The 230,686-nt window shown below is 71.6% G+C and carries 193 protein-coding genes (1 of these 193 cut by a window edge); 76 read left to right on the top strand and 117 right to left on the bottom strand.

Annotation, left to right across the window (positions count from 1 at the left end; genetic code table 11):
• Positions 1 to 90: 90 nt before the first annotated feature.
• Positions 91 to 2,250 carry an alpha/beta hydrolase gene (locus ACGFIQ_RS21240; protein ID WP_393246046.1) on the bottom strand — a complete coding sequence of 720 codons (2,160 nt, stop codon included), beginning with the start codon at positions 2,248 to 2,250 and terminating at the stop codon, positions 91 to 93.
• A 144-nt stretch (positions 2,251 to 2,394) separates the two neighbouring features.
• Positions 2,395 to 3,417 carry a LacI family DNA-binding transcriptional regulator gene (locus tag ACGFIQ_RS21245; protein WP_393246048.1) on the bottom strand — a complete coding sequence of 341 codons (1,023 nt, stop codon included), beginning with the start codon at positions 3,415 to 3,417 and terminating at the stop codon, positions 2,395 to 2,397.
• Between the two features lie 612 nt (positions 3,418 to 4,029).
• Between ACGFIQ_RS21245 and ACGFIQ_RS21250 the strand changes: the two genes are divergently transcribed.
• A complete protein-coding gene (locus tag ACGFIQ_RS21250) occupies positions 4,030 to 5,553 on the top strand; it encodes an alpha-N-arabinofuranosidase (protein ID WP_393246050.1) in 1,524 nt (507 codons plus the stop codon).
• 92 nt (positions 5,554 to 5,645) lie between these two features.
• On the opposite strand, the gene ACGFIQ_RS21255 is transcribed toward ACGFIQ_RS21250, so the two are convergent.
• The 6 genes from ACGFIQ_RS21255 to ACGFIQ_RS21280 form a co-directional block, all read right to left on the bottom strand.
• Positions 5,646 to 7,163, bottom strand: a complete 1,518-nt coding sequence (locus ACGFIQ_RS21255; protein WP_393246052.1) for an aldehyde dehydrogenase family protein — start codon at positions 7,161 to 7,163, stop codon at positions 5,646 to 5,648.
• Positions 7,160 to 8,371: a fumarylacetoacetate hydrolase family protein gene (locus tag ACGFIQ_RS21260; protein WP_393246054.1), complete on the bottom strand. Its 1,212-nt coding sequence runs from the start codon at positions 8,369 to 8,371 to the stop codon at positions 7,160 to 7,162. The genes ACGFIQ_RS21255 and ACGFIQ_RS21260 overlap by 4 nt, the downstream gene beginning before the upstream one ends.
• The gene (locus ACGFIQ_RS21265) at positions 8,368 to 9,549 is read right to left on the bottom strand and encodes a mandelate racemase/muconate lactonizing enzyme family protein (RefSeq protein ID WP_393246056.1); all 1,182 of its coding nucleotides are present in this window, start codon (positions 9,547 to 9,549) and stop codon (positions 8,368 to 8,370) included. The genes ACGFIQ_RS21260 and ACGFIQ_RS21265 overlap by 4 nt, the downstream gene beginning before the upstream one ends.
• Positions 9,550 to 9,557: 8 nt before the next feature.
• Positions 9,558 to 10,388: a carbohydrate ABC transporter permease gene (locus ACGFIQ_RS21270; RefSeq protein ID WP_393246058.1), complete on the bottom strand. Its 831-nt coding sequence runs from the start codon at positions 10,386 to 10,388 to the stop codon at positions 9,558 to 9,560.
• On the bottom strand, positions 10,385 to 11,338 hold the full coding sequence (locus ACGFIQ_RS21275; RefSeq protein WP_393246061.1) for a carbohydrate ABC transporter permease: 954 nt from the start codon (positions 11,336 to 11,338) through the stop codon (positions 10,385 to 10,387). The genes ACGFIQ_RS21270 and ACGFIQ_RS21275 overlap by 4 nt, the downstream gene beginning before the upstream one ends.
• A gap of 76 nt (positions 11,339 to 11,414) precedes the next feature.
• On the bottom strand, positions 11,415 to 12,662 hold the full coding sequence (locus ACGFIQ_RS21280; protein WP_393246063.1) for an ABC transporter substrate-binding protein: 1,248 nt from the start codon (positions 12,660 to 12,662) through the stop codon (positions 11,415 to 11,417).
• A 160-nt stretch (positions 12,663 to 12,822) separates the two neighbouring features.
• Here ACGFIQ_RS21280 and ACGFIQ_RS21285 point away from each other — a divergent pair, with 160 nt between their 5' ends.
• On the top strand, positions 12,823 to 13,623 hold the full coding sequence (locus ACGFIQ_RS21285) for an IclR family transcriptional regulator (RefSeq protein ID WP_393246065.1): 801 nt from the start codon (positions 12,823 to 12,825) through the stop codon (positions 13,621 to 13,623).
• A 124-nt stretch (positions 13,624 to 13,747) separates the two neighbouring features.
• Here the strand turns inward: ACGFIQ_RS21285 and ACGFIQ_RS21290 are convergent, their stop codons facing one another.
• Complete coding sequence (locus ACGFIQ_RS21290) at positions 13,748 to 13,993, bottom strand: flavin reductase (protein ID WP_393246067.1); 246 nt, start codon at positions 13,991 to 13,993, stop codon at positions 13,748 to 13,750.
• Positions 13,993 to 14,286, bottom strand: a complete 294-nt coding sequence (locus tag ACGFIQ_RS21295) for a hypothetical protein (protein WP_393246069.1) — start codon at positions 14,284 to 14,286, stop codon at positions 13,993 to 13,995. Before ACGFIQ_RS21295 ends, ACGFIQ_RS21290 begins: the two co-directional genes overlap by 1 nt.
• 291 nt (positions 14,287 to 14,577) lie before the next feature.
• On the opposite strand from ACGFIQ_RS21295, the gene ACGFIQ_RS21300 reads away from it, so the two are divergent.
• A complete protein-coding gene (locus ACGFIQ_RS21300) occupies positions 14,578 to 15,345 on the top strand; it encodes a DUF5753 domain-containing protein (RefSeq protein ID WP_393246071.1) in 768 nt (255 codons plus the stop codon).
• On the top strand, positions 15,342 to 15,524 hold the full coding sequence (locus ACGFIQ_RS21305; protein WP_393246074.1) for a DUF397 domain-containing protein: 183 nt from the start codon (positions 15,342 to 15,344) through the stop codon (positions 15,522 to 15,524). Before ACGFIQ_RS21300 ends, ACGFIQ_RS21305 begins: the two co-directional genes overlap by 4 nt.
• Positions 15,525 to 15,613: 89 nt before the next feature.
• On the opposite strand, the gene ACGFIQ_RS21310 is transcribed toward ACGFIQ_RS21305, so the two are convergent.
• The 3 genes from ACGFIQ_RS21310 to ACGFIQ_RS21320 form a co-directional block, all read right to left on the bottom strand.
• Entirely contained in the window at positions 15,614 to 15,832 is a 219-nt protein-coding gene (locus ACGFIQ_RS21310; protein ID WP_393246076.1) for a hypothetical protein, read from the bottom strand.
• Positions 15,833 to 15,887: 55 nt separating this feature from the next.
• On the bottom strand, positions 15,888 to 16,184 hold the full coding sequence (locus ACGFIQ_RS21315) for a chorismate mutase (protein ID WP_393246078.1): 297 nt from the start codon (positions 16,182 to 16,184) through the stop codon (positions 15,888 to 15,890).
• Positions 16,185 to 16,316: 132 nt separating this feature from the next.
• On the bottom strand, positions 16,317 to 16,778 hold the full coding sequence (locus tag ACGFIQ_RS21320; RefSeq protein ID WP_393246080.1) for a PLAT/LH2 domain-containing protein: 462 nt from the start codon (positions 16,776 to 16,778) through the stop codon (positions 16,317 to 16,319).
• A gap of 224 nt (positions 16,779 to 17,002) precedes the next feature.
• Here ACGFIQ_RS21320 and ACGFIQ_RS21325 point away from each other — a divergent pair, with 224 nt between their 5' ends.
• Positions 17,003 to 19,792 carry a BTAD domain-containing putative transcriptional regulator gene (locus ACGFIQ_RS21325; RefSeq protein ID WP_393246082.1) on the top strand — a complete coding sequence of 930 codons (2,790 nt, stop codon included), beginning with the start codon at positions 17,003 to 17,005 and terminating at the stop codon, positions 19,790 to 19,792.
• 6 nt (positions 19,793 to 19,798) lie between these two features.
• On the opposite strand, the gene ACGFIQ_RS21330 is transcribed toward ACGFIQ_RS21325, so the two are convergent.
• The 3 genes from ACGFIQ_RS21330 to wrbA form a co-directional block, all read right to left on the bottom strand.
• On the bottom strand, positions 19,799 to 20,536 hold the full coding sequence (locus ACGFIQ_RS21330) for a tetratricopeptide repeat protein (protein WP_393246085.1): 738 nt from the start codon (positions 20,534 to 20,536) through the stop codon (positions 19,799 to 19,801).
• A 79-nt stretch (positions 20,537 to 20,615) separates the two neighbouring features.
• Complete coding sequence (locus tag ACGFIQ_RS21335; protein ID WP_393246087.1) at positions 20,616 to 21,356, bottom strand: GNAT family N-acetyltransferase; 741 nt, start codon at positions 21,354 to 21,356, stop codon at positions 20,616 to 20,618.
• A 145-nt stretch (positions 21,357 to 21,501) separates the two neighbouring features.
• A complete protein-coding gene (gene wrbA, locus ACGFIQ_RS21340; RefSeq protein ID WP_393246089.1) occupies positions 21,502 to 22,101 on the bottom strand; it encodes an NAD(P)H:quinone oxidoreductase in 600 nt (199 codons plus the stop codon).
• 265 nt (positions 22,102 to 22,366) lie between these two features.
• Between wrbA and ACGFIQ_RS21345 the strand changes: the two genes are divergently transcribed.
• Entirely contained in the window at positions 22,367 to 23,311 is a 945-nt protein-coding gene (locus ACGFIQ_RS21345) for an acyltransferase domain-containing protein (RefSeq protein WP_393246091.1), read from the top strand.
• Positions 23,312 to 23,338: 27 nt separating this feature from the next.
• Here the strand turns inward: ACGFIQ_RS21345 and ACGFIQ_RS21350 are convergent, their stop codons facing one another.
• Positions 23,339 to 23,773 carry a VOC family protein gene (locus ACGFIQ_RS21350; RefSeq protein WP_393246093.1) on the bottom strand — a complete coding sequence of 145 codons (435 nt, stop codon included), beginning with the start codon at positions 23,771 to 23,773 and terminating at the stop codon, positions 23,339 to 23,341.
• An 87-nt stretch (positions 23,774 to 23,860) separates the two neighbouring features.
• Entirely contained in the window at positions 23,861 to 26,461 is a 2,601-nt protein-coding gene (rph, locus tag ACGFIQ_RS21355; RefSeq protein ID WP_393246095.1) for a rifamycin-inactivating phosphotransferase, read from the bottom strand.
• Positions 26,462 to 26,755: 294 nt separating this feature from the next.
• Between rph and ACGFIQ_RS21360 the strand changes: the two genes are divergently transcribed.
• Positions 26,756 to 28,162, top strand: coding sequence for an acyl-CoA synthetase (locus ACGFIQ_RS21360; RefSeq protein ID WP_393246492.1), 1,407 nt, complete (start codon positions 26,756 to 26,758; stop codon positions 28,160 to 28,162).
• 87 nt (positions 28,163 to 28,249) lie between these two features.
• On the opposite strand, the gene ACGFIQ_RS21365 is transcribed toward ACGFIQ_RS21360, so the two are convergent.
• Positions 28,250 to 30,643: an FtsX-like permease family protein gene (locus ACGFIQ_RS21365; RefSeq protein WP_393246097.1), complete on the bottom strand. Its 2,394-nt coding sequence runs from the start codon at positions 30,641 to 30,643 to the stop codon at positions 28,250 to 28,252.
• Positions 30,640 to 31,332, bottom strand: a complete 693-nt coding sequence (locus ACGFIQ_RS21370) for an ABC transporter ATP-binding protein (protein WP_393246099.1) — start codon at positions 31,330 to 31,332, stop codon at positions 30,640 to 30,642. The genes ACGFIQ_RS21365 and ACGFIQ_RS21370 overlap by 4 nt, the downstream gene beginning before the upstream one ends.
• Before the next feature lie 205 nt (positions 31,333 to 31,537).
• Between ACGFIQ_RS21370 and ACGFIQ_RS21375 the strand changes: the two genes are divergently transcribed.
• From ACGFIQ_RS21375 to ACGFIQ_RS21390, 4 genes are all read left to right on the top strand, one after another.
• Entirely contained in the window at positions 31,538 to 32,908 is a 1,371-nt protein-coding gene (locus ACGFIQ_RS21375) for a sensor histidine kinase (protein WP_393246101.1), read from the top strand.
• Positions 32,905 to 33,564, top strand: coding sequence for a response regulator (locus ACGFIQ_RS21380; protein ID WP_393246103.1), 660 nt, complete (start codon positions 32,905 to 32,907; stop codon positions 33,562 to 33,564). Before ACGFIQ_RS21375 ends, ACGFIQ_RS21380 begins: the two co-directional genes overlap by 4 nt.
• Positions 33,565 to 33,938: 374 nt before the next feature.
• Positions 33,939 to 35,414 (top strand): family 43 glycosylhydrolase, encoded by a 1,476-nt coding sequence (locus tag ACGFIQ_RS21385; protein ID WP_393246105.1) that lies wholly within the window; start codon positions 33,939 to 33,941, stop codon positions 35,412 to 35,414.
• 78 nt (positions 35,415 to 35,492) lie between these two features.
• Positions 35,493 to 37,133 carry an RICIN domain-containing protein gene (locus tag ACGFIQ_RS21390; RefSeq protein ID WP_393246107.1) on the top strand — a complete coding sequence of 547 codons (1,641 nt, stop codon included), beginning with the start codon at positions 35,493 to 35,495 and terminating at the stop codon, positions 37,131 to 37,133.
• A gap of 48 nt (positions 37,134 to 37,181) precedes the next feature.
• On the opposite strand, the gene ACGFIQ_RS21395 is transcribed toward ACGFIQ_RS21390, so the two are convergent.
• A complete protein-coding gene (locus ACGFIQ_RS21395; RefSeq protein WP_393246109.1) occupies positions 37,182 to 38,447 on the bottom strand; it encodes a prolyl oligopeptidase family serine peptidase in 1,266 nt (421 codons plus the stop codon).
• A 157-nt stretch (positions 38,448 to 38,604) separates the two neighbouring features.
• Here ACGFIQ_RS21395 and ACGFIQ_RS21400 point away from each other — a divergent pair, with 157 nt between their 5' ends.
• The 3 genes from ACGFIQ_RS21400 to ACGFIQ_RS21410 all read left to right on the top strand — a co-directional run bounded on the left by ACGFIQ_RS21400 (position 38,605) and on the right by ACGFIQ_RS21410 (position 41,085).
• Positions 38,605 to 39,843, top strand: a complete 1,239-nt coding sequence (locus ACGFIQ_RS21400) for an MFS transporter (protein WP_393246111.1) — start codon at positions 38,605 to 38,607, stop codon at positions 39,841 to 39,843.
• A gap of 203 nt (positions 39,844 to 40,046) precedes the next feature.
• Positions 40,047 to 40,793 carry a hypothetical protein gene (locus ACGFIQ_RS21405; RefSeq protein ID WP_393246113.1) on the top strand — a complete coding sequence of 249 codons (747 nt, stop codon included), beginning with the start codon at positions 40,047 to 40,049 and terminating at the stop codon, positions 40,791 to 40,793.
• Between the two features lie 13 nt (positions 40,794 to 40,806).
• On the top strand, positions 40,807 to 41,085 hold the full coding sequence (locus ACGFIQ_RS21410; RefSeq protein WP_393246115.1) for a hypothetical protein: 279 nt from the start codon (positions 40,807 to 40,809) through the stop codon (positions 41,083 to 41,085).
• 96 nt (positions 41,086 to 41,181) lie between these two features.
• On the opposite strand, the gene murQ is transcribed toward ACGFIQ_RS21410, so the two are convergent.
• Entirely contained in the window at positions 41,182 to 42,075 is an 894-nt protein-coding gene (gene murQ, locus ACGFIQ_RS21415; protein WP_393246117.1) for an N-acetylmuramic acid 6-phosphate etherase, read from the bottom strand.
• Positions 42,076 to 42,337: 262 nt separating this feature from the next.
• Between murQ and ACGFIQ_RS21420 the strand changes: the two genes are divergently transcribed.
• The 3 genes from ACGFIQ_RS21420 to ACGFIQ_RS21430 are packed head-to-tail and all read left to right on the top strand — an operon-like array spanning position 42,338 to position 47,972.
• On the top strand, positions 42,338 to 43,897 hold the full coding sequence (locus ACGFIQ_RS21420) for a sodium:solute symporter (RefSeq protein ID WP_393246119.1): 1,560 nt from the start codon (positions 42,338 to 42,340) through the stop codon (positions 43,895 to 43,897).
• An 11-nt stretch (positions 43,898 to 43,908) separates the two neighbouring features.
• Positions 43,909 to 45,081: an anhydro-N-acetylmuramic acid kinase gene (locus ACGFIQ_RS21425; RefSeq protein WP_393246121.1), complete on the top strand. Its 1,173-nt coding sequence runs from the start codon at positions 43,909 to 43,911 to the stop codon at positions 45,079 to 45,081.
• A 23-nt stretch (positions 45,082 to 45,104) separates the two neighbouring features.
• Complete coding sequence (locus ACGFIQ_RS21430; RefSeq protein ID WP_393246123.1) at positions 45,105 to 47,972, top strand: FAD-binding and (Fe-S)-binding domain-containing protein; 2,868 nt, start codon at positions 45,105 to 45,107, stop codon at positions 47,970 to 47,972.
• Between the two features lie 15 nt (positions 47,973 to 47,987).
• On the opposite strand, the gene ACGFIQ_RS21435 is transcribed toward ACGFIQ_RS21430, so the two are convergent.
• From ACGFIQ_RS21435 to ACGFIQ_RS21475, 9 genes are all read right to left on the bottom strand, one after another.
• On the bottom strand, positions 47,988 to 49,031 hold the full coding sequence (locus ACGFIQ_RS21435; RefSeq protein ID WP_393246125.1) for an NAD-dependent epimerase/dehydratase family protein: 1,044 nt from the start codon (positions 49,029 to 49,031) through the stop codon (positions 47,988 to 47,990).
• Positions 49,028 to 50,998, bottom strand: coding sequence for an asparagine synthase (glutamine-hydrolyzing) (asnB, locus tag ACGFIQ_RS21440; protein WP_393246127.1), 1,971 nt, complete (start codon positions 50,996 to 50,998; stop codon positions 49,028 to 49,030). Before asnB ends, ACGFIQ_RS21435 begins: the two co-directional genes overlap by 4 nt.
• An 11-nt stretch (positions 50,999 to 51,009) precedes the next feature.
• Entirely contained in the window at positions 51,010 to 53,106 is a 2,097-nt protein-coding gene (locus ACGFIQ_RS21445; RefSeq protein WP_393246129.1) for a 3-oxoacyl-[acyl-carrier-protein] synthase III C-terminal domain-containing protein, read from the bottom strand.
• 38 nt (positions 53,107 to 53,144) lie between these two features.
• On the bottom strand, positions 53,145 to 54,416 hold the full coding sequence (locus ACGFIQ_RS21450; RefSeq protein WP_393246131.1) for a beta-ketoacyl-[acyl-carrier-protein] synthase family protein: 1,272 nt from the start codon (positions 54,414 to 54,416) through the stop codon (positions 53,145 to 53,147).
• Entirely contained in the window at positions 54,416 to 54,715 is a 300-nt protein-coding gene (locus ACGFIQ_RS21455; RefSeq protein WP_393246133.1) for an acyl carrier protein, read from the bottom strand. The genes ACGFIQ_RS21450 and ACGFIQ_RS21455 overlap by 1 nt, the downstream gene beginning before the upstream one ends.
• Positions 54,716 to 55,031: 316 nt before the next feature.
• On the bottom strand, positions 55,032 to 55,748 hold the full coding sequence (locus tag ACGFIQ_RS21460; protein ID WP_393246135.1) for an alpha/beta fold hydrolase: 717 nt from the start codon (positions 55,746 to 55,748) through the stop codon (positions 55,032 to 55,034).
• A 102-nt stretch (positions 55,749 to 55,850) separates the two neighbouring features.
• Positions 55,851 to 56,201, bottom strand: a complete 351-nt coding sequence (locus ACGFIQ_RS21465) for a DNA polymerase ligase N-terminal domain-containing protein (protein ID WP_393246137.1) — start codon at positions 56,199 to 56,201, stop codon at positions 55,851 to 55,853.
• A 48-nt stretch (positions 56,202 to 56,249) separates the two neighbouring features.
• The gene (locus tag ACGFIQ_RS21470; RefSeq protein WP_393246139.1) at positions 56,250 to 56,540 is read right to left on the bottom strand and encodes a hypothetical protein; all 291 of its coding nucleotides are present in this window, start codon (positions 56,538 to 56,540) and stop codon (positions 56,250 to 56,252) included.
• 9 nt (positions 56,541 to 56,549) lie between these two features.
• The gene (locus tag ACGFIQ_RS21475) at positions 56,550 to 57,347 is read right to left on the bottom strand and encodes a group II truncated hemoglobin (protein WP_393246141.1); all 798 of its coding nucleotides are present in this window, start codon (positions 57,345 to 57,347) and stop codon (positions 56,550 to 56,552) included.
• A gap of 73 nt (positions 57,348 to 57,420) precedes the next feature.
• Here ACGFIQ_RS21475 and ACGFIQ_RS21480 point away from each other — a divergent pair, with 73 nt between their 5' ends.
• Positions 57,421 to 57,795, top strand: a complete 375-nt coding sequence (locus tag ACGFIQ_RS21480; RefSeq protein ID WP_393246143.1) for a winged helix-turn-helix transcriptional regulator — start codon at positions 57,421 to 57,423, stop codon at positions 57,793 to 57,795.
• A 37-nt stretch (positions 57,796 to 57,832) separates the two neighbouring features.
• Here ACGFIQ_RS21480 and ACGFIQ_RS21485 read toward each other — a convergent pair whose 3' ends face one another.
• Both ACGFIQ_RS21485 and ACGFIQ_RS21490 read right to left on the bottom strand, forming a co-directional pair.
• Positions 57,833 to 58,753, bottom strand: a complete 921-nt coding sequence (locus tag ACGFIQ_RS21485) for an RNA-guided endonuclease InsQ/TnpB family protein (protein ID WP_393246494.1) — start codon at positions 58,751 to 58,753, stop codon at positions 57,833 to 57,835.
• Positions 58,728 to 59,036 (bottom strand): helix-turn-helix domain-containing protein, encoded by a 309-nt coding sequence (locus tag ACGFIQ_RS21490; protein WP_393246145.1) that lies wholly within the window; start codon positions 59,034 to 59,036, stop codon positions 58,728 to 58,730. Before ACGFIQ_RS21490 ends, ACGFIQ_RS21485 begins: the two co-directional genes overlap by 26 nt.
• Before the next feature lie 21 nt (positions 59,037 to 59,057).
• On the opposite strand from ACGFIQ_RS21490, the gene tnpA reads away from it, so the two are divergent.
• Positions 59,058 to 59,474, top strand: a complete 417-nt coding sequence (gene tnpA / locus ACGFIQ_RS21495) for an IS200/IS605 family transposase (protein WP_393246147.1) — start codon at positions 59,058 to 59,060, stop codon at positions 59,472 to 59,474.
• A 381-nt stretch (positions 59,475 to 59,855) separates the two neighbouring features.
• Here tnpA and ACGFIQ_RS21500 read toward each other — a convergent pair whose 3' ends face one another.
• A complete protein-coding gene (locus ACGFIQ_RS21500; protein ID WP_393246496.1) occupies positions 59,856 to 61,181 on the bottom strand; it encodes a glycoside hydrolase family 6 protein in 1,326 nt (441 codons plus the stop codon).
• Between the two features lie 489 nt (positions 61,182 to 61,670).
• Here ACGFIQ_RS21500 and ACGFIQ_RS21505 point away from each other — a divergent pair, with 489 nt between their 5' ends.
• Genes ACGFIQ_RS21505 through ACGFIQ_RS21530 form a run of 6 tightly spaced genes read left to right on the top strand, consistent with a single transcriptional unit; the run spans position 61,671 to position 67,803 of the window.
• On the top strand, positions 61,671 to 62,735 hold the full coding sequence (locus tag ACGFIQ_RS21505; RefSeq protein ID WP_393246149.1) for an ABC transporter substrate-binding protein: 1,065 nt from the start codon (positions 61,671 to 61,673) through the stop codon (positions 62,733 to 62,735).
• The gene (locus ACGFIQ_RS21510) at positions 62,732 to 63,568 is read left to right on the top strand and encodes an ABC transporter permease (protein WP_393246151.1); all 837 of its coding nucleotides are present in this window, start codon (positions 62,732 to 62,734) and stop codon (positions 63,566 to 63,568) included. The genes ACGFIQ_RS21505 and ACGFIQ_RS21510 overlap by 4 nt, the downstream gene beginning before the upstream one ends.
• Positions 63,544 to 64,281 carry an ABC transporter ATP-binding protein gene (locus ACGFIQ_RS21515; protein WP_393246153.1) on the top strand — a complete coding sequence of 246 codons (738 nt, stop codon included), beginning with the start codon at positions 63,544 to 63,546 and terminating at the stop codon, positions 64,279 to 64,281. The genes ACGFIQ_RS21510 and ACGFIQ_RS21515 overlap by 25 nt, the downstream gene beginning before the upstream one ends.
• The gene (locus ACGFIQ_RS21520) at positions 64,278 to 65,615 is read left to right on the top strand and encodes an LLM class flavin-dependent oxidoreductase (protein ID WP_393246155.1); all 1,338 of its coding nucleotides are present in this window, start codon (positions 64,278 to 64,280) and stop codon (positions 65,613 to 65,615) included. The genes ACGFIQ_RS21515 and ACGFIQ_RS21520 overlap by 4 nt, the downstream gene beginning before the upstream one ends.
• Positions 65,616 to 65,635: 20 nt before the next feature.
• Complete coding sequence (locus ACGFIQ_RS21525; protein WP_393246157.1) at positions 65,636 to 66,682, top strand: aldo/keto reductase; 1,047 nt, start codon at positions 65,636 to 65,638, stop codon at positions 66,680 to 66,682.
• On the top strand, positions 66,679 to 67,803 hold the full coding sequence (locus ACGFIQ_RS21530) for an LLM class flavin-dependent oxidoreductase (RefSeq protein WP_393246159.1): 1,125 nt from the start codon (positions 66,679 to 66,681) through the stop codon (positions 67,801 to 67,803). Before ACGFIQ_RS21525 ends, ACGFIQ_RS21530 begins: the two co-directional genes overlap by 4 nt.
• Before the next feature lie 6 nt (positions 67,804 to 67,809).
• On the opposite strand, the gene ACGFIQ_RS21535 is transcribed toward ACGFIQ_RS21530, so the two are convergent.
• Positions 67,810 to 68,571, bottom strand: a complete 762-nt coding sequence (locus ACGFIQ_RS21535) for a hypothetical protein (protein ID WP_393246161.1) — start codon at positions 68,569 to 68,571, stop codon at positions 67,810 to 67,812.
• Positions 68,572 to 68,617: 46 nt separating this feature from the next.
• On the opposite strand from ACGFIQ_RS21535, the gene ACGFIQ_RS21540 reads away from it, so the two are divergent.
• Positions 68,618 to 69,022, top strand: coding sequence for a winged helix-turn-helix transcriptional regulator (locus ACGFIQ_RS21540; protein WP_393246163.1), 405 nt, complete (start codon positions 68,618 to 68,620; stop codon positions 69,020 to 69,022).
• Here the strand turns inward: ACGFIQ_RS21540 and ACGFIQ_RS21545 are convergent.
• Positions 69,019 to 70,314, bottom strand: a complete 1,296-nt coding sequence (locus ACGFIQ_RS21545; RefSeq protein ID WP_393246165.1) for a GAF domain-containing protein — start codon at positions 70,312 to 70,314, stop codon at positions 69,019 to 69,021. The genes ACGFIQ_RS21540 and ACGFIQ_RS21545 overlap by 4 nt on opposite strands.
• Before the next feature lie 353 nt (positions 70,315 to 70,667).
• Between ACGFIQ_RS21545 and ACGFIQ_RS21550 the strand changes: the two genes are divergently transcribed.
• The 3 genes from ACGFIQ_RS21550 to ACGFIQ_RS21560 all read left to right on the top strand — a co-directional run bounded on the left by ACGFIQ_RS21550 (position 70,668) and on the right by ACGFIQ_RS21560 (position 73,431).
• Positions 70,668 to 71,921: a hypothetical protein gene (locus ACGFIQ_RS21550; RefSeq protein WP_393246167.1), complete on the top strand. Its 1,254-nt coding sequence runs from the start codon at positions 70,668 to 70,670 to the stop codon at positions 71,919 to 71,921.
• A gap of 199 nt (positions 71,922 to 72,120) precedes the next feature.
• Positions 72,121 to 72,726, top strand: coding sequence for a response regulator transcription factor (locus tag ACGFIQ_RS21555; RefSeq protein WP_393246169.1), 606 nt, complete (start codon positions 72,121 to 72,123; stop codon positions 72,724 to 72,726).
• A gap of 120 nt (positions 72,727 to 72,846) precedes the next feature.
• A complete protein-coding gene (locus tag ACGFIQ_RS21560; RefSeq protein WP_393246171.1) occupies positions 72,847 to 73,431 on the top strand; it encodes a response regulator transcription factor in 585 nt (194 codons plus the stop codon).
• 29 nt (positions 73,432 to 73,460) lie between these two features.
• On the opposite strand, the gene ACGFIQ_RS21565 is transcribed toward ACGFIQ_RS21560, so the two are convergent.
• The 4 genes from ACGFIQ_RS21565 to lanKC form a co-directional block, all read right to left on the bottom strand.
• On the bottom strand, positions 73,461 to 75,233 hold the full coding sequence (locus ACGFIQ_RS21565) for an ATP-binding cassette domain-containing protein (RefSeq protein WP_393246173.1): 1,773 nt from the start codon (positions 75,231 to 75,233) through the stop codon (positions 73,461 to 73,463).
• Complete coding sequence (locus ACGFIQ_RS21570) at positions 75,230 to 76,957, bottom strand: ABC transporter ATP-binding protein (protein WP_393246176.1); 1,728 nt, start codon at positions 76,955 to 76,957, stop codon at positions 75,230 to 75,232. Before ACGFIQ_RS21570 ends, ACGFIQ_RS21565 begins: the two co-directional genes overlap by 4 nt.
• Positions 76,958 to 77,030: 73 nt before the next feature.
• Entirely contained in the window at positions 77,031 to 77,150 is a 120-nt protein-coding gene (locus ACGFIQ_RS21575; RefSeq protein ID WP_013734295.1) for a SapB/AmfS family lanthipeptide, read from the bottom strand.
• A 5-nt stretch (positions 77,151 to 77,155) separates the two neighbouring features.
• Complete coding sequence (lanKC, locus tag ACGFIQ_RS21580) at positions 77,156 to 79,792, bottom strand: class III lanthionine synthetase LanKC (RefSeq protein ID WP_393246178.1); 2,637 nt, start codon at positions 79,790 to 79,792, stop codon at positions 77,156 to 77,158.
• 382 nt (positions 79,793 to 80,174) lie between these two features.
• On the opposite strand from lanKC, the gene ACGFIQ_RS21585 reads away from it, so the two are divergent.
• The gene (locus tag ACGFIQ_RS21585) at positions 80,175 to 81,917 is read left to right on the top strand and encodes an RICIN domain-containing protein (protein WP_393246180.1); all 1,743 of its coding nucleotides are present in this window, start codon (positions 80,175 to 80,177) and stop codon (positions 81,915 to 81,917) included.
• Between the two features lie 68 nt (positions 81,918 to 81,985).
• On the opposite strand, the gene ACGFIQ_RS21590 is transcribed toward ACGFIQ_RS21585, so the two are convergent.
• Entirely contained in the window at positions 81,986 to 83,440 is a 1,455-nt protein-coding gene (locus ACGFIQ_RS21590; RefSeq protein ID WP_393246182.1) for an alkaline phosphatase PhoX, read from the bottom strand.
• Positions 83,441 to 83,625: 185 nt separating this feature from the next.
• Here ACGFIQ_RS21590 and ACGFIQ_RS21595 point away from each other — a divergent pair, with 185 nt between their 5' ends.
• Positions 83,626 to 84,474: a cyclase family protein gene (locus ACGFIQ_RS21595; protein ID WP_393246184.1), complete on the top strand. Its 849-nt coding sequence runs from the start codon at positions 83,626 to 83,628 to the stop codon at positions 84,472 to 84,474.
• Between the two features lie 34 nt (positions 84,475 to 84,508).
• Here the strand turns inward: ACGFIQ_RS21595 and ribD are convergent, their stop codons facing one another.
• Together ribD and ACGFIQ_RS21605 are read right to left on the bottom strand one after the other, a co-directional pair.
• Entirely contained in the window at positions 84,509 to 85,366 is an 858-nt protein-coding gene (gene ribD / locus ACGFIQ_RS21600) for a bifunctional diaminohydroxyphosphoribosylaminopyrimidine deaminase/5-amino-6-(5-phosphoribosylamino)uracil reductase RibD (RefSeq protein ID WP_393246187.1), read from the bottom strand.
• Between the two features lie 26 nt (positions 85,367 to 85,392).
• The gene (locus tag ACGFIQ_RS21605; protein ID WP_393246189.1) at positions 85,393 to 86,544 is read right to left on the bottom strand and encodes a hypothetical protein; all 1,152 of its coding nucleotides are present in this window, start codon (positions 86,542 to 86,544) and stop codon (positions 85,393 to 85,395) included.
• A 525-nt stretch (positions 86,545 to 87,069) separates the two neighbouring features.
• Between ACGFIQ_RS21605 and ACGFIQ_RS21610 the strand changes: the two genes are divergently transcribed.
• From ACGFIQ_RS21610 to ACGFIQ_RS21625, 4 genes are all read left to right on the top strand, one after another.
• Positions 87,070 to 87,324, top strand: coding sequence for a hypothetical protein (locus ACGFIQ_RS21610; protein ID WP_393246191.1), 255 nt, complete (start codon positions 87,070 to 87,072; stop codon positions 87,322 to 87,324).
• Positions 87,321 to 87,599 carry a hypothetical protein gene (locus tag ACGFIQ_RS21615; protein WP_393246193.1) on the top strand — a complete coding sequence of 93 codons (279 nt, stop codon included), beginning with the start codon at positions 87,321 to 87,323 and terminating at the stop codon, positions 87,597 to 87,599. Before ACGFIQ_RS21610 ends, ACGFIQ_RS21615 begins: the two co-directional genes overlap by 4 nt.
• Positions 87,596 to 87,826 (top strand): hypothetical protein, encoded by a 231-nt coding sequence (locus ACGFIQ_RS21620; RefSeq protein ID WP_393246195.1) that lies wholly within the window; start codon positions 87,596 to 87,598, stop codon positions 87,824 to 87,826. Before ACGFIQ_RS21615 ends, ACGFIQ_RS21620 begins: the two co-directional genes overlap by 4 nt.
• Before the next feature lie 358 nt (positions 87,827 to 88,184).
• Positions 88,185 to 88,475 carry a hypothetical protein gene (locus ACGFIQ_RS21625; protein WP_393246197.1) on the top strand — a complete coding sequence of 97 codons (291 nt, stop codon included), beginning with the start codon at positions 88,185 to 88,187 and terminating at the stop codon, positions 88,473 to 88,475.
• 5 nt (positions 88,476 to 88,480) lie between these two features.
• On the opposite strand, the gene ACGFIQ_RS21630 is transcribed toward ACGFIQ_RS21625, so the two are convergent.
• A complete protein-coding gene (locus tag ACGFIQ_RS21630; RefSeq protein ID WP_393246199.1) occupies positions 88,481 to 88,810 on the bottom strand; it encodes a hypothetical protein in 330 nt (109 codons plus the stop codon).
• Positions 88,811 to 88,849: 39 nt separating this feature from the next.
• Between ACGFIQ_RS21630 and ACGFIQ_RS21635 the strand changes: the two genes are divergently transcribed.
• From ACGFIQ_RS21635 to ACGFIQ_RS21650, 4 genes are all read left to right on the top strand, one after another.
• Complete coding sequence (locus ACGFIQ_RS21635) at positions 88,850 to 89,545, top strand: NUDIX domain-containing protein (protein ID WP_393246201.1); 696 nt, start codon at positions 88,850 to 88,852, stop codon at positions 89,543 to 89,545.
• A gap of 115 nt (positions 89,546 to 89,660) precedes the next feature.
• A complete protein-coding gene (locus tag ACGFIQ_RS21640) occupies positions 89,661 to 90,374 on the top strand; it encodes a hypothetical protein (protein ID WP_393246203.1) in 714 nt (237 codons plus the stop codon).
• A gap of 104 nt (positions 90,375 to 90,478) precedes the next feature.
• Entirely contained in the window at positions 90,479 to 92,119 is a 1,641-nt protein-coding gene (locus tag ACGFIQ_RS21645; protein WP_393246205.1) for a hypothetical protein, read from the top strand.
• A gap of 64 nt (positions 92,120 to 92,183) precedes the next feature.
• The gene (locus ACGFIQ_RS21650; RefSeq protein ID WP_393246207.1) at positions 92,184 to 93,446 is read left to right on the top strand and encodes a hypothetical protein; all 1,263 of its coding nucleotides are present in this window, start codon (positions 92,184 to 92,186) and stop codon (positions 93,444 to 93,446) included.
• A 5-nt stretch (positions 93,447 to 93,451) separates the two neighbouring features.
• Here the strand turns inward: ACGFIQ_RS21650 and ACGFIQ_RS21655 are convergent, their stop codons facing one another.
• The 6 genes from ACGFIQ_RS21655 to ACGFIQ_RS21680 form a co-directional block, all read right to left on the bottom strand.
• Positions 93,452 to 96,610, bottom strand: a complete 3,159-nt coding sequence (locus tag ACGFIQ_RS21655; RefSeq protein ID WP_393246209.1) for an ATP-binding protein — start codon at positions 96,608 to 96,610, stop codon at positions 93,452 to 93,454.
• A complete protein-coding gene (locus tag ACGFIQ_RS21660; protein WP_393246211.1) occupies positions 96,607 to 97,227 on the bottom strand; it encodes a hypothetical protein in 621 nt (206 codons plus the stop codon). Before ACGFIQ_RS21660 ends, ACGFIQ_RS21655 begins: the two co-directional genes overlap by 4 nt.
• A gap of 11 nt (positions 97,228 to 97,238) precedes the next feature.
• Complete coding sequence (locus tag ACGFIQ_RS21665; protein ID WP_393246213.1) at positions 97,239 to 99,074, bottom strand: hypothetical protein; 1,836 nt, start codon at positions 99,072 to 99,074, stop codon at positions 97,239 to 97,241.
• A 160-nt stretch (positions 99,075 to 99,234) separates the two neighbouring features.
• Positions 99,235 to 100,353 carry a Gfo/Idh/MocA family protein gene (locus tag ACGFIQ_RS21670; RefSeq protein WP_393246215.1) on the bottom strand — a complete coding sequence of 373 codons (1,119 nt, stop codon included), beginning with the start codon at positions 100,351 to 100,353 and terminating at the stop codon, positions 99,235 to 99,237.
• Complete coding sequence (locus ACGFIQ_RS21675) at positions 100,323 to 101,033, bottom strand: ThuA domain-containing protein (RefSeq protein WP_393246217.1); 711 nt, start codon at positions 101,031 to 101,033, stop codon at positions 100,323 to 100,325. The genes ACGFIQ_RS21670 and ACGFIQ_RS21675 overlap by 31 nt, the downstream gene beginning before the upstream one ends.
• A gap of 167 nt (positions 101,034 to 101,200) precedes the next feature.
• Entirely contained in the window at positions 101,201 to 101,872 is a 672-nt protein-coding gene (locus ACGFIQ_RS21680) for a 4'-phosphopantetheinyl transferase (protein ID WP_393246219.1), read from the bottom strand.
• Positions 101,873 to 102,141: 269 nt separating this feature from the next.
• Here ACGFIQ_RS21680 and ACGFIQ_RS21685 point away from each other — a divergent pair, with 269 nt between their 5' ends.
• Positions 102,142 to 102,543 carry a nuclear transport factor 2 family protein gene (locus ACGFIQ_RS21685; RefSeq protein ID WP_393246221.1) on the top strand — a complete coding sequence of 134 codons (402 nt, stop codon included), beginning with the start codon at positions 102,142 to 102,144 and terminating at the stop codon, positions 102,541 to 102,543.
• Positions 102,544 to 102,617: 74 nt separating this feature from the next.
• Here ACGFIQ_RS21685 and ACGFIQ_RS21690 read toward each other — a convergent pair whose 3' ends face one another.
• The 3 genes from ACGFIQ_RS21690 to ACGFIQ_RS21700 are packed head-to-tail and all read right to left on the bottom strand — an operon-like array spanning position 102,618 to position 107,080.
• Entirely contained in the window at positions 102,618 to 104,108 is a 1,491-nt protein-coding gene (locus ACGFIQ_RS21690; RefSeq protein ID WP_393246223.1) for an RICIN domain-containing protein, read from the bottom strand.
• A 52-nt stretch (positions 104,109 to 104,160) separates the two neighbouring features.
• Positions 104,161 to 105,600, bottom strand: coding sequence for a glycoside hydrolase family 43 protein (locus ACGFIQ_RS21695; protein ID WP_393246225.1), 1,440 nt, complete (start codon positions 105,598 to 105,600; stop codon positions 104,161 to 104,163).
• A 34-nt stretch (positions 105,601 to 105,634) separates the two neighbouring features.
• Positions 105,635 to 107,080, bottom strand: a complete 1,446-nt coding sequence (locus ACGFIQ_RS21700; protein ID WP_393246227.1) for a family 43 glycosylhydrolase — start codon at positions 107,078 to 107,080, stop codon at positions 105,635 to 105,637.
• 265 nt (positions 107,081 to 107,345) lie between these two features.
• Between ACGFIQ_RS21700 and ACGFIQ_RS21705 the strand changes: the two genes are divergently transcribed.
• Positions 107,346 to 107,828: a hypothetical protein gene (locus ACGFIQ_RS21705; RefSeq protein ID WP_393246229.1), complete on the top strand. Its 483-nt coding sequence runs from the start codon at positions 107,346 to 107,348 to the stop codon at positions 107,826 to 107,828.
• Between the two features lie 805 nt (positions 107,829 to 108,633).
• Here the strand turns inward: ACGFIQ_RS21705 and ACGFIQ_RS21710 are convergent.
• A complete protein-coding gene (locus ACGFIQ_RS21710) occupies positions 108,634 to 109,650 on the bottom strand; it encodes a sensor histidine kinase (RefSeq protein ID WP_393246231.1) in 1,017 nt (338 codons plus the stop codon).
• Positions 109,643 to 110,338: a response regulator transcription factor gene (locus ACGFIQ_RS21715; RefSeq protein WP_393246233.1), complete on the bottom strand. Its 696-nt coding sequence runs from the start codon at positions 110,336 to 110,338 to the stop codon at positions 109,643 to 109,645. The genes ACGFIQ_RS21710 and ACGFIQ_RS21715 overlap by 8 nt, the downstream gene beginning before the upstream one ends.
• Before the next feature lie 149 nt (positions 110,339 to 110,487).
• Between ACGFIQ_RS21715 and ACGFIQ_RS21720 the strand changes: the two genes are divergently transcribed.
• A complete protein-coding gene (locus ACGFIQ_RS21720; RefSeq protein ID WP_393246235.1) occupies positions 110,488 to 111,564 on the top strand; it encodes an NAD-dependent epimerase/dehydratase family protein in 1,077 nt (358 codons plus the stop codon).
• On the opposite strand, the gene ACGFIQ_RS21725 is transcribed toward ACGFIQ_RS21720, so the two are convergent.
• Entirely contained in the window at positions 111,536 to 112,891 is a 1,356-nt protein-coding gene (locus ACGFIQ_RS21725) for a hypothetical protein (RefSeq protein WP_393246237.1), read from the bottom strand. The genes ACGFIQ_RS21720 and ACGFIQ_RS21725 overlap by 29 nt on opposite strands.
• A 147-nt stretch (positions 112,892 to 113,038) precedes the next feature.
• On the opposite strand from ACGFIQ_RS21725, the gene ACGFIQ_RS21730 reads away from it, so the two are divergent.
• From ACGFIQ_RS21730 to ACGFIQ_RS21760, 7 genes are all read left to right on the top strand, one after another.
• On the top strand, positions 113,039 to 113,716 hold the full coding sequence (locus ACGFIQ_RS21730; protein ID WP_393246239.1) for a glycosyltransferase family 2 protein: 678 nt from the start codon (positions 113,039 to 113,041) through the stop codon (positions 113,714 to 113,716).
• Positions 113,713 to 114,393 (top strand): DUF2064 domain-containing protein, encoded by a 681-nt coding sequence (locus tag ACGFIQ_RS21735; RefSeq protein WP_393246241.1) that lies wholly within the window; start codon positions 113,713 to 113,715, stop codon positions 114,391 to 114,393. The genes ACGFIQ_RS21730 and ACGFIQ_RS21735 overlap by 4 nt, the downstream gene beginning before the upstream one ends.
• Complete coding sequence (locus ACGFIQ_RS21740) at positions 114,390 to 115,103, top strand: methyltransferase domain-containing protein (protein ID WP_393246243.1); 714 nt, start codon at positions 114,390 to 114,392, stop codon at positions 115,101 to 115,103. Before ACGFIQ_RS21735 ends, ACGFIQ_RS21740 begins: the two co-directional genes overlap by 4 nt.
• A complete protein-coding gene (locus tag ACGFIQ_RS21745; protein WP_393246245.1) occupies positions 115,100 to 116,248 on the top strand; it encodes a molybdopterin-dependent oxidoreductase in 1,149 nt (382 codons plus the stop codon). The genes ACGFIQ_RS21740 and ACGFIQ_RS21745 overlap by 4 nt, the downstream gene beginning before the upstream one ends.
• Positions 116,245 to 116,658, top strand: coding sequence for a hypothetical protein (locus ACGFIQ_RS21750; RefSeq protein ID WP_393246247.1), 414 nt, complete (start codon positions 116,245 to 116,247; stop codon positions 116,656 to 116,658). Before ACGFIQ_RS21745 ends, ACGFIQ_RS21750 begins: the two co-directional genes overlap by 4 nt.
• Positions 116,659 to 116,712: 54 nt before the next feature.
• Positions 116,713 to 117,555 (top strand): S-methyl-5'-thioadenosine phosphorylase, encoded by an 843-nt coding sequence (locus tag ACGFIQ_RS21755; protein ID WP_393246249.1) that lies wholly within the window; start codon positions 116,713 to 116,715, stop codon positions 117,553 to 117,555.
• A gap of 106 nt (positions 117,556 to 117,661) precedes the next feature.
• A complete protein-coding gene (locus ACGFIQ_RS21760; protein WP_393246251.1) occupies positions 117,662 to 118,273 on the top strand; it encodes a DM13 domain-containing protein in 612 nt (203 codons plus the stop codon).
• A 74-nt stretch (positions 118,274 to 118,347) separates the two neighbouring features.
• Here the strand turns inward: ACGFIQ_RS21760 and ACGFIQ_RS21765 are convergent, their stop codons facing one another.
• Positions 118,348 to 118,557 (bottom strand): helix-turn-helix transcriptional regulator, encoded by a 210-nt coding sequence (locus ACGFIQ_RS21765; RefSeq protein WP_393246253.1) that lies wholly within the window; start codon positions 118,555 to 118,557, stop codon positions 118,348 to 118,350.
• Positions 118,558 to 118,835: 278 nt separating this feature from the next.
• Here ACGFIQ_RS21765 and ACGFIQ_RS21770 point away from each other — a divergent pair, with 278 nt between their 5' ends.
• Positions 118,836 to 119,051: a hypothetical protein gene (locus ACGFIQ_RS21770; protein ID WP_393246255.1), complete on the top strand. Its 216-nt coding sequence runs from the start codon at positions 118,836 to 118,838 to the stop codon at positions 119,049 to 119,051.
• Positions 119,052 to 119,088: 37 nt separating this feature from the next.
• Here the strand turns inward: ACGFIQ_RS21770 and ACGFIQ_RS21775 are convergent, their stop codons facing one another.
• Together ACGFIQ_RS21775 and ACGFIQ_RS21780 are read right to left on the bottom strand one after the other, a co-directional pair.
• On the bottom strand, positions 119,089 to 119,691 hold the full coding sequence (locus tag ACGFIQ_RS21775) for a histidine phosphatase family protein (protein ID WP_393246257.1): 603 nt from the start codon (positions 119,689 to 119,691) through the stop codon (positions 119,089 to 119,091).
• A gap of 8 nt (positions 119,692 to 119,699) precedes the next feature.
• Entirely contained in the window at positions 119,700 to 120,344 is a 645-nt protein-coding gene (locus tag ACGFIQ_RS21780) for a transcriptional regulator (protein ID WP_393246258.1), read from the bottom strand.
• Positions 120,345 to 120,444: 100 nt separating this feature from the next.
• Between ACGFIQ_RS21780 and ACGFIQ_RS21785 the strand changes: the two genes are divergently transcribed.
• Positions 120,445 to 121,614 carry a PEP/pyruvate-binding domain-containing protein gene (locus ACGFIQ_RS21785; protein ID WP_393246260.1) on the top strand — a complete coding sequence of 390 codons (1,170 nt, stop codon included), beginning with the start codon at positions 120,445 to 120,447 and terminating at the stop codon, positions 121,612 to 121,614.
• Between the two features lie 143 nt (positions 121,615 to 121,757).
• On the opposite strand, the gene ACGFIQ_RS21790 is transcribed toward ACGFIQ_RS21785, so the two are convergent.
• The 5 genes from ACGFIQ_RS21790 to ACGFIQ_RS21810 all read right to left on the bottom strand — a co-directional run bounded on the left by ACGFIQ_RS21790 (position 121,758) and on the right by ACGFIQ_RS21810 (position 127,341).
• Positions 121,758 to 123,881 (bottom strand): radical SAM protein, encoded by a 2,124-nt coding sequence (locus ACGFIQ_RS21790; RefSeq protein ID WP_357079224.1) that lies wholly within the window; start codon positions 123,879 to 123,881, stop codon positions 121,758 to 121,760.
• Positions 123,882 to 123,891: 10 nt separating this feature from the next.
• On the bottom strand, positions 123,892 to 125,286 hold the full coding sequence (locus tag ACGFIQ_RS21795) for a TfuA-like protein (RefSeq protein ID WP_393246262.1): 1,395 nt from the start codon (positions 125,284 to 125,286) through the stop codon (positions 123,892 to 123,894).
• On the bottom strand, positions 125,279 to 126,445 hold the full coding sequence (locus ACGFIQ_RS21800) for a YcaO-like family protein (RefSeq protein ID WP_393246264.1): 1,167 nt from the start codon (positions 126,443 to 126,445) through the stop codon (positions 125,279 to 125,281). The genes ACGFIQ_RS21795 and ACGFIQ_RS21800 overlap by 8 nt, the downstream gene beginning before the upstream one ends.
• Positions 126,446 to 126,471: 26 nt before the next feature.
• The gene (locus ACGFIQ_RS21805; protein WP_393246266.1) at positions 126,472 to 126,846 is read right to left on the bottom strand and encodes a class IIb bacteriocin, lactobin A/cerein 7B family; all 375 of its coding nucleotides are present in this window, start codon (positions 126,844 to 126,846) and stop codon (positions 126,472 to 126,474) included.
• A gap of 132 nt (positions 126,847 to 126,978) precedes the next feature.
• Positions 126,979 to 127,341, bottom strand: coding sequence for a hypothetical protein (locus ACGFIQ_RS21810; protein WP_393246268.1), 363 nt, complete (start codon positions 127,339 to 127,341; stop codon positions 126,979 to 126,981).
• 325 nt (positions 127,342 to 127,666) lie between these two features.
• Between ACGFIQ_RS21810 and ACGFIQ_RS21815 the strand changes: the two genes are divergently transcribed.
• Positions 127,667 to 128,446 carry a MerR family transcriptional regulator gene (locus tag ACGFIQ_RS21815; RefSeq protein ID WP_357079240.1) on the top strand — a complete coding sequence of 260 codons (780 nt, stop codon included), beginning with the start codon at positions 127,667 to 127,669 and terminating at the stop codon, positions 128,444 to 128,446.
• A 3-nt stretch (positions 128,447 to 128,449) separates the two neighbouring features.
• On the opposite strand, the gene ACGFIQ_RS21820 is transcribed toward ACGFIQ_RS21815, so the two are convergent.
• The 7 genes from ACGFIQ_RS21820 to ACGFIQ_RS21850 all read right to left on the bottom strand — a co-directional run bounded on the left by ACGFIQ_RS21820 (position 128,450) and on the right by ACGFIQ_RS21850 (position 142,503).
• Positions 128,450 to 131,482: an ATP-binding cassette domain-containing protein gene (locus ACGFIQ_RS21820; RefSeq protein ID WP_393246270.1), complete on the bottom strand. Its 3,033-nt coding sequence runs from the start codon at positions 131,480 to 131,482 to the stop codon at positions 128,450 to 128,452.
• A 24-nt stretch (positions 131,483 to 131,506) separates the two neighbouring features.
• On the bottom strand, positions 131,507 to 133,690 hold the full coding sequence (locus tag ACGFIQ_RS21825) for an NHLP family bacteriocin export ABC transporter peptidase/permease/ATPase subunit (protein ID WP_393246272.1): 2,184 nt from the start codon (positions 133,688 to 133,690) through the stop codon (positions 131,507 to 131,509).
• Positions 133,687 to 134,496: an HlyD family efflux transporter periplasmic adaptor subunit gene (locus ACGFIQ_RS21830; RefSeq protein ID WP_393246274.1), complete on the bottom strand. Its 810-nt coding sequence runs from the start codon at positions 134,494 to 134,496 to the stop codon at positions 133,687 to 133,689. Before ACGFIQ_RS21830 ends, ACGFIQ_RS21825 begins: the two co-directional genes overlap by 4 nt.
• Positions 134,493 to 135,956, bottom strand: coding sequence for a SagB family peptide dehydrogenase (locus tag ACGFIQ_RS21835; protein WP_393246276.1), 1,464 nt, complete (start codon positions 135,954 to 135,956; stop codon positions 134,493 to 134,495). The genes ACGFIQ_RS21830 and ACGFIQ_RS21835 overlap by 4 nt, the downstream gene beginning before the upstream one ends.
• A 52-nt stretch (positions 135,957 to 136,008) precedes the next feature.
• Positions 136,009 to 138,282 (bottom strand): TOMM precursor leader peptide-binding protein, encoded by a 2,274-nt coding sequence (locus tag ACGFIQ_RS21840; RefSeq protein ID WP_393246278.1) that lies wholly within the window; start codon positions 138,280 to 138,282, stop codon positions 136,009 to 136,011.
• Positions 138,283 to 138,431: 149 nt separating this feature from the next.
• A complete protein-coding gene (locus tag ACGFIQ_RS21845) occupies positions 138,432 to 139,457 on the bottom strand; it encodes a hypothetical protein (protein WP_393246280.1) in 1,026 nt (341 codons plus the stop codon).
• Between the two features lie 151 nt (positions 139,458 to 139,608).
• Complete coding sequence (locus ACGFIQ_RS21850) at positions 139,609 to 142,503, bottom strand: ATP-binding protein (protein WP_393246282.1); 2,895 nt, start codon at positions 142,501 to 142,503, stop codon at positions 139,609 to 139,611.
• A gap of 591 nt (positions 142,504 to 143,094) precedes the next feature.
• On the opposite strand from ACGFIQ_RS21850, the gene fxsT reads away from it, so the two are divergent.
• Positions 143,095 to 145,437: an FxSxx-COOH system tetratricopeptide repeat protein gene (gene fxsT / locus ACGFIQ_RS21855; protein WP_393246284.1), complete on the top strand. Its 2,343-nt coding sequence runs from the start codon at positions 143,095 to 143,097 to the stop codon at positions 145,435 to 145,437.
• Here the strand turns inward: fxsT and ACGFIQ_RS21860 are convergent.
• The 7 genes from ACGFIQ_RS21860 to ACGFIQ_RS21890 form a co-directional block, all read right to left on the bottom strand.
• Entirely contained in the window at positions 145,407 to 145,838 is a 432-nt protein-coding gene (locus tag ACGFIQ_RS21860; RefSeq protein ID WP_393246286.1) for an AtzH-like domain-containing protein, read from the bottom strand. The two genes, fxsT and ACGFIQ_RS21860, sit on opposite strands and share 31 nt — an antisense overlap.
• An 84-nt stretch (positions 145,839 to 145,922) precedes the next feature.
• Positions 145,923 to 147,551, bottom strand: a complete 1,629-nt coding sequence (locus ACGFIQ_RS21865; RefSeq protein WP_393246288.1) for a regulator — start codon at positions 147,549 to 147,551, stop codon at positions 145,923 to 145,925.
• A 12-nt stretch (positions 147,552 to 147,563) separates the two neighbouring features.
• Positions 147,564 to 148,256: a cysteine hydrolase family protein gene (locus tag ACGFIQ_RS21870; protein ID WP_393246290.1), complete on the bottom strand. Its 693-nt coding sequence runs from the start codon at positions 148,254 to 148,256 to the stop codon at positions 147,564 to 147,566.
• A gap of 9 nt (positions 148,257 to 148,265) precedes the next feature.
• A complete protein-coding gene (locus ACGFIQ_RS21875) occupies positions 148,266 to 148,955 on the bottom strand; it encodes a cysteine hydrolase family protein (RefSeq protein ID WP_393246292.1) in 690 nt (229 codons plus the stop codon).
• Positions 148,956 to 148,992: 37 nt separating this feature from the next.
• Positions 148,993 to 150,795: an allophanate hydrolase gene (gene atzF / locus ACGFIQ_RS21880; RefSeq protein ID WP_393246294.1), complete on the bottom strand. Its 1,803-nt coding sequence runs from the start codon at positions 150,793 to 150,795 to the stop codon at positions 148,993 to 148,995.
• Positions 150,796 to 150,876: 81 nt separating this feature from the next.
• Positions 150,877 to 151,542 (bottom strand): GntR family transcriptional regulator, encoded by a 666-nt coding sequence (locus tag ACGFIQ_RS21885; RefSeq protein WP_393246296.1) that lies wholly within the window; start codon positions 151,540 to 151,542, stop codon positions 150,877 to 150,879.
• A 200-nt stretch (positions 151,543 to 151,742) separates the two neighbouring features.
• On the bottom strand, positions 151,743 to 151,979 hold the full coding sequence (locus tag ACGFIQ_RS21890; protein ID WP_393246298.1) for a hypothetical protein: 237 nt from the start codon (positions 151,977 to 151,979) through the stop codon (positions 151,743 to 151,745).
• Between the two features lie 497 nt (positions 151,980 to 152,476).
• On the opposite strand from ACGFIQ_RS21890, the gene ACGFIQ_RS21895 reads away from it, so the two are divergent.
• The 4 genes from ACGFIQ_RS21895 to ACGFIQ_RS21910 all read left to right on the top strand — a co-directional run bounded on the left by ACGFIQ_RS21895 (position 152,477) and on the right by ACGFIQ_RS21910 (position 156,487).
• Positions 152,477 to 153,835: a ricin-type beta-trefoil lectin domain protein gene (locus ACGFIQ_RS21895; protein ID WP_393246300.1), complete on the top strand. Its 1,359-nt coding sequence runs from the start codon at positions 152,477 to 152,479 to the stop codon at positions 153,833 to 153,835.
• Positions 153,836 to 153,925: 90 nt separating this feature from the next.
• Positions 153,926 to 154,456, top strand: a complete 531-nt coding sequence (locus ACGFIQ_RS21900; RefSeq protein ID WP_393246302.1) for a GNAT family N-acetyltransferase — start codon at positions 153,926 to 153,928, stop codon at positions 154,454 to 154,456.
• A 128-nt stretch (positions 154,457 to 154,584) separates the two neighbouring features.
• A complete protein-coding gene (locus ACGFIQ_RS21905) occupies positions 154,585 to 155,028 on the top strand; it encodes a hypothetical protein (RefSeq protein WP_393246304.1) in 444 nt (147 codons plus the stop codon).
• Between the two features lie 580 nt (positions 155,029 to 155,608).
• Positions 155,609 to 156,487, top strand: coding sequence for a bacteriocin fulvocin C-related protein (locus ACGFIQ_RS21910; protein WP_393246306.1), 879 nt, complete (start codon positions 155,609 to 155,611; stop codon positions 156,485 to 156,487).
• A 277-nt stretch (positions 156,488 to 156,764) separates the two neighbouring features.
• Here ACGFIQ_RS21910 and ACGFIQ_RS21915 read toward each other — a convergent pair whose 3' ends face one another.
• From ACGFIQ_RS21915 to ACGFIQ_RS21935, 5 genes are all read right to left on the bottom strand, one after another.
• Positions 156,765 to 157,124 (bottom strand): hypothetical protein, encoded by a 360-nt coding sequence (locus ACGFIQ_RS21915; protein WP_393246308.1) that lies wholly within the window; start codon positions 157,122 to 157,124, stop codon positions 156,765 to 156,767.
• Positions 157,125 to 157,459: 335 nt separating this feature from the next.
• The gene (locus ACGFIQ_RS21920) at positions 157,460 to 157,645 is read right to left on the bottom strand and encodes a DUF397 domain-containing protein (protein WP_393246498.1); all 186 of its coding nucleotides are present in this window, start codon (positions 157,643 to 157,645) and stop codon (positions 157,460 to 157,462) included.
• Positions 157,642 to 157,923: a Scr1 family TA system antitoxin-like transcriptional regulator gene (locus ACGFIQ_RS21925; protein ID WP_393246310.1), complete on the bottom strand. Its 282-nt coding sequence runs from the start codon at positions 157,921 to 157,923 to the stop codon at positions 157,642 to 157,644. Before ACGFIQ_RS21925 ends, ACGFIQ_RS21920 begins: the two co-directional genes overlap by 4 nt.
• Before the next feature lie 151 nt (positions 157,924 to 158,074).
• A complete protein-coding gene (locus ACGFIQ_RS21930) occupies positions 158,075 to 158,266 on the bottom strand; it encodes a DUF397 domain-containing protein (RefSeq protein WP_393246312.1) in 192 nt (63 codons plus the stop codon).
• Positions 158,257 to 159,024, bottom strand: a complete 768-nt coding sequence (locus tag ACGFIQ_RS21935; RefSeq protein ID WP_393246314.1) for a Scr1 family TA system antitoxin-like transcriptional regulator — start codon at positions 159,022 to 159,024, stop codon at positions 158,257 to 158,259. The genes ACGFIQ_RS21930 and ACGFIQ_RS21935 overlap by 10 nt, the downstream gene beginning before the upstream one ends.
• A 363-nt stretch (positions 159,025 to 159,387) precedes the next feature.
• Between ACGFIQ_RS21935 and ACGFIQ_RS21940 the strand changes: the two genes are divergently transcribed.
• The 3 genes from ACGFIQ_RS21940 to ACGFIQ_RS21950 all read left to right on the top strand — a co-directional run bounded on the left by ACGFIQ_RS21940 (position 159,388) and on the right by ACGFIQ_RS21950 (position 165,603).
• Complete coding sequence (locus ACGFIQ_RS21940) at positions 159,388 to 159,672, top strand: hypothetical protein (RefSeq protein WP_393246316.1); 285 nt, start codon at positions 159,388 to 159,390, stop codon at positions 159,670 to 159,672.
• A gap of 1,073 nt (positions 159,673 to 160,745) precedes the next feature.
• Positions 160,746 to 163,496 (top strand): CHAT domain-containing protein, encoded by a 2,751-nt coding sequence (locus tag ACGFIQ_RS21945; protein ID WP_393246318.1) that lies wholly within the window; start codon positions 160,746 to 160,748, stop codon positions 163,494 to 163,496.
• Positions 163,497 to 163,524: 28 nt separating this feature from the next.
• Entirely contained in the window at positions 163,525 to 165,603 is a 2,079-nt protein-coding gene (locus tag ACGFIQ_RS21950; protein ID WP_393246319.1) for a hypothetical protein, read from the top strand.
• A 9-nt stretch (positions 165,604 to 165,612) separates the two neighbouring features.
• Here the strand turns inward: ACGFIQ_RS21950 and ACGFIQ_RS21955 are convergent, their stop codons facing one another.
• The 3 genes from ACGFIQ_RS21955 to ACGFIQ_RS21965 are packed head-to-tail and all read right to left on the bottom strand — an operon-like array spanning position 165,613 to position 170,452.
• Complete coding sequence (locus tag ACGFIQ_RS21955; RefSeq protein ID WP_393246320.1) at positions 165,613 to 167,592, bottom strand: caspase domain-containing protein; 1,980 nt, start codon at positions 167,590 to 167,592, stop codon at positions 165,613 to 165,615.
• The gene (locus tag ACGFIQ_RS21960) at positions 167,589 to 168,920 is read right to left on the bottom strand and encodes a hypothetical protein (protein ID WP_393246322.1); all 1,332 of its coding nucleotides are present in this window, start codon (positions 168,918 to 168,920) and stop codon (positions 167,589 to 167,591) included. Before ACGFIQ_RS21960 ends, ACGFIQ_RS21955 begins: the two co-directional genes overlap by 4 nt.
• On the bottom strand, positions 168,917 to 170,452 hold the full coding sequence (locus tag ACGFIQ_RS21965) for a VWA domain-containing protein (protein ID WP_393246324.1): 1,536 nt from the start codon (positions 170,450 to 170,452) through the stop codon (positions 168,917 to 168,919). The genes ACGFIQ_RS21960 and ACGFIQ_RS21965 overlap by 4 nt, the downstream gene beginning before the upstream one ends.
• Before the next feature lie 120 nt (positions 170,453 to 170,572).
• Between ACGFIQ_RS21965 and grpE the strand changes: the two genes are divergently transcribed.
• The 7 genes from grpE to ACGFIQ_RS22000 are packed head-to-tail and all read left to right on the top strand — an operon-like array spanning position 170,573 to position 181,212.
• Positions 170,573 to 171,424, top strand: a complete 852-nt coding sequence (gene grpE, locus ACGFIQ_RS21970; RefSeq protein WP_393246326.1) for a nucleotide exchange factor GrpE — start codon at positions 170,573 to 170,575, stop codon at positions 171,422 to 171,424.
• Positions 171,425 to 171,453: 29 nt separating this feature from the next.
• Positions 171,454 to 173,124, top strand: a complete 1,671-nt coding sequence (locus ACGFIQ_RS21975) for an Hsp70 family protein (protein ID WP_393246328.1) — start codon at positions 171,454 to 171,456, stop codon at positions 173,122 to 173,124.
• A gap of 5 nt (positions 173,125 to 173,129) precedes the next feature.
• Positions 173,130 to 175,790, top strand: a complete 2,661-nt coding sequence (locus ACGFIQ_RS21980; protein ID WP_393246330.1) for a hypothetical protein — start codon at positions 173,130 to 173,132, stop codon at positions 175,788 to 175,790.
• Between the two features lies 1 nt (position 175,791).
• Positions 175,792 to 176,985 (top strand): hypothetical protein, encoded by a 1,194-nt coding sequence (locus tag ACGFIQ_RS21985; protein ID WP_393246332.1) that lies wholly within the window; start codon positions 175,792 to 175,794, stop codon positions 176,983 to 176,985.
• A complete protein-coding gene (locus ACGFIQ_RS21990; RefSeq protein ID WP_393246334.1) occupies positions 176,982 to 179,384 on the top strand; it encodes a GTPase-associated protein 1-related protein in 2,403 nt (800 codons plus the stop codon). Before ACGFIQ_RS21985 ends, ACGFIQ_RS21990 begins: the two co-directional genes overlap by 4 nt.
• 3 nt (positions 179,385 to 179,387) lie before the next feature.
• Positions 179,388 to 180,947, top strand: coding sequence for a hypothetical protein (locus ACGFIQ_RS21995; RefSeq protein WP_393246336.1), 1,560 nt, complete (start codon positions 179,388 to 179,390; stop codon positions 180,945 to 180,947).
• Positions 180,940 to 181,212 (top strand): hypothetical protein, encoded by a 273-nt coding sequence (locus tag ACGFIQ_RS22000; protein WP_393246338.1) that lies wholly within the window; start codon positions 180,940 to 180,942, stop codon positions 181,210 to 181,212. Before ACGFIQ_RS21995 ends, ACGFIQ_RS22000 begins: the two co-directional genes overlap by 8 nt.
• 2 nt (positions 181,213 to 181,214) lie before the next feature.
• Here the strand turns inward: ACGFIQ_RS22000 and ACGFIQ_RS22005 are convergent, their stop codons facing one another.
• The 8 genes from ACGFIQ_RS22005 to ACGFIQ_RS22040 all read right to left on the bottom strand — a co-directional run bounded on the left by ACGFIQ_RS22005 (position 181,215) and on the right by ACGFIQ_RS22040 (position 188,670).
• Positions 181,215 to 183,089, bottom strand: coding sequence for an AAA family ATPase (locus ACGFIQ_RS22005; protein WP_393246340.1), 1,875 nt, complete (start codon positions 183,087 to 183,089; stop codon positions 181,215 to 181,217).
• The gene (locus tag ACGFIQ_RS22010; RefSeq protein WP_393246342.1) at positions 183,086 to 184,309 is read right to left on the bottom strand and encodes a hypothetical protein; all 1,224 of its coding nucleotides are present in this window, start codon (positions 184,307 to 184,309) and stop codon (positions 183,086 to 183,088) included. The genes ACGFIQ_RS22005 and ACGFIQ_RS22010 overlap by 4 nt, the downstream gene beginning before the upstream one ends.
• The gene (locus ACGFIQ_RS22015; protein WP_393246345.1) at positions 184,309 to 184,965 is read right to left on the bottom strand and encodes a 4Fe-4S single cluster domain-containing protein; all 657 of its coding nucleotides are present in this window, start codon (positions 184,963 to 184,965) and stop codon (positions 184,309 to 184,311) included. Before ACGFIQ_RS22015 ends, ACGFIQ_RS22010 begins: the two co-directional genes overlap by 1 nt.
• The gene (locus ACGFIQ_RS22020; RefSeq protein ID WP_393246347.1) at positions 184,962 to 186,008 is read right to left on the bottom strand and encodes a hypothetical protein; all 1,047 of its coding nucleotides are present in this window, start codon (positions 186,006 to 186,008) and stop codon (positions 184,962 to 184,964) included. Before ACGFIQ_RS22020 ends, ACGFIQ_RS22015 begins: the two co-directional genes overlap by 4 nt.
• The gene (locus ACGFIQ_RS22025; RefSeq protein WP_393246349.1) at positions 186,005 to 186,784 is read right to left on the bottom strand and encodes a protein phosphatase 2C domain-containing protein; all 780 of its coding nucleotides are present in this window, start codon (positions 186,782 to 186,784) and stop codon (positions 186,005 to 186,007) included. The genes ACGFIQ_RS22020 and ACGFIQ_RS22025 overlap by 4 nt, the downstream gene beginning before the upstream one ends.
• Positions 186,781 to 187,536, bottom strand: coding sequence for a VWA domain-containing protein (locus ACGFIQ_RS22030; protein WP_393246351.1), 756 nt, complete (start codon positions 187,534 to 187,536; stop codon positions 186,781 to 186,783). The genes ACGFIQ_RS22025 and ACGFIQ_RS22030 overlap by 4 nt, the downstream gene beginning before the upstream one ends.
• Positions 187,533 to 187,790 (bottom strand): hypothetical protein, encoded by a 258-nt coding sequence (locus ACGFIQ_RS22035; protein WP_393246353.1) that lies wholly within the window; start codon positions 187,788 to 187,790, stop codon positions 187,533 to 187,535. Before ACGFIQ_RS22035 ends, ACGFIQ_RS22030 begins: the two co-directional genes overlap by 4 nt.
• 64 nt (positions 187,791 to 187,854) lie before the next feature.
• A complete protein-coding gene (locus ACGFIQ_RS22040; RefSeq protein ID WP_393246355.1) occupies positions 187,855 to 188,670 on the bottom strand; it encodes a hypothetical protein in 816 nt (271 codons plus the stop codon).
• A gap of 679 nt (positions 188,671 to 189,349) precedes the next feature.
• Here ACGFIQ_RS22040 and ACGFIQ_RS22045 point away from each other — a divergent pair.
• Positions 189,350 to 190,393, top strand: a complete 1,044-nt coding sequence (locus ACGFIQ_RS22045) for a hypothetical protein (protein ID WP_393246357.1) — start codon at positions 189,350 to 189,352, stop codon at positions 190,391 to 190,393.
• Here ACGFIQ_RS22045 and ACGFIQ_RS22050 read toward each other — a convergent pair.
• Positions 190,313 to 190,570 carry a hypothetical protein gene (locus ACGFIQ_RS22050; protein WP_393246359.1) on the bottom strand — a complete coding sequence of 86 codons (258 nt, stop codon included), beginning with the start codon at positions 190,568 to 190,570 and terminating at the stop codon, positions 190,313 to 190,315. The two genes, ACGFIQ_RS22045 and ACGFIQ_RS22050, sit on opposite strands and share 81 nt — an antisense overlap.
• 326 nt (positions 190,571 to 190,896) lie before the next feature.
• Here ACGFIQ_RS22050 and ACGFIQ_RS22055 point away from each other — a divergent pair, with 326 nt between their 5' ends.
• The gene (locus ACGFIQ_RS22055) at positions 190,897 to 191,604 is read left to right on the top strand and encodes a Crp/Fnr family transcriptional regulator (RefSeq protein WP_393246361.1); all 708 of its coding nucleotides are present in this window, start codon (positions 190,897 to 190,899) and stop codon (positions 191,602 to 191,604) included.
• Positions 191,605 to 191,729: 125 nt separating this feature from the next.
• Here ACGFIQ_RS22055 and ACGFIQ_RS22060 read toward each other — a convergent pair whose 3' ends face one another.
• Positions 191,730 to 194,843, bottom strand: coding sequence for a CHAT domain-containing protein (locus tag ACGFIQ_RS22060; RefSeq protein ID WP_393246363.1), 3,114 nt, complete (start codon positions 194,841 to 194,843; stop codon positions 191,730 to 191,732).
• 95 nt (positions 194,844 to 194,938) lie between these two features.
• Here ACGFIQ_RS22060 and ACGFIQ_RS22065 point away from each other — a divergent pair, with 95 nt between their 5' ends.
• The gene (locus ACGFIQ_RS22065) at positions 194,939 to 195,340 is read left to right on the top strand and encodes a hypothetical protein (RefSeq protein ID WP_393246365.1); all 402 of its coding nucleotides are present in this window, start codon (positions 194,939 to 194,941) and stop codon (positions 195,338 to 195,340) included.
• Between the two features lie 60 nt (positions 195,341 to 195,400).
• Entirely contained in the window at positions 195,401 to 195,790 is a 390-nt protein-coding gene (locus ACGFIQ_RS22070) for a hypothetical protein (RefSeq protein WP_393246367.1), read from the top strand.
• Positions 195,791 to 195,899: 109 nt separating this feature from the next.
• Here ACGFIQ_RS22070 and ACGFIQ_RS22075 read toward each other — a convergent pair whose 3' ends face one another.
• Positions 195,900 to 196,127, bottom strand: a complete 228-nt coding sequence (locus ACGFIQ_RS22075) for a 2TM domain-containing protein (protein ID WP_393246369.1) — start codon at positions 196,125 to 196,127, stop codon at positions 195,900 to 195,902.
• A gap of 152 nt (positions 196,128 to 196,279) precedes the next feature.
• Between ACGFIQ_RS22075 and ACGFIQ_RS22080 the strand changes: the two genes are divergently transcribed.
• Positions 196,280 to 197,077, top strand: a complete 798-nt coding sequence (locus ACGFIQ_RS22080; protein ID WP_393246371.1) for an alpha/beta fold hydrolase — start codon at positions 196,280 to 196,282, stop codon at positions 197,075 to 197,077.
• A 20-nt stretch (positions 197,078 to 197,097) separates the two neighbouring features.
• On the top strand, positions 197,098 to 198,396 hold the full coding sequence (locus ACGFIQ_RS22085; RefSeq protein ID WP_393246373.1) for an MFS transporter: 1,299 nt from the start codon (positions 197,098 to 197,100) through the stop codon (positions 198,394 to 198,396).
• A gap of 234 nt (positions 198,397 to 198,630) precedes the next feature.
• Here ACGFIQ_RS22085 and ACGFIQ_RS22090 read toward each other — a convergent pair whose 3' ends face one another.
• Positions 198,631 to 199,353: an alpha/beta fold hydrolase gene (locus ACGFIQ_RS22090; protein WP_393246375.1), complete on the bottom strand. Its 723-nt coding sequence runs from the start codon at positions 199,351 to 199,353 to the stop codon at positions 198,631 to 198,633.
• A gap of 239 nt (positions 199,354 to 199,592) precedes the next feature.
• Here ACGFIQ_RS22090 and ACGFIQ_RS22095 point away from each other — a divergent pair, with 239 nt between their 5' ends.
• Entirely contained in the window at positions 199,593 to 202,796 is a 3,204-nt protein-coding gene (locus ACGFIQ_RS22095) for an ATP-binding protein (protein WP_393246377.1), read from the top strand.
• 89 nt (positions 202,797 to 202,885) lie between these two features.
• A complete protein-coding gene (locus ACGFIQ_RS22100; protein ID WP_393246379.1) occupies positions 202,886 to 203,407 on the top strand; it encodes a monooxygenase family protein in 522 nt (173 codons plus the stop codon).
• A gap of 1 nt (position 203,408) precedes the next feature.
• Here ACGFIQ_RS22100 and ACGFIQ_RS22105 read toward each other — a convergent pair whose 3' ends face one another.
• The 12 genes from ACGFIQ_RS22105 to ACGFIQ_RS22160 form a co-directional block, all read right to left on the bottom strand.
• Positions 203,409 to 204,512, bottom strand: a complete 1,104-nt coding sequence (locus ACGFIQ_RS22105) for a discoidin domain-containing protein (protein ID WP_393246381.1) — start codon at positions 204,510 to 204,512, stop codon at positions 203,409 to 203,411.
• A gap of 364 nt (positions 204,513 to 204,876) precedes the next feature.
• A complete protein-coding gene (locus ACGFIQ_RS22110; RefSeq protein ID WP_393246383.1) occupies positions 204,877 to 206,997 on the bottom strand; it encodes a hypothetical protein in 2,121 nt (706 codons plus the stop codon).
• Positions 206,998 to 207,222: 225 nt separating this feature from the next.
• Entirely contained in the window at positions 207,223 to 209,661 is a 2,439-nt protein-coding gene (locus ACGFIQ_RS22115; protein ID WP_393246385.1) for a right-handed parallel beta-helix repeat-containing protein, read from the bottom strand.
• Positions 209,662 to 209,716: 55 nt separating this feature from the next.
• Positions 209,717 to 210,022 (bottom strand): hypothetical protein, encoded by a 306-nt coding sequence (locus ACGFIQ_RS22120; protein ID WP_393246387.1) that lies wholly within the window; start codon positions 210,020 to 210,022, stop codon positions 209,717 to 209,719.
• The gene (locus ACGFIQ_RS22125; protein WP_393246389.1) at positions 210,015 to 210,467 is read right to left on the bottom strand and encodes a YbaB/EbfC family nucleoid-associated protein; all 453 of its coding nucleotides are present in this window, start codon (positions 210,465 to 210,467) and stop codon (positions 210,015 to 210,017) included. Before ACGFIQ_RS22125 ends, ACGFIQ_RS22120 begins: the two co-directional genes overlap by 8 nt.
• Positions 210,460 to 211,380 (bottom strand): hypothetical protein, encoded by a 921-nt coding sequence (locus ACGFIQ_RS22130; protein ID WP_393246391.1) that lies wholly within the window; start codon positions 211,378 to 211,380, stop codon positions 210,460 to 210,462. The genes ACGFIQ_RS22125 and ACGFIQ_RS22130 overlap by 8 nt, the downstream gene beginning before the upstream one ends.
• A 3-nt stretch (positions 211,381 to 211,383) precedes the next feature.
• Positions 211,384 to 214,080: a hypothetical protein gene (locus ACGFIQ_RS22135; RefSeq protein ID WP_393246393.1), complete on the bottom strand. Its 2,697-nt coding sequence runs from the start codon at positions 214,078 to 214,080 to the stop codon at positions 211,384 to 211,386.
• An 83-nt stretch (positions 214,081 to 214,163) separates the two neighbouring features.
• Entirely contained in the window at positions 214,164 to 214,466 is a 303-nt protein-coding gene (locus ACGFIQ_RS22140) for a WXG100 family type VII secretion target (protein WP_393246395.1), read from the bottom strand.
• A 32-nt stretch (positions 214,467 to 214,498) separates the two neighbouring features.
• Positions 214,499 to 214,822, bottom strand: coding sequence for a hypothetical protein (locus tag ACGFIQ_RS22145; RefSeq protein WP_393246397.1), 324 nt, complete (start codon positions 214,820 to 214,822; stop codon positions 214,499 to 214,501).
• Positions 214,823 to 214,951: 129 nt separating this feature from the next.
• On the bottom strand, positions 214,952 to 216,364 hold the full coding sequence (eccB, locus tag ACGFIQ_RS22150; protein ID WP_393246399.1) for a type VII secretion protein EccB: 1,413 nt from the start codon (positions 216,362 to 216,364) through the stop codon (positions 214,952 to 214,954).
• Positions 216,364 to 217,752 carry a type VII secretion integral membrane protein EccD gene (gene eccD, locus ACGFIQ_RS22155; RefSeq protein ID WP_393246401.1) on the bottom strand — a complete coding sequence of 463 codons (1,389 nt, stop codon included), beginning with the start codon at positions 217,750 to 217,752 and terminating at the stop codon, positions 216,364 to 216,366. Before eccD ends, eccB begins: the two co-directional genes overlap by 1 nt.
• An 18-nt stretch (positions 217,753 to 217,770) precedes the next feature.
• Positions 217,771 to 218,634 (bottom strand): WXG100 family type VII secretion target, encoded by an 864-nt coding sequence (locus tag ACGFIQ_RS22160; protein WP_393246403.1) that lies wholly within the window; start codon positions 218,632 to 218,634, stop codon positions 217,771 to 217,773.
• Between the two features lie 202 nt (positions 218,635 to 218,836).
• Here ACGFIQ_RS22160 and eccCa point away from each other — a divergent pair, with 202 nt between their 5' ends.
• Positions 218,837 to 222,808: a type VII secretion protein EccCa gene (eccCa, locus tag ACGFIQ_RS22165; RefSeq protein ID WP_393246405.1), complete on the top strand. Its 3,972-nt coding sequence runs from the start codon at positions 218,837 to 218,839 to the stop codon at positions 222,806 to 222,808.
• Between the two features lie 75 nt (positions 222,809 to 222,883).
• Here eccCa and mycP read toward each other — a convergent pair whose 3' ends face one another.
• From mycP to ACGFIQ_RS22200, 7 genes are all read right to left on the bottom strand, one after another.
• Positions 222,884 to 224,083: a type VII secretion-associated serine protease mycosin gene (gene mycP / locus ACGFIQ_RS22170; protein WP_393246407.1), complete on the bottom strand. Its 1,200-nt coding sequence runs from the start codon at positions 224,081 to 224,083 to the stop codon at positions 222,884 to 222,886.
• 2 nt (positions 224,084 to 224,085) lie between these two features.
• Positions 224,086 to 224,970, bottom strand: a complete 885-nt coding sequence (locus ACGFIQ_RS22175; RefSeq protein WP_393246409.1) for a zf-HC2 domain-containing protein — start codon at positions 224,968 to 224,970, stop codon at positions 224,086 to 224,088.
• A 130-nt stretch (positions 224,971 to 225,100) separates the two neighbouring features.
• The gene (locus ACGFIQ_RS22180) at positions 225,101 to 226,744 is read right to left on the bottom strand and encodes a S8 family serine peptidase (RefSeq protein WP_393246411.1); all 1,644 of its coding nucleotides are present in this window, start codon (positions 226,742 to 226,744) and stop codon (positions 225,101 to 225,103) included.
• A 29-nt stretch (positions 226,745 to 226,773) separates the two neighbouring features.
• Entirely contained in the window at positions 226,774 to 228,531 is a 1,758-nt protein-coding gene (locus ACGFIQ_RS22185) for an RICIN domain-containing protein (RefSeq protein WP_393246413.1), read from the bottom strand.
• Positions 228,532 to 228,632: 101 nt separating this feature from the next.
• Positions 228,633 to 229,190: a sigma-70 family RNA polymerase sigma factor gene (locus tag ACGFIQ_RS22190; RefSeq protein ID WP_393246415.1), complete on the bottom strand. Its 558-nt coding sequence runs from the start codon at positions 229,188 to 229,190 to the stop codon at positions 228,633 to 228,635.
• Between the two features lie 188 nt (positions 229,191 to 229,378).
• Positions 229,379 to 230,329 (bottom strand): hypothetical protein, encoded by a 951-nt coding sequence (locus ACGFIQ_RS22195; protein WP_393246417.1) that lies wholly within the window; start codon positions 230,327 to 230,329, stop codon positions 229,379 to 229,381.
• A gap of 38 nt (positions 230,330 to 230,367) precedes the next feature.
• Positions 230,368 to 230,686, bottom strand: partial view of a hypothetical protein gene (locus ACGFIQ_RS22200; protein WP_393246419.1) — the 3' portion only. The gene runs 23 nt beyond the window's last position; only the last 319 of its 342 coding nucleotides appear in the window; its start codon lies off the right edge, out of view; the stop codon is at positions 230,368 to 230,370.

A 230,686-nucleotide genomic window follows, 5' to 3' on the forward strand; every position in this document is an offset into this window, starting at 1 on the left:
GGATACCGGTGTTGTATCCGGACCAATCTCCAACGCGGCCGGTCGTCGTCTGGGCCCGCCGCAGGCCGGCCAGGGGCTTTGACACAGGCCCTAGCGCTTGAACAGACGCGGCGCCAGGTCGATGAGGTTCTTCTGCCACACGTCCCAGCCGTGCGGCCCGGGGGTCACCCCGTCGAACTCGTAGCGGATGCCGAGGGTGTCCAACGTGGTCAGGGATGCCATGAAGCTCGGGTACACGAAATCGGTCTGGTCGCCGACGTACAGGCGCAGCATCGTGGTCCCGTTGTTGATCGCCTCGACGTCGACGCCGGTGCCGCTGCCGAAGCCGGCCGACAGTGCCGCGACGTAGGCGAACTCACCCGGGTGGGCCCGCAGCACCCCCAACGCCTGCCCGCCGCCCATCGACAGCCCGGCGATGGCCTGCTGCGACGACTCGCTGGAGACGTGGTAGCGGGCGCGGGCCGTCGGCACGATGTTGTCCAGCAACTCCCTGGTGAAGTTGGACGAGTTGCCGTTGCCCATCACCACGACCATGGGCGTGAGGTCGCCGTCGAGGAACTGGTGGTCGAGAATCTGCTTGGCGCGGCCCATCTCGACCCAGTCGGTGTGGTTCTGGCCGCCGCCGTGCTGGAGGTAGAGCACGGGATACGGCTGCGGCCGGGCCGGATCGTATCCGGGTGGCGTCCACACCAGCGCGGTGCGCTCCTGGCCCGCCACGGTGCTCAGATAGGTCATGCTCTCGACCGTGCCGCCCCGGCCGGCGGGCACGTCCGACAGCAGGCGGGCGCCCGGCCCGGGGAGGAGGAAGGTGCTCCACGTCGGTTCGGTGGTCACAGTCGTCGGGTTGGCGGTGTCCTTGACCGCGACCCGGTCCACGATGAGCCGGTAGTAGTAGAACCAGGGCTTCAGCGGACCCACTGTCGCTCGCCACCGGTCGCCCTCGCGAGTCAGCGGCACACGCAGCCAACTGCCGCCCGGCGCGATGTTCGCCCATACCGTGACGTGCTGGGCGTCGGCGAAGTCGGTGGTGGTCTCGAAGGTGACGAAACCGTCCCTGGTGACGAAGGGCGTCGGGGTGGTGCCGGCCGGCGGCGGGGCGAACTCCCCCGTCAGCGGCCGGTGACCGGGGCTCGGGCCGTGGTCCGACACGTGCTGGAACAGCCGCGGCACGAAGTCGACCAGATTCTCCTGCCAGGTCTGCCAGTTCGCACCGCCGTCCGGGTTGACCCCGTCGAACTCGAAGCGGACATCGGCCCGGTCCAACGCCCGCATCAGCCGATAGGTGGTGTTGTACGCGGGATCTGTCACGTTGCCCGTGTAGAGGCGCAGCAGCTTGACCGCCCTGGCGCTCTTCCGGTCGACGGCCGGGGCCGCGTGGCCCGAGAACCAGCCCACCTGGCCGAACTGGCCGGGACTGGCGACGGCCGCTCGCAGTGCCCGCGTCGCGCCGTCGGACACGCCCGCGATCGCCTGGTGCGCCGGGTCGCGCAGGACCCGGTACCGGTCGGCGACCGCCTTGCGCAGCTCCCTGCCATCCGCACCGTCGGCGTCGTTGATCACGACCACCATCGGCCTGCTGGCGCCCTCGGCCGCGAGGTTGTCGAGGATCTGCCTGGTCCGGCCGAGGTCGAGCCAGTCGGTGGTGGGCACGTCCTCGCCCGACTGCAGGTAGAGCACCGGGTAGCCCCTGGACCCCTTGGCCGCGTATCCCGGTGGGGTCCAGACCAGGGCCGACCGCTGCTCGCCCCTGGCCCGGTAGGTCAGGGTCTCGACCCTGCCGCCGGTGCCCGGCGGCACGTCCGCCAGCCACCGTGCCGAGTCACCCGCGACGAGGAAGGTACTCAGCAGGGGATTGGACGCCACACCTGTGCTGTTCGTCGGATCCTTGAGACTCAAGGTGTCGTCGGCGGTGAGCTGGTACTGGTAGAGCCCCGGCTTGAGCGGGCCGAGAATGCCCGACCACACGTCGCCACGCCGGGTCAGACCGAACTCCGCCCAGGCCGCCGAGGGGCCGATGTTGCCTTCGACGACGACCTGCGACACCGTGCCCAACTGCTCCTGGATGTACGCCGCGGGAACTGTGAACGAGGCGTAGCGATCCGGGGAGACGTCCAGCCACGGCGTTTCCGCCGCGGCCGGCTGCGGCGCGAGCAGAACAGTCGCGGCCGCCATGACTCCGGCGGCGAACACCGCCGAGAGCCGGCGTACGCCCGATCGGCGTGAACGCCAGTGGTACGTTTCGGTTGTCACGCTCCACTCCTTTCCTGCGCCGGCAGCGGATGCGACCCGACTGACCGGCTCAACTCATCGGTGGATCTCGCCGCGGGTCTGCGTGCACACCTCCTTCGCCGTCCTGCCACGGGCGCACCCGACGGGATCACTCGCGGACCCGGGTCACCCTCGTGCCGTGCCTCGTGGTGGCGCGCTCGATCCGCGGATGACCAGGCCGGTCGGGAGCACCACCTGGCGCGGCCCCTCCCACTCGCCGGTCACCAGCGACTTCAACATGCGCGCGGCCTCGTACCCGAGTTGGTACATCGACTGGTCCACCGTGGTCAGAGCGGGCTCGGTCAACGCCGACTCCGGGATGTTGTCGAATCCGACGACGGACAGGTCTCCGGGGACCGAGAACCCCAACTCCGCGGCGACCTCCAGCACCTTGAGAGCCATCCCGTCGCTCGCCGCGAAGATCGCCGTTGGCGGGTCCGCCCGTCGCAACAGGGCGCGCGCCAGCGGGACCGCCGACTCGGGGTTGAAATCTCCCTCGCCGATCAGCGTCGGATCGATCGGGATGCCGGCGTCGCTCAGCGCCGCCCGGTATCCCTCCTCCCGAGACCAGGCCGCCGCGAGGCTGGATCGGCCCGCGATGAACCCGATCCGTCGGTGGCCCAGGCCCAGGAGGTGCTCGACCGCTGTGGTCGCGCCCGCGAGGTTGTCGGCAGTCACCGAGGGCGCCGTCGAGCCCCGCACCGGGTCGATGGCCACGATCGGCGTCCGGCTCCGCACCTCGCCCCAGGGTGTGACGACGATGCACCCGTCGGTGAGGGTGCCCGACAGGCGGGCCACGTGCCGCTTCTCCCAACCCTCCGAATACGATCCGTACAGGTCGCTGTTGGCGTAGATGATCAGGTCGAAGCCGGAGCGACTCAGCGCCTTCATCGCCCCCTTGAGCACCTCCGCCGTGTACGACTGGAAGCTGTGTGTCACCAGGCCCAGGACGTTGGTGCGGCTGCGCCGAAGGCTGGTGGCCACCAGACTCGACTCGTAGCCGAGCTGCTCGATGGCCGAACGGACCTGAGCGACAGTGCGGGCACTGACGCCGTAATGTCCGTTGACCACCCGCGAGACGGTCGCGGTGGAAACGCCGGCAACCCGTGCCACATCACTCATTGTCGCCGGCGCATTGACCTCGATCATGCCGCTCCCTCTGGACTGCAATCGTTATCGGTTACGTTTCCAGGGTGTTGCCAACGTAACCGACAGGGATTACGAGCACAAGACCTCCGAACCCGAGACAACTGTCCTACCAGGACACCTGTGGGGTCACGATGGACCGACGCGGACCGTCCCGAAAATGTGGCCGACCGTCACTCCTGACGGCCGAGGAGAGCTGCCGAATTTCGCGGTTGTCCGGCCCGGAAGAATGGCGGGCGAGCGCCGTCGGAATTCATTCCGCCCAACGACGAGGCGAACGGCGAAGCGGGAATGTGGTCCACCGAAAACCGGTCCGGGTCGACGTGTTCCCTACCGCAAACGTAATCGGTAACGTTTACATAGATCGAGAACGTAACCGACCGCCACCGCGATGTCCAGACCTCGCACGGCCACCACCACCCTCGGTTCCGCTGCCGCGGCAGAGAGCTCGGCGTCGGGGCCTGCACGAAGGGAGCCCGTCCTGAACCCCCACCCCAACCCGCCGGAGCACCTGGCCGGCACCGGATGTCCACTCCCCCACCGCCACCGGCTGCCCGCCCGACCCAGGGCGGACCGGCAGGCCGGGATCGCGCCGATGGCCACCGGGGAGGCGCCGTGCACACCGCACGTCTGAGCCTGGACCCCCGTCGGCGCGTCGCGCCGGTGCCGCGCCGACTCTTCGGCTCGTTCGTGGAGCACCTGGGTCGCTGTGTCTACACCGGCATCTACGAACCGGGGCACCCGACGGCCGACGCCGACGGCTTCCGGGGCGACGTCCTCGCGCTCGTGCGCGAGTTGGGCATCACCACGGTCCGCTATCCGGGCGGCAACTTCGTCTCCTCCTACCGCTGGGAGGACGGCGTCGGGCCGGTCGCGCAACGACCGGCCCGGCTCGACCTCGCCTGGCACAGCCTGGAGACCAACGCGTTCGGGCTCGACGAGTTCATGCGCTGGCTCGGCAAGGCGAACGCCGAACCGATCATGGCGGTCAACCTCGGCACCCGGGGCACCGCCGAGGCGGTCGACCTCCTCGAGTACGCCAACCACCGCGGTGGCAGTCACCTCGCCGACCAGCGGCGCGACAACGGCGCGACCGACCCGTACGGGATCCGGCTGTGGTGCCTGGGCAACGAGATGGACGGCCCGTGGCAGGTGGGCCAGCGCAGCGCGACCGAGTACGGGCGCCTCGCCGCGCAGACCGCGAAGGCCATGCGCCGGTTCGATCCCGATCTGGAGCTCGTCGCCTGCGGCTCGTCCCACCTCGGCATGCCCACGTTCGGCAGCTGGGAACGCGACGTGCTCACCGAGGCGTACGACGACGTCGACCTGATCTCGCTGCACGCCTACTACCAGCCGGTCGACGACGACCTGCGCAGCTTCCTCGCCTCCGCCGAGGACATGGACACCTACATCGACGCCGTCACGGCCATCGCCGACTCGGTCGGTGCGATCCGCCGCTCGACCAAGAAGATCATGATCGCGTTCGACGAGTGGAACGTCTGGTACCAGTCCGCCGCCCCGTCGACGCCGCCGAGTGGCGAGGACTGGCCGGTCGCGCCGCCGTTGTTGGAGGATCACTACAGCGTGGCCGATGCCGTCGTCGTCGGTGGCCTGCTGATCAGCCTGCTGCGGCACAGCGACCGGGTGGCGGCGGCGTGCCAGGCGCAACTGGTGAACGTCATCGCACCGATCAGGACCGAGCCCGGCGGCTCGGCCTGGCGGCAGACCATCTTCCACCCGTTCGCCCGCACCGCCCGGCACGCCCGGGGGGCGGTGCTCGACGTGCTCCGCGACGGCAGCACGACGACCACCGACCGCTACGGTGACGTGGCGGCGGTCGACGCGGTCTCCACCTGGGACGACAGCACCGGCGAGCTGACCGTGTTCCTCGTCAACCGCGACACCGACACCCCGGCCCAGGTGACCGTCGACGTCAGCGGCGCCCAGGTGACCGGGATCATCGAGTGTGTCACCGTCGGCGGCACCGACCTGGACGCCAAGAACACGGCCGACGGCCCGGACCACGCCGAGCCGCGCCCCAACGACACGGCGCGACAGGCCGACGCGGACGTCCGGCTGACCCTGCCCCCCGCGTCCTGGACGATGCTGCGGATGCGGGCCACGGAAGCGACCCCGTGACCGGCTGAGGCGGCGGCGCCCCGGCCGTCACTCCGGTGACCGGGGGTGGCGGCCGGGGTTCGTCCCACCGGGGAGGTCGATGGGTGCGGTGGCTATCGCACCGCCTGCTCCAACCTCCCGTCGACGCGCCGGGGAATGGCGGTGTAGCCGTCCTGTAGTTCCTCGGGAAGCACCCAGGCCGGGGCGTCCTGCCAGGCCAACGGGCGAAGGAAGCGCCGGATCGACGTGGCGCCGACCGAGGTGTGCACGGCGTTGGTCGAGGGCCAGGGCCCGCCGTGGTGCTGGGCCCACGACACCCGCACGCCGGTGGGATAGCCGTCGAAGACGATACGACCCGAGCGGCCGGCGAACCTGTCGACGAGCCGGCGTACGACACCGGCGTCATCGGCCGGTCCACGATGGATCGAACCGGTCAGCGACGGGGGGACGGTCGCCAGCACGGCGTCGAGCGCGGCGACGTCGTCATAGCGCACCACGACCATGAGCGGGCCGAAGCACTCGTCGGTGAGCTCGGCGGTGAGGCCCGGCAGATCGACCTCCAGGAGCGCCGGCGCGACGCGGAAACCCTCGCCGGGGTCGACCTGCGCGCGCGCCGCGACACGGGCACCAGCCTGCTCGAACGCCGTCGCCTGCTGCTCGTACGCGGCCTGGATGCGGTCGTTGAGCAGGATCGCACCGCCGGTGGCGGCGACCTTCTCCCGCAGCGTTTCGACCAGGCGCGCACCGCTCGGATCCGACGGCACGAATGCCAACCCGGGCTTCGTGCACAGTTGGCCGCCCGAGTTGGTGAAGGAGGCGAACAGCCCCTCGGCGATCTGCTCCGCCCGGTCGGCGGCCGCGCCGGGCAGGACGACGATCGGGTTCACGCTGCTCAGCTCGGCGTACAGGGGAATGGGGTCGGGTCGCTCGTCGATGGCCGCCTGGATGCCACGGGCGGCGCCGACGGAGCCGGTCAGGGCTGCGGCGCGGATCGCGGGGTGGCGCACCAGCGAACGGCCGGCCTGCTCGCCGTACACGGTCGCGACCACACCGTCGGGCCCGCCCAGGTCGCGGACGGCCGCCGCGATGGCCTCGGCCGAGGCGTGCGAGGTCAACGGGTGCGACGGGTGGGCCTTCAGGACGGCGGGACAGCCCGCGGCGAGCGCGGCGGCGGTGTCACCCCCCGCCACGGAGAAGGCGAACGGGAAGTTGCTGGCGCCGAAGACCGCCACCGGCCCGAGGGGTACGAGCATCCGCCGCAGGTCCGGGCCGCGTCCGAGCGGTGTGTCGGCGGCGTGGTCGATGGCGGCCTCGACGTAGCCCCCGTCGCGCAGCACGTCACCGAACATCCGGAACTGGATCGCCGCCCGGGTGAGTTCCTGGTCGAGTCGCGCGTGGCTCAGCCCGGTCTCCGCCTCGGCCGCCGCGACCAGGTCCCCGCGACGGGCCTCCAGCGACGTGGCGATCGCGTCCAGCAGGTCCGCCCGGCCGAGTCGGCCCAGGCCGGACAGCCACTGCGCGGCCTGGGACGCCTGGCTGGCGATCACCTCCAGCCGAGGCTCGTCGGTCTCGGTGAGTTCCGTCGTACGACGTCGACCGTCGCGGGGGTCGACAGTGCTGACCACGTTCACAGCAGTCCTCTCCTTACCAGATTGCCCATCAGATCCCGGACGCCGAACTGCCAGGGCTCACACTCCTGGGCGTGCCGTACCCGGTTGACCAGGGTGCCCAGAGCCGGGCAGCCGATGCGTACCACGTCGTCGATCTTGTGGGTGAAGCCCTCGCCGGGGCGGTCCCGGTCCTGGGTGGGCGCGAACATCGTGCCGAGCATCAGGGCGGCACCGTCGGGGTAGCTGTGCTGCGGGCCGATCAACTGCCGCACCAGGTCCGCCGGGTCGCGCGACATCTGGGTCATCTGCGAGACCGCCGCCAGGTGGAAACCGTCCACACCGCGGACCTCCAGGCTCACCTCGAGCTCGCGCACCCGGGCCAGGTCGAACCGCTCGTCGAACAGCCGGATCAGGGGGCCGAGGGCACACGAGGCGTTGTTGTCCTTCGCCAGGGGAAGCAGGAGCGCCGAGCGGCCCTCGACATCGCGCAGGTTCACGTCGTTGCCGAGGGTGGCGCCGACGATCCGGCCGCTGGACTGGATGATCAGCGTGACCTCGGGCTCCGGATTGTTCCAGGTCGACGAGGCGAGGACCCCCACCGGGACGGCCGTGCCGACGGCGGAGAGGATCTGCCCCTTGGTGAAGATCTCGGCGTCCGGCCCGATCCCCACCTCCAGATACTGACTCCAGACACCCTCGGTGACCAGCAGGCTCTTGAGCCGCTCGGCCTCCGCCGAGCCGGGCACCAGGCTGTGCAGGTCGGCACCGATGTCGGCGAGCATCCGGTGTCGGATGTCCGCGGCGAGGGCCAGGTCACCGCGGGCCCGTTCCTCGATGACGCGTTCGATGAGCGAGACGGCGAAGGTCACGCCGGCGGCCTTGAGTGCCTGCAGGTCGACCGGGGCGAGCAACCAGGGCCGGGTGGGGTCGCGGGTCGCGGCACCCGTGTTGGCCAGGATCTCTCCGAAGTCGCCGAGCCGCGGCCCGTCGAGGCCGGCCACGGTCGCGGCGGGGTCGGGCAGTTCGCAGATGTCCCGGATGGTGGGGAACCGCCGGCTCAGGTCGATGACCTCGCCGCCGCGGACGGTCACGGGTGAGGGGCCGTCGCCGGCCGGATCCCAGATCCGGCCGATGAGGACACTGTCGTCGACGTCGTCCGGCAGCGCCTCGGCGGCGGTCCCGCACCAGTCCGCGCCGTCGGGCTGTCGCCGGGGCTGGGGCACCGTCATGAGCCGCTCTCCAGGTTGAAGAAGGAACGCTCGTCGCGCGGACGGATGTCGTACACGGAGTCCTGGAACATCCGGAGTGGATGCGGTGTGAACGGGTGCCGCTCGATCGCGTCCAGATCCAACTCGATGCCCAGTCCGACTCCGGTCGGGATGAGCACGTCGCCGTCGGCGGTCAGCACCAGCCGTTCGTTGGTGATCTCGGGCCGCCACGGCACGTCGGTCGCCATGATCTCCAGATACCGGAAGTTGGGCAGCGTCGCCCCGAGTTGCAGCGTCGCGGCCGTGCTGAGGGGGCCGCTCGGGTTGTGCGGCGCGAACCCCACGTAGCTGGTCGCCGCGAGCGTCGCGACGAAGGCCAGCTCGGCGATCCCGCCGGCGTGCGTCACGTCGGGTTGGACGAAGTCGACCGCCTGGCGGGCCAGCGCCGGCGCGAAGCCCTGCCGGCCGTACCACCGCTCCCCCGCCGCGATGGGCACCGGCGACGCGCGGCGGATGTCGACGAGCGCATCGAGGTTGTCCGGCGGGCACGGCTCCTCGAACCACACCGGGTCGAACTGGGCGATCTCGTTGGCGACCCTGATCGCGTGGCGGACGTCGAAGCGGCCGTGCCCCTCGATGAACAGCTCGACGTCGCGGCCCACCGCGGCACGGACGGCGTCGATCTGGGCGAGCACCCGATCCAACTGCCCGGTGGTGATGGTGAGGTCGTAGTTTTCGAACGGGTCCCACTTGAGGCCCCGGAAGCCGGACTCCACCGTCCGGCGCGCGGCCGCCGCGTAGTCCTCGGGCGTGACCGCTCCGGAGAACCAGCCGTTCGCGTACGCGCGCACCCGGTCGCGGGTCGCACCGCCGAGCAGCCGGGAGACCGGGACACCGAGGTCGCGCGCCGAGATGTCCCACAGGGCCATCTCCAGCGAACTCAGCGCGGTCATGATGACCGGCCCGCCGCGCCAGTACCAGTCCCGCGCGGTCTCGTAGAGGATCTTCGAGATGCTTGTGGGATCCAGGCCCACCACCGCCTCGGCCAGCTCGGCGATCGCGCCCTGGACGGCCCGTTCCTTGCCCTCCAGGGTGGCCTCACCGAGCCCGGTGATCCCCTCGTCGGTGTGCACCCGCACGATGACGAGGTTCGTACGGTAGAAGTCGACGACCACCGTGTCGACGGAGACGATCTTCATTCTTCGGCTCAACCCTTCACCGCGCCGGCGGTCATGCCGGACACCACGTACTTCTGCACCAACAGGTAGAAGGCGACGGCGGGCAGCGTGAACAGGAACGCGACGGCCATCACCGTCTGGATCGGTGTACCCAGTTCGCCGATGAAGTTCGCGATGCCGACGGAGGCCGGCTGAAGGTCGGGGTTGAAGATGAACGTCACCGCGAACACGTACTCGTTCCAGGCGTGGAAGAAGGCGATGACCGCGGTCGCCGCGATCGACGGTGCGATCAGCGGCACGTTGATGCGGGTCAGGGTGGTGAAGGGCCGGGCACCGTCGGCACGCGCGGCCTCCTCCAACTCCTTCGGGATGCCGTCGATCGCGCCCTTGAGGATCAGCGCGACGATCGGCAGGACGAAGGCGGAGTTCACCAGCACCAGGCCGGTCAGCGAGTCGAGCAGTTCGAATCGGCGGAACAACGCGAACAGCGGCACGACCATGAGCGCCTCGGGAAGCATCTGCGTGAACAGCAGCACGACTGTCAACACGGCCTTGCCGGCGAACGAGAACCGGGACAGCGCGTAGCCGAGCGGGATGCCCAGGCCGACCGAGACGACCATCGTTCCCACGGCGATGACGAGGCTGTTGAGCAGCCAGCCGGCCGCCTTGCCCTCGGCCAGCGCGTCGACGAACACCCCGAACTGACCGAGGTCCGGCGTGAGCCGGGGCCGGTCGGCGAAGAGGTCGCTGTTGCTCGACAGCGCCGTGACGAACATCCAGTACAACGGGAACACCGCTACACCGAGTACGACGAGCACGGCGACGATCCGTGCGGTGACACCGAAACGGAAGCGCCTCATCGGGCGTGCTCCTTCTCCACGGCACGGGCAACCAGTCGGCTGCCGATGACGACGATGAGTGAGATGACGACACCGACCATCCCGATGGCCGCCGCCGATCCGAGTTCCTTCGAGTCGAACGCCTGCGAGTAGAGGTCGATGACGAGCGTTTCGGTGGCGCCGACCGGCCCGCCCTTGGTCATCAGCCAGATCAGCTCGAACCGCCGCAGCGACCAGATCGTCATCAGCAGCGCCAGCAGGCCAACTGTGGGCTTGATGACCTGCCAGGTGACCGCGCGGAAGGTGGCCCAGCGTCCCGCGCCGTCCACGGTCGCGGCCTCGTTGAGGTCCTGCGGGACGGACTGCAACGCGGAGAGCAACACCACGGAGGTGAACGGGAACAGCTGCCAGATGGTCGTGGCGAGCACCGCCGGGAGGGCGTAGCGCGGGCTGTCCAGGATGGCACCGCCCGGCACACCGAGCCCCACCGCGTCGAGGAACCGGTTCACGATCCCGTACTGCGCGTTGAGCATCCAGGTGGCGATGAGCGCGACCGCGATGCCGGGAGCGGCCCAGGGGACCGTGACGAGCGCCCGCGCCACACCGCGGCCCCGGAACTTCCCGTTGAGCAGGAGTGCGACGACGAGCCCGGCGCCGATCGCGACGACGACGCAGGTGATCACGTAGACGACGGTGATCAGCAGGGTGTGGCGGAACTCCGGGTCACCGAAGATGCGCTCGAAGTTGTCCAGCCCGACCCACTCGCTCTTGGTCGGGTTGAGCAGTCTCGTCCGGGTGAAGCTGAGGTACACCTCCTGAACGAGAGGCACCGCCTGGAAGACGAGGATGAACAGTGCGGCGGGTGCCAGGAACAGGTACGGCGTCCACCTGCTGCCCAACGGGCTGGGCCGACGCCCGGCCCCGGGCCGGGGTGTTGTCTTCGGTGCTCCGGTCTGCTCGACCACAGTCATCGGGTTCGATCCTTCTGGGGAAAGGACGCTGCCGGCGCACGTCGCGTCACGCCGGCAGCGTCGCCGTGTCGAGCGGTCAGCGGACCAGGTCGGTCGCCTGCTGCTGGGCGCGGTCCAGTGCCGACTTCAGGTCGGCCTTACCCTGCAGTGCCGCGACCACGTTCTGCACGACCACCTTGCGGATGTCCGGTGTCTTGGCCTCGAACCCCAACACGATCTGCGGCAGACTGGTCTCGGTGAGCCCGTCGAAGACGGTGAGGAACGGGGTCGCCTTGAGCGACTCGGCGCTGCGCTGCGTGGTGGTGGCGACGCTGCTCGCGCCGAGGATCTCCTGCAGCTTGACCTGGTTCTGTGGCTCCAGCGCCCACTTGATGAAGGTGGCGGCCTCGTCCTTGCCCTCGCTCGCCTCGTTGATCACGATCGGCGCGAGGATCGCACCCTGCTTGCGGACCGGGAACGGGATGGGCGCGACTGTGAAGTTCAGCTTGGCGTTCTGACCGCGCGTCGCGGTCACGTAGCCCCCGTTGTTGAGCTCCATCCCGACCTTGCCCTCGGCGAACATGCGCCGGAACGTCGCCGCGTCCGCGCCGCGCGGGATCACCTTGGCGTCGTACAGGTCCTTGTACGCCTGCAGACCCGCGAGGTTCGCCGGCGAGTTGATCGTCAGGTTCTTGCCGTCGGACCACGCGCCGCCGAAGCCGTAGACGTAGTTGAAGATGTCCTGCCACACGCCGGCCTCTTCGGCCTCGGTCTGCCGGAACGCCAGGCCGAAGACGTCGCCCTTGGTCAGCGACTTGGCGGTGGCGGCGAACTGCTCGTAGGTGGACGGCGGCGTCGAGATCAGATCCGCGTTGTAAAACATCGCGTAGTTCGACGCCTCGAAGATGATGCCGTGCCGGACACCATCGTGGACCATGAACTGGTCGGGCTGCTTCAGCAGGTCGTACTTGCCGGCATCGATCAGCTTGTCCAGCGGTGCGACGAGACCGGCGTCGGACGCGGCCTCGAACTCGGGCATGTCGAAGCGGACCAGGTCGGGGCCCTTGCCGCTGCCCATCTGGGTGAGCACCGTCTGGCCGAAGGTCGGGTACGGCACCGCGGCGGCGGAGACCTGGACCTTGGTCTGGCTCGCGTTGAACTCGTCGAGCCACTTGGTCAGCAGAGGTCCGCGGCCCGGATCGCCGAAGGTCGAGGCGGCGAAGGTCAGTTTGGTGACACCGTCCCCCGAATCGCCGTCGGAGCCACAACCGGTCAGGAGAGCGGCGACCACGCCGAGGGCACATGTCGCCCTGGCGATGCCGAAGCGAGCGCGCTGGTTACCCATCGTTACTCCAGTGTTACGAGTCAGCATCATCTGGATGAAATTGCAACGATCGTAGCGCCATGCGCAACGGTGTCAAGAGGCGATTGCACATGGCGTCATCTATATTGCATAATGTGCAATGGTAGCGACGGTCCGGCCGTCGCGTGAGGGAGGCACAGCCTTGGCGCAATCGATTCGCCGCGCGATCGACCTGATCCGTCGATCCGCGGAGCACCCGCTGTCCCTTACGGAGGCTGCGGACGTGCTCGGCGTCCACAAGTCCACGGCCCTGCGCATCCTGCAGACACTGGAGTCCGCGCGCTTCGTCCGGCGGACCGGCGCGGGCACCTACGTGCTCGGCAGCGGCCTGATCGAGTTGTCCGAACTCGCGCTCGGCTCGATGGACCTCCGCCAGCCCGCCGCCGCACACCTGCGTGCGCTGCAACGCGAGACCGGCCACACCGTACACCTGGCACAGTTGACCGGCGACGAGATCATCTATATCGACAAGGTGGACAGCCCGGCGTTCGACGCCGTCAAGCTGCCGTCCCGGATCGGCCGGGCGGTGTCCGTCTACGCGAGCGCCGTCGGCAAGACGATCCTTGCCTACCTCCCCCGCGAGGAACGCGACCGCCTGCTCTCCCATGTCGTCTACGAGAGATTCACCGACACCACCTTCACCGACCGCGACGCCCTCGACGCCGAACTTGCCCGCATCCGCGAAAACGGCTGGGCCACCGACAACGGTGAGCACGACGCCTACGTGATGTGCGTCGCCGCGCCGATCAGGGACTCCCGGGGCCAGGTCATCGCCGCCGCCTCGATCACCGCGATCGAGGTCATCGCCAGCCTCGACCAGCTGAAGGGCAACCTGCCGCGCCTGCTGGAGACCGCGAACCAGATCTCCAACGAACTCGGCTACACACCCCCGTCCGCCCCGAGCCCGGCCGCGCCGGAGGATGGCCGAACGACAGACGGGTGAGGGCGCCCCTCAGCGTCCGGTCGACCCGGGCGCGATCCACCACACCACGTTTCGAGCAGCTTCGGCTCCCGCAGCCCGCTGGCCATCTCGACCAGCGCGACTCTTTCAGTAAGGACTTATTCGCCTAGCGGCGCTCGGCCCAGCCGACGAAGCGTGGCGCCAGGTCGGGCAGCGTGGCGTCCGGGTTGAGCTGACTGAGGTCGACCTCGGCCTCCTTCTGGACCCCCGCCAGGTGAAGCAGCAGGCCCGGCCGATTTTCGCGGAACTCGCCGAGCAGGCGCAGCTTCGCGGCCGAGCAGGGCCACAGAATGCCGCAGTTCGGGCAGCGCCACGACGGGCGTAGCGGCTTGTGCTCCGGCTCGCCGCGCATCAGCCGACCCTCACAGGGCCGCGACGGATGGGCTGCCGGCGGGCGGGCCGGGGCTTGTTCGGTGCGGCGCCGTGCGCCTGCAACTGCACACCGCCGCGCATCACGAACAGTTCGCGCCGTGCAACCGCGTCGCCCGCCGCGTTCAATTCATAGCAATCTATCCATATCCATCCGTCGTACGTGTGCCGATCAGGCAATTCGCGAATCATTCGGACGGTGATCGGGCGCAGGAACTGCACGCTCGCGGCGGTCGTCAGAAGGACGACGTCACCGGCCCTCATCTGCCCGATCATTGCGCCACCGGCCAGATCGGGCCATGGATCCTGGCGGCCACGGGAACATGCGGCTGCACAGGAGTGGGCTTCGAGTCGTCGGGCACAGTCTCTCCCCCTACTGTCGTTGGGAAGGGGCCTCCCCGACGGATGCTCGTCGTCAGGAGTAGCCCCGCTTGCGAACGCGTCCGCCGAGTCTCAGTGCCTCCACGGGCCGCGCCGCCTATCGCCACCTTGCCGACTGTTGCGTCACCAACACACTGCGTAGCAGGATCTCCTGTAGACGATCGGGACGATCTGAGGAGGCAAAGGATGAACCACGCGGTTATCGAAGCCATGTCGGCCGTAGGCGAGACGGCGGACAGCCTCGCAGATCAGATCGGCGTTGACCCCAAGACAGCAGCCAAGTGGGCGAACCCTGGACGCATCCCCCAGACTCGGCACCGCTCGAAGGTCGCCGCGTTGTTGGGTCGTGAAGAAACCGAGCTATGGCCGGACGTATTGAAACGTCGGGAACCTTCCTGGTTTCGGCGGTGGGTCGACGTCGAACGGGAGGCGGTCGCGCTGCGCGCATTCCAGCTCGCGTGGGTGCCGGGCCTACTGCAGACCGAGGCGTACGCGCGGGCCACGCTCGCGTGGGAGGCGCTGACACCTGCTGAGACAGACGAGTTGGTGTCCGCGCGCATAGACCGGCAGGCGGTCCTGACCCGGGAACGCGGCCCGCTGTTCGTCGCCGTCCTGGACCAGGCCGTACTGGAGCGTCCCATCACCGCGGACCGATCGGTCATGGCCGCTCAGCTTGACCGCCTGGTGCAGTGCTCCGAGCTGCCCAGCGTCGAGCTTCACGTGATACCGCGCGAGACGATGGCCTACCCAGGGCTCAACGGACCGTTCACCATCGCCGATCTACCGGACGGGACGCGAGTGGCACACGTGGATAGCCAAGCGCACGCGCAGATCATTGAGCAGGCGTCCGAGCTTGGTACGCTCGAACGACGGTGGGAACGCATCCGGAGTGAGGCTCTACCCCGGGGGCGATCAGCGGAACTCCTGAGAGAAGCGGCAACATCATGGACATGACCGGCGCGCAGTGGCGCAAGAGCACCAAAAGCGGCAGCAATGGTGGCGACTGCGTAGAGGTCGCCGACAACCTCCCCGGCGTCGTACTCGTGCGCGACACCAAGAACCGCGACGGCGGAACGCTCAACTTCAGCTCCCAGACCTGGCGCTCCTTTCTTTCGTTCGCCAAGCAGCACTGACCCGGAAGCGCAGGAAGGCCCGGCCTCCACACTCGGGGGCCCGGGCCTTCCTGTTTCGTGTCTCAGTCGTATGACGTCGCCGTGGAGGGTCACGCGTGTCCGCGTTCCCTCCGACCCCCTCGGCCGAGGTCTGGTGACCGCTTGAGCAGGACGACACCGCCCACGATGAAGATGATGCTGAGGACCAGCCCGGTGACGTTGCCCTGGGCCAGGGTCGCGAAGACGCCCAGCAGGCCGATGATGACCGCCACCCCGCCGGCAAGTCGCATGAGGTAGCCGCCGACTGACTTGACTCGTTCATTCGCCATGGTGATTCTGTGCCCGACGGGCCGGTGCCACAAACACGTGCTGGCGGCGGTGCGCTCAGGCTCCGCCGAGCCGCTGGTGCTCGCCGGTCTCCATGTCGATGAAGGTCTGGATCATGGCGCGGTAGATGCGCTCGATGAGGTCCGGGTCCGCGCCGGCCTCGTCCGCCAGCGTGCGGACCCGGGCCACCACCTGCGCGACCCGGTCCGGCGCACGGACCGCCTGCGTGTCGCTCTTGAGCGGGGCCGCTCGCCGGACCAGGGCCTCCCGCCGGGCGAGCAGCCCGACGAGCGCCGCGTCCAACTCGTCGATCTGGGCGCGGATGTCGGCGAGCGCCGACGCGGTGTCTGTCATGCCGGGAATCGTGGCACAGCGGGGTCGGCCGCGCGGACCGCCGCCAACCCGCCGGGAACGCCGAGCACGGCGGTGTCCCCGACCGCCCCACTGGCCGGGGACACCGTTGTCGTGCTGCGTTGTTCGACGACCTCAGGGGCAGTCGAACCAACGGGTCTCCTCGCCGTCGCCGTAGTAGGCGTTCATCGGGCAGGTGTACCAGGTGCCCGTGGCGTGCGCGTAGATCTGCGCGTGCTCCGGGTACCACTCGGAACCGTTACTTCCCTTGTAGACGCCGATGAAATCGGGGCGGCCGATGTCGAACCACGAGAACGGCCCGAAATAGTCGTTGCTGTTGCGCTCGAAGTTGTCGGCCGAGTTGTCGAGGTTGACGTAGCCGGGCGATTCGGCGACCGTGCCGTAGACCTTCATCTTCACTGTGGCGTCGGTGCCGGCCCCGTTGATGTTCGCGGTGTGCACGAAGATCGTGTACTGCTGAACAGCGTTGGTGCCGATGTCACCGGCCTTGGCGGCGCTGGCGGCGGTGCCGCCGAGCAACGCCGTCATCATCACGACGAGCGCACCGCCGAATGCGACAGGAATTCGGAATCTCATGGCTGACTTTCCCCTCTGGAGACCTGTTCGTGATTGCTGCGATGGCAGTGGAATGACTGTGGCAGCGCCTACTGGCGTGCCGCTGACGTGGCGCTGAAAATGCCGGCACCGTCCGGTGCCCGACTGAGCCGTCCAGGCCGCCTGTTCCGTCGATAACCTGAGTCGAATCGTGTGGTTGAGGCGGGGGCGGTCCAGTGCGAGTCAGGCTTCTCGGACCAGTCGATGTGACCACGGAGACCACGGCCCAGCCGATTTCCGGCCTCCGCCGCAAAGGCGTGCTCGCCGTGCTCGCCCTGCACCCGGGCGTCATCGTCAGCACCGATCGCCTGATCGACGTGATCTGGGGGGACCAGGCTCCCGCCACCGCGCCGAACAGCCTGCAGAGCCACGTGTCCTACCTGCGTCGCGCCCTCGGCGCCCGTGCGGCGATCATGGGTCGTCCGCCCGGCTACGTGCTGGATCTGCCGGGCGACGCCACCGACGTCGAGGTGGCCGAGCGGCTCATCCGCGAGGGCACCCGGTCGACCGACCACGGGCAGGCCCGCACGCTGCTGGCCGGTGCCCTCGACATGTGGCGGGGTCGTTCACTTGCCGACGTCGCCAGCATCGACTGGCTGCACGCGCAGGCCGAACGCCTGGAGCACCTCCGGTTGGTCGCCGTGCGAGCACTCGTCGACAACCGCCTGGCGCTCGGCGAGCACGCTTCACTCGTACCGGAGTTGGAGCTGTTGGCCCAGCAACATCCCCTCGACGAGCACATCCACGAACAACTCATGGTGGCGCTCTACCGCGCCGGCCGACAGTCCGACGCGCTCGCGACGTACCGCCGATTGCGCCGCACCCTGCGCGACGACCTGGGCATCGAGCCGAGCCGGGCGTTGCGCGACCGGGAGGGCGCCATCCTGGTGCAGGACCCGGCGCTCGCCTGGTCGGCGCCGGCCGGCGAGGTGGTCGCGGCCCGCGCGTCCGCGCCGGCTCAACTACCCCCGGCGGTACGCGCCTTCGCCGGTCGTCACGTCGAGTTGCGCTGGCTTGACGAACGGCTCGGCCGGCCGGGTGACCCCGACCCACCGGCGATGGTCATCGCGGCTCTCTCCGGGACACCCGGAGTCGGCAAGACCACGCTCGCCGTGCACTGGGCCCACCAGGTCGCCGACCGCTTCCCGGACGGCCAGCTCTACGTCAACCTGCGTGGCTTCGACGCCGGTGGGGCCGTGCTGGATCCCGCCGACGCGATCCGCGGTTTCCTGGACGCGCTCGGTGTGCCGGTGGAGCGCGTCCCCGCCGGCCTGCCCGCCCAGGCCGCCCTCTACCGCAGCCTGCTGACCGGCCGGCGGGTCCTCGTCCTGATCGACAACGCTCGCGACGCCGAGCAGGTCCGCCCGCTGCTGCCCGGCTCGGCCGGCTGCCTCGCCGTGGTGACCAGCCGCAACCAGCTCACCTCGCTGGTCGCCGGCGAGGGTGCCCACCCGCTCGCGCTCGACCTGCTGCCCGCAGGCGAGGCCCGGGACCTGCTGGCCCGCCGGCTGGGCAGTGATCGGGTGGCCAACGAGCCGACCGCCGTCGCTCAGATCATCGCGAGCTGCGCCCGACTGCCCCTCGCGCTGGCCGTCGCCACCTCGCGGGCCGCCACCCGCCCCGGCTTTCCGCTGGCGGCCCTTGCCGGGGAGTTACGCGAGGCGGCCGACGCGTTGGACGCATTCGACGGCGGCGACCCGACCACCGACGTACGCGCGGTCTTCTCGTGGTCCTACCGAGCGCTGAGCCCGGCGGCCGGTCGGATGTTCCGGCTGCTGGGGTTGCACCCCGGCCCGGACGTCGCCGTGCCCGCGGCGGCCAGCCTGGCCGGCGCCTCCCTGCGCGAGGCCCGGTCGCTGCTGACCGAGCTGACCCGCACCCACCTGCTCATCGAGCACACCCCTGGTCGGTACGCGTTCCACGACCTGCTCCGCGTCTACGCGAGCGAGCTGACCCACGACCTCGACAGCGACGACGAGCGCCAACGTGCCGTGCGCCGGGCGCTCGACTCCTATCTGCACATCGCGTACGCCGGTGCCCGGCTGCTGCAACCCTTCCGCGACCCGATCGACCTGGGCATCGTCCACCCTGGCGTCGTGGCGGTGGCACCGGCCGACGCCGAGCAGGCGATGGCCTGGTTCGTCGCGGAGCATCCGGTGCTGCTCAACGCCATCACCCGCGCCGCCGACGACGGTCTGTACGCGCACGCGTGGCGGTTGGCCTGGACGATGGCCGACTTCTTCGACCGCAAGGGTCACTGGCAGGACTGGGTCGCGACCCACGAGACGGCGTTGACCGCCGCCGACCTGCTCGCCGACAGTTGGGCAGCCGCGAGCGTACGCCGTGGTCTCGGCCGTGCCCGCGCCCAACTCGGCCAGTTCACCGAGGCGCACGCCCAACTCCGACAGGCGGCCCACCTGTACGCCCTGCTGGGTGACGTGACCGGCCAGGCGCACGTGGCCCGCAGCATCGCCTGGGTCTGCGCCCGGCAGGGGCGTCACCGGGAGGGGCTGTCGCACGCCCAGCACGCACTGAAGCTGTTCGAAGCCCTCGGCGACCGGGCCCTGCAGGCCCGCGCTCTCAACTCGGTCGGCTGGCAGTACGCCCAGCTCCGCGACCATGGCGCCGCCCTGCGCCACTGCCGGCGGGCACTGCAGCTCGTACGTGAGGTGGGCGACCGGTTCGGCGAGGCCAACACCTGGGACAGCATCGGCTACGCCCACCACCACCTCGGCGACTACCCGCAGGCCACCGCCTGCTACCAGCGGGCGGTGGAGTTGTTTCGTGACCTTGGTGACCGCTACTACGAGGCCGACACGCTCACCCACGCCGGGGAGAGTCACCAGGCGGCGGGCGACCCGCAGGCCGCTCGGCTCGCCTGGCTGCGGGCGTTGGACATCCTCGCCGCACTCGGCCATCCCGACGCCGAGCGGCTCCGCGCCACGCTCCGCCACCACCCGTCGGTGCGCCCCACCGCGCCGTCGACCTGCGCCTGACCCAGCTCAGCCGCCGGAGTCGTCACCCTCGGCGAACGCCGCCTGCGGTTCGAGACGCTGGCCCCGCGCGTACTCCTGGGCGTAGCCGGCCGGGCCGAGTGCCTCGACCGCGGCCGCCCGCACGGCTGCCAGGTCGGCGGCGTCGTCGGGATCCGGCACCTGGCCCAGTGCCGCGAACGCGGCGTCGGTGACGGCGACCATCCGGGCGGCCCGCGCGTGGTCGCCGTGGGCCGACGCGAGCGCGGCGCCCGCCACGCAGACGTACGGGACGAAGTCCGCCCAGCCGTTGCGGAAGACCCTCTCGCGACTCGCGGCGAACAACGCACTCGCCGCGTCGAGATTGCCGAGACCCAACTCGCAGAACGCGAGGTTGTGGGTCTCCGAGTTGACGACCTCGGGCTGGCCCAGGGCCTCGTTGAGCGCGATGCTCTCCCGGTAGAGCTCCCGGGCGCGGGCCAGGTCACCGGACATCCGTGCCACGGCGGCCAGCACGTGGCGGGGCCGCTCCTCCAGACTCCGGTCGCCGGCGCCAACCGCGACCGCGAGCGCCTCCCGAGCGCGTGCCTCCCCACCGGCGAGGTCACCCCCGCGGATGGCGACCCGGGCGAGGCTGTAGCGGGCCTCCACCTCTCCCGCCGGATCACCGGCGGCCCGCGCCCTGTCGATCTCGACCTCGCTCATCCGCACCACCGCGGCGGTCTCGCCCCGGCGGAAGGCCGAGCGGACGTCGTCGCTGAAACCCATGTCTGTCCTTCCCTCTCCGCTGCGGTCATCCTGCGCGAACGCGTGCTCGTCAGCCCGCCGTTCGTCAGCCCGCCGTTCGTCAGCCCGCGGTGAAGCTGGTCCAGGTCTCCACGAGACCGAACCCCATCGACTCGTAGAGCGCCCGGCCCATCGCGCTCGACTGCAGGTAGGCGGCGTCCGCGCCGGCCGCGATGCCGTCTCGCAGTACGGCCTCGGTGATCGTGCGGCCCAGCCCGCGGCCTCGTGCGGATGGCACGACGGCGATGTTGAACACGCCGACCACGCCGGAGGTCGACATCCCGAGCCCGGTGCCGACGGGCCGACCGGACTCCTCGGCCAGGTAACCGGTGATGGAGTCGGCGTCGAGCACACCGCCGCCCATCAGTGGGCCGAAGATGCCCTCGGGGGCTTCGAAGCCCCGGGTGAGGGTGTCGGTGTAGAGGTCGGCCTCCGCCGCGCGGACCTGGCGGACCAACTCCCGCCGCCGTGAGTCGGCCCGGAACACGACGTCGTCCGCACCGCAGGCCAGCATCGGCAGATCACTGCGGTGCAGCAGCCCGTGTCGAGCCGCGAGAGCGCGGACCTCGTCGTCCGCCTCGCCGCGAACCATGATCGACCAGTGCGCGGCCTGCCTGCCGACCTCGACCGCCATCTCGTCGAGCGCCACGAGGTCCGGCTTGAGCGTCGTGTCGTAGGCCGCGTTCAGCGCCGCCACCCCGGCGTGGGTCAGTGCTGCGCGTGCGGTGCCCCGCTCGGCGTACCAGCCCTTCGGGGTGACCGCACAGAGGTTCCTGATGGCATCGAAGTACGACGCGGCCATCCGCTCGGCGATGGTGTTGATCGGAACCCCCTCGTGTTGTCCGCAGCCACCAACCCCAGCTCTGCGGCACCCTGACCAGGCCGTGAAGCGTTCGAGTATGCCTGGGCCGGTCTCCGTCGATGGAAACCGGCCCCAGCGAGGGCGGTCAGGCGGCGAGCTTGTTGGCGATCTTGACGACCCGCTGAGCCATGTGGTCGAGGGCGTTGAGCTGAGCGTCACCCAGCGGCGCGTCGTTGCTGCCGCCGGTCACGTGCGAGACGCCGTACGGGTTGCCGTCCGCGAACTTCAGCGGGTCGGTGTAGCCGGGTGCGACGACGACGCCGCCGAAGTGGTGGATCGTGTTGTAGAGCGCCAGCAGAGTCGACTCCTGGCCACCGTGGGCGGTCATGGTCGCGGTGAAGCCGGCGTACACCTTGTCGGCCAGCAGGCCCTGCGCCCACTGCGGGCCCAGGGTGTCGAGGAACTGCTTGAGCTGGCTGGCGACGTTGCCGAACCGGGTGGGCGAGCCGAACAGCACCGCGTCGGCCCAGACGAGGTCGTCGGCGGTCGCCTTCGCCTCGTTCTTCGTGGCGTCGAAGTGCTGGCTCCAGGCGGCGTTGGAGGCGATGGCCTCCTCCGGGGCAAGCTCCGGAACCTGACGCAGGCGCACCTCGGCACCGGCCTTCTCGCCAGCCTCGGCGAGCCGCTGGGCCATGGCGTGGATGGTGCCGGTGGCGGAGTAGTAGATGACGGAGAGCTTGGTCATCGAAGGGTCCCTTCTCGAAGTAGTTGCTAGCGATAAAGTTGCGGCAGCAACAATCTGACTCTAGCAACGGGAGCGGGAGACCGCCACCGAGGCCCGGGCCGGGCGGGAAATGCCGACAAAACGGCAGTTACCGCCCTGGGGCAGGCTTGGCTTGCAGAAAACCGGGCTATCCGCCCCGCCCGGACACCCCGACATTCGGGAAACCGAGTCGATCACCCCAACCCGGTGGCCGATCGGGCGAGTCCGCGGCCGGTACGATCGGCGCGTGGATCTGGACGTCACCGCCGACCGGCTCGGGGTGCCCGTCGAGGACGTCGACCGCGTGCACCGCCTCGCCGACGACCGGCCGTCCGCTCCGCTCCCGCTCAAGGCGGACGCGCCCGCGCTCCTCGACCGGCTCGCCGTACGGCCGGACGACGCCGCCGAGATCATGGCGGGCTGGCCCGACCCCGGCTCGCCACTGTGGACTCCGGAGCTGCGCTGGCTGCTCGACCGCTCGACCGCTCTGGTTGCCGCCGATCTCGGCGGCCACGGCTGGCTGCCGCCCGGCCCCGCACTGCGGCGCGACCGAGGCCCCGCCTGGCGGCATCTCTACGTGTACGCGTACCTGGCCCTGGTCGCCGTCGCCCGGGGATACCACCGTGAGCACGGCATCGCCGACGACGTGTCCTGGGTGACCCTGGCGGACCTGGGCCGCAACCTCGCGATCGACAGGCGGATGCGCCGCGAGGGGTGGCCGGTCATGCAGAGTTGGCTGACACTGCACGCACGCGGCGGCCTCTTCGAGCTGGGCCGACTGCAGCACCAGCGCGGCGGTACCGCCATCGATCTGCACATCCCCGAGGCGGGGCCGCTGACCCCGGCGGCTGTCGACGCGTCACTCGACGAGGCCCGCGCCTTCTTTCCCCGCCACTTCCCCGACGAGCACTACACCGCGTTCGCCTGCGGCTCCTGGCTGCTGGACCCGCAGTTGCGGGAGTACCTGCCCGATGACTCCAACATCATCCGGTTCCAGCAGCGGTTCGAGTTGGACCCCTACGAGGAGCCCGAGGGCATCGACGCCGACGTCGAGGTGCTGCGGTTCGCGTTCCGCACCCTGAGCACGCCACTCGACCAGCTGCCGCGCGGCACCGTGCTCCAGCGTGCGGTCGTCGACCACCTGGCGGCCGGCCGCCACTGGCGCTGGCGCCGGGGCCGACTTCCCATCTAGCCCGACCCGACTGTCAGGCCCGGCTGCTCAGTCGAGGCAGAACTCGTTGCCCTCGACGTCCTGCATCAGGAGGCACGACTCGTTGTCCTCGTCGGCGGTGAGCAGCCGTACGCGCGTCGCACCGAGCGCGACAAGCCGCGCGCATTCGGCCTCCAGTACGGCCAGCCGCTCATCACCCACCAGGCCGGTGCCGACCCGTACGTCAAGATGCAGGCGATTCTTGACGACCTTGCCCTCGGGAACGCGCTGGAAGTACAGGCGCGGACCCACCCCGGTGGGATCGGCGCAGGCGAACGCGGAACCCTGCTTCTCCGGTGGCCGCGCCCGATCGAAGTCGTCCCAGCTGGCGAACCCCTTCGGCGGCGGCGGTACGACGTAACCCAACACCGCACACCAGAAACGGGCGACGCGCTCGGGCTCCGCGCAGTCGAAGGTGATCTGGACCTGCCTGACCGACGCCATCACTCCACCCTAGAAGGGATCTCCTCGTCGCCCGGCACCGCCCCTGCCGCACGGTCCACCAGACGGCCACCCCCGACGCCTGGTCGGTCAGGACAGAATCTCGACGTACCCGTCGCTGCCGTGTACGCGGATCCGCTGCCCGTCGGCAATCAGCCGGGTGGCGTCCACCACGCTGACGACAGCCGGCAGACCGTACTCCCGGGCGATCACCGCGCCGTGCGTCATCAGGCCGCCGACCTCCGTCACCAGGCCCGCGACGGCGACGAAGAGAGGCGTCCAGCTCGGGTCCGTGTGGGCCGTGACGAGGATGTCGCCCGGTTCGAGATGAGCCTGGGCCAGGTCCAGGATGACGCGGGCACGCCCCTCGACCGTCCCGGCGGACACCGGTAGGCCGATCAGAGCGCCGGCCGGCACGTCGTCGCGCCGGTATGCCCCGGTGATGGCCTCGCCGTCCGAGGTCAGCACCCGGGGCGGCGTGAGCGCGTGGTACGACCGGAACTCGTCCCTGCGGCGCTGGATCAGTGCGTCGTCCACCGCCTGGTTCGTGCGCACGACGTCGTGCAACTCCTGGAACGTGAGATAGAAGACGTCCTCCCGGTCACGGAGCACGCCGGCCCGCACGAGGCGCTCGGCCTCTCGCATCAGGGCCTGCTTGTAGACGAAGTAGCGGCTGATGATGCCGTACTTCGGGTACTCCCGATAGCCGACGAAGGTCCGGACCCGGTCGATCATCCGCTTGGTCTCGTCGGCCTTCTGCTCCCCGTCCGGCAGTGCCCGCAGGCGTGTCAACACCTCGCGTTCCTTCTCCCGCGCCTCCTGCCGCCCCTGCTCGAAGCGCCGCTGGGCGGCACCCGGCTCGAAGTTCGCGACGTTGTCCAGGAGCACGGGCACGAGCGTGGCGGGGCGTTCGCGCCACCGCGGCCTGGTGATGTCGATCTCGCCGACGCAGCGCATGCCGTACCGGTCGAGGTAGGCCTCGATGGCGTCGCGCGCCTCGGGCCCGCCCGCGAGCTTCGGCAGCTCGTCCAGGAAGCCGTCGTCCTGGACGCCCCGCAGGAACGCCACCACCTCCGGATGCGGACGGATCACGTCCGCGACGTCGAGCAGCGCGAGCCCCATCTCCGACGTGACGTTGCCGGGGGCGGACAGGGTGAGGATGTCGGCCGCGTTCCTCTCGCCCAACCACTCCCCCAGCCGGTCGTTGAGCCACCAGGTGGCCTCCATCCCCGCCATGATCGCCTGCATGCTCAGCGGATCGCCGAGGTCGCGCTTGTGCTCCGCGAAGGCCGTCAGCAGGTAGTCGAACAGCGCCGGGCCACTCAACGCCGCGATGTCGTGCCGCAGGGCGGTGACGGCCGCCTCGCTGCGCTCGATCAGTTGGGTCACGATGGCGGGATCGGTCTCGATCGGGGCGGACGCACCCCGAACCGGCGGACTGACGGAACCGCTGTCCGCGAGCGCCGGAACGAGGTCGGGGCGCTCCAGGACCGTCTCCAGCGCGTCCCTGGTCAGCGGGTCGGTCCGGTCCGCCATCTTCAGGAACCCGGCCCGGCTCCCGGGCGAGGCCAGGATCCGGGTGGCGTCGACGAACAGTCTCCCGCCGGCATCGAGCATCGGCGCCATGGCCGTCAGCTGCCACATGGAGAGCCCCAGCGGCTTCATGGGGTCGGTCATCATCTGCTGGTGACCGACGGAGAGGTAGACATGGTTCTCCTGGTCGCCGACTGCGGGGATGGGGAAGAGCGTGGTGATCGGCCGGCTCTGCACGATCTGGAAGTCGTCGTCGACCAGACACCATTCGATGTCCTGTGGCCGTCCGAAATGCGCCTCGATCCGTCGCCCGAGCTGCACGAGTCGTACGATCTGCGCATCCGTGAGCGCCGGTTGCTCCTGCCGCTGCGGGTCGATCGTCACCTCCCGCGTCCCACCGGTCGGCAGGGCGTGCACGGCGACCCGCTTGGCGGCGACGGTCCTGGCGATGACCGCACCGTCGCGCACCGCGAAGACGTCCGGGTTCACCCGCCCGGAGACCAGGGCCTCACCGAGGCCGAAGCTCGCGTCCACGGTGGCGACCTTCCGGTTGCCGGTGACGGGGTCCGCCGTGAACAGGACGCCGGCCGACTGGGGGAAGACCATCTGCTGCACGACCACGGCCATGCCGACCCTCCGGTGGTCGAAGCCGTTGCGCAGGCGGTAGGTCACGGCCCGCTCGGTGAACAGCGACGCCCAGCACCGGCTGAGGTGCCCAAGGATCGCCGCCGGGCCCAGGACGTTCAGGTAGGTGTCCTGCTGACCGGCGAAGGACGCGGTCGGCATGTCCTCTGCCGTCGCGCTGGATCGCACGGCGTAGGCGGATCGCTCGCCGAGCACGGCGAGCCGCCGGGTGATCGCCGCGGCGAGATCGCCAGGGATGGGGGTCCCCTCGATGTTCCGGCGGACCTGCGCGCTGAGCGCTCCGATCGCCTCCCGGTCATCCGGGCTCAGGCGTGACAGCTGATCGAGCGCATCGTCGATCGCCGGTGCGTCCGCCAGGATCCGCCGGAAGGCGGCGGTCGTCACGCAGAAGCCAGCCGGCACGCCTATGCCGTCGATCCGGGACAGGCTTCCCAGGTTCGCGGCCTTGCCGCCGACGAGCGCGACACGCGTCTCGTCAACCTCTCGAAGATCCAACACGTACTGCTCGATCATTGCCACACCTCCCGGTTAGCCGCGGTCGCGGGCAACCGCACCGCCACTCCCGACCGCGGATCGCGGTGGCCGCGTCCCCCGTACAACGAACACACACCCACGTCGGGCCCCCGTTTTCCTTGTCGACGCCGCGTTCGGCCGCCGATTCTGCGGCACGACCCGGGCCTTGCCGCAAGCCCCCCGCTGCGCTATAAGTTAGAAGTGGCAGGGAGTCTGATCTCCTTGCCTTTTGCTTTTGTCGGCCGTCGCGCGCCGGTGCGCGCCGCGGGGTACGACGAGAAGGGGCACCTGCCTGTGCTGCTGAGTTGGCTGCTCGCGTCGACCGACGAGCACCCGGACGCGATCCGCGTCGACGACCGGGCGACGTCGTGGGTGGAGTTGCGGCGGCTCGCCGGTGCGGTGGCCGACGACCTGCGTGGTGTGGACCGTGTCGCAATCGACGCGACCGCCAGCCTGCACACCGTGGTCGGCGTCGTCGGCGCGCTGCTGGCCGGGTCGGCGGTGATACCGGTGCCACCGGACGCCGGCCCGATGGAACGGGAGCACATCCTGCGCGACGCGGCGCCCGGAGCGTTGCTCGTGCCGGCCGACGCGGAGCGCCGCGAGGCACCCGACGGGCTGCCGACCATTCCGATCGACCTCGCGCGACGATCGGACACCAACCATCCGGAGCCGGATCCGGCCGGCATCGCGCTGATTCTCTACACCAGCGGCACCACCGGCGCGCCGAAGGGCGTGACGCTCTCCCGCCGCGCCATCGCCGCCTGCCTCGACGGGCTCGCCGCGGCCTGGCAGTGGACGCCGGACGACCTGCTCGTGCACGGCCTGCCGCTGTTCCACGTACACGGGCTGGTGCTCGGGGTGCTCGGCCCCCTGCGCGTGGGCAGCCGGCTGCACCACGTGGGCCAACCCCGCCCCCAGCGGTACGCGGCGGCGGCCGGCTCCCTCTATTTCGGCGTCCCCACCATCTGGTCCCGGATCGCCGCCGACGAGCCCTCGGCCCGGGCCCTGCGCGCCGCGCGGCTGCTCGTGTCGGGCAGCGCGGCTCTGCCCGCGACCGTCTTCGCCGACCTGACCCGGCTCACCGGCCACCAGATCGTCGAACGGTACGGGATGACCGAAACGTTGATCACGGTGAGCGCCACCGCCGACGGCCCCCGCCGCCCGGGCGCCGTCGGTCTGCCGTTGCCGGGGGTACGCACCCGCGTCGTCGACGAGCAGGGCCGATCGATGCCCACCGACGGGGTGGCGATGGGCGAGCTTGAGGTGTGCGGCCCGACCCTCTTCGACGGGTACCTGAACCGGCCCGACGCGGACGCCGCCGCCCGCACCACGGACGGGTGGTTCCGCACCGGCGACGTGGCCACGATCGGTCCGGACGGCTGGCATCGCATCGTCGGCCGGGCAGCCACCGACCTGATCAAGAGCGGCGGTTACCGGATCGGCGCCGGCGAGGTGGAGGACGCGCTGCTGGCGCATCCCGGCGTCCGGGAGGCCGCGGTGGTGGGCACGCCGCACCCGGACCTCGGCCAACAGGTGACGGCGTACGTCGTGGGTGACGCGCTCGACGAGGCGGATCTGATCGAGTTCGTGGCCCGGCAGCTGTCGACACACAAGCGTCCCCGGCAGGTGCGGCTGGTCGAGGCCCTGCCGCGCAACGCTCTGGGCAAGGTGCAGAAGAGCCGGCTCCGGGCGGACTGATCCCCCACCGGCCGCCGCAGCTGAGCTCCTGGTGCGGGCAGGTGACCGCCGCTCACGGGCAACCCCGTGAGCGGCGGTTCCTTCTCGTCACTCCGTTCGCAGTGCCACCGCGACCCGGGTCTTCGCCGCCCAGCCGGCCGGCAGCAGGGCGCCGACCACGGCGATGACCAACCCGCCGAGACCGAAGAGCAACAGGTCGACCGAGCTGTACACGTCCAGGACCGCGTCCGGCAGACGGAAGCCCACGCTGCTCGCCATCTCGGTGATGACCGTGCGTTGCAGCAGCACGCCGACCCCCGCACCGACCGCGCCGCCGACCAGGCCGGTGACCACGACCGAGGCGATGACCATCACCGTGGTCTGCCGGGGTGTCATCCCGAGCGCCTTGTGCACGCCCAGGTCGTGGACGCGTTCCCGGGTCTCCAGGACAACCGTGTTCAGCACGCCGAGGCCGGCGACGACCATCAGCAGGAGGCTGAGCAGACCGGTCAGCGCGTTGATGATGATGATCATCTCGTCGGGCTCGTGGTTGAGGCCGTCAGCCACCGCGCCGAACGGGTCCAGGGCCGCCGTCAACGCCGTGGCGTACGCCCTGGCGTCGGTGCCGGGCTCCACCGTGACGTAGTACATCGACGGTGCCAGCTCCGGCTCGGCCGCCCGCAGCGTGGCGACGTCGGTGACGACCTGCATGCCGTCGTCGTCGATGTTGAACGCCTCACCGACGATCGTGACGGGGATGTCGACGCCCTTGTCGGTCAGCACGACGCGGTCACCGACCCCTTTTCCGGCCGCCGTGAGGAACGGCGTCGAGACGACGATCTGCGCCGGGCCGGTCAGCCAGGTCCCCGACACCATCCGGTAGTAGCGCGCCGCGTCCGGCCCGGTGACGGCGACCGCGTTCAGCTCGCCGGTGATCCCCGCGGCGGTGACCTCGCTGCGGGCCGTGCCCAGGTACCCGTCGGTGCCCGCCTGGTCGGCGATCACCCGCTCGATCGCCGCCGGGTCGCCGAACGGCTGCTCCTGCACCGGACCCGGTCGCTGCCCCGGGCCCGGCGGCTGCCCCGGGCCCGGCGGCGGGCCGCCCTGCGGCATCCGGTGCGGCTGCCCGACCTGGACGTCGGCGATGTCCTCGACCTCCTGGATCCGGTTCAGCGACGTACCGAGACCGACCGCGAAGGTGACCGCTGCCGCGCCGAACGCGATCGCGGCGACGATGCTCACCGCTCGTACCGGTCGGGCGAAGGGGTGCGCCAGGCCGAGCGTCACCGGCCGGGAGATCGGCAGCCTGCTGGTCAGGCGGGCCGCCCACCGACCGCGGCCGGGCCGGGGGGTACGCCCGACGGCGAGCGCGTCGACGCTGCGCAACCGGCCGGCCCGGACCGCGGCGGCCAGGGCGGTCACCGCCACGAGGGTGAGCGCGCCGCCGGCCACCACCGCGTCGACCCAGAGCGCGACCCCGTTGTCGTCCGTACCGTAGATCCGGTCGGTCTGGGCGAGGATCGGCACGGTCAGGAGGTTGCCGGCGACCACACCGAGCGCCGCACCGACAGTGGCCGGGATGAGCGCCTGCCCCACGTACGCCCGGACCACCTGGGCCGGCGTGAAGCCGAGCGCCTTGAGGATGCCGATCCGGCGGGTGGCGGTGGAGACCGCGCCGGCGATGACGTTGCCGATGATCAGCACCGCCATGACCACACCCAGCATGCCGAAGGCGATCAGGAACGGCACCAGCAGGACGGTCTCACCGGTGGCCTCCCGGCGGACGTCGAGCCACGACACGGCGCTGTCGAGCGCGGCGGCGGGGACGGACGCCTGCACCGCGGTCCGACCGGCCTGGACCTGGGCGGCCGTGCCGGCCTCGGTGAAGCGGTAGAGCATCTGGTAGGCGCGCGGGCCGTCGGGACCGGTCCAGGCCACGAGCTGCGCCGGGGTGGTCCAGGCGTCGGCGGTCTGACTGGCCGACCGGGCCAGCCCGACGACTGTCACCGACGGGCTGCCCGGCGCGTCGGACACCGTCCACCGCTGGCCGAGCACCTTCGGCGGTAACCGCAGGCGCTCCCCCGTGGCCAGCACGATCTCCCCCGGGCCGGTCGCCCACCGGCCGTCGACGACGTCGACCCGGTCGACCGCGCCGCCCGGATCGGCGCGTCCGACGACGGTCAGCGGCGGCACCGGGTTACCCGTCGGGCTGGTCAGGTTCAGCTCCGCGTTCGGGAACGGTCCCGCCGACCCGGCGACCCCGGCGACGCCCGCGGAGGCGGCCAGCTGCGCCTCGGTGACCGCGTCCGCGTCGAACTGGGCGGCGAGGTGCGCGCCCTGCTGCTGGCTGAAGGCCCGGTCGAAGGGTCCGCGGGAGGCCACCATCAGCGAACCGCCGAGGACGGCCGAGGTCACCGCGATCATCACGACCAGACCGATCACGACAGTCTGTACGCGTCGCCGCCCGACCCCGGCGCGGACGACCCGAGCCAGCGCGCTCATCGGATCCGCTCCAACGCGGAGTCGGCGGCGACCTGCCCGTCCAGGAGCTGGACGGTCCGGGTCGCGCACCGCTCGGCGAGGACCAGGTCGTGGGTGACCACGACGATGGTCTGGCCGTCGGCGTGCAGTTCGGTCAGCAGGCGCATGACCTCCTCGCCGGAGGCGGTGTCCAACGCCCCGGTCGGCTCGTCGGCCAGCAGCAGCGGCGGCCGGTTCATCAGCGCGCGGGCGACGGCGACCCGCTGGCGTTCACCGCCGGAGAGCCTCCCGGGGTACGCGCCGGCGTGTCGGTCGACGCCGAGCCGGCCGAGCAACTCGGCCGCCCGCCGCTGCGCGGTGCCGCGGCCCATCCCGGCCAGCTGTGCCGGCAGCATGACGTTGTCGGCGACGGTCAGGTCGTCGAGGAGGTTGAAGAACTGGAACACCAGGCCGATCCGGGCCCTCCGGTACCGGGCGGAGGCCGCCTCGCCGAGCTGGTCGACCCGCACCCCGTCGACGGTGACCGTGCCGGTGCTCGGCCGGTCCAGCCCGGCCACCAGGTTCAGCATCGTCGACTTGCCGCTGCCGGACGGGCCGAGGATCGCCACCGCCTCGCCGGGCGCGACACTCAACGACACCGCACGCAGCGCCGGTGGCCCTTCGTCGTACCGGCGTGTCACCTCGTGCAACTCGATAAGCGGTGTGGTCATGTCCCCGTCTCCTCAGGTGGTGGTGAGCTGGCGGGGCTGACGCTAGGGGCGGGGACGAGTCGGACACATCGGCAGCGGGAGGCATCTTCGGTACCGCGTCGGGATGAGCACTGCCGGCGTCATCCCTGCGAGGTAGGCGTGTGATGTAGCGACACCGCTCGCCTGGCGGATGCCCACCGGCGCGGTCGGCACCGAGAATGAACAGATGACGGGGCGTGCGGTGTTGATCCGGCTGTGGTCGCACATCCGGTCCCTGGCGCGTCCGGTGGGCCAGTTGCCGCCGTTGTCGCGCCGGGGGCAGCTGTTCGACGCGCTCCTGGCACTCGGGCTCGGCCTCCTCGCCATCCAGGCGGGTACGGGTGACGCTGACGGGCCGAGGCCGTACCGGGTCGAGGTGGATCGGGGTGAGCTCTGGCGGGGTCCGCCGGTGCCACCCGACCCGGTGTGGCCACCCTTCCTGCCGGTCGAGGACGACGGCACCGGCTGGACGGCGGCGCTGCTCATCCTCGTCGTGCTTCCGTTGGTGTTTCGCCGCCGGTACCCGTTGGGGACGCTCTGGGTGGTGCTGGCGAGCGCCGGGCTGGTCGACGACAATCCGGCCGCGCTGCGGCTGTCCTTCTTCGCCTGCGTGGTGGCCGGCTACAGCGCCGCTGTCTTCAGCCCGTACAAGATCCTGGCGTTGGCCAGCCTGCCGGCCGCCGCGATCCTGCACGCCGGGTTGCAGTCGGACGCCAGCTCGGTGTCCGACAGCGCCGTGCCGTTCCTGATCCTGCTGCCGATCGCGGTGGCCGCCGACGGGCTACGCCGGTGGAAGGAGCACGCCGACGAGGGCCGGGCGCGGATGGTGGCCATGGAGCACGAGCAGGTGGAGGCGCTGCGCCGGGCGACGGAGGTCGAACGGGCCCGGATCGCCCGGGAGTTGCACGACGTGGTGACCCACAACGTGAGCGTGATGGTGATCCAGGCCGGCGCGGCCCGCAAGGTGATGGAGTCCAGGCCCGAGGACGCCCGGGCGGCGCTGCTCGCGGTCGAGGCCGGCGGCCGGGCGGCGATGACCGAGCTGCGGCACGTGATGGGTCTACTCACCATGGACGACGACGTTCTCGGGCAGGAGGGCGGGACCGACCTGGTGCCGCAGCCCGGTCTCGACGGGCTGGGTGCGCTGGTGCAGCGGGTACGCGACTCGGGGGTCACGGTCGAGCTCGTCGTCCGCGGGCAGCGGGGGCCGCTGCCGTCGGGCGTCGAGCTGACCGTCTACCGGCTGGTGCAGGAGGCGTTGACGAACGCGGTCAAACACGCTGCCGGCGCATCCGTGCGCGTGCTCGTCGAGTACGGCGGGGAGCACCTGCGCGTCGAGGTCACCGACACCGGCGGCCGAGCCGGCGTGACCACCGGCACCGGGCGAGGGCTGATCGGTCTGCGCGAACGGCTCGCGGTCTACGGTGGCACGCTCGCGGCGGGTCCACGACTCACCGGCGGGTACCGTGTCCAGGCCCTGATCCCGATGGAGAATGTCGTGGTCGACGGCGTCGCGGACGACGGTCGGACGGGCGCACCGTTGGGGGGCGAGGCATGACCGCACCACTGCGGGTGGTGGTCGCCGACGACCAGGCGTTGGTCCGGGCCGGGTTCCGGATGATCCTGACCGCCGACGGGATCGACGTGGTCGCCGAGGCGACGACCGGGGTCGAGGCGGTCGACGCGGTCCACCGGCACCGGCCCGACGTGGTCCTGATGGACATCCGGATGCCCGACCTGGACGGTCTCGCGGCCGCCCGCCAGATCCTCGCCGGCGTTGGCGAGGCGCCGCGCATCATCATGCTCACGACCTTCGACCTGGACCAGTACGTGTACGCGGCACTGACCGCGGGAGCCAGCGGCTTCCTCCTCAAGGACGTCACTCCGGAGCATCTGGTGGGTGCGGTCCGGCTGGTCCGCTCCGGCGACGCGCTGCTGGCGCCGACGATCACCCGGCGGCTGGTGCAACGGTTCGCCCAGCGCGACACCGACCCGCCGACCATCCACCGGGACCTGTCCGCCCTGACCCCGCGTGAGCTGGAGGTGCTGGGCCTGCTGGCCCACGGCCTGAGCAACGCCGAACTCGCCGGTCGCCTGCACCTGTCGGAGGCGACAGTGAAGACGCACGTCGCCCGGATCCTGGCCAAGCTGGGCCTGCGCGACCGGGTCCAGGCCGTCGTCGTCGCGTACCGGACCGGGCTGGTCGCCCCCTGACCGTGGTCCGGCGCAAAAGCCGGCGACGGCGGTGCCCGCCCGAGGTCACCGGCATGGTCGACGTGCTGAGGCCCGACTGCGCGGCCGGCATACCAGGCCGTGCAGGTCACGACCAGAATTCCTTGACACACGTCGATGTTAACGCCAACACTATGACCGCAACCTGGGCGCAACGCCACCGTCATGTTTCCCGGCCCGCTCGCTCTCCGTCCCCGGCGGGACGCCGCAGGTAGGCCGCCCGTGGTGGTGTCGCCACCAGGCCCGACCCCGCCCGGTTCGCGGTCGCTGCTCGGGCGTTCAACCGGTCGACCCCGACAGGTCGGCTGGTACCGCCGTCCTGACCACCGGTCGCCCACGAACCTCACGGAGGACAGATGCCGCTGCCACTCCCCCACGCCAACCGCCGCGCCCCCGGACGTCTACGGTCGGCCGTGGCCGCGGTGCTGGTGGTGCTCGCCGTGTCGGCCGGCCTGCCAGCGGCGGGGCCGGCGCAGGCCGCACCGGCCGTCAACTACACGAACCCGCTGGTGAACCAGCGGGCCGACCCGCACATCTTCCGGCACACCGACGGCTACTACTACCTGACCGCCACCGTGCCGCAGTACGACCGGATCGTGCTGCGACGGGCGACGACCCTGCAGGGGCTGGCGACGGCGGCGGAGTCGACGATCTGGAGCCGGCACACCAGCGGAGAGATGGGCGCCCACATCTGGGCACCGGAGATCCACTTCATCAACAACAGGTGGTACATCTACTTCGCCGCCGGCCGGGCCGACGACGTGTGGCGGATCCGGATGTACGCGCTGGAGAACGCCAGCGCGAACCCGCTCACCGGTTCGTGGACCGAACGTGGACGGATCACGACACCCTGGGACACCTTCAGCCTGGACGCCTCGACCTTCGTCGCGAACGGGGTGCGCTATCTGACCTGGGCGCAGCAGGAGCCGGGCATCTCCAACAACTCCAACGTCTACCTCGCCCGGATGGGTGCCAACCCGTGGCAGATCACCGGCACCGTGACCCGGCTCGTCGTGCCGACGTACGACTGGGAGACCCGCGGCTACCGGGTCGCCGAGGGGCCGGCGGTGATCCAGCGCAACGGCCGCATCTTCCTGACCTACTCGGCCAGCGCCACCGATGCCAACTACTGCCTCGGGATGCTGAGCGCCTCCACCACCGCGAACCTGCTCGACGCCGGCTCCTGGAGCAAGAGCCCCAACCCGGTGTTCGTCAGCAACGCCGCCACCAGCCAGTACGGCCCCGGCCACAACTCGTTCACCGTCTCCGAGGATGGGCAGAGCGACATCCTGGTCTATCACGACCGCAACTACCGCGACATCAGCGGTGACCCGCTCAACGATCCGAACCGGCGGACCCGGCTGCAGAAGGTGTACTGGAACGCCGACGGCACCCCGAACTTCGGCATTCCGGTGCCCGACGGAGTCACCCCGGTCCGGCTGCGTTCCCACGACCTGACCACCAGCTACGTCCGGCACTGGGAGTACCGGGCCCGGATCGAGCCGAACGTGACGAATCTGGCGGACTCGCAGTTCCGGATCGTCAACGGGCTCGCCGGCGGCGGATCGGTGTCGCTGGAGTCGACGAACTTCCCCGGGTACTACCTGCGCCACCGGGGCTACGCCCTGTACGTCGAGAAGAACGACGGCTCGGCCCTCTTCGGCGGTGACGCGAGCTTCCGTCGCCAGTCCGGCCTCGCCGACAGCGCCGGGATCTCCCTGGAGTCCCACAACTTCCCGGGCCGACACGTGCGTCACCGCGGCGGCCTGCTCTACGTGGAGCCGGTGAGTTCGAGCGCCGACCGCGCCTCGGCCACCTTCCACCTGGAATAGCCGCCCACCGGCTGCGGTGCCCGCGGCCGTCGACACCCGTCCCGGCTCGCCCGGAGCCGATCCCGTCCAGGAGGAGCGATGCCCTTTCCCAGCAGGACAAGACCGCCCGGCGGCGGATCGATCCGGGCGGGCCTGGTGCTCGCCATGATCACCACGCTGGTCGGCGCGGCCGCCGCCGTCGTCGTCGGCGCACCGCCGGCAGCGGCGGCGAGCATCGACACCAACGCCTACTACGTCCTGGTCAACAGATACAGCGGCAAGGTGCTCGACGTCCGGGACACCTCGACGGCGGACGGCGCCGTGCTGCAGCAGTGGTCCCGCAACGACGGCGCGTGGCAGCAGTTCCAGTTCGTCTCCTCCGGCGGCGGTTACTACCGCCTCAAGGCTCGGCACAGCGGCAAGGTCGTCGACCTCTGGGAGTGGAACACCGCCGACGGTGCCGACTTCCGCCAGTGGCCCGATGCCAACGGCGCCAACCAGCAGTTCCAGGTCCTCGATTCCGACGGCGGTTACGTCCGGCTGATCAACCGCCACTCCGCCAAGGCACTCGAGGTCTGGGAGCGGTCCACCGCCGACGGCGGCCGGATCAGCCAGTACGCCGACGGCAACGGCCCGAACCAGCAGTGGCAGTTGGTCGCGGTCGGCGGCAGCACGCCACCGACCGGGTGTGGCAGCGGGTCGAGCAACGCCGAGGCCGTGCTGAGCGGAAGCACCTGGACGGCCCGCAACGGCTCGTCGACCGTCTACTCGGGTGCGGACATGTTGTCGGCGATGCAGGCGGCGGTCACCTCGCTGTCGGCGGGTCGTACGTCGAAGCAGCGGGTGGTGGTGCGCGGCTCCGGCTCGATGAGCGCGGGCGCACGGTTGTCACTGCCGTCGTACACGACCCTGGCCGTGTGCGGCACGATCAACGTGACCGGGTCGGGCTCGGGTGACCAGGCACCTGTGTACTCGCGGGGGACCACCGACGTCGAGGTGCAGAATCTCACGCTGACCGGGTCCCCGTTGTACGGGATCTTCATGCGCAACGTGAACAACCTGACCCTCGGGCAGATCGACATGCGGCTCTCCGCCGGCCTGGGCGTCCGCATCGACAACCACGGCGGTGACCGGGCGGTCAAGGTTCGCAACGTCCGCATCGACACCGTGTACGTGTCCGGGACCGGGACGCACGGGGTGGAGACCTACGGTGTGGACGGTCTGACGATCGGCACGGTCACAGCACGCAACACCCGCGACTCCGGCCTGCTGCTCAACGACACGATCAACGCCACGATCGGCACTGTCGACGCGCAGGGCGCCGGGACCGGCACCGGGTACGCGGCGTTCCGGATGGCCAACCGCAACGGTCGGGTGGGCAACTCGTACCCGACGAACATCCGGGTCGGCACCGTGCTCGCGTCCGGGGGAGGCCGAGGGATCTTCTGCGTGTCCGAGTCCGGTGGCGCGGTCATCGACCGGGTGACGATCTCGAACACCGGCAACAACGCGATCCTGGTGGAGAACTGCTACAACGTCGTGATCGCCGGGGTGGCCGGGACGGTGACCGGCGGCGGTGAGGTGCGGATCGCGGCACGGACCGAGTTTCCGATCTCCTCCGGCATCCGGTTGCAGAACCTGACAGTCAGCGGCACCAACATCACCCAGAGCCCCTGCGGCGGGGCGAACAACACCATCAGCAACGTCACGCGGGTCAACTCGACACTCACCTGGTGTTGAACCGAGGGAGTGCGGCCCCCCGGGTTCGGGCGGCCGCACTCCCTGCGCTCACCGACGGCGGCGGGCCATCCACTGCCAGATGTGGGTGCCGTCGAGGCTCGGGTCGTTGCGGGCCACGTAGATCCAGGAGAAGTGGCCGGGGAACCGGTAGCCGTTCCAGACGACCTGGTCGTAGAGGGTGATCAGCGATCCCGGGATGAGGTCGTGGGCGTGGATCGTGTTGGTCTCCGGTGGCACGGTGTCGTCGTCGCGCGAGGTGACCAGCCAGGTCGGGGTGTGGATCGCCGCCAGTTCCGCGTCGGTGATCAGCGGCGGGCCCTGCCCGTCGAGCGGCTCGACGACGCCGCAGATCGGCACCGACGCGGCGAACAGGTCGGGATAGGTGACTGTCATCTCCAGGGACATGTAGCCGCCGTTGCTGCAGCCGACCACGTAGATCCGGTCGGGGTCGACGCGCTCGCGGCGGACCAGGTCCTGGATGATCTCGCGGATCAGCGGGGCGAAGCGGGGGCCGTCCTCCATCCAGTAGGAGGTGCTCTGCGGAGCCACGACGTACGCGCCGGAGAAGATCCGCTGCGCCTGCGGGGTGGCGAAGCCGAGCGCCCCCCGGTTGGCGCGCAGGGTGGTCTCGTTGTCGTAGTAGTCGTCGGGCAACGAGGCACCCTCGCCGGCGCCGTGCAGCCAGACGACCAGCGGCCGTCGACCGTGCCGGGGCGAGTGGTCGGGGGAATACAGCCGGTACTTCATACCCGAGCCCGAGACGTGCTGGGTGAAGGCGTCCACCTCGGGGTTCGACAGCCGTCCCTGCACGAAGCGCGTGATGGTGACCGGCGAGCCGTGACGCCGGGCGATCGGGGTGTTCTGCGTGATGGTGTAGACGAGGTCCAGCCGGACGTTGCGGCCCTTGCTCAGGATGTAGCCGAGGGTGCCACCGCCGGGTTGACCTTCGGCGTGGCTCAACTCCAGCACGATGTTGCCGTGCCGGTCGAGGCGGGCCGCGGTCACCGTACGGTCCAGGTCGTACTCGCTGAAGATCTGGTCGCCGGGAGCGATCGGGAGCGGGCTGGTGGCCTTGGCGTGCACGCTGAACGTGGCGGGGGTCAGCCCGGCCGGGTCGATCGGCCCGAGCCGGCGGGTGTCGAGGGTGACGGAGGTGACCTGCTCACCGCCGTCCAGTGTTGTCGCGTCGAGGGTGAAGCTCACGGTGCTGGGATGGCGTCCACTGGCGTGGGCGGCGAGGCCGGGCAGGGCCAGGCCGATGGCGGCACCGGCCCCACCAGCCAGAACGGTGCGACGAGTGACAGGCGTGGACATACAGCCCCCGTACGTTGCGACGTAGACGTCCGTCGATGAGATCCCAACGTAACGCCGCCGAGATCCGCTGGCAACCGGTGCCAGCGACGGGTGCTCGACTGGGCGTCGCAGCGCGGGGTCGACCGCCCATGCCCGCACCGCTATATTGAGTTCCATTATGGAACTTACTGCGTTCTGGCGTTGGTGGGTGGCAAGCACGACCAGCCACCTCGGCTCGGCGGTCGGCGGGGTGGCCCTGCCGCTGACCGCGCTTGTCGTGCTGGACGCGTCGGCGTTCGACATGGGTCTGATCACGGCGGCCGGCTACCTCGCGTACCTCCTGATCAGTCTGCCGGCGGGGGTGATCGTGCAGCGTGTGCCGCTACGCGGCATGCAGGTCGCCCTGGACCTGGTCCGGGCCCTCGCCGTCGCGTCCGTCCCCCTGGCCTGGTGGTACGACGCCCTGACGGTGGCCCAACTGGTCGTGGTCGCCCTGGTCGTGAGCTTCGCCAACGTGCTGTTCGACGTGGCGAACCAGACCTTCCTGCCGGAGATCGTGCCGGCCGCCCAGTTGCAGGCGCGCAACAGTCTCAACTCGGGCACCCATGCCGCCACCCAGCTCGGCGGGCCGTCCCTGGGCGGGCTCGCGGTGCAACTGGTGGGAGCGGTGCCCACGCTGCTCGTGGACGCCGTCAGCTATGTGGTCTCCGCGGTGCTGCTGCGCACCCTGCCGGCCCGGCAGGTGCGGCAACCGGACCAGCGGCCACCGATGGTCACGATGATCCGCGAGGGCTGGCACTACGTGCTGCGCCACCCGATCATCGGGCCGGCCATGTGGGACGCCACCGCGACGAACTTCGTCAACGGCGCCATGCTGGCGCTCTTCCCGTTCTATCTGGTGCGCGAGCTGCACGCGTCGCCGCTCCTGGTCGGGCTGCTGATCGCCGCCGACGGGCTCGGCACGCTCATCGGCGCCGCGCTGACCACCCGCTTCACCGACCGGTTCGGCACCGCACGTGGTCTGATCATCGCTGCCTTCGTCGGCGTGGTCGGCGCGCTCATGATCCCGCTGGGCACCGGCACCGCCGCCTACGTCGCCTTCGCGGTCGGGAATCTCGTCTTCGCCGGCTCCACTGTGGTGCTCAGCGTGACCACCCGCACGTACCGGATGCTCGCCAGCCCGCCGGAGCTTCTCTCGCGGGTGATCGCCACTGTCAAGTTCGTCTCCTGGGGCGCCATTCCGCTCGGTGGTCTGCTCGCCGGCGTCCTGGCCGGGCCGCTCGGCGCGCGCACGACCCTGCTGATCTTCGGCGCGCTCACCGTGCTCTCCCCGATCATCTATCTGTCGACCCCGATGCGCCGGATGCGCGACCTGCCGCTCGACCCCGCCCCGGCGCCCGCCGAAACCCGGGTGTGATCCGTCGGCGCCCGCCTCCAGGTCGGACGCGCGAGCCAGCCACCCAGACATCGACAGAAGGTGTAGGCCGGGGATTCCCGGGGCAAGAACCCGCGCATGGAGGGAACGGCAGAACGCGACGGGCAACCGCTCGGCCAGCGGCACCGTACCGGTGAATCGAGCCGGGCCGGGCTCGCGCCGCGGCTGTCGGTGGCCTCCGTCTGATGCGGCTGCGGCACAGCCTTCCAGCGGCGGCGTTCGGGGCCGCGGCGCTCGGCGCGGCCCTGGGCACCAACCCCGCCCACGCCGACCCGCCGCTACCGTTGCCGACGAGTCTCCAGCTGGTGGAGGTCGGCACCTCGCCCAGCACCATCACCGTGCGGGTGCCCGACCTCGTCGAGGTGCGGCTGTCCGTCCCCCTGCCGTTGCCGACCGCGCTCCCCCTGCCGACCGCACTCCCCCTGCCGTCCACCGCTCCCCTGCCGTCGGCCGTACCGCTGCCGACCGATCCCTCCACCGCCGTACCGACGCGGCCGGTCCGTCCGTCGCCGTCGTCTTCGCCGCGGGCCACGCCCACACCGTCGAACCCGGCCTCCGCGGCGGCACGCGCTGCCTCGCCGTCGGCACCGGCGACGGTGTCCCCGGCCGTGCACCGCACCTCCGACGGCCGGACACCGGATCGGGCGCGGGTGGCGACGGCCGCGGTCACCGACGAGCCGCCCCGGCCACCCGCCCGTCCCGCGTCGGGGCCACCGGCGCTCGTGCTGGCCCTCGCGTCAGCGCCCACCGGTGCCAGCACCGGCGGCACCGATGCACCCTCGTCGACAACCGAGGCTGCCCCGCCCAGCGCGTTGCTGGGCCCGGGGCGCACCGTCACCGCCGTCGACAGGCGCGCTGCCAGCCGACCGGTGGAGCGGGGTCCCCCACCGCCACGACAACTCCTGATCACCCACTCGCGTCCACGACGTTGATCAGGAGAGGACCATGGAGATAGCCGTTATCTGGATTCCCGCCGACATCGAGCCGGCGGAGCCCGCCGTCGCGACGTGCCTTGCGCACCTTCGCCGACACTCGTACCGATTCGCGGGAATACTGCGGGCACCGTGGGAGACCGTCGAGCAGGCCATGATCGACGGGGAGGTGGACGTCGTCGTCATCGCCGACCATGCCCACCTCCCGCCGGACCGGTCCCCCCGGATCGAGCTGGCCACCGCGACCGACGCCGACGGGGACCGAACGGTTTCCTACCCGAAGCTCGGCTGACACGACGAAGCGCCCCGTCCGACCCGGACGGGGCGCTTCGTCGACTCTGGATCGAGCCGAGGGCGAGCAGGCGGCCATCGGTGCGGCCGCCGCCTCTCAGGCCGCGACCGCCGCGCGGACGTCGTCGTCGGCGTCGCGCAGCCGGGCTGCGGCCTCCTCGGCGGTGCAGTTCGCGAGCAGCAGCACGATTGCCGTCTTGGCGTGTCCGTTCGCCGCCGCGAGCGCCCGCGCGGCGCTGTCGAGATCCGTGTCGGCGGCCTCGGCGACGATCCGACGTGCCCGGTCGACGAGCTTCTCGTTCGTGGCGTTCATGTCCACCATCAGGTTGCCGTAGACCTTGCCGAGCCGGGCCATCGTGGCGGTCGAGAGCATGTTGCAGACGAGCTTCTCGGCGGTGCCGGCCTTGAGCCGGGTGGAGCCGGTGAGCACCTCGGGGCCGGTGGGCACCTCGATGGCGACGTCGGCGTACCGGCTGATCACCGCGTCGGAGTTGCAGGCCACCGAGACGGTCGACGCGCCGAGCGCGCGGGCGTGCTCCAGCCCGCCCACCACGTAGGGCGTACGGCCGCTGGCGGCGAGCCCGACCACCGTGTCGCGGGCGGTCAGGCCGACCGCGTCGAGGTCGGCGACGGCGCGGTTCGGGTCGTCCTCCGCGCCCTCGACGGCGACGCCGAAGGCTCGCGCTCCCCCGGCGAGCAGGCCGAGAACCCGGTCGGGCGACGTACCGAAGGTGGGTGGGATCTCGACGGCGTCGAGCATGCCGATCCGACCGCTGGTGCCGGCACCGACATAGATCAACCGTCCGCCCCGGCGCAACGATGCCACGACGACGTCGACGGCGGCCGCGATGTCCGGCACGGCCCGGCGGACCGCCTGGGCCACCGTCTGGTCCTCGTCGTTCATCGCGAGGAGCAGCTCGGTGGGGGACATCAGGTCGAGGTCGCTGGTCTTGTCGTTGCGGGTCTCGGTGCCGAGGGTGCTGAGGTCCACGGGGTTACTCGTTCCTCTCACTGGTGTTCAGTCGCGGTCGGACGACGGGCAGCGGCTCGTCGAGCGCCGCGTCCGCAACGCGTCGTTCCGACCGTGCCAGCCTGGACGGCACGGTGGATGTGGGCCGTCGCGTCGGGCCCCGCATCCCCCGTATCCGCAGGCCGGGACCACAGCGTAGCCAGCCCGGGCGGGGACTGGCAAAAAGTTTCGCGATACGCTAGACATGCGTCACTTATTGACAACTCCTGGTTGGGAGCGAGCCGTGCGTCAACTCGACCTTGTCGTGATCGTGCTGTACCTCGTGGTGATCGCCTATGTCGGACTACGCCTGTCCGGCAAACAGAAGTCCGCGAAGGACTACTTCGTGGGCGAGGGTCGGCTGCCGTGGTGGACCGTCTCGTTCTCCGTGGTCGCCACCGAGACCAGCGTCCTGACCGTGATCAGCGTCCCTGGTGGCGCCTACAGCGGACAGGGGTTCGGCAACGTCGAGCTGGCCCTGGGTTACGTGATCGGACGGGTCGTCGTGGCCGCGGTGCTCATCCCGCTCTACAAGCGGGGTGGCTTCGTGAGCGCCTACCAGTACCTCGGTGAGCGGTTCGGCCTGAAACTCCAGGGTCTGGCGTCTGTCACGTTCGTCTTCACCCGCCTACTCGCCGAGGGTGTACGGCTGTTCGCCTCGGCCATCCCGATCAAGCTGCTCCTCGACGAGTTCGGGCTGAATGTCGGCTATCAGGCGATCATCATCGTTCTGACCCTGATCACGGTGATCTACACCTACCTCGGCGGCATCAAGGCGGTCATCTGGACCGACGCCATCCAGATGGGGCTCTACCTGGGCGGGGCGATCCTGGCCATCGCGGTGCTCAGCCACGCCGTCGGCTTCGACGGCTACTCGCAGGCGCTGGACGCCGGCAAGTTCCAGCTCTTCGACACCAACCTCAACCTCGCGCACGTGCTCACCAGCCCGTTCGCCCTGCCGACCGCGATCATCGGTGGCGCGATCTTCGCGATGGCCAGCCACGGCTCGGACCAGCTGATCGTCCAGCGCATCCTGTCCACCCGCACGCTGCGCGAGGGACAGCAGGCGATGATCTCCTCGGGCATCTTCGTGGTCATCCAGTTCGCGGCGTTCTCCCTGGTCGGCGCGCTGCTGTGGTCGTACAACAAGGGTCAGACCTTCAAGGAACTCGGCCTGTCCAGCAGCGACAACCTCTACCCGAGCTTCATCCTGCACGCCCTGCCGGTGGGCATCTCGGGCCTCCTGGTCGCCGGCATCCTCGGCGCCGCGATGGGGTCGCTGTCGTCGGCGCTGAACTCGATGTCCAACTCCACGGTCGCCGACTTCATCCACAGCTTCTTCCGCAAGGTGCCCTCCGACGACACGATGCTGCGGCTCGCCCGGGTGATGACCCTGGTCTGGGCGGTGCTGATGGCGGTCTTCGCCTGCGCGTTCAGCTCCAGCACCGGCAACGTCTACCTGACCGGTCTGACCATCGCCGGCTACACCTACGGCGCGCTGCTCGGGGCCTTCCTGCTCGGCCGCCTGGTCAGCCGGGCCAACCAGGTCGACGCGTTCGTCGCCTTCCTGGTCACCGTGGCGGTGATGACCTACATCGTGCGCTACGTCAAGATCGACGTCACGACGGCCGGGCACACCGTCCCCACCGCCATCGCCGCGCAGTGGCTGGTGCCGATCGGAGTCCTGATCACCCTGCTGGTCGGCGCGGTGTCGAGCCGGTTCCACGCGGCACCGGCAGCGCCCTACGACCATGGACGCGCCGACGAGATCGACGACGCGGCAGAGCCCGCCGGCCGGGCATGAAGGAGAACCTGATGCGTGTCATCGGCCTGATGTCCGGCACCTCCTACGACGGCATCGAAGCCGCCGCCGCCGAGTTCGACAGCAGCGGCGACACCCTGCGGATGCGACCACTGGGCCGGCTCAGCCACCCGTACCCCGACGAACTGCGCACCCGGATCGCCGCCGCCCTGCCGCCCGCGCCGACCACCACCGAGGCGATCACGGTGTTGGACACCGGCATCGGCCAGGCCTTCGCCGAGGCCGGCGCGCGGGCGCTCGCGGAGCTGTGCGGCGGAGACGCCGACCTGGTCGTCTCGCACGGGCAGACCATGCACCACTGGGTCGACGGTGGGGTGGTCCGGGGCACCCTGCAACTGGGTCAGCCGGCCTGGATCGCGGAGGCCACCGGCCTCCCGGTCGTGGCCGACCTGCGCACCCGCGACGTCGCCGCGGGCGGCCAGGGCGCTCCCCTGGTCGCCCTGTTCGACACGCTGCTGCTGCGGGGCCTGCCCGGCGTCCCCGCCGCGCTGAACCTGGGCGGCATCGCCAACATCACAGTCGTCGCGCCGGATGCGGACCCGCTCGCGTACGACACCGGCCCGGCCAACGCGCTCCTCGACGCCGCCGTGCGCCACTTCAGCGGCGGCACCGAGGAGTACGACCGGGACGGGCGCGGGGCGGCGGCCGGACAGGTGGACCAGGCCCTGCTGCGGCGGCTGCTCGACGAGCCGTACTACCGGCAGCCCGGCCCGAAGAGCACCGGCAAGGAGCTGTTCCACATGCCGTACCTGCTCGCCGCCCTCGCCGACGCGCCGACGCCGGACCCGCAGGACGTGCTGGCCACGCTCACCCGGCTGACGGCCGTCACGGTGGCCGGCGCCTGCCGCGAGCACGGCGTCACCCGACTCGTCGTCTCCGGCGGCGGCGCGCACAACCCGACGCTGATGCGCATGATCGCCGACGAGCTGCCCGACGTCCAGCTGTCCTCAAGCGACGACCTGGGCATCGAGTCGGACGCCAAGGAGGCGCTCGCCTTCGCGCTGCTGGGCTACCTGACCGTGCACGGGCTGCCGGGCACCCTGCCCTCGGGCACCGGCGCGCGGCACGCCTCGGTGCTCGGCAGCATCACCCCCGGTCGCCAACCGCTGCGGCTGCCGGCACCTGTCGACACCGCTCCGGACCGGTTGCTGATCGCCGCCGACTGACCACCCTCCCGGGAGGACCCGCCATGAGCACCGTCGTACCCGCGCCGACCACGGCCGGCGTCCGCGCCCGCGAGGTCGCCGAGCTGCTGCGCTCACGCCTCGACGATCCGAGCCGGGTCAGCGGTGAGCTGCCCCGCAGGCTGGCGGCGGCGCACGACGCCTCGCCGTACCTGTTCGAGCCACAGGCCGTGGTGCGCGCCGCCTCAGTGGCCGAGGTGGGGGCGCTGATGGCGGGCGCCCGGGAGGCCGGCGTCCCGCTGACCCTGCGCGGCGGCGGCACCAGCCTCGCCGGGCAGGCCGGCGGCGCGGGCGTGCTCGTCGACGTCCGGACCGACTGGCGGCACGCCGAGGTGCTCGACGACGGCCGCCGCATCCGGCTCCAGCCGGGCCTGACGATCCGGCAGGCCAACGCTCGGCTGGCCCGCTACCGGCGCCGGCTCGGCCCGGACCCGGCCAGCGAGGCCGCCTGCACGGTGGGTGGCATGGTCGCCAACAACTCCAGCGGGATGACCTGCGGCACCACCGACAACGCGTACCGCACCATGGAGTCGCTGCGCTTCGTGCTGCCGTCCGGCACCGTCGTCGACTCCGGCGCGCGCGACGCCGACGACCGGCTGCGGGCCGACGAGCCGGAGCTGCACGCCGGGCTGCTGCGGCTGCGCGACCGGGTGCGCTCCACGCCGGGGTCGCGCGCCACGATCGAGCGGCTGTTCGCGATGAAGAACACCATGGGGTACGGGCTGAACTCCCTGCTCGACCACGACAGCCCGGCCGACATGCTCGCCCACCTGATGATCGGCAGCGAGGGCACTCTCGGCTTCGTGGCCGAGGCCGTCTTCCGGACCGTCGAGATCCATCAGCACGCCGCCACCGGACTGCTGATCCTGCCCGGCCTCAGCGCCGCCACCGACGCGCTGCCCGCCCTGCTCGCCGCCGGTGCGCGTACCGCCGAACTGCTCGACGCGGCCGCGCTGCGGGTCAGCCAGCGCGACCCGGACGCCAACGCGGCCCTGCGCGCTCTGCCGATCACCGGGCACGCCGCGCTGCTCGTGGAGTTCACCGAGGACAGCGCGGAGCGGCTGGCCGCGACGCTTGCCGACGCCCGGGGTGTGCTCGACCGGCTGCCCGTCGTCACCGGCACCGAACTGACCCGCGACCCGCGCGAACGGGCCACGCTCTGGCACCTGCGCAAGGGCCTCTACACGGCGGTCGCCGGGGCGCGCCCGCCCGGCACCACGGCCCTGCTGGAGGACATCGCGGTGCCGATGCCGCGCCTGACCGGCACCTGCGACGGGCTGATCGGCCTGTTCGACAGGCACGGCTACCCGGACGCGGTGATCTTCGGGCACGCCCGCGACGGCAACCTGCACTTCATGCTGACCCAGTCCTTCGACACACCTGCCGAGATCAACCGCTACGCCCGGTTCACCGAGGACATGGTCGACCTCGTGCTCGCCGAGGGGGGAACACTCAAGGCCGAGCACGGCACCGGCCGGGCGATGGCACCCTTCGTCCGCCGCCAGTACGGCGACGAACTGTACGACGTGATGCGCGACCTCAAGCAACTGTGCGACCCGAGCGGCCTGCTCAACCCGGGTGTGCTGCTCAACGACGACCCGAGGGTGCACCTGCGGCAGCTCAAGGCCGTCCCGACCGTCGACCCCGAGTTGGACGCCTGCGTCGAGTGTGGCTACTGCGAGCCGGTGTGCCCCACCGCCGACGTCACCACCACGCCCCGGCAGCGCATCGTCCTGCAACGGCAGATCGTCCTCGCCACCGCCTCCGGCGACGAGGAGCGCCGCCGCGAGCTGACCGCCGACTACGCGTACGCCGCGGTGGACAGCTGCGCCGCGGACAGCCTCTGCGTCACCGCCTGCCCGGTCGGCATCGACACCGGCGCGGCCATGAAGCGGCTGCGCGCCGAACGGCACAGCCCTGCCGCCCAGCGCACCGCCCGCGGTGTCGCCCGGCACTGGAAGGGCGCCGTGACCGGCGTCCGGGTCGGGCTGACCGCCGCACACGTCGTGCCGACAGCGTTGACCCGGGCCGCCACCGGGGTGATCCGTGGACTCGGCGCCACCGAACTGGTGCCACAGTGGAGCGACGACATGCCGCGTGCCGGAGCTCCCCGCCCCCGACCCCGCAACGCGCCGGACGCCCAGGCGGTGTTCTTCGCGGCCTGCGTCGGCAGCCTCTTCGCGCCGGAGGACGGTCCGGCCGGCGGCGCGGCGGCGGCGTTCCTGCGCCTGTGCGAGCTGGCCGGCGTGCCGGTCGTCGTGCCGGCCGCCACGGCGGGCCTGTGCTGCGGCACACCGTGGCAGTCCAAGGGCTATCCGGCCGGTCACCGCGAGATGGCCGCGCGGACCCTCGCCGCGCTGTGGGAGGCCAGCGACGAGGGTCGCCTGCCCGTCGTGTGCGACGCGTCGTCCTGCACGCACGGGCTGACCCAGCTGACCGGCGCGCTGGCCGAGGAGGACCGGGCACGGTACGACGCCCTGCGCTTCGTCGACAGCGTGACCTTCACCGCCGAGCACCTCCTGCCGGTGCTGCCGCAACCCCGGCGGCTGGGCTCGTTGGCCCTGCACCCCACCTGCTCCACGGTGCACCTGGGCGGCAGCGACGACCTGCGCACGGTGGCCGAGGCGGTCGCCGACACGGTGACCGTGCCGGACAGTTGGGGGTGCTGCGCCTTCGCCGGTGACCGGGGGCTGCTGCATCCCGAGGTCACCGCCGGCGCCACCGCCGCCCAGGCCGCCGAGGTCAACCAGCGCGACCACGACGCGTACGCCTCCTGCAACCGCACCTGCGAGATGGGCATGAGCCGGGCCACCGGACAGCCGTACCGGCACGTGCTCCAGGTCCTCGTCGAGGCGGTCGAACCGCTGGCGTAGCCGGGTGGGCGGTCGTCAGCGGAGCAGGCCCTGGCCGCGGTACCACGCCACCGCGCTGGCCAGGCCCTCCGGCAGCCTGTACGCGGGGGTGAAGCCGAGGTCCGTCCGGGCCCGGTCGGTGGCGCACGTCCACGCCAACTGCCGGATCTCGTGTGCGCGGTCCCGGTTCATCGTCAGTGCCGGGCCGCGCCGGACCGGGCTCAGGTCGCACAGCCAGCCGGTCGCGTGCACGAGCGGGCCCGGCACCGGGATGAGGCGCGGGCGGGGGCGGCCGATCGCGGTGGCGAGTTCCCGGCAGAAGTCGCTCCAGCCGTACACCTGGCCGTCGCTGATGAGGTACACGCCCGCCGCGCCGCCGTCCGGGGGCAGCGTCTCGCCCCGGACGACGGCCGCGATCAGGGCGGCGCACAGGTCGTCCACGTGGACGAACGAGTACTCGCGTTCCGGGCGGGTGGGGCGCAGCTGGGCGCCCAGGCGGGCCATCGGCAGGAAGGACGGCAGGAAGTCGTGGTCGCCCGGGCCGTAGACGATGGTCGGGCGCAGGACCACCGTGGGCACACCGGCGGCGCGGGCGATCTCCTCGGCGGCGAGCTTGCTGCGGCCGTACGCGGAGACCGGCGCGACGGGCGTGCCCTCGTCGCGGGGCCGGCCGGGGCGCGACGGGCCGGCGGCGGCCAGGGACGAGCACAGCACCAGCCGAGGGGCCGGGTCGGCGGCGGCGACGGCGGCGACCAGCCGGCCGGTGGACTCGGTGTTTCCGCGCCGGAAGGCCCCCGGACGGCGGGCCTTCACCTGGCCGGCCAGGTGCACGACGGTGTCGACGCCGGCGACGGCCGCCGGCACGCCCGCGCCGGTGTCGAGGTCGGCGACCGCGTAGCGCAGCCCGGGGATGCCGGCCAGGGCCGTGCGGTCGGAGGTCGGGCGGACCATCGCGACGACTGCGCACCCCAGGTCCGCCAGCCGCCGCACGAGCCGGGCGCCGATGAAGCCGGTCGCCCCGGTGACCAGGATGGTGCGCGATTCGATGCCGGGCCAGCGGTGCCCCTCGGTGCTCGTCATCGCCGCTCGGCGCGTTGCAGGGCGCTGGCGAGCGCCGCCGGGAGCGCGTCCGGTGCGGGTGTGGCCGCCGCGTCGCGGAACACCTCCAGCAGCAGGTGGGTGGTGAGGACGGCCATGCTGGCCCACTCGGCGACCGTGCCCTCCCAGGTGCGGCCGGCTCCCCGCAGCGCGGCCTGGTGCAGCGCGGTCACCTGCGCCGGGTCGAAGAGCCCGTGGGCGCGTACCGCCGCCGGCCCGAGATACGTCGCCGCGAGTTCCTTGCCCGGACCGGTCAGATACCAGGGTGTGATGGGCGTGAAGAACGGTTTCTTGCGGCGGCGTCGGATCGGTGCCGGGACCACGTCGCGCAGGGACTGCTTGAGGATGTGCTTCTCGCTGGTGCCGCGCATGAGCACCCGCGGATCCAGCCGTGCCGACAGGTCCAGCAGCGCCCGGTCCATGAACGGCACGCGTACCTCGACGCCGTTGGCCATGGACAGCCGGTCGCTGAGCACGAGGACCCAACTGGGCAGGCGGGTCTGGTACTCGTAGTGCAACGAGCGGTGCAGCGCGGTGTGCGTCGGCGGGGCCGGCAGCGGTGACGGGTCGAGAGCGCCGCTGGAGGGGCGCAGCAGCGCGGGGGCGACCGCGTCCATCGCCGACCACAGGTAGAACCAGGCGGGTGCGCCGCCGCCGAAGCGATCCGCGGTGTCCGCGAGCCGTCCCGGCACGGTGGCCATGTGGGTGGCCGCGCCGGCCGGGGCGGCGTTGTGGGCCAGCACCCCGGCCAGGATCAGCCGGCGCAGCGGGTCCAGGCCCGCCCGGGTCAGCCGGCCGAGCCGCTGCTCCAGCCGCTGCAGGACGTACCAGGAGTAGCCGCCGAGCAGTTCGTCGGCCCCGTCGCCGGTCAACGCGACCTTGGCACCCTGCTCGGCGGCGATCCGGGTCACCGCCAGAAACGGGGTGGCGACGCCGAACCACTGCGGCGACTCCAGGTGCCACAGTGTCTTCGCCAGGTGCTCGCACGCCTCCGCACCGCCGAACTCGATCTCGATGTTGTCGACAGCCAGTGCCTTCGCGGCGAGCCGGGAGTAGCGGCCCTCGTCGAGGTCCGAGCCGGGCAGTCGGATACTGGCGGTCCGTACCGGTGTGCCGAGGACGGCCGAGATCGTCGCGACGACGGCGGTGCTGTCCAGGCCGCCGCTCAGCGTCGCGCCGAAGCCGACCTCGTCCGGCAGTCGTTTGCGGACCGCCTCGACGAACGTCGAGCGGAACTGCTCGACGGCCGCCCGCCCGCGCAGCAGGTCGTGCGGGTCACCGACCAGCGGGGTGAAGTACCGGTGCAGGACGACCGCCTGCTCGTCGGCCACCAGCAGGTGCCCGGGCGGCAGGTCGTGGACGTCGGCCCAGAAGGTGCCCGGCGCGGTCGGCTGGCCGTAGCCGAACACGTCGCGCAGCCCCTGCGGGTCGACGCGCGCCGCGCACAACCCGGACGCGAACAGGGCCTTCACCTCGCTGGCGAACTGAAGCCGGCCACCGTCCACGTGGTAATACAACGGTTTGACACCCACCGGGTCCCGGGCGAGCGTGAGCCGACGAAGGCGGGCGTCCCACAACGCGATGGCGAAGTCCCCGTCGAGATGGTCGACGAAGGCGAGGCCGTACTCCTCGTAGAGGTGCGCGATCACCGCGCCGTCGCTGCCGCTGCCGAACGTGTGACCGCGCGCGACGAGCCGGGCCCGGAGTGCCCGGTGGTTGTAGATCTCGCCGTTGAAGATGACCTGGATGTCCCCGCGCTCGTCGCTCAGTGGTTGCTGCCCACCGGCCACGTCGACGATCGCGAGTCGCCGGTACGCCAGCCCGATCCCCGGGCCCACGAAGTAGCCCTCACCGTCGGGGCCGCGATGCGCCAGCGAGTGCGCCATCCGGGCCAGCCGGTGCGGCTCGACAGCCGCGCCGAAATCGAGGATGCCCGCGACACCACACATACGCGCTCCCTTCAGATGCGGTACAGCGCGGCGCCGACCTCCATGCCGGTGCTCGCGCCGACGACCACCACCAGTTCGCCCGGCGACACGCCGCCGGCGGCGGACACGGCGCGCAGGCCGATCGGCAGGGCCGAGGTGAACAGGTCGGTGCCGTCCGAGGCGGCCGGTAGCGTGGCCAGCCGCGCACCGAGCACCGGCCAGGTGTCGCGCAACCGGCGTTCGACAGGCGGCGGCAGCCAGGGCGGTACGACCGCGCGGATCGCCTCGGGTCGCACCCGCAGGCGGTCCAGCAACTCGGCGACGACCACGGGCAGGTGCTCGGCGTACGCCGCGGCGGGCTCGGTGCGGTCGGTGGCGCGGATGAAGCTGTGCCCGCCGTCCTGCATCACCCAGGCGCCCCGGTCCGGGGCGGGCGTCGCGACGGAGCGGCTGTGGAAGCCGAGGAAGCCGCTGGCCCGGTCGGGGTCGAGGCGCAGCAGCACCGCCGAGCCGCACCTGGCCACCGCGGGCCCGACGGCACCGGGTTCGCGTTGCTCGACCTCGGAGGCGACCACGACGGCGGTGTCTGCCTTGCCGGCCCGGATGAGTTCGGCGGCGATCCGGCAGCCGTCGAGCATGCCCAGCGCGCCGTTGGCGACGTCGAAGGCGAGGATCTCGCCGGTGGCGGCGGTGCTGCCGTCGAAACCCAGCTCCCCCGCGGCGATCGCGGCGATCGCCGGCTCGGCGATCATGCCGGTGCGGTACACGCCCACGTGGATGAGCAGGTCGACGCCGGAGGCGCGGACGCCCGCCCGGCGCAGGCAGTCGTCGGTGGCGGCACCGATGAGCTGAAGCGTCGTCGCGCCGGGTTGGGCCGCGGCTGAGGCTCCGGGGTGGGCTGAGGCTCCGGGGTGGGCTGAGGCTCCGGGGTGGGCTGAGGCTCCCGGGTGGGCTGAGGCTCCGGTTTCGGCGAGGCCGATCGCGACGGCGCGCACCGGGTGCCGCCACGGTGCCGGGCGGCGACGCGGCGGCGCGGTACGCGATGACCGGGCCCCCCGGGCCAGCCGGTCGGGCAGCCCGTCCAGCCGGTACGCGGCGGTGCCGACGTTGACTCCGGACGCGGCGACCTCGAACAGCACCCGGTCGCCGGTCCGGATCCGCCCGTCGAGGCTCGCGTCGCGCAGCGCGACCGTGTGCGTCGTGGTCGCGGTGTTGCCGCGCCTCGGCAGGTTGTTGATGACGTCCCGCTCGTCCAGGACCACGCCGCCGAAGACCTTGTTCGTCCGGCGCACGGCGGCCTGGATCGCCAGCGTCGACGTCTGGTGCGGGATGAACCGGTCGAAGTCCGTCGGCGACAGGCCCATCGCGCCAAGGGTCTGCTGGGTGTGCGCCACCATCTCCCGGATGCCGGCAGCCGCCAGACCCATCATGTCGGTCTTCATGATCACGCCGCCGTGCGGCCGGTCGGTCGGCCCGGCCACGCAGAGGGTGTGGTACCGCCCGACGGTACGGATGCCGATGTGGTCGAAGCCCCCCGACCCGTCGTCGGCCCGGGTCAGCAGGACGGCCGCACCGGCATCGCCGAGAGTCAGGCAGGCGATACGGGCGTCGAGCTCGTCGGCGATCTCCAGCTGGGCGGTGCGCATGAGATGGGAGATGTACTCACCGCTGACGATCAGCGCCGAACCGATCTCGCCGGCGCGGATGAGCGCGTCGGCGATGTAGATGCCGGTGAACTGACCGGCACACGCGTTCGTCACGTCGAACGCCCACGCCCGTTCGCAGCCGAGTCGGTGGCGAAGGTGGGTGGCCGCCGACGGCTCGTAGGTCGACCGCTGCGGGCTGTCCACCCGCGAGATGCTCGCACTGATCAGCAGGTCGACGTCGCCGAGCCCGATGGACGAGCGGGAGACGCAGTCCTCGGCGGCCCGGGTGGCCAGGTCGAGGGCGTACTCGACGTCGCCGGCGACGCGTCGCGACACGATGCCGGTGGTCTGCTCCAGCGGCAGTGCCAGCCGGTTCCGGCAACCGTCGAGCACCTCGCGGGTGGTCATGACCCGGTCGGGCAGTGCGACGCCGATGCTGTCGATGACGCTGCCGGCTCCCGCCGGGGCGGCCTGGATGCTCACCCTCGACCACCTTTTCTCGGTCGGACGCTGCGATTGCTTCAGTTGGCGTTGACGGTGGCGCCACCGTCGTCGACGGAGGCGAGCACCAGCGCGGCGTTGTGCCCGCCGAAACCGAACGAGTTCGTCAGGACGGGGCCGGGACGGCCGGTGCGTGGGGCGTCGGCGACGACGTCGATGGGGATATCTGACCCGCGGGTGCGCAGGTTGGCCGTCGGCGGGATCTCGCCGTGCCGCAGAGCGAGCAGTGACGCGACGACCTCGACCGCACCGGCGGCGCCGATCAGGTGCCCCAGCGAGCCCTTCGCCGAGGTGGTCGGTGGTGCGGCGCCCCCGAACACGGTGTGGATGGCCTGTGCCTCGGCGGCGTCGTTGAGCGTCGTCGACGTGCCGTGCGCGTTGATGTGGCCGACGTCGGCCGGGTCGACGCCCGCGTCGCGCAGCGCCAGGCGCATGCAGTGCACGGCGCCGCGCCCTTCGGGGTGCGGCATGGTGGAGTGGTACGCGTCGCTGTTGAACCCGTAGCCGGCGACCTCGCCGTGGATGCGGGCACCTCGGGCCAGCGCCCGGTCGAGGCGTTCCAACAGCACGAAGGCCGCACCCTCGGCGAGCACGAAGCCGTCCCGAGCGCCGTCGAACGGACGTGAGGCGGTCTCGGGCTCGGCGTTACGCGTGCTCAGCGCGTGCATCCGGGCGAAACCGGCGACGACGATGGGGTTGACCGCCGCCTCCGCGCCGCCGGCCAGGACGACGTCGGCGCTGCCGTCCCGGATGAGCCGGACGCCTTCGCCGATCGCGTTCGCACCGGCCGTGCAGGCGGTCGAGATGCAGAAGTTCGGGCCGCGCCAGCGGAGTTGCCGGGCGATGAGCGACGCCGCCGCGTTCGGCATGATCATCGGGATGGCCCAGGGGCTGATCCGGTCCGGGCCGTTCTCGACGAACGCGCGGACCTGCCGGTAGAAGCTGTCCGATCCGCCCATGCCGGTGCCGACCACGACCGCGCACCGGTCCGGGTCGAACTGTCTGGTGTCGGCGTCGGTGAACGCGTCCATGGCCGCCGCGTAGGCGAGTTGGCTGACGCGATCGGTCTGCCGGACCATCTTCGGAGTGAGATAGGCGGCCGGATCGAAACCCTGGATCTCACCCGCGAAGCGGGTCGCCAACCTGGAGGCGTCGAAGCTGCGGATCGGACCGATGACGGAACGCCCGGACCGCAGCACCGACCACAGTGCGTCGGAGGTGTCGCCGGCCGGCGTCCTGGCGCTCAGCCCGGTGACGGCGACCCGGTGCCGGGCTGGGCCGTCGCCCGCCATCAGGCGGGCGTCTTACGCTCGGCCTCCCCCACCACCCCGGCGCCCTCGGCGACATCGTCAGCCCCACCGTCGAGCACCATGTCGAGCGCCTGCCCGACAGTGTTGATCTCGCGCAGCCCGTCCTGCGGAAGCCGGATCCCGAGCCGGTCCTCCAGCGCCATCAACAGCTCCACCAGATCGAGACTCTCCGCGTCGAGATCCTTGCGAAAGTCGGCGTCCTCGGTCACCGCCTCCGGCTCGACCATCAGCACCTCGACCGCGACCTCACGTAAAACCGCAAAAGCCTGCAGTCTGTCCATATGCCCTCCAACAATCACCCGAGGTAATCGGTGCCGAATTGGGCTTCACCTGCAAGAGTTGAGGCAGGCTAGCACGCAGGGCCGTTGGCCAGTAAGGCCGATTGCGCGCGGGTCATGGATCCGACTCGGATATGTCATCGCCAATACGACGTGCTCATTCCCAGCGCGTCGACAACCGATCATGAATGACAGTGAACACGCCTGTCGGGCACCGGCAAACAGCCCCGCGTCGTGGCGCGGGGCTGCGGACCGGCAGACGTGCGGCACCCCGGTCAACCGCGACAGCGGTCGACCGGGGTGCCACCAGGATCGGACGTCAGCCGCCCACGCCCCGGACCGCCTCGATGATCGTCTCGGTGACCTCGCTCGGCCGGGCCACCACCATGGCGTGCGAACCGCCGGCGACCTCACGCTGGCCCCGCGGTTGGGCCCGCTCGGCCATGAACCGGTGCGCGGCGACCGGGATGTTCTTGTCGGAGTCCCCGAACACGAACCAGCTGGGCAGCGATCGCCAGGCCGGGTCGCCGGTGAGCCCGTCACCCAGGGCCTTCTCGGTGATCGGCCGCTGCGTCCGGGCCATCTGCGCGGCGACGTCGGCCGACACGTCCGCGACGAACTGCTTGTGGAAGGCGTCCTGGCCGATCGCGACCTCGTTACCGCCGGTCGACAGCGGGTACTTCACGAGCGTGTCGGCAAGCGTGCTGCCGGGGAACTTCCCGGACAGCGACAGCCCCGACTCCCCGGTGTCCGGGGCGAAGGCGTTGACGTACACGAGGGCCCGCACCAGTGGTTCGTCGGCGGCGGCCTGCGTGATCACCATGCCGCCGTAGGAGTGTCCGACGAGAACGACCGGGCCGCCGATCCCGTGGACCACGTCCCGCACGTACGCGGCATCGCCGGCGACCTCCCGCAGCGGGTTGGCGGCGGCCACCACGTCGTACGCGGCGCCCAACCGCTCGATCACGCCGTTCCAGCTTCCCGACTCGGCGAACGCCCCGTGCACGAGAACGATTGTGGGCTGCGGATCAGACATAACGCGCACTCCCTTACTTCGTGACACTTGTTGCACCCATCGGCCGCGCCGGTGCGCCTGAATACCCGTCAGGCGAGGCCGAAACATCGGGAGCCGCCGCCCTCACTCGTCCGCGGGTTGCTCCTTCGTCAGGTGCAACAACCAGCCCTCGCCGGTGCGGATGAGCGCGTACCGGCGCCGGCCGGTGCGGCCGTGCAACGTGAACACCATGCGGCGCTCGGTGCGGTCGTGCTCCTCCCAGGTGCCGATGTCGGCGATCGACTTGTCGGCGTCCTGGTAGGTGAGGTGATCGAGGTGGTGGTCCGGCACGGCGATCGCGAGCCGGTTGTCCCGGGGACTGTCCGGCAGGCCGCGGGGCACCGCCCAGGAACGCAGCACACCAGCCTCCTCGAGCCGCAGGTCGAAGTGCGGTCGCGGCTTGCGGTGGTGGTGCAGCACGAAGGCGGGTGGCACGCCGACAATTGTCGCCGCCCACCACCGCTCTCGGTGACCTGACCCGGCCTATCCGGCGACGGCGGTGGCCATCCGGCGTACCGCATCGGTGATCAGCTCCGGTGCGGTGGCCAGGTTCAGCCGGACGTGCCCGTCGCCGCCGGTGCCGAAGGCCGGACCCGAGTTGAGCGCCACCCGGCCACCGTCGAGGAACACCGCGGCGGGGTCGTCGCCGAGCCCGAGGGCACGGCAGTCGGGGTACTCCCGCCACTTGAGGCTCGTCCGTTGCCGGAGTTGGTCGATCGTGAGTTGGCGAAGGGGATTCGTCGAGACTCGGGCACCGCCCGGTACGCCACTCATGGCCGCAGCCTATTCCGCTCCCCGCGCGACTGTGGACTGCGGGCCGTGCTGGTAGGGCGGCGCCACACCCCAGCCCCAGCGTGGCACCGGTGCCTGCTGGATCGGGTCCGCGTCGGGTTGGGAGTTGCGTACCGCCAACCGGGTGCCCCACTCCAGGTAGCCCACGAAGGCGGCGCGGAACTCCGGATCGCCGGGCAGACCGACCTCATCGGCGGCGTCCGTCATCAGGTTGACCCACCGCCGACGCTGCGCCTCGCTGATCGCCCTGCCCAGGTGCTGGCCGACCATCTGCCGGTAGCCACCGCGCTCCGCCGCGTAGGTGGCCGGTCCGCCGAAGACCTCGGCGAGCCACACCGCCACGTAGCGGGCGTGGTCGGGGTCCATCCGCGCGAACATCGGCGCGAGCAGGTCGTCGGAGCGGACCAGGCGGTAGAAGGCGGCGCAGAGCCGCTCGAACGCGTCCGTGCCACCGGCCCACTCGAACAGGCTCGGTGGTGCGGCGCCACCGGGCCCGCGAACCCCGGTGCGGGTGTAGTGCCGCATCTCCTCGATGTCGGCGACGTACGGTTTGATCGCCGCGAAGAACCGCCCGAACACCGGGCCACCCCGAAACCCGTCGAGGTGCGCGTCCACCGAGGTCCAGGTGATGCGCAGCGCGTAGCAGGCGGGGTCGTCCAGGCAGCGGCTCAACTCGTAGTCCACGCACTCCGGTGCGGCGCGTAGCGCGTCGGCGGCCCGCTCGTACGCTGCCTCGAAGCCGGCACGCCGCTGCTGCGGCACCCGGTACCTGATGTACTCGATGACCATGGGTACAGCCCAACACCCGCGGCGACGATGATCAAGTACGCACCATTCGGTGCGTACCCCCAGGGAGGCCGTGATGCCCAAGCGATACCACTGCCCGGTGGAGGTCGCCGTCGACCTCGTCGGCGGCAAGTGGCGGCCGGTGATCCTGGCCCACCTGAAGGAGGGCGTACACCGCTACGGCGAACTGCGCCGCCGGATGCCGGGGGTCAGCGAGAAGATGCTGACCCAGCGTCTGCGCGAGTTGGAGGCCGACGGGCTCGTCCTGCGGCACGACCGCGAGACCACACCACCGCATGTGGAGTACCGGCTCACCGAGGAGGGCCACAGCCTGGCACCGGTGTTGCAGGCTCTCTACGACTGGGGCACCGCACGGGCCGCGCGCACCGGTGCCACCATCGACGAACCGGCGCGGGTGGTGCCGTCAGTCGCCGACGCCGAGGTGCGTTGACGCCCTCTCTGCCCTGAAGGGCGGAGATTCCGGTCTGCTACACCCCCGAAGGGGCAAGCTCCCGGCGGGTTACCGCTTCCCTGCGCGGTGCCGGCACGGGTGCCGGTCTTATCTGCGCTCGACGGTCGTTGAGGTCCGCCCGTCCGGCGGCCCTGATGTTCTTGGCGGCGTTCACGTCTCGGTCGTGCAGGCTGCCGCATGGGCAGCCCCACGTCCGGACGTTGAGCGCCATCTTGTCGTTGATCCGGCCGCAGTCCGAGCACATGCGGGTCGACGGGAAGAACCGATCTACCCGGGCGAAGGTGCGCCCGTAACGGGCGGCCTTGTACTCCAGCATGGCCGCGAACTGTGACCACCCAGCGTCGTGCACCGACTTCGCCAACCGTGTCCGGGCGAGACCGGTCACGCACAGGTCCTCGACGAACACCGCTTGGTTGTCGCGGATGATCTGCGTCGAAAGCTTGTGCTGCCAGTCCCACCGGGTGTCGGCCACCTTCGCGTGCGCGCGGGCGACCTTCCGAACGGCCTTCTTACGGTTGTTGCTGCCCCGCTGCTTGCGGGACAAGCCCTGCTGCAACCGGCGCAGCTTGCGGGCTGCCCGGCGCAGGAACTTCGGCGCGGTCACCTTCGTCCCGTCGGACATCACTGCGAAGTGCGTCAACCCCAGGTCAATGCCGACCTCCGAGTCCAGCTCGGGCAACAGCTGGTCGGCGGTCTGCACCACGAACGAGGCGAAGTGCCGACCGACGGCGTCTCGGATGACCGTCACCGACGTGGGTGCAGCCGGCAGCTCCCGCGACCAACGGACTTCCAGATCGCCGATCTTCGGCAGCCGCAGTCGACCGTTGTCGAGGACCTTGAACCGGGCGTTGGCGGTGAACCGGACGGCCTGCCGGCTGTCCTTGCGGGACCGGAACCGGGGAGGAGCGACCTTACGACCCTTGCGCCTGCCCGACAGCGAGGCGAAGAAGTTGCGGTAGGCCCCTGTTCAGGTCAGCGAGGGCCTGCTGCAACACCACCGATGACACCTCGCCCAGCCACGCCCGCTCCGGGGTCAACTTGGCCACGGTAACCCGCTTGGACAGCTCGGCGTCCGTCGGGTACGGCAGGCCAGCCTCGCGTGCTTCCTGTCGCACGCGCAGCCCGTCGTTGAACACCACCCGCGCACACCCGAACGCCTTCGCCAGCGCCTCGCGCTGGGCGGCATCCGGGTAGAGCCGGTAGTTGTACCGAAGCTGCACACGTCGAGTCTACATTGGCCTATGGCCGATCTCGGAGACATCCGCACTGGTAGACACTGCACTTTCGCATTACACGCCCACTTGGTCTTCGTGACCAAGTACCGACACCGAATCTTCTCCGACCAACACCTCAAGCGGATGAAAGACATCATGCGGACGGTGTGCGCCGACTTCGAGGCCGAGCTGGTCGAGTTCAACGGCGAAGAGAACCACGTCCACCTACTGGTGAACTTCCCACCCAAGATCGCCCTGGCGAAGCTGGTCAACTCTCTCAAGGGTGTGTCCAGCCGGCGGCTGCGCCAAGAATTCCCTGACCTCGCCCACCACTACTACCGTGCCAACCGCCTGTGGTCGGCGTCGTACTTCGCCGGCTCCCTCGACGGGGCACCCCTGAGCCTCCTGCACCAGTACATCGAGCAACAGAACCGTCCGGCCTAGGGCACGCCCGGGCCATGACGGCCCTCCCGCGCGGGCTCTCACCACCGCCCTGAAGGACGGTGCACTAGGGCCTGTGTCAAAGCCCCTGGCCGGCCTGCGGCGGGCCCAGACGACGACCGGCCGCGTTGGAGATTGGCCCGGATACAACACCGGTATCCGGGCCAATCTCCGCCTTGCCGGATCGCCGCCTGGACTCCGCCTCGGCTCGACCGAGGGCTTTGACACAGGCCCTAGCCCGCATTTCGGTAGCCACACCCGGCCGGCCAGAGTCGCCTCAGCAGTGCCACGACCCAACCGGCGACCCGCGCCGCCGACAGCGCGGTCCAGTCGAATGCCGTCACGTCGGCACAGGTTGGTAGCTCATGGACGGAGCCGAACCTGTCACAGTGGCGGCCAGGCGTTGGTCAGCAGCTGACGGAAATGCGCCGGGAACCACGCACCGAACGGCGGGGCGGCCGGCATCGCCCCGGTGGCGTACGGGGAGCCGCGCGGCGCGAGGTAGTTCGGGTCGCACAGCGGCTCGTACGGCAGACCGGGGGTCGGGCTGCCGGCGGCGCCGTCGGACTCGCCGGGCGGCTTGACCCACGCGTAGGCGTCGATGCCCGGCGCCGGTTCGGCGGCGGGCCGCTGACCGAGGCCGGAGCCCACCTGGTTGCACCAGTTCCCGACGTAGGCCCGCCTGTCGATCCGACTGCCGTCGACGTACCGGTTCACCTCGCTCGGGGCCGCCGGCCCGGTGGGGCGGCCGGGGCCGCCCCAGCCGTTGCGGGAGGTGTCCACCACGACACCCACCTGCGGGGAGAAGCCGGCCTCGGTCAGCAGGGCACGCAGGTGCCGCGCGTAGGGCACCTCGTCGACGAACGGGTTCCAGTCGACCCACCTCGACTGGTACACCGGTTGGCCGTTGACGACGTCGTCGGCGCGGAAGTGCTCCTCGCGCAGGACGGAGTAGTTGGCGGTGTTGGCGACGAAGCCGTGCACGTTGGCCACCGTGCTGCCGGCGGCGGTCGCGGCCTGGAGCAGCAGCGCCGTCAGCGGCGCCGAGTCCTCCGGCCAGCCGACTTCGCCGTGGTGACTGATGTCCAGGTACGGGTAGACGTTGGGCACGGTGCCGAGCCGGGCCAGGGCGTACCCGATCCCCAGCTGGTAGGTGCCGCGCGCCCGCACCTCGTCGCAGGCCGGGGTGGCGGTGTACCGGGTGCCGGTGTTGACGACGAGGTTGGGCAGCGAGTTCGGCTCGACGAAGGCGACGATGCGCAGGTCGGCGTAGCGGGGAGCGGCGAGGATCTCGACGATCGGATCGATGAACTCGGCCTGGTAACGGGCGGTGTCGTCGATCGACAGCTCCCCCTGTGGGGCCCGCCGGCCGCAGTCGCGGGCCGGCAGGTCGTAGAGGGTCAACTGGACGAGGTCGGCGCGCTGCGCCAGGGCGGCGTCCAGATGCGCGCGCAGGCCCAGCGCCCCGTCGGTGCCGGCGATCTGGGCAATCCGGTCCAGCCAGACGGCCGTCGGCTGGCCGGCGACCGCGGCACCGCCGGGCTCGGCGGCGGCGCGAGCGGCCCACTCCGGATTGACGTAGACCCGGGCGCCGACGTAGGGGTTGTCCACCCGTGGCGGCGGATCGGCGGCGTGGGCCGGGCCGGCGTCGGCGAGCAACCCCGCCACCAGGACGGACACGGCGGCGAGGACTGAGCGGACCGGCGGCATGGTCACGGTGGTGGCTCCCTCGGATCTGGCCCGGGCGTCGGGCGTACGCCCTCGGCCACAGATCTATACATCTCGATCCATTGTTGCACCCGTCGCGTCCCAGCGCATGAAACCCTAGTTGACACATAGGAATTGTGGGTTAGCGTCGTATCCATGACCAGCCAGCACACCCTGCTTCGGGGCACCGCCATCGCGGTGTCGCGGGGATGCTGCCGCAGCTGGACCGCCGCCTGCGGCTGCTGCCGCCGCTGAGCGAGCGTTACCCACTTCCCATCGCGGCACCGCCGGCTCGACGACGACCGGCAGCCGCCTCCTCGAACCGATCACCGGACACGCGCCGAGCCGATCGCGCGGGCCCCCACCGGGTGCCCCGCTGGCGACGACGCGATCGGTGCTCGCCGAGCCGCTGATCGGCAGTCCCGGCGACGGCGCCGCCCCGACCACGTGGGGTGCTGCCCCGTCCCGCAACCAGCCACGAAGGAGTCGTACGTGACATCACCATCCCTCCTGGGTCGACGGGCCTTCCTGTCCGCCGCCGTCGGCGCGGTCACGCTGGGCCTGACCGCCTGCGCCGGCGACGAGACACCTCCCGTGGCCCTGGCCGCCGGCGAGCCACTGCCGGAGGCCGTACCGAAGGGCACCAAGCTCGTCATCGGGGACAAGGAGCACCAGAAGGCGATCGAGTTCTCCGGGGAGGCCGACAAGCTGTCCTTCACCGTGGAGTGGGCGAACATCAGCGGCGGCCCACAGACCCTGGAGGCTTTCCGCGCGAAGGCGGTGGATCTCGGCTCGGTGGCGGACATCCCACCGATTCACTCGCACTGGACCGGCATTCCCACGAGGATCGTCGCCTCGAAGTACCGCCAGGACCCGCTCAACCACGCCATCTACCGCCTCGGCATCGCACCTGGCGTCACGGTCGCCACCCTCGCCGACCTCCGGGGGAAGAAGATCGCGTACAGCCCGGGGCAGGCGCAGGGAGCGCTGATCCTGCGGGTACTCCACAAGGCCGGCCTCAGCAAGAAGGACGTCAAGCTGGTCGAGCTGCCGAGCACGGGCGACGTCTACGGGACAGCGCTCGCCAGCCGCCAGGTCGAGGTGGCCCCGATCGGGGGCGTACAGATCAAACGCTACGAGAGCAAGTACGGCCGCGACGGCGCGACACTGATCTCGCACGGACTGCGCGACGACCCCGGTCACCTGTACGCGCCCGTCACCGTGCTCGGCGATCCGGCCAAGGCGGCGGCGATCCGCGAGTACGTGCAGGCGTGGGCGCGGGCCTGGCGGTGGCGCGAGGCCAACCCGGACGAGTGGATCGAGCGGTACTACGTCAAGGACCAGGGCCTGACCACCGACGACGGCAGGTGGCTGGTCGAGAACGGCGGCGTGGCCGACATCCCGTCCAGTTGGACGGAGGCCATCGGCCGGCACCAGGAGACCATCGATCTGCTGGCCAAGGAGACGGGCAACAAGCCCCTCCGGGCCGAGGACCTGTACGACCGACGGTACGAAGCCGTGGGCGCGCAGGCGCTGACCGCGGGAGGCGCCAGGTGAGCGTCTCGGCACTGACCCGGCCCCGACCGGCCGCCACCGTTCCCGCCAGGCGTCCACGGCGCCGGCTGAAGCCGGGTCGACAGATCCCCTTCGGGTCGGCGATCGGCCCGTTCCTGCTGCTGGCGGTGTGGGCGGCCGGCTCGGCGGGCGGCTGGATCGACCCGCGTACCCTGTCGGCGCCGTGGACCGTGGTGACGACGGCGGGTGACCTCATCGCGGACGGCCGACTGCAGGACAACCTGGCCATCTCGGCCCAACGGGCCGGCCTGGGCCTCGCCATCGGCACCGTCGTCGGCATCGTGCTGGCCCTGCTCGCGGGCCTGAGCCGGTGGGGTGAGGCCATCCTCGACGGACCGATCCAGATCAAGCGGGCCATCCCCGCCCTCGCGCTGATCCCGCTGCTCGTCCTCTGGTTCGGCATCGGCGAGCAGATGAAGGTCATCACCATCACGCTCGGCGTCTTCGTCCCCGTCTACATCCACACCCACAACGGGCTACGCACCATCGACAGCCGGTACGTCGAGCTGGGCGAGTCGCTGCGCCTGCGGCGGACGGCCTTCATCCGCCGGATCGTGCTGCCCGGAGCGCTGCCCGGCTTCCTGCTCGGCATGCGGTTCGCGGTGGTCGGGGCGTGGCTGTCCCTGGTGGTCGTCGAGCAGATCAACTCGACAAGCGGCATCGGCTACATGATGGAGCTGGCCCGGGAGTACGGCCAGACCGACGTGATCATCGTCGGACTCGTGCTGTACGGACTGCTCGGGCTGCTGTCCGACGGTGCCGTCCGGCTTGCGCAGAGGAGGGCACTGTCGTGGCGACGCACCATGGCGGACTGACCGCCACCCGTACCGTCCGGGTCCAGGGACTGGTCCGTGGCTTCGGGGACCGGGCCGTCCTGGACGGGTTCGACCTGGAGTTCGGCGCGGGCGAGTTCGTCGCGCTACTGGGCCGCAGCGGCTCGGGCAAGAGCACCCTGCTGCGTGCGCTCGCCGGCCTGGACGGCGACGCCACCGGCTCCGGCCTGGTCGACGTACCGGAGAACTCCTCTGTCGTCTTCCAGGACGCCCGGCTGCTGCCCTGGCAACGGGTGCTGGACAACGTCGTGCTCGGCCTGCGCGGGCCGGACGCCTACCAGCGTGGCCGCGCGGCCCTCGCCGAGGTCGGCCTGGCCGGGCGGGAGCGGGCCTGGCCGAACGAGCTGTCCGGTGGCGAACAGCAACGGGTGGCGCTGGCCCGGGCACTGGTGTCCGAGCCGGAGCTGCTGCTCGCCGACGAGCCGTTCGGCGCGCTGGACGCGCTGACCCGCCTGCGCATGCACGGCCTGCTACGTGAGCTGTGCGCCCGGCACCGGCCCACGGTCCTGCTCGTCACCCACGACGTCGACGAGGCCATCACCCTGGCCGACCGGGTCCTGCTGCTCGACGCGGGCCGGATCGCGGTCGACCTCGCCATCGACCTGCCGGCACCACGCTCGTACCGGCAGCCGCAATTCCTCGCGTACCGCGAAACCCTGCTGCGCGCACTCGGCGTCGAGCAGACGGAAGGATGACCATGCTGCACCTCAACGCGTTCCTGATGGGCGTCGGCCACCACGAGGCCGCCTGGCGGCTGCCGGAGAGCGACCCGTTCGCCCAGACCGACGTCGCGCACTTCACGCGCCTGGCGCGCATCGCCGAGCGGGGCAAGCTCGACTCGCTGTTCCTCGCCGACAGCCCGGTGCTCTGGAACAGCATCGGCCGACGGCCGGCGGGCACGCTCGAACCGACGGTGCTGCTCACCGCACTGGCCGGCGCGACCCGGCACATCGGGCTCATCGCGACCGCCTCGACGACGTACAACGAGCCGTTCAACCTGGCCCGCCGGTTCGCGTCGCTGGACCACATCAGCGGCGGCCGGGCCGGTTGGAACATCGTCACCACGGCCGGCGTGGACGCGGCCCGCAACTTCAACCTGGACGAGCTGCCCGCCCACCGGGACCGGTACGAGCGGGCCGCCGAGTTCATCGAGGTTTCGCTGAAACTCTGGGACAGCTGGGACGACGAGGCGCCACTCGGCGACAAGGACGCCGGCCGGTGGGGCGACGACAACCTGGTCTACCCGCCCGGCCACGTCGGGCGGCACTTCCGGGTGGCCGGCGCGCTCAACGTTCCGCGCTCGCCGCAGGGCTACCCGCTGCTGGTGCAGGCCGGGTCGTCCGAGGACGGCAAGGAGTTGGCCGCCCGGTACGCCGAGGCCGTCTTCACCGCGCAGCAGACGCTCGGCGAGGCGCAGGAGTTCTATCGCGACCTCAAGCGGCGTGCCGCGCAGTTCGGGCGCGACCCGGGCTCGGTCAAGATCCTGCCCGGCATCGTGCCGGCGGTCGCCCCCACCGAGACGGAGGCTCGCGCACTGGAGGAGGAGCTGGATCGGTTGATCAAACCGGAGTACGCGCGCGCCCAGCTCGCCACCACGCTGCGGGTCGCTCCGGAAGATCTCGACCTGGACAAGGAGCTGCCCGCCGACCTGCCCAGCGAGGACGAGATCCAGGGCGCCAAGAGCAGGTACACGCTCATCGTCACCCTGGCCCGGCGGGAACGCCTGACCGTACGCCAGCTCATCGGCCGGCTCGGTGGCGGACGCGGGCACCGCACCTTCGCCGGCACGCCGGAACAGGTCGCCGACGCCATCGAGGAGTGGTACCGCAGCGGCGCCGCCGACGGCTTCAACATCATGCCGCCGGTGCTGCCGTCCGGGCTGGAGACGTTCGTCGACCACGTGGTGCCGATCCTGCAGCGCCGGGGTCTGTTCCGCACCGAGTACACCGGGGCCACCCTGCGCGACCACTACGGGCTGCCCCGCCCGGCCAACCAGTCCGCACGGCGGCTCGCCGCCGCTTCCCACTGACCGCCAGGAGAGGACGAACCATGGTCGACCAACGACCCTTCGGGCGCACCGGCGTACGAATCAGCTCACTGACGCTGGGTGCGATGAACTTCGGCGAACGGGGCAACCCCGACCACGAGGACGGCATCCGGATCATCCACCGGGCGCTCGACGCGGGCATCAACGCCATCGACACCGCCGACGTCTACTCACACGGCGAGTCGGAGGAGGTCGTCGGCAAGGCCCTCGCCGGCGCGCGTCGCGACGAGGTCTTCCTCGCCACCAAGTTCCACGGCCAGGTGGGCGACAACCCGCAGCACCGGGGCAACTCCCGCCGCTGGATCTTCCGGGCCGTGGAGAACAGCCTGCGCCGGCTCGGCACCGACTGGATCGACCTCTACCAGGTGCACCGGCCGGAGCCGGACACCGACTTCGACGAGACCCTGGGCGCGCTCACCGACCTGGTCCGCCAGGGCAAGATCCGCTACATCGGCACCTCCACGTTCGAGCCGTCGGCCATCGTGGAGGGCCAGTGGGTCGCGCAGCGGCGCGGCCGGGAGCGGGTGGTCAGCGAGCAGCCGCCGTACTCGATCCTGGCCCGCGGGATCGAGCGCGAGGTGCTGCCGGTGGCGCAGCGCTACGAGCTGGCGGTGCTGCCGTGGAGCCCACTGGCCGGCGGTTGGCTCTCCGGGCGCTACCACGGCGGGCTCGACGCGCCGATCTCCCGCCGGGCCGACCGGTTGCCCGCCCGGTTCGACCCGGCGTGGCCAGCCAACGCCGCCAAGCTCGCCGCCGTCGACGAGCTGGCCGCGCTCGCCGACGAGGCCGGACTGTCCCTGATCCACCTGGCGATCGCGTTCGTCCTGGAGCACCCGGCCGTCACGTCGGCGATCATCGGCCCCCGCACGTTGACCCACCTGGAGTCGCAGCTCGGCGCCGCCAAGGTGAGCCTGTCCCGCGATGTGCTGGACCGCATCGACGCCATCGTCGCGCCGGGCACCACGCTGAACCCCGCCGACGCCGGATACCAACCACCGTCGCTGAGCGACCCGGCACACCGGCGTCGCGGCGGGAGGAACGGCCGATGAGTTCGGAGTTCCTCTGGTACATCCCCAACCAGGTCGAGCCGGGCCACCGCGGCGACGACGTCGTCCAGCAGCACAACAGTCTCGACACCCTCACCGGCCACGCCCAGGCGCTGGAGCGGCACGGGTGGTCCGGTGCCCTCATCGGCACCGGCTGGGGACGCCCCGACACCTTCACGGTCGCCGCCGCGCTCGCCGCCCGTACGACGACGTTCCAGCCACTGATCGCGATCCGACCCGGCTACTGGCGGCCGGCCAACTTCGCCTCGGCCGCCGCGACGCTGGACCACCTCACCCAGGGGCGGGTGCTGATCAACATCGTGTCGGGCAAGGACAACCTGGCGGCGTACGGCGACACCGACGGCGACCAGGCCGCCCGCTACGCCCGGACCAGAGAGTTCATCCAGCTCGTGCGCCGGTTGTGGACCGAGGACGCCGTCACCTACCGCGGCGAGCACTTCGGCGTCACCGACTCCACCCTGGCGCTCCGACCGGTCGTCCGGGGCGAGCGCACGCACCCGCGCCTGTACTTCGGTGGCGCCTCGGCCGCCGCCGAGGAGGTGGCCGCCACCGAGGCCGACGTCCAGCTCTTCTGGGGCGAGCCACTCGACGGCGTGGCCGAGCGGATCGAGCGACTGCGGCAGCTCAGCGAGAAGCTGGGGCGCGAGCACGCCCCACTGGAGTTCGGGTTGCGGGTCACCACCCTGGTCCGGGACACCACCGACCAGGCCTGGGCCGACGCCGAGGCGAAGGTTGCCCAGCTGGCACGCCGCGCCGGCGGCATCGAGCGCAACCCGCACTGGCAGGCCGCCGTCGGCCAGCGGCGGTTGCTCGACCTCGCCGCACGCGGCGACGTGCTCGACGACAACCTCTACACCGCACCCGGCAGGTACGGCGGCGGCGGGGCCGGCACCACCTGGTTGGTGGGCTCGGCCGAGGACGTGGCGCGATCACTGCGCAGGTACGAGAGTCTCGGCATCAGACACTTCGTACTCTCCGACACGCCCTACCTACCGGAGATCAAACGCCAGGGTACGCAGCTCCTGCCGCTGCTGCGCGAGGGAGCCGTCGCCGCGCGCCGGACCAGCACCCGCGACCGGAGCGCGGTGCCGACGGCCAGCTGAACCCGATCACCCGCACCGAGGCCCGGTCAGCTCGGCAAGCAGCGTGTAGAGCCGGGCGGCCGCCGACCGGTCGAACTCCGGTCGGGTCAGAGACACCGGCGTTCCGCGACGCAGCGCCGTGAGTGGGGCGGTCGGCGGTTCGGCCAGCAGGGCGGCCAGGTGGGCGGCTGCGGTATCGGTGGATCTTCCGAACAGGGCGGCTGACGCGCCGACGATGGCACGTGCCGGCTGGCGGAGGTAGCGGTGCATGCCACTGTTGACGAAGAGGGGGTTGTAGAGCACGTAGCGGATCTTGCTCTGGGGGTGCGCGGTCGCGAAGCCCACTCCCAGGAGGTCGTTGGCGCGTGCGCCCTGCATGGTGGCCTTGAACAGGCTGTATCCGGCGGCGAGCTGCAGGTCGTTCCAGTTGATTCCGCCGGCCCGGATTCCACCGGTGCCGCAGAGGTTGAGGATGAGCGGCGCCTGGGCACGGTCCAGCGCGGGGCGCAGCCGCTCGGCGAGCAGGTAACGACTGAGGACGTAGATCGCGAAGCTCTCCTCGAAACCCTCGTCGGTGACGACCCGCCGCTGGCTGAAACGTCCCGCGGCCAGCACCAACACGTCAATCTTGTCGGGCAGCCGGTCTGTCAGTGCGGCGGTCTGCCGAACCGAGGTGAGGTCCGCGTCGGCGCTGCCGATCGCGACGACCCGGTCTCCGGCTCGCCGGAGCCGGTCAGCGAGTGCTCCGCCGATGCCGCGTGTCCCGCCCGTGATCACCACTGTGCGCATACTTCATGGTGGGTTCCGCCCGAGTTCGCGGAAAGAAGGCACATTGATGTCACCGGCACTACCGCTACCCGTGACCCTGGCCGACCGTGCGGCGTGCGCGGCGACCGACATCCTGCGGCGCGTGGGTGAGAAGTGGACAGTTCTCGTTCTCGCCGTGCTCCAGGAGCGCCCGTACGGTTTCAACGAACTCGATCGCACCGTTCACGGGCTGAGCCGGCGCATCCTCACCCGCACGCTGCGGACACTGGAGGCCGATGGGCTGATCAGCCGCCAACAGCTGCCGGATCGCGTCGAGTACGCGCTCACCGGCCTGGGCCACTCACTTCTCCCGCTGGTCATCGCCCTCGGTGAGTGGGCGATCGATCACGCGTCCGAGATCGAACAGGCACGAGCGCGGGCGCGGGGGCCCGCCGGACAGCCACCGCCGCCAGGGCCGACTGCCACCCGTTAGCGTCTGAGGTAGGCGGCCAGGCCGCCGAGCTCTTCGCTGGCGATGAACACCGACCGTACGTTGAGGATGGCCTCCTCGACGTGGGCGGAGCAGCCCCACGCCGCGTCGCCCCACGAATCGGCGATCTTGATCTCGGCTGGGGCGGTGCATCCCGGGGCGCCACCGAGTTCGCAGTGCTCCGGGTGCGGCATGGCGGCCTGCGCGGCCGCGGCGGCGCGCATCCGGGCGGCGAGTTCCGCGGCGGCGCTCGCGCGCTGCTCGGCCTCGGCGCGCAGTTCCCGTTCCACGCGTACCACCCTGGCCAGCTCGTCATGGGCTGACCTGGCACGTGCCTCGGCGGCCCGACGTGCCTGCTCGCTGTGGTGACACTCGATGGCCAGGGCGGCGGTGCCGGCGAAGACCCGGGCGAGGGCGAGGTCGGAGTCCTGCGGGGCGCGCGGAGTGCGGTGGTACATGGCGAAGGTGCCCAGGAGGCCGCCGTCGCGGGCCAGGATCGGGGTGGACCAACAGGCCGACACGCCGGCCTGATCGGCCAGCTGCCGGAAGTCGTCCCAGAACGGGTCGGTGCCGATGTCGGTGACGATCACCGGTTGCCGCCGGTGGGCGGCGGTGCCACAGGACCCGACGCCTTCGCCGGTCGCGATCCCGTCGATGGCCTCGTTGTAGAAGTCGGGAAGGCTGGGTGCGGCGCCGTGGCGCAGGTGCCGACCATCGGGATCGGCGAGGAGAACGGAGACGAGCACTTCCTGCGGTGCGAGATTCTCGATGCAGCGGGCCATCCCGTCGAGCACCTCGGCCAGGGGCGCCTGGCGGGCGATCTGCTCCAACAGGGCACGGTGTTCGGCCATCAGCCGTTGAGCCTGCTTGACCTGGGTGGTCTCCACGCCGAGCACCCGGATCCCGCAGACCTGACCGGCGGCGTCCCGGCGCGGTTCGTAGGTGAAGTCGAAGTATGCCTCCCGCGCCTGCAGGCCGGCCCCCAGAATGACCCGGACGTCGCCGCCGGTGTACGGCTCGCCGGTGCGGTAGACCTGGTCCAGCAGGGTGATGAAGCCCTGACCGGCCAGCTCGGGCATCAGGTCCACGAGGGCGACCCCGGTGCGAGCCCGTTCTTCGCCGATGGTGGCGAAGAACGCCGGATTCGCCGTCTCCACCAGATGTTCCGGACCGGCCAGCGAGGCGAAGACCGCGGTGGACTGCCCGAACAACGCCCGCAGATCCTCCTCCGCCGCTCCCGGCCCGGCGGCCGCCGAATCCGCGGTCGAGGACAGCTGGCCTGGTACCGCCGTCACGTCGTGGTCCGCCTCTCGTCTGCCGTTACGGGAATGACTGGATGGTGCGTCGCTCGGTAACGGTGCTCACCGTGTGCGAGGAGGTGGCTGAGGCCGCCGATGCAGCGTACCGGCGGGAGGAACCGGCGGCGAACGCAGCGGCGTCGGGGCACCCGGTGCACCTGGTCCGTACACCCGTTTCCCCAGGCCAGTGCCCCGGGCCGATGGACACGGTGGCGGTCGGTGGTGGCACCCGCCCGACGCATGCACATATCAACAGATGCGGATACGTGAGCGCATCGCTACTATGGGTCAGCAATCCAGACGGAAGGGGTCGTGCCCGCGTGCGAAGTCCCGTCAACGGAACCGCGCCGATGTCTACGCCGGGCCGATCCGCGCCGACTGTGGCCGGCCGACTCCGCAGGCTCGCCCGGCTGATGGTGCTGTTCGCGGCTGCCGTCGGGGCCGGCTTCCTCCTGGCCGCCCTGTTCGACGGGCCGGCCGCCGCCAGCGGGATGCGCGGCGGCGCCGGAGACGACCCTCAGACGCGGATCGGCGCCCTGGTCCAGCCGGTTGCGCGGCTCACGGTCGCACGGCTCCCCGACCCTCACCGTCAGCGCGCCACAGGTGCCGACGCCCGCCGCGACGGGCACCCCGACGCCCCGCTGGCAGGGACCATCGCCGCCGCCCCTCGCGACGCCAAGTCCTCGACGCCGCCTCGACAGTCGAAGGGCGTGTCACCGGCGCTCGTGTCGCCGCCCCGGGTCGACGCAACCGGTGCGGCGAAGCGTGCACGGCTCCGGCCCGCCTCCCCAGCTCCCGCGGGTCATCGTCCGGCTCTCCCCGCCCACCCGTCGCGACCGGACGCTGCTCCGCCACGACGGGCGGCCAGCACCGCACCCGCGACACCCGCGGCGCACGGGCCGGCCGACCCACCCACGGTGGACCCGACCACCGCCCCGCTGCCACACCTCGTGGACACCGCGACCGCCGCACTGCCGCGCGTCGCCGACACCGCGAACGCCGCACTGCCGCCCGTCGTGGACTTCGTGAGCGTCGCACTGCCGCACGTCGTGGAGATCGTGCCGATCCGGCCGGTCGTCCTGGCGCTCCTCGGTGTCATCGACGCCGTTCTGGCACCCGTTCTCGACGTGGTGGTCGTTCCGGCGGCACCTCCACCACCCGCTCTCCGAGCACCCGGGCCGCCCGCCGTGCCGGTGGCCGACCCCACACCCGCGCCGACCGTACCGGCGCCCCCAGCACCACCGGCGGGTCCGACGGACCCGACGGACCCGGCGGACGCGGCGTTGGTGCCGGTATCCGTCACGGCGGTGCTGACCCCCGCCGCACCGCCGCGGGTGTCCGTCGCCGAGTGCACGCACCCGACGACCTCGACCCGGCACCTCGCCGCGCGTCCGGGTCCGGTGCTCACGGCTGCCGACCCACCGGGCGGACCCGTCGCGCCCGTCGACCAGGATGCCGCCGGTGTCGACGATGGATCGACGCCGGGGCTGGGGCTGGTCCGGGCGGCCGACCGGCAGTCGCATCTCGGTGTCACGCAGGCCCGCGCTCTCCTGCCGCTTCTCGTCGAGGGCCGCACTCCGTCCGGGATCGCCCGGCCGGGATGAGGCGGGTCGACCGACCCGGGTGGCTGGCACACACGGCCAACTCCACCCGGCTCGGTCGACAGGTCCCCGCGCCCGTCCGCCGTGACGGTGCCACGGGGCGTTGCCTATCCCGTCCGTCGCGCACGAGCGCACCGACCAACCCGTGGATGTTCCGGGACCGGTGGTCGTCGTGACGCGCACCTGAGATCGGAGAAACGTGGTGATCCACGTTGTCGTCGCCGAAGACATGGGTTTGTTGCGTGGTGCGCTCTGCGCCGCGCTGTCACGTGAGGAGGACATGGAGGTGGTCGCCGACGTCGGGGGTGTCGGCGAGTTGTTGACGGTGGTCCGGCGGTGCCGACCCCAGGTGGTGGTGTTGGCGCTGACACCCGAGCTGCCCGACCCGGTGGAGGTGGTCGCCCGGATCAACGCGGAGGCGCCGCACGCGGCCGTGCTGGCGATGAGCCCTCGGTGGAGCCCGACCCTGGTGGAGGCGGCGCTGGCGGCCGGTGCGCGCGGCCTGGTCGGCAAGGACAGCTCCTTGGCGGAGTTGGTGCGGGCGATCCGCGCGCTCGCGGCCGGGGAACGGGCGATCGACCCGGCCGCGGCGGTGGCGGTGCTGAGCCCTCCGGAGATCCCGTTGACACCTCGGGAGATGGACGTGTTGCGGATGGCCGCCGAGGGTCTGCCCCTGAAGGAGATCGCCGTCCGCCTCTACCTGGCACACGGCACGGTGCGCAACCATCTGTCGGTGATCCTACGGAAGACCGGAGCCCGCAACCGCCTGGAGGCGGTGTGGCGCGCACGGCGTAACGGCTGGTTGTAGCCGTGGTGGCGGGTCCGGCAGAAGCCTCCGGGCCCGCCTCCCGTCGCCGTGCGGACCCAGCCCAGTCGTGTTTGAATGTTGACGTTGAGTGATCGTCATCGGAGTGCGGGAAGGTTCAGCGTGATCCGTACCCTGCTCGCCCTGGACGGCGCCCTGGTGTTGGGCGCGCTGTCGTTCGTCCTCGCCGCCGAGGAGGACATCCGTGTCGTGGCGGAGGTGGATCGCGGCGACGCGGTCTCCGCGGCCGTCCGCGCCCAACGACCCGACGTGGTGGTGGCCGACCTCGACTTCGTCGAGGACGTCGATCCGGGCCGCCTCGACCCGTGCCCCGTCCTGGTGCTGGCCCACCCCCATCGGGCCCGGCGACTGCGCGGCATGCTCTGCCCGACCAGGACGGTCGGCATCCTGCGCAGCGACGCCGCCCCCCAACGCGTCATCGACGGGATCCGCCGGCTCGCCCGGCGGGAGTCCGTGCTCGACGCGGACCTCGTCGTCGCGGCACTGCGCTCGGACTGCCCACTGACCAGCCGGGAGACGGAGGTGCTGAGGCTGACCGCGGCGGGGGCACCGGTCGCGGAGGTGGCGGCGTCACTCGGGCTCAGCCGTGGCACCGTCCGCAACCATCTCGGTCGGATCGCCCGCAAGGTGGGCGCGCGTACCCGGGTGGAGGCCGTGCGGATGGCCGGCGAGGCCGGCTGGATCTGACCGGTGCCGTCGGCTCTGGTGCGCGGGGTTCAGCCCCGCCGCGCCGACGCCGCCCGGGACGGCACCACCGGGTCGTCCCAGCAGCCGACGAGCATGCGGTAGGTGGCCGAGCGGGCCATCAACTCCCGGTGCGTCCCGAGCACGGGCTCGTCGCCGTCGAGGACCAGCATCCGATCGGCCCGCAACGCGGAGCTGATCCGGTGTGCGATCACTACGAGGCTGCCGGGCCGCCGGGCGAAGGCGTCCTCGACTGTCGCCTCCAGCGCCGGGTCCAGGTGGCACGTCGCCTCGTCCAGGAGCACCAGCGGGGCGGGTGCCAGCCAGGCCCGGACCGCCGCGATGAGCTGCCGCTCGCCGGCGGAGAGCAGAGCCGGCACGACCGGTGCGGCCAGGCCCCCCAGGCGGGTCGCCAGGGGACGCGCACCGAGCGCGTCGAGGGTGGCCTCCAGCGTGTGGTCGTCGGCGTCCGGCCGCAGGTAGCGCAGGTTGTCGGCGAGGCTGCCGGTGAAGACGTACGCCTCCTGGGGCACCAGCACCCGCATCCCGCCCAGGGCGGACGGCTCGGCGTCGGCGACCGTCGCGCCGGCCAGGTGGACCGTGCCGGTCTGCGGCGGCACCAGCCCGGCCAGCAGGGTGGCCAGTGTGGACTTGCCCGCTCCACTCGGGCCCACCACGGCGAGGTGCTCCCCCTCGGCCAGCGTCAGCGAGAAGTTCCGGAGCACGGGCCGGGCGCGCGGGCCGTACCCGAAGGTCAGCCCCCGGACCTCGACGGCCGGTGAGCGGCCGGCCGGCCCCGACGGCTCGCGGGGTGCCCGGATGGCGGGAGCCGGCGGCCGGAGGCCGGCGGACCCGGGATAGGCACGCAGGATGTTCTCCAGGGTGACCGCGTACCGCAGCCCGCCGCCGCCGAGGCCCTGCACCAGGGTGTGCAGGGCGGGTTGCAGTCCGGTGGAGACGTAGATCAGCGCGCCCAGCACCGCGCCCGCGGTCAACCCGCGCTCGACCAGCCACGGCGCGGCCACGAGCAGCACCACAAGCGGCAGCCAGCCGCCGATGCCGAGGCTGAGGCTGCGGATCGCCGCCATTCGGGCGAGGGTGCGTTCGGCGGCGGCCTGCGCGGACACTCGGCGTTCCACGTCCGCCGTCACGCGTGCCTGGGCGCCGCAGGCCACCACGTCACGGTGACCGGCCAGGGCGGCCGCCGCCGACTGGCCGAGGTGCTCACCGGCCCGGACGTACGCGCGCTGGTGCGCGACCATCGCCGGCAGCGCGGCGAGGAACACGGCCAGGCCGGCGACCAGCGGCGCGGCGGCCAGCGCCGCCACCACCGGTGCCAGGGCGAGGAGGCCGAGCAGGGCCGCGCCGGCGGAGAAGAGGAAACCGCGGGTCACCATGAGCAGACCGGCGAAGGTGTCACGGACGATCTCCATCTGGTGGGTCAGCCGGGTCACCGCGGCGCTGTCCGGACGACCTCCCGCCCGGGTGGCGTCGCGCAGCGCACCCCGGACCACCTGGGCGGCCACGTCGTCGCGGAACGGCTCGACCACGGCGCCGAGACTCCGGTACGTCCGACCGGTCGCCGCCGCGCCGACCAGCACGGCCACGGCGAGCGCGCCCAACCACGCCAGGCCGTTGAGGAGACGTCCGGCCAGGAAACCCTCGTCGACGGCGCGGGCGACCAGGAGGCCGGCGAGCAGGGCGGGCAGCGACTCGACGAGCGACCAGCCGCAGAGCCCGACGAGAGCACGCCGGCGGGCTCGCAGCGCCCGCCAGGTCACCCGCCGTACGCTCGGATGGCTCACGGCCCACCGCCGGCCGGCTGGAAGACAGCCCGGTAGTCCGGGTCGGCCCAGAGCCGCCGGTGCGGTGCCAGGCCGCGCAGCCGACCGCCGTCCAGCCAGGCCACGAGGTCGGCCGCCGCGGCCGCCGCCGGCCGGTGGGTGACCACCAGTCGGGTACGCTCGCCGGCCCGCCCGAGCACCGCCTGGGTGATCCGGTGTTCGGTCGCGGTGTCCAGGCTGGACGTCGCGTCGTCCAGGATGAGCAGCCGCTCGGCGGCGAACGCCCGAGCCAGGCCGAGGCGTTGGGCCTCGCCTCCGGAGAGCGGTGTGTCCACCAGCGGGGTGCGGTAGCCGTCGGGCAGCCGGTCGATCACGTCGGCGACCGCCGCCAGGCGGGCCGCCCGCAGGACCGCCGGTGTGGCCGGGCTGCGATCGGCCGGTGGTGCCGCCGCGTCGACCGGCAGCGCCAACCCGATCGCGTCGTGGACTGTCGCGCCGATCAGCACCGGCCGGTCGAAGGCGTAGCCGACGGCTCGGCGCAGTGCCGACCCGTCGAGGTCGCGCAGCGGCACGCCGTCGAGCCGCACCTCACCGGCGTCGGGGTCGTACAGCCGTCCGGCGACGGCAGCCAGCGTCGACTTGCCGGCACCGGAGGCTCCGACGACAGCCACCGTCGCGCCGGCCGGTACGTCCAGGTCGATGCCGTCCAGGATGGGCCGCCCGTCGTCGGCGTGCACGCGTACCCCGCGCAGTCGCAGGGCGCCCCCGCCGGGTGGAAGGGGCCGGGCGCCGGCCGACGTGGCCGGCTGGTGCAGCAGCTCGGCGAGACGGTGTGCCCCGGCGCGGCTGCGGACCAGGTGGTTCAGGGTGGCGAGCACTCCGCCGAGCCCGGCGCCCATGGCCGCGTAGCGGACCGCGGCGACCAGTTGGCCCGGCGTGAGCCAGCCCGCCGTCAGCGCGTACCCGCCGACCGCGATGACGCTCAGGTTCAGCAGCGGCGCCACGGCGGAGGTGCGCGCACTCGCCCGGGCCAACAGGTCCCAGCCGCGCCGGCCGTGCCCGCCCAGCTCCGGCAGGGCCGCCAGCACGCGGTCCTCCTCGCGCTGGGTGGTGGCGGCGGCGGCGATGGTCCGGGCACCGGTCAGCGACTCCAGCAGCCGGCCGGCGATGGTGCCGAGCACCCGCTGGTACGCGGCGGTCACGGCCGAGGCGTCGGCCACGAAGGCGCGCATGAGGACGGCGAGCAGGGCGAGACCGGCGAGCAGGGTGACCCCGAGGACCGGTTCGATGAGGGCGAGGGCGACGACGCTGCCCAGCGGTGGCAGCACCGCCACCACGGCAAGGACCACGGCGTTGCCGGCCTGTCCCGCGTCGGCGGCCTGGCCGACCAACCGGCCGACGAGATCACCCACGGGGTGGCGGCGGGTGGCGCGGACATCCAACGCGAACACGTGCCGCAGCAGGTGCCGGCGTAGCCCGGCGGTGGCGCGCGCGGCCCCGAATCCGCTGGCCAGGTCCGTGAGGGTGTCGACGCCGATGAGGACGACGACCAGGGCACCGGCGGACACCGCCCACCAGCCGGAGCCGCCGGCGAGGGCGGCGTCGACGGCGCGGCCGAGGGCCGCGGGTAGCAACAGTTCGGCGGTCGCGCCGAGCAGCGCGACCGCCGCGAGCCCACCGGTCCAGCCGCCGCCCGCTCGGACCGTCCGCCACAGCAACCGGTCCCCCGCGGCGAACGTCGGCATCGGCCCTCCCGTTGGTACGCGATTGCCCTGGGTGGGCACGTCTGCCCACCCAGGGCCTCGCTTGTGCGGCGGATCAGTTGCAGGTCGTGACGGAGAGCGAGCTGTCGCCGCAGAGCAGCAGGCTCGCCCGGCTACCGCCACCCGTGCGGTCGGCCGGAGCCATCTCCAGGCCCTGGAGGTCCAGAAGCGCCATGTCGTTCACCTCCCTTCCTTCCGTTCGCCGAACCGGTCGCCCCCGCTGTCGCGAGGGAGTCTCTGCGCGCCCGGCAGGGGCGCGAGAAAGGGCAGCACCGGCGGCTGGTCGCGCTGTGCGCAGGCCAGCGCGTAGAGCACGCCGGCGGTGCCGGTGCCGAAGTCCATGGAGAGCCGCAGCAACTGCTCACCGGGGAACGCGGTCCCGTCCCGGTACGGCAGCGCGTGCCAGGTCAGCCGGTCCACCTGCGCGGCGAGTTCCCGGCGGTCGGTGTCGTCGGTCGAGGCGGCGAGGTAGGCGATGATGCCGGCCCGGCCGGCGAAGAGCCCGGACTGTGCGTAGAACGGTGACCGCGCGGCGCGGCGGATCCCCGCGCTCGCCTCGGCGAACCGGTCGTCGGCGCGGTGGCGCAGGTACTGGTCGAGGACCAGCCCGATGCCGACGCTGCCGTGCGCCAGGTACGGCATGGTCCGCCAGCCCTCGTTGACCTCCAGGGCGCCGTCCGGGCGCAGCACACACCGGCGCAGATCCTGGCGCAGCGCCGTGGCGGCGTGCCCTAACAGCTCCTCGTCGCCGTCGAGCTCGTAGAGCCGCAGCAACATCAGCGCCGGTCCGGTCCGGCCGCGCAGCAGCCCGGCGTACGGATTGCGTCCGCCGCTGAGGTCCGGCCCCGGGTCGTCGGCCAGTTGCCCGATCACCCGCTCGGCGACCCGCCACGCGGCGTCGCGCAACGACACCTCCCCGGTACGCGCGGCCAGCTCGGCCAGGTTGAGCGCGATCCCGGACAGTCCGCTCGCCAGGCTGTGGTCGAGCCCGTCCACGGGTTCCCGCAGGCAGATGTCGACGACGTCCAGCGCGTCCTGCCGTCGTCCGAGGTGGTCGAGCGCGTGGGCGACGCCGTGCAGCCCGTCGTAGAAGCCGCAGCGGGTGCCGGACGGCGGCGCTGTCGCCCGCCGCACCAGCCAGTCCTCGTGCTCGGGCCACCGCCCGGCACCGCTCTTGTCGAGCGCGTACAGCACTCCCGCCGCCCCGTGGGCGAGGTTGAGGCCGCCGCTGCGGAACTGTTCGATGTCGCCGGGGAAGAGTCGGTCGTCGCGGGTCGGAGTGGCGCTGGCCAGGATGGCCGTCGCCAGCTTGTCCCGCGTGAGTGACGCGTGGTGTGCGTCCGTGGCCCGGGGGCCGCCGGTGATCTCCTCGACCGCGGGGTCGAGGAAGGACCTCGGCACCGGGAAGTTCGCGGCGACGATGTCGGCCAGGTGCGCCACCTTCGCCGGTGCGAGCCGGACCAACTGGGTCAGGGGCAGGAACAGCGCCAGCCGCAGGCACGCCAGGGCGTACCTGTCGACCGCCGGCCCGGTCCGGTCCCGCGGTGCCGCGAACCCCTGGTTGCGCAGCCCGGGCCGGCGGTGCCCGGCGATCGGCGCGGCCACCTCGAAGTCGACGAGGGCGACCCGGTCGTCCGGCCGGATCATGATGTTGAACAGGTGCAGGTCACCGTAGACCAGGCCGCGCTCGTGGATCGCCGCGACGACCGACTCGACCTGCTCGTAGGTCTGCCGGGCCCACCGGGCGTACGCCGCCCGGTCGTCGTCGGTCGCGTCGGCGTCGATGAGCGGGTACCTGTCGACGAGCACCTTGTTCAGCGGTCGGCCCTCGATGAACTCGAGTGCGAGGAACCGGTGCTCGCCCAGGGCGAACTCGTCGTGCACCCGGGGCACCTGTGGCAGGTCGGCGAGTTGCCGCAGGGCGTCCGCCTCGCGGGCCAGCCGGGCGACGGCGTCGGTGCCGTCGGCGTCCAGGCCGGCGTGCGGCCGGGCCTCCTTGAGCACCACCTCGGTGTCGGTACGCAGGTCCCGGCCCACGTACAGCCCGCCGCCGTTGGAGAAATGGATCACCCGCTCGATCCGGTACGGCACCTGGTCGGTGCTGGTGCCACTGCGGGCGGCCAGGTGCGGGCCGAGGAAGTCGGGCAGGGTGATCCAGGACGGGACGTGGAAGACCGGCTCCCGACGGTCCGGCACCAGCGTGCCGGAGTCGTCCTCGATGGCCGGCACCACCTGCCCGTCGGGCGAGTGGCAGTAGCGGGCGGCGAAGCCGCCGTAGCGCACGTGCACCGGGCCGCTGCCGTAGCGCAGGTCACTGAGGATGTACGGCCCGGTCTCGCCGGTGAGCAGTTCGTCGAGCTCCTTGCAGGTCAGCTCCAGCTCCGCGTCGTCGCGGGGGTAGACCGTGACGAACTTGCCGCTGGCGGCCCGGGCGGCGTACTTGGAGTTGCGCAGCAGCAGCGTGCGGGGCCCGCGCAGGAACTTGAAGGACAGGCCGCGGGGGACGCAGTAGTCCCAGACGGCGTCCAGCACCCGCTCGGCGTTCGCCAGGCCCGCCGAGATGTGGATCTTCCAGCCTTGCTGCGGCAGCGAGCCGCCGTCCGGCGCGTAGATCAGCCAGTCGTCGAGCGGCTCGCGGCGCCAGCCGGTCGGCAGCGGTCGTTCGGCGGCCGGGAAGACGGGCTGCGCGACGGCGCTGCCGAGCGAGTCGTAGAACAGCGGGTCCGCGGCGCAGTAGCTGTCGTAGCGTTCGTCCACTGTCCCGCCGCCCTTCGACTCGGCCGGCTGTGTTCCGGCGTTGCATCGAGTCTCGTCCACGGGACGTGCCGCGCCCCAGTGCGCATAGTCACGACGTTCGATGCGAGGCGCACGGTGCCCAGTGACATTAGTCAGGTGCCGACCGTGCGGCCATGGCCGAGGACGCACGCCAGCCTCGCCGGCACCGGTGGCGCGGCGTCACTATTCGATGCGACACCCAGGGTGGCCGCCCGCTCACTGAGCTGCGTGTTCTTGACCCTTGGCGAGAACAGAACTTAGACTCCCGTGATTGTTAACGTTAACAGTCACGTCACTCGATCGTAATCGACAGGTCATCACCGCCGGGGTCCCCGTCAACCCCGGCGGCGACGCGACAGACCGGTGCCGACCGGGCCGAGGGGACCGCGAAGGCGCGTACCACCACCAGCCAGGAGGACGAGACATGACGCACGAGCACAACGAGCCGGTGAGCGGCGAGCGAAAACTGCTGAGCCGGAGAACCGTCCTGACGACGATGGGGGCCGTACCGGTCGCGGCGGTCGCCGCGGTCGCGGGGGCCACGCCGGCCTCGGCCGCACCGGCGAGCATCAATCCGTCCGCGACGCGGCAGACGATCCGAGGCTTCGGCGCCATGGCCCACGCGGCCTGGATCGGTGACCTGACGGCCGCCCAGCGGGACACGGCCTTCGGCACCGGCCAGGGTCAGTTGGGCTTCTCCCTGCTGAGGATCCCCGTCAACGAGAACCAGGCGGACTGGAGCGCCGACCTGGCGACGGCGCAACGCGCGGTCGCGCTCGGAGCCACCGTGTTCGCGTCGCCGTGGAACCCCCCGGCCAGCATGATCGAGACCTTCACCCGCGGCAACCAGACCAACGCGAGGCGCCTGCGGTACAGCTCGTACGCCGCCTACGCCACGCACCTGAACAACTTCACCACGCACCTGCGCAACAACGGGGTGAACCTGTACGCCATCTCGGTGCAGAACGAGCCCGACTACGCGGCCGAGTGGACGTGGTGGACCACCACCGAAATGGTGCGGTTCCTGCGGGAGAACGCCGGCTCGATCAGCACCAGGGTCATCGCTCCGGAGTCCTTCCAGTACGTGAAGTCCGTGTCGGACCCGATCCTCAACGACGCCACGGCACTGGCCAACGTGGACATCATCGGGGCGCACCTCTACGGCACGTCTTACTCGAACTTCGCCTACCCGCTGTTCAAGCAGAAGGGTGCGGGCAAAGAACTCTGGATGACCGAGGTCTACTACCCCAACAGCAACACGAACTCGGGCGACGCCTGGCCGGAGGCGCTCGACGTGGGCGAGCACATCCACCGTGCCATGGTGGACGCCGAGTTCCAGGCGTACGTCTGGTGGTATCTGCGGCGCAGCTACGGTCCGATGCGCGAGGACGGCCAGATCAGCAAGCGCGGGGCCATGATGGCGCACTTCGCCAGGTTCGTCCGCCCCGGATACCAGCGGATCGACGCGACGGCGAACCCGGCGTCGAACGTCTACGTCTCGGCGTACCGCGGCGGCAACACCGTCGTGATCGTCGCCGTCAACAAGAACACCTCGGCGGTGAGCCAGCAGTTCACCCTGTCCAACACCACCGCGTCCGGCAGCGTCTCGAACTGGCTGACCGACGCGAGCCGGACCGTCGCGCCCCAGGGCGCGCTCACCATGTCGAACGGCTCGCTCACCGCCACGCTCCCCGCCCGCAGCGTGCTGACCTTCGTGACCAGCGTGACCGGCACCATTCCGGTGGGCGACACCTACAAGCTGGTCAACGTCGACACCGGTGTGGTCCTCGGCGTACAGAACATGTCCACCGCCGACGGTGGTCTGGCCGTGGTGTGGGGTGACACCGGCACCGCCGACCACAACTGGGTCCGGGTCACCGACGGCAACGCGTTCCGGTTCCGCAACGTCAACAGCGGCAAGGTCCTCGGCGTCGAGAACATGTCGACCGCCGACAACGCCCGCGTCCTGCAGTGGAGCGACAACGGCACCGCCGACCACCGCTGGACCCTGGTGGCCAACAGCGACGGCTCCTACCGGATCCGCAACGTCAACAGCGGCAAGGTGCTCGCCATCCTCAACGGCTCCAGCACCTGGGGCACCCAGGCCGTCCAGTACACCGACAACGGCAGCACCAGGAACAACTGGCGCCTGGTGCAGGTCGGCTGACCGTCCACCGCACGGCTGCGGTGGGGATCAGGCTGATCACCTGATCCCCACCGGCCGGTCACCCTCGGTCAGCCCAGGTACTTCTCCCACGGACCGGTGATCGCCAGGGTGAGGCCGGGGTCCTGCATGTTGACGAAGAGGACCCTGCCGTCGGCGCTGAAGGCCGGCCCGCAGAACTCCGAATCGTTGAGCTGGTTGCGGGCGATCGCGTACGTCGGCCCTCCCGGAATCGCACTGAGCACGTGGGAGGCCCCGCTGCCGTCCTCGGCGAGCACCAGGCTGCCCCACGGGGTGACGGACACGTTGTCCGGGCCGTCGAAGGTGAGGTCGTTGTACTTGACCGGGGTCCCCTCCTCGGAGGCCACCTGGTGCGGGAAGTACGTCACCAGTTGGATGGTCTGGGCCTTGAAGTTGTAGAACCACACCATGCCGTCGTGCGGCGCGGCGTCGGCCGGCAGGTCACCGTCGTCCCAGGCGTAGGAGTTGACCACGTAGACGCCCTCGTCGGTGCTCCACACCCCCTCGAACTTGCGTCCGCGGGTGACCTGGCCGTCGGCGAACTGCTCGCGCACGGACGTGTGTCGCGCGTCGCGGTCCGGCACCTCGATCCACCGTACGGGGAAGGGGCGGCCCAGCTGGGCTGAGGTCAGGTAGGCGACGTCCGGCAGCACCGAGCCGTCGTCCATGATGATCTGCATGGCGGCGAGGACACCGGCGTTCGGTGCGAGGCGGGTGAGCACACCGGGGCCGAGCTTGACTCCGGCCGGGGCGGTCCAGCGGTAGAAGAGGCCGTTGGGCTCGTCGGCGTCCTCGGACAGGTAGATCCGGGTGCGGTCCCGGTCGACCGCGAGGGCCTCGTGGGAGTAGCGGCCCAGGCACTTGATCGGCCGCGGGTCCGCGCTGCCGTCGGCCCAGACCTCGAAGACGTAGCCGTGGTCCTTCTGGTAGACGCCCGACCGGGTGCCCTCCTCCCACTCGTCGCCGGCCCGGTCCTCGGTCTCCTCGCAGGTCAGCCAGGTCCCCCAGGGGGTCGGCCCGCCGGCGCAGTTGGAGATGGTGCCGGACAGGGCGACGAACTCACCCAGGTTGCGGCCCGCGCGGTCGGTCCTGATCACGGTGCAACCGCCGGCGTCGGTCGCGCCCGCGTCGTACACCGTGCCCTTGACGTGCGGTACGCCGAACTCGGCGCCCGGGTCGATCTCGTGGTTCTGGATCAGTGTGTAACGGCCGTGGCCGGCGTCGTAGACGGCCATGCCGTCGTGGTCCGACGGCGTCACGCCCTGGCCACGGTCGAGTCGGGTGACGCCGGTCCGGGTCACCACCGTGTAGCTGAAGCCCTCGGGCAGGGCCAGGATCCCCTTGGGGTCGTCCACGAGCGGCGGGAAAGGCACGCGACCGCCCTGGACCGGCGAGTGCGGCCGGCCGGGGCTGGCCTGAGCCAGGGACGGCAGGCCACCGGCGACGGCGAGGCCCACGCCGGCGGCAGCGCCGCCCGCGAGGAAGGTACGACGGGAGGAAGGCACGCGGATCAGCTCCTGGTCCAGGGGTGTACGACGGCTGACAGCCAACTCCCGTGGACGGACACCGACACGTCGCCCGAGGGTTCCGGTGGTGACATCGAGGTGAAGAATCAGGGTCGGGCACCCGTCGCGAAGCTGGTCACAGGTCGTCCCGGACCTTGATCCGGCGGCGGGATACCCTGACCGCGGTGCCTCGCACCGACGACGTCCGGCTGGCGGCGGCGCGGGCCGTGCGCCACGGCAGGAGCGTGTCCTGCGCGTGGGAGGTCGCCGCACCGGCGGACATGGAACGGTCGACGACGACGTGCCCGTGCGCCGCCGACATGCCGGGCGCCGAGCACATGCCGCCCCACTTCCACGGCGACCGGAGCTGGGGCTTCTCGTCCGAGCGGCTCGGCATCACGTTCCACGGCAACACCCTCACCCACGTCGACTCGCCGTGCCACCTGTTCTGGGACGGCAAGATGTACAACGGGCGGTCACACTCGTTGGTCGACACCGAGACGGGATCGGCGTGGGCCGCCGTGACGGCGGCAGCCAACGGGATCATCACCCGTGGTGTCCTGCTGGACGTCGCGGGGGCCCGCGACGTGCCGTGGCTGGAGCCGGGGCAGGGTGTCTTCCCCGACGATCTCGAAGAGGCCGAGCGCCGCCAGGGCGTACGCGTGCTCCCCGGCGACGCGGTGCTCCTGCGTACCGGCTACGGCCGCTTCCGGCACGAGGCCGGCGCGGCCAGCGGTTTCGCGCAGGCCGGCTGGCACGCGTCCTGCCTGCCGTGGCTCCAGGAACGGCAGGTCGCGCTGATCGGCGCGGACACCCCCCAGGACGTGCAGCCGTCGGGGTACGAGCGCGTGCTGATGCCCGTCCACGCCGTGGGCCTCGTCGCGATGGGTCTGTGGCTGCTCGACAACTGCGACCTGGAGGCGTGCGCGGCGACGGCCGCCGAGCTGGGCCAGTGGGACTTCCAGCTCGCGGTCGCACCGGTCCGCTTCGCCGGCACGTCCGGCAGCCTGGTCAACCCGATCGCCACCTTCTGACCGCGCGCGTCGAGCGGCGGCTCGCCCGATCTCGCTATGCGCCGAGGCGTCGTAGCTGGAGCCTTACCGACTCGGCGTCGGCAGCGACCTCGACCAGGCGGAAGCCGATCGGCATGAGGTCGGGTTGGACCACGTCCAACGCTCGCGACGGGTCGGTTCGCGGCACAGCGATGACGATCTCGTCGACCGCGTGCAGGTGCGGTCGCAGCGCGGCGGCATGCTCGTGACCGACAACGAGCATGCTGCGTACGCCGACTTCGTGGGCCGCTGACTGCCACCGCGAGAGGCCACCGTCGATCTCGGCGGCGCCGGGCAGTGCGAAGTGCGCGTCAGCGTGGCCCCCGGGAATGCCCTCGTGGAGGGTGTTGTCCGCAATGACGAGGTCAGCGGTCGCGCAAAGGTCGCGCAGGAGTCGCTTTTCCGCCGCCGTTCGATGCCTGCTGTCCGCTGCGAACGCCCACGTCAGGTAGGGCCTGCGCCGTTGTGTTGCGGTCAGCCACGGCTCAAGGACGGTCAGGGCTTCGTCGCGCAACACGCCGTTCTCGACCTCCACGCCCGCCGCGGCGAGTATCGAGGCGCCACCCTCACCACGGGACGTTGGGTCCATGACCGCAATGACCACCCGGGAGACACCGGCGTTGATCAGCTCCTGGCGACACGCCGGCGTGACTCCGACGTGGTTGCAGGGTTCCAGCGTGACGACAGCCGTACCGCCGCGAGCGGCACCTCCCGCTGCGTTGAGAGCGTGCGCTTCGGCGTGCGGCTCCCCCTTGCGGCGGTGAAATCCCGCACCCACAACGGCTCCGTGCTGATCCAGGATCACGCACCCGACGGGCGGGTTAGGGCTCGTGGTGCCCAGTCCCAGAGCGGAGAGAGCGATGGCATGCCGCATCGCGGACAGCTCTACGTCTGAGGCCATCAGTCGGTCTCCACAAGGTCAGCGAGGAACGCACGGACGTGGGTCAGGTGGCGGTGCTCGTCAACAGCGGAGCCGATCTGGCCGAGTTGGTGCAGAATCCGGCGCGAACCAGCTCGCCTGGCGATCGGTAGCGCGACACGCGCGGTGACGGCAGCCTGCTCAGGCTGGTCAGCCGCTACGTGGGCTGCGGCCTTGGTGAGCAGGGCTGCGGTGAAGTCCTGACGGTGGAGCGGCGGGATCATCGGTAGCGCTGCGTCGAGCACCGCGATGGCCTCGTCAGGTCGCTGTCCTATCCTCAGGCACGTACCTCGGTGTACCTCGATATAGCCACTCGTGCAGTAGGAGGCATGCTCACCTTCGGGCTTGCCTGGGCGACGGTCCGCAGCCCACTCGTGGGCGTCGTCCAGGAGTTGCATGGCCTTGCGATGCTCACCGACCATGGCGAGCGCGTGGGCATGCTGCACGCGAAGCGCCGCCCGAACCGGGCTGGGAACCCTTCTGTCCTGCAGCATTGCAGCTTCGGCTTCCTCGACAGCACGACGCGGCTTTCCCGCGATGAGCCAGTGCTGGCTACTGCGGTACGTCGCCCAGGCTGTCATGGTCGGATCAGCAATTTGATCCGCCCAGGTAAGCGCCTCCCGGGTCCAACGCCGGGCGGCTGGGGCGTCGTCGAGCGAGTGGTTCAACCATGCTGCCGACTCGGCGTACTGGGCGGCCAGGCGTACGAGGTTCGGGCGAATCGACGATGGCACGTCGTTGAGCAGCCGGTCGAGCAGCATGAGCTGAGCCGTGACCCCGGTCAACGCGTACTCCGGTCCAAACAGCTTGTCGTTCTGGACCAGCAGGTGCCACTGGGCTCGTAGCTGGTAGATCGTCTCGTCCCAGCTTCCCGTCGTCGGGAGTTCGATTCCGTGGTTGGCGGCGCTGGTGGCGTCGGTACGCCGCGGGCTGTACAGGTCGAGTTGAGCGTCGCTGGCAGCGTTGAGAACCTTGCGGAGGGCGGCGCGACGCTCTTCGCCAGGCCATCGGTGCTCGCCGCGTTCGAGCTTGCCGACCCACCGAGAGTCGACGTAGTGGGCGGTAAGGACCCTGCTGGAGTAGAGCCGGTCGAGAGCGGCATTGATGGCGTCGGCCAGCTCGCTGCGTGACATGCATTGGCCCGGTCGCCGGGGTGAAGGTAAACGCTGGCGGGCGTCGGTGAGCGCCGTGTTAGGGGTGACCACGGTTTCCGGGTGACGAGCCACTATCAGGCCCGGAACATTCGTGGATGAGGGCCGAGACCTTGCTCGGTGGCGATGCCGAGGGACCGGCAGAAATCCGCTCTCCGACCGGTAGAGCGAAGCTGCCTGCCAGGTACGACAGTGGTGTGAGGAGAGCGTGACACTTACTTCTCCTCTCACGGTCGGCTCTACGGCCATCTTGCCACCGGATGGTCACCATCATGCGTCACGGTGGCGATTGAGTCGCTGAATGCCCAGCTCAGACGGCGGTCGGACCAGAGGTCGGTACACAAGGTCGGACCGTAGGTCGGTATTCCCAGGCGTACAGCATTCGGCAATCGTTGACTCGCAACGAGTTAACCACCAGTCGAGCAGGGTGCAGGGCCCGTCGCGTCCCGCGGGTGTGAGTCCCTGCGGCCCCCGGCCTGGCCGCACACGCGTGAAGGGAGGATGACGGTGGCGAAACGAATCAAGTGGTTCGTCCCGGCTCAGGACAGTCGGCAGTACCGGCCGTTCGGCATCGACTGCGAAGGCGCGGCGACGCTGTTCGGTCATCGCAGCGGATGGAACCGGACAGGCGCGGCTGGCCCGGACCAGCCCTCGCCGCAGGGGCTCGCTGCGGAGAACCGCGCCTTCTGGGCGGCTCTCGATCGGGTGCCTGCTGATTGCCAGATGGGCCTTGACCTGCGCGGCGACGAGAGGCCGGCATGACGCACGAACCCAGCGAACTGCCTATCGTCGAGCCCGGGACGCTGCTGAGGCTCAATCTCGACGACTGGTCTTTCGGCCGGGACCTGACCCCTGGCACTCCCGTCGATGTCGTCGTCGCCTGGCTCCGCACCGACCTGGCGCACCTCAGCGACGAGTGGTTGTGGGCACATGGCCACCGGCCCCAGTGCGGCTACCCCGACGTTGATCCACACCCGCCCTGCATGGAGTTGCGCGTCAGCGTCGCCGCGCTACAGCGGATCGCGCAGACGCCGTGACCGGCACCGACGAAAGCGCCCGACCCGTCGATCGCTTCGAGTCGGCCCGCCTAACGGTCCTCCAGCACGTCGGCGACCGCACCTGCTTCCACTGCACCGACAACGAATGCAGGCAGCACGCCTGGGCGGTGGAGGAACTCACCCGCCACACCGGAGGCCGCCACCTCCTCCGCCGACTCGGGCTCTCCGCCGTCGACAACTCACCTCCGAACGGCCAGCCACGGTGAACGGACCGCTGGGCTCAGCGGAATGCGCACGCCGCGCATCGACGTGGCCAGGGGCTAATCCGCAACTATGCTGAAACGTGCCATGCGTAGATAAAGAATTCTTCTTTCTACGGCCAGCATCCTGGCGGTAACCGCAGGGTGCGCCCAACAACCCACCGACGACGCAGCGCAGCCAGCGCCCCCGGTCCCTACCACCACCCAGTCCCGGCATCTGGCTACCGGCCCCGCCGCCGTCCCTGGTGACTCCGAGCGAGAGACGCTGATCCGCCACGCCGAACGCGCCTACCCCACCACTTCGTACGCCGGCCTGACCTCGGACGGTGCGACATTTGTCGTCCACCGCGTACCCCTGCCGCAGGTGGACCGGATCGACGCCGCCCTGCGCAGCCAACATCCCGCACTCCACATCGTCTTCGCCGACGCGCGCCACGCACGCACCGTCCTCAACCAGGTCACCGAGAGAATCAAGAAGGACATCCCGTACTGGCGAGCCAACGGAGTCGCCGTCGCGGCGGTGGCGCCTCGCGCCGACGGATCGGGGGTCACTGTGCTGGTGCGACAAGTCCCCGCCGACCTGGCAGCAGCGATGCGGGAACGATACGAATTCCCGAACCTGGAGCTCAAGGAGGGCGAGATCATCCCTGCCTGACGGATCTACGATTCTGCGTGGTGAGCCTTCCACTCCTCGGCCGGAGTGAGCGGGACTGGCGTGGGCCGCCGCACCCCGGTCGTCAGCTCGATCCGGCGGCCTTCGGCTGCCGACTGGAGCAGGGCGGTCATCGTTTCGAGTACGTGCAGTGCGATGTCGCCGCCCGCGCGCGGCGGACGCTGCGCGTCGGCCCGGACGAAGTCGATCAGGCCGATGCCGCGGGACGACTCGGCGTATCCGGCCCGCGGTTGGAGAACGCGCCATTCGGTGCCGCCGAGCGCGAAGAGGCGGACCTCGTACAGGGTCAGCAGGCCGGCGCCACTCGGCCGCCGCATCCCGTTCTTGTCGAAAGAACATCAAGCTAGGCTGACCGCGTGACGACCCGGCACCACGCCCAACTGCGTATCGCGGTTGATCTTGTGATCCTGACCGTTCGTGAAGACGCGCTACACGCGCTCGTCATCACCCGTGGCAACGAGCCGTTCGCGGGCCAGTTCGCACTGCCCGGCGGTTTCGTGCGAACGGATGAAGACCTCAACGCCGCCGCCGTACGCGAGCTGCGGGAGGAGACCCGTCTCGACGGCGACGATCTGCATCTTGAGCAGTTCGGAGTCTACGGCGAGCCGCACCGCGACCCTCGCGGTCGAGTTGTCAGCGTGGCCTACCTGGCCATCATGCCCAATCTCCCGCGGCCAATCGCCGGATCGGACGCGAGCGATGCCGCGTGGGTGCCAGTCGATCAGACAAGAGGAAAGCTTGCCTTCGACCATGATCGAATCCTCGACGACGCCGTGGAGCAAGCACGCCGACGGCTGGAGCTGACCACCTTAGCGACCGCCTTCTGTCCGTCCGAGTTCACCATCGGCGACCTGCGCTCGGTCTACGAGGTCGTCTGGGGTGAGACGTTGGACCCGCGCAACTTCAGCCGCAAGGTGATCAACACGGAGGGCTTCATCAGGCCAACCGGCAGAAAGCGCATCCCCGCTACCGGCCGGCCGGCCGCGCTCTACCGCGCCGGGAGCGTCACCATGCTCAATCCCCCGATCCTTCGCCCGCGGATCAACTCCTAGTTATTGTCGAAGAGACATTAAGCCGGTACGCTCTGTGTGTTGGTGACACTGGCCGTCTCCGAGGTGGTGCAGGATGTCTCGCGTACGTCAACTCGACCTGATCATCACCGTCGCCGTGGCCATCGCCGTCGGCCTGCTCGGCGCTTTCGGCATGGTCGGTCCGGCAGTCACCGGCGGGGCCACGCTCACCACGCTGGGCCTTCTCGCGATCAGCTCCCTGCACGGCCGGTCGGCGCTGACGGGCCTAACCCGTTCCGTCAAGCAACTCGGCTGGGAGATCGGAGACCGGGCCAGTGCCGACCGCCTCCTGGGCCTGTCGACACCCGGAGTGGGCTTCGACCTCCACTTGGCCTCCGACATCCGAATGACGGGAGTCACCCTCGCGCGGACCCTGCGCAATCACTACGCCGCCCTGCAGGCGCGGTTGGCGGCGGGCGCCACCGTACGCATCGCCCTCATCGCGCCGCACGAGGCCACCCTTGCCGAGGCGGCCCGACGCAGTACCGTCGCGAGCAACCCCTCGATGTTCGAGCACCGGCTACGCGCCACCCTCGACCTTGTCGACGCCCTGGCCGAGCAGGCGGCTACTGGCACTGGCCGCCTCGAGGTCCGTCTTCTGGACTTCGTTCCGGCATTCGGCCTGTTGGCCATCGACCCGAAGACCTCGAACGGCGAGGCCCAAGTCGATATCTACTCCCACCGGTGCGGCGTTCCCGAGCCGACGTTGTCGCTGCACGCCGACCGCGACCCGCGCTGGTTCGGCCACTTCCTTGCCGAGTTCGACCGCATCTGGGCGATCGGCAAACCCTACGAGCACGCCCACCGCTGAGGCGGGTCCACCGCTTTCCAACCGCGCACTTCCGTCACGACCCGCCCCTGCCCGGACCAGTTCAGCCCCGGGCCCGTCGACGATTGTTCATATCGACACGAGCAATGGACGGTCTGATGCCCTTGCAGACGCTCCACCCTTCCTCGTCAAACGTGGTGGCCGCTCCGCCTCCGCCCGTCGAAGCGACCGCCGCCACCCGCTATCTCAGCGCTGGCGCGTACCTCAACCCCGTCTTCCGGGATCGCTGCCTGCGCGAGGTCTACTACCAGGATCGGCGCTTCACAGCACCGTCCTACGGGTTCGACCTCGTCACCGTTCTCGAGCACTGCCTGCGGGCCCGCAATCTCTCAATGTGGCGAGACGGCTCGATCGTCCTCGTGCTCGTCGCGGGCGCCTACCTCAACTGGGTCTCCGCCGCATTGGTCGGGATCGCACTCGTCTGCCTTCGCGTCACAGCCGCCGCGTGGCGGCTCATCCGCGCCTACCTGGAACGGGTGCGCACCGGTACGGCGGTCGACACGACCAGAAGTCCGAGCCGGGGTCTGTTCCTCCTGCTCCGATGGGCGACTGCGTGGATCGTCCTCATCATCCTGGTCGGCAAGGCTCTCTCCGCCGCTTCTGATTCCACCGGCCTGCCCGTGGGCTTGACGCTGCTGGTGGCACCTACCGCCCTTCTGCTCCCCGTGGTCTTCGCGCTTTGGCGGCAGAAGCGGATCGAGGACTTCACCGTCTACGGCGAGCCACCGCCGATTCGTTGGAACAAGCGCAAGCGGATGATCAGCGAGCAGCAGGGCGGCAACACCATCGTCTATGGCAACTTCGAGCCTTTCATCGGCGCCGGAGATGTCGTGTCGAGCTGGGCCTTCGCCCAGCGACTCGTCCGCAAGCAGCCCACCAGCCCGGCCGGGGCGTTCGGCGAGCCGACCGAGGGGCAGCGCGAGTTCGACGCGCCGCCCTTCAATGCCGACCAGATCGTCGGCTATGTCCGGCAGCACCTGCGAGAGCTGACCACAGAGGCGCGGCCGGAAATGTCCATTCCGGATCTGACGGTCGAGGATCGCGTCTTCCAGTCCGCCCGAGAGGACGGCCCGCGAACCACCCTCACCACCCCTGAGGAGATGGCCCAAATCATTCGAAATCCCACGAATCCGGCCCGGCACTACCTCGCGTGTCGGGTCGTCTCCTGGGGAGGTGACGTGGTTACGACCGTCTACGTCCACATCGCCCTTCAGGGCCGCTCGCTGTACCTCGAGGTCACCAGTACCACCATGGCACCCTGCAACGAGCGCTACCGGCTCGTCGACGCCGACGGCGGCACCGGCGCCCGGGCCTGGCTCCGGACCGCGATCGACGGGGCCCGTCACACACCACGGACCATCGTCCACGCCCCGGGCAACCTGATCCGCGCGCTTGTCGACATGTCCGGGTACGGCAGCCGCACGCAGCGCGGGACGTCACGCCGCCGCAAGGACTACGGCGCCGTGGTCAGCGTCCGTGACATGGGCTCCCGCGACAAGCTCCGAAACTTCACCCAGCGCCAAGACATCCTCAAGTTCCGCCGGTTGATCGAGAGCAGAGTTTTCGCACATGTACTCGACTTCCTCGATGAGCACGAGGTCGACACCTCCGAGGTACGCGCCCAGCGGGCCACCATCCTCTACAACAACGGCATCCTCGTGGGCGGTGACATGAGCGTGAATGACGGGAGCGTCAGCAACCAGGTATCCGAGCCAGCACAGGGGTGAAGGGACTCGCATGAACAACCGGGGCATCACCGTCGGCCGGGACATGAACGTGAACCACGGAGAGGTGACCAACATCGTCCAGACCGGAGGGCAGCCGCGTCGACGGCACGAGGTGGATGTGCTGGTCATCACCGCCTTGGTGGAGGAGTACGACGCGGTGAAGCAGGTGCTCGGGCGAGATCGGTGGGAGGATCACAGCACCGGAGGATCGGCGCCCTTCGCCACCACCACGGCCGACGGGCTGTCAGTGGCGCTGGCTCGGCCGACCACGATGGGCGGACGAAGCACAGCCCCAATCGCCACCGCACTCACCGATCGACTGCGACCCGCCTGCCTGGCGATGAGCGGAGTGTGCGCGGGCAAGCCCAGTGCCACCGCCCCTGGGGATGTCGTGGTCGCCTCTCCGGCCTACCAGTGGGACGAAGGCAAGTACGTCAAAGAATTGTTCCGCCCCGACCACCAACAGCTTCCTTTGGACAGCCGGTGGCTACGTGCGGTGCAGGCCTTCGAGCCGTCGGGCCTGCCAAGTCATGGCACCGCCACCGACGAGGAGGCGAAGGTTTGGTATCTGGAGCGACTCCTCAAGGACGAGAACCCTCGTACCCATCCCGCTCGGGACCGCTATTTTCCGCGCACAACCTGGCAGGCACGACTGGCGCAATGGGAGTTGGAGGATCTGATCGCCTGGCGCGACAGCGCCCTGGTGCTGACCGAGACCGGCCGCAAGCTCATCCAACGCGCCCTGTACAACGACGTGGACGGCCCGGACCGCCTACCCTTCGAGGTCGCCGCGGGGCCGATGGCCAGCGGCGGCGCGGTCATGGCGGATCCCGAGACGTGGAACCGCCTCGAGGTCAACCAGCGCAAGATCCTGGCCCTGGACATGGAGGCCGCGACCATCGCCACTGTCGCGCACGAACGGCAGGTGCCGCATTGGCTTGTCGCCAAGGGCGTGATGGACCACGCGGATCTCGACAAGGACGACCGGTTCAAGGCGTTCGCCGCCCGGGCTTCGGCCGAGGTTCTCTTCGCCCTGCTCGGAGGTCTACTGAGGCCCGTGGCGACTTCAGCGCCCGTGCCCCGGCAGGCCGCCGCCGTTCCCGAACTGGTCAAAGCCCAGGTCGTTCGTGGGCTCACCTATGACTGGCAGGATCTCGCCGATTACCTCGGGATCCCCTCTCATCAGGTACGCCGGTTTCGCGCTGGCGATGAAGCGTACGAGGTGTGGCTCTGGCTGCAGAGCCGGGATCGTCTGGCCGAACTGCCGGACGCACTTGAGGAGATCGGCCGCGAAGACCTGGCCGGCCTGCTACGCCCGCACCTCTGACGACCTCACGCCCGGGCGCGGAGCATGACCTCCTCGTCGGTCAGCGGACTGCTCGGGTGGTGACTCAGAGACATCGGAGTACGAGCCTTGTGCGGTGCCTCGCCCTCGAGTGCGACATAGAACTCACCCGCAGTCAGGTTGCCGATATCCGGCACGTCGCCCCCCTTCGCCTTTGCCATCTCCCGTGCGGCCTCGATTTGTGCGGGCACGCCGAGCCGGCCGAAGAAATGCGTTGCGGCATTGCCGGGGATGCGGTTGTGCAAGTTCTTCGGCGCCTGCGTCGCGAAGATCAACCCTAGGCCGTATTTGCGGGCCTGCGAGGCCAGTGCGAGCGTGCTTTGCGTGCAGCCAGTCATCGCCCCCGAAGGTGCGAACGTTTGCGCTTCGTCCATGACCAGCAGACCCAGCAGCGGGCGATCCCTGGCAGGATTTTGCTTGATCCAGCTGAAAAGCCCCATCTGCAGCTGGTTCACGAAGCTCTGCCGCGCTTCATCTCCAGGCAGCCCGACGAAGCTGATGACGGAGATGCGAGCCCGCTTGCCTGGTGACGGAGTCAGCAGCGTTCCTGGGTCGGCCGGGGTACCGACGCCGGCAAACAGCGGATCATTGTCCATCGAGGCCGTCAGGGTCCGTGCCAGACCCGAGGCGATCTTGGCAGCGCCGGCGAGCTCGCTGACGCCGTCGGGCAAATCCGACAGGAGCGCGATCAGGGTGCGGATGTCCTTGCCACCCTGCCGGCCGAAGTGCTCGATGGTGCGCCGGAGCACAGCCTTTCCCAGATGCGACTTTTCGGTACGGCCGGTGAGATTGGCTTGCGGAGCGATGGTGGTTACCGCCGCTTCGACCGCTGCGGCGAACTCATCGGGATCGTCCCGCACGCTCTCGAAATCTGGCAGCGGCTGGAAGCTCAACGGCCGGCCTGTCTCACGTCGCGGTGTCCACGTGACGACTTCGGTCTCGGCCAGGTACCGGGTCGCACGGTCGGGATCATCCCGCGCCCAACTACCGGGCGGAGTCGGCCACGCGTCGCCCAACCGCGCCAGGTCATTGTTTGGATCCAGCACGATCGCCGACACGCCCTGCAACGCGCATTCCTCGACGAGGCGGCGCAGCAGCACGGTCTTGCCGGAGCCGGAAGCGGCGAAGATGGCCGTGTGCTTGCGCAGCGCTTCAAGCGAGAGGGAGACGGGCAAACCGTCCTCGATGCCCGCGCCGATGGCGAAGCCGGCAGTGCGTTCGTGGAACGGCGGAGCGTCCGGTTGGACGTCACCGGTCCAGAGGTCAGCGTCAGCCAGCGCCTCCTTGAAGAGCCTGATCTGCTCGGTGGGCCGGTAACGGACCAGCCACGCCTGCAGAATGGCCGGGTTCTCGTCCCGCAGACCGTGCAGGGCGGCGAGAGTCCGGAGGTCCGGCTCGCCGACCGTCAACGTCACTCCGCCATCGCGCTTGAGTTGCTCGATGACCTCCTGCGTCTTGGCCGACTGACTCCATTCGGCGTTGCGCAGCAGGAAGAGTTTCCGCTTGGCGATCTCCGAGGTGAGCCCGGCTGCCGTGCGGGCGCGGCGAATCCGGTGCAGGGCGGCGACACCGTGGTGGGTGTCACTGATCGCCCGGAAGGCCCAATGCACCTGGTCCTCGGTACGAGACTGGTCGGGCGAGTGTTCCCGCTCGTCCTCCGAACGCTCGTCGAGGTCGCGCCGGAGGCGGGCGTGCAGGTCCGGCCTGGAACTCGGCGGTGCGTCGATGCTGAACCGCTGGCCACCATCGCCCCGTTCGGCGATCCAAGCCTGCAGACCCGCGGCGAGTAGGGCGGGAAACGTGCTGTCCTCCGTGTCGCGCTCAAGGGGGGAGGTGACGTCGGCGTCGCGCTTGAGCTCCTCGAAGCGGGCCTCGATCCGTGCCAACTCGTCGTCGGCGACGGTAGGCACCGTCAGGGCGGGCGCGCTGGTCAGCTCCTCTTCGCTAGGGACGTCGCCCAGATGTTCGAGCTCGCGCACCTCACCGCGGATCAGACAGGCCCGGATGTGTCGGTCGACGACCATAATGAGTTTCCGGGGGGTGTATTCGAAAGCTTCCTGGAACGCCTCTTCGCGGATGGGCCAGGTGGAATAGGGCGGCGTGTAGCCGAAGTCGGCGAAGCGTGGGGCGAAGCGCCTCGCGATGATTTCGCGCGCGATGGTGGCGTCTCGAATTCCACCGAGCGCCAGGCAGCGGCGGAATCGAGGCGCAAACGACGACGGCGCCTTTCTCACGATAAGATCCCATGTCGTCGAGAGCGTGGCCACCACCGTGAGGGTCCGACGGGTCGTGTCCCGCAGGTCGGTCAGGCCGTTCGCGAGGCTGGCGAGCAGGACTGTCTGTCGCGCGTCCACCAATTCGGAGGAGGCCTTCGTCAGGTCCTCGTGCAGCGCCGCCTGGGCGACCGCCGTGTCGATCTGGTCGAACGCCATAACCGAGGGACCGGTGACCGCGAGAAGCCAGGAGATCTCCCGAACAAGTTCCTGAGAGGTGCGAGGTCGGGAACGGATTCCCCACTCACGCCGTTCCTCGGTGGCCCCCTCTCGGCCGGCATCGAAGAAGTCGGCCGCGATGTCCTGGTGCTCCTCATTTTCCGAGGCACGCAGGGCGAGCGCGCGCAGGGTGTCGCGGCACTCATGGGCGACGTGGCTGTCGTATCTGCGCAACCCGCTGATGAAGGAGTCGAGCGCCGCACGGGTCAGCTCGGTCTCGCCGATCACCGCACGCCGGTCGGCTCGCGGTGCCCCGATCCGGGATGCCAGGCGGCGCAGCAGCAACCGCAGTTGGGTCTCGCCGTCCGGCATCTCCCGGGCCAGGCCGTCGAGCAGGAAGACCAACATTCCGTCCCAGAAGTGGCGGCCGTCGAGCAGACCGATCAGGAAGAAGTAGCCCCCCTTCTGTTGCACCCGCTCCCGCACCCAACCCAGCAGATGCGTTTTGCCCGTGCCCTGTCGGCCCTCCAGCGCCAGACCGATCGGACTCGAGTCCGCGCTCGTCTCGGCCTCGGCGATACCGTCTCGCACGTCCCGCACCACGGCCTGGTGCAGCCCATCGACGTGGTAGGGCGATGGCCGCCACACGTCGTCGGGCGCCTGCACCCAACTGAGCCGGAGAGCGGCGAGCGCGGCACGCTGCTCTTCGCTCATCGCTGGCCGATCGCCAGCTTGTGCCGGTCCTCACCGCCGATGTGGACCGCAGCGTTCCGCTCGTGAACGCTGACCCGGTGGCCGAACGTCTCCGGCTCCATTCGAACGTCCGGCGAGCCCAGCATGCCCTCCAATGCCTTATCGAGCGCGGACTTCGACACGTCGGCGAGCAAAACACGAAGGTCAACCAGTTTGACCCAGTCCCCAGGCGCGCCCGCCAGTTTCCCGTACGCGGCGCGCACCCGGCCAGGGAGATCCGTTGGCTCGGGACGGTCGACCCCGCTCGCCGATCGCTGAAAAAGCTTCTGCTGCGCCAGAATGGCGGCCCAGTACAGCTCTCGCTCCTTGGCCGAGCGCTTCTCCCCCTCCGGCACGCGGCCCTGCTCCAGCGTCAGTGGCTCGAGGAGAGCCTTGACACCCTTGTCGGTAATAGAGTGCCGGTACGGGCTCGGCTTGGTCCTGGAGATGATGTAACCGTCCGCGTTGAGCTTCGCGTAGTCCGGGCTCTTCAGCCGGACACCGTAGATTTCGGCCATCTCGCTGTTCGAGATCTCCCGTCCCTCGGCCCGAAGGATGATCAGATACGCGTACTCCGCGGAGGTCAGGTCGGAAGCCATCAAGGGTCCTCTCATTCACGACTTAAGATCTGGCCGTTCGCGTCCAGCCCGAAGGCCCGCAGCCGGATCAGCGACGGATGGTCCTGCGCTGTGTACAGGCCCAGGAGCCGCTCGGCCGCGCCAGCCGTCCCGGCGTTCAACTCGGCACGAAGGTTCACCTCGTCACGCAAGTCGAACAGGAGCGAGCAGAGCTTCCCCGGGGCCTCGGGATCCCCCTCGTCGACTGCTTTTCGCAGCGCGTCGATCTCGTACGAGGCGTCGGCGCTCCGATCGGCGTCGCGTTCGAGCTTCGCCAACCGAAGCTCGGCGGCCCGGTCCCCCGCCTCGGCGCGTGCCCGTAACAGCTCGACCTCTCCCCATCCGGCGTAGAGGTCGGCCAATGCCTCCGCAGACCGCAAGTCACCCTGCTCGGCCCGTACTCGCAGCTCGCGCAGGCAACCGCGTTCCAACAGAATCTCCACCAGCCGGTCGGCAGCCATCGCGTCACCGGCCGCGGCTTCCTGGCGCAGGCCGTCGCAAACGCCGCCATCGGCAAGGATCTCGGCGATCTCGGCAGGTATCTGCCGCGTCCGGCGACCGCCTCGCGGTCTGACATGATCTGTCCTGCTCCGAAGCTCCTGCAATCGGGACAGCTTCTTGACAGCCAGCCGATCCTCCGGGTGGGCTGCCACTCGCTCGGTGAGCATCTGCTGTGCTTCTGCGAGCCGGTCCTGCCGAACGAATAGATCGACCAGTTCTGCGCTGGCGCGGCCGTCGTCGAACTCCGCCACGAGCCGGCTCAGCGCGATTTCGGCATAGCGATAGCGGAGCCGGGAGGAGGCACCGTCGGCCAGCCGTCGCAGATCATCCCGCCGGCGCAGCATTGTCGCGAGGGCGTGCCACGCCTCGTGCGGGATTGGTTCGGTTCGTCGTTTACTCCGGACGTGCTGGGCGAGATAGTCCGCAATCGTGTAACCGGCGAGCGTGCCCGGACGCCCATCGTCTGCCGGGAGCAACGGCGAAACGTCCCCGTAGAGGGGGCCGGTCGCGTGCGGCAGTGCCTGGGTCAGCCAATCTTGCGTCGGCTGCACGCGATGGCGCGGCCGGAGATAGCCGAACATGGCATTCGCCAGCAGTTCCTCGCTGAGCGGAGATTGCACACCGAGCCGGTGTGCGTCGGCTGCGGCGGTGATCATCGCCTTGACGTAGGCGTTGGCCGGCTGCTCCCAACACATGACCAGCCTCGGCCCGCCGGCGAGGACCTGTGTCATGCCCACCTCTTCGGACTTCAGCGCGTCGCGGATCCGGCTGTCCTGGCGGGCGACCTCCTCCGCTTTCGCCCGCTCGGCGGAGTTCAGCGAATCGGGAACGGGTACCACGAATGCCCCTTTTACCAGGGCGTGGACATCCTCGCGGCCCGCCGTCCAGTGGGCGTACTGATCCGGCCACAGCGTTCCCACCACTAAATTTCCGTGCCGCACCAGGGCGCGGACACACTCGGAGGTGAGCGGTGGATGACCGCCCAGATACTGGTGCAACTCGTCGAGCCAAAAGACCATGCCACGCGGAGGTGCATTCTTCCACTTCAGCAGATCGGACGCCTCGGCCGGCTGAATCAGCCACCAGTCCGGAACCAGTTCGTACACCGCTTCGTACAAGGACCTGGTCTTCCCGGTTGAGGATCCACCCACCAGGACGACAAAGTTCCCGCGGTCGGGCAGCTTCGAGGCCAGTGCGGTCCTCAGCAAGAAATCGAAATCACGCGTCACATAGGACGGCAGGTCTTCGTCACCGGACGCGGTCGGAATGGCACTGTGAATGCCAAGCTCCCGAGGAATCGCCATATCGACGCGTGGCCGGTCCAGCAATCCCCTTCACCGCCCCTTGATCGGTGGCCAACGATCGAACCGAGGTTATCTCACCAGAGCGAAGATCACCATAAGTAGATCGATTGACCACGGACCGCAGCCACCGGTGCTCCACAAGGGCAGGCTACGTAGTGGCATCCTCGGCCCTGTTCGACACCATTCAATGTCCGTCCGCGTCGTACGCCTGCCAGTCCTCGGCCGGGGTGAGCGGGACCGGCGCGGGCCGCCGCACCCCGGTCGTCAGCTCGATCCGGCGGCCTTCGGCTGCCGACTGGAGCAGGGTGGTCATCGTTTCGAGTACGTGCAGCGCGATGTCCCCGCCGGCGCGGGGCGGACGCTGCGCGTCGGCCCGGACGAAGTCGAGCAGACCGATGCCTCGGGCACCCTCGGCGTAACCGGCCCGCGGTTCGACAACTCGCCACTCGGTGCCGCCGAGCGCGAAGAGGCGGACCTCCCCGTCGAAGTAGTTCGGATCGGGTACGGCGAGGGTGCCGGTCTCCCCCCGTACCTCGATCGGCGCGGCAGTCGTCGTGACCCCGTCGAAGCTCGTGGTGATGGTGGAGAGGGCACCGCCTGCGTGTTCGAGCACGCCTGTCACGTGGGTGTCCACCTCCACCGGGATCCGCTGGCCGGTGCGCGGGCCCGAGCCGATGACGCGCTCGGCACGCAGCCGGCTGGCGGCTCCGACCACCGCGCGCACCGGCCCGAGCAGGTGGATGAGCGCCGAGATGTAGTACGGCCCCATGTCCAGCAAGGGGCCGCCGCCCGGGGCGTAGTAGAAGTCGGGGTTGGGGTGCCAGCGCTCGTGCCCCGCGGTGACCATGACGGCCGACGCGGACATCGGGCGTCCGATGAGCCCGCCGTCGATCGCCGCCCGCGCCGTCTGCGTACCCGTGCCCAGGACGGTGTCCGGCGCGCAGCCGACGCGGACGCCGGCCGACGTGGCCCGTTCGATGATCGTGCGACCCTCCGGGAACGTCACGGCGAGCGGCTTCTCGACATAGACGTTCTTGCCCGCGTCGATCGTGGCGAGCGAAATGTCGGCGTGCGCCGCGGGGATGGTGAGGTTGAGCACCGTCCGTACGTCCGGGTGGGCGAGCAGGCGCTCGACGCTCAACGCCTCGGCTCCGGGAATGAGGGCGGCGGCCTCGGCCGACCGGGAGGCGTCCAGGTCGGCCAGTGCGGCGATGCGCACCGCGGGGTGGGTCGCGAGGGTGTCCAGGTACGCGCGGGAGATGACCCCGAGACCTACGATGCCGACGAGGTGCGGGTCGCCCACAGCATCCCCCTCTCGATGACGGTACGGACGCTCGCGTGCGCCAACACGTCCAGGCTGTGCCCCGGGGTCGTCACGACGATGCGCCCGGCACCCCAGCGCCGGGTCCAGATGGCCGGCGAGGTGACCGGCCGGTGCCACGGGTGCCACGCCTGCGTGGGGTGGGTGGTGACGGCCAGGACGTCGATGAGGTCGTCGTGCAGCACCCAGTACTGTTCGGTGACCAGGTCGAAGTCGTCGATCCCCGCGGTGATCGGGTGCTCCCGGCCGAGGTCGGTGACGCGCACCGGGTGCGGCAGGAAGTTGTCCTCCGGGCCACCGTGCCGCTCGCACGGCTCCTTACCCGGATGGGTCGCGAACTGGCCGCCGACCAGATGCAGGTATTCGGAGGACGCGCGGAACGAGTCGACGATGCCGCCGTGCCAGCCGGTGAACCCCGTGCCGGCGATGACCGCCGCGCTGAGCCCCGCCACCTGCTCCGTGGTGATCTGCGACATCGTCATGCACTGCACGACGAGGTCGGTGTCGGCCATCTCGGCGGCATCGGCGTAGACCTCGGTCGACTCCTCGACCCGTACGGCGTAACCGCTGCGTTCGAGGAAGGGGAGGAACAACTCCGTCGCCTTGACCGGCTGGTGCCCCTCCCACCCGCCCCGAACCACAAGTGCTCTCCGCTGCGTCACCCTCGCTCCCTCCCCCGGTCCGTCGTCACCGGGTCTACCGCTCGCGCCGCCAGGCCGTGCCGCTGATGCCCGTGAATGTCGGGCACCGAAACCGTACTAGGGGTCGCCGCCGCCCGCCGGTTACGCCCGTCGTCCGGCGGGCGGGGTCGCCGGGGCCTGAGCAGGTCTCAGCTGGGTACGGCGATGGCGGTGCCGACCAGACCGGCCCGGACCGCCCATCGCCCGCCCAGCCGGGCGAGCGGGACGACGCAACCGGTGGGCACCGGCCTGAGCAGGGTGGCCGTGAGGGCGCCCGACGGGTCCAGGTCGATCCGCGCCTCGTCGAAGTTCAGCCACAGGCCGGTCACCGGGAACCACGTCTTGTACACCGACTCCTTGGCACTGAACAGCAGCCGGTCCCAGGGGATCTCCGGGTACGCGACGGCCAACCCTCGGACGGCCTGCGCCTCCTCGGGCAGCGCGACGGCCTCCAGCACCCCCTCGGGCAGCGCGGCGGCGGGCTCGGCGTCGATGCCGAGCGCGGCCACCTCCTGGCGCAGGGCCACGGCGCTCGCGCAGTATCCCTCGCAGTGGGTGATGCTGCCGACCACGGCGTCCGGCCACCCCGGCGCGCCCCGGGGGCCGGGAAGGATCGGCACCGGGGCGATGCCGAGCCGACCGAGTGCCGCGCGGGCGCAGTGCCGGGCGGTGGCGAACTCGCGGCGTCGTTTGTCCACGGCGCGCGCCACCACCGCCTCCTCCCCGGGCAGGAGGACGACGTCGTCGCGGTGACCGAACGCCTCGACGACGACCACGCCGGCGGGAACCAGCCCGGCCACCGGACCGACGGGCGTGCTCACGCCGGGACGAGCGGCTGCCGGGCGGCCCACACATCGTCCACCGTGGTCCTGGTCATCACAGCTCCGATCGTGAAGGAAGGGCCGGCACTGCGGATCACCGCCGCTCGATTCACTCTAGATCCTGGCGCGGCGCCCGTCGTGGTCGGAACCGACAGCCTGGCATGTCACGGAACTACGCGAAGCGACACGAAACAACAAGCGGCTTCGGCAGGATGGGGACCGGATCGAACGCACCGTCTCGCACACATCGCATCGGAGGTACGCACGCAATGGCCACTCGTGACGTGGTGGAACGATTCTTCGGGCTGCTGGGCGGCGGGGCCGGCCCGGAGGAGACAGCCGCACTCTTCGCCGACAACATCGACTGGGACGTCCCCGGATCACCATCGGTGCCCTGGGTGGGCAGACGGTCGACGCGTGCCGAGGTCGCCGACTACCTACGGATCCTCGGGGCCAACATCGTGCCGAAGGAGAACGTCGACGAGGTCGAGGCAATCCTGTACGACGGCGACGACGCGGTGATGCTGGGCCGGTTCGGCCGGGTGGCCCGGAGCACCGGCCGTCGGTACGAGATGGCGGTCGCCATGCACTTCCGGGTACGCGACGACCAGATCGTCAAGTTCCGCCTCTACGAGGACTCGTTTCAGGTGGCCAACGCGTACGCCGAATGACCGGCGACGGTACGGCCCGCACGTCCCGGTGCTCGGGGGGTGCGGGCCGTACCGTGCTCAGGTCGCGACGACGGTCAGACGGCCGTGCGGGACCACTGCTGGTTGGTGCCGGTGTTGCAGGTGTACTGCTTGAGAACCACGCCGTCCGCGGTCGCCGCGGCCGGTACGTCCACGCACTTGTTGCTGTGTCGGGCCCGCAGCTGGAAGTAGTTGCCGTTGGTGACCATCTGGAACTGCTGGTTGGTGCCGCTGCCGCAGGTGTACTGGACGAGTTCGGCACCGTCGGCGGTCGACGCGCTCACCACGTCGAGGCACTTTCCGCTGTGCCGGCTGACGATGCGCCAGTAGCCGCTGCCGGCGTCCTGGAACTGCCACTGCTGCCAGGCGTTGCCGCCGTAGGTGTACTGGGCGACGCGCGCACCGTTGTCGGTGTTCGGTGACTGGACGTTCATGGCCTTGCCGCTGTGCCGCACGTCGAGCCGGTAGAACGTTCCCGTCGATGGCGGAGGCGTCGTCGGGTTGCCGCCGATGGTGTCGCCCCACCCGTACCGGATCCGGTCCGCGCCGGAGGGGTTGCGGACGGTCAGGTTGAGGTCGGTGCCGCTGCCGGTGAGGGCGAACATCGAGTACCAGTCGTAGCCGATGGTGCCGGTCTTGCCACCGAGGGCCGGCCAGTACGTGCCGCCCATCTGGTTGTCCCGCATGACCTGGGCCATGGCGCGGATGTAGCGCACGAAGTTGTCGGTGCTGCCCGCGTCGGCGTAGTTGCGACCGTCGTTCATCGGTGCGCCGAACTCGGTCGCGACCGCGCGGGAGGCGCAGTTGCCGAGGCGAACCTGGATGTGGCTGCGGAAGGCGTCGTAGGTCATCGCGCCGTAGAAGAAGGTGTAGTAGTGGAAGGACAGCAGCGTCGAGTTGAAGCGGCTGTCGTTGCAGATGTCGCGCAGGTCCTGGCTGAAGCCGGTGCCGCCGATCAGCACCCGGCCGGGCACCGCCGAGGTGTGGTAGCTGAGCCAGTTCGCGGCGACGTTGCGCCACTCCGTCGAGCTGTATCCGTGCGGCTCGTTCATCGGCTCGAAGTAGACGTTGGTGTTCGAGCCGTACGTGTTGGTCACCGTGGACCACATGGTGTTCCACGCGGCGAGGTTCGTGATCCTGCCGCCGGAGGCGGCGCCGTCCTCCCAGTAGGCGAGGATGACCTTGAACCCGCGGGCGGTGGCGGCGTCGATGGCGCCCCGGTACGCCTCCCACCAGGCAGTGCCCACCGTGTGGGTGTTGATGGGCAGCCGGATCGTGTTGACCCCCATGGTGGACGCCATGTCGTCGTAGAGGGCGTTGGCCTTGGCCCGCACCGTCGCGTTGCTGTCGGACATGCTCAGGCCCTGCACGATGAGCGGGCTGGTCTTGAAGTTGTCACCCAACATGGCCCAGTTCATGCCGCGGAACTGGTTGGTGGCGGCGGTGGCGGGCGACGACGCGACGACGACCACGCCGCCGACCATCGCCGTCACCGCGGCCACCAGGGCGATCAACGTCCGGCGCATCGACCGGCTGATCCGTTTCATGCGTTGTCCAATCACTAGATCGTGCCTCTCCGGGCTCGACATTTTGCGGGGGTCAGCTGGTCACGCGGAAGGTCGCGTCGGCACGGCTCTGCGCGTCGGGGACCGGGTCGAGTCGGAGCAGGTAGCCGTAGTGCCGGATGTAGCGGTCCGGGTGGCTGTACGACTGGAACGACGTCCACGAGGAGTTCGCGAGGCCGGCGACCTGTCGGAAGGTGGCGTCGGCGGCGAAGGTGGCGGTGCCGTCGTTGGCTTCCAGTCGGAAGTCGAACCCGTAGTGGCGCAGGTAGTAGCCCGGGTAGTTGACCGACTGGATGGAGACCGTGCCGGAGCCGACCAGGCCGGGCACGACCCGCCACTGACCGTCCTGCGCCGGGCTGACGTTCGGGCCGATGCGGACGTCGTAGTCGTAGTGCCGCACGTACCGGTCCTGGAAGTTGTACGACTGGATCCGGTTGACGGCGGTGACGGGCCAGCGGGCGAGCACCCGGTCCTGTTCGGCGGCGGTCAGGTTGAGGATCGTTCCGTGCCGCTTCTTGGTGCCACCCATGGCGTACGAGCCGGAGGTTGGCAGCCGGTAACTGCTCGCGCTGGACGGGTTGGTGGTCAGCACCGGCAGATAACCGCGCCCGCTCGCGTACTGGTCGAGGTAGAGCACCCACTCGTTGCGAGTGTTGTACTTCATCCACATCGGGCCCTCGACCTGGGCACCGGTCAGCCCGATGCCGGAGAGGTTCCCGAGGCTCGTCCAGGTGCCGAGGATGGAGTTGCTGCCCTCGATGGCGATCTGGCCGTCCCGGGAGGCCCGCACGTACCGGTAGGCGCCGACGCCGGTCGGCACCTCGACGATCTGGGTGTCGATGATCTCCTGGTTACCGGGTCGGTTGATGTAGAGCTGCGGTGTGGTGACGCTGCGGAAGTTCGTCGTGCGCGCGGCGTAGATGCGGTGCTTGGTCGCCCCGTTGAGCGGGACGTTCGTCGCCCAGTAGAGGACGTAGTCGCCGGTGTCCGGGTTCCAGATCGCCTCCGGCGCCCAGGCGTTGCGTCCGTCCGGGATCGCGCCGGCCACGTTCAGCAGCCAGGGCGCGGACCAGTTGACCAGGTCGGTGGACTCCCACACGACGAGGTTGCGGCTGCCGTTGTTGATCGCGGTCGACCAGTCCTGACCGCAGCCGATGCACAGGTCGGTGGCGATGATCCAGTACCTGTCGCCGGCGGGCGAGCGGACCAGGGCGGGGTCGCGGACGCCGCGGGTGCCGACTGTGGAACGCAGGACGAGCCCGCCGTTGTTGAGGTCCGTCCAGCGCAGGCCGTCGGTGCTGTGGGCGAGGTAGATCTGCTGGGCGGTCGACGACTCACCGGTGAAGTGCGCCATCAGGTAACCGACTGTCGGATCGAGTGCGGACGCCTCCTTCGGTGTCGCCGCCGACCAGGTGGTGAACAGCAGGCACGCGGCCACCGCGACCGCGCCGAGCCGCGCGAGGACTCTCGACATGTCATTCTCCTTCGCGGAGGGGCATTCGGGTCAGCTAGAGGGTCGGTACGACGGGCCGGATGGTGCCGTCGGCGTTGAACTCCATCCGGTCGATGGCGGTCTCCCGGTTGGTGCCGTTGCCGGCCGGCACGGCGAACCGGTGGTAGGCGACGTACCAGGTGTCGCTGCCGGGTGCCCGGACCACGGAGTGGTGGCCGGTGCCCTTGACGCCGACGTCGAGGCGCTTCTGCAGCACCACGCCGCGCCTGGTCCACGGCCCGAGGGGCGACGGTCCGGTGGCGTACGCGACCCGGTAGTCCTCACTGCGTGTGTCGTTCTCGGACCACATGAAGTAGTAGAGGCCGTTGCGCCTGAACACGAACGGGGCCTCGTTGTAGCCGGACGGCGTGACGACCCGTACCTGTGCCGCGTCGAAGGAGGTCATGTCCGCGTTCAGCTGTACGGCCCGAGCGACGCCCTGACCCCAGTACAGGTAGGACTGCCCGTCGTCGTCGGTGAACACCATCGGGTCGATCGCCTGCCCGCCGGAGAACTGGTCGCTGCGGACGAGTGGCCGGCCCAGCGCGTCGCGGAACGGCCCGGTGGGGCTGTCGGCCACGGCCACGCCGAGCTGTTTGGCGGTGTTGCCGCTGGCGGCGCCGCCGCTGAAGTACAGGTAGTAGCGGCCGTTGGCGGTGGCCACCGCCGGCGCCCAGGCCGAGTTGTCCGCCCAGGACACGTCCGGGCCGTGGTCGAGGATCACGCCGTGGTCGGTCCAGTTGACCAGGTCGGTGGAGGAGAACGCCTTGTAGTAGGTGCCTGCCCAGCCCGCGTAGCCGTCGGTGGTCGGGTACAGGTAGTAGCGGCCGTTGAAGACGGCCAGGTGCGGGTCGGCGAAGAGGCCCGGGAGCACCGGCCCCCTGGTGGCCTTGGGCACCCACGGCGCGGCGAGGCGGAAGGAGCTGTCCGCCCGGAACGCGGCCGTGTCCTGGTAGGTGTCGATCCAGAGCGCGAAGTCGCGGTGCCGGATCCGCCGGTCCGGGTAGTTGTACGAGGTGAGTGCCACCGATCCGGAGACCGAGCCGTCCACCGCGCAGAAGGTGGCGTCGGCGCGGAATCCCGCGTCGCCGGTGTTGGGGTCGACCCGGAGCCGGTAGTCGCGGTGCCGCAGGAACATGCCGGTCTTGGTCTGGAACGAGTAGCAGGCGGGCGATGCCAGGCCGTTGACCACGGTGAAGGTGGCGTCGAGCTTGGTCTGGTTGGCGCTGCCGGAGGTCACCGGGTCGAGCTGACCGAGATAGTTGACGTGCCGTACGAATCGTCCGGCCTGGTTGACCGCCTCCAGCGAAACCGCGCCGGTCGGCAGTGTGGCGGCCTGCGCCGGCCCGTCGGCGACCACCACGAACGCGGCGGCGGCCACGGCGGAGAGCACGAGGATCCGGATGCGGGAGTGGCCGCGGGCCCCGGTGGTCGATGCCGCTGTCGTTCGCCACGGAACCACGCTCAGGACTCCCCTTCCGGCACGACAATCGATGTTAGCGTTAACAAGATCAACTCGGGCGTGACCTGGAGGGCTTTGCGGTTTGGGCGGCGGGCCACCCGCCACCCGGGACAACTCTGGCGCGCCACGCGGTACAGCCACAATGTGTTCTGCTCGTTAAGGTCGCGTTGCGGACCAGTGTTAGCGATCGCATCAACGAGTGTCAAGGATCGACGAAGTTCGTTCGTCTTGATCGCGCCGCCCCGGCCGGCGCTATCGTTCTGGCATGGTGCTCACGTCATCCGGTGCCGTCGGTGCCGCCTTCCTCGCGGACGAGCCGGCCGACGGCGTCGACCTCAGCCTGTTTGGGCAGTTCTCGGGCTCCTGGGCGCTCGACTGCACCGAGTACGACCCGGACGGGTCCTCCACCCTGCGGCGGGGCGAGTGGCATTTCGGGTACGCGTTGGGCGGCCGGGCCACCACCGACGTCTGGATCCTGCCCGGTGTCGAACACGGTGTGAGCGTGCGATTCCCCGATCCCACCGCCGGTGCGGGGGTCTGGCGCTCCACCTGGGTGGGACCGGGACGGCGTCGGACACACACCTTCCTGGCCTCTCCCGTCGGCGAGCAGATCGTGCTCGACGGTGGCGATCTGCGCTGGACCTTCTCCGACATCGAGGCAGACGAGTTCCGCTGGCGCAACGAGGCACGGCAGCCCGACGGCACCTGGCGACTCGACCAGACGTTCCGGGTGTGGCGGCAGACCTGATCTGTCGATCGTTATGGGTGGAGGCATGGTGCCTCGTCGTGGGCGAGCGTGGCTGTGGGCGGGGCGCGTCACGTTCGGTGTGATCATTGCCGGGTTGGTGGCGCACCTGGTGCTGGTGGGTCTGGACAAGGCCGACAGGGTGGCCAGTGCCATCAGCGTGGTGGTGGCGCTCGTCGCGTTGGCCGCGCCGTACCTGCTACCCGCCCGTGGACCAGGGGGTGTGTCGATGCCGGACCGGTCTCCGGCGCCGGCCAGGGCCGTGACCTCGCTGCCCGATCCGCCCGCCGCGGCGACCGTCACCGATTCCGGTGCCGCGACGGCCAGCCGGGCTGGTGTCGCCAACACCGGCGTCATCCACGGCGATGTCCGCCCCGAGTTCCACGAGCACCGCCATTGCCCGCCCACGACGGTGACGTGGCCGGTCCAGGTGGGACAGCCGCCAGCGTTGGCCTCGGCGTTCCAGCCCCGCCGAGGCCATCCCCATCGAGGAGAGTGCTCAACGATCGACTGCGGGTGCTGGGCGACGAACACCCGAGCACCTTGGCAGCGGTTGATGTGCTGCGGGCCTGGAGGGACGAGTCTTAGTTCGATCTTGCGGGTAACGGGCGGACACCTGAATGAGCCTGATGCCTGTGAGTCATCAAGATGACGCACAGGCATCACACTGATCGAGGCGGGTGGGCCGGGAGTCGGCCGCCCACAGGTCGCCCCGGCGGACCTCGCCCTCGGTGACCAGCACGTCGCGTGGCGGGTCGCCGAGGTGGTACTCGATGCCGAGGTCGAGGAAGAGCCAGCGACCGTGGCGTCAGGCGGTGGCGAGCCGGACCAGGAACTGGCAGCCTTCCGGGGTGTTGCGCACCTCGACCCGACCTCCGTGCGCCTCCACCAGGCCGTGGACGATGGCCAGGCCGAGCCCTCCGGACGCCCCACCGTCGCCGGCGCGGGGGGTACGGGCCGGTTCGCCACGGAACGCGATGTCGAACAGGCGGGGCAGGTCGGCCGGGGGGATGCCGCCGCAGGTGTCGGCGACCGACAGCCAGGCGTGGTCCTCCTCGTGGCCGGCCTCGATGCGTACGGTGCCGTCCTCCGGGGTGTAGCGGACGGCGTTGAGCAGCAGGTTGGCCACGACCCGGGCCAACTCCGGTTCGCTCGCGGCAACCGTCGGCCAGCCCGACTCGCTGGCGATCAACTTGATCCGCCGGGCGTCGGCTAGTGGGATGGTGCTGGCCAGCGCGTCCGAGACCACCTCGCCGAGCGACACCGCCCGCAACGACAACCGCAGCGCTCCCGCGTTGATCCGGGACAGCTCGAACAGGTCGTCGACGAGTCGGGTCATCCGGTCGGTCTCCAGCCGGATGCGCCGGTGGTACTCGTCGACGGTGTCCGGATCACGGACCACCCGGTCCTCCAGCGCCTCCGCCATGGCCCGCAGCCCGGCGAGCGGCGTACGCAGGTCGTGGGAGACCCAGGCGACCAGGTCGCGCCGGCCCTTCTCCAGTCGCCGTTCCCGCTCCCGGGCCTGGTCGCGCCAGACCGCGGCGCGGGCCAGTCGACGGCCGAAGTGCCCACCGACGGCGAGGCTGACCACCGCCGCCGCCGCGACGGTGATCAGGACCACTTCGAGGTCGTGGGCGGAGAGGAACATCGCCTCCGCGACCGCCATCACCCCGACGACGACGGCGACCACAGTCGTGGTGAGCAGCACACTGACGTGCACGGTGATCGAGCTGCGCCGCAGCGCGCGGAGCAGCACCGCGCCGGCCAGCCCGATGCCCACGGCCGCGCCGAGGGCGATCGCGAAGATCAGCAGCAGGTCACGCATCGGCGGGCTCGTACCGGTAGCCGACGCCCCAGACGGTCACGATCCGCCGCGGATCGGCCGGGTTCGCCTCGATCTTCTCGCGCAGCCGGCGCACGTGCACGGTCACTGTCGAGTGGTCCCCGAAGTTCCAGCCCCAGACCTGTTCGAGGAGTTCGGCTCGGCTGAACACCCGGGACGGATGCCGCATGAGGTAGACGAGCAGGTCGAATTCGCGCAGCGTCAGCGCCAGGTCGGTGCCGGCGAGGCGGGCGGTGCGGGAGGTCGTGTGCACCACCAGGCTGCCGTCGGTGAGCGCCTCCGGTCGCTCGGGGGGCGGCCCACCGCCGGCGCGGCGGAGCACCGAACGGACCCGCAGCACCAGCTCCCGAGGGGAGAAGGGCTTGGTCAGGTAGTCGTCCGCGCCGAGCTGCAACCCGAGGATCCGGTCGGACTCGTCACCGCGCGCGGTGAGCATGATGATCGGGACGCCGTCCGGGCGGGCCCGCAGCTCCCGGCAGACCTGGAGGCCGTTGATCTTGGGCAGCATCAGGTCGAGCACGACCAGATCCGGTGTTTGCCGAGCCACCGCCGCCAGTGCCATCGCCCCGTCCCCGGCGTGGCTCACCTGGAAGCCGTCGTGTTCGAGGTATCGGCAGATGACGTCACTGACGGTCTGGTCGTCGTCGACCACAAGCACCCGCTGTGTCACGAACACCCCCCGTCCCGGCCCGTCGACCTGTCCATCCGCCCAGCGTAGCCAGGCACCGGGCACCGACCGCACCGGCGAGACCTAACGAGGTTCTTACGGCTGCGCCCAGCACGCGGTGTCGGCGTACCCGGGGTCCTACGGTGACCGGAATGCGGATACTTGTCACCGGTGCTGCCGGGTTCATCGGCTCTCACGTCGCCGACCTGCTCGGCGCCGACGGGCACGAGGTGGTGGCCGTCGACGCGCTCGTGCCGGAGGCGCACGGCCCGACGCCGCCGCCCTGGGCGCGGCACGACCTGGTGGTCGGCGACGTCCGCGACGGCGAGCTGCTGACCCGGCTGCTGGCCGGGGTCGACGCGGTCTGCCACCAGGCGGCCATGGTCGGCCACGGCGTCGACCCGGCCGACGCCCCCCGGTACGCCGCGCACAACGACCTCGGCACGGCCACCCTGCTCGCGGCGATGCACGCCACCGGGGTACGCCGCCTCGTGCTGGCCAGCTCGATGGTGGTCTACGGCGAGGGCCGCTACCACTGCCCCGCACACGGAGTCGTCAGGCCTCCCGGCCGCCGCGCCGCCGACCTGGCCGAGGGCCGGTACGAGCCGACCTGCCCCCGCTGCGGCGAGACGCTCTCCCCCGGTCTCGTGCCCGAGGACGCGCCGCTGGAGCCGCACAGCACGTACGCCGCCACCAAGCTGGCCCAGGAACACCTCGCCGGGGCCTGGGCCCGGCAGACCGGCGGGTCGGTCTGGGCACTGCGGTACCACAATGTCTACGGACCACGGATGCCCCGCGACACCCCGTACGCCGGGGTGGCGTCGATCTTCCGGTCGGCTCTGGCCGCCGGGCAACCGCCCCGGGTCCTGGAGGACGGCCGGCAACGGCGCGACTTCGTCCACGTGACAGACGTCGCCGCGGCCAACCTGCTCGCCCTGACGACACCGGCACCGGACCCCGTGGTCCCGGTCAACGTCTGCTCGGGCGAACCGCACACCGTCGGTGAGCTGGCCCACGAGCTGGCTTCGGCGATGGGCGGGCCCAGGCCGGTCACCGCCGGGGGCGGGCGGGCGGCGGACGTCCGGCATGTCGTGGCCGACCCGGCCCGCGCCACCCGGCTGCTCGGTTTCACCGCCCGGGTCGGCTTCGCCGCTGGCATCGCGGACTTCACCACCGCGGTGATGCGGGAGCCGGCAGCGCTCAGGACACCGTCCACAGTAGGTGGTTGACGGCGAGCGCCGTGGCGGCCTGGGCGGCCAACCACCACCGTCGGTGACCGGTGGGCAGGTGCGCGGTGGCGACCAGCAGCCAGACGGTGAACGGTAGCCAGATGCGCTCCACCTCGGCCTTGCTGAGCCCGGACAGGTCCGCCGCGAGCACGGCCGCCGCCGCCGCGAGGGGCAACCACACGGTGGGGCCGGCGCTGACGATCCGCTGCCGCAGGGCCGTCGGGCGCGGTGCTCGGATCGCCACGGCGGCCACCGCCCGTCGCAGCGCCGGCCCGACCACCGGCCCGGCGGAGAGGAGCAGGGCGGCGAGGTTCGCCCAGATCCAGTACCCGTACGGGCGGTCCGCCGCCCAGCCCTGGTAGTACCGACGGGACACCAGGTGGTAGCCGTCCAGCCACCAGAAACCGGAGAGGGTGAACACGGCGACGACCGCCGCGACCGCCGTCGCCGCGACCAGGAGCACGCCGAGGCGGTCGCGCGCCCGCAGCAGCACCACTGCCAACGCGAGCATCCCGACCAGGACGAACCCGTACGACAGGTAGAGCGCGAAGCCGAGCAGCAGCCCACCGAGCACGGCCCGGGGTCGTCCACCCACGGCCAGCAGCGCCAGCCCGGCGGCGACCACGGCGGCGAAGATGCCGTCCGCGGACGCACCCACCCAGACCGCCCCGGGAAAAAGGACCAGGAACGGCCACACCGCCCGAGCCGCGTCCTCGGCGCCCAGCGCCCGCAACGTCACCGGGACCGACACCGAGACCGTGGCACCGAGCAGCACACAGGCGAGCCCGGCGGCGGTGCCGCCGCCCAGGCCGATCCGTTCCAGCCAGACGAAGAGCAGCAACGCTCCCGGTGGATGACCGGCGGTGTGGGTGGACCACGACCCGGGCTGGAAGTCGACGATCCGGTCGGCGAAGCCGGACAGCATGGCGCCGACGTCCGTCACCCCCGGCACCTCGTACAGGTACTCGGCCTGCACGGTGAGCCGCTCGGTCAACCCGGCGGACCAGCCGTCCACGAGCGCCAGCGACAGCGTCCAGAGCACCGCGGCGAGGTAGCCGACGACAAGCAGCCGCGGCCAGCGCGCGTCGGTTGCCCAGCGCGCACCCCGCCACACGAACACCGCCGCGACGACAACCGCGGCGGGAGTGCCGGGGCCGAGATGGGGCTGCCAGGAGGCGTAGATCGGGGCGGCGTCCGCGTAGAGCCGCACCCCCCGATGGTTGAGCAACGCGCCGACGACGACGGCGACGGCGAGCAGGGCCACCTCGGCACCGAGGACGATCAGATCGGCGGACCGGGGTCGTCCCGGCCGGGTCATCATGGTCATGGTGACGGCCGACGATACGACCTCCGACCAGGGATCCGACAGCCACCCGGCGGGACGTCAGGGACTCGTAAGATCCCTTGCCGCGTAAGCGATTCGTAAGGAGGAACAGCGGTCCGGATGCCCGGTGGCGGGCCTAGCGTCGCCGGTATGCACACAACGATCGACGTGGTGCTGCCATGTCTGGACGAGGCGGCCGCTCTGCCTGCCGTACTGAGCGGGCTACCGCCCGGCTACCGCGCCATCGTGGTCGACAACGGCTCCACGGACGGGTCGCCGGCCGTCGCGGCCGAGTACGGGGCCCGGGTCGTCCACGAGCCGAAGCGTGGGTACGGCGCGGCGGTGCACACCGGCCTGCTGGCGGCGGACGCGGAGTTGGTCTGCGTCCTCGACGCGGACGGCTCGTTCGATCCGGCCGAGTTGCCCAGGCTCGTCGGGGCTCTGCTCGACGGTGGTGCGGATCTCGCCGTCGGGCGGCGTCGACCGGTGTCGGCGGAGGCCTGGCCGTGGCACGCCCGTGCCGGGAACGCGCTCGTCGCCGCGCTGCTGCGGCGTCGTGGTGTGCCGGTGTACGACATCAGCCCGATCCGGGTGGCCCGGCACGCGGCGCTCCTGGGCCTCGGCGTGCAGGACCGCGCGTTCGGCTACCCCCTGGAGTTGCTGCTCCGCGCGGCCGAGGCGGGCTGGCGGATCACCGAGCTGGACGTCGCGTACGCGCCCCGGGCAGCCGGCACCAGATCGAAGGTCTCCGGGTCGGTCCGGGGCACGGTGCGGGCGACCCGGGACTTCGCCGGAGTGCTGCGCGCCGGCGTTGGCGGTGGCCGGTGAACGTCCTGCTCCTGGTCGCGAAGGCACCGGTCGCGGGGCTGGCCAAGACGCGCCTCTGCCCGCCGGCCAACCCCCGCCAGGCGGCCCGGATCGCGGCGGCGGCGCTGTTGGACACCCTCGCGGCGGTACGCGCCACCGCGTCGACAGTTCCCGTGCTGGCCCACACCGGCCGGTTCGCCGACGCCGAGTACGCCGCCGAGCTGACCGCCGAGTTGGCCGGGTGGCACCTGATCGCCCAGCGCGGCGACACGTTCGCCGACCGCCTCGCCAACGCGCACGCCGACACCGGCGCGGCCTTCCCCGGCCGGCCGGTGCTGCAGATCGGCATGGACACGCCGCAGCTCCGGCCGGCGCTGCTCACCACCGCCCTGGATCTGCTCGCCGACCACCCGGCGGTGTTCGGGCCGGCGCTCGACGGCGGCTGGTGGGCACTCGGGTTACGCGACCCGGCGTACGCCGACGCGTTGCGCGACGTGCCCATGTCGACGGACGACACCGGTCGCCGTACCCTCGCCGCTCTGCACGGGCGCGGCATCCGGCCGGCGGTCCTGCCGGTGCAGCGGGACGTCGACGACTGGAGCACCGCGACGGCGGTCGCGGCCGACCTGCCCGGCACCCGGTTCGCGGCTGCCGTCGCGTCGGTGGGTGACCAACTGGTGAGCGGACGCCCCCGATGACCTCGACGATAAGTCTCGACGGTTTCGCCGTGGTGCTGGGCGGACTCGACGGCTGGCCGGCCGACCAGGAGGCCCGCGGCACACCTGTCGCACCGCTGCCGCCGACCCAACCCGAGCACTGGCTGGTGCACGGCGACGGGCGACGTGACCTGCTGCCGGTACGGCGCTGGCACGGCCCGCCCGAGCCGGCGATCGAGTCCGTCGCCGCCCGCTGCGACGGGCCCACGATCGACCTTGGTTGCGGCCCCGGCCGACTGACCATGGCACTCGCCAAGCGTGGCCTCGTGGCGTTGGGGGTGGACATCTCCGCCGAGGCGGTACGCCTGACCCAGGGCCGGGGCGTGGTCGCCCTGCGCCGCGACGTCTTCGAACCACTGCCCGGCGAGGGACGGTGGGCACACGCCCTGCTCGTCGACGGCAACATCGGCATCGGCGGCGACCCGGTCCGACTGCTGCGCCGGTGCGGCACCCTGATCGCGGCCGACGGGACGCTGGTGGTCGAGGTGGAACCTCCGGGCGCCGGGCTGTGGCAGGGGCAGGCGTACGTCCTGTCCGGGGCCTCCGGCGCGGGGGAACGGCAGGGACCGGCGTTCCGCTGGGCGCGGGTCGGGGCCGAGGCGGTGACCGCCACCGCCGCCGCGGCCGGCCTGCGGGTCGCCACCACGTTGCGGTTCGGTCCACGCTGGTTCGCCGAGCTGGTGCGGGCGTGATCCGCCGGCCCCGCGTCCCCGCGCCCGAGGACTTCACCGCGCCGACGCACTCGCCGCTCGTCGCCGCCCGCCTCGGCCTCTGGCTCGGGGTGGCGTTCGGGTTGTGCTTCGTCACCGGTCTGCTCAGCCACTACATCCAGCACCCGCCGGGCTGGTTCACCTGGCCGACCCGACCGGTCGACCTCTACCGGGTCACCCAGGGCATCCACGTGCTCTCCGGCGTCGCGGCGATCCCGTTGCTGCTGGCCAAACTGTGGAGCGTCTACCCCCGGCTGTTCGTCCGTCCGCCCCTGCGCCGGCCGATCCGGCTGCCCGTACACGCCCTCGAACGAATCTCCATCCTGGTGCTGGTCTGCGCCGCGTTCTTCGAGCTGGTCACCGGCCTGTTCAACGTCGCCCAGTCGTACCCGTGGGGGTTCTTCTTCCCGGCGGCGCACTACGCGGTCGCCTGGCTGGTGCTTGGCGCGTTGCTGCTGCACGTCGCGGTGAAGCTGCCGGTCGCCCGCACGGCGCTGGGCACACCGCTACGGCTCCGCGCCGGTGGGCGGGACGACCGGGACTCGTCCGGGCGGCGCGCGTTCCTGCGTACCTCGGCGGGTGTCGCCGGCATCGCCGTGCTGGCCACCGCCGGGGTCACCGTGCCGTGGCTGCGTCGGGTGTCCCCGCTGGCGTGGCGGTCCGCGTCCGGCCCGCAGGGCGTACCGATCAACCGGACGGCCGCCGCCGCGCACATCACCGTCCCACCCGACTGGCGGCTGGAGATCGTCTGGCCGGGCGGCCGGTACGCCCTGTCCCTGGCCGACCTGGCGGCCCTGCCGCAGCGTACGGCGGAACTGCCGATCGCCTGCGTCGAGGGCTGGAGCTTCTCCGCCCACTGGACCGGCGTGCCCATCGTCCAGTTGCTGCGCCACGCCGGCGCACCCACCGGCCGACCGGTTCGCGTCACCTCCCTGGAGACCGACGGCCTGTACGCGGCGAGCACACTCCCCGCCGCCCACGCCCGCGACCCGCTGACCCTGCTGGCACTGCGGATCAACGGCGAGGAGCTGTCCCCGGACCACGGTTACCCCTGCCGCGTCATCGCCCCGAGCCGGCCGGGCGTCCTGCAGACCAAGTGGGTGGCCCGGCTCGAGGTGCTGGGATGAGAACCGTCCGGCTGCTCCTGCTCGTGCTCGGTGCCGCCGCGGCGGCGTACGGCGGTTGGCTGCTCCTTCCCCAGCTCGGCACCACCCTGCCCTGGCTTCTCGGCGGGCCGGTGCTGCACGATCTCCTGGTGGCACCGCTGGTCGGGCTGGTCGGGCTGGCGCTGGGCCGACTGGTGCCCGACCGGCGACGCCTGGCCTGGATCACCGCCGGCCTGCTGGCCAGCGCCACGTTGCTGCTGCTCGCGGTGCCACTGCTGTGGCGACCGCCGTCGGCGCCACCGAACCCCGGCCTGCCGGACCGCGACTACCCCCTGGGGCTCACGATCGGGCTGGCCGTCGTCTGGGCCGTCGTCGTGCTCGTGCTGGTCGTCGGCACCGTCGTCGGCCGGCGCCGCGCGAACCGTTCCTGAGTCGACCCACCCGTTCCTGAGTCGACAGCACCCGTTCCCGAGGAGAACGCACACATGTCAGAAGGTAACGCCCGCCCGCCGATCGGCGTGATCGGCGGGTCCGGCTTCTACGAGTTCCTCGACGACGTCACCGAGGTCGCGGTCGACACACCGTACGGGCCGCCGAGTGACTCGCTGTCCGTCGGGAACGTCGCCGGGCGACCCGTCGTGTTCCTGCCCCGGCACGGACGTCGACACACCCTCCCCCCGCACCGCATCAACTACCGGGCCAACCTGTGGGCGCTGCGGGCGGCGGGTGTCCGTCAGGTGCTCGCGCCGGGCGCGGTGGGCGGTCTGCGACCGGATCTGGGCCCCGGCACCCTCGTCGTGCCGGACCAGCTGGTCGACCGGACCAGCGGCCGCGAGCAGACCTACTACGACGGGCGGCGACGCACGGACGGGCAACTCCCCGGGGTGGTCCACGTGCCGTTCGCCGACCCCTACTGCCCGGTCGGGCGGGCCACGGTCCTCGACGCCGCCCGCAACGCCGACTGGCGACCTGTCGACGGCGGAACCATGGTCGTCATCGAGGGCCCCCGATTCTCCACCCGTGCCGAATCACGGTGGTACGGCCAGGCGGGCTGGTCGATCGTCGGCATGACCGGCCACCCCGAGGCGGTGCTGGCCCGCGAGCTGGCGCTGTGCTACACCGCCCTGTCGCTGGTGACCGACCTCGACTCGGGCGTCGAGGTCGGGCACGGCGTGACCCAGCAGGAGGTGTTCACGGTCTTCGCGCGAAGCATCGACCGCCTGCGTCTCCTGCTCGGCGACACGGTCCGGGCGTTGCCACCGGACCAGGCGGGCTGCCCGTGCGGAAAGGCGCTGTTCGGCACGGACACCGGCATCACGCTCCCCTGACCTCCGGGGCGGGGCATCGACAGGGCCGCGCCGACGGCGGCCGTCGTAAGGGTTCCGAAAGGGTTCGCGACCGCTGCGACGGCTGCCGCGGCCGTACGCTGCGGGGGTGGGAAAATCGATCTTCCGGTCGCCGGTGGCCTGGGCCGCTCTCGCCTGTGCCGTCGTCGTGACGGCCCTGGCCCTCTTCTGGTTTCAGCCGTGGAAGCTGTTCACCGACACCTACGTCGACGAGGCGATCCCGGGCGCGGGGACGACGTCGGCCGTCCCCGCGCCGACCTCCGCGCCCCCGGCCCCCACGACCCCGACCGTCACGACCCTGGCCCCCACGACCCCGGCCCCCACGTCGAAGGCCACACCGGCGGCTAACGAGATCCTGGCCTCCGGGACGTTCGTCACCCACGAGCACCAGACGACCGGCAGTGCCGAGATCCACCGGCTCGCCAACGGGCGCCACCAGCTCGTCCTTCGCAACCTGAAGACGTCGAACGGGCCGGATCTGCGGGTGTGGCTGACCGACCAACCGGTCATCCGGGGCACGGCCGGCTGGCGCGTGTTCGACGACGGCGAGTGGGTCGAGCTGGCACGACTCAAGGGCAACAAGGGCAACCAGGTGTACGACCTACCGGCCTCGGTGGACCCCGGTGACTTCCGGAGCGTCTCCATCTGGTGCAAGCGGTTCTCGGTCTCCTTCGGCGCGGCCGATATCAAGCCCACCTGACCTGGCCCGCCCCAACCACGGGGCAGCTCGACACGCCGACTCCAGGCCGGAGCACCGACCCCGCACCTGCCGCTTTAGCGTGCGTCCGGGTCCGCGTCTCGCGCTTGGTGGGGCCGGTGCTCGGTGATCCACGCTTCCACGTCTTCCACCAACCACACCGCTCCCCCAGCCAGTCGATCGAACGGCTCCGGGAAGTCTGGCCGGCCGGTGATCTGCACGACGCGGGCGCGGGACACCTGGAGGCGTTCCTGTAGCTCGGCGCTGCCGTACAGCCTGCGGACCATGGACCGGACGCTATGCGGAGTCGACAGTGTCACATGTGATAGCTGTCAGACTTGACACTGTCGGGTACGACAGGGCACGGTCTCTACAAGGCCCGCACGGACGGCAACCAGTCAGGGCCCTTGGTGAGCGGTCCGGGTACCTGATCAGGGATCGGTGCCCGGACCTGCCCGTTCTGGAGGTAGAGCCCGTGCCCGCTGTCAAGCGCTCTCCGTCGAGTCCGGTGCCCAGATGCGTCGCGCGGTGCTGCCAGGCGCGGCTGGACCTACAGCCGGGGCAGGTGTTCAAGATCGGCCGGAGGGCGTCCGTGCAGTTCGCCGGGGAGCGCGGCCTGGTATTCCGGCTGACGGCGGTGGAGGATCGGCTCACCAGCCATGGCTGGGTCTGGCTGAGCGGCTATGAGTTGGACCGGCGCGGCACGGCGGTGGCGCGGCGAGAGATCTTCGTTCAGCTCGCCGGGCTGTGGGCCACCGTGCCCGAGGTGGCGGGCAAGTGATCGAGCCGCACAATCGCCAACGCCGGCGGCGCGGCCCTCACGGGCGGGTGGCCGAGCGGAACCCCGTCCAGCGCAGGTCACCCGACAGGTGGCTCTGGTCGTTGAACATGACGAGCCTGGGCCACAGGCCGGCCCGGTATTCGAGCACGGTGAGACCCGTGTTCGCGCTGTCCAGGCCGAGCCACCTGGTGGGTGGGGCCGCCAGCGCGTGCCGCACCAGCCACGCGATCGGGTACGCGTGCGTGACGAGCACCTCGTGCGAGTCGGGTTCGGTGCGCTCCGGTGCCGTGGTGAACCGCTCCACCAGGGCATCCGCGGTGCGTCTGCCGGCCGCCGCCTCGGCCTCGTCGTAACCGTCGAAGAAGCCGGCCCAGGAGCGGGGCATCTCGTCCGGGGTCGGCACGTACGGCACGTGGTCGATGAGTTCGGCGGCCTCGGCGACCGGCACGTCCGGCAGGTGCTTGGCGATCTCGCGGGCGCTCGCGGCGGCACGCGGCAGCATCGAGTGCCACACCGCGTCGATCGGCAGACCGGCGAGCCGTCGGCCGAGCAGGTCGGCCTGCCGGTATCCCGCGTCGGTGAGCTCGCCGAAGGCGTCCGCCGCGCCGTGTCGCGCCAGGTAGAGGTGTCGGGTGGCCACGACGGGACCTACCGGCTTTCCGGCTCGACGCCGCGCGCGATCCCGAGCGTCGACAACAGGTCCTCGTGCAGCTCCATCCACACGGCGTGGCACGAGGCGACACCAACCCCGGTCACCCACCGCCCATCCCCCGCACGGGCACGTGCCAGCGCCGCGTCGAACCGGTCGGCGTAGCCGTCGAAGCGGGCCAGCGCGTCGACGAGAGCGCCGACCAGCCCGGTCAGTGCCGCGCCGATCGTGGTGAGCTCGTCCAGCACCCGGCCGTCCCACTGCGGGTCGCTGTGGTCGTTGGACGTCAACCGGTCACCCTCGGCCGGCCGCAACTGCCAGTCGGTGCAGGCCCGGACCAACCGTCCGTTGAGGATCTCGAACTCCTTGTGGGCCCGCTCGACGGTGGCCCGCGCCCCGGTCTGGTCGAGCTCCTCGCCGAGCTTGCGGGAATCCTGTGCACGGCCGCGCTCGGTGAGCGTCCATCCGCTGGTGCCGCCGAATTCGACGCGTGTCACCCACCCATACGCCTCGAAGTCCAACAGCAGCTCGGCGGCCGTCTCGATGTCGACGCCGATGCGGTCGGAGACGGCCGCGTCGTCGGCCACCCCGGCGACCCGCACGGCGTGCAGAACCGACAGGTCCGGTGCTGAGGCATGCGTCATGGTGATCAGCATTCCGACTTCCCCACCGGGCGTCAACGCGGCGCGGGCCCGGTGCGCGTCTTCCGGTCCGGATAGGCTCCCGGGAGCCGGAGGAGGCCCGTTGCTGATCGACCTGACCGACGCCGACCCCGCGACGTGCGGCGGCAAGGCCGCCACGCTCGCCCGGCTACTACGAGCGGGCCTGCCGGTCCCACCTGGTTTCGTGGTGCCGACCGCCGCCCACGCGCGGGCGGACGACGGCCTGTCCGCCGAGCTGATCGACGAGATCGCGAGGGCGCTGCCGCGGCTGGGCACCGGCTACCTCGCCGTGCGATCGTCGGCGACCAGCGAGGACACCGCCCGCGCCACCGCGGCCGGACAGCACGACACCTTCCTGGGCGTGCGGGGCACCGATCAGGTGGCGGACGCCGTCCGCGGGTGCTGGTCTTCGGTGTGGTCCGAGCGCGCCGTGGAATACCGGCGTCGGCAGGGCGACACGAGGTCGCCGGAGGTCGCCGTGCTGGTGCAACGCCTGGTGGACGCGGACGTCGCCGGGGTGCTGTTCACCGGCGACGACATCCGGATCGAGGCGTCCTGGGGGTTGGGCGAGAGCGTCGTCGGCGGCCACGTCACCCCGGACTCCTGGACGGTCTCCGGCGCCGACATCACCCGCCGGTCGCTCGGCACGAAGAGGACCCGGGTCGACCGCACGGTCACCAGGGAGGTGGACCAGGCCGATCGGGATCGCCTCTGCCTCACCGACGACGAGGTCACCCGACTCGCCCAGCTCGGTCGGCAGGCAGCCGACCTGCTGGGCGGCCCGCAGGATGTCGAGTGGGCCATCGTCGACTCCCGGATCTGGATCCTCCAGTCGCGCCCGGTGACAAGCGCCCTCCCCGCCGCGCCCGACGGCGACGAGAGCACGGCCGGCGGCGACGAGAGCGCGCCCGACGGCGACGACGAGAGCGCGGCCCGCACCGGTACGCCCGGAAGCCCCGGTCTCGCCACCGGGCCGGCGCGAGTGGTGCGCGGCCCCGCCGACTTCGCCCGGGTCCGGCCCGGTGACGTCCTCGTGTGCCGCACCACGGATCCGGCCTGGACCCCCCTGTTCGGCGTGGTCGCCGCGGTCGTCACCGAGACCGGCGGCCTCCTGTCGCACGCCGCGATCGTCGCCCGCGAGCTGGGCCTCCCGGCCGTCCTGGCGGTCCCGGACGCGACGACGGCCCTGCCCGACGGCGCGCCGGTGCGGGTGGACGGGAGCACCGGCCGGGTCGTCCTCCTGGGTTCCTGACCTCGGGGACGACCGGAACCGGGCAGCACGCTGCCACCGCCGCCGTGCCGGGCGGGCCGCTGTCACCGCCGGCCGCGGCGGGCGCGCCGCTGTCACCGCAGGGCGCGGCGGGCGGGCCGCGGCGGCCGGCGGTGTCGGCGTGGCTACTCGGCCGGGGCCGGGAGCCGATGCCGGCGGATCAGCCGCTGCCCGATGAAGGTCCGCCAGACCCGGTCGGCGACCGTCGGTTCGACGATCCAGAGCCGGCGCTGCGCCTCGGCGAGGGTCAGCGGCGCGTGGAAGAGATCCAGGAACAGCCGACTGCTGCGGTTGAGGGCGAACACCTGACCGTCGACGCGGCGGAACAGGTGCCGGTCCGCCGGCAGGTCGCCGGGGACGCCGTCCTGTTCGTCGGAGCGGATCCGCCGGTACGCCTCCCAGACCTGCTCGTCGTCGCGGTCCACGAACGAGCCGTTGGCGAGGAACTCGGTCTGGTCGTCGGTGTCGTGCCGGACCCGGTCGTGGGCGAGGACGCCACGCACCGCCGTGCCGTAGCGGTCGTGGTAGAAGAACGTGTGCGGGGTGTCGGTGGCGCCCAGCCACGGCCGGTGGTAGTGCCCGGGGTTGAGGCCGGCCTTGGCCTGCGCGATCTCGGCCTGCGCCGCCTCGGTGACCGGCTCGTCGAACTTGAGCATCCGGACGATGTCCGAGCCCTCCACCGGCCGCACGTTGGTGATGCCGAACCGGTCCGGCTCCTTGGCCACGATGGCGCCCGGGGTCAGCATGAAGTCGCCGAGCCCGCCGAGGGTCCACAGGTCCGGGTTGTCCCGCAGGAAGTTGACGCTGTCCAGCGCCTCCTCGCGGGTCTCGGTGGGGAACCCGGTGAAGCCCATCATCTGCACACCGATGTTGGCCTTGGTCATCGCCATCATGGTGCGCCGCGCCTGCTCCGGCTTCGTGCCCTTGTCGATCAGGTCGAGGACGCGCTGGTTACCGGACTCGAAACCGACCGAGATGGCCACGCAGCCACTGCGCCGCAGCAGCTCGCAGCGCTCGTCCGACCAGTATTTCTCCAGCCGGATCTCGGCACCCCAGCGGAAGTCCAGACCGCGCTCGACGACCCGTTCGGCGAAGCGCAGGATCGTCGCGGGAGCGAGCACGTCGACCGAGAAGTAGATGAACTTGGCGAACTTCGACAGCTCGGTGACGTCCGCGATCATGGTGTCCACCGTGTCCTGCCGCCACGGGCTGGTCGGGCCGTCGGTGTTCAGGCCGTAGTCGCAGAACGTGCACTTGTTCCAGTAGCAGCCTCGCGTCGGCGAGTAGTAGACGAACCGTTCCGGGCTGAGATAGAGGTCCCACGGCAGGCCGGAGAAGTCCGGCACCGGTATCTGCGCCAGCCGTTCGTAGCGCAGGGGCAGTTGCCGCTGGCGGCCGTACTTCGGGTGCAGCCGGACGTTGGGGTGCCCGGCCGGCAGGGTGCCGGTCTGCACCGCGTCCAGGATCTCCGTGTACGCGCTCTCCCCCTCCCCGACCACTATCGCGTCGAAGTCGGCGAGCACCTGGAAGACGTACTCGGGTTTGCTGGCGCACTTCCAGACGTCGGAGATCTCGGTGCCACCCGCGATGAGGAAGACGTCCGGGCAGGCCCGCCGCACGAGTCGTGCAATCCAGAGCGCGAACGGCAACTGCCACTGGTAGGTGACGCTGATGCCGATCACCTGGTTTCCACCGGCGGCCAGCCGGGGGATCAGCACGTCCTCGTAGTACGGCTGGAAGGGCCGGTTGAGCCGGGCGAGCAGCGCCTCGTCGGTCAGCGCGGCCACCGAGCCGATCGAGATCATCGGCGGTGGGTGCAGCCGGAAGCCGGCGTGGAACTGCCCGGGGAACCCGACCGCGCCGAGCGCGTCCATCCAGGAGATCACGCCGTCGACGGCATCCTGGTAGTGCCGGTAGTCGTAGAACAGGGTCGGGTCCTGCAACACCCCGATCGACCGGCGCAGCCGCTCCGGATCGGGGTCGGGCAGGCCGAGCTGGTTCGCCCGGGCCATCAGCGCGTCCGGGCCGCTGAGGTCGTCGGTCGACAGCCGGGACAACTCCCGCCGCAGCCACTCGTACGCCGACGGGGTGTACGAGTGGTGGAACGCCTCGATGTTGGCGTCGATGATCTCCGCCGGTCGGTGCCCCTGTGCCCGGGCGTACGAGTCGAGGTAGTTCAGGGAGTGGTATCCCGAGGTGGGATCGGTCAGCGGGGGGTAGATCAGTGCCGCTTTCACCGTGCCGCTCATCGACGCCTCCTCAGCCGATCCGGGCCGCGGAACCGGCCAGGGTGTCCTGCGCACGGGTGGCCACCGCCGGCAGTCGCGGGGCACCGAACGCCTTGACGTACGCGACGAGCGGTTCGGCCGCGTAACGGAACGCCGCCAGGTCGACGAAGCCCCGGTCCCACGCTGCCGCCTCCAGCTCGTCGACGGCACAGCCCCACAGCCTCGCGAAGTACGTGTCGACGACCTCGGTGCGGAAGTGCAGCCGACCACCGGGGCGGCGGTGCCCCGTCGTCCGAGGGACGAGCGTCTCGTTCAGCGACGCCGCGGTGGCCGCGACCTGTCGCGCCGCGGCCAGCAGCGCGGGGGTACGCAGCGGCGCCGCGACCATCCACAGTGCCAGGCTGCGGTACGGGGTGGTGCCGAACGCCCGCACCAGCACCCGCAGCACCGCCTCGTGCTCGTCGAGACCCCGTTCGGAGTCGGTCAGCCAGTCCCACCCGCTCGGCGGCGCGGCGGAGAGCCCTCGTCGGCGGGCCACCTCACGGGCGTGGTCCTCGACCAGGGGGTCGGCGATGTCGACCTCGGCGAGCCCGGCCAGCACCCCTCGCCGGTGCCAGGCGGGCGACTCGGGGTGCAACAGCATCAGCACCGCGGCGGCCTCCCGGTCGCTGACCCAGTGCCCGCCGACCGACCCTCCGGCGAACCGCGACCGCCAGCTGTCGAGGAAGCGGGTGTGCAGGTTGTCGATCGGCTGGTCGCCGGCGTGCGCCGGGCACAGCTCGGGCGCGTTGTCCGCCGCCATCGACAGCAGTAGTCGCGCGTCGGCGCCCTTGGCGTCGCCGGGGTCCCGCCGACGCCACGTCAGGAACCGGTCCAGCACCGCCGCCGCCTCGGGTGGCGCGCTGCGCTCCAGCGCCCGGTACGACCGCCGCCGGAAGGGCAGGTCCCGCCCGATGTCCAGCAGCCGTACCGCCTCGGCGTCGCTGAGCACGCCGGCCGCGGCGGCACGACGCAGCTCGATCCGGATGTTCACCAGCGGGACGCTCATCGCGCGGTGACCCTCCTCGGCGGGCCCGTGCACGACCGCCACCTCGTCGTCGCCCGTGACGACCCCGTCGCGGTAGAGCTGGAACACCTCGCCCACGCCACGCATCCCGAACGGCCACAGCTCGGCGGCGCGCAGCGCACCCATGCTGGCGGCGCCGGCCACCGTCACGCCACGGTCGAGCAGGTCGAGGATCTCCCGGTGGCGCACCGGCGGGTGTTGCAGGAAGAACCCGTCGACGACGAGGACCCGGTCGCCGGGGCCGACGTCCAGGCGGAGCAGGTCGCCGTGCGCGACGGGTGGCAGCACGACCGCGTCGGGCAGCAGTCGACCCACCTCGTCGGTCGGCAGGCTCGGACCGATGAAGACGACGTCAGTCACGGGGCACTCCCGGTCGGATACTCAGGGCCCGCTCGTCGAACATCCGCAGGCCGGGGGCGAAGACCTTGCTCACCGGTATACCGATGTCGTCGTGCGTCAGGTCGACGCTGAACGGTTCGACGCCGGTGACCCGCTGCACCCGCGACGCCAGCTCGCGCAGCACCTGGGTCACGTCGCCCACGGGTGGCGGGTCCCGACGGATCGGCAGGACGGGCCGGTCGACGGTGGGTGGCGGCACCGGCGGCGCGCCGACGTCGTGGTAGGCGGTGGCGTCGATGTCGTCCCGGGCTCCGGAGACCATGACCAGCCGCGACTGCGCCGCCTCCGACATGGCCCGACCGACGGCGATCTCCGGGTCCACGTGGCAGCCGAAGCCGCCGAAGGTGACCGGTAGGTCCTCCGACCAGATCGAGGCGGCGTAGCACGGCACGCCGATGGCGTTGGTGATGTCGCAGACCTCCACCCAGCAACCGGCCCGCAGCAGCGCCTCGTGCACGGTGCGGGTCATCGCGTTGGTGGCGGTGCCCGGGTCGGCGTAGGTGCGCTCGGCCAACGGCGAGGTGCAGTAGGGGGCGATGCAGTCGCGTTCGACGACCTCCAGCAGGGCGTGCAGGCTGGCCTCGGCGAAGGTGTTCCCGGTGGCCAGCCCGTTGCTGCTGGGGGTGAACAGGGCGCGGTCCCAGCCGCGCCGGATGGTGAAGTCGAGTTCGATGGTGGCGCGGGGCACCAGGCACCGCGCACCGGTCACCAGGCCACGGCCGGCGACCCAGTCGAGTTCGACGGCAGGGGTCAGGGGTGACCGTTCCGCCAGGTGCAGCCACCGCACGTCGTACGGCAGGTCGAGCGCCTCGGCCGGGGACCGGACGACGGTCCCCGGCCGGAGGTTCTCGGCATGCCAGGACTCGATGCTCTCCATGACCGCGCTGACCCGGGCCTGCGTCGCCGTGGCGCCGGTGCCGACGCTCACCGCCATGGTGGCTCCGACCGGCCGGTAGGCGACGTGCACCGGTAGGCCGATCTCGTCGAGCCGGGTGATGTCGGCGACCCGGGTGATCCGGAAGCGGTCGAGCATGCCACCGATCCGTGCCCAGGTCTGCTCCACGGTGGCCGTCCGGTAGGTGCCGGATCGGAACGCGATGCTTTCGGTCGTGTCAGTCATTGAGGCTCCCGGCGGGGGTCAGGAACTCAGAGGATGAGGACGGCGATGATGTTGACGTTGTTGTCGGCGATCGGGGCCACACCGCCGGCGACCGACTCCAACTCGGCCTCGGTCAGCTCGTTGAGGTCGACGAGCGGCACCTCGGGCACGTGCAGCACGTGCAGGCCGGGCGTGCCGGCCCAGTCGGCGACGATCTGGTCCTTGGTGTAGAGCGTGGCGGGCTGGGCGCGGTCGACCTCGACCCGGGAACCGGCGGCGACCGGCAGGCCGGCGGCCGTCGCGTAGCCGGTCGGGTCGGCGAGGAGGCGCTGCAGCTCGTCGTCGCTGCGCCACACCGCGGTGACCAGTTCCGAGTACTTGGTCACGAACCTCGCGCCATATTCCTGGTCGTCGTTGCTCATCGTTCGGTCCTTTCCTCGGGATCACTGAGGCGGTTTATCGCTGTGGCGAGAACGTTACGAAGATCGAGGTTCGACAATCAATGACTGCCATCAGAATCTGCCGCGCCGACCGGTGGGCGGCAGACATCGGTGTCAGGTGCAGCAGCACGGGCAGCAACAGGCACAGCTGGGGTCCAGGCCGGCGACGACGCTGTCCAGCTCGTCCTCGGCCAGCTCCGCCTGCGCCACCGGCAGCAGCGAAGGCACGAACAGCACGAACGTGCCGGTGGTCCCCGCCGACTGCCACGACTCGACCTGCGCCTCCAGGTCCGGGTCGGCGTCGGCGACGTCGCGGACCACCCGGACCTGCACGTCCTCGGACAGGTGCAGCCCGTAGCCGGCGAGGAACCCCCGCGGGTCCCGGTCGAGCGCCTGCTCCTTGACCGGGTCGGCCCAGACGTCGGCGACCAGCCGGCTGTACGCGGCCACGAAGACCGCTCTATCGACAGGTGTCACACCCTTGCTCCCTTCGACGGTCGACCGCCGGCGGCGGCGACAGGCAGCGCGGGAGGTTCCCCAGCCGCCGATTTCGCTTCATCGTGGGCCACCGGCGGATCCGGTCCGCGCAAAGAGTGGGAATTTCATCGAATGTGGCCGCGAAAAGGTCGCGCTGCGGCGAAAGCCGGGTAATTGGGAATCGGCGACAGGCGGCGGCGAGCGATTCTAATGATTGTCACCACTGTGGACAAGTAGTAATTCCTCGCCTGTCACCCGCGCGGCTTTCGCACCTACGCTGCGATCGGCGGACCGCCTCGGAGTGACAGCGGTTCGACGGGGTGCCGTGTTCCGTCACCGAGTGCTGCCGGAGGCGATCGTGACCATCGACCAGGTGACGACGACGCCCGGCGGCCCGGCCGGGTACAGCGTGGAGGAACTCGCCCGCAAGGTGGGGATGTCGCCCCGCAACATCCGGGCCCACCAGGCCCGGCGGCTGCTGCCCCCGCCGGTGCGGCGCGGCCGGACGGCCCTCTACGACGACTCCCACGTCCGCCGGCTGGACGCGATCCTCGCCCTCCAGCGGCAGGGCTTCAACCTGGTGTCCATCGAGGCGATGCTGGGGGTCCGGGCCAGTGACGAGGCGCCCGACGGGCTGACCGCGATGTTGCAACGCCTGACCGCCGACCGTCCCGCGCTGGCCCACGCGCTGACCCGCCACGGCGTGATCGGCCGGACCACCGACGGCACCGTCCGCACCGTCCGGCCACGACCGCTGCGCGCCGCCCTGGACCTGCATCGGGTACGCGTGGGCACGGTGCCGGCACTGCAGACGCTCAGCGAGGTGCTGGACAGCCTGCGACCGGTGGCCGACGAGTTGGTCGCCGCCGTCACCGCCCGCCTGCTGACCCTCGCTCCGGAGCTGGTCCGCAGCGACGCCCGGTCGTCCTGGGCCGAACTCGACCGGGAGACCCTGTTGCTGACCCAGGGCGTGGTCAACGTGCTCACCGAGGCGTTCCGGCTCGCCGTGGAGAACCAGTCGGAGGCGCACGTCGCCGAGTTGCTGGAGAACCACCTCGACACGGACGTGTGCCTGGAGGACAGCACCGTCATCGACAACGGCTGACCGTCAGCTCGTCGCGGGCTGCCCGTCCGCGTGCCGGCTCCGCACCACGGTGTCGGGCCGCTCCGGTTCGGTCAGTAGCTGCCGTCGCGCCAGCCGGTGGAACAGCCCGTCCGGGTCACCCATCAACTCGTCGAAGGTCCCCCGCTGGACGATCCGCCCCGCGTCGAGGACCACGATGGTGTCCGCCGTGCGGACCGTGGACAACCGGTGGGCGATGACCACCCGGGTCGCGGCCAGGGCGGCGGTGCTGCGGCTGACCACCTCCTGGGTCCGGTTGTCCAGCGCGCTCGTCGCCTCGTCGAGGTAGATGATCCGGGGCAGGGGCGCCAACGCGCGGGCGATCAGCACCCGCTGGCGCTGCCCGACGGAGAGCGTGCCGCCGCCGAAGGGCACCATCGTGCTCATCCCCATCGGCAGCGCCTCCAGGTCGTCGGCGAGGCCGGCCATCCGCGCCGCCTCCCAGACCTGGTCCAGTGGGAAACTGCCGGCGCCACAGATGTTGTCCCGCACCGAGCCGGCGAAGAGCTGGCCATCCTGCAGGACCACCCCGCACTGCCTGCGGACCGCGTGGACGTCGAGTTCGGAGAGGTCCTGGCCGTCGTAGAGCACCGCGCCCTGCTGTTGGCGTTCGAAGCCGAGCAGCAGCCGCAGCAGTGTGGATTTTCCGCAGCCACTCGGACCGACGATGGCGACGAACTCACCCGGGCGGACGTGCAGGTCGATGTCGACGAGCACCGGCGGCTCGTCCGGCTGGTAGGCGAAGGTGAGCCGGTGCAGCGCGACCTCGCCGCGCAACTCGCCCGGGTCCACCCGATCCGGCCGCGCCTCGGGTTCGGCGCGCAGGATCTCCCGCAGGCTGCCCAGCCGGGGCACCGCCGCGATCACCTCCACCCCGGCCGACACCAGCACCAGCAGCGCGCCGAGCAGCATCGCGAAGCCGACGTTGAGGATGAAGAAGTCGGCCGGCGCGACCCGACCGGCGAGCGGCCCCATCAGCACGGCGAACAGGACGAGCTGACCCGCGATCGGCAGCACCGTGCCGAAGGCGACCAGGCCCGCCTGGCTCTGCCGGACCCGCTGCAGCGCCGCGCGGGCCGTCGCGGCCACCTCCGACCAGCGCGCGTGCGCCCGGGTCTCGGCGGCGGCCAGTTTGATCTTCACGATGCCGCCGAGCAACTGGTTGGTCATCGCCGCCGCCCGGTGCTCGGCGGGCAGCGCGGACCGTTGCCGACGGACGATCAGGACGGCGAACGCGCCGAAGGTCAGCATGGTGACCGCGACGATCCCCGCCCCCCACAGCCCGAGCACGGGCTCGACGACCAGGAGCATGCCGAGGGTCACCGCGACGGTCGCGGCCGCCGAGACGAGTTGCGGCAGCAGCGCGCTCAGTGCCTCACCGACGAACGAGATCCCCAACATCGAGTTGGCGATCTCACCGCTGCTGCGACCGGTGAAGAACCGGGCCGGCAGCCGCATGAGCCGGTCCCAGATCGCCAACTGCGCGCCGGACTGCAACCGGCCGTCCAGGCGCAGCAGACGCAGATTCTGCACCACGCCGACCAGCCCCGCGACCACCGCCGCGCTGAGCATCAGCGCGACGAAGCCGATCAGGCCGTTCACCTCGCCCTGCCGGGCCAACTGGCCGAGCACCTCGCCGGTGGCCAGCGGCACACCCAGGCCCAGCAGTGCCACGCAGGTGGCGGCAAACAGCAGACCCCGCACGTCGCGGGACGCACCGACCAGCCCGGCCCGCAGCAGGTGGCGCATCCGCGCGGCCGGCGGTAGCGGTGCCTGCACCTCGGTCGCCTCGGCGGCGAACGTCGCGGCCACCGTCGCGTCGATCGCACCGTGGGCGCGGGTGTCCGGGTCGACGTGGTGGTAGCGGCCACGGCGGAACACCAGCGGCACCGCGACCGCGTGCTCCGGGTCGGCACCGGCCCGCCACCCCACCAGCGGCCCCAGGTCCCGCCGCCACCAGCGCTCCGGCAGCCGCACCTCGCGCAGGAACAGGCTGGATGCCCGGGTCACCGCGTGCACCGCCGCCCGGTCGTCAAGCGGCGCGCGACTGCGGTCGGCCGGCTCGTTGATCGGGCTGCCCATCCCCTCCGTCACCACCCGGAGCACCGAGGCCGCCCGCCCGTACCTGTCGAAGCCGGCCTCGGTGTCCGGAACCGGCACCGCACCGCCGGCGCCGATCACCCCGATCGACCGGCGGGCCGCCGCGGCGAGCACCGCGGCGTCGGTCTGCCGGCGGCGCCGCACGGCGCTCAACAGGGCCGCGTCGGCCTCCTCGATCCGGGTCTCCACCATCCGCAACAGCCGGGCCACGTGCTGGTCCACGGCCGCGCGGAGCTGACCGTTGACCAGCAGGTCCCAGCTGCCGTGGCTCTCCACCGCGCACGGCGACTCGGCCACCACCCAGTCCCGCTCGGCGACCAGCAGCAGCTCCCGCTCCCCGGACATCTCCGCCGGACCACCGTCGTTGCGGCGCAACTGCCCACCGGCACTGCGCAACCACCAGGCGCCGCCGGTGGAGGTGAGGGCGCTCCCCTGCGCCAACGAGATGATCTCCCGTCCGGACAGGGTGGACGCCTCCCGGGGCGCCTGCCCGCGGCGCAGCGCGTCGGCGATGGTGACAAGCACCAGGTCCACCGCGGCGACCAGCTCCGTCGCGGCGGTCCGGGCCCGCAGCGCCGCCCCCTCGTCCGGCGCGCGGCCGAGCCGGACGTGCCGCTCCAGCAGGGACAGGTGCCGCCGGGACAGGCCGCGCAACTCCGTGTCGGGCAGCGGCACCAGGATCAACTGCCACGCACCGATCGCGGTGGACGTCGGCACCAGGCCACCGGCCGGCAGCCGGGCCACGTGGTGCCGCCGCGAGGGGCTCAACCCGGCCCGACGCACCGCGAACAGGTCGGCCTCACCCCCGGTCACCAGCCAGCCGGCCGCCGGGCCGTCCAGGCGGCAGACCTGGCGTACGCCGTCCGCGCAGAAGCCGATCAGGCCGCCGGCCGGGAAATCCTGCACCGCGCCACTCATCAGCGTCTCCTCGGATCGTCGTGGTCAGTGGTCCCGGACCAGGCGCGCGTACGCCCCGTCCTGGGCGACCAGTTGCTCGTGGGTGCCCCGCTCGACCTCCCGACCGCCGTCCAACACGACGATCAGGTCGCAGTCGCGGACCGTGGAGAGACGGTGGGCCACGATCAGGCAGGTCGCACCCCGCCGGCGCAGGTGCCTGTCGATCCGGCGTTCGGTCTCGGCGTCCAGCGCGCTGGTGGCCTCGTCCAGCACCAGCACCCGGGGGTTGCGCACGAGCGCCCGGGCGATCTCCAGCCGCTGCCGCTGACCACCGGAGAAGTTGCGGGCGTTCTCCCGCACCGGGCTGCCCAGGCCACCCGGACGCGCCGCCACCTCGTCGTAGAGGCACGCGTCGGTCAGCGCGCCGACGACGTCCTCGTCGGCGACGGTGAGGTCCCACATGGTGACGTTGTCCCGGACCGTCCCCTCGAACAGCCGTTGGTCCTGGTCCACCATGGCGACGGTGGCCGCCCACAGGCCGTCGTCGGCCGCCGTCCGCTCGACGCCGTCCACGGTGACCCGGCCGGTCCAGGGACGGTACAGCCCGGCGACCAGCCGACCCACAGTCGACTTGCCGCTGCCCGACCGCCCGACGAGCGCCACCCGGGCACCCGGCGGCAGGTCCAGGCTGAAATTCTGCAGCAGTGGACGGCCCAGCGGGTTGTAGCCGAAGGTCACCTCCTCGATGCGCAGGTGCCCCTCCATCGGTGTCATCGGCTGGGCGGGCCGCTCCGGCACCGCCGGCAGCGGATACCGCTCCACGTCCCGCAGCCGGTTCAGGTCGGCGCTCATGTCCTGCAACCGCGAGCCCAGCGCGGTCAGATTGCCCAACGGCCGGTTCATCGCGGCGGCCAGGCTCTGCATGCCGACCAGCACGCCGACGCTCATCGCCTCCGCCACGACCTGCCGGCTGCCCAACCCCAGCAGCACCGCGGTCGTCCCCGAGGCCAGCAGCGCCGGCAGGACGGACAGCACCGCGGTGGGCACCCCCAGCCGCTGCTGACGGGTCGCGACGGTGGCGTGGCGCGCCGCGAACCGGGCCACGGCGCGTTCCTCCTCACCGCCGGCCTTCACCGTCTCGATCATCTGAACCGTGGTGTACACGGTGGTCACCAACTTGCTGCGGTCCGCCTGGAGGCCGGCGACGGCTGTCGACCGGGTCGAGGCGACATAACGGAGCACGCTGACGTTCAGCCCGGCGAGCACCACCGCGCACAGCCCGAGCAGCAGGTCGTACTGGCAGAGCAGTGCCCCGTACGCCAGCACCAGGCCGGTGTCCACCACGGTGGTGGCCGTCCGGCGGGTCAGCACCTCGGCGACCACCTCGTTGCCGCGGACCCGCTGGCTGAGGTCGGCGGCCTGCCGTTGGTCGAAGAAGGTCGGCGGCAGCCGCAGCAGATGTCGGAAGAACCGGGCGGCGCTGCCGAGGGCCAGCGCCGTCTCCGCGCGTACGGTCAGGCGTTGCTGGAGCAGGCTGGCCAGGAAGGTCAGCACGGTGGCCACCGCCACCGCCGCCACCAGGCCGGCGAACGCGGCCCGATCCTCCTGCAGCAGCACCCGGTCGACGAAGACCTTGGCCATCACCGGGATGGTCAGACCGACCACGGCGATCAGGAGGCCGAGCAGCAGCATCTGCGCGATCGCCGAGCCCGGGCCGCGCCACCGCTCGGCCAGCGCCCGCACCAGCCGGTAGCGGGTGCCGCCGGGCCGGAACTCCGGGCCGGGTTCCATGGTGAGCGCGACGCCGGTGAACGCGCCGTCGAACTCCTCCCAGCTCACCGCGCGGGGGCCGGTGGCCGGATCGTTGATGAAGACCTTGCGGCCCAGCCCCTCCAGCACCACGAAGTGCTCGAAGCGCCAGAACAGCACCGCCGGCAGCGCCACTGTGGCCAGGTCGGCCAGGTCCATCTGGAAACCCTTGGCCACCATCCCGTACCGGCGGGCGCCCTTGAGCACGGTGGCCGCGGTGGAGCCGTCCCGGCTCACCCCGCACACCCGGCGCAACTCCTCCAGGGGCACGTGCCGGCCGTGGTGCGCGAGCAGGATGCCCAGCGCGGCGGCACCGCACTCCACCGCCTCCATCTGGATCAGGGTGGGCGTGCGGACCCGTCGACGCCGGATCCGCGGGATCTCCGGCGTGCCGCCGACGGCTGTCGTCGGCGCGCTCATCGGCGCAACAACCAGTCGATCGGGTGTTCCCGGTCCACGGTGAACCAGGCGGTGACCTCGCTCGCCGAGTTGAGCTGGAACGGCGGCGGGGACTTGGTCCAGCGCAGACCCCCCGGTGCGGCCGGGTCGGGCTCCAGGGCGACTGTCACCCGCACCACGCTGCCGCGGGCGAGCAGCCGCCGGACGTCCGGCCCGGTGCCCAGGAAGGCGCGCAGCGACGCCTCGGTCTCCGGGAACGCGCCGACCGTGGTCACCTGCCCGGCCAGGGTGCCGAACACGTTGCGCGGCGCGGCCGCGGCGGCCACCTCGACGGACACGCCGGGTTGCAGCAGCGGCGCGGCGACGGCGGGGGCGTAGACGACGGCCTGCAACGCGTCCCCGGCGGTGTCGAGCCGTTCCAGGTCGGCCAGGTGCGTGCCCGGGGTGACGATCTCGCCCTCGGAGACCAGCCAGGAGACGACGTACGCGTCACCCGGCGCGGTCTCCACCCGCACCTTGCCGTCGGCCGTGCGCAGACTGTAGAGGGGGGTGCCCTTCGGCACCCGCTGGTGCGGTGCCGCCCACACCTTGGTGACCTGACCGCTCTCCAGCGCGTCGAGGGCGGAGATCCCGTTCGAGTGGATCAGCACCCCGGCCGCCTCCACGGTCCGGGGGACCACCGTGCGCACCGACCAGACACCCGCGGCGACCACGACGATGACGAGCGCGGTGGTGGCCAGCCAGTTCGGCACCGTGGTCAGCCGGACCGCCCGGTCCAGTTGCTCGGGCGCCTCCAACTGGCGCAGCGCCTGCCGCCGGAACTTCATGGCCGGCCCCCCGCTCCCGCCGGGCCGGTGGCGCGGCGCGAGCCGAGCAGGAAGTCGGCCACGCTCGGCTCGACGAGCGGGTCGATCCCGGACAACTCGGCGAAGGCCTGGGAGTCTCCGGCACCGAGGGCGCACGGCGCCAACCCCATGGCGGTGGCGACGAGATACATCTGCTGGGTCAGCACACCCGCGTCCTTGAGAATCATGGCGTAGCTCATCCCTTCGTACTTCCACATGAGCCGCTGCACCCGGGCGGTGACCACCAGGACCGTCTGCGGCGGCCGGGGCAGGGCGCCGGCCGCCCGGGCGTACGCCAGCAGCCGGTCGGCGGCCGGACCCCAGCCGGCGACCGGCTCCAGCCGGTGCCCGACCGCGTCGTAGTGGTAGAGCCCGGGATCCAGCCCGGCGCAGCGCGCGACCAGGGGATAGATCTCCAGCTCGTAGACCCCGCCGCCGCCCGGGTAGGGCCGCTGGCCGACCTCCTGCCCGCCGGCCTCGCCGGCGGCGCTGGTGTGCTGCGACCGGTGCAGGAACTCGGCCAGCCGTTCCAGGGGCAGCGGCGCGGCGTCGTCGTGTTCCCGCACACTGCGCCGGTCCGTGACGACCTGGCTGAACGCCGGATCCGCCTTGGCGATCGTCGCCAGGTCCGGCAGCGGCAACTCGACAGCCCGGCCCCCGTCGTACGGGCGGCGCAGCGGAAGTGGTGCGAAGCGCTCCCGCATCCGGTAGGTGCCACCCACCGGCAGCGCGTGTCGACCGGCCCGGGAGCGGTGGTGCAGCCGCAGCTCCTCCGGCGACCAGTAGGCCAGCGGCGCGTCGTCGCACTCCGCCTCGAACTCGGCGTCGGTGACCAGGATCCGGGCGGTGGCCAACTCGTCGAGCACCCGGCCGGCAGCCGCCGCCGACACGCCGAGCGTGCGGGCCACCGCGTCGGGCCCGACGCCCGGCACGGCGGCGGCCAGCACCGCGCCGAGGGCGGCGTCGGCGCAGCCGACAACGAGGGTGCTCAGCGGTGACGCGGCCACCAGCATGCCCCGTTCGGGCTGGAGGGCGGCGAAACGGGAGAGCCGGTAGCGGACCCCGGGTGTGTGCAGGCGGCTCTCCGGCTGACTGCCCCGACCGAGGCCGGTGGGCACCAGGTCGAGCAGCGGCCGGTCGTCGACCTGCAGGCGGCGCTCCAGCCAGGAGTGGGCGAGCAGCCGCCGCAGCAGCAGCTGCGCGGGCAGCACCCGACTCTCCCCCTCCAGCCCGCTGATCAGCCGACCGACCTCGACGTCGTTGACCCAGTCGGCGGCGAGCCGCAGCAGCAGCGCCCGCCGGCCCATGCCCGGTTGCTCCAGGGTGAGCTGGAAGCGGGTCTGGCGCAGGGTCAGCGAGCCGTCCTCACCGAGCCGCAGTTCCGCGTCCCGGCGCAGCCGGTACGACTCCTGCACCGGCGGACCGCCGAGGGTGCCGCTCACGGCGACCGCCGACCGACCGGATCCACCATGCCTGTCATCTGCGTGTCCCTCACTAGAAGAAGACGTTCAGCGGATTGGCCGACGTCTCGTCGGCGGCCAGCGGGCCCCGGCCGAGGCGGGCCGGCACGTCCCACAGCCGGCCGGGACCGAGTCGGCGCCAGAAGTGCCGCAGCCCCGGCACGACGACCTTCACCACGGCCAGGTCGACGTCCGGACGGGACTGGTCGACGACGATGACCTCCAGGCCGGCTTGCTCCGCCCGGCGTACGCACCGACGCACGTCGTCGCCGACGTCGCCGGTGGTCAGCGCCGGGTGGTCCGCGGCGGTGCGCGGCGGCCGGGTGGAATCCGGGGCCAGCCAGGGCTGGTCGGCCACCCGCACGCTGGTGAACCAGCGCGCGGTGTCCGGATCGTCGACGCCGTACCGGTTGCGGGTGGCGGTGGGTCCGGCGACGGCGGGCAGGAACTGGTTCACCTCGGTGAGCGCCCGGGTCAGCGCGACCCGCGCGTCCAGGTGCGCACCGAAGCCGACAAGCACGTCCTCCGGCCCCGCGTCGACCCGCCGGGACACCGCGGCGAACGTGGGTACGCCGAGGTCGGCGGTCAGGTCGAGGGCCCACAGCTCGCGGCCCAGGGCGGTGGCGTGGTGGTCGACGCAGGCGGCGGTCCACGGGTCGGCGAACGAGGCGAGGTCCACCCCGGGCATCCGGGACCGGTGGTACCACCACAGGGCCACGCTGTCGCGCTCCACGAGTTCGCAGAAGCCCTGCAGGATCGCCTCGGACAGGGTGCCGCCGGCCGCGCAGCCGTTCGAGTCGGCCGAGCACACCCCCAGCCCGGTCAACTCCGGATGCCCGTACCAGCAGTGCGCGGCGGGCAACTCGCGCGGTGTCCGCCGGGTCAGCGACCAACCGGTGGTCCAGTCCAGCTCCACCTCGTCGGGCAACGGGCGGGGAACGCGGTGCAGGTGGCCCAGGTCGCGGTTGAGCCGATCCCGGTCGGCGTACTGGCGTTCCGAGAACAGCAGCAACTCCCGCAGGTGCACCGCGCGGTCCGGACCGAGTTGCCGGTAGGTCGCCCGGTGCACCGGTCGGTCGCCGCGCCACACCCCGCAGTAGCGCTCCACCGCCTCCCCGACCGCGCTCATCCGGGCCTGCAGGTCGGTGCGGCCCTTGCCGCCGCTCTGCCCGCGCAGATTGCGGCGCAACGCGGCGAGTTGGCGGGGCTGGGCGAAGTTGTGCCCGGCCGAGTAGGTGTGGGTGACGCCGTTGTCGGTCGCCTCCAGCGGCGTCAGCCGGCTCACCACACCCAGATACCGGCTGACGTGGTGCACGAGCGCCGCGTACGCCTCGGCGGGTTCCCGGGTGCGGGAGTCCCCACCCCGACTGGGCTGGGTGCCGCTGGGTGGCAGGTCGATGCGGGGCTCGGCCTTCCCGACGAGGTCCGGGTCGCCGCAGGCGGGGCACTGCGGCTGGCGTACCAGTTGGTGGCTCTCCGTGCTCAGGTCCCGGGTGTCCAGGGCGACCATCCGGCCGGTGAGGCGGGGTGACGTGCCCCGGACGGCCAGTACGGCGAGTTCGGCGGCGAGCAGCCCGGCGGCCGTGGTGGCCAGTCCGGGCAGGACCGCGCGGCCGGGCTGCGGTAGCGGGTCGGTCAGGTCCTGCCCGTCGAGGAAGGCGTTCACCTGTTCGTTCTCCTGCCACCGTTGCCGCAGGCAGGCCCAACAGCCGGTGCGGCCGGGCACGAGGTGCGGGCCGAGGAAGACGACGTTGCCGTGTGGCCGGGCCAGGGTCCAGGCGCGATCGGCTGCCAGGTGGCGGTCGTTGATCAGGGCCAGCCGGGGGTCGAGCATCGACGACGGCAGCACCAGCACCTGGGCGCTCGGGTCGGGGTCCGTCGCGTCCGGTCCGACCACCGTCACGGCGAGCCCGAGGGCGCGCAGCGCGTCGGCGGTCTCGGCCGCCCGGGGCGCCCCGAGGTCCACGATGGTCACCGGGCCGCCGGCCATCCACTGTTGTCCGGCCTCGGGCGGGACTCCGCGGGCGTCCCAGCCGGCGGCCTCGGCCGGCGAGGTGTGCGCCGGCCCGGACACCAGCAGGCCGTGGTCGCGCAGCCGGGCGAGGGCGGCGGCGACGGCGGCGACCGGGTGGCGGGTGGCCAGCCGGGCCACCACGTCGGCCAGCGGCGCGGCGCCGTCGAGCTGGCCGGCCAGGTCCGCGGCCACCGGGTCGTCGATGAGGAGGCTGCGGGTTTCCCCCAGCACCACGAGCGGGCCGTCGGGCAGCCGCACCGGCACGTAGTCGGATCGGAAGCGCGGACGCCACATGGTTCCTCCCGGGCCTGGTGGCCGGACCGCGGCACCGCCGGCCCCGCCGGCGATCACGGCTGCTGCCATCGTCGCGGTCGGTGGCGTCGGATCCGAGTGATGCCACCGGTTTCTGCCGTCGGCGCCACGGTGCACGCTCGGCGGCCGGGTCAGCCGGCGGTGACGGTCAACGCGCTGTCGTTGAGCCCCAGCACCGTCGTGCCGTTGGTCTGCGCCGGCACGAGCAGCACGAAGGTCTCCACCCGGGTGACCCGGACCGACTTCCCACGGACCGGGGTGCGGTGACCGGTGGCGATCAGGTCGGGGCTCTGCGGCACCATCTGGACGGTGGCCGGGCCGCCGGGCGCCGGGCGCAGCGTGTCGGTGGCGTGGATGGTCAGGAAGGTCAGCGTGCCGGTCGGCACCGCGACGGCGCAGTCCGACCACTCGGCCCTGTCCATCGTCCGCCGCACCGCCGCGCCGGCCCCGGCGAGTTGCTGCCCGTAGACCTCCCAACCGCCGGCGAACTGGCCGTCGAGCAGTGGGCTCGACGCGACCAGGGCCCGGTTGCCCGTCGTGGACCCGATGCTGCGGGCGAACACCTCGGCTTCGAGGGCCCGGCGGCTGGTCTCGTCCAGGGCGGTGCCACCGGCCGTGGCCGGGCGGCCGTCGATGCTCCGGGCGGCCACCAGCGACGGTTGGGTGACCTGCACGTTGTGGCTGAGCTGCCACTGGTTGTCGGCACCGCGCACGAACTGGCTGACGTCGGTGGGGGCCAGCTCCGAGCCGCTCAGTCGGAGGGTGGCCGTGACGACGAAGCACGTCGGGTCGCCGGGCGGCACCGCGAAGGCCGGGTTGATGTGCTGGAAGGACGGTTGTGGACGCTGGTTGTAGGCCGCCCGGCGAACCGCGGCGATGCTGAGGTCCAGCGAGGGCGAGACCTCCTGGGCCCGTAGCGCCTCGACGTCACCGGCCACCGAGGCGGCGGAGTCGGCCTGGTCGAAGGCGGTGAGCACCAGCGCGGCCCGGTCCCGACCGAAGGCGGCCGAACCCTGCGGTGCGGGGGTCGCCGCGTCCACCGGCTCGCCGCCACAGCCGGCCAGCACCAGCAGCGCCACCACGGCGGCGCCGATCGGCGTGGCCGGCACCGGCGCGGTGAGGGTACGCGGGCTCCTGACGGATCTTCTGCCCAGCATCTCGTCCTCCATCCACCACCGGTGCACGGGAATCGCGCCCGATGCAGTCGAGTATGTGAGCGGCGCTCGGGCCACGACGGCGGCGGCGCGGCCTCGTGCTGCCCGCCCCGTCGACGTTGCACCGAACGACGTCATCCGGCCCGGATCGCGGTCATCGATCGGTGTCATCGAGCCGAGCGACCCAGGCGACCAGAGCCGACCGGGAGGCGACGCCCGCCTTGCGGTAGATGCGGGTCAGGTGCGCCTCCACCGTGCGGGGGCTGATGTTCAGCTGCCGCCCGATCAGTCGGCTGGTGGCCCCGGTGGCCGCCAGCCGGGCGATGTGCCACTCCCGGTCGGTCAGGGCGGCGACCTCGCGCGGGCCGACCGGACGGGCCAGTCGCAGGGCGACCCGTTCCGTCCCGCACCACCCGGCCAGCTCCAGCGCCCGACGGCGGGCCCGCGCCGCCGGGCCGGTCTGGTCCGCGGCCTCCGCCGCCCGGGCCAGGGAGGCCAGCGCGAGGCTGCGCCGGAGCACCATCCCGCCGGCACGGAACAGGTCGGCCGCGGTCTCCAGGTGCGGCAGCGCCGCCGCGGCCTCGCCGCGGGCGAGCAACACCTCGCCGTACGCCGACTCGGCGAAGCCCCGCTGCCCGGGGAGACCGACCTGCTCCGCCTCGGCCATCGCCAGCCGCGCCTGCCGTTCGGCGTCGGTCAGCTCACCCGCGGCGAGCGCGGCGGCACAGAGCAGCTCGAACCACCGGGGTCGCAGGCTGGTCTGCAGACGGCTCAGCCGGCTGTCGCCGCCGGCCGAGCGCACCAACTCGGCGCAGGTCGCCGGGTCACCGGACAGCAGTGCCGCGGTGGCCAGCGCCGTGGCGGCGGTACGACCGCACCAGGTGGTCAGATCGGTGGCGATGCCGGCGGCGCTTCGGGCCAACGCCACCGCCCGGTCGTCGTCGCGCGGCCCACCACGCCACGCCGTCGCCTCCGCCTCGAACGCCAGGGCGAAGCTCAACAGGTGGTGGCCGCCGATGCGGCGGGCGACGATGCCCGCCTCGGTGGCCAGTCCGATGGCGGTGTTCAGTTGGCCGCCGTGGTAGGCCACCTGACTGCGGCCGAGCAGCAACTGGCACAGGCCGTCGTCGCGGTGCGCGGCGCGCACGAGCGTGACCCCCCGGTCGAGGTGTCGCACCGCGTCGGAGGGCCGTTCGAGGTACAACTCGGTCAGGCCGAGCGCGGTGAGGCAGTCGGGGTGGTCCCGCACGTCGCGGTCCGGCAGTGCGTCGACGATCCGGGCACCGGCATCGAGCAGGCACCGGGCGTCGTCGAGGGCGCCGTCGTGTGCGGCGGCCAGACCGCGGACGGCCAGCAGGCCGGCCCGATCCGCGCCGGAGCCGCCGAGATCTCCGTCGAGCCCGTCGGGCAGCCCGGCCACGGGGTGGCCGGCCAGGATGCCGGCGACGCCGATCTCGGTGGCGAGGCGGTAGCCGCCGGTGGGTCCGGCTGCGGCGGGCAGGGCGGCCAACTCGCTCCGGCTGATGGCCGCCGCCTCCGCGTAGTTGCCGAGCAGGCGTTCCACGCGCGCCCAGAGGGCCACCGCCTGCGCCCGTCGGCCCTCCTGGTCGGCGGGGAACAGCGGCACGATCTCCTGGAGCAGTGCCCTGCTCTCGGCCAGGTCGCCCGCCTCCCCGGTGATCTGGGCCAGCACGAGTGACACGTCCCGGCGACGCTGCGTCGGTCCGGCCGTTGGCCGCAGCGCCCGCAACGCCAGCCGCAGCCAGCGGATGGCCAGGTCCGGAGTCTCGCGCCGGACCTCCTGCGCGGCCCGGCAGAGCACGTTGACGCAGCGGTCGACCCAGCGGCCGTTCGGGAGGGCGAGCAGGCGCTCCGCGTAGCGGGCCCGGTCCGCGGGTGGCGCGCCCAACTCGACAAGCGCGGTGAGTGCCCGCGCGCACGCCTCCGACTGCCACGCCGGGTCGGTGTCCTGGGCGACAGCCATCCGCAGCGCCGGGTGCCGGAAGGCGAACCGTGCGGTGCCGGGCACGCGACGGATCAGGTCGAGCCGGGCCAACCGCCAGCCGGCCTCGACCGCTAGGGACGCCGGGACCTGCGCGACCTCGGCGAGCAGGTCCGCGGCGAAGGGCGCGTCGAGGATCGCCCCGGCCCGCAGGCAGGCCAGTTCGACGGACGGCAGGTCCGCCCACTCGCGACGCAACACGGCAAGCGCCGCGTCGGACATCCGGACGCCCTGCGCAGCACGAGTCGGGGCGGGGCCGCCCGGAGCGGGGCCGCCCGGAGCGGGGCCGCCGGGCAGCGCCGCCAGGTAACCGGGGTTGCCGCCGGTCAGGTCGTAGCGGGCGCGCAACTCCGCCTGGTCGACGTGGGGGTGCAGAAGCGCGACGTCGGCGAGGCCGAGGGGGCGAAGTTCGATCCGGTCGCGGGGCGTCGGTTCGACGTCGGTGTGGTCGTCGGAAGCCGGTGGACCGAACGGCATCGGGGTTGCCATCTGCCGTGGGCGGTAGGCGAGCACGAGCAGCAGCGGGGCGGGCACCGGGTATCTCAGGAGGTGGGCGATCAGACCTGTGGAGGAGGCGTCCGCCCAGTGCAGGTCGTCGAGGACAAGCACCAGACCGTCCCGGGCCGTCAGGCCGATCAGCCGGCGGGCCAACTGGTAGGTCCGGAACCGTCGGGCATCCGACGCCCGCCCCGGCGCCGGCGGCACGGCGGCAGCGGACTCCGCCCAGCTCTCCCCGGCCGACGCCCCGCTACCCAGCCCGCGGCGGAGTGGCTGCCCCTCGGTGAAGGCGTGCCGGAACACGTGGAAGGGAACTCCCCGCTCATCCGGCGCACAGGTCCCGATGGCCCAGGGAACAGTGGGGACGCACCGCTCCAGCGCCTCGCGGACGAACCGGGTCTTGCCGACTCCTGGTTCGCCGACCACCTCGCAAACCATCTGCCGGCCGCGGGTCAGCGCGGCGGCCCGGGCTCTTCCGATACGCGCCAACTGTGGTCGCCGCCCGACGAAGCGCAGGTCTTTCGACGCATTTTCCAGCCCAGCTGTCATCACGCAGATCAGATGCTTTCTGGCGCGCTCAAAGGGGATTGGTCGCACTATACCGGAGCACCGCCGAATGTCGAATGTGCACGGCGACCAGCCCCGCCAGGCAGCGCATCGCAAAATGCAGAAAGAGACCGGTCACCGCAGGGCGTATCGATGTCCCTGAAAACCAATAAAATCACCCCTCGCCAGCCCGACCGAAACACTTTCCGACGAGGCCGAACCCGCCACAGGGCTGATTCCTGGTAGAGATGTGAACCACCGGCAAGACCCTTTCGCCACTTCGGCCAGGACACCCGGATGATTGCCAGGGTGAGTCTTCCCTGATATCTGCACAGTCATGGCCGCCTATGCGATACACCCGAAGCGGTCATATCTCTACGGGCGGGATATTCACCACCGCCGCGCTCCCCGGCCACCGCCACCCGCGGTCGGCGCCACCAGCCGCCCGACCAGCCAACCAACCCCCGACCCGGGCCCCGGCAGCGCCGGCCCCGCAGGGGCATCCTCCGATCAGGACGGAGGGTGCAGGAGGTGGTCACGATGTGGTGAGGTGGAGCCGGAACGGCGGCGTGGTCGACACCTGTGGGGGAGCGGATGACGCAGGCACATCGGTGGACGGTGGCCAGCCTCCTCAGTCTGCTCGCCGTGGCTCTGGCCTGGCTCGCCTGCCAGCTCGGCTTCGGGCTCGACGTGGAGACGTCGGCGACGGTGGCAGCGTTGGCGGCCGCGCTCGTCGCCGCTCCGCTCGCCCAGTGGGCCAAGCAGGCAGCGGTCAAGCACTCCTCCCCCGCACCATCCGTCGAAGGCGTCCGTCGTCAACGGGAGCCGGACGGCACACCCCGGGCCGACGGGGTGACGCGGGCCTGGAACATCCCGGTCCGCAACGCCGGCTTCACCGGGCGGGACGAGTTGTTGACCGCACTTCATGCTCACCTGCACACGGGCCGGCCGGTGGCGGTCATCGCCCTGCACGGCCTCGGTGGGGTCGGCAAGACCTCCCTCGCTGTCGAATACGCCCACCGTTTCGCCGACGAGTACTCCCTGACGTGGTGGATCAACGCCGAACAGAGCGTCCTCATCGGGGACCAACTCACCGCCCTCGGCCTGTCCACGGGTTGGGTCACCACCACACCAGACACCGCCACCGCCGCCCGACAGGTGCTACGCCACCTCCGCGAAACCGACAACTGGCTGATCGTCTTCGACAATGTCGAGGCCCCCGAGGACGTCGTACCGTGGCTGCCGCAGGGCCCCGGTCACGTGATCATCACATCCCGCAACCCCGGGTGGCGGCAGGTGGCGATCCTCCTGGACGTGGACGTGTTCGACCGGGCGGAGTCAGTGGCGCTGCTGCGTCACCTCGCCCCCGAGCTGACCGGGACGGCGGCCGACAGCGTCGCCGATGCTGTCGGTGACCTTCCCCTGGCAGTGGCGCAGGCAGCCGGCGTGATCGGCGAGACAGCGATGACCGCCGACGAATACCTCCGGGAACTCGCCCAGCACGTCGCGCAGGTGATGACGGAGGGCAAGCCCCCGTCCTATCCCACGACACTGGCCGGGACGGTGCAGATCTCGCTGGACCGGCTGGCCGCCACGGACCAGGCCGCCGGGCAGTTGCTGCGACTCTGCGCCTTGCTCGCACCGGAACCCGTGCCCATCGAGATCTTCACCGGTGCTCCCGTCGGCGTCCTCCCCGAACCGCTGGCCTCCGTCGCCGCCTCCACGATGGCGATCCGTCGGTCGATCGGCCTCCTCGGCCGGTACGGCCTGGCCAAGGTCGGACCGGTCGGGCCGCAACTGCACCGACTGACCCTGGCCATCGTCCGGGACCTCACCGACCACGCGACCGAGGTCGCCGCCCGACGCCAGCTCGACGCACTCCTCGTCGCCGCGACACCCGGCCCCAGCCACGAACCGACCGCCTGGCCCTACTGGGCGCGGTTCCTTCCCCACCTCCTGGCCGTCGATCCGGGCGCGAGCACGAACCCGGCCCTGCGCGCCGTCGCCACTCAGGCAACGTGGTACCTGCGCGGGCACGGCGACCTGAGGGCCGGCCACGACGTCACCGAACACCTCTACCAGCAGTGGCGCAGCCGACTGGGTCCCGATGATCCGGCGACGCTGCAGGCCGCGCACAGCCTGGCGGACGCCCGGTTCCGGCTCGGCTTCGTCCAGGCGGCCCACGACATCGCCGACGAGACGCTGCGCCGCCGTCGGCGGGTGCTGGGCGACGACCACCTGGACACTCTCGCCTCCGCCTGCACCCTCGGGCTCTGTCTGTACCAGCTCGGGCGGTCCGCACCGACGGCCTCCCCGCGCTTCGAGCGGGCGCGGGCGCTGTTGGAGGACACGTTGTCGCGGTTGCGCTCGATGTACGGCGAGGACAGTGGGTTGACGCTCGGCACCGCCCACAACCTCGCGCTGGCCCTGGGCGCGTTGGGCCGTCACGACGAGGCGCTCGCCCTCCACACGGACACCGTCGCCCGGCGCCGTCGGGTGCTGGGCGAGGACCATCCGCACACCCTGCTGTCGGCCGGCGACTTCGCCGAGGAGCTGGCGGCGTCGGGGTCTCCCGCGGAGGCACTGGAGCTGCATCGGGACACTCTCGCCCGCCAGCGGCGGGTGCTCGGTGACGACCACCCCGACGTCATGTTGTCGGCCGTGCGAACGGCTGCGGTGCTCCACCACCTGGGGCAGTCGGCGGAGGCACTCGTCCTGGCCCGGGAGACGCTGGAGCACAGGGTACGAGTTCTCGGCCCGGACCACGCCGACACCAGGAGCTCCGCGCTGGCGGTCAGCACGTACCTGCGTGCGCTGGGACGGACCCGGCAGGCGAGGGCGAACGACTCGCGCTTTCCCGCTGGTGGGGAGGGGGAACCGGGGACCGGTCCGGGTGGTCCCGCGTTTCACAACCCGGCGGAGAGCACGCCCGCCTGACCCGCCCCCGGTCCAGCGGACGGCTGGTCGGCCGGCACCGAGACGTGGGCGGTGACGATCCGCCAGCCGACGGGCAGGCGTACCCAGGTCTGGGTCTGCCGTCCGGTGGCGGCGGTGTCGGCGTACCCGAATCGGGTCGTCACGACCGCCAGGTCCGGCCCGAACGTGGTGACCACCGGGTCGACCAGCCGGCGACCGGCCGGCAGTGGTGGCTGTGCGGCCCGCCACTTGCGCTGCTCGTCCAACCCGTACTGGTGGTCGGCGAGGCCGAAGCGCACGGTCTGGTCGGAGTCCCAGAAGTAACCGCAGATCTCCTCGGCGTCGCCGTCGGCAAGCGCCCGCTCGTAGGCGGCGAAGGCCGCCGTCACCTCGGCGACCACGTCGGTCCGGTCGATCTCCATGCGGTACGTCCCTTCGATCCGGTGGGTCGGGAAACGGCCGGCCCGGTCGGTGGCCGTGACACCTCTCCGACCGGGCCTGCCGGCTCAGCCGCTCAGCGCCGACGTCCGCGGCTCGCCGTCGGCCCGATCGGTGCCGACGTCAGCCGGACCGTGCTCCCGGTCCAGTGCGGCCTCCTCCGGGTCCGGCTCGCGGGGTGTGGGGCGGCCCAGCGCGAAGATCCCGCAGATCGCCGCGACGAAGAGGTAGCCGAGTGCCACCTGACCGTTGGCGTTCCACTCGATCCGCTCGCCGTGGATCAGCCCGATGAACGACAGCACCGCGCCGGTGCCGGCGAAGATCGCGGCCCGGACGAACCGTTTGTCGATGATGAAGACCACCACCGCGCCGAGCACCAGGCCGGCGAGGATCGCACCCTGACCGAGCACCAGCAGCCCGTCGTAGATCACACCCGCGCCGTTGAGCGCGTCGTCGCCGACCGCGGCGGCGGTGGTGCCGGCCGCCGCCAACGCGTTGTCGATCTGCCCGGTCGCCCAGGCCGCGATGTTCGGGATCAGCGCGGCGACCACGGCGGCGGCGTGCGCCCGGGGGGTCGCCTGGAACGCCTGCGCCCCGATCAGCAACCCGATGTAGAGCAGGATCGGCACGATGGCCGCCGTCGGGAAGATCGCGCCGAGCAGCCCGAACATGCCGAGGAAGCAGAGCACCGCGATCACCACACCGGTCGCCATCGAGTAGCCGCTGCGGCCACCTGCCGCCTTCCAACCCGGGTGTCCGACGTAGACGGCCGGCGGGAAGGGCGAGCCGAGCGCGGCCCCGATCACCGCGCCCGCGCCGTCGGCCAGCAGCACGCTGCGCAGGTTGTAGTTGTCCCCCGCGGTGGCGGCGCTCTCCACGTTGGTCATGCCCTCGGTGAAGTTGTAGACGCCGAGCGGGATCGCCGTCGCCAGCAGCGGGGCCATGTCGGTCAGCCCACTGACGAGCAGGTCCAGCTTGAACGAGGGTACGGCGACGGCGATGTCCCGGGCCGCGGCCGTGACGTCCGGCACCGACATCGCACCGCCGGCCCAGCCGATCGCGGTGCCGAGCAGCAGCGCGGCGAGCCCGATCGGGAAGTTGAACGGCAGTTTCACGTCGGTGAGCAGACCGATCAGCAGCAGCGCGAAGACCGGTAGGGCCACCCAGGCCATCCGCCACATCTGCCCGGCCGGGTTCATCGAGATGAACGTGATGGAGATGCCCGCGAGGGTGCCGAGCAGCGCGGCCCGGGGCGCGTACCGGCGGATGTACGGCCCGACGAACGCGCCGATCAGCACGATCACGCCGATGATGAAGGCCCACGCCAGCCCGGCCTCCCAGGCCCGTACCGGATCCTGGGTGCGCAGGTAGATCGGCAGCATGATGACGAAGATGACGATGAACATGTGCGGCACGCTCGGCCCGTACGGCAGGGCCGTCACGTCGGTGCGATGCTCCCGTCGGGCCAGCCGACGGGCCAGGTAGGTGTAGTAGATGTTGCCGGCGACCAGGGCGATGCCCAGCGCCGGCAGGATGGTGCCGAACACCTCCCCCTCGGGAAGGTTCACCACGGCGAGGCAGAGCCCGGTCAGGGTGAGCACGTTGACCAGGACGTTGACGCCGAAGCCGAAGAACGCGTTGGTGTCGCCGCGCACCCAGTACGGGAGCGGGGCGACTGTGGGCTTGGTCGAGACCATGGCTGCTCCCGGTCAGGAAGAGGGTTGCAACACGGTGGTGGTGGGCAGCGCGGCGCGGACCTGCGCCGAGTCGGCGACCCACCCGAAGATCCCGCCCTGGGCGGCGATCATGTCGAGGCCGACCCGCTGGAACTCGGGGAAGTAGGACCCGACGCAGTCGGCGAGCACGAGGCACTCGTACCCGCGGTCGTTGGCCTCCCGGACGGTCGTGTGCACGCACACCTCCGTGGTCACCCCGGTGACCAGGAGACTGCGGACGCCCCGCTCGGCGAGCAGGCCGTCCAGGTCGGTGGCGTAGAAGGCGCCCTTGCCGGGCTTGTCGATGACCGGCTCGTCGGGCAGCGGGGCCAACTCGTCGATGATGTCGTGGCCGTACTCGCCGCGGATGAGGATCCGGCCCTTGGGTCCGAGGTCACCGATCCGCATGCTGGGCGCTCCGCGGCTGAGTTTGGCCGGCGGGCAGTCGGACAGGTCGGGCAGGTGCCCCTCGCGGGTGTGCACGATGGTCAGGCCGACGGCGCGGGCGTCGGCCAGCAGCGCCGCGAGCGGCGGGATGGTCCGGCGCAGCTGACCGACGTCGTTGCCCAGGCTCGCACCGAACCCGCCGGGTTCCAGGAAGTCGCGCTGCATGTCGATGACGAGCAGCGCCGTGGTCGAGAGGTCGAAGGTGTACGGGCCGGGCCGGGCGGCGGGGATGGTCAACATGGGCGCACCTCACTGGGCCGTGGCGGCGATGACGTCGTCGGATGTGGTGACGCAGCCGAAGACGCCGCCCTGCATGGTGACCATGTGCAGTGCCGCGTCGTGGTTGGCCTTGTCGGTGGCGCCGGTGCAGTCGGAGAGGATCAGGCACTCGTACCCCCGGTCGTTCGCCTCGCGCATCGTGGTGTGCACGCAGACGTCGGTGGTGATGCCGGTGAGGATCAGGTGGGTGATGCCCCGGGTACGCAGCACCAGGTCGAGGTTGGTGGCGTAGAACGCGCCCTTGCCCGGCTTGTCGATGACCACCTCGCCGGCCACCGGGGCGACCTCGGGCACGATCTCCCAGCCGGGCTCGCCCCGGATCAGGATCCGGCCGGCCGGACCGGCGGTGCCGATCTCGGCGCCGATGCGCGCCGAGCGCCACCGCTTGTTCGCCGGCAGGTCCGACAGTTGCGGGTCGTGCCCCTCCCGGGTGTGCACGACGAGCATGCCGAGTGATCGGGCGTGCTCCAGCAGCCGGGCGGTGGCCGGCAGACCGGCCCGGGTGAGGCCGATGTCGTAACCCATCGCGTCGACGTAGCCGCCCGGCCCGCAGAAGTCGGTCTGCCAGTCGATACAGAGAAGTGCGGTGCGCGCGGTGTCCGCCGCGCCGTCGTACGGCCACGGGTAGGGGTTGGCCGGTACTGGCCCGATGCTGCCCATCCTCTCGCCTCCTGTCGTGTTCGCTGGTGCTGGCGCGTCAGCGCCGGGTGGCGGCGTGACGGTAGGCCCGCCACCCACCGGTGGCGCTGATGTCCTCGGCCGGTGGGCCGGCGGCGTACGCCTCGCAGAGGAAACCGAGCACGTCACGCCCGTCGTCGAGCCGGATCCAGCCGAGTGAGAGGGGGGCCGGAACCCCGGCCAGCAACCCGCCGACCGCGGAGCCGGGCAGTCGCCACAGCTCGACCTCGATCGGATGGCCGGCCGGCCCGTCCGAAGCCATCCGGACCAGACCGGGCAGTCCCTCGCCGTCGGGCGTGTCCATCCGGAAGAGCCGGTAGAGCGGCGCGGTGCGGGCGGTGTCGACGAGGGCGGCACCGTGCCCGACCAGCTCACCGTTGCGGGACTCGCCCGTCAGGTGTCGGCCCACCACGGCGATCAGCAGGTCCGCCGGACGCTGCGCCGGCGGTGGGCTGGCCTCGACCACTCGGGTCGGTGCGACACCGTCGGCGAGGGCGGCGGCCAGCCGGGCCAGTGTGGTGTCGCTGAACGCCGGGCCGAGGAGGGTCAGGCTGGCCGGGCGGCCGGTGCTGGTGAACCCGTTGGGTACGGTCACGGCGGCCAGGTCGAGCAGGTTCGCGAACTGGGTGTAGCGGCCGAGCATGGCGTTGCGCCCGATCGGGTCCTCGGCGATCTCGTCGAGCGTGAACGTGGTGCCGACGGTGGGCACGACCAGCACGTCGATGTCCTGCCAGAGCTGGTCGACCTGTGCTCGCAGCTCGCGCAGGCGGTGCTGGCCCCGGAAGGCGTCGATCGCGTCGTAGCGCCGCCCGGTCTCCAGCACGGCCCGGGTGACCGCGAGGACCGACTCGGGATGCGACCGCAGGAAGCCGTCCAGCGCGACCAGCCGCTCGGCCACCCAGGGTCCCTGGTACAGCAGGTCGCCGGCCTCGAAGAAGTCACCGAGCGGCACGGACCGAGAGGTCCCGACGAAAGTGCGCAGCAGTTGCACCCCCGCGACGAACCGGGTCTCCTGCCCGGCGTCGCCGAAGAACTCGAGGTCTTCTGCCCGGGGCACCCCGAGGCGTAGCGTCCCCGGCATGCGGGCCACCACCCGCTCCGCCGGCAGCGGACGCCCCCAGGGGTCGGCCGGCGTGACGCCACGGGCCGCGTGCAACACCTCGACGGCACCGGCGGCGTCGGCGGCGAAGACCGACACGCAGTCCAGCGAGCGGCAGGCCGGGACCACGCCGGCCGCGCTGAGCAGACCCCGGGTGGGCTTGAGGCCGACGATGCCGTTCAGCGCCGCCGGCACCCGGCCGGAGCCGGCGGTGTCCGTACCCAGGGCGAAGCTGACCTGGCCGGCGGCGACCGCGACCGCCGAGCCGGAGCTGGAGCCGCCGGAGATCAGCCCGCCGCCGAAGACACTCGGGCAGCTGCCGTACGGCGAGCGGGCACCGGTCAGGCCGGTGGCGAACTGGTCGAGGTTGGTCTTGCCGACGAGCATCGCGCCGGCGTCGAGCAGCCGGCGCACCACAGGTGCGTCCTCGGCGGCCCGGTACCCGAAGTCGGGGCAGCCGGCGGTGGTGATCATGCCGGCCACGTCGATGTTGTCCTTGACCGCGAACGGGATCCCGTACAGCGGCAGCGCGGGATCACCGTGGCGGGTCAGCGACTCGGCACGGGCGCGCAGGCGGTCGGCTGGGACGGTGCTGATCCAGACCGGCCCGCCGTCGCGCCCGGCGAGTCCGTCCAGGACACGCTCGGCCTGGTCCGCCGGGGTCAGGCTGCCGTCGCGGTACGCCGACCGAAGCTCCGAGATGGACCCTACTGGCTCTGGCATACAGTCGATTGTCGACTGAACTGTTACGGGAACCAGCGCGCTGTGTAACGACGCCATGACGGCGCTCCGGCCGTCCCGCACCTAACCGAGGTAGGAGCGCGCCCCGTGCCCGGCGAGGACGGCGAGGACCTCCTCCGGGTCTCCCCCGGCGACCGCCTCGAACAGCCGCTCGTGCCGGTGGACCCCGTCCAACGGCTGCGCCAGCTCCGCCTCCCGGCGCAGGTTGATCGCCATGTAGAGCTGCAACTTCACCAGGATCGACCCGTACACGGCGGAGAGCTGCCGGTTGCCGGCGAGCGCCACCAGCGCGACGTGGAACTCCCGGTGCGACTCGGCGACCGCCATCCGGTCGCCGGCGCGGGTCGCCTCCCGCATCTGGTCCAGGGTCGCCCGCAACCCGGCCAGGTCGCTGTCCCGGCCGACCGGGATCCCGGCCCGCACCGAGAACTGCTCCAGGACGTCGCGCAGCTCGTACAGCTCCCGCACGTCGCGGTCCGACAGGGTGGCCACCCGGACCCCCCGCCGCGGCACGTGCTCGACCAAACCCTGCTGGGCCAGCAACCGCAGGGCCTCCCGCAACGGAGCCCGGCTGATCCCCAGCCGCCGGGTCAACTGCTCCTCCACCAGGCGTTCGCCCGGGTCGCTCTTGCCGCTGAGGATTTCCCGGGTCAGCCGGGAGACGGCGAGGTCCACCAGACTGACACTCTCCAGCTCACCATCCACCGACGATGCGGCCACGTCGTTCACGCCGATGAGTCTGCCACCTGCCGCCGTCAGCACCGGCGTGGGCGGGTCGGCAGTGCACGCCGTACCCGCGGTGCTGCCACCGGCAACGCGGCGACGGCACCGACCGACAGCGCGCCGACCACGGCTCCGGCCCCGGGCCGCCCGCCCACGCGGGCGACCCGCGGCCACGGTGTGGGCGGATCCCGACTCGCGCCCGTCGGTCAGCCGTCGCCGGCGGCGCGCTGACGGTCGGCCTCGGCATCCGCGGCACCTGTCGGCACGCCGTCGCTGTCGCGGGTGGCATGGGAGAGGTCCACGTCAGCGCCGGTACGGGCGGCGTCGGCCGCCGCGTCGTCCGCGCCGACGATCTCCCCGCCGGAGTCGGCACCCGCGCCGTCGTCGTCGATGAGCTGTTCGGGAGCGGCCACCGCGAACGGTACGTACCTGGGCTCGGTCATCTCGTCCTCCTCCGGGGTTTTCTGTGTGCCTCTCTACCGCTACCCCGAGGAGCGCTCGACACACCCTCGACCATGCCGCCGAGTCATGACGGACGTCGATCGCTCGACGCAGGGTGTGCCGACCGCCGGAGGGCCTCGTCTCCGTGCCGTGACCTGGGGATCCGTGCCGACCGGGGCCTCCTGGGTCAGCGATCCACACTGCCGGTCGGCACCACGTCACCGTCCGACGTCATACGTCAGACGATGATGCTAATCTATTTCGGCGCGGTAAACGGATCTCGCCTGCGGAAGGATCATGATGGCATCGGACCGGTCGACAGTCGACTCCACGTCGCCCGTCCCTGCCCGCACGGACGTCGGCGTCACCGCGTCAGCCACGCCGTCCCCTGCTGGCCGCTGTCCCGACAACCACAACGGGACATCCGCCCAGCCGCGTGTCGCCGACGCGGGTCGGACGCCGCACATCGTCAACAACGCAAACCCAAGGAGGTTTGACTGTGCCACTTCGTAAACTCGCCACCCCCTGGATAGGGGCGGCCATGGCCGCCATGATGCTGGTCGCCGTCGGGGCGTACGTCATCATGACCGGCGCGTCGGCGTCCGCGGCCAGCACCGCCGGCTGCGGCAAGGCGCCCGGACTGAACAGCGGCACCCACACCATCCAGAGCAGCGGAAAGACCCGCAGCTTCATCCTTCGGCTGCCCGACAACTACAACAACACCTATGCCCACCGGCTGGCCTTCGGGTTCCACTGGTTGGGTGGCACCGCCAGCCAGGTCGCGAGCGGCGGCACCGACGGAGCCCCGTGGGCCTACTACGGCATGCTCTCCCAGGCGAACAACACGACGATCTTCGTCGCCCCGCAGGGCATCGGCAACGGCTGGGGCAACTCCAACGGTGAGGACGTGACCTTCACCGACGACATGATCCGCATGATCGACAACGCGCTCTGTGTCGACACCACCCAACGCTTCTCGGTCGGGTTCAGCTACGGCGGCGCGATGAGCTACTCGTTGGCGTGTTCCCGGCCCACCGTGTTCCGTGCGGTCGCGGCAATCGCGGCCCCCGGGGCGATCAGCGGATGCAGCGGCGGCACCCAGCCCGTGGCGTACCTGGGGATCCACGGCATCAACGACAACATCGCGAGCGGACGGTCGCTGCGCGACAGGTTCGTCCGCAACAACGGTTGTGCCGCGCAGAACCCGCCCGAGCCGAGGGCGGGCAGCCTGACCCACATCACCACCGCCTACTCCTGCCGGGCCGGATACCCGGTGCTCTGGGCCGCGTTCGACGGCGGCCACCAGCAGGGCCCGGTGGACGGGTGTGCCGGCTGTGAGAGCGGCGCGCGGAGCTGGGTCAAGCCCGAGATTTGGCGGTTCTTCAGCCAGTTCGGGTCCGACGTGCCGCCCACCAGCGCACCGCCCACCACCACTCCCCCGCCGTCGAGCCCGCCGCCGGGTGGTCAGCAGAACGTGCTGATCGCGGGTAACCAGTCCGGGCGATGCATCGACGTGCCCGGTGCCAGCACCACGAACGGGGCCCGGCCGGCGCTGTGGGACTGTCACGGTCGCACCAACCAGCGCTGGACCCACACCACCAACCGCGCCCTGACCGTCTACGGCAACAAGTGCCTCGACGCCAGCGGAGCGGGCACCAGTAACGGCACCGCTGTCATCATCTGGGACTGCAACGGCCAGGCCAACCAGCAGTGGAACCTGAACTCCAACGGCACCATCACCTCCGCCCAGTCGGGGCTCTGCCTCGACGCCATCAACGCCGGCACGGGCAACGGAACGCAACTGCACCTCTGGGCCTGCCAAGGCAGCGCCAACCAGCAGTGGAGCACGCGCGCCTAGTACCGCACCGGCCTCTGCCGGAGACGCGCCGCCCGGGGTCCCCTCCCGGGCGGCGCGTTGCCGTCCGGGCAGGCGGATTACGATTCCGCCATGGACGGCACCACCCGCGGCGTACGGATCAGGCGTGGCGGCCCGGGCGATGCGCCCACCGTGCTGAAGATGCTCGATGCCGCGGTGGTGTGGATGAACGATCGAGGCAACACCGAGCAGTGGGGCACGACACCGTTCTCGGAGAAGCCCGGGGGCATCGAGCTGGTCGATCGGTACCTGACCGAGAACCTCTCGTACATCGCGGAGCTGGACGGCACGCCGGCCGCAACCCTGGTGTTGGACTCCGGGCCCGATCCGCGGGCACCGATCGCTCCCGCGGACGAACCGGAGCGCTATGTCCGACTCCTGGTCACTGACCGACGATTCGCCGGTCGGAGCCTCGGATCGGCTCTGCTGGCGCACGCCGTGGCGGAGACCCGGCGAGCCGGCGTGCGGTTGCTCCGGGTCGACTGCTGGGCGGGCGGCGACGGCACGTTGGTGGCGTTCTACGAGCGCCACGGTTTCACTGCCACCGAAACCTTCCGGGCCGGCTCGTGGCCGGGGCAGGTGCTGGCCCAGCGGGTCGGTTGAACGGCGCTTCGCCGGGTCTCCGCCGTCGATCATGGCCGACCGTCATGATCATGCGGCTGATCGACGGATGGCCCGCGCTGACCTGCTCCGTAGCATCGGCGGCGATCACGGGCCAGACGGAGGACACCATGAACCAGAAGCTTCAGTCCCGCGCGTTCGAGCGGGTCGCGCCGATCCTGCGGCCGGGGGAACGGCCGATCACCGCGACCCGAGCGTTGGTCGGGCGCTTCTCGGCCAGTCGGCTCGGGACCGTCGTCTCGCAGGGGCTGATCCAGGCGGCCGCCGGAGCGACGGGCGCCGCGCTGGCGCGTACCAAGAAGCAGTTCCTCGTCGTCACCGACCAGCGACTGATCTTCCTGCCGCAGACCTTCCTCGGCGGGCCCGGCACCGGCGTTCTCGGCGAGGTGCCCCGGGAACACGTCGCGCTCGCCGAGGCGAAGATCGGCATGGTGAGCCTGTTGCGCGTCGCCTTCGGTGGCGAGGGGGACGGCGTCACGTTGACCTTTCCCCGGGTGGACAAGAAGAACGCCGAGGCCCTCGCGGCAGCCCTGTCGCCGGTGCCGACGGCCTGATCAGACCTGGCCCACGTGGGCATGTCCCACGTGGGCCCCACCGGCGAAGTGGTGACAGCGCCGACCCGACAACTCCGCCAGCGCTCGCGGCAAGGAGGCGTCCAGCCGTGCGAAAACAGTCCCGAACAGATCCAAACACCTCGATGCCTTGAAAACCCGGGCGACCTCGGGCTGAATAAATCAGCATGAAACGAACCCTTGCTATGGTCGCAGTCAACCCCGCCGTGCCCGTGGGGGCACAGGGCCAAGCCCTGGCCGCGGATTTCGCGAAACCCTTCGGGGGATGACACAGGTTCTGTCACCTCCGGAAGCGGCGGCGATAGCTGCTCAGAAACCTAGGCCGTCACTCCCGTCGCCGGATATGTGCTGAGCGGCAGGGGCTGCTTCACCAAGAATCCAGCACCAACGCCTACGGCGGCAAGGGCAGCAGACCGTCAAGAGGTGACCCCTCACGGCGGTGCGAATCCAGCCGTACACAATGAGAATCACGGAGGGTGGATCAGTGCGTCTATCTGTTGTGGAACGATGGATACTGGCTTACGACTCGACCTGCGCGCGATGCCGCGAGGTCTCTCGGACCGTGGAGCAGACCTGCGCGGGAAAGCTCGAGACACTCTCCCTGCAAAGCCCGGAGGTGCGGGCGTGGCGTGAGCAGGCCCTTGGAGCTGAGCCACCGTTCGAGCCGACACTCGTACGCCTTCGGGGTGACCAGGTGCGGGCCTGGACCGGGCTCGCCATGGGTGCCCGTCTCGCCCATCGCCTTGGTTCGCGCAAGACGCTCCAGCTTGTACGCGCGTTCGGCGAACTGCGCCAGGCGGAGGTTTCCCCCACCGGCAAGGCGGCTGAGGGAATGGGTCGACGCCAACTACTAGCTGGCCTCGGCCTCACTGCCGGTCTCGTCCTCGTGGGTAAAAATCCCGCCTTCGCTGAGTCGCGTGCGCCGAAGGCCGCCGAGGCGTGGGTTTCCGCCAACCGCAACAACCTGCCCCACCGCTACGCCGAGTTTGCCGTGTTCGCCCTGCCGTTTCGGCAGGCGATTTTTGCCAAGCTAACCCCAGCCGCCCAAGGACAGCTCTGGAAAGAGCACCTGAGCGAGTACCGGGCTACCCACGCCGGCCTCACCAGCCGCCAGCTCGCCGTCATCGACCGGGCTAGCGACCTGCTCTCACGAGAGTCCACGTTCTCGCGACGCGATACCGTCGCGCTGGAACAGCTCAGCGCGGAGGCCAAGGCGGCATTCGGTGCGATCGAGGCCCACCGGCTAATCGCCACGCTTGGCCCGGCAGACGACGCCGCATCCGTCAACTTCGCCGCCGCGATCCCCGATTGCACCTGCAGCACGCTGAACGACTGGTGCTCGGGCACATGTCGTCCCTCGACGGCCGGCCGTCTCTGCATCTGGCATCCCACCGGCTGCGGTGCCGGTTGGATCTACCAATGCAATGGCAGGTGTGGCTGATACTCCAGCCGGATGTCCTTCTAGGGCTCGGTGCGTTCTTGTCGTTCATAGTGGCTGGTTCCGACGGGCGGCATGATGCCGCCCGTCGGACCCGTGGAGGCCTTGGTGAGCTGGGAAAGCCGGCACACCAAGAGGTGACTAAGCCCGAATCCGTGTACTGGGATTCTGGACGAGGTTGAGTTGATCTTGTCGGTTTGAGGGTGCACCACCCCGGATGCCGTTGCCGAACGCGTACGACAAGAGCTTGCGGCTCGACGGACAGCGTCATCGGGGTCACCTAGTCCGTGAGAAAGATGCCAGTCACGCCCACGACGGCCAGGACGACGGCGGCGGCGAGCACGTAGAGCCGCGGACGCGGCTGTCGCACGAAGTAGGTGCACAGGCCGAACGCACCACTGAGAATCGAAATCGCGTACCACGGGAAGGTCGTCGGCGTCGGCTGACCGATGAAGATCATCCAGGTGGCCATGACCGCAACGAAGATCGTCGCGTAGGCGACGGTCTGCCGCATATTCCGGTGCGCGGTGTCCTGCAAGCGGGAAACCGACGTGCGGTAGGCATCCATCGCGGCGGCGCGTTCATCCTCGCTGACCTGTCGCCGTCTGTTACGGCTACCCGACCTCTGGCGCCCACTCATGCCGCAGAAGATACCAACGAGAGTCACACCGTCGTTGCCCTGCGTAAGGGCCACGCCTACGCGCCAGTTGTGCCAGCGGGCCCGTGGCAGCCGAAGGCCGCCGGCGAGCTGGGTCTGCTCGATCGCTAAGTCGCGGGCATCGTCCAGGCGACCGCGTCCTGCGACTGCTCAAAGCGAGGGTTACGTGCATGGGCCCGAGCCTGGTTCGCCGCTCACGGGATCACCCGAGGCACCACGGGCGGAGCGTAGATTGATCGCCACCTGCCCCAGGCGGCGGAGCACCACGCACGCAAAAAGCCCCCGACCTGCGCCGAGGGCCTTCGCGGTGTCCTCGGTCAGCCGGCGTCCCGCGCCATCGCGACGAAACCCCGCCACGCGGCAGGGCTGAATGCCAGCGTCCCGCCGTCCCGGTCCTTCGTATCGCGGACAAGGACCACGCCCGGCAGGTTGTCGGCAACCTCGACGCACGCGCCGCCGTTGTTGCCGCTCTTCGTGCTCTTACGCCACTGCGGACTAATCATGTCCATGTCAATGCCGCTTTCCTGATGAGGTCGAGCGAGAGCGCCCGAGGTAGGGCTTCGCCAACTATGCGCGTCCACCGCCGCCCCAGGGTAGCAATTTCCGCTGCATCGTCGATGATCTGCGCCCTGACTTGCCCGTCAACATGCGCCAACTGAGCGCCGTCGGACATCTCGGCCATGGTGAACGGGCCGCCGAGCCCGAGATACATCGGCGTGTCAGTCGGCACGACGTGTACCTGAACGTGCGGCAGCGCGACACACGCGTGCACGGCTCCCATCGAGGCGCGCTTGCAACTCCCGTGACCTAGGAGGACGACGGCGAGGCACCACGGGCGGAGCGTAGGTTGACCACCACCTGCCCCAAGTGGCAGTGCCCCAGACAGGCAAAAGGCCCCCGACCTGCGCCGAGGGCCTTTGCGGTGTCCTCGGTCAGCCGGCGTCCCGCGCCATCGCGACGAAACCCCGCCACGCGGCAGGGCTGAATGCCAGCGTCCCGCCGTCCCGGTCCTTCGTATCGCGGACAAGGATCACGCCCGGCATGTTGTCGGCAACCTCGACGCACGCCCCGCCGTTGTCCCCACTTCTCGTGCTCTTACGCCACTGCGCGCCGGTCATGTCCATGATGCTGCCACTTTCCTGATGAGGTCGAGTGATTGCGCCCGAGGTAGGGCCTCGCCAACTATGCGCGCCCACCTGCGTTCCAGGCTAGCAACTTCTGTCGCATCGTCGGTGATGTGTGCCCTCGCCGGGCCGTCTTGGTGCGCTACCCGCGCGCCGGTCGGCATTTCAGCCAGGATGAAGGAGCCACCCAGGCCAAGGTAGATCGGCGTGTCGACCGGCACAATGTGCACCTGTACGCACGGCAACTCGGCACACGCCGCGATGTGCTCGCACTGCTCGCGCATCAGCTTGCCGTCGCGGCCCGCGCGTCGCCGGAGGGCTGCCTCATCGATCACAGCAACGACGAGCGGGGGCTGTGGCCGGTGGAGGATCGATTGCCGTTGCACCCGCGCGGTCACCAGTTCGTCAACCTCGTCGGGGTTGGGCGTCGCCAGTGCCAGCGTCGCCCGCGCGTACGCCTCCGTCTGGAGGAGCCCCGGAACCCACGCGAGTTCGAACCATCGCAGCACCGCCGCTTCACGCTCGATGTCCGCCCAGCGGCGGAACCACACGGGCGCCCGTCGCTTAAGGACGTCCGGCCATAGATCTTCCACACTCCGCCCGAGGATTTCTGACGCCTCCGCGCGCTGGCGGGGCCTCGGCGTACGCCCGGGGCTAACCCACCTCTGAACGGTCTTCGGATCTACACCCACCTGCTCAGCAAGGCTCTCGGCGGTCTCCCCCGCCTCACTCATCGCGGCAATCAAGAGGTGGTTCACTACGCCTCCATTAAGGACGTCCCGAACATCCCGTCAGCATACGCGCACGGCGTGTGATCGTCCCATTACAAGGCGGCAGGGTGTCGGGTGAGCGGCACCGCTGGTGGAGGCGCAGCCCGGCGGCGGTGTCAGCCCGGGGCCGCCCCTTGGGCGAGCACTCACGGGGCGGCCCCCCGAGCCCACCGAGGGGGAGCACATGCCGGACAGCCCGAAGCCTGAGCCGAAGACCGAACCGAAGCCCGCCCCGCCGCCGGTCCCGTGGCCACCGGGGACCATCGTCCCGGTCGGGCCGCCCTCGGTTCCGCCGATCGAGCGCCGGAACCGCGTGCCGGAATCCCGCTGGCGCTCGTCGGGGGTGGTCGCATGACGGGGCCGCGCTTGCGCGGAGGCGACCTGGTCCGCCTGACCACCACCGCGAGCGTGCAATTCTTCCGCCCGATCACCGTTCGGGTTATCCGGGAGTTGGAGCACGTCACGTACGACGGTTGGGTCTGGCTGGACGGGTACGAGTTGGACGCGAAGGGTGCCGCTGTCGCGCGGCGCGACCTGTATGTCCGGCGCGAGGGCGTGCAGCTGATCGAGGCCGCCCCGACTGCCGCCCCCGGCAGCCGCCAGCCCGTCCGCCGCGCCCCGGTCCGCGTCAGGTGACCACCCGCCCGCGCTCGCGTGCGCGTCGGATACGCCCCCGGCCGCACCACCCCGGATGCCCGCACTGGCGCTGCACGACATGCGGTGCCCTGTGGCCGTGCTCGTCTGCGCGGCTGTCGCTGTTGCGGCAGTGGGAACATGACTTCGACGGCTTGGGGCAAGTGATGCAACTACTCGCGGTAGAGGCACTGACGGATGCCTTCAAGCTGGGTCTGGATCCCAAGCCCGCGGCGTACGCCGAACGGTTTCTTGGCTGGGTGCTCGACCGCGCCCGGAAAGACGCCGAGAAAAGTCTGAACACTAGACTCCGCGCATGCAGCGTTGCCGACCTTCCTCCGCCAAGCGCACAGCGATCGGGGCGTTACTGCTGGTCTTGGCCGTAGCCGGCTGCAACTCCACGGCGGAATCGTCCTCCGATGCCACGTGGTCGAGCCCTGACACCGCCGCTACCACGGCCGCCTCCCACGCTGCTTCCGCCCCAAGTCCCCGTGACGCCGCACCTCCCGCATCTTCCTCCCCCACCGCGGACGAGTCACGGAAGGCCGAACCGGCACAGGAGCCCAAAGCGACACAGAGGACGGAGGCGCCGAGCGGGGGCGGCACCAAGTACACGGCGTGTGCCGACGGCGACTGCAAAGTGTCCTTCTCCGGTTCGGTCAAGTTCCCACTCGGCAGATGGACGGTGTCGTCCTCCGTGGAGAACGGCGGTGTCAGGGTGCGACTGACCGACGCCAATGGCAGGGGCGGCGGTGGCGGCTTCATGGGGCACCCCGGGTGCACTGTGGCGATACACGCCGACGGCGGCGGGCGAGTCGGATGCGACCAACCCGGAGCCGAGCCCGAACCGGGAGGGTGGGTCGTACACCTGCTGGAACTGGGCGGGAACACCGCGGTCATCCGCGCGATTCTGGGCTGACTGTGCGGATCGCTGTCGCAACCTGATCATGCTGGGCTGTGGTCTGGTGGCCGTGCGTGTGACCCTTGGCCTGAACAGTCGGATGCCCCGGCACGTCCGCCTCGATCCGCAGTCCGTCAGGTGAGGTAGTCAGCAGACGACAACGGGAGGAACGCGGTTGGACGGGGCAGCGGACATCACCGGACGGTGCGTGGCGATCAGTCGCGCGGCGTTCGGCCGGGGTGACCTGGACGCGGCGGTCGAGGACCTGCACCGGCTGCCGGCCGACCTGACCATCCGGGGTGTCCTGGCGGCCGACCTGATCGGTGCCCTGGTCCGCGGCGGTCCGACGACCGATCTCCACCGGCTGCGGCAACTCGACAGCCTTCTCGAGATCGCCGAGAAGGATCCACCCGACACCCCGGAGTGGCCGACGGTGCGCGTCGCGGCCCGGGTGACGGCCATGCTACGCGCCGGGATCGAGGGTGAGGATGCCGACCCGCGGGCCACGCTCGCCGAGGCGGAGTCCCTGCTCGCCCTGGCGCCGAGTGTCGGCGGCGACCCGACCGTGGCACCACTGTGGGACGTGATGCGGACCATGATCGGTCTTCTGCGGGCGATGGAGGACGGTGACGAGGCCGCGATGGAACGGCTGCCCGACGAGGCCCGTCGGGTCCGCGAGACGTTGGCCGGGAACCCGGCGCTGACGACATTCGGCGACGCCTTCGCCAATCTGACCGACATGGTGACGGTGCACAACAGCGGTGGCGACTTTCGGCCGGCCTTCGGCCTGCTCCGCGAGACGGTGGAGCGGTTGCCGGCCGAGGATCCGCTGCGGGCCTCGGTGCTGTCGCTGGAGCCGATGCTGATACCACTGGCGGCGGTGCTTCGCGAGGACGTCGACGAGACAGGGTCGGCCGTCGTCGCCACTGACGAACAGCTCGCCGCCATGACCGCCGTGGCGCAACGGCCCGACCTCTCCCCCGCCGACCGTGCGATGCACTACGCCGGGATCGCCGGCACAATGCTCGGCCTCGGCGAGGAGACCGATCCGGCCCGTGTCGAACAGGCCGTCGCGCACTTCCGCACGGCGGTGGACATCGCCCCACCCGGGGACCCCCGCCTCACCTCCCATCTCGTCGGCCTGGCGCTCGGGCTGGTGACCCAGGGCGAGGTGACCGGCAGGATGTCGGACGCGGTCGAGGCCGACGAGGTGCTGGGGCGGGCGAAGCGCCTGGCCGGCGGGCCGGCGCACCCCCTGTGGTCGGTCATCAACGAACTGCTGGCACAGGTACGGCGGCGGCACGCCGGTGTGGCGCAACCACACGCCGTCGCCCTTGAGGGCCTGCGCGAACACTCCTGGCGGGTGCTGCTCCAGACCGACCTGCGGGCGGCCAACTCGGCTGCCCGCCGGGCCGCACAGGATGCCGTCGACGTCGCCCGCCAGTGCCTGGTGTTCCATGATCCGGCCAGCGCGATCCGGGCACTCGACGCGGGCCGGGGCCTGGCCCTCTACGCGGCGACCGAGAACCGGCAGATCCCCGGTCGCCTCGAGGACGCGGGCCGACCCGACCTCGCGGCGCGCTGGCGGACGACCACAGCGTCCGGCGCGGTGGAGGAGGCCCCGATCGACCTGCGTCGCGAGGTGCTCACCGTGCTCACCGAGCAGAGCAGCACGGGAGCACTGCTCGACGCGCCGACGCTCGGCGAGATCCGGGCCGCGCTGCACACCGTGGACGCGGACATGCTCGTCTACCTGGTGCCGAGCACCGCACCCGTGCCCGGCTACGCGGTCATCGCGCCCGCGCAGGGCCCACCCGCCTACCTGCCCCTGCCCAACCTGCATCTCTTCGACGACCTGGACGTGGAGCGCTACCTGACGGCCCTGGTCCGACGCGACGCGGTCATCGCGGACCCGGAGCGGGACCTGACCGCGCTCGACGACCCCGACGACCCCGACGACTTCGCCGGCAGCCTCGACGCCATGTGCGACTGGGCGTGGCGGGCGGCGATCGGCCCACTCGTGCAGCAGTACCTGCCGACCCTCCCCCGCCCGAGCACGGGGCGACCGCCCCGGATGGTCCTGGTGCCGATGGGCGAGCTGGCCCGGATCCCGTGGCAGGCGGCCCGCCGGCCGGACGGCACGTACGCGGTGCGGCTGGTCGCCATCTCGCAGGCCGCCTCGGCCCGGATGCTCTGCCACTCGGCGGCGCTCCCGCCGGTCGCGCCGACGCCTGTCGGCCTGGTCGTCGGGGACCCGGACCCGGGCGGCGAGGCACCGGACCTGGCCGCGGCCCGGGCTGAGGCGTACGCCATCCACAGGTCGTTCTATCCCGGCGGCCGGTACGTGGGCCGGCGGCCCGACGGGTCGCCGAGCCGGTCCGGTCCCGGCAGCGTCGACGAGGTGCGAGCCTGGCTGACCGGTACGAACCCCGGGGCCGGCGGGATGCTGCACCTCGCCTGTCACGGCGTCATCAACACCGATCCGGCGGCGGCCACCTCCTACCTGCTGCTGGCCGGCGGTGGGCGGCTGACCGCGGAGGAGCTGGTCGAGCTGACCTCGCGCTCCCCGGAACGCGCCATCGGGCTGATCGTGCTCGCCGCCTGCCGGACGGGTCAGGCGATCAGCGGCTACGACGAGGCGTACAGCCTGGGCACGGCCTTTCTCGCCGGCGGCGTCCGGTCGGTGCTCTCGACCCAGTGGGCCATCCCCGACCGGGCCACCTCGGTGCTGATGTACATGTTCCACCACCACCTGATCACGAAAGGGCTGCCCGCGTGGGAAGCGCTGCGGCAGGCGCAGAGCTGGATGCTCGGCCCGGAGTGGCCCATCCCGGAAGGCATGCCGGAGCCGTTGCGCCGGCACCTGGACCAGGACGGGCTCTCCCATGTCACGGCCTGGGCCGGATTTGTCCACTGGGGGCAGTGATGCGACCACGCGAGGACGAGAGGGGCCGATGGTGAACGACGACAAGGAGAAGCGTCTGCGGGATCAGCTGGCCCGACTGACCGGGCCCGCCCGCGTCCGCCCCCTGATGGAACTCTCCCAGATCCTGGCCGACCGCTACTGGCGCATCGGCCCCGGTCAGGCGAGCGGGCAGCCGGCGCTCGACGAGGCCATCGCCTGCCTGGTGGAGGCGCACGGCATGTTCGGTCCGGGCGACCCGCTGCGCGCGCAGATCGCCGCCCAGTCGGGCTGGCTGCTGAGCGCACGGCACGTTGCCCACGGCGGCCCGAACGAGGACCGGGAGCAGGCGATCGAGCTGCTGGAGGAGGCCGTCGCGGCGGTCGGTCTGCCACCCGCCTTCCCGGTCATCGCCCGCTTCGCCCTCGGTCAGCTCTACGTGGCCGGACTGTCCCGCAGCCTCGCCAGCGGCAACCTGGCGGAACGGCTGAGCGGCGCCCCGGCGAACCCCGCCACGCTGGCCGAGGCCGAGCGGGCGGTCCAGTGCTTCCGCGAGGTGACAAACGCCGAGCAGTTGGGCGCCGAGGTGGCCGAGGCCACGAAGGTCATGCTGGAGTTGGCCGAGGCGATGCGGGACTTCTACGGTGCGCCGAAACGCGGCGCCGCCCCGTTCGATCTCGGGCCGATGATGCGGTTGATGACCAAGATCCAGGAGATGCAGCAGCGGATGCAGGGCGGGGCCGGGCTCCAGATGCCCTCCCTGTTCGACCTGTCCGCCCAGGCCACCGGTGACCCGCTGGACCGCCCTCTCGCCGTGGTGACCGTGCCGGACCGCGTCGAGGAGACCTTCGTGCCCACGCCCCGGCCGGCACCGACACCGCCCGACCCGGCGACGCTGCGCCGCGCTCTGCGGGAACGACTCGGCGGCGGTGAGCCCGACAGCGCTCTCGCGGCCCTGCTGCGCCCCGGCGCTCCGACCCCGCAGGTCGGGCTGGTGGACGACCTGGTGGGGCTGGCCAGCTCGGTCGCCCACGCGGCGGGAGTCGGGGCCACCGCGCAGGACCGGATCACCCTGGCGGTGGCGTTGTACCTGCGCGGCAGGGACGACGCCGACGACGGCTGGGGCGACACCGACGACGATGTCCGGTCGGCCGCCGCGCACCTGCTGGCCGCCACGGACGCCCTGCCCGCCGACCCGTTCGGCGTCGTCCCGCTCGCCGTGGACCTGGCCGGGCTGCTCGACGAGCGCCACCCCGCCGGACGGCTGGGCGAGACCCTGCGCGCCAGCTTCGCCCCGGTGGCCGCGGCACTGCACGACGTCCGGGTCGCGGCGCTGGGCTGGCCCCAGGCGGACGGGATGCTGCTGCTGCACACCGAGACCGGCCGGTTCGACCGCGTCGGGCCCGGTCGGGCCCTACCCGACCGGCTCGCTGTCGTCGGCGGCCCGTTGCCGGACGACGACCAGGTGGTGGTCTCCGCGGTCACCTCGGCCCGACAGGCGGCCGAGCTGGCCCGCCGGGTGCCGATGCGGGTCACCGAGGCACCGGTGCTCGTCAGCGATCCGCGCGGCGACCGCGGCCCGGCCGAGGTGGAACGGCTTCGCCGGCTCTACCCACGGTCGGTCGTCCTCGGCCGGGTCGGCCCGGGCGCCGACGGCCCCGGCACCCCGGACGACGTCCTCGCCCACCTCGACGCGTCGATGCTGCACCTCGACTGCGACGTCGACGCCGACGGTGCGCTGGCCCTGGCCGGGCCGGCCGCGCTGGCGCCCGCCGCCATCACCGGGCGGGCGGGCCGGGCCGGGGCCGAGGGCGGGTTGGCCGTCCTGCCACCCGTCGGCGCGCGCTCCGCACCGCTGGCCGACGCGTTGCTCACCGCCGGGTTCACCGCCGTTGTCGACTGGGTCCGGCCGGTACCCCGCCCGGTTGCCACGCTGATGCTGACCCTCCTGCACACCGAGTTGGTCCGCGGTGGGTTACGCCCCGCCGCGGCCGTGCGGGCGGTGGGCCGACGGCTTCGGGCCCCGGGACGGATCGCGCCCACCCTGCTCCCGGCGGCCCTCGCCGGGCGCACCGACCTGGACTTCACCGACCCGGCCTATCGGACCGCCCTGGTGCTGCGAGGGCTCTGACCCGCCCGCTCAGCTCCGAGGCACCTCCACCTCGAAGGGAACTGTCACAGTCGTCCAGTCGTACGCGCCGTCCTCGGCGGATGCCACCAGGTCGCGATGCTGCACGGCACGCCCGATCCGGTCGAGGAACCCCCGGACGGCCAGCGGTCCACGGTCGACACCGCGCGGCGCGCCGAGCGCCGGCAGCTCGAAGGGCACCGGGCTGAACTGTTCCTCGGCCACCACCAGCTTGAGCCAGTCCCGCACCCGGGCACCCGGCTCGATTGCCTCCCCCGGTGGCAGGGCTGCCACGACCCGGCGTCCCCGCAGGGCCGCCGCCCGGGCGTTGGGGGCGACGAAGCTCCCCGGGAAGAGCTCGGCATGCGCCCGGAACCGCTCGGTCAGATCCAGCAGAACGCAGAACAGCATGCGGTCGCCGCGGTTGTGCAGGCGAACGAAGATGGTCGGCGGCGTCCAGCCGCCCGGCCCCCGCTCGTAGCGCAGGCGCAGCACACCGTCGGCGTCGGCGACGACGGGCGGCCGGTCCAACGGCGCGATGCGCTCGCCCGGTCGTGCCGCGACCACCTCCACCGTCACCGCGCCGGCCAGGCCGGTCACCGGATTGTTCAGCTCCCGGATCTGTCGCCACCTGGCGATGTGCTCCAGGACGTGGACGGTCTGCCGCGCCCCGTCCCGGTGGATGTCTGTCAACTCCCCGGCCAGTGGTGTGCCGCGGCGGTCCAGCACGATGGCCAGCCCGCGCCGCGGCACCCGCACCACCAGCTCCGGCGAGGTGTCCACGTCCGACGGATCGACCGGGCGCAGGTGCGGCGAGGGCCCGCCTCCGGGGCCGGCGGAGCCCAGCGCGGCAAGCACCGTCGCGGCGGTGGCCGGATCCTGGCCCGGCCCGCCCACCCGGACGGTGGTGGCCGGCAGCGGCACCCGGCTGAGCACCATCCGGTACTGCCGGTCCCGATCGGGCTGCCAGCCGATCGGCTCGACCAGGCTCCGTTCGGCGAGCACCTGGACCGTACGGACCTCCCGGACCGGGAGTTCGCCCACCACGGCCAGCCGGATCTCATCAGTGGTGCTGGCGACCAGGCCGTGACAACTGCCGGCGTCGACCTCCCAGCCCTGTCGGGCGTGGCGCAGCAGCAGGCCCGAGGCGGGTGGGGCCAACGGGCCGCCGAGGAAGGGCTGGTCGGCGACCCCCAGGTGGGCCGGCGCCAGCTGCGGCACCTGCCGGTAGGTGTTCTGCTCCACCTCGGTCTGTGCCGCGGCCAGCAGATCCCGGTACGTCGCCGCCGGACCCAACCGGCCGAGGGCGTTGAGCAGAGCCCAGCTGAACAGACCCCGCCGCCGGCCGCCCAGCCTCATCTCCTGAGCCAGCTCGTCGGACCGGCAGGCGGCCAGCGCGACGTGCTCCGGAGCGGACGTCTGGCCGGGCACCGCGACCAGCAGTTCCGGAATCAGCGCCTCGCGGACCGGCGCGGCGGCCATCGGCACCGCCATCCGGGTGCGGGCGCCCGGCAGCTCGCGGTTGCCCGGCAGCTCGCGGGTGGCACCCGCCGAGTGGCAGCAGTCGAGCACCGCCGCCACGTGCCCGGCCCGCAGGGCGACCTCGTCGAGCAGGATCGACAGCTCCTTGTCCAGCAGGTCGGGTATCTCGCCGTCCCTGCTGTCCGCGCAGACGAGGGTCTGCAACATGCCCGTCGACTCCTCGAACCACCACTGCGGGGCGGGCGCCTCGGCCCCGTGGCCGCTGAACCAGAACAGGACGGAGTCCGCCGGACCGGCCTGGCCCAGGTGGGACCGGATCGCCTCGATCACCGCCGCCCGGGTCGCCTCGCCGTCGTACAGCGACAGTGGTGCGAGGGCGACGCCGGGCGCCAACCGGGTCTCCAGGAAGGCCCGCGCCTCCACCACGTCGGTGCGGCAACCCCCCAGGTCGGGCACCGTCGGCGCACGGTACGAGTCGATGCCGACCAGCAGGGCGTAGAGCGTGCTCACACTGACTCCTCGGGTCCGATGTGCAGCCAGCCGTGCTCGACGAACCCCTTCGCCGGCAACTCCACGGTGACCGGGGTGAAGTCCGCCGGCAGCGGCGGCTCGGTGGCCTGCCGGATGACGTCCTGGAACAGCACGTCCGGAAGGCCCAGGACGAAGTCGACGGCCGGACGGGCGGTCATCGCGTCGCGCAGGGGCGAACTGTCGAGGATCCGGTGCACCGCGATCGCCGCCACCCCGACCCACCCGTTCGACGCGGGCTTCACCAGGCCCCGGTGCAGTGCCACCCGCATCCGCAGCCGCTCCGCCACCGACCGGCCGACGTTGAGCGCACGCAACTGCCGACCCAGGCCGGCGACCAGGCGGGAGATCACCACCGATTCGTCGATCCCGGCCGGCAGCACGGTGAACTGGCCGTCACCCTGCGGCTGGGGCCGGACGGACGACTCCGGTACGCCGGCGTCCTGTCGGACCCGGGACAGCAGCTCGACGAGATCGCGCTGAACCTGCTCGGTGCCGGCGGTGCTGCGCCGGCTGTAACCGGTGACGTCGACGGCCATGCAGAGCCGGACCGCCGCGCCCTCGGCCGGACCGCCCGCCTCCAACGCCTCGTCGAAGGTCACCGACTCGCGCAGCCCCGCACTGTACGGGTCGCGCCCACCCGTCACCCGCACCCGCGCGTCGAGCGCCCCGGCGACCCGGGTCACGCCGGGCGGCAGCTCCAACAGAGCGTGCATGCCGTGCGCGCGGGGCACCAGCAGGTCCCCCCGGGGGTCCTCGTACACCCAGCCGAACTCGTGGCGGTGGATGCCGAAGACGTGGGCGCGGGGCGACTGCGCCCGGCTCGCCAGTCGGGCCAGCCAGCCGGGCCGGGCCCGGGCCGCCGCCACCGTGTGCACCGCCGTCGCCGAGGTCGGCTCGGCGAGCGCTTCCGGCCAGCTCAGGCCGAGCGTCCCGCCGTCGCCGTCGAGGCGTACCGCGAGGGCCCCCGGGTCGGTCAGGATCACCTCGAACCGGGCGGCCGAGTACCGCTGCCGCCGCGGCAGGGTGTCGAGGTCGAAGGCGAACAGCGCCCCCACGTACCGCCGGCCGGTGGCCTCGGCGCGGCGGCGCAGGTGCACGGGCAGATCCTCGCCGGGCACCGGATACAGCAACGGCCGCCCGCACCGTACGCGGATCGGCTCGGTCGGCCGGTCGTCTCCCTGGCCACGGCCATCGGCCGGCACCAACTCGCCGAGGGCGAGGAGGTCGCTGTCGCCAAGCGGAACCGCCGCGCCCGGGCCCGGAGCGGATGCTGCCGGGACGCCCTCCCCGGCCGGGACGCCGATCACCGCGACGGCCCGGTCAGGCCGCTTCTCGCGGCGCCGGCCACCGGTGCCGTGCTGCGCCAGGTGAAGCCGACACCGCCCAGTTCGACTGTCTCGTCCGGGCCGCAGGTGCCGACCTCCCGGGCGGCAGCCGAGCCGTCCCGGGAGTAGCCGATCACCAACCGGACCTCGGACGCCCCGACGGAGGACCGGCGTGCGGTCACCTCGCCGTACCCGGGCAGCCCGGTCGAGTCCGCGGTGATGGCGGTTCGGCGACCGCTGAGCACCAGGTCACGTTCGGCGCCGGAGGCGTCGCGCAGACGCAGCGTGCCGGCGAGAGCCGGCTGCCGCCGCCGCCCGCGCCCCCACCACCCGGCGACTGCCAGCGCCGCCAGCAGCACCGCGCCCAGGGCCCACCACCCGATGCTGCCGCGTTGGGCGGAGAGGGTGCCCCGGGTGGGGCCGCCGTCCAGCCGTGGGGCGAAGTCCACGCCCAGCTCATCGGTGAGAACCTCGGCCCACGGGGAGTCGACCTCGCCGTCGAGCGTCAACGCCGCGTCCGCCGTGACCCGGGCCAGCGGTGCCACCCGCCGGGGGCCGGCGTCCCACTCGACGTCCACCGGAACGACAGCGGTGCCGCCCGCCGGCAGTTCCACCGGCCCGTCCGGCACGGACAACCGCACGTCGGGCCGGTCACTGCGGACGACGAGGTGGTCGACGACGAGCGGAACCCTGGTGCTCGTCGATCGGAGCCGGACCTCCAGCCGGGTCCGGCCGGCCCCCAGCCGCCCCGCGCCAGCCGGCCAGACGACCTGGACACCGCGGGACGCGTCGTCACCGAGGACGCTGCGCGCCTTCGCCGCGCGGGCCGACGCCTTCGGCTGTTCGAGTTGGTCGCCCAGCCGGTCGATCGCCGTGGGCGCGAGCAGCCTGGTGCCGGGGTAGACCCGGGCGAGCAGCGGCGCACCCGTCGAACCGGTCAGCGGCACGGCGTACGCCGTCAGGGACGTCTTCGTCAGCGACCGCCCGGCACGGGTCAGCTCGTTCCAGGCGTAGCCCTGCTCGAACGGGTACGCGCTGCCGACGGGTGGATCGTGCCGCCCGTCGGTGAGCAGGACGACTGTGGCGATCGGCGGCGCGTCCCCGCGCGTCAGCAGCCGGAGACTGGTCTCGACGGCCGCGCCGATGTCCGTGTGCCGCCCGTCGGCGCTTCTGGGCAGCTTCGCCACCAGCTGGTCGGGGGCACGGCCGGCCGGCCCGTCGTGGACCACCCGCGCCGAATCGGCGAAGGTGACGAGCGCGACCCGGTCGTCCGGCGCGAGCGCGGCCAGGAAGGAGCGCAGCGCCCGCCGCACCTGCTCGTACCGGCCACCGTCGCGCATCGACCGGGACACGTCGACCAGCACCACGTAGTCGGCCGCCACCTGGTCGACGCCGAGCGCCGCGTACACCTCGTCACTGCTCGCCGGCGCACCAGCCGCCGGAGCGACGGGCAGGCAGACCACCGCCGCCGCCGTCAGTGCCGCCGCGGCGGTTGCCGCCGTACGCCGAATCATGCTGATCGCCCTCCGCGTCTGCCGATCGTCGTGTGTCCCTGACGGACGACACAGCTGTCCGTCAGGGACACACGACGAGTCGCCCACCGTGGCGGCGGACGGATCAGGGGAGGAACACCGGTGCACGAGGAAGCGCACGGTCCCGCGCGGGAGGCCACCGGGCCGGTGGTCGAGCCGCCGTCGGAGCCGGTGGCCGAGCCGCCGGCCGGGCCGCCGGCAGCGGCACTCGGGGAGCCGCCGAGCGAAGCTCCCACAGCGCCGCCGAGCGACGCCCTCGCGGAGCCGCCGAGCGACGCCCTCGCGGAGCCGCCGAGCGACGCCCTCGCGGAGCCGCCGAGCGAGACCCGCGCGGAGGCGGCGAGCGACGCGCCGGACCGGCTGGACCGGTTGACCGATCGGCTGGGGGACGAGCTGGCCGGGCTGGCGGACCGGGTCACCGGCGAGCTGGCCGGGCTACGAGCCGAACTCGCCCGCACGCAGGACCGGGCGGCGGCCCGCGAGCAGGTCATCGACCGGCTGCACGAGGAGAACCAACGACTACGGGCCGGTGAGCGGCGGCTGCTTTTGCGCCCGCTCCTGACCGACCTCCAGCGGCTGCGCCACGACCTGCTGCGAACCGCCGCCGGGCTGCCCCCGACGTTCGACGCCACGGCCGCCGCGGAGATGCTGCGCAGCTATGCCGCCAACCTCGAACTGACACTGGAACGGGGCGGCGTCAGCGTGCTCGCACCCGCGGTCGGCGCCGTCTTCGACCCGTCGACGCAACGGGCCACCGCGACCGAGCCGGCGAGCGACCCCGGCCAGCACGGCACCGTCGCCGCCGTGGTCCTAGACGGCTACCACGACGTCGAGGCGGGACGCACCGCCGTGCCCGCCGCGGTCCGCGTGCACCGCTGGACCGACCCGGAACCTCCGGCGGGCGAGCCCCATCCGGAGCCGGGGCACGGCAACCAACACGCGCCCACACCGTGACAGCCGATCAATCGGCGGACAGGAGCAGGATGTCGGACGAGAACCTGACCTTCTACGGAATCGACCTGGGTACCACGTACTCGGTCGTGTCGTACGTCGACGAGACCGGACGACCCGCCGTCGTCCGCAACGTCATCACCAACAACGAGACCACCCCCTCGGCCGTCTACTTCGAGCAGGACACCGGTGAGGTGGTGGTCGGCGAGGCCGCCAAGAACGTGTCCCGGCTCTACCCGTCCCGGGTGGTCGAGCGGGTCAAGCGGAGCATGGGCAAGGAGGCGCAGTGGGAGTTCGACGGGACGACGTACACCCCTGAGTCGATCTCCGCGCTGATCCTCAAGCAGCTGGCGCAGGACGCCGAGTACTACACCAACCGCCCGGTCCGCAAGGTCGTGATCACCGTTCCCGCGTACTTCGGTCTGCTGGAGCGCGACGCCACCCGCAACGCCGGCCGGATCGCCGGCCTGGATGTCGTCGAGGTGGTGCCGGAGCCGGTCGCCGCCGCGCTCCAGTACGACCTCGGTGCCGACACGACCCGGACGGTGCTCGTCTACGACCTCGGTGGCGGCACCTTCGACACCACTGTCATCCGCATCGCGCCGGACGCGGTCGAGGTGCTCTGCACCGACGGTGACCAGCAGCTCGGCGGCACCGACTGGGACGCCCGCCTGGTGCAGTACCTGGTGGACGAGTTCGTCACCCGCGCGCAGCCGCCCGAGGACCCGACGCTGGACGAGGAGTTCATGCAGGATCTCGCGCTGACCGCCGAGGAGGTCAAGCGACAGCTGTCGACCGTGACGTCCCGCAAGGTGCCGATGCGGTACGCGGGCGCGTCCGCCTCGGTGGAGGTCAGCCGGGAGACGTTCGAGGAGATCACCGGCGACCTGCTCAACCGGACGCTGGTGTACACCGAGCGGACCCTGGGCACGCTCGGCGAGAAGCTCGGGGTCGACGACCCGGCCGCCGCCATCGACGAGGTGCTGCTCGTCGGTGGCTCCAGCAAGATGCCCGCCGTGGCGCGGCAGCTGACCGAGAAGTGGGGTTGGACGCCACGTCTGCACGACCCGGACCTCGCGGTGGCCAAGGGCGCGGCCCGCTACGCGCTCAGCCGCGCGGTGTGGGCGTGGGACGGCGAGGGTGCCGCACCCACCCCCGAGGAGAAGCGTGAGCGGGTCCAGGCGCTGTCGCTGGCGACCGGGGTGGACGAGGAGGCGCTGTCCGCCAGCGCCAACAAGCGGATCGTCACGGTGCTGCCGAAGTCGTTCGGGGTCAAGCTCCAGGACACCACGGCGGCCGACTGGGCAGCCCAGCCGGACAGGTACTACGTCGAGCACCTGGTGCACGCGAACGAGTCGTTGCCCATCAAGCAGCGGGAGCTGCGGGCGAGCACTGTGGTCGAGGGCCAGACCGCGATCGAGATCGAGCTGCACGAGCAGGCCGGCGCCGAGGAGAGCCCCGAGCTGTCGGCGAACAAACCGGTGGACAACGGTGCACGCCAGATCAGCGGACTACCCCCGCTGCCCCGGCACTCGCCGATCAGCATCACCATGGATGTCAGCGACGGCGGTCAGCTCACGTTGCACGCCGTCGAGCCGACCAGCGGCAAGGAACTTCTGATCGAGGTGCAGGTCAGCGTGCTCACCGAGGAGGAAGTGCAGAAGGCTCGGAACATCGTCGCGGGGATCACGGTGCGGGGCTGACCACGATGGCGTTCGACCAGCGCGCATACCTGCGCGAGGTGATCGGTCCGCTGCGGGACCGCCCGGGCGGCCTGTCGCCCACCGACCTCGCCCGGCACTACGCGGTCAGCCCGGAGATGTCCGCGGCCGAGCTGCGGGAGCAGCTGACGGCCGTCCGGCGACTGTGGAACCAGCGCTCCAGCGGCGTCGACTCCGCGGCCCGGGTCTGCGCGCAGCTGCACAGCCGGGACGAGCAGCTGCGCGCCGAGCACGGCTCTGCCATGTTCGAGCCGTCGTGGTGGCGGGAACGGGTCGAGGAACACGGTCGCGGAGCGCGGGCGGAGTCCGAGCGGTTCGCCCGGGACCTGGCCCAGTCGTACGGCGCGCTCGGCCGGATCACCCGGGCGCAGCTCACCGAGATCGCCGGGCACTGGCCGGGCCTGGACGCCGAGCAGATCGACACGTCGGTCCGGCGCGCCGGCCTGGCCGTGGTCGACCCGGTGGAACTGCCGACCGGGCCGGGCATGGAGCGCACCGCCTACCGCTCGCTACTCCGGCTACAGGACCTGCTCGGCGCGCCCACAGTGGTCCAGGTGGTGCATCCCGACGCCGCGCCGTTCCGGCTGCTCGGCGCGGAGGCGGTGCCACTCGACGCCGCCACCGTGCGAACCCGGACGCAGGAGGCGAACCGGCTCGCCGACGCCGCCGCGGTGCGCAACCGCAAGGAGGCCCTCGGCCTGCTGGAGCGGGCCGCCACCGACGGTGTGGACCTGCGCCTGGTGGCGCTGTTCCAGGTGGTCGACCGGCTCCGGTCGGGGCGGGCCAGAGGGCTCGCCGACGGGTTGCTGGTGCGGATCGCCACCGACACCGGGCTGGAGCACTCCGACGCCCGGTCGGTGGTGGCCAACCTGCCGCTCGACACCGGCCAGGACGCCGGTCCGGCGGGCCGGATCCGTGACCTGGTCGCCGACGGGCACCTGCTCGCGGCCCGGCAGGCCGTCGCGGTGCTGCCCGTGGACGACCCGCACCGGGATGAGCTGCGCGACCAGGTCGACACCCTGCTGGGCGAGGTCGAGTCACTGCGGCGTGCCGCCGAGGAGGCCACCCGGTCGGAGCGCGAGGAGGAGGCCGCCCGGCTGCTCCGCTCGGCGCTCCGGATCGCCGCGGACGACGACGACCTCGCCGAACGGCTCGCCGCGCTCGCGCCTGCGCCCCCACGCGGCCTGACGGCACGGGCCACGGAGACCGGCGTTCGGCTGACCTGGACGGCCCCGCCCGGGCAGGTCGCCGAGGTGCGCTACCGGATCGTCCGGTCCGACCAGCCACCCCGCTCGGCCGCCGAGGGCGAGACGGTCAGCGAGAGCGCGCTGGCCGAGGCGACGGACCCGGCCGCGCCACCCGCCCGGTCCCTGCACTACGGCGTCTTCGCCAGCGTCGGTGGGGACTGGTCGCGCCCCGCCACCGTGGCGACGCGCATCGTCCCGCCCGTCACGGCCGTGCGGGTGTCGGTCCGCCCCGACGAGTTGTCCTGCTCCTGGCGGGCGCACCCGGCCGCGGAGGGCGTCCGGGTGCGTCGCACCCTCGGTCGGCCGCCGTCCTCCACCCAGGACGGGGAGCCGGTGCCCGCGAGCCGCGCCGGGCTGTCGGACAACACCGGGGACGGCGTCACCGACCGCTACTACGGCATCGTCGCGGTCTACCGCGACGAGCGCGGCGCCGAGGTCGAAGGGCCGTTGGTGGTGGCGCGCGCGGTCCTGCGGGACGCGGCGCCGTCGCACGTGGAGCGGCTGCGCGCCCACGTCACGGCACTCGACGCCCAGACCGCGACGGCGCACTTCGCCTGGCTCACACCGGTCGGCGGGACGGTGTCGATCCGCCGGTCGGAGCTGCGCCCCACCTGGGCGCCGGGCACGCGGATCCGGCGCGAGGAGATGCAGGGGTACGGCGAGGCGCTGGTCAGCGACCGGATCGTGCAGGAGGCGGAGACCCTGCTGGAGGTGACAGTCCCGAGCGGACGCTTCGTGTACGTTCCGTTCACCCTGGACCGGGCGACAGACACCGCCGTGGTGGGCGAACCCCTCGCGCTCGGGGTGACCGAGCCGGTCCGGCAGCTCATCGCCCGCCGCACGGGTGACGAGGTGAACGTGGCCTGGGTGTGGCCACCCTCGGTCAACCTGGCCGAGGTCACCTTCACCCCACCGCACGGCACGCCGACGGTCCAGCGACTGACCCGGGGCCAGGTCACCGAGTCGGGCTGCCGCCTGCGAGTGGGCCCCGCCGGTGGCCGGGTCTCGGTCCGGACGGTGGAGCGCGGCCCCGGCGGCGAGGCGTACTCCGCCGCCGAGTCGGTGCCGGTGGACGGGGTGCCCGTCGCGTTCGGCTACCGGATCCGGCGAGACGGCGGCCTGTTCAGCCGCAAGCGGCTGCTGAGCGTCGACGTCGACCAGCCCTGCGAGGGAGTGGAACTGCTCCTGGTGGCCGCGTCCGGAGTGGCGATGCCGGCCCGACCGGAGCGGGGCACGGTGCTGAGCCGGGTGACCGGGCTCACGCTGCATCCGGACGCTCCGTGGCAACTGCCCTTCACGCTGCCCACCGGGCTGACCAAACCGTACTGGCTGCGTTGTTTCGTGATCCGGCCGCCCAACGCGCGAGTCACCGACCCCATCGACGAAATGAAGGTGTCCTGAGATGACGACCCTCTCCTGCCCGTACTGCTACGGGAAGATCGACCCTCGCGGGCCGTGGTTCCGGTGCACCGGGCGGCGGTCGCCGGGCAAGGAACCCTGCAAGCCGCAGTGGGACGAGGCGCGGGAGCAAGGGCTCGGCATCAAGGAGCTGGTGCTGCCGTCGTTCGCCGGGCCCCGGCGCGCCCTGCGCCCGGTGGTCGCCGCCCCCTGTCCGGACTGTGGAAGCGAGTCCGCGGTCAAGGTCTGCCCGCACTGCCACAGCCGACTGCCCGCGGCGTTCGGCGAGGGACGCAGCCCGCTGATCGCCATGGCCGGTGCCCGGCACACCGGCAAGAGCGTCTACCTCAAGGTGCTGGCGCACCAGCTGCGCCGGGGCATGGGGCAGCGGTTCGGTGCCGACGTACGGCTCGCCGGCGACGGTCAGTTCCGGCCGGAGACCGGCGGCGGCACGGACTTCCTCGACCCGGCCGGGGAGTTGTTCCCCGACGGCCGCCTCTACCAGCGGACCAACGCGGCACGGCAGGGTCGACGTGAGCCGATCGTGTTCGCCTGGCGGCAGAACCGCCGCATCACCGGCTACGACACGACCTTCCTGTCCTTCTTCGACACCGCCGGTGAGGATCTGCTCGACCAGGAGACGGTCGACAACCTCGGTTACCTCGGCGCGGCCGACGCGCTGATCCTGCTGCTCGACCCGTTCATGATCCCGCAGGCGCGGGACCGGCTCCGACTGCCGGACTCGGCTGTCGACACCCACGCCAGCACCATCGACGTGGTCAACCGGGTGACCGAGAACCTGCGCACCAGCCATCGCCTCGGTGGTCGCCGCAACATCCCGATTCCGGTGGCTGTCGCGTTCGCGAAGATCGACGCGTTCTTCGACGTGCTCGGCGCCGACCATCCCCTGGTGCGCCGGCCGGAGCCGGGACCCTACTACGACGAGCAGGCCGGGCGGGAGACCCACGAACACGTTCGCGCACTGCTGCACGACTGGGGCGCGGACGACATCGACACCCACCTGAGCCTCAACTATCGGAACTTCCGCTATTTCACGGTCTCCGCGCTCGGCTCGGAACCGGACTACGACGCCAACATGGTCGACGTGCGCGGGGTCCAACCGTTCCGGGTGGACGAGCCACTGCTCTGGCTGCTCAGCGAGTTCAACGTGGTGCCGCGCCGCCAGGCGGCCCGATGAGCGGTCGCTTCGAGACGTTGGTCTACACCGACTGCCGGCCGGGGCAGGGGCTCAACGGCAACGCGGGCCTGCAGTTCCAGGCCCGGTCGGCGGACTCCGCCGCGGCGGCGGAGACCCTCGTCCGGGACCACCTGCTCTACGAGCCGCCGTCGCGGTGGATGGCCGACCGCCGACCGGTCGAGCAGTACCCACAGTCGTTCGCGCACATCAGCTCCGATGGCATCCTGGCCACGGCGAGCGGTCTCTACCTCGGCCGGGAGGCCAACGGCACCCGGGAGGGCAACCAGCTGACCCACGCCATCGTCACGACCGATCCGGCCAGTTACGCAGACCTGCGTCCGGCCCAGTTGTTCCAGGCCGGGTTCTGGTCGGGCGTGCCGGCACCGACCACCCGCTCGGACCCGGTGCGGCTCGGCGACGCGGTGGGGACAGACCATTCTCCGACGTACGCCCAGGCCTTCGTCCTCGGCCAACCACACGGCCGGGAGACGTTGCTGGCGCTGGTGTCCGCGCTCGCCGACGCCGGTCGACCCGGACGATCGCGGGTGCTCTTCGTCGGTGACGACATCGCCACGATCGTGGGGTGGCTCGTCGCCGGCACGCTCCTGCTGCCCCGCGAGCGGGCACTGGAGCTGGGCTTCAAGATCTTCTCGACCGATCCGGCACGCTCGGCCCTACCGGTCGTCGCGGTCCTGCCGGAGTTCGCGGGCGCGGCCGGCCGGATCGACAACCCGCTCGGCTACGCCGTGTTCGACCTGCTCCGGCACCAGCACACACCGATCGAGCCGACCCCGTCGGCCAGCCGATGGGTCGATCTCTTCCTGACCGAGGACCCGCGGGACGTGGTGGACGCCCTGGGTGTCGCGACGGCGTCCGGACTGGCCGGCGACGACGGCCGCGAGGAGGCCGCCGCCGCGCTCGGGTTGGCCGCCATCCTGCACCGCCGTCCCGATCCCCGGCACGCCGAGGCCATCGTGGGGTGGTTGCGCACCGGGCCGGAGGGGATGCGCCACGCGTACGGCCCGGACGTGGCGGACCTCTTCGCCGAGACGCCCGAGCGTTGGCCGCAGCGGGTGCTGGTGCTGCTCGACGAGGTCGGCTGTGACGGCCTGGTGCCCGGCCGGGCGGCCGATGTCCGGCTCGCCCTGATCATCAGCGAGGTGGAGGACGCCCGCGCCCGGGGCGCGGTGACCGACCGTCGGCTGCCCCCGCTGCCGGCCGGCGAGTGGCACCCCGACCACAGCGACCACGCGCGGCAACTCCTCACCGAGGCCCTCACCTCGGGCGTGCCGCCGCAGCGGTTCGACGCGCTACTGCGGGTGGCGACCCGGTTCGCGGTGGACGTGCGGTGGTCCGACATCGCCCGGGCCGCCGAGGATTTCGTCAGGTACTGGGCGGATCATCCCCGGGATGTGCGGCCCGCCGGGCTCGCCTGCCGCGACCGGTTGGAGGAGCGGCTGCTGTCGGTGTTGGAGGACCGCGCTCGGCTCGGTTCGAAGGACCAGGCGGAGGTCGGTGACGGTTGGTGGCAGTCGCTGCTGCCCCGGCTCGAGACGCTGAGTTCCCCGCTGGCGCAGGCGGTGCTCGGCGCGGCGGTGCGGCACCGCGACGAACGGGACACCGTCGTCGAGCGGCACCTGACCGCCAACCGGCACGATCCCGGTGGCTTCTCCTGGGTGGCGGGGGCGCTGTGGAGCCAGTCCGCGCCGACGACGGCGGAGCTGCAGCTGCTGCTCGACGTCGCTCCGAAGGGCGCCCGCCTGACCCACCAGGTCTTCTGGAAGGTCACCGACGAGGTGACCCGCGCGGCGGTGGCGGACCTGCGTCTCTTCGACCTCTGTCGCCGGCTGGTCGCCTCCGGCCTGATGACACCCACCCCTCGGGTCGCCGCCACGCTGGCGGAGGACGAGGAGCTGACCGACATCCTCACCGAACTGCGGCAGCGCCCCGACGGGGGTCGCAGTTCGGTGCTGCTGCGCCGGCTGCGCGACTGCCCCGCGCGGCTTGTCCAGATGCGGCAGGCCGAGGTGGTCACGGCGCTGAGCCGGGTGGTGGCCCTGCTCAGTCTCGACGGTGTCCTCGACAAGCATCCGGCCCTGCTGGACCCCTTGGTCGACCGGCTCGTCGACGCGTTGACGACGGAGGACGGGGAGGCACCCGCCGTGCTCGCCTACTACCTGACCGCCGGCTCCGGCGCGCCACCCGCGCCGCAGGTCGCGCGCCTCGAACAGGCGCTCGGGCGGTGGCTGACCCGGGTCCCGGACGTTCAGCTCGAACGGGCCGGCAAGCACTTCGCCCAGCACAGCAGTGACTGGCGCAAGCATTGGCAGCGGTTCGCCGACACCTACAGCGGTCGGCGCCGCAGGTACCGTCTCGCCCACCCGTTCCGGGACCGGTGAGCCATGCGACTCCTCGGGCGTCTCCTGCACTTCACCCTCAGCGTCACTCTGCTGTTCGTCGTCTCCCTGCCGTTGGCCAACCTCGCCGTCCTCGGTGGCCTGGCCGCCGGGGTCGCCGTGGTGCTCGGGGTCGCCGGTGTCGTCCTGGTCGGACGCGCCTCCTGGGTGCGGGTACGCACACCCGACGACGTGCACGGCGGCGCGCTGGCGGGGCGGGTGGCACCGGCGTTCGTCCGGCGGGACCGGGCCTGGCCGCAGTACTTCGCCGCCCAGGTGCTGCTCGACGCCCGGGCGCTCGTGCAACGCGTACGGCTGATCACCCGTGCGGTCTGGGTCCGGCCCCACCGGTGGGCCCGCACCCACCGGTGGCGGTTGTGGTGGCCGTTCTACGTGCCCGTCCTCGCCGTACAGGCCGGGCTCACGGTGGGCGTGGTGGCCGGGGTGCTGGGCGCCGGGCTGGTCACCGCCGGCGTCTCGGCGGCCGCCTGGCTGGTCGGCGTACCCGTGGTTCTGCTGCTCCGGGGGTTGGACGCGGGCTGGCAGGCGGTGTTCGGCGCGCGGGCGAGCTGCCGGCACTGCCACCAGCTCGCGGCGGTCCCGGCGTACCGCTGCCGTGGACCGCATCCCCCCGACCACCGGCTGACCGGCGCGGACCTGCACCGGGACCTGCGTCCCGGGCGCCTCGGCGTGCTGTGGCGGCGCTGCGGCTGCGGCGACCTGCTGCCCACGACCGTGCTGCGCGCGGCGTTCAGCCGCCGGCTGGAGGCCTGCTGCCCCAGCTGCACCGAGGCGCTGTTGCCGGGCGCCGGGGTGGTCACCGACGTGCGGATGCCGGTGTTCGGGGCCGCGTCGGCGGGCAAGACCCAACTGATCATGTCGGCCCTGGCGGGCCTGGAGCAGGCCGCGAAGCGGGTCGGCGTGGCGGTGGCCCTGCCGGACGAGCACAGCCGGCAACAACACGAGGTGTACGCGCGGCTGATGCGCGAGGGGGCGTCGCCGGCCAAGACCGAGGCGTCCGGCCCGCCGGTGGCCGTCACCCTCCGGTTGGCCCGAGGGCGGCGGGTGGCGCTCGTGCACCTCTTCGACGCGGCCGGCGAGAATCTGGTGGACCGCGAGCAGAATGCCCGCCTCGCGTACCTCGACCACGCGCGTTCCCTGATCTACGTACTCGACCCGTTCTCGGTCCGTCGGGTACACGACGAGTTCGCCGCCGGGGCGCCGGAGGTCTTCGCCGCGGCGAACCCGGCGACCTACGACCCGGAGGACGCCTACAACGCGACGGTGCAGCGGTTGCAGGAGTTCGGCGTCCCCACCGGCCGTCGGCGGCTCGCCTTCGTGGTGTCCAAGGCGGACCTGCTGGAGAAGATGTCCGCCGGTCCCGACGGTTCCGCCGGGGTGCGGACCTGGTTGCGGGAGAACGGTCTGGGCAACCTCGTGCTGGCTGTCGAACGGGACTTCCGGGAGGTGCGTTTCTTCCTGGTGTCCGGGCGCGATGCCGGCCCGGACGGCGGCTTCGGGCCGGCGAACTGGATCCTCACCAGAGAGTGGAGCGGTCTTGACTGAGCAGGGGCAGGGAGGGTTGCCGCCCGGTCACCGGGCGGCACGGCTGGTGCTCCTCGGCGCGCTGGTGGCCGCGTTGGCCGCCGGTGCCGTGTCGCCGGCCGCGGACGGGTTCACCAGGGGCGCCTGGGACCAGGCCGGGCAGGTCGTCGCGTATTTCCTGGCGCCGCTGCGGGACCGGGCCACACCGCCGCCCCCGCCCACGCCGTCGCCCACCCCCATCAAGCCGAAACCCAAGCCCAAGCCGACCAAGAGCCCGGCCGGCTGAACTCAGCCGGCGCGGATCACCGTGCCGTGCGGCTGCACCGACAGCCGCAGCGCCGCCTGCCCGGGACTGGCGAAGACGTGCTCGACCAGGGGCTCTCGTACCAGGCGGTCCAGGACGTCCCGGATGCTGCGCACCCCCAGCCGCAGCGCCTCCGGACGGCGCATCACCTCCTGCACCCGGGTGACGACGCTCTGCTCGTCGAGGGTCAGTCGGATCCCCTGCCGGTGGGCGCTGGCCACCAGCTGCGCGAGCAGCTTACCGACGATCTGATCGACGAACTCCGGTCGCAGGATGTCGAAGACGGTGATGCCGCCGCCGAGGCGGCCGAGCAGCTCCGGCCGGCCCAGGGTGGTGGTGAAGTGGTCGCGCACGGCGCGCTCGAAATGGGCGGTGACCTTCTCGTAGTCGGGCAGTTCACCGCCGTCGAGCCAGCCGTACGTCTCGGCGGCCCCCAGGTTCGAGGTGAAGATGATGACGGTCTCGGAGAAGTACGCGGTGTTGCCGAGCGCGTCGGTGAGCCGACCATCGTCGAGCACCTGGAGGAACTTGTCGAACACCGACGCGTGCGCCTTCTCGATCTCGTCGAAGAGCAGCACGCTGAACGGGCGCTGGCTCACCCGGTTGGTCAGTTCACCACCGCGTTCGTGGCCGACGTACCCGGGTGGCGCACCGGTGAGCCGTTCCGCGGAGTGCGCCTCGGCGAAGGTCGACATGTCGAAGCGGGCCAACGCGGTCTCGTCGTCGAAGACGAACTCGCTGAGCGTCCGGGCCAACTCCGTCTTGCCCACCCCGGTCGGCCCCACGAAGAAGAAGATCCCCTTGGGCCGGGACTCCGCGTTGTGCGGGTCGGCGACGAAGTCGATGCCGACGGTGGCCGAGGTCAGCGCCCGGCGGACCCGGTCGACCGCGACGGGCTGGCCGATGACCCGTTCACCGGCCATCGGCCCGAACCGGGCGAGCCGGTCACGCACCCGGCGCCACGGGTCCTGGCGCGGGCCGAACAGGGTGCGCTTCATCAGCGTCCGAGGTTCGTCGAGCGGGATCTCCTGGAGGTTGCTCATCCGCCACAGCCCGTCCAACTCGCTGATCGCCATACCCTCGCTCAGGTTGGCCAGCACCCGCAGATCCTCCGGCGCCTTCTTCGCGGTGGCCGCCTGGTGGAAGTGGCGGGCCTGCTGGTGCAGGTAGACGTGCCGCTCGTCGAAGGTCGGCAGGGCCGCCTCGACCACCTGGACGTACGGGCGGTCCCGGTAGAGCCAGGCCGGCAGGGCGGCGAGGTCGTCCGCGACCAGCACGAGGAGATTGCGCAGCTTGCCGGTCTGTGCCGCCTCGGTCATCGCCTTGGCCATCGTGCCGAGCAGCCGTCGCTCGGCGTCGCCGCCCCGCTCGGGTGGGGAGAGCATGAGGTCGGCCTGGTCGATGAGGAACGCCGACGACGTGCCGGTCTGCCGCAGCACCCGCCGAATCGCCGCCATCGAGTCGTACGGGTTGGTCAGGGTCGGCGCGGGCGCGTCCCGCAGCGCGGCGGAGAACCGGCTGCGCGCCGTCGCGGCCCGGTCGTTGGCGGTGGACGGCTCGGCCGCGGCGGGCCGGCCGACGTCCGGTACGACGAGCAGCCGGTGGAACTCCCGCTGGTCGTCCGGTTTGCCGAAGCTGAGCCCGTCGATCGGATCGAAGTAGCCGGTCAGCTGGTAACCGAAGATCGACAGTAGGCCGGAGACGGCGGTGCGCAGCGGGTGGAACGAGCGGTCCCAGCGGACCAGGTCACGCACGTTGCCGTGGATGACGACGTGCCGGCCACGGGCGATCTCGGCGGTGACCCGTTCCAGCCAGGCCGCCGCCGGTGGTGCGGTGGGCCGGCCCGGCGGCGCGGTCACGACCGGCTCCGGTCGTCGTGCGCCGGCCGGTGCAGCGCCTCCACGGCCGGTGGCCGGGGCTGGCCGGGCTTGCCCTCCCAGTGCAGGCCGTCGGCCGCCACCCCCTGGTCGGCGAGTTCGGCGTGGAAGCGCTCGAGCAGGTCCTCGGTCAGGTCACAGCGGGAGACCACCCCGTCGACGGCGTTCTCCACGACGATGTCGGAGCCGGCCGTCCGGTACTCCAGCCGGGTGCCGTCGGTGTCACCCGCGTAGACGGTCATCTCGACGGGTGAACCGTCGGCGCGTTCGGCGACGAAGACCACGGCGTCGGGGCGCTCCGCCAGGCTGTTCGGCACGACCCGCAGGCCGGCCGCCGGCAGCGCGGCGCTGGCCGCCTCCACGATCAGGGCCATCCGGTCAAGCTGGTCGAGTCGCTCGTCGGTCGCCGCGGTCACCGCCTCGACCCGGTCACGCAGGCCGGCGACGTGCTGCTCCCACCTGTCGACGTTGCCGCTGGCCGCCTCGTGGCGCAGACCGGAAAGCTCGGCGCGCAGCGCGGACTCCTCGGCCACCTGGACGCCCGCCGCCGCCGCGTCGGCAAGCGCGTCGACAAGGTGGGTGGAGAGCTCGTCGGTCTCTGTGGCGAGACGCCGCAGCTGCGCCTGCCGGTCGCGGACCGTCTCCAGGTGCGCGCCGACCGCCTCGCCGAGCCGCAGGTGCAGGTCGGCGAAGCCCTGCGCGTCCCCCGCGCGCCGCCTGGTCTCGTCCACCAGCGCCGTGATGGCCCGGTGGCCCACCGGGTCGAACTGTTGCCCGTCGGCCAGCGCGCGCAGCGGCGCGACGGCCAGGTCCACCGCGCGGCTCTGCTCCTGCCGGGTCAGCTCCCGGGACACCGCGACGGTGAGGTCGTCGGCGCGTCGTTCGGCGCCCCGCAACTCCCGGCCGAACCGACTCAGCCCGGCCTCGTCGGTGGGGCGGCGCAGGCCGACGACCTGGTTGTTCGCCGCGGTCACCTCGGCATGCTGGGGCAACCCCCGCGAGGAGTCCACCAGCTCGCCCAGTCGCGCGGTCAGCGCGTCGCGGCGTACGTCGGCGGCCCGGATACCTTCGGCGAGACGTCGCTGGCGCTGCTCCTCCCGACGCCGCCGGCGTTCCTCCTCGCGCCGCCGCCGGGCGGCCTCCAACTGCGCGCGGCGGGCGGCGTCCAGGGCGACTGTCGTGTACTTCGGACTGCCGGACATCATCGGCCTCTCTCGTCGGCGGAGTCGGTGGGCGTGCGCGGTGCGATCTCGACGCCCTGGGAGCGCATGGCGGTCTCGAACCCGGCGCGGAAGTCCGGCACCGGAGGGACCCCGATCCACTGGACGCCGTCCTGCGCCAGCCGCAGCTCGATGCCGGCGGACGTGTCCTGCGCCGACGGCGCGTGCCGGTCGGTGAGGAAGTGCAGCCGCTGGTTCGTCGAGCCGCGCCAGAGCAGGTCGGCGTGGCGGGCCGCCACGTACGGGCCGTCCACCAGGATGTCGAGCTGGCCGAGCAGCCGGAGCTGGTCGGCGTCGTCCTGCCGGCGCAGATGTTCCAGGGTCCACCCGGTGAACGACAGCACCGACCAGTCGCGGTCGGCGCGAATCCGGTCGACGAGCGCGCTGAGCCCGGCCGCCTGGGCCATCGGCTCGCCGCCGGAGAAGGTCACACCGGTGATGTCGGACGGCAGACCGCCGAGCCATTCGGCCAGGTCGTCGACGGTGCGGGTGATCCCTCCGTCGAAGGGCAGGTCCTCCGGCGCGACGCAGCCGGGACAGCGCAACGGACATCCCCGTACCCAGATCACCGCGCGCAGACCTGGCCCGAGCACGGCGGTCCGGTCGGCGACCCGGCTGATCTCGATGGTCGTGGTCATCGTCCACCCTCGGGAAACGGATCGGGTGCGCCGGCGGCCACCATCGCGCACCAGGGGCAGTGGCGGTGCTCGCGCGAGAACACATGGGTCGGCCTGGTGGAACAGCCGACCAGTTGGTCCCGCAGGTACGCCAGCGCGGCGGCCCAGGACTGCGGGCCGGGCCGCACGCCCGGCGCGTCGTACCCGAGGTCGAGGGCCTCGGTGAGTCGGCGACGCAGCACGGCCGGCAGCGCCTGCGGCGGTACCGCGGCGATCGGTGCCCGGACGTCCGCCCCGAGCAGCCGGCAACAGCGCAGCCGGACGTTGTCGACCTCCTCCACCGGACCTGTCGCCTCGGGCCGCACCCCGCCGTAGGGGTGGAAGCCGAGGCAGACCAGTTGGGCGGTCAGCACGGCCAGCGCCCAGTTGTCACTGGCCACCTCCCGCCGCCGGCCCGAACGACCGAGTTCCTCGGGCGCGGTGTACTCCGGGCGCGAGAACTCGCACGGCAGATCCTGGCCGGTCTCCCGGTCGTGCAGCTGCCAACCGTCGACGTCGATCAGGCAGACGCCGCCGCCGGCGGAGACGAAGATGTTGGCCGGCGCCAGGTCGCCGATCACGTGCCCGCGCGCGTGCACGGACTGGACGAGCCGGGCCAGCTCCTCCGCCAGGGTCAGCCACCAGGCCCAGGTGGCGCCGGGCAGCATCCGGGCCCGTACGGCGGGATTGAACAGCAGCGGCAGGGGCGCGAACCGGGGCGGCGCGAGCCGCGGGGCGGCGTAGCCGAGGAGCCTGCCGTCGTCGCGGCGGTGCACCGCGGCGGTGGGCCAGGCCACCACGGGCCGCCCCGAGCGCATGGTCCACCCGGTCGGCTCGGCGAGCATGACCCGGGTACGGGTGGCCAACTCCTCCGGGTCCGCGCGGTGCAGGATCTTCGCCACGGTGTCCGGCCGGTGCCGCAGCCGGAAGACCTGCCCCTGGGAGCCGACCGAGCCGATCGGCGTGTCGAGGGTGTCGGCCGTCCGGTGGCCGTCCGGGCCGGTCAGCCACACGTCGACGCTCATCGGGGCACCGCCAGCAGGAGGGTCCGGTCGTCGTCGGTGAGGGCGCCCACCCGCCTGCCGTTGAGCAGCCGGACGAGCGCCGACGGGTCGGTGTCGGCGGCCTCGACGAGCGTGAACAGCTGCGCGAAGGCCGCCGCGCCAGGCTCGCGGGGTCGGCTGCCGTCGTACTCGACGAGGAGGCTGTCGAGGCCGTCGGTGCACACGGCGAGCCCGGTGAGATCGGGCAGTCGGGCGATGAGCCGACGGGCCTGCCTCCCGGCGCGGGCGTGGGGCAGGAGCGTCGTCGCCCCGGGCTGCCGGTCGGCGCCGCCCGGCGGGGCGAGCAGCAGGTCGAGGTTGCCGTCGGCGGCCCGGACCACCACGAGGCCGTCGCCTACCGCGAGCACGGCGACCCACGGCAGGCGGGCGACCACGACTGTCACCGTGGTGGCCAGGTCCTCCGGCTCGATCCCACCGACGGCTCGGGCCACCGCCCGCGCCGCACGGCGGAACCGGCGCAACAGCCGGTCCCCCACCACGTCGAGCCACCCGGACCAGGCGGCGGCGGAGGTCGGTGGCCGGTCGCGCAGGAGCGGGACGAGCATCTCCACGGCAAGGGTGACGACGAGGGACGCGCCGGTCGCGGCGCAGCGGCGGCTGCCCGCACCGTCGGCCGTCACCAGCAGCAGGGTGCCGTCGACCTCGTGGGCCGCGTAGGCGTCCTGGCCACTGACCCCGGCCCGGACGTGCGCTCCGCCCGCCGCGCTGCCGCCGAGGACCGACCATCGCGCCGTCATGAGAGGTCGTACCCGTACACCTGGCTCCGCACCCGCTCGAAGTCGACGTGGTCGGAGGTGGCCACCAGGATCAGGTCGAGCAGCTTGCGCAGGTCGAGGTCGTCCAGGGGGAAGTAGCCGCTCGGGGTGGCGAGGGCCCGCATCACCTCGTCGTCCACCCCGGGCACGCCGAACGCGAACAGTTGCAACCGCCCCGTCGACCGCCACTGCTCCAACCGTCGGGCGAGCAGCCGCCAGTCGTCGCTGGGGTTGCCCTCCTCGTCGGTGGGGGTGCCGTCGCTGACCAGGATCAGACGGGGCCCGCCGGTCTGCTGGGCGTGCGCCGTCTGGACGTGCTGGCGACGCTGCTCGACGAGGGTGAGCGCCAGGTCCACCGCCGCCACCATCGGCGTGGCGCCGCCCGCGACCAGGGTCGGCAACTCCAGCCGCGCGGCCGGCACGAACGCGCCGTCGTCCTCGGCCGATGGCGTCCCGTTGCCGGAGACCACACTCACCCCGCCCGCGCCGAACGTGACCACCAGGAACTCGACGTCGCGCAGGGAGCCGCGCCCTTCCGCGCGCACGGCGGGCAGCCACCGCGCCAACTCCTCGTTGAGCGCGTCGATCGCGCGTACGCCGTTGCTCTGGGTGGCCGCCATCGACCAGGAGGTGTCGATCAGGAGCGCCACGAAGCGACGCCGGTGGGTGTCGGTGATGAAGGCGACCTCGTCCGGCCCGTCGGTGTCCTCCTCGAACAGGGCGAAGGGGTTCATGCTCCGACCACCGCCTCGGCCAGCCAGCGCCCGCCCGGGTCGGGCCGCCGTCGGACGCGCGCGCCGGCCGCCGGCGGTGGCCCGTCGCCGACCCACCAGGCCGCGACGATGACCCCGTCGGCCTCGACGAGCCCCCGCGGCCGCAACGTCGCATGCACAGTGCCCAGTTCCGGACCGGGTCGCGGCGGGGTACGCCGGACCAGGTGCCGGGCCCCGAACTCGCCGGCCCGAAGCCGAGCGGAGAAACTCGCCACGTTCTGATCTGACGGACGGCCTCGGAACGGGCCCGCCGCGACGCACGAGCCACGGCCGTACGACTCAGGTGCGCGGGTCATCGGCGAAGGTCCACGCGATCCCGTACGCGTAGCCCTGCTGCAACCCGTCGAAGACCGACGTCACCTCACCGAGGGTGTCGGGGTGCAGCCGGTCCGGGCCCGGCGTCCGGTCGTCCACCGCGCGGGGCGGGACACCGTCGAGCCGCCAGGCCGTCGCCGGCGCACCGTCGGCCGGGAACCGCAGTCGGACGGTGCAGTGCGCGCACGGCGTCAACGGTTGGAAGACGTAGTGCTCCCGCATCGGCTGCCCCGGGGGCAGCCGGTAGTGCAGGCAGAGGTCGTGCCGCTCGCCCGGCTCCAGCGTCCTCGGCAGGGCGAGGGTGAGCCGGAAGTACTGGCCCGAGATGTGCCGGGTCAGCTCCCGGATCCGGGCGCCGAACAGCACGTCGGTGTGCACGCCGTGCTCCGGACCGTCGTCGTCGGGTTGGCGCGGCAGGCTGAACTGCACGGTCAGCTCGTCGATCGGGCGGGTGGCCACGACGCTGCGCGCCTCGTAGAGCTCCGGTGTCGGCGTGTCGAGCCGGAGCAGCGCGTTCATCGCACGCAGGTGCCAGCCGGGGCCGGTGTCGGTCACGCCGGTGGGGGTCTCCGGTACGGCGGCGCGCACCAGCCGGGCCACCGCCTCGTCGATCCGGCGACGGGCCGTGCGTTGTTGGACCGACAGCTCACGGGCGAGTTGGTCGGTGCGGCGGTCCAGCCGGAGGTAGGCGTGGGTGGGATCGAGTGCGTACGCGAGCAGGACGGCCCGGCGCAGGTCACCGGGCATGTCGGCGGAGAGGGCGAGCAGGGTGCCGCGCACCTTCGCCCGTACCGTCGATTCCGACTCGGCCGGCGAGACGCCGCAGAGATCGGCCAGCCGCGGCCCCAGCCGACGGTGCAGCGGGCTGCTCTGCAGACCTGGACCCCGGCGAAGGCTCAGCAGCTCCTGCCGGAGCCCGTCGGAGGGATCGGTTTCGTTCCCGGGAGACAGGGCCCTCTCCTCTTCTGTGGATGGTCCGTCAGGACCGTGCGGAGGTTACCGGCACTCCAGCGGGCCCGTGGTCCTGTCGTGCGCCGAGTATCCCGCCCACGGCCATTATCTGGCCAGGAACAGGGCCATCTTCTGGCCAGTGTCGATGCCCCCTGCCCACGAGGATGGACGCGTCACGTCGCCGTCTCAGCGAACGAGGGATCGATCCGCGCCATGCGGGTGAAGACAGTGGATGGTCATAGCACACTTCGGCCCACGTGCCGAGCCGCCGATCGGCCGGGCTACGAACGGGGGGCGGTCGCCCTGACGGCCGTGCCGGGGTCGGCGGGAGGGCCGGCACGGCTCGCCGGATTCGCCACCGATGCACGACGAACCGCTTCTTCGACGAGCGAGGGCTCGCCATCGCCGCCCACTCGCCACATTGTTGTTGGTAAGTGCCGGATTCTTTTCCGGCGCAATGTGCACGTCGCAGGCGACGTGACTCAATTCGCATTCTGGAGGGGGCGTCATGACGATCGCGGATGATCCGACCGTACGCACGTCTCCGGAGCACTGCGCCCGTGCCGCCGTGGACGACCTGCGCGACCTGGCCCGTCGTGGCGAGTTGTCGACGGTGGTCGCGTCCGCGACACCCGAGGTCAACGCCCGGCTCAGCGGAGCCGCGTACGCGATCGTCTGGCCGATCGTCTTCGCCCGGGTGACCCGTCCGATGGAGCGCCGGCGGGGGCACTGGGTCTGTGCGAACTCGGTGCAGCGACTTGCCGACGACTGCCTCGACCGACACCACGACGACGTCGAGGCCGTCGTGTCCGACCTGCTCAGCAACGCCAAGGTGCCGATCGTCGACGTCGAGCGGTGGTTGTCGGCGCGGCTCACCGCGGCCACCGTGGACGGTCACCGCCGTCGCCGCGGCGCCCGGGGCGCGTTGCAACGGCCCCGGGTTCCGGCCTGGCTCGCCGCGGAACTCGACGGTGATCCCTGGCTGACCGAGCTGGCCGTGCACATCCTCACCTGGGTCGGCGTGCCCACCACCGCCGGGACGAAGCTGTGGCCGCTGGACAGCTGGGCGCTGCGGCGGGAGGCCGCCACCGGGGACCTGGCCGGCGGCGACAGCCCGCTGCTGTCGCTGGACATCGAGCGGGTGCTCACCGCGATGCGGCGGCGGCCCCGGTGGTACGCGGACTACGTGGAGCGGCCGCTCGGCCACAAGTGCGCCCCCGTGCTCGCCGTCTCCGACGACGGGGTGGCCGGCCCCCGACCACTTGTCGTGATCGACGCACACGAGCGGGACGAGGGGCGGCTCGCCGATCTCGCCGCCGCCGCCGTCGAGCTGATCGGTCATCGTCTTCGCGGCGGCGCGGACCCGGCCGACGCGGTGGTGGAGGTGCTCGGCGTGGTCTTCGGCGCCGGCACCGGAAGCGAGCGGATGGACCGTACGCCAGACGGTGTGCCGGCCCCGGAGGAGCGGCTGTCAGTCCTGCTCGCCGACGACCGGACCGTCCGGCGGATCGTCGACGAGGTGCTGCTTATCGTCGCCGACAGCGGCGCGTGAGCACATCTCCCGCACCTGGTCAGCGGTGGCGTCCGCGAGGGTGGCCGGGTTCGCTCCGGCCGCGACGGTGGCCCGCCACGCCGCGCCGAACTCTCGTTCGAAGAGCCGCAGGAGGCGGGCCCGTTGCTCGGACGAGAGTTCCCCGGGCGGCTCTGCGGCCGGCGGCGGCGTGCTCATGGCCCGGCCACCACCCAGTGGGTGTCGGTCGACGGGTGACAGGTGGCCATATCCCCTCCGATCCGTGCCGCACCGCCCTGCGGGTCATCTGTCACACATCTGACGGACAGGCGGACGGATCGCCGGCCCAGCGGGGCGCGTGCCCGCTGGGCCGGCGATTCACCATTCGAAGGGAATCGGTACGACTGTCAGCGGTGGGATTCCACGTCAACTCCCCTCGTCAGGTAACGCATCCGGTCCTCTGCGGGTATTGCATCCCGGCCCGACGAGGGGTATTCCGGGGAAGGACGGGTTCTCGCCCGGTCCACCCCCGAGGAGGCCCGGTCATGTCTGCCGTACCGCTGGACGTCGACGCGGTCTGGGCGAAGGGGTCGTTCCTGGACCGGCTCACTCCCGCCGACCGCACGGAGCTGCTGGCGCTCGGCGTGACCCGCACGGTCTCGCCCGGTCGACGCCTGCTGACCGAAGGAGCACGGGACACCCACGTCGAGGTGATCCGGCGCGGCTTCGTCAAGATCACGACGAGGGCGGACGGCGCGGACCGGCTGCTGGCGATCCGCCTGCCTGGCGATCTCGTGGGAGAGTTCGCCGCGATCAGCGGTCAGGGTCGCTCCGCGACCGTGACGACCTGCGGGGAGGTGGTGTGCACAGTCATCCGGCAGGCCGATTTCCTCCGCTTCCTCGACCGGCGCTCCGCGGTGGCCGCGCAGGTCACCGCGACGGTCGGCCAGCGCCTGCGCTGGGCGAACGACCGCCGGGCCGAGTTCGCCGCCTTTCCGGTGCACGTACGGTTGGCCCGGGTGCTCGCCGAGATCGCGGCGAGCTGCGGCTGGACCAACGACGACGAGCTGGTCATCGGTGTCGAGCTGAACCAGGCGGAGCTGGCCACCCTCGTCGGCGCGGCGACGGACACCACCCAGCGGGCGCTGCGCACGCTCCGCGCGCAACGGCTGATCCGCACCGGGTACCGCCGGATCGCGGTGCTCGACCTGGCCGGTCTGCGCGCGCTCGCCGCCCACGGCGAGCCGCGGTGACGCCGGCCGGTCGCCCGAGGCGTGTCGCGACCGTCGACAGTGTCGACGCGACAACCCGACCCCACCCGCGGCGCGGTGCGACCGCGGGCAGGCAGTCCGCGCCCGCACGGTCGCGGCGGGCTGGGTCAGGCACCGGTGTACGCGAAGGCCGCCCAGTACTCCGGATCCGTGTACGGGTGGTCGCCCGGCGCCCCGGACGGCTCGACGTCGGGTAGCAGAGCGGTCAGGTCGGCCCGGGTAGCGGTGCGCAGCCACTGTTGGGCGCGGCTCAGCGCGACGGCCGGCTCGTCCCCCTCCCGACACCACAGGTGATAGAACGCGGTCATCAGGTACGTGGTGGCGAGGTCGTCGACTGCCCAGGCGGTCGCGATCACCCCGGCGAACCCGAGCTGGATCAGGGCCGACGGCAGCCCGACCACCTCGTTCGGCAGGGCGAAGCCGCTGACGTTGGTGTCGCAGGCGGAGAGCACCGCCAGGCGGCGTCGGCCCGGCACCAGGGCCCGGCGCAGTTCCTCCAGGGTGACCTGACGGTCGGCGAAGTACAGTCGGCTGTCCAGGATCGAGCCGGGTTCGGCGGAGCCGTGGCAGGCGAGGTGCCACACGGTGTGCTCGTCGGCCGCGGCGCGAAACTCCTCCCACGTGCAGGCGTGGCTCGGTGCCGTCGGCCTCCCCGTCCACCGGCGCACGATCTCGGTGGTCTCTCGGGCCACGTACCGCAGGTGGCCACGAGGGTCGACCCCGTGCCCGTCCGGCACGTCCAGGACGAGCAGCCTCTGCTCCTGGCCGGCCAACTCCCGGGCGACGTCCCGGCAGCGCCGGAGGGCACGAGCGTTGGGTGCGTACCGGATCGCGGAGAACTGCCCGACGTGGCGCCTCCCGGTGGCCACGTCGTCGGGTGCGTCCGGCTCGCCGGCAGCGTGCAGCGGGAGCAGATTGAGCAGGCCGACCGGCACGAGGGTGACGATCCGACCTCGCGCACGGAAGAGGACGACGTCACGGACCCCGCCGGCCCACAGGGTGTGCAGGGCCTCGGTCATCGGGTTGGCGCTCGTCTGCCCGAACGCCGAGAGGTCACGCACCCCGGCAGGCTTCTCGTCCGAGGTCGCGAAGCGGCGGAGACCGGTGGTCGCCTCGGTCTCGGGCAACAACCTGCCGACGAGCCCGGCCACGGTTGCTCGATCGAGCTTGGGCAGGTCGACGTACTGCGGATCGTGGCGTGCGGCGACCACGAGCGCGTACCCGCCCGCCTTCGCCGCGGCGAGGTAGACCAGAGCGCCGTCGCCGGTCTCGGCGATGACGTCGTCGTAGTCCACCGCGAGGACCAACGGGTCCGCCCCGGTCACCGCGGCGACGCGCTGGGCGACGCCACGCAGGTGGGCCCAGGCCGGCCGGAGTTCGGCGGACGGCTGACGTTCCCGCTCGTCGAACTCCTCGATCGCACGTCCGTACTCGTCGGCGAGGTCGGCACGACCGGCGGCGAACAGCCGATCGATCACCGCCGTGTTGTCCCGTCCCAGCACCTCGGTCAGACCCACGGCCCGCCCGCTCTCCAACGCGAGAACGGCCTCCCGGTACCGCCCGGTCCGGGCCAGCCAGTAGCCGGCCTCCTCGGCGTACTCCTGGGCGGCGGCCAACACCCGTCGCTTCGCGCGGGCGCCGTACCGCGCCGCAGCGTCCTGTGCCGCGAGGGCGACCAACTGCTGGTACGCCTCGGCGGCGAACTCCGAGACACCGGTGCCGGCGGCCCACTGCGCCCATGCCGCGGCCAGCCGGGCTCTCGCCGGGGTGCTCCAACCCCCGTTCACCGTGTCGCGCCACGCCCGGTGCCGTTGCTCGTCGTCGGGGCGACCGGCGAGTGCGTCCCGGGCGACACCCGCCTCCTGGAGCAGGAGCTGATCGTCCGCATCGTGGCGGTGCCGGCGACAGCGGCGGCGGATCAGCCGAACCGCCTCGTGCACGTCGTCGGATGCCTGACCGGACGGCGTCTCGGGCCGCAGCGCTCGCCACAGCAGCAGCCGGGCCAGGCCGGGGTCGGCCGGGGTGGTGCGTCGCCACCAGCGCAGGCCCGCCCGCCGACCGGCTCGGCAGCGCTCGATGCCCACCTCAAGGTCGTTCGCGTCGATCCGCACCAGGAGCAGGCCGATGGTGGCGAGGAGCTGCGGTCGCAGCCGACGGGCGAGCCTGTCGTCCGCCCGTACACCGCGCTCCAGCTCGCCGACTGCCGCGTCCAGGTCGCCGACCACGACCTGCCGCCGCCCCCGCAGCAGCTGGGTGAGACCGGACGAGGTGCCGGCGCGGTCCAGGTGCCGGACCAACTCGTCGAGCGGACCGGTGTCGTCGTGGATCTCCGCGATGGTGATCGCCGCGTCGGCGAGTGTCACCGCGCGCCTCGGATCGAGGTCGGAACCGGCGGGAATGTCGTACGGGTCGTCCGGGACACGGGGCCCTGCGCCGAATGCCAGCGCCGACGAGACGGACGGAAGGCCAGCCAGGGCAACTGCCGACGACCGGCGGCTGCGCACGATGGTCGCCCGGGTGCCATCGAGCGCGCGGATCTCGGCGACGCGACGAAGTCCCTCGTGCTGCTGGTGGATCAGCACACCCTCGATGCGGCCCGCGACGTCGCGCATCGCGTCGTGAAGTTCCGCCTCCCGCGGATGACCGATGGAGGACGGGCACTCCAGCAACACGATGCACATCGACACGAAGGTGCGCGAGATGGTCCGCCGGGTGTTGTCGTCATCGACGTCGCGGGTGTCGACAAGCGGATAGCACTCCAACACGTCGTCCATCGCGGGATCGAGATCGGCGAACGCGGCGGCGAGCCGCACCATCTCGAACATGGACGTCGTCGTCATCCAGAAGCCGTCGGCCTCCGGCCACCGCGGTGGCCTCGCCCGGCGGTACGCCCGCCACGCCCGGTCCGCCGCCCGGCGATCGTCGCGGAAACACGCCTCCTTGTACGCCCAGACATGCTGCTCCAGTCGCGCCATCTCCCGCACGTACCGGTCCGCGCTGTGCAGGCTGTGCTGGATCTTGTAGCCCCTGGCCTCGTGCGCCCACGGCTCGTCGAAGGTGGCGTCGGCCGGCCTGCGACACTCCCGACACGGGTACGGCCAGGACGGCGGCGCCGGCCGGTCACCGGTCCCACAACCGTCGTTGTTGCACTCCCAGCCCAGCACCCGCGCCTCGGGTGGCGCGAGGTACCCGTAGGAGGTTCGTGGCGGCCGTCGACCCACTGCCGAACCGTCCTCTCGCCGAAGCGCCAGACACCGCGGACTCCTCCGGCGGCATCCGCCCTGTCCTGACGGACAGCGGTCCGTCAGGACGCGGCATGGGCGTCTTCAGGCGAGCACCTCGATCCCCGTTCCCCGACGACATGTTCGGTTGGCTGGAGGTCTTCGGCCGGTACGAGTTCGACGCGCACGGCAGCGGCATCGACGGCGGCCCTCTGTGGCAACGCGTCGCGCAACTCCACGGGTACGCGACAAGCGACCGGGAGGGCTTTCTGGCCGAGCTACAGGCCCTCGTGGCGACAGACCAGGGCGGTTTCGCGACGTTCGGCGCGGCCCGCCTCGCCTGGGAGATGTACGGAAGTGACGTCCTCGGAATTCCCGCCGCGCTCCCGCTGATCGACGGCGGCATCGAGTTCAAACGGTCGCGTGGCCTGCCGACCGCCATGTTGACCGGCTACGAACTGCAGCGTGTCGACCAACTCCGCCAGCAGCGTGGTTGATTTTCCTCCCGTGGTCGCTGATGACCGTGTCGATTCGTCAGTCCAGAAAGGGTGGCCATTGTGGAAACGGTTCTCTGTCTTGCCGTCGTAGCAGGTCTGGTCGGCTTCGCCGTCTGGCAGCTTGCCCAGACCCGCAAGGCGGTCGCGACAACCACGACCGAGACCGCGTACGACCCGGCGGAGGCCGCCCAGATCGTGCGCGACGCGTTCGGCGGTGTCCGCGCGGTGCTGTGGACCACGGCGAGCGGGCCGGGCACGATCAACATGCGCCGGCGTGGCATCCACGGCGGCATCACCATGTCCGTCACCATCACGCCGCGCCCGGCCGGCGGCTGCCGGGTCGCGATGTGGGCCTCGGAAACCACCGTCTTCTTCGGTTTCCTGGTCAACTTCGCCGGTGAGGTCAACCGCCGCAAGACCGTGATCGGCCGTCTGCTGGAGGCCGGGTAACAAACCCTCGGCCCGGCTGACGACCCGCACGCGTCTGCCTTCGGTCGGTGTGCGCACGCCGGCCGCGCCCTACCGGCCGCGGGGACGAACTCCAGGAGGAACGACACCTTCAGCGCCCCGGGTGGGGCTGCCCCGCGCGGTGCGATCCGGCCAGGAATCTTCTTGTCGCCCAGACGTGGAATGCCAGTCCGACACCCCAGCCGAGGATCGACCACACCGGCCAGAAGAAATGGTCGGGCGTGGCGAACCACCACACCACGATCTGGGCCGGGTTGGCGATCACGTAACTGAGAACGTGGAGCCGCAGGCCCAACGTCATGGCCGCTTCGCTCTTCATCGACGTCATGATCGCAGATTAGGTCGACGGACTTGACGAAGACGGAATTGGTCGACAAATCGGCCGGCGGCATCGTTCAGTGCTCGTCAAGTAATGCGATCTAGGTTGGGCCGCAATCACGACCGAGAACGATTATCGAAAGGTCCACCTCAATGACGACAACTCGTCGATCGTTGCTTGCTGGTTCCGTTGCCGCCGCGACCGGCGCCGTGCTCGGGGCGCCCGCCGCGCAGGCCCACCCCCGACCCGGTGACCAGCCCAGGCCCACTGTGGTCCTCGTGCACGGCGCCTTCGCCGACGCGTCCGGCTGGAACGACGTCGCCACCCGGCTCATCCGCGAGGGCTACCCGGTCCTCGCACCGGCGAACCCGCTGCGCGGCGTCGCCTCCGACTCCGCCTACCTGGCCAGCGTCCTCGCCACCCTGGGTGGCCCGATCGTCCTCGCCGCGCACTCCTACGGCGGAATCGTCACCACGAACGCCGCGGCCGGCAACCCGAACGTGAAGGCCCTGGTCTACGTGGCCGCGTTCGCGCCCGATCAGGGCGAGACGCTGCTGGGTCTCCAGACGAAATACCCGGGGAGCAAGCTCAGTGAGGCGGCACTCGACTTCCGGCTGTACGCGGAGGGCCTCGTCGACGGCTACATCAAGCGGGAGTTCTTCCGGGAGGTGTTCGCGGGTGACGTGCCGAAGGCGACCACCGAGCTGATGTGGGCCGGGCAGCGGCCGGCCGACGCGCGCACCCTCGGGGAGCCCTCCGGCGCCCCCGCGTGGAAGGCCATCCCGTCCTGGTATCTCGTCGCCCGCAACGACCAGGTGCTGCCGGCCGCGGCACAGCGGTTCATGGCGCGGCGGGCCGGTGCCCAGGTCCGGGAGGTTGGCGCGTCGCACGTCGCGATGATCTCGCAGCCCGCCGTCACGGCCGACCTCATCAAGCGCGCCGCGCGCTGACGCGACGCGGTCGCGACACGATGCACCAGCACGCGTACGAAGGCCAGTGCACCGCCGAGGAGGCTCGGCACGCCTCCACGAAGCCAACGATCAGACATCCGAAGCTGACGTTGCTCGCGTTGGCACTGGGCACCTTCGCGATCGGCACCGGAGAGTTCGGCAGCAACGGCATCATCCAGCTCTTCGCGTCCGACCTGGACGTGTCCATCCCCGTCGCGACGTACGCGATCACCGCCTACGCCATCGGGGTGGTGCTGGGCTCCCCGGCGATCATCCTGCTTGCCGCCCGGGCCAACCGGCGCACTCTGCTGATCGGCCTGATCGTGCTGTTCCTGGTCGGCAACGGGCTCTCCGCGCTGGCGCCGAACATCGCGCTGCTCGTCGTCTGCCGATTCGTCGCCGGCAGCGTGCAGGGCGCCTTCTTCGGTGCGGGAGCCGTCGTCGCCGCCTACGTGTACGGGCCGGGCCGCGGCGGCAAGGCGTTCGCCACCGTGATGGGCGGCCTCACCGTCGCCACCATCGCCGGATCACCGCTGGGCACTCTCATCGGTCAGAGCGTGGGCTGGCGCGCCACGTACTGGACGGTCGTCGCCGTCGGTCTGCTTGCCGGCGCCGCCCTGGTCGCCTGGCTACCGCGTACCGACGACCTGCGTGGCAGTTCGGTCGCGAACGAGCTGAGAGCGCTGCGTCGGGGCAACGTCTGGCTGATGGTCGCCGTCGCGGCGCTCGGCATCTCCAGCATCTTCGCCGTCTACACGTTCATCGGCCCGTTCGTCACCGACGCCGCACGGCGGGACGCCTCGCTCATCCCGCTCGCGCTCGCCGTCTTCGGCCTCGGCATGGCGGTCGGCAACCACCTCGGTGGCCGCGTCGCCGACCGGCACGAGAACCGCGGTCTCATCTGGGGTTACGGCGCCGTGCTGGGACTCCTCGTGCTGATCGGGCTGGCCGGCGGCAACCTGGCGGTTCTGCTGCCGTGCCTGTTCGGCGTCGGCGCGACCATGATGTACGCGATCCCCACCATCCAGGTGCGACTGACCGGCTTCGCACCCGACGCCCCGACGCTGATGGGGGCCCTCAACCTGGCTGCCCTCAACCTGGCCAACTCTCTCGGCGCCATCGGCGGAGCGGTCACCCTCGACGCCGGCTGGGGAACCCTGTCCACCGTCTGGGCCGGTTTCGTCCTCACCGCCGCCGGTCTGCTCCTGTACGTCGTGGCCGTCGTCCGGCGCGCGCCGGCTCCCCCGACCGGCCCGGCTCGGCCACGACGTCGGCAGACGATCGGTTCCGGCTCGACGGGACCTGGCGGATCCGCGTGAGCGACGGCGCGGCCCGCCGCTGTCGGGGGCCCGGTCGCCGGCGGGCCGGCCCCGGCCACGTCGGCGGCCGGGCCCCCGGCTTGCCGTAGAACTTGGTGAGTTTCAGGTAGCCGGGAGCAGCTCGTGGAGAGACTGCGGGTCGGCCTGGAGCAGCTCGTGGAGAGCCTGCGGGTCGGCCTGGAGCAGCTCGTGGAGAGCCTGTTCCAGGCCGTTGCCCCGGCGGGGCCGCTGTGGTCAGCGTGCGGTCTCGTGGGCCGCCTGCTCGATCAGGGCGACCGCGGTCTCCGGGTGCGAGACGAACACCAGGTGCGAGGCGCCGTCGACCACTCGCACCGTGGCCCCGGCCCGCTTGGCCATGAACTCCTGCGTCTCCGGCGGGATGATCAGGTCCGCGCCACTGATCAGGGTGAAGGCCGGGATCGTGCTCCACGCCTGCGGCCCGGCCGCGGGCTCGCCGAATGCCGCCGCGGCGGCCGGGCGCTGTGCGATCGCGTACACCGCCGCGTCCTCGGCGGGCACGTCGGCCGCGAAGCGGGAATGGTAGACCGCCGGGTCGATGTACAGGTCGACCTGGCCGTCCGTCAGCGGCACCGCCTTCAGGGACTCGTTCACCGTGCTGCCCGGGAACCTGGTGACCAGCTCACCGACCGCCTCACCGGTGTCCGGGACGAACGCCGCCAGGTAGACGAGCGCCCGCACCTGGTCGCTGCCGGCCGCGGCGGTGGAGATGACGGCACCGCCATAGGAGTGGCCCACCAACACCACCGGCCCCTCGATGCTGCCCAGCAACGCCCGGACGGTGGCCGCGTCGGAGGCGACGCCGCGCAGCGGGTTCGGGGCGGCGACCACCGGGTACCCGTCGGCCAGCAACCGCCGGACGACCGCGTCGAAGCCGCTGCTGTCCGCGAACGCGCCGTGTACGAGAACGATCGTCGGCTTGTCTTCCCCACCCACCATGGCATTTCCCTTCGTTGATCCCTCGTGCTGTCGCGTTCGACCGTAGGCACCGGGCGTGGACAGGGACTGAACGCGCCGATCATGGGGGCCGCCGGACCGTCCAGCGCCCGTCAAGTCGACCCCGGCGCGTGGCGGCGTCGACGTGTGCGCACGGTAGAATCCGCGTGGTCCACGTACGTCGTGCAGGTGGGCGCAGGCGACGGTCGAGTCATGTCCATTCGGGGTCGGGAAGCGTGGCGGTGTCAGTCCATTCCATCCCGCCCGGCGGCGCGGAGGTGCCGGCTCGCGGGTCCTCGGTGCGCCTGCAGATCCTCGGTCCGCTCCGGTTCTGGCGCGACGGCGTCGAGCTGAATGCCGGGCCCCGGCAACAGGCCTACCTCCTGGCTCTGCTGCTGGCCCGCGCCGGCAGGCTGACCAGCACGAGCGAGCTGATCGACCTGGTCTGGGGCGATGACGCCCCCTCCAGCGCCCTCAACGTCATCCAGAAGTACGTGGGCGCGCTACGACGGCTCCTCGAACCCCAGCTTCCCGCCCGTGGCACCGGCTCGTTCCTGCATCGTCGCGGCAACGGCTATCTGTTCGCCCCTGCTCCCGGCACATTGGACCTGATCGACTTTCGCCAGCTCGTCGACGCGGGCAGGGCCGCGCTGGCGCAGCACCACCACCAGGCCGCACTCGATCACCACGTCGCGGCGCTCGACCTGTGGCGTGGCCCCGCCGGCGGCGGCATCGTCGGCGGGACAGGCGCGACGGCGGTCTTCGCCGCACTCGACGACGAGTTCCACGACGCCTGTGCGGCAGCGGCCGAACACGCGGTGGCACAGGGCCAACCGGAGCGGGTGCTTCCCGCGCTGCGACTCGCGGCATCGATGGCACCGTTCCACGAGCCCGTGCAGGCCGCGCTCATCGGAGTCCTCGGCGCCGCCGGGCGCCAGGCGGAGGCGTTGACGGTCTTCCAGACCGTCCGCGGACGACTCGCCGACGAACTCGGCATCGACCCGGGCCAGGCACTGGACGACGCACACCGGCGGGTTCTGGCGCAGCTACCGGCACCGCGGCCACCCGTCGGCACCGACGGCGAGGCGGGGGCGACCACGGCACCCGGCCTGGTCGGCCGGACCGAGGAACTCGCCGTGCTGCGGCGCACCGTCGAAGGTGCGGTCACCGGCGGCACGGCGATCGGCATCATCGAGGGAGAACCGGGCGTCGGCAAGACCCGCCTGTTGGAAGAGGCCGCAGCCGTGGCGGACCAGCTCGGCGTACGTGTCGTCTGGGGCCGCTGCCTGGAGGGCGACGGCACACCGTCGATGTGGCCGTGGGAACAGGCGCTGGGCACGATCGTCGACCAGCTACCCCCACCGGACCGGAGTCAGTGGCTCGCCAGCGAGTTGGGCGGCCTTCTCGGGCGCGGGGACGGCGCCAGCCGGGCGGTTCCCGACAGCTTTGCCCAGTTCCGGCTCTTCGAACAGGTCGTCGCCCTCGTCCGAGAGGCCTCGGCGGCACGCCCGACGCTCCTGATACTCGACGACCTCCAGTGGGCCGACGGCGCCTCCCGGCAGTTGTTCGGTCATCTGACCAGCCGGCTGCCGCAGCACACCGCCATCATCGGCGCTCTTCGTGACCGCGCGCCGGTGCTCGGCTCGGGCCTCTCCCAGGTTCTCGCCGCGGTCAGCCGGCTACCGGGGCACCGCAGGTTCCGGCTCGGCCCGCTCGGTCTGGCCGACGTCGCCGAACTCGTCCGCCACGAGGCCGGCCAGCGCCTCGACGACGCCGCCGCCCGGGACATCCACACCCGTACCGCCGGTAATCCGTTCTTCGTCCGGGAGCTGTCCCGGCTGCTCAGCGAGGGCGGCGCGCTCGGTGCCGGGTCCGCACCCGCCGGGGTTCCGTCCACCGTGCGCGACGTGGTCCGCGACCGGATGGCCGGGCTCGACGACCACGCCCGCGACCTGCTGCACGTCGCCGCGCTGATCGGCCGTGACATCGACCTGCGCCTGCTCTCCCGCGCCGCCGACGTGGACATCGCGGACTGTCTCGAACGCCTCGAGCCACTGCACGCCCTCGGGCTCCTCGAACCGGGACCGGAGGATCCGTCGTCGCTCCGCTTCGCACACGACCTGGTGCGTGAGTCGGTCTCCGAGACCACGACGAAACAACAGATCATCCGGTTGCACCTGCGCGTCGCGGACGCGCTCGAACGGACCCACGGCGACGACGAGGATGTCGCCGAACGGCTCGCGTTCCACCTGTGGGCCGCCGGCCCCCTCGCCGAGCCGGTCCGCACCGCGCAGGCGTTGACGCGCGCCGGGCGCCGCGCGGCGTCCAAGCTCGCCTTCGAGTCCGCCAACCGGCAACTGCGCTTCGCCGTCCAGGTCACCCGGGCCGCCGGCCTGATGGAGCTGGAGTTGTCCGCGCTCACGCTGCTCGCCATCGTCGTCCGGCGGCAGTCGGGGTACGACGCGTCGACGTTCGACCTGCTGGAGCGTGGTGAGTACCTCGCCCGTGTCCTCGGCCGGGAGGCGGAGGCCGCGGACTTCCTCTTCATCCGCCTGATGGGCGCGTACACCTCCATCGAGAAGGGCCGCGACAGACTGGCCCGCCGGATGCACGAAGAAGGTCAGGCCTCCTCCGATCCGACCATCCGCCGCTACGGGCGGCTGGCCTGGGGCCTGCACCAGTGGGACATCGGCCACATCGACGGGGCCTACCGGTCCTTCACCACGGAGGAGCGCACGTCTCCCGGCGGTGCCGTCGCACCGGACGAGGAGACACCGCTTCGGCGCGACGGCAGCATCCCGGGGGAAGGGCCGGGGTGGCGGGCCGTGATGACCGCGCTGCACGGCGACGTCGACACCGCGCTGGCGTTCGTCGACACCTGGGACGTGCCGGGTGATCCGTACGCGGCCTCGGTGTGGGTCTACTACACCAGCATGATCGCGTCCATGGCCGGAGACGCGGCCGTGGCACGACGGGCTGGTGAACGGTGGGTCTCCGCCGGCCTCGGTCGCCTCGGTTCCCAGATCGACCACTACATCCGGCAGAGTTGGTGCTGGGCCCGCGCCCTCACCGGCGACGACCCGGCCGGGGCCGCGGCCGAGGCCGAGGAGCTACTGGTCGCCAACCTGCTCGACCCACCACAGTGGGGTGTCGCCTTCCACCACGCCCTGATCGCCGAGATGTGGCTGGCGGCCGACATGCCCGAGCAGGCCGGCGCCGCCCTCGACCGGGCGGACCAGGCCATCTGGGACTACGGCCAGCGTTACGCCGAAGGGCTTCTCCTGCTGCTCAGGGCGCGGCTGCTACAGGCACGCGGAGAGCACCTCGCCGCGGTCCGGGCGGCAGACGAGGCGCACGCCCGGTGCACCGCGACCGGAGCCCATCTCTTCGCGCGACGCGCCGAACGATTCCTCGCCGAACGCGACGAGACGCTACCCGGGCGCTGACGCGGCCCCGTCCAGTTCCTGTTCCGTGCCTGTTCCGTGCCTCTGCCTAGCGTTGGCCCCGTCACATTCCCATCCGAGGGGAGCCCGCGGTGCACACCAGCGTCAATCGGCAGACTGTCGACCTGTCGTCGTATCCGGACCTCGTGGTCGTCTATCTGGGCATGCGCGTCAACCGGCTCTACGGCCTGCGGACGCTGCTGGGCTACGGCCCGCAGATCGGCCGATCCGCGACCGACAAGCCTGAGGGCCTGCTCCAGCACGAGTCGCTGCTCTGGTCGCTCTTCCCGATGCACGTCGGCATCCGCCAGTACTGGCGGGACCTGCCCGCACTCCTGTCCTGGGCACGCTCGGAGCCGCACCGACTCTGGTGGCGCAACTTCCTGCGCGACAGCGGCGGCACCGGCTTCTGGCACGAGACCTACCTGCTGCGCGGAGGGATGGAGGCGGTCTACGACGACATCCCGAAGCGGCAGGGCTTCGCCGCCTTCGCCCCCGTGCAACCGGCACGTGGGCCGCTGTTCGGTTCGGCCGCGCGGGTCGGGCGACCGGAGGACACCATCGCACCTGTCGTCACCGAGGAGGAGCTCTACACCCACGAAGCCGGCAGCTGAGTCAGGAAACCCCGAACTCCCAGAGTGAGTAGCCGTACTGGCTGACGCGCTTGGTGCCCGTGACACGGACGAACCGTCCGGGCACCTTGTCACCCGGGATGAGCACGGGGCCGGGCGCTCCCGACGTCGTGGTGAAGATCCTCTTCCAGGAGGCGCCGTCGGCTGAGACGTCGACGTGGTAGGCGGTGGCGTGTGCGTGCTCCCAGTTCAGGGTCACCGTGGTGATCGCGTACACCTCGCCGAGGTCGACGGAGATCCACTGCGGGTCCGAGTAGTCGCTTCCCCAGCGGGTCGTCGCGTCGCCGTCGACCGCGTACGCGGGGCTCCACCAGTCCTTCTCGAAGCTGGAGGCGGAGGCCGGGCGGTTCAACGCGAGGTTCCTGCCCGAGGGGTTCGCCAGCCCGGATACGGGGCCGTTGGTCTTCGGCGCCGAGCCGCCGGGAGGGTTCGCGGCGCTGCTGGCGGCGGTGCGGCTTGTCGCGGGCGGTGCCGGTACGGGCGGTGCCGGTACGGGTGACGCAGACCCGGACGGCGCCGCCGGGGCCGATGCCGACCGGGTGGGCGCCGTGTTGGGCGGGCCGCTCCCGGGTGGCAGCGGCGGCCCGTAACCCGGACCGGCGGTGATCACGAACCCGCCGTCCCCGGGCGGGGTTGTCGGGTCATCGGCGCGATCGTCGGGCAGGCGGCTGCCGAGCGTGACCGCGGCGACCGCCACCAGCCCGACCAGGAGGAGCGACACGGACCAGGGCCGGAGCAGAGTAGCGAAGGGGCGGCTTCCGGTCGTGTCACTCTGCTGCTCGGGCTCGGGCTCGGGCTCGGGCTCCGGCGCGGGCTCCGGCACGGCGGGCGCGGCGGGCGCGGCGGGCGCGGCGGGCGCGGCGGGCGCGGCGGGCGAGGGCGGTTGGGCGCGCGGCGTGTCGCCAGCAGCGGATGCCACGTCGGCCGCCGACCTGTCGACCGGGACCGCCAGCGGAGCCGCCGACCTGTCGACCGGGACCGCGAGCCGAGCCGCCGACCTGTCGACCGGGGCGTCCGGTTGGGCTGCCGACTGGCCGGTGGCAGCCTCCTGCCGAGCCGGCGGCAGGCCGATCGGAGCGGCCGGCACCACCGCCACCGGCGCTGGAGCCTGCGGGAGGGTCGACGCCGGTGTGACCGGCCGGGGCGGCCGGAGCACCGTCGGTGCGGTATCCGATCGATCTTCGGCGGGCCGGCGCGCCGGCATCCGGGTCCGGTCGGCGATCGGGACCGGCGGCGCGGGCCGCAGAGCGGCGGCAGGCGGTGGATCGGCGGGCGGCGCCGCATAGGGTGGCAGTCCGCTCAGCGCCACCGCCCGCTGCACGGGGGGTCGGCGTTCGCCCGGGGCCGGTGACACCTCCCCGCCCGAGCCCCGGTCACCGGCCTCCGGCAACGGTTGGCGCGCCGTCGCCGGGCCATCGCCGGCGGAGCCGGATTCAGGAGTCGACCCTCGCTCAGGACTCTTCATGCTCGTGACTCTCCCGCTCCGTGAGGCTTCCGCGCCCGTCCTGGCCGGAATCACCCTCGCCGCCGTCGACACGCGGTGACACCGTGCACCACCCGGACGCCAGCGCGGCCGGCGGCGCGTCCTGCACCAGCCCGGCCCGTGCGCCGACCGGGCAGCCGAGGTAGTTGGCGAGCAGTCGCAGCAGGGGCTCCGTGAGCTGACCGGCCTCCACCCAGACGACCTCCCGCCCGCCGACCCAGCCCGGCCGTCGGTCGGCGACGACAGTGGCGAAGTCCCAGGCGCTGACCGGCCGGCCCGCCAGCAGGAACGGCCGCCGCCAGTCCGGGCCGCGCGCCGCCACCACGGTACGGAGACCGGCCTGGTGGGTGCGTTGCCGGATGTCCGCGCCCTCGGGAATCCGGGCCAACGCCAGCAGTGGTTCGTCGTCATCCGTGCCGTCCTGGACCCGCGGCGGCGTGGACCGGGCCGGTGCCAGCAACACGGTCAGGTCCTCCTCCCGGAAGGGAAAGGACGAGGCGAGGCGCAACGCCGGGCGGGGCGTACGGTCCACCCGGCGAGGCCGGCTGGCCCACCAGCCGTCCGTCCGTCGACCGATCGTCACGACCTGCATCTGGTCAGCCACCTGCTGCTCGATCTCCGGGGCGACGGGCGCGGAGGAGACCAGCAGGACCGGACGCGGATCGAACTCCCGGTACGCGGCGATGATCTCGCCCAGTTGCCCGGGTTCGACCTCGCCCGCATCGGTGTGCACCGTGCCGGTGCGGGCGTCGGCGGTGAGCAGGACCGCGAAGAGCCGGCTGTCGCGGCGCCACCAGCGCGGCGGTGTCGAGCGCTGTGCCGCGAGCACCACGTCGGGCCGGTCGACGGGGTCGGGTGCCAGCAGGTGGCTCAGCTCCTCCGGGACGAACCGCGTCCGGGCCCGCACGCCTGCCGGCAGGCGGTTCAGCAGCAGGTGCAGAATCGGCAACACGTCGTCGGGCAGCGGCAGACCCGGCAGGCCGACGGCGATGGTGAACCACTGTGGATGCCACGGACGACGGCGGACGTCACCGGTGTGCTGGCCGGCGAAGGGGGGTCGCACCCACATCCCGAACTGGGTGGGCTCGACCACCCAGCGCTCGTCGAGCCGGAACGTGCCGGGGCCGGCCGGTCGCAGGTCGGCGAGGAAATCGACAGGCCCGATCGGCATCGCCGGGGCGCCCGGAGCGCACCGCAACCGTGCCACCGGGGGCGTCCACCAGGTGTCGCCGTCGGGGTCGACCGCGACCGACACCAGCCGGTGCTCGTCGTCCAGGATCGGCAGGCCGGCCGCGACCTCGACCGGCCGGTCCCAGCGGTCGGCGATCGTGGCGGCCAGGCGCATCGCCTGGTCCGCGGCCTCGCCGTAGGGTGCGATGACCATCGAGGGATCCAGCGCGTCGAGGATCGACAGCGTCGCCTCGACGCCGGGCGCGGCCGCCCCGGGACGCCCGAGCACCACCGTCACCCGGTCGGCGTCCATCGGCACCGCGAACGCCAGGTCGTCCGGGCTCGGGGCCGGCAGGTCCGGAGCGTCCGCGTGCAACCACAGGCCGGCCGGTACGCAGTGGGCTCGGACGCCCGCGCCGACGTGCCGGACCAGGGTGTCGACCTCGGCCTCCCAGTGTGGCGGCGGATACCGGTGGCCACCGTCGGAGACGCTGCCGTCGGCCCGGAACCAGCGCCAACCGTCGACGGCGAACAGGCCACCCCCGGGCACGAGCAGGAGCTGACCGCTCGGCGCGTACACGTCCGCCTGGAGCTGTCGGGCCAGGGCCGCGGCCGGGGGCGGACCGGTCGTCGGGATCGTGCCGGTGCCGCTGACCGCGAGGCGGGCAGCCGCCCCGGGCGGAACCGCGATCGGCAGGACCTCGGTGATCAGGGCCCAGTCGTCCGGGTCGACGATCTGGCCGACCACGGTGACGACCCCGGGCTCCGACGGCAACAGGCGCGCCAACGCGACGATGGTGCCGCCCGGGTCGGGCCCGACGACCGCGAGATTGTCCGCGACCCACCGCAACGCGGTCGCGGAGCCACGCCGTGGGCCGCTGCCCAGCGGCGCCGACGCCGCGGACATCATGGACGGCATCCGGGACCACTCTGGAGCAACCGATGGGACCGCTCCCACGCGAGGCCCACCAATCCTGTCTCATCTCGTTCCACCCGCACCCCACCCCGAGATCCACCACATAGTTGACTCGGGACAACGAAATTGTCAATCGATGCGGCTGCCTTCGGCACGCCGGACGCGACGCATTCTGGGGAATGATAGGGCCTCGGTGTTTCCGGCATGCTGCCTCGGGTGGGCCGTTCCTCACGCCTCCGCGACGCCCACAGCGATGACGGCGGTCGGCAGGTCCTCGGCGGTGAGCAGCGCCAACTCGGCGGTCGTCACGTCCGACGCGGTCGCCAACCGGGACGCCTGGAGGTCCGCCATCCGCTCGAAGACCTTACGGGCCTCCCGGCCGTTGCCGAAGGTGCCGTCCTTGGGGATCCGGTCGAAGTGGGTCAGCAGCGCCGACGCCGCGGCGGGGTCCAGCTGGTAGTCGTGCCGGACACACTGGTTCTCCACGATGGTCACCAGCTCCGCCGGCGTGTAGTTGGCGAACTCGATGGTCCGGCTGAAGCGTGACTCCAGACCGGGGTTCGCCTGGAGGAAGCGTTCCATGTCCGCGGAGTAGCCGGCGGCGACGACCACCACCTCGTCCCGGTGGTCCTCCATCAGCTTCACCAGGGTGTCGATGGCCTCCCGACCGAAGTCCGGCCCGGTGCCGCCACGGCTGTTGCTGAGGGTGTACGCCTCGTCGATGAAGAAGACACCCCCGAGGGCCGAGTTGAACGCCTCGGTCGTCTTGATGGCGGTGCCGCCGATGATCTGCGCGACGAGGTCGGCGCGGGCGACCTCGACGAGGTGTCCCTTGCGCAGCACCCCCAGCTCGGCGAGGATCCGCCCGTACAGCCGGGCGATGGTGGTCTTGCCGGTGCCGGGCGCACCGGCGAAGACCAGGTGCCGCGCCATGGGCGGGGCGGACAGGCCGGCCTCCAGGCGGCGCTTGGACATCTTGTTGAGATTGATCAGTGACGTCACCTCCTGTTTCACCCCGTGCAGTCCGACGAGGGACTGCAACTCACGCAGTGGGTCGGAGCCGCGGGCGACAATCTGCCGCTCCCCCTCGGGCGTCGTCTCGGCGGCGGGGGCGCTCCCGGCGGTGGCAACGGCGGCCGTGCCGTACGCGTCGGGGAGTCTGTTGCGGGAGCTGACGAGTTCCTCGACCGTCAGTTGGCTGTCCGGCACGGTCTGCCGTACCCCGGAGCCCTGGTTGTCCCGCACCACGCAGCCGATCAGCCGCACCGAACCGCCGGTCCGCACCGCGATGCCGTCGCCACCGCTCGCGGTGAACTCCGAGTCGGTCACCGTCCCCCGCGACCCGTCGCCGAAGACGCATCCGTCGCCCTCGGCGGCGTGGACCCTGCACCCGGTCAGCGAGACGTCCCCACCGGCGCCCACCGATACACCGTCGCCACCCGCGTCGGCGATGTCGCAGTCACTGAACGAGGCGGTCGCATCGGCGACGACCACACCCGCGGCGGCACTGCCCCGCATACTCAGACCGCTCAGCGACGGCTGGGCACGGCCGCTGACCGAGATGCCGACGCCACCGCAGCGCTCGATGGTGAGATTCTCGAACCGACCACGGGCACCGCCGACGACCTCGACGGCCGCTCCGTCACAGCCGTGCACCTGCATCCGTTGGAAGAGCGGGTCCGCGCCGCCGTCGAGGTGCACCCCGACCTCGGTGCAGTCGCTGACCACCAGGTCGGTGAGTTCGGGTGTGCCACGGTCGCCGACGCTCACGCCGACGCCGTCGATCTTCGTGGCGACGCACGCCTCCAGCCGACCGCCCGCACGACCGGTGAAGCGGAACCCAGCGCGCCGGGCTCCACTGACCCGACAACGGCGCAGGACCGGTGTGCACCGCTCGTCGGTGAAGACCCCGTCGGCGGCGCAGCCGTCCACGGTGCAGTCCTCCAGCAGGCACGCCCCGGCGGTGGCCAGGTAGATGCCGACACCGTTGGTGTCACGGATACTCAACCGACGCACGGTGGCCGCGGACTGCTGCTCGGCGGCGAGCGCGGGCTTGCTCGTACCGATGATCTCGGTGTCCTCGATGGAGATCCGGCCCTGGCCGTTGAGGCAGATGCCGTTGCCGCCGGCGTCCCGCACGGTGCAGGCACGGACCCGTAGCTCGCCGCGCTCGGCGACGACGACGCCCGAGGTGCCGAGCCGCTCGATGCGGCAGTCGTCGAGCACGCTGCCGATGGAGGAGGTCACCACGACCCCGGCACCGACCTCGTTGCGCACCAGGCTGTCGCGCATGGTGAGCGAGCCGCTGTCCCGGACGAAGACGGCGGCCCACGACGACGCGACAAGCTCACACTCGGTGACGCTCAGTTGGCCCATCACCAGGGCCAGTGCCGGGCTGTCGGCGTCGGTCGCGATGATCGACAGCCCGGACAGCGCAGCCGACTCCGCCGCGAGGACGACCGGGACGCCGGACGGCGCGGTCAGTTTCACGGTGCCCGGCCCGTCCTCGGCGGTGATGGTGACGATCTTCGTCAGCACCAGGTTCTCGGTGTAGCTGCCGGGCTGGACGCTGATCACCGACCCGTCCGACGCCGCAGCCAGCGCGTCCGTGAGTGTCCGGTAGCCGGAGACCGCCGACTGGGTGACGGTGATTCGCCGCTGGTTCACGCTCGTCCTACCTCCACAGACACCGAGACTCCCCGATGCGGCTGGTTACGCGGACCTACGAAAGGTTGGCGCTGTTGTCTTTGTCCTGGTCCACGAGCGCGTCGACGGCGCCATGCCCCTCACGGGCCAGCTCCCTGATCCCGTCACGCACCGTCGCGACGTAACCCAGCGTCTGTTCGGCGTTGGGCTCCCGCTGCTGCGCGAATTTGCGACCGTGTTCGTCAGTGCCCCACGGCTCGTTGAGGCTCGCCCGGATGTTCCTGACCCGCGTCAGGGCCTCGTCGATGTCGTCGGCGACACTGCCGACCACCTTGAAGAGGTGGTGGGCCCCCTCCGGGTCGATCCTCGTCTCGTCAGCCATCGGCCCGGCCCGTCTCGCTCTTCGCGGCCCGGACGATCGACGGCAGGTCGATCGCGGAGGTCATCAGTGATCCGACGACCACGTCGAGATCCACCTTCCCGCCGGCCAGGTCGCTGAAGGAGACGCCGGGCACCACGTCCCGGCCGGCCATCTCGTCGATCTTCCCGAACGCCTCGGCGCGGCCCCGACGCAGCGTCTCGACCAGCAGGCTGCTCAGCTCGTTGGGTGCCATGCCGCGGTACTTGGTGTTGTTGAACGTCAGCTTCACCAGCTCGCCCCGGCCGTCGAACACGGCGCTGAGCATCTTGTTGGGCGACTCGACGGTGGTGCTCGCCGCGCGCATCTTGGCCTGGAACTCATCCAGTTTGCGCCGCTCCTCGGCGAGCACGGCGAAGACCGCGTTCAGTCCTGGACCGCCTGGCCCGTGGTCGGTCTGGTCAGCCATTCCGGTCACCCTTCCTCCCGTCCCCGAGCTCCTTGCGGAGCCCTTCCCGAATGTGCTCGTCGACCCGTTCGCTGCGCCCGAGCACGTTCCACCCGGCATCGGCGTCCTTCCACACCGTCGGGTCGCCCTGGGCGAGCGTGCTGCTGCGACGCTGTCCACCGGCCTCGCTCTGCATGCCACCCATGCCGCCCATACCACCCATGCCGGCCCCCATGCCGCCCATCGGCATGAGCGGCATCATCGGGAGGCCGCTGCCGCCTGCCCCGCCACCACCGCTGGACGGCGGAGCGGCAGCGTCGCCGGGTTGACCCGCCCGGACCGTCGGGGCCGCCGGGCGGAAGAGGTCAGCGGCAGCGGAGTCCGCCGCGAGCACGACCCGCGGCGGGTCGTCCCGCGCCGCCGCGGAGAGGACGTGGCGGATCCCCGGCTCGTCGGCGGTCTCGGCCGTCGGCGGGTGCTGGCCGCCGAGTCCGAGGCCGACATCGCGGTACGTCTCGGCGAGGCCCTGGAGTACGACCCGCGCCCGGCGGTCCCACTCGTCGTCGGAAGGACCGCCGTCCGCGGCTCGCTGCACCTGTAGGTCCCGCACCCGCGCCTGCCCGACACCTAGCGCGTTCGCCGTGACCCGCAACTGCTGTCCGCACTCGGCGTCGTCCAGGCGGTGCACCAACTGCCGGGTACGACGTGACGGTTCGCCAAGTCGGACAACCGTGGCCTGGGTGCTGCGCCACGCGTCGTCCAGCTCACCCAGCGCACGGTCGAGCGACTCGGCGATCGCCCGCAGGCCACTCCGGGCCTCGTCGAAGAGTCGGGCGGACGTCTCCAGGTCCGCCGGGGACGCCGCGTCGAGAGCGTGGGCGATGTCCTGCAGTGTCTGTGGCTGCCCGGTCGGGCCTCGTCTCGCGCTGCCCACGGATCAGTTCCTCCCCACGGCCTTGCTGGAGACCGCTTCGCCGTCGTCGCCCCACATGCCGTCCTCGCCGACGAGCCAGGTGTTGCGTTCGCGGTCCCGATCGCCCTGGTTGCCCATGCCGCCACCCATCGGCGGGGACATCGGCATTCCGGACCCGGCGCCCTGACCGGCCTGAGCGCCGGCCGACAACGCGGACGACGGAGAGTTGCCGGGATCCGCCGAGACCACCGGCGCCAGCTCAAGTGGGGCGGGCAGATTCTCCCCACCCTTGTCGCCGCCACCGCCGGAACCACCGCCATCGCCACCACCGCCGAAACCGCCGCCCGAACCACCGCCCGAACCACCGCCGGGACCGCCACCCGAGCCGCCACCGGGACCGCCGCCCGAGCCGCCGTCCGCGCCGGCGGTGGACTTGCCGCTGAGGTAGTCCGAGATGGACGACTGGCCGCCGGACTCGTCGATCAGGTCGTCGATGGCCTCGTCGGCGGCCTCCTTGGCGTCGGTGAGCGCCTCCACCCGTGTCTCACGCTCGGCCGGAGTGTCGCCCTCACCCTTGCCGGCCCGCTCGTCCTCGATCATGTCGTCGAGTGCGTCGGTGACGGAGTCCTTGGCCTCGACGAGGGCGCTGTCGCGGGCCTTCTCGGCGGTCCCGTCGCCCTTGCCGTCGCCCCCTTCGGACTGGCCGTCACCCTTGCCCGGCTGGCCGTCACCCTTGCCCGTCAGGTCCTCGATCGCATCGTCGGCTGCTTTCCGGGCGTCCGCGAGGGCGTCCTCGCGGGCCTGCTCGGCCTCGGTGTCCGCGCCGCCGCCCGTCGTGCTCTCGCCGTCGAGATCGTCGATGGCGCCGTCCACGGCTTTCTGGGCCTCGTCGAACGCCCGCTCGCGCGCCTCCGTCGGGGTGGTGTCGCCCGCGTTCTCGACCTTCAGGTCCTCGATCGCCTCGTCCGCCGCCTCCCGGGCGTCCTCCAGCGCGTCCTTGCGGGCGGCGTCGACCTCCGGATCACCTGTCGGCTTCTCGATCAGATCCTCGATCGCCTCGTCGGCCGCCTCCTGCGCCTGCTCCAGCGCGTCGTCGCGGGCCTGCTCGGCGACCGGATCGGCGGTCGAACCGCCCTGCAGATCCTCGATCGCCTCGTCGGCCGCCTTCCGGGCATCCTCCAGCGCGTCCTTGCGCGCCTCCTCGGCGACCGGGTCGGCAGACGACGTCGGTGGTGTCCCGTCCTTCGAATCGCCGCCGCCAGCCCCGCCCGACAGGCCGTCGATCGCGTCGTCGGCCGCCTTCTTCGCATCCTTCAGGGCGTCCTTGCGCGCATCCGCGGCGGGCACCCCACCCGAGCCGGGGCCGCCGCTCGTGGGGGGCGCACCAGCACCCGCCGAGCCGAGCCCCTGGATCGCGTCGGACGCCGCCTTCTTGGCGTCCTCGAGCGCGCGGTCGCGTGCGGGGTCACCGTTCTTGAGGTCATCGATGGCATCGGTCGCCGCGCCCTTCGCGTCACTGAGCGCCTTGTCCCGCGCGGCGTCACCACCGGAGGTCCCACCGCCGGTCGGCGCACCACCGCCGAACCCGGAGGGCGCTCCCCCGCCGGAGGGCGCTCCCCCGCCGGAGGGCGCTCCCCCGCCGGAGCCGGAGGGAGTTCCCCCGCCGGAGGTCAGTGGAGCCAACTCCCCCGGGGTCGTGATGCCGCTGGTCGACGGCGCCCCACTGCCGGACCCGTTGGACAGGCCCTCGATCGCGTCGGTCGCGGCCTTCTTCGCCTCGTCGAGCGCGGCGTCATGCGTGGGGTCACCGTTCTTCAGATCGTCGATGGCCTCGGACACCGCGCCCTCGGCCTCGTCGAGGGCGTTCGAACGGCCATCGCCACCGTTGCCACTACCACTACCACTACCACTACCACTACCGCTGCCGCTGCCACTGCCGCTGTTCCCGCCGCCGCCGCTACCGCTACTACCGCTACCGCTACCGCCGCCGCTCTCGTTCTTCTCGTCGTCCTTCTCGTCGTCCTTCTTGTCGTCCTTCTTGTCGTCACCGCTGCTGGTGTCGATCGGCTTCAGCACGGCGATGTCGAACGGGAGCAGCCGGCCGCCGATCTCCTGGTACGTCGTGGACAACTCCATCAGCCGGGCCCGCAGGTTGGACATGATCCAGCGCTCGCCGGCCTGGTATGCCTGGCCCAGCCCACGCTCCAGGTCCGCCTGCTTGGAGCTCTGGTCGTCGACTCCGGTGTAGATCCTGTCGATCTCGGAGGTGACCCAGTCCCGCAGCCGGTCGGTCAGACGGTGGCCGGTGTCGATGATGTCCCAGAAATCCCGGCGGAAGCTCACGATGGCGTCGCCGACGTCGCCGATCTTGGTGCCGTAGGCGTTGCTGTCGAGGACGTTGTAGACGCCCTTCCTGCTCTTTGCGACCACCTCCGCGACATGGGTGTCGAAGGCGGCGGCGGCGTCTCCGGCGAACGCTGGTTTCGCCCCACCGGTCAGCTCTTTGGCCAGCTTGTCGAAATCTTCCAGGACGAGGTCGAGTTCGACCTCCGCCTTGTTGAACGCCTCCTCCGCCTCGGCCCAGCCGCCCTCGGCGTTGAGTCCCGGCTCGGTGATGTCCGCGACGAACGGGCCGATCTCCGTCCACACTTCGTAGTTGCGGAACGTCTCTCCCGTGGGTGGGCTCTTCTCGTCGAAGGACCCGACTTCACCCGTTGGCACGATTCCCCCACCGCTCGGACTCGTCACGATCTGCCGGAATGCGCCGAGGAGCCCGCGGGCCCCCCGGCGTCACCTCGAAACGCTCAGCGGTTGCCGAACCGGTTGCCGGAGCGGATGTCCTGCTCCTTCATGTCGTCGGCACGAATTCCCAGTTCCTTGGCCAGCTCCGCGACGATGGTGTTCATGTCGGCGAAGTTGTCCTCGATCTGCTTCGAGAGCTGGTTGTAGTTCGCGGCCGCCGGCCCCGTCCAGGCGTCGAGCGCGTGGCCGGTCTCCTGGGACAACTTCTCGATGTAACCCTCGACGTCGCGGTTGACCCTCTGCATCTGCGAGATGCCTTCGAAGATCTGGTCGTACTGGTAGCCGATGAGGCCGTTGTCGGGCATTGCCGGGTCCCTTTCCGATCAGTTGTGCTGGCTCAGATGTCCTTGAGGATGCCCACGCCGATGGCGCCGACCTGGCCGGCGTTCGTCAGGTCCTGCTCGTCGAAGTCCTGCACCGTGCCGTCCACGTTGCCGGCCATCTCGGTGAGGTCCGCGACGATGCGGGTCACCTCCTCCATCCAGTCGTCCCGCGCCTCCAGCAACGCCTTGATCATGGCGCCGTCGCAGTAGTCGTCCATCAGGTCGACCGCGGCACTGAACCTGCTCTTGGCGCTGTCGACGTCGCTGGCCGTCTGGCGGTGCTCCGCCGCGACACGGTTGGCGGTGCGCGGATCGAGGGTGGTATTACCGTTGGCCATGGCTTCCTCTCCCTGCTGTGGACCGTGGTGATCCGGTATTTCTCGCCTGGTGGGGCTCATGCAACCAGCGGGTCTGGCGACAACACCGCCCCAGCGGGCCCACCGGTCCCTTCGCGGGGAAAACCCCCGTCAACCACCCCAGGTCTCGCTCACCAGCGCCGCGGCCGGGTCCAGTGCCGGACCGGTGGGCAGCAGTTCCAGCAACTCGGAAGGGACGTCGACGGGCGTCGTGCCGGCGTAGCCGAGCGCCTCCGCACCCCTGGGCGGCAGCGGGAACTTCACCCCGTACTCGGAGACGAGATAGAGCGCCCCACCACCGCCCGGCGCGTACGGGTTGCGGGCGAGCACCCCCGTGCCGGCGGCGATCAGGATCCGGTCCACGATGCCGCCCGCCGCGACAGCGGTCCGTGGCACCGGCAGGGCGGACCGCGCCGCCGACGTCGAGATCCTGGTCAGGGTGACAGTCACCGCGTCCCGCGCGGGCCGGAAGCCCACGCAGGGCAGCACCGACGCACCGCTCACCGGTTTCGGCGGGTCGGGCGGATAGCCGTCCACGAACTCGGTGCTACTGGCAACCGTGGCGCCCGCCAGTTCGTCCGGCCGCGCGGGAATCGGCGCTACCCCACCTCCGGGGTACGCCGCCTGAATCGCCGGATCAGCCAGGACCAGGGCGGCGGCGGTGCGGCTCAGCCGCACGAATCCGTCCGAGCGGGACAGGAACAGCTCGGGTGCGTCGCCGACCGGCTTGCGTACCTCGTACACCTGGCCGAGCAGGCTGACCCGCCCGCCGATCGACGGTCCCGGCCTCCCGCGGTCGCCCACCGCGGGAAAGGCGAGGTCCCGACCGGCCGGGATGGGGTTGAGCCACGCCGGGGTCACGAACACCGGTTCGACGGCCGCGTAGCCCAGCGCCACCGCGGCCTGGTCCGCCAGGTGGTGACGGCGTCCCTGCCAGACCAGGTATCGCTGGCGGTCGGTCGTCTGGACCAGAAACCCCTCCCGGTCGGTCAGTGCGACAGGCCTGGCGAGGTCACCCAGGAGCAGCGTGGTGGCGGCCGCACCCGAGGGCTCGGGCGGTTGGGCACACACCGTCCACGCACCCGAGTAGAGCCGGGCCGCCACCGGCACCGTGTCGGGTGCGCCCGGTATGCCGATCGGGGCTCCCACCGGTACGCCCCGCAGGGAGTTGCGAGAGACCTGGACGAGGCGTGCCGGGCTGCCGCTGCCCAGCACCAGGCGGGCGGTGGCGTAGTTCAGCACCGGTCGGAGCTGCCCCTCGATCAGCAGGTACCGCGCGCCGGTCTCCTTCACCGCGATGACGACACCCACCTGCCGCCACGAGGAGTCTCCGCCGGGTCGGAAGATGCCGTAGATGCCGAAGCCACCGGCGACGACGATGGCCAGCAGGATCCCGATGACCAGGCCGAGGATCGGACGCTGGTTCGGCGGCTCGTGCGGGTCGGGGCGGCCCTGCATCACCGCCGAGTTGAGGCGGCTGACCGTGTAGAAGTAGGCGTGTACCTGATCCTTGCGGGACTCCATCAGCTGGCCCAGGCCCGGACCATCTGGTAGATCCCGAGCACCGCGCCGAGCACCGGGATCAGGGCCACCGCGAGGAGGATCTCCAGCACGTCCACGGTTCGCGCCCAGTACGGCCGCAGCCGACGGCCGGGCAGCGTGGACGCCGCGGTCAGGAACGCGCCGGCGACCGCCACCACGGTAGGCACCAGGACGGCGGCCCGCGCCACGGTCCCCTGGTCCGCGGCGTACCGGAGCAGGGTGAAGAGGACAAGCGCCACGGCCGGGGCCATCGTCGCCCAGCGTGCCACCAGACCGCTCAGGTGCCGGGCTCGCATGCCCAGCAGGGTGGCCGCCAACAACGCCAGGATCATCTCCCAGCGCCCGCCGGCCACCAGCAGCGCCGCGGCCATCAGGACCTGCGCGGCGCCCACCCCGATCGTGAGCGCGGCCAGGTACGCGAGACCCGCGCTTCCCCGTTCGACCACGATCCGGTGCGGCTCGGGGTCGATGTCCTCGGACAGTTGCTCGGGCTTGCCGGGCAGCAGCGGCAACGTCAGCCCACCGAGGCGGAACGCGGCCGGCGGCAGCATCAACGCCCCCACCATCGAGAAGACCAGCCCACACGCGGCGGCCTCCGGCGGGGTCACCGGACCCGCCGCGGTGAGCAGCGCCGGAACCGCGACGCTCACCGCGAGGGCGAGCGCACCGGTGAAGAGCAGGCCGGCGTCGGCCACCGCGGAGAGCCCGGCGGCGAGCGTCACCACCGCGGCCAGTGCCGCCAGGCAGATCCGCACCGAGAGTGCCGAGTGCGGGGCGATCGCGACCGCCCCGAGCCAACCGGCTGTCGCCGAGTATCCCGCCGCCGCCATGGCCAGCAACGTCCCCGTCTGCGGGTCCGGGACCGCCCGGCTGACCAGGCCGGCGGCGGCGAGGAGCACGACGGTCAGCGCCGCGGCGACGGTGGCACGCACCACCGCCGGCCCGCCGAGCCAGAGCACCACCAGGCCCACCGCCAGCAGCACCGCGCCGTCGGTGAGCAGCATCGCGCGGGTGCGGGCAACCGTCCAGCGCCACGGGCTGGTACGCGCCTGCTCTCCCACGCCGTCGACCAGGTCGTCGAAGTCGATCGGCGGCAACTGCTCGGCCCGGGGCAGCAGGTGCAGCGTCTCGCCGTCGAGCAGGTTCAGCTCGACGGCCGACTGTTCCTCGTCCAGCGGCGGTTCGCCGACGCGCTGCACCACCCACCCGTCATGCTCGGCGCCGTGGTCGGCGGCCTCCGGGTTGAGTTGGAGCAGCACCGACGGCAGCAGATCGACGAGCGGCGCGTCCCCGGGCAGGGCCACGTCCACGGCACGTGAGCCGAGCACGAACCGGAGACGTACGGGTACCGAAAGGCGCTGCGTGCTCAACCGTTCCATTTTGGTGGGTCAGTGCTTGTACGGACGGTAGTAGCGGCCGTCGTAGGTGTAGGGCTCCAGGTTCAGCCACCAGATCTTCTGGCCGTCCGGACCGGTCTGCTGCTTGCCGTCGATCTCGTAGTACCGGTACGTGTCGCCCCGGAAATCGTCGTCGTTGGCCGGGTTGTGGACGACCTTCTCCCCCGACGGCTCGTGATGCGGATCGAAGTTGTCACCGGTGGGGAGCGGCTTCTCGTCCGGCTTCTTCTCGTCCGGCTTTTTCTCCTCCGGCTTCTCCTCGGCACTCTCCTCGCTGAGCCGCGAATCAGGATAACCGTCCGTGTCCTTGAGCAGCGGGCTCTCGCGGAGGTCGAGGTTCGTGTCGTCCTTCGGGCCCACGCCCTTGATGTCGAGGAACTCGTCCATGCCCTCGATGTCGCCCGGCTTGAAGGGCTTGATCAGGTCCTTCCCCGGGTCGATCGTCGACTTGTCCACCTCGGAGCCGTAGTCACCGGTCTTGTAGCTGGACTGCTCCTGCACCTTGGTCGGCTCGAACTCGGCGTCACCCATGCCGCCGACCACCTTCTTGGCGTCCTTGTTGAACGTGGACACCGCGTCGGCGTTGCTCTCGTCGATCCGCTCGTAGTCGTCGGCGATCTGGTACAGGCCGGTGTTGATCTCGTCGAATGCCCGTTGCAGGTATTTCACGTGCTCGACGATTCCGTCCCGGCGGTCGACGAAGAGATCCTCCAGCCAGGTCGCCGCGTCGAACTTGCCGGCGTTCGGCTCCATCTTCGCCAACTTGTTGAAGACCGACTGGTGGTCTTCCAGAAGGGCGCCGATCTTCTTGCCGATCTCCCGCAACTGATCCGGGGTAACGCGTGTCTCCGCCACAATCGCCCCCTCCTGCTATGGTCACTGCTGTTCGTTTCTCCGGTGCCGGGTCTGCCTCCACAAGCGAGACCGCGGCCTCCGACATCGCTCCCGGGTCGAGCGCCGAATCCCCAGGACGATAAGCCCGCTGCCGCGCGCCCGACGGGTGCTCGGCAGGCGACCGGGCCGATCGGAGGGAAACCCCTCACCGAAGGAGACGAACGTGGGCACGGTGCCGTACCTCCGCAGGGCTCGCCGCGCCGGTCCGGTCGCGCCGGTCGAGGAGATCGCGCTCCAGGAGCCGCCGGTCATCCCCGAACCGGCCGAGCGGGGCCTCAGCACCGTGTTGATGCTGACGCCGATGGCCATCGCGTCGCTCGCGATGGTGCTCATGTTCCTGCGACCCAACGCGGGCGCACTGGCCTATGTGGGCGTCTGCCTGATGGTGCTCTCGGCGATCGCAATGTTGATCGTGCCGTTGATCCGCAACGCCGGGCAGCACAAGCACCGGCTCAACGGTGAGCGCCGCGACTACCTGCGCTACCTCGGCCAGGTTCGGCGCAAGGTGCGCGCCGCGCTGACCGAGGAGCGGCGTGCCGCCCGCTGGCTGCACCCGGACCCGGGCGCGCTGTGGTCGATGGCGCTCAGTCAGCGGCTGTGGGAGCGGCGTACGGCGCACAACGACTTCGGCGAGGTACGCGTGGGGCTCGGCACCCGCCGCTCCACGGTGCGGTTGGCCGCACCGAACAGTAAGCCGCTGGAGGATCTGGAGCCGTTGGCCGCGCATGCCCTGCGTCGCTTCCTGCGGGCCTACTCCACCCTGCAGGACGCGCCGATCGCCATCTACCTGCGCGGCTTCGCGCGGATCGGGTTCGGCGGCGACGTGTCGGTGGCCCGGTCCACGGTGCGCGCGATCCTGGCCCAGCTCACCGTCGCCCACTCCCCGCAGGATCTGTTGGTGGTGATCGCCGCCGCCCGGGGCCCGGAATGGGAGTGGGCCAAGTGGCTGCCGCACGTGCAGGACGACACCGTCCCCGACGTCACCGGCACCCGGCGGAGGTTCGCCACCGACGGGACCGAGATCGAGGAGGCCCTCGCCACGCTGAACGTGCAGGACCGCCCCGGCTACGAGCCGGACTCCCCGGTCACGGCCATCGAGCCGTTCGTGGTGCTCGTCCTGGACGGGCCACGCCTGCCGGCCGGCCACCGCCTCGGCATGGAGGGCTATCGCAACGTGCTCACGCTGGACGTGGGCGCGACGCTGGGCTGGGAGGCGCACCCGCACACCCTGCTGGTGCGGGCCACCGAGCAGCAGTTGGACATCGTCTCCTTCGACCACCTCGGCAAGTCCAGCAGCAGCCGACTGTGCCGCCCGGACCGGTTGGGCGTGGTGGCGGCAGCGGCGCTGGCCCGGTCGATGGCCCGCTACCGGGTGGGCGCGGGCACCGACACCGAGGAGCCGCTGGCCACCGACTACGACCTGGCCGGCCTGCTCCAGCTCGGTGATCTGACCGCCCTGGACCTGACCGCCTACCGGGCCGGGCGGACGGCGGCGCAACGGCTGCGGGTGCCGATCGGCATGTCGGCCACCGGCACCCCGATCGAGCTGGACATCAAGGAGGCGGCCGAGGGCGGAATGGGCCCACACGGGATGCTGATCGGCGCAACCGGTTCGGGCAAGAGCGAGTTGCTCCGTACGCTGGTGCTGGCGCTGGCCGCCCGGCACACCTCCGAGGAGCTGAACCTCGTCCTCGTCGACTTCAAGGGCGGGGCGGCGTTCCTCGGCTTCGAGCGGCTGCCGCACACCTCGGCCGTGATCACCAACCTGTCCGAGGAGCTGGAACTCGTCGACCGCATGCAGGACGCGCTGACCGGTGAGTTGAACCGTCGCCAGGAGCACCTGCGGGCGAGCGGATACCCGTCCCGACGCGACTACGAGAAGGCGCGGACCGAGGGCGTCGTGCTGGAGCCGATGCCGGCGCTCTTCATCGTCGTCGACGAGTTCAGCGAGATGCTCAGCAGCAAACCCGAGTTCATCGACGTCTTCGCGATGATCGGCCGGCTGGGCCGCAGCCTTGGCGTTCATCTGCTCCTGGCCAGTCAGCGCCTCGACGAGGGGCGCATCCACCAGATCGAGACCCACCTGTCGTACCGGATCGGTCTGCGGACCTTCTCCTCGATGGAGAGCCGCAGCGTGCTGGGTGTGCCGGACGCGTACGAGTTGCCCAACGTGCCGGGCAACGGTTACCTGCGACCGGACACCCAGACTCTGATCCGGTTCAAGGGCGCCTACTGCTCCGGGCCGTGGCGACCGCCGCACCAGCGCCGCCTCCAGGCGGTCCAGGGTGGTCTCGTTCCGTTCGGCACCGACTACCTACGCCCCGAGGTGCCGGTGACGCCGGAGCCGGACGAGACGCAGGAGAACGAGGAGAAGCCGCCGGTCATGGCCGACGTGCTGCTGTCCGTGCTGCACGGGCACGGCCCGGCCGCGCACCAGGTGTGGCTGCCGCCGCTGACCGAGACCACGACGTTGGAGAAGCTGCTACCTCCGCTGATCGACCACCCCACCCTCGGCCTGGCTCCGGTGGGCGGGTACGGCACCGGCCAGCTCGTCGCGCCGATCGGCCTCGTCGACCTGCCCGCGCAGCAACGGCGGGAGCTGCTGCTGGCCTCCCTGGCGGGCAGCAAGGGCAACGTCGGCGTGGTGGGCGGACCACAGAGCGGCAAGAGCACCCTGCTGCGGACGCTGATCAGCGCGTTGGCGCTGACCCACACCGCCGCCGAGGTGCAGTTCTACTGTCTCGACTTCGGCGGCGGCGCGCTGGGGGCACTGTCGCGGCTGCCGCACGTGGGCAGCGTCGCGGGCCGGCTCGACCGCGACCGGGTGACCCGTACCGTGTTGGACCTGACGAACCTGATGGCCCGCCGGGAACAGATCTTCGCCCAGCACGGCATCGACTCGATGACCAGCTACCGGCGGGCCCGGCAGGCCGGCGGATACCAGGACGAGGACCCGTACGGAGACGTGTTCCTGGTGATCGACGGGTGGTACACGGCGCGGCAGGACTTCCAGGAGCTGGACGACCGTTTCGGTGAGATCGCCGCGCGGGGCCTGAGCTTCGGCGTTCACCTGCTCGTCTCCGCCGGTCGGTGGTCGGAGATCCGACCCTGGCTGCGGGACGTGCTGGGCACCCGGTTCGAGCTGAAGCTCGGCGACCCGGTGGAGTCCGAGGTCAACAGTCGGGTGGCGGCGACCGTGCCGGCCATCCCGGGCCGGGGCATCACCCCGGACCGGCGGCACTTCCTGACGGCCCTGCCCCGCATCGACGGGATTCCGGAGACCGAGGACCTGGCCGAGGCGACGGCCGAGCTGGTCGAGGCCCTGGACGTGCCCACCGCACCGCGCGCACCGCAGGTACGGTTGCTGCCGGAGGTGCTGCCGGTCGCGGATCTGCCGGTCGCGACCGCGCCCACCCGCGAGGCCGAGATCCGCGTTCCGCTCGGTCTCGACGACGTACGCCTGGCGCCGCTGTGGCACGACTTCGACGCCAACCCACACCTGTTGATCTTCGGGGACACCGAGACCGGGAAGACGAACCTGCTGCGGCACATCGCCCGCAGCGTCGCGGCGCACCACCCGCCCGCCGAGGCACGGGTCGTCTTCGGCGACTTCCGCCGCGAGCTGCACGACGCGATCCCGCAGGCGAACCAGATCGGGTACTCGATGTCGGCGGAGCGTCTCACCGCGACCATCGCCGAGGCGGGCCAGGTGCTGACCGGCCGGCTGCCCGGCCCGGACGTCCCACCGAGCCGGCTGCCCCGACGAGACTGGTGGACCGGCGGCCGGCTGTTCATCATCGTCGACGACTTCGAGCTGATCGAGGGCGGCCGGGACTCGCCGCTGCAACCCCTGCTGCCGCTGTTGCCGCACGGCGCGGAGATCGGGCTGCACCTGATCATCGCGCGGAGCACCGTGGGCGCCTCCCGGGCGATGATGAGCCCCGTGCTGCGTCGGGCCTGGGAGTTGGGCTCTCCCGCGATCCTGTTCTCCTGCCCCCGGGAGGAGGGCACCTTCCTCGGCAACATCCGGCCGCGGACGCTGCCCACCGCCCGCGGCCAGTACATCGACCGCCGACGCTCGGTCCGCCTGGTGCAGACCCCCGAGGTGCCGGCACCGGACCAGCCGGCGCAGTAGGTGCCAGCGCCGACCAGCCGGCGCAGTAAGGTGCCAGCACCGGACCAGCCGGCGCAGTGACGTCGTACCGGGGCCTCAGGTCGTCGGCGGTCGGCGGACCTCGACGACGCGGCCGGGCCGCCAGCGGCGTCGGTGCCCGGCGGGCATCAGCACGGTGAGCAGGGCGACGAGCCCGGTCAGCACCACGGCGAGCCCCGCGCCGAGAGTGACCAGGTAGCGCCCGATCGGGTCGGGGGTCGGCAGGTCGGGGTGGCGAGCGGCCGGCATGGGCAGGCCGGGCCGGGCGGCGTCCTCCTCCGGCAGCACGGTCGCCACGGCGGCGGCCGGGTTGACCACGCCCCAGCCGTAGCCCGGGTGCGGCAACGCCACCGCCGGGTGGTCGGCCGTGACCAGCAGCCGGTGCCGCACCTCGGCCGCCGTCAGAGCCGGCCGGTACGCCCGGACCAGCGCGGCCACGCCAACCACGAACGGTACGGCGTAGCTGGTGCCGCTGCCCTGCCAGTGGCCCGGCCCGCCGGGGCCGATGCTCACCACGTCCACACCTGGTGCGGTCAGCCCCAGGTGCCGGCCAGTCTGCGAGAACCCGGCGAGGGCGCCGGTGGCGTCGATCGCGCCGACGGCCAGCACGGTGGGCAGCGCCGCCGGGTACGCCACCTGCTGGCCGTGCTGGGCGCCGTTGGCTGCGGCGGCGACGACCACCACGTCCCTGGCCTCGGCGTACGCGATGGCCTCGACCAGGCTGGGCTCCGGGGCCTGCGTGCTGGCGGAGATGTTGATGATGTCCGCGTCGGCGTCCACCGCCGTGCGGATGCCCTTGGCGAGCAGCGCCGCCGTTCCGTCGTCCGTGCTGGTGGCGACCCGGATCGGCAGGATCCGCGCCTCGGGTGCGATGCCCACGAAGCCGGTGCCCGCCGCCGGCGCCGCACCGATGATGCCGGCGATGAACGTGCCGTGCCCGAAACAGTCGTCGTCGGCGCGCGGCTGGCCGGCGGCGGTGAGGTCGACGCCGGCGAGCACCCGGCCGCCGAGTTGCGGGCTGTTCGTGGCCACGCCCGTGTCCACGATCGCCACGGTGACGCCCTGACCGCGCGACAGCGGCCAGGCTCGCTCCACGCCCAGCCGTTCCTGCGCCCAGGGCACACCGGTCTCGACGGTCTCCGGCGGACGCAGGCAACCGCCGGCCCGCGGCGGCGGGGTGGGCGCGGCCACAGCCACCGGCCAGCCGGTGACGATCGTGAACGCCACGACCACCGCGCCGGCCAGGCCTCCCGCCACGGCTAGCGCGGTGTCGCCGACCGCGACGCCCGGTCCACGACGGCGACGACCGCCAGGGACCCGTCGGCCGCGGTGACGCTGAACCGGTCGAGTCGGTCGAAGGGCACGGGGCAGCCGCGGGCAACCTCCTGCCGGAAGTCCGTACCGGTCACCGCCGCCAGCTCCCAGCTCTGCCCGTCGACGTCGGTGACGAACAGCCGATAGGTCTCACCGACCCGCAGGCCGGCCAGGGTCGCCCGCAGGTTCACCGCGCCGTCCTGCTGCGAGACGACCACCGACAGGGTGGCACCGCTGGGCGTGTCGGTGGCGTTGGTGACGAGCGTGACGACGGTGTTCCCACCGTTCGGGACCGCCAGGTCCGGGGTGGTCGTGGGGGTGCGCAGCGACTGGCCGACAAGCAGACCCGCGAAGACCAGAGCCACCACGGCGAGGCCGGCACCCGCGAGTCTCAGCCGGCGCCGACGCCGCTGGCGGCCGGGCCGGGTGGTCGCCGTGGACGTCGTACGCCCCGGGCCGGTGCCTGCCCGGCTCGCGGCAGGACCACCTGTCGCCCCCGCCGCACGTGCCGTGTCCAGCGGAGCGGACCGCCCGGCGGGAGGCGCCGGCGGTGGATCCAGGTCTGGTTCCCGCTCGTCGACCGGCTCCCGACCGGCCACCACCGGGATCGGCGGTACGCCGAACTCGGCCACCAACTCCCGGCGGTCGAGATCGGAGAGCAGGGCGAGCATCGCCACCGCCTCGCCCAGCGCGTCGGCCTCGGCGGAGCACGGGGCACAGGTGGCAAGGTGGCTCTCGACCGCGTCGCGCTGGTCCTCGGCCAACCCGCCGGCCAGGTACACGCCGAGCGCGCTGCGGAGCTGGGGCTCATCGCACACGTCGTCAGCCATGTCGCACCAAGTCCTCAATCCCTCGCCCGCGCGGCTGGTCGCCCGCGGTCCCCGACCTTCTAACAACGGAACTGCCCAGGGGGGAGTTCACGACCGGGGACGTCTGTGCTGTCACGAAACCGACAGCCGCTCAGTGTGCACCGGTGAGCGTCGGCTGACTCGGCTGTTCGTCGGGCGTGGTCCCCGCCGGCCAGTCCGCGTCCAACCCATCGTCCTCGCCTCCGGTCTCCGTCTCGGCCCGCCGTACGCTGCGGCGCAGGCGAATCACGAGCAGCGCGCTGAGCACGAGTCCCGCCAGTACGGTCAGCAGGAACGCGACCCGGGTGCCGTCGCCCCCGGTGCTCTGATCGGAACGCCGACCCGTGGACACCTGCGTCGCCTCCTCGGGCAGCTCCCGGGTCACCGCAGCCTCCGGATTGATCATGCCACCGCCGTACCGGGCATCCGGCTGCGCGTCACCCATCTTGTCGGCGGTGGCCAGAACCCGGTGGGCGACCTGCGCGGCCGACAGGTCGGGGTGGGCGGCACGCACCAGGGCGGCCTCGCCGGCGACCAGAGCGACCGCGTACTGCGTGCCGCTGCCGACGAACTGCTTCGTGCCGTTGATGCCGATGCTGGAGACGTTGACCCCCGGGGCCACCACGTCGACCAGGTCCGCGGCGTACTCCTCCAGGAGCTTGCCGTCCACGCCCACGGCGGCGACGCTGATCAGCTCCGCCGGCGGTGCGGCGGCGCCCGGACCGGCCGGAGCGCCGGCCACCACGACGATGTTGCGGCTGAGCGCCGCCTCGATGGCCCGCAGCACGCCCTCGGCGGTGACATCCACGTACGAGCCGAGCGCGATCACCGTCGCCCCGGCGGAGACCGCCACCTCGATCGCCGTCGCCTGGGCGACCGCGTCCGCGGACGGCACCTCGGTGACCACCCGCACCGGCATGACGACCGACTCCGGGGCGACACCCGCGAACGCGTCCCCGTCCACCGGTTGCGCGGCCACCAGGCCCGCCATCGCGGTACCGGTGCCCAGGCAGTCGCTGTCCCCGCGGCCGTCTCCGGTCACGATGTTGGCCCCGACCGACACCCGGCCGGCGAGTTGAGCCGCTCGACCGTCCACACCGGAGTCGACGATCGCGACGAGCTGCCCGACGCCCCGGGTGTGCGGCCAGGCCAGGTCGGCGGCCAGCCGCACGGTGGCCCAGTTCGACGGCGCGCTGGCGGCGGTCGCCGTGACGCACTTTCCCGGCGGTGCGGGTGGCGGCGGCGCGGACGGTAGCTGCGCCGGGCCCGGTGTCAGGGTGGGGATCGGCTGCGTTCCGCCGAGAGGTGCGGCTGGAGCCGACGGCCTGCCCGGAACTGCGGGAGCGCCGGGAACGCCTGGTGCCTGCGGCGTGGACGCCTGCGGCGGGACGCCCGGAGCACTCGCGGCTGGTGCGGCGGCGGGAGCGGTACTGGGCAACACACCGTGCTGGAGACCCGCCCCGACCGCGTCCCAGGGCACGACCAGGTACCAACCGGCATGGAGGGTGTTCGGGTCGGTGAGCGCGCCGCCGTCCGGCTGCCGTCGTGCGGTGTTCAGGTTGAAGATCTCGGTGGAGCGCGACGAGTTGCCCAACAGCCGGCCGGCGATCTCACCGAGGTTCTCCGGCTTGCCCTGGTAGGCCGAGGTGACGGTGTAGTAGAGGACGTACTCGTCGACCGCGGCCCGCGCCGGCCCGGCGGGTGCGCCGGCGGCGAGCACGACCGCCGCGACGATCGCCCCCACCCAGCCCCGCACGCCGCGTGAACCCGTGCCGCGCCTCCGTGTCATCTGCTGAGCACCCAGCGCTGGTCGACGGCGTAGCTCTGCCGACCCCATTGGGTGATCGGGGTGCCGTTCTTGCCGCAGCAGTCGTCACCGAGGATGTCGAGTGCCTTGCCGGAATTGCGGTTGATGATGGTGACCCACGTGCCACCGTCGATGAACGACCACTGCTGGCTGGGGTTGTCGAACGCCGGGTCGACCTGCACCAACTCGGCGGTGTCCTTGATCGAGCCGCCGCGGATGCCGAGCGCCTTGTTGTTGAACGCGTTCGTGATCACGACGTACTTAGGATCGGCGGCCTTGGCGATGTGCCAGTACTGGTCCTTCTGGTGCAGGTTGTCATTGAGCTGGATGGTCGTCCCGCCGGTGGTGACGTTGTCCTTCCCCGGCACCTCCATGACCCGGCCGCTCAGGACGTTGGTGAACTGGTAGGAGACAGCCGGGTCCCATTTCGCCGGCAGGGCCGTGACCGGCGGCGGGGGCACGGGCGACGGAGTCGCGGCGGGCGTGGGTGGCGCGGCCGGCTTCGTCGGCGAGGGGGTGGGCACCGTCGAGGGCGACGACGACGGCGGCGAGGACGACGGGGCCGAGGACGACGGCGGCGGGGCCGGGCGGCTCGCCGATGGTGACGGGAACGCGTCGGCCAACCGGCTGTCCGAGGTGTACGCGGGGAGGTAGAGGTCGACCGTGTCGACGAGCTGCGGAACGGCGGCGCCGCGCGGCACTCCGCCCTTGGCCCGCACCGCGGTGACCCCCCACTGGTACGCCGCGAGCGCCAGCGAGTAGGGGTCGGTCTCCTCCCCCGACTGGCGCAGATTCATTCCGGAGAGCTGGTTGCGCAGGTCGCACATCGCGGTGGCCAGGGTGGGGATGGCCACCTGGGGGTCCCAGACCGATGCGCTGTCGGAGGGCTTGTACTCCTCCCACAGCGACGGCGTGAACTGGGCGATGCCCTGGCCGCCGCCGCTGCCCTTCAGGTTCGGGTTGAAGGCGGAGAGCGACCTCAACTGCGCGGCGATCCGGGCAGCGGACACTGTCGACGGGCAGACCTGACCGGCCTTGACCACCGCGTCGACGTACTCCTCGGGAATGTCCACCTTGTCCGCGGCGGGAGTGGTGGACGGCCGTGCCGGCTTCGTCGCACCCGAGAACTGCGGCTGCTTGGCGTACCAGTTGGCGTACCCGGCCACCGTGTCGACGTGCTCCTGGGCGGACGTCGGCACGCCCTTGGCCTTGACCACCGCGTCCAGACCGACCTTGTCGGCCGCGACGGCCGCCTTCCAGAGGTCGCCCCCGGCACCGCCGGCCCGGACCTGGCCGATCGTCTCGCAGGTGCGGTGCGCCAGCGCGAGCACGTTGGCGCGGACGTCGGCTCGCTGGGCCTGCTGCCACGGCGCCCACGTCTGCCAGGCCCGGGAGTCCAGTCCGGCGATGCCCTCGCCGGACTCGGACACGGCCGTCGCCTTGAACCCCGAGGCGGCCATCAGTTGTGCGGCGAGTCGCGGCCCGGTCAGCGCCGGGCAGGAGGTGGCACCGACGACGATTGCCGGCAGCACGTCGGCGGGGACCGGCTCGCCCTCGACTGTGGTCTCGGCCAACGCCGGCCCGACCTGGAGGCCGGCCGCCACGACGCAGACGACGGCCGCGGTGAAGGCGACCCCGGCCTCGATCCGCTGACGGGTCGTCCGCAGTGAGCCCCATGCGCGCCGGCCCGAGGTGTGCAGGTTGGCCAGGCGTCCGATCACCGATCTCAGTGTCACGGTTGCTTCCCTCTCCGACGGGTGTGCGCTGTGAACGAGCCGGGCGACCGGTTGGTTCACGGTTGGGCGGGCCAACTTCGGAACTTCTGCCGGCGGGCCACTCAGTTGCTGAACCCCCGCCCGGCGAGGTCCTCACGCAGCGCCCGCAGCGCGTAGAACGTCCGTGACTTGACCGTCCCCTCGGGGATCGAGAGGTTGCGCGCGGCCTCGGCGACCGTGTGTTCCTGAAAGTAGATCTCGATCAGCGCGCTGCGCAGCCGCTCCGGCAACCTGGCCACGGCGTCGCGCACCTCGCGGCCGTTGAGCAGGCGGTCGATGTCGTCCACGGCGGCGTGCCGCTCCTCGATGCGCTCGTCAAGCTGCTCGGACGGCCTGCCCCGGGCCGCCCTCAGGTGGTCGATGGCGATGCGTCGGGCGACGGTGAACAGCCAGCCCCGGCTCCACTGACCGTCGGTCGTCCGCGCCTCCGGATGGTGCCAGGCACGCACCAGCGTCTCCTGGACGATGTCCTCGGCGAGGCCACGATTGCCCATCGTCAGACGCAGGAGGTAGTTGAGCAGAATCGGCCCATGTGTCTCATAGGCGAGCCGCAGCGCGTCGTCGTAGGTCGGCTCTGGCGACGACGCACCCGAGAGCATGTTCCCCGCGGCCTGGTTCATGGCAGCGATAACGAGTGCATCGGTACCCGCGTTCAGTGTTCGTGGGGGTTTTCCCGAGGAATCTTGGCAGACCCTCGCGGGCCGACTCGGCGTCGGAACCCCATTGCGTACGCTGACCTGCCGAAACATCGCAACGGACGGCGCGACCCGGTGCGGTCGCGATAGGACGGGTCGTGCGTCGGCTGGACTCACGTCGGATCCGGTCCCCCGTCCGGTCGCGGCGATCCCTTGACCACGTCGGCCGTCACCAGAATCCCGCCGTCGGCCTGACGGACGCTGAGCTGACTCAGGTCGTCCACCGACACCGCGACGTCACCGGCGTAGCCGCCGCGGCCCGGGTTGCCGTTCAGCCGACCGAGCAGCAACTCCTCGCCCGCCGTGGTGAGTGCCCACAGCTGGTACGACGCCTCCGGCGTCAGACCGTCGGTCGAGACCCGCAGGTTGACCTGACCGTCGTCGTCGTAGAGGACCGCGGAGAACTCCACGCCGCTGACGCCGTCGTCGGTGGTCGCCACCGCCACGACCGGACCGGGCGAGTCAGTCGCGTTCCAGGGCTCGATGAGCAGTGTCGTGCTGAGCGCGACGGCGAGCAGGCCGGTCAGGCCCACCACGCCACCGATGCGCCGACCGCGTGATCTGGGGCGGCGGTGCGAGTGCGGGCCACGGGACAACGGGCCCGTCGCGGGTCGTGGGGGCAGGAAACCCTCACCGGGTCCGGCGCGGTACCGGTCGGCCAGACCAGGCGGGTGGACCCGGGTCACCGGACGGACGTCGTCGGGGACGCCGAGACGGGGCACCGCGCGGGTCTCGCGCACGATCACGACCGGAGCCTCGGCGCGGGCGGGCAGGTCCCGCGCCGGCACGGCGCCGGGTGCGCCGAAAAGATGATCACCTTGCGGGGTACGGTCCGGCTCGGCCGGACCCGCCCCGAAGTCGGCGATCAAGCGTCGTACGTGTGCGGCGCTGAGCAGGCCGAGAGTGTCGACGGTGTGATCGATCTCCTCCCGCTCGGCCCGGCAGCTCGCGCAGTGGCCCAGGTGAGTGGTGACGTCGTGTCTCTCCACCTCGGACAGCAGACCGAGCACGAGCATGCAGACACTTGTCCGCATCGTCGCGTCGACGCAGGTGGACGTGACCATGGGAGGTCACTTCCCGCGGGGGGCGGTGGCAGCGGACATCAGTCGCCACCCGCTGCCGATCCCCCGTGCCCGGCGGAAAGGCCGGGCGTGCGCTCGGACCACGTGGTGCCGACAAGGTCCGGCAGGGTGATCCGCACCGCGTCGCTGATGATGCCCAGCACGCCGGTCGGGCCGAGCAGACCGTCCGTCGCGATGGCCCACTCCTCCGCCGGATCGAGGTAGTCGTGGCTGTCGGCCCACCGCGCCCGCGTCGGCTCCAACTGCTCACGCAGCGTGGCGAGCCGCCTGGCGACATCGGTGGCCAGCGCGTTGATGGCCGCCCCCGGGTCGGCCGGGTCGCCCGCACCGTCGGGGACC

This window comes from Micromonospora sp. NPDC048898 (genome assembly GCF_043198035.1).
Taxonomy (GTDB): domain Bacteria; phylum Actinomycetota; class Actinomycetes; order Mycobacteriales; family Micromonosporaceae; genus Micromonospora.

Coding starts and splice junctions, on each gene's coding strand:
- ACGFIQ_RS21825 (WP_393246272.1), bottom strand. CDS start 133,690: ATGAGCGCGCCGACGACAGCCGTCGGCGGCACGCCGGAGATCCCGCGG.
- ACGFIQ_RS21390 (WP_393246107.1), top strand. CDS start 35,493: ATGCCCTTTCCCAGCAGGACAAGACCGCCCGGCGGCGGATCGATCCGG.
- ACGFIQ_RS21270 (WP_393246058.1), bottom strand. CDS start 10,388: ATGAGGCGCTTCCGTTTCGGTGTCACCGCACGGATCGTCGCCGTGCTC.
- ACGFIQ_RS21780 (WP_393246258.1), bottom strand. CDS start 120,344: ATGACGCATGCCTCAGCACCGGACCTGTCGGTTCTGCACGCCGTGCGG.
- ACGFIQ_RS22190 (WP_393246415.1), bottom strand. CDS start 229,190: ATGAACCAGGCCGCGGGGAACATGCTCTCGGGTGCGTCGTCGCCAGAG.
- ACGFIQ_RS21615 (WP_393246193.1), top strand. CDS start 87,321: ATGACGCACGAACCCAGCGAACTGCCTATCGTCGAGCCCGGGACGCTG.
- ACGFIQ_RS21850 (WP_393246282.1), bottom strand. CDS start 142,503: ATGACAGCTGGGCTGGAAAATGCGTCGAAAGACCTGCGCTTCGTCGGG.
- ACGFIQ_RS21890 (WP_393246298.1), bottom strand. CDS start 151,979: ATGACCGAGCCCAGGTACGTACCGTTCGCGGTGGCCGCTCCCGAACAG.
- ACGFIQ_RS22065 (WP_393246365.1), top strand. CDS start 194,939: ATGGGCGTCTTCAGGCGAGCACCTCGATCCCCGTTCCCCGACGACATG.
- ACGFIQ_RS21820 (WP_393246270.1), bottom strand. CDS start 131,482: ATGAGTGGCGCGGTGCAGGATTTCCCGGCCGGCGGCCTGATCGGCTTC.
- ACGFIQ_RS21425 (WP_393246121.1), top strand. CDS start 43,909: ATGCGTGTCATCGGCCTGATGTCCGGCACCTCCTACGACGGCATCGAA.
- ACGFIQ_RS22145 (WP_393246397.1), bottom strand. CDS start 214,822: ATGGCCAACGGTAATACCACCCTCGATCCGCGCACCGCCAACCGTGTC.
- ACGFIQ_RS21690 (WP_393246223.1), bottom strand. CDS start 104,108: ATGAAACGGATCAGCCGGTCGATGCGCCGGACGTTGATCGCCCTGGTG.
- ACGFIQ_RS21335 (WP_393246087.1), bottom strand. CDS start 21,356: ATGGCCGCGTCGTACTTCGATGCCATCAGGAACCTCTGTGCGGTCACC.
- ACGFIQ_RS21685 (WP_393246221.1), top strand. CDS start 102,142: ATGGCCACTCGTGACGTGGTGGAACGATTCTTCGGGCTGCTGGGCGGC.
- ACGFIQ_RS21290 (WP_393246067.1), bottom strand. CDS start 13,993: ATGCGCGGCGAGCCGGAGCACAAGCCGCTACGCCCGTCGTGGCGCTGC.
- ACGFIQ_RS21370 (WP_393246099.1), bottom strand. CDS start 31,332: ATGACCACACCGCTTATCGAGTTGCACGAGGTGACACGCCGGTACGAC.
- ACGFIQ_RS22120 (WP_393246387.1), bottom strand. CDS start 210,022: ATGGCTGACGAGACGAGGATCGACCCGGAGGGGGCCCACCACCTCTTC.
- ACGFIQ_RS22080 (WP_393246371.1), top strand. CDS start 196,280: ATGACGACAACTCGTCGATCGTTGCTTGCTGGTTCCGTTGCCGCCGCG.
- ACGFIQ_RS21540 (WP_393246163.1), top strand. CDS start 68,618: ATGTCACCGGCACTACCGCTACCCGTGACCCTGGCCGACCGTGCGGCG.
- eccB (WP_393246399.1), bottom strand. CDS start 216,364: ATGGAGTCCCGCAAGGATCAGGTACACGCCTACTTCTACACGGTCAGC.
- ACGFIQ_RS22025 (WP_393246349.1), bottom strand. CDS start 186,784: ATGACGGCGCGATGGTCGGTCCTCGGCGGCAGCGCGGCGGGCGGAGCG.
- ACGFIQ_RS21800 (WP_393246264.1), bottom strand. CDS start 126,445: ATGACTGACACGACCGAAAGCATCGCGTTCCGATCCGGCACCTACCGG.
- ACGFIQ_RS21830 (WP_393246274.1), bottom strand. CDS start 134,496: ATGAAGTTCCGGCGGCAGGCGCTGCGCCAGTTGGAGGCGCCCGAGCAA.
- ACGFIQ_RS21765 (WP_393246253.1), bottom strand. CDS start 118,557: ATGGTCCGCAGGCTGTACGGCAGCGCCGAGCTACAGGAACGCCTCCAG.
- ACGFIQ_RS22020 (WP_393246347.1), bottom strand. CDS start 186,008: ATGAGCGTCGACGTGTGGCTGACCGGCCCGGACGGCCACCGGACGGCC.
- ACGFIQ_RS22055 (WP_393246361.1), top strand. CDS start 190,897: ATGTCTGCCGTACCGCTGGACGTCGACGCGGTCTGGGCGAAGGGGTCG.
- ACGFIQ_RS21645 (WP_393246205.1), top strand. CDS start 90,479: ATGGACGGTCTGATGCCCTTGCAGACGCTCCACCCTTCCTCGTCAAAC.
- ACGFIQ_RS21840 (WP_393246278.1), bottom strand. CDS start 138,282: ATGTGGCGTCCGCGCTTCCGATCCGACTACGTGCCGGTGCGGCTGCCC.
- ACGFIQ_RS21720 (WP_393246235.1), top strand. CDS start 110,488: ATGCGGATACTTGTCACCGGTGCTGCCGGGTTCATCGGCTCTCACGTC.
- ACGFIQ_RS21400 (WP_393246111.1), top strand. CDS start 38,605: ATGGAACTTACTGCGTTCTGGCGTTGGTGGGTGGCAAGCACGACCAGC.
- ACGFIQ_RS21550 (WP_393246167.1), top strand. CDS start 70,668: ATGTCTACGCCGGGCCGATCCGCGCCGACTGTGGCCGGCCGACTCCGC.
- ACGFIQ_RS21480 (WP_393246143.1), top strand. CDS start 57,421: ATGCCCAAGCGATACCACTGCCCGGTGGAGGTCGCCGTCGACCTCGTC.
- ACGFIQ_RS21870 (WP_393246290.1), bottom strand. CDS start 148,256: ATGTTGACCATCCCCGCCGCCCGGCCCGGCCCGTACACCTTCGACCTC.
- ACGFIQ_RS22030 (WP_393246351.1), bottom strand. CDS start 187,536: ATGAACCCCTTCGCCCTGTTCGAGGAGGACACCGACGGGCCGGACGAG.
- ACGFIQ_RS22195 (WP_393246417.1), bottom strand. CDS start 230,329: ATGGTCACGTCCACCTGCGTCGACGCGACGATGCGGACAAGTGTCTGC.
- ACGFIQ_RS22085 (WP_393246373.1), top strand. CDS start 197,098: ATGCACCAGCACGCGTACGAAGGCCAGTGCACCGCCGAGGAGGCTCGG.
- ACGFIQ_RS22075 (WP_393246369.1), bottom strand. CDS start 196,127: ATGAAGAGCGAAGCGGCCATGACGTTGGGCCTGCGGCTCCACGTTCTC.
- ACGFIQ_RS21755 (WP_393246249.1), top strand. CDS start 116,713: ATGTCAGAAGGTAACGCCCGCCCGCCGATCGGCGTGATCGGCGGGTCC.
- ACGFIQ_RS22050 (WP_393246359.1), bottom strand. CDS start 190,570: ATGAGCACGCCGCCGCCGGCCGCAGAGCCGCCCGGGGAACTCTCGTCC.
- asnB (WP_393246127.1), bottom strand. CDS start 50,998: ATGTGTGGTGTCGCGGGCATCCTCGATTTCGGCGCGGCTGTCGAGCCG.
- ACGFIQ_RS21655 (WP_393246209.1), bottom strand. CDS start 96,610: ATGAGCGAAGAGCAGCGTGCCGCGCTCGCCGCTCTCCGGCTCAGTTGG.
- ACGFIQ_RS21520 (WP_393246155.1), top strand. CDS start 64,278: ATGACCATGCTGCACCTCAACGCGTTCCTGATGGGCGTCGGCCACCAC.
- ACGFIQ_RS21950 (WP_393246319.1), top strand. CDS start 163,525: ATGGTGAACGACGACAAGGAGAAGCGTCTGCGGGATCAGCTGGCCCGA.
- ACGFIQ_RS21980 (WP_393246330.1), top strand. CDS start 173,130: ATGGCGTTCGACCAGCGCGCATACCTGCGCGAGGTGATCGGTCCGCTG.
- ACGFIQ_RS21725 (WP_393246237.1), bottom strand. CDS start 112,891: ATGACCATGATGACCCGGCCGGGACGACCCCGGTCCGCCGATCTGATC.
- ACGFIQ_RS21985 (WP_393246332.1), top strand. CDS start 175,792: ATGACGACCCTCTCCTGCCCGTACTGCTACGGGAAGATCGACCCTCGC.
- ACGFIQ_RS21630 (WP_393246199.1), bottom strand. CDS start 88,810: ATGCGGCGGCCGAGTGGCGCCGGCCTGCTGACCCTGTACGAGGTCCGC.
- ACGFIQ_RS21705 (WP_393246229.1), top strand. CDS start 107,346: ATGGTGCTCACGTCATCCGGTGCCGTCGGTGCCGCCTTCCTCGCGGAC.
- ACGFIQ_RS22090 (WP_393246375.1), bottom strand. CDS start 199,353: ATGGTGGGTGGGGAAGACAAGCCGACGATCGTTCTCGTACACGGCGCG.
- ACGFIQ_RS21460 (WP_393246135.1), bottom strand. CDS start 55,748: ATGTCTGATCCGCAGCCCACAATCGTTCTCGTGCACGGGGCGTTCGCC.
- ACGFIQ_RS21375 (WP_393246101.1), top strand. CDS start 31,538: ATGACGGGGCGTGCGGTGTTGATCCGGCTGTGGTCGCACATCCGGTCC.
- ACGFIQ_RS21930 (WP_393246312.1), bottom strand. CDS start 158,266: ATGGACATGACCGGCGCGCAGTGGCGTAAGAGCACGAGAAGTGGGGAC.
- ACGFIQ_RS21660 (WP_393246211.1), bottom strand. CDS start 97,227: ATGGCTTCCGACCTGACCTCCGCGGAGTACGCGTATCTGATCATCCTT.
- ACGFIQ_RS21330 (WP_393246085.1), bottom strand. CDS start 20,536: ATGGGTTTCAGCGACGACGTCCGCTCGGCCTTCCGCCGGGGCGAGACC.
- ACGFIQ_RS21695 (WP_393246225.1), bottom strand. CDS start 105,600: ATGTCGAGAGTCCTCGCGCGGCTCGGCGCGGTCGCGGTGGCCGCGTGC.
- ACGFIQ_RS21260 (WP_393246054.1), bottom strand. CDS start 8,371: ATGACGGTGCCCCAGCCCCGGCGACAGCCCGACGGCGCGGACTGGTGC.
- ACGFIQ_RS21275 (WP_393246061.1), bottom strand. CDS start 11,338: ATGACTGTGGTCGAGCAGACCGGAGCACCGAAGACAACACCCCGGCCC.
- ACGFIQ_RS21915 (WP_393246308.1), bottom strand. CDS start 157,124: ATGAGTGGGCGCCAGAGGTCGGGTAGCCGTAACAGACGGCGACAGGTC.
- ACGFIQ_RS21530 (WP_393246159.1), top strand. CDS start 66,679: ATGAGTTCGGAGTTCCTCTGGTACATCCCCAACCAGGTCGAGCCGGGC.
- ACGFIQ_RS21605 (WP_393246189.1), bottom strand. CDS start 86,544: ATGTCACGCAGCGAGCTGGCCGACGCCATCAATGCCGCTCTCGACCGG.
- ACGFIQ_RS21805 (WP_393246266.1), bottom strand. CDS start 126,846: ATGAGCAACGACGACCAGGAATATGGCGCGAGGTTCGTGACCAAGTAC.
- ACGFIQ_RS21365 (WP_393246097.1), bottom strand. CDS start 30,643: ATGAGCGCGCTGGCTCGGGTCGTCCGCGCCGGGGTCGGGCGGCGACGC.
- wrbA (WP_393246089.1), bottom strand. CDS start 22,101: ATGACCAAGCTCTCCGTCATCTACTACTCCGCCACCGGCACCATCCAC.
- ACGFIQ_RS21395 (WP_393246109.1), bottom strand. CDS start 38,447: ATGTCCACGCCTGTCACTCGTCGCACCGTTCTGGCTGGTGGGGCCGGT.
- ACGFIQ_RS21470 (WP_393246139.1), bottom strand. CDS start 56,540: ATGAGTGGCGTACCGGGCGGTGCCCGAGTCTCGACGAATCCCCTTCGC.
- ACGFIQ_RS22125 (WP_393246389.1), bottom strand. CDS start 210,467: ATGGCTGACCAGACCGACCACGGGCCAGGCGGTCCAGGACTGAACGCG.
- ACGFIQ_RS21975 (WP_393246328.1), top strand. CDS start 171,454: ATGTCGGACGAGAACCTGACCTTCTACGGAATCGACCTGGGTACCACG.
- ACGFIQ_RS21265 (WP_393246056.1), bottom strand. CDS start 9,549: ATGAAGATCGTCTCCGTCGACACGGTGGTCGTCGACTTCTACCGTACG.
- ACGFIQ_RS21865 (WP_393246288.1), bottom strand. CDS start 147,551: ATGGTCTCGACCAAGCCCACAGTCGCCCCGCTCCCGTACTGGGTGCGC.
- ACGFIQ_RS21535 (WP_393246161.1), bottom strand. CDS start 68,571: ATGCGCACAGTGGTGATCACGGGCGGGACACGCGGCATCGGCGGAGCA.
- ACGFIQ_RS21280 (WP_393246063.1), bottom strand. CDS start 12,662: ATGGGTAACCAGCGCGCTCGCTTCGGCATCGCCAGGGCGACATGTGCC.
- ACGFIQ_RS21750 (WP_393246247.1), top strand. CDS start 116,245: ATGAGAACCGTCCGGCTGCTCCTGCTCGTGCTCGGTGCCGCCGCGGCG.
- ACGFIQ_RS21295 (WP_393246069.1), bottom strand. CDS start 14,286: ATGATCGGGCAGATGAGGGCCGGTGACGTCGTCCTTCTGACGACCGCC.
- ACGFIQ_RS22010 (WP_393246342.1), bottom strand. CDS start 184,309: ATGTCCGGCAGTCCGAAGTACACGACAGTCGCCCTGGACGCCGCCCGC.
- ribD (WP_393246187.1), bottom strand. CDS start 85,366: ATGCGGCATGCCATCGCTCTCTCCGCTCTGGGACTGGGCACCACGAGC.
- ACGFIQ_RS21585 (WP_393246180.1), top strand. CDS start 80,175: ATGACGCACGAGCACAACGAGCCGGTGAGCGGCGAGCGAAAACTGCTG.
- ACGFIQ_RS21315 (WP_393246078.1), bottom strand. CDS start 16,184: ATGACAGACACCGCGTCGGCGCTCGCCGACATCCGCGCCCAGATCGAC.
- ACGFIQ_RS21860 (WP_393246286.1), bottom strand. CDS start 145,838: ATGGAGATCGACCGGACCGACGTGGTCGCCGAGGTGACGGCGGCCTTC.
- ACGFIQ_RS21920 (WP_393246498.1), bottom strand. CDS start 157,645: ATGATTAGTCCGCAGTGGCGTAAGAGCACGAAGAGCGGCAACAACGGC.
- ACGFIQ_RS21710 (WP_393246231.1), bottom strand. CDS start 109,650: ATGCGTGACCTGCTGCTGATCTTCGCGATCGCCCTCGGCGCGGCCGTG.
- ACGFIQ_RS21990 (WP_393246334.1), top strand. CDS start 176,982: ATGAGCGGTCGCTTCGAGACGTTGGTCTACACCGACTGCCGGCCGGGG.
- ACGFIQ_RS21410 (WP_393246115.1), top strand. CDS start 40,807: ATGGAGATAGCCGTTATCTGGATTCCCGCCGACATCGAGCCGGCGGAG.
- ACGFIQ_RS21905 (WP_393246304.1), top strand. CDS start 154,585: ATGAACCAGAAGCTTCAGTCCCGCGCGTTCGAGCGGGTCGCGCCGATC.
- ACGFIQ_RS21310 (WP_393246076.1), bottom strand. CDS start 15,832: ATGGCGAATGAACGAGTCAAGTCAGTCGGCGGCTACCTCATGCGACTT.
- ACGFIQ_RS22175 (WP_393246409.1), bottom strand. CDS start 224,970: ATGGCTGACGACGTGTGCGATGAGCCCCAGCTCCGCAGCGCGCTCGGC.
- ACGFIQ_RS21925 (WP_393246310.1), bottom strand. CDS start 157,923: ATGGGAGCCGTGCACGCGTGTGTCGCGCTGCCGCACGTTCAGGTACAC.
- ACGFIQ_RS22110 (WP_393246383.1), bottom strand. CDS start 206,997: ATGCCGTCCATGATGTCCGCGGCGTCGGCGCCGCTGGGCAGCGGCCCA.
- ACGFIQ_RS21525 (WP_393246157.1), top strand. CDS start 65,636: ATGGTCGACCAACGACCCTTCGGGCGCACCGGCGTACGAATCAGCTCA.
- ACGFIQ_RS21430 (WP_393246123.1), top strand. CDS start 45,105: ATGAGCACCGTCGTACCCGCGCCGACCACGGCCGGCGTCCGCGCCCGC.
- ACGFIQ_RS21300 (WP_393246071.1), top strand. CDS start 14,578: ATGAACCACGCGGTTATCGAAGCCATGTCGGCCGTAGGCGAGACGGCG.
- ACGFIQ_RS21245 (WP_393246048.1), bottom strand. CDS start 3,417: ATGATCGAGGTCAATGCGCCGGCGACAATGAGTGATGTGGCACGGGTT.
- ACGFIQ_RS21450 (WP_393246131.1), bottom strand. CDS start 54,416: ATGGCGGGCGACGGCCCAGCCCGGCACCGGGTCGCCGTCACCGGGCTG.
- ACGFIQ_RS21575 (WP_013734295.1), bottom strand. CDS start 77,150: ATGGCGCTTCTGGACCTCCAGGGCCTGGAGATGGCTCCGGCCGACCGC.
- tnpA (WP_393246147.1), top strand. CDS start 59,058: ATGGCCGATCTCGGAGACATCCGCACTGGTAGACACTGCACTTTCGCA.
- ACGFIQ_RS21875 (WP_393246292.1), bottom strand. CDS start 148,955: ATGGGCAGCATCGGGCCAGTACCGGCCAACCCCTACCCGTGGCCGTAC.
- ACGFIQ_RS21790 (WP_357079224.1), bottom strand. CDS start 123,881: ATGAGCGGCACGGTGAAAGCGGCACTGATCTACCCCCCGCTGACCGAT.
- ACGFIQ_RS22140 (WP_393246395.1), bottom strand. CDS start 214,466: ATGCCCGACAACGGCCTCATCGGCTACCAGTACGACCAGATCTTCGAA.
- ACGFIQ_RS21405 (WP_393246113.1), top strand. CDS start 40,047: ATGCGGCTGCGGCACAGCCTTCCAGCGGCGGCGTTCGGGGCCGCGGCG.
- ACGFIQ_RS21455 (WP_393246133.1), bottom strand. CDS start 54,715: ATGGACAGACTGCAGGCTTTTGCGGTTTTACGTGAGGTCGCGGTCGAG.
- rph (WP_393246095.1), bottom strand. CDS start 26,461: ATGATCGAGCAGTACGTGTTGGATCTTCGAGAGGTTGACGAGACGCGT.
- ACGFIQ_RS21475 (WP_393246141.1), bottom strand. CDS start 57,347: ATGGTCATCGAGTACATCAGGTACCGGGTGCCGCAGCAGCGGCGTGCC.
- ACGFIQ_RS21305 (WP_393246074.1), top strand. CDS start 15,342: ATGACCGGCGCGCAGTGGCGCAAGAGCACCAAAAGCGGCAGCAATGGT.
- ACGFIQ_RS21845 (WP_393246280.1), bottom strand. CDS start 139,457: ATGCTGGGCAGAAGATCCGTCAGGAGCCCGCGTACCCTCACCGCGCCG.
- ACGFIQ_RS21350 (WP_393246093.1), bottom strand. CDS start 23,773: ATGGCGTCGGTCAGGCAGGTCCAGATCACCTTCGACTGCGCGGAGCCC.
- ACGFIQ_RS21380 (WP_393246103.1), top strand. CDS start 32,905: ATGACCGCACCACTGCGGGTGGTGGTCGCCGACGACCAGGCGTTGGTC.
- ACGFIQ_RS21385 (WP_393246105.1), top strand. CDS start 33,939: ATGCCGCTGCCACTCCCCCACGCCAACCGCCGCGCCCCCGGACGTCTA.
- ACGFIQ_RS21500 (WP_393246496.1), bottom strand. CDS start 61,181: ATGCCGCCGGTCCGCTCAGTCCTCGCCGCCGTGTCCGTCCTGGTGGCG.
- ACGFIQ_RS21320 (WP_393246080.1), bottom strand. CDS start 16,778: ATGAGATTCCGAATTCCTGTCGCATTCGGCGGTGCGCTCGTCGTGATG.
- ACGFIQ_RS21940 (WP_393246316.1), top strand. CDS start 159,388: ATGACGGGGCCGCGCTTGCGCGGAGGCGACCTGGTCCGCCTGACCACC.
- ACGFIQ_RS21570 (WP_393246176.1), bottom strand. CDS start 76,957: ATGCCGACGTTCGCCGCGGGGGACCGGTTGCTGTGGCGGACGGTCCGA.
- ACGFIQ_RS22015 (WP_393246345.1), bottom strand. CDS start 184,965: ATGACCACGACCATCGAGATCAGCCGGGTCGCCGACCGGACCGCCGTG.
- atzF (WP_393246294.1), bottom strand. CDS start 150,795: ATGCCAGAGCCAGTAGGGTCCATCTCGGAGCTTCGGTCGGCGTACCGC.
- ACGFIQ_RS21995 (WP_393246336.1), top strand. CDS start 179,388: ATGCGACTCCTCGGGCGTCTCCTGCACTTCACCCTCAGCGTCACTCTG.
- ACGFIQ_RS22045 (WP_393246357.1), top strand. CDS start 189,350: ATGACGATCGCGGATGATCCGACCGTACGCACGTCTCCGGAGCACTGC.
- ACGFIQ_RS21900 (WP_393246302.1), top strand. CDS start 153,926: ATGGACGGCACCACCCGCGGCGTACGGATCAGGCGTGGCGGCCCGGGC.
- ACGFIQ_RS21965 (WP_393246324.1), bottom strand. CDS start 170,452: ATGATTCGGCGTACGGCGGCAACCGCCGCGGCGGCACTGACGGCGGCG.
- ACGFIQ_RS21740 (WP_393246243.1), top strand. CDS start 114,390: ATGACCTCGACGATAAGTCTCGACGGTTTCGCCGTGGTGCTGGGCGGA.
- ACGFIQ_RS21730 (WP_393246239.1), top strand. CDS start 113,039: ATGCACACAACGATCGACGTGGTGCTGCCATGTCTGGACGAGGCGGCC.
- ACGFIQ_RS21435 (WP_393246125.1), bottom strand. CDS start 49,031: ATGACGAGCACCGAGGGGCACCGCTGGCCCGGCATCGAATCGCGCACC.
- fxsT (WP_393246284.1), top strand. CDS start 143,095: ATGACGCAGGCACATCGGTGGACGGTGGCCAGCCTCCTCAGTCTGCTC.